Source organism: Burkholderia sp. L-4 (genome assembly GCF_056856535.1).
On sequence record NZ_JBXEOX010000003.1, the window covers coordinates 848,754 to 1,025,368 of the forward strand.

The window sequence follows — 176,615 nt, forward strand, 5'->3', positions numbered from 1 at the left end:
GATCGCTGGCGGCCGTTCGGACTCGCGTCGCGCGACTACGGTCCGCGTGACGGCCAGCCGCTTGCGCCCTGGCTGCGGGCCCGCCTCGCCGAAGCCGGCATTCCGGCCGACGGCCCGATCTGGCTGCAGACGATCCCGCGCCTCTTCGGCCATGCGTTCAACCCCGTGAGCTTCTGGTACTGCTACGACCGCGCGGGCCGCCTTCGCGCGTTGTACGCGGATGTGCGCAACACGTTCGGCGCGCACCACGGCTACCTGCTGAGCGCGACGCGGCACGCGCCGATCGGGGACGACACCGTCCTCGTCTGCCGCAAGACGTTTCATGTATCGCCGTTTTGCGACGTCGCCGGGACGTACGCGTTTCGCGTGCGTCAGCGCGGCGACCACCTGCTGGTCGCCATCGACTACCGCGACGACGACGGTCCGCTGCTGCGGACGGCGCTCGTCATGCAGGCCGGCCCGCTGAGCGCCGCGCGGGCGTGGCGCGCGCTCGCGCGGCAGCCGTTCAATGCGATCGGCGTGCTCGTCCGCATCCATTGGCAAGCGCTGCGGCTCTGGCTCAAGCGCGTGCCGTTCCACGGCAGGACGCCCCCTGCCCGGCCGCCCCGCGCCGGTGCGCTGCCGCCCCCGTCGGCACCGGTGTCGCCGCCATGCCGCCCTGCGGTATCCGACCACGAGGTCCGCCCATGACCCTGCTGCGCCTGTTATCGAATGCCTCGCAACCCGCGCTGCCGCTTTCCGCGCGGTTGTTTGTCGCGCTGCTGCGGCGGCTGCGGCACGGCCACCTGATACTCGTGACGCCCGAAGGCGCGCAATACGTGTTCGGCGATCCGCACCGCCAGCCGGCCGCGACGCTGCAGATCCGCGACTGGCGGGCGTGCCGCGCGATCCTGCGCGCCGGCGACATCGGCTTTGCCGACGCGTATCGCGCGGGCCGCATCGACACGCCCGACCTCGTCGCGCTGCTGCGTCTGGCGATCCGCAACGAGCCGGCGATCGCGCGCACGGTGACGGGCGGCCGCTTCGCCCGCCTCTGGTATGCGCTGCGCCACCGGCTGCGGGCGAATACGCGCGCCGGCAGCCGCCGCAACATCCACGCGCATTACGATCTCGGCAACCCCTTCTACGCGCTTTGGCTCGACGAAACGTGGACGTATTCGAGCGCGTGCTTCGACGGCGACGCGCGGCGCTCGCTCGCCGACGCGCAGACGGCGAAATATCAGCGCATCGTCGATTCGCTCGGCCTGCGCGCCGGCATGCGCGTGCTCGAGATCGGGTGCGGCTGGGGCGGCTTTGCCATGCATGCGGCCCGCCAGGGGATCCGCGTGCACGCGCTGACGATCTCGCCGTCGCAATACGCGCTGGCGGCGGAACGCATCGCGCGGGCGGGGCTGTCCGGTCTCGCGACACTCGAGTTGCGCGACTACCGTGACATCGACGGGCGCTACGACGCGATCGTGTCGATCGAAATGTTCGAGGCGGTGGGCGAAGCGTTCTGGCCGGTGTATTTCGACACGCTCAGGCAGCGCTTGAAAGCAGGCGCGCGGGCGTTGATCCAGTCGATCACGATCGCCGAATCGCAGTTCGATGCGTACCGCGCATCGAGCGACTTCATCCGCGAGTTCATCTTCCCGGGCGGCATGCTGCCAAGCGCCGAGCGCTTCGTCGGCGCGGCCCGGCACGCGGGCCTCGTCGCCGAACCGGTGCATGCGTTCGGTCTCGACTATGCGCGCACGCTGGGCACATGGCGCGCGGCGTTCGAGGCGAGCCTCGACGCGGTCCGCGCGCAAGGATTCGACGAGACCTTCATCCGCACCTGGCGCCTGTACCTGGCGTATTGCGAAGCGGGATTTGCCGAGCGGCGCACCGACGTGATGCACTTCGTCGTCTCGAGCGGGGACCGCCATGACGCGTAGGCTCGCGATCCTCGTGGCCGTGGCCGCGTATGCCGCCACGCAGGTGGCGAACGCGGGATGCGTCGACGACGTGGCGTCGGCGCGGATGATCGGATCCGGCCGATTCTGCGTATTCGGGCTTTGCCTTTATGACGCGCAGCTTTGGGCGTCCCGTTCGCCCGCGGCATTCGATACGCCGTTCGCCCTTTCGCTCGCGTACCGCCACGACGTGAAGGGCGAGCGGTTCGTCGCCACCGGCATCGCCGAAATCGAGCGCCTGGCCGCGACGCCGTTGCCGGCGGCGACCCGCGACGCCTGGCGCGCCGACATCGCCGGCGCCTTTACCGACGTGCTGCGCGGCGACGTGCTCTGCGGCGTCTACCTGCCGGGCCGCGGCGCGCGTTTCTACAAGAACGACCGCTTGATGTCCGACGTCGCCGATCCGGACTTCGCGCGCGCGTTCTTCGCCATCTGGTTCGATCCGCGCACCCGGGCAGCATCGCTGCGCCGCGAGTTGCTTGGCGACCCGGTCCGCCAAGGGCCGAACATGTGAGCGTGCGACGACGGCCGCCGGCCGGCCGAACGCGCAGCGACTCATGCTTCATTCCGCCGCCGTCGAAACCGCCGCGTATCTCGTGCTGTCGCAAGCCGGCTGGCTCGTCTGCGTGTCGAGCGCCGCACATGGGCGCGGCTGGATCGGGACGCTGTGTGCGGTACTGCTGGCGGGCGGCCACCTGCTGCGCACCCGTTTCCCCGCCCGCGAAGCATCGTTGATCGCGATCGTCGCTGCGATCGGCTGGAGCTGGGATGCCGTACCCGTTGCGACGGGCGCGCTGCGCTACCCGAACGGCGTCTTGCTGGAAGGAACGGCGCCTTACTGGATCGCGGGTTTGTGGGTGCTGTTCGCCGCCCAGCTGAACGTCCTGCTGCGCTGGCTGCGCGGGCGCTGGCTGGCCGCCGCGCTGCTGGGCGCCGTCGCCGGCCCGCTCTCGTTCCGGGCGGGCGCAGCGCTCGGCGCGGTGCGCTTCGTAAGCCCGACCGCGTGGATGCTGCTCGCATGCGGCTGGGCGGTCGTGCTGCCTGCGGCCGTCTGGTTAGGCGAGCGCCTGGACGGAACACGCGACGATCATTGACACGGTTCCGTGGGCATTACCGCTTGCCTGTCAACCGTTCTCGCTCTTCAAGACACGGGCCTTCCCGTTCTCCCGGACGCGTTCCGGACCGACATGACATTCCGGCCGGTCGTTTCCTTTAGTTGCGCCGACAACCGCTCGCCAAGTCGCCCCGTGTCGTGAGCAATACTGGCAAGCGTCGGTAACCGATCCGCTGCAAGGCGCTCGGGGCCTGCCCTGTCGGCAGCGGCGCCGGTCACGTGCGGCGGTGCCAGGCACCCGCGCCGGATCGCCGATCGAGAACTCGTGCGCGTTCTCGCGCAAGGTATGCGGTAGCGTCGCGACAAGGCCGCTCTCGAAACGATTGGACCGCCGGATCCGCTTCAATGAGCCGCCGCGGTTCGGGGGCGTCGCGTTGAAACAGCGACCGGCGGACGACACACCTGGAATCCGCAGCCGCTTCCGTCGCGGCCGCGAAGGGGGTCGAACATCGCGCTCAGTGATGCTCGTACAACGGCTGCGCGTCAAGCGACGCGAGCGATGACACGGCCGCACCGGCGACGACGGACGGGCGAGCGGCAACCGATTGCGACGACTGCGCGGCGATCTTCGCCTCCGCTGCCTGAATGTCGTCGGGATAGTACGGATCGCTGCCGACCGGCCGATAACCGGCCTTTTCGACCCGAACGAGATCGGCGCGCACGTCGGCGCGCGTGACCATGCCGTCGGCGGTTTGCGCGAAGGCGACGATCGGCGCGCTCAATGCGCAGGAAAGCAGGACTGCACGAATCAGGTTGTTCATGATGTTCACCTCTCAAGATGGCGTATTGGCGTCCGCACACCAGGCCGGACCGTCGCTCCGCATCGATGCGATGAAGAGTGGAATCCATTCTGCGATTCGCGCGCTTTCCGGAAGGTGAGGCTTCGATTACGGTCTTGTCATCTGATGGCTGCCGCCTGTCGGCCGTGAGCCGACCGGTCCGGTCGGACGCTGCGCACCCGCGCGCCGGCACAGATAACGGTTTCGTAATCTTCGGGTCAGGGTCGGGTCAACGCCGCGCCGGCAGACTGCACGCTCGTCGCATCGAATGCGCATCCGAGCCCTGCTTCGAGGAGCACCATCATGTGGATCGTCCGGCTGGCGTTACGCAGGCCCTACACGTTCGTCGTACTCGCGCTGCTGATCTTCATCGCGGGACCGCTTGCGCTGCTGCGCACCCCGACCGACATCTTCCCGAACATCGACATCCCGGTCGTCAGCATCGTCTGGTCGTACAACGGCTTCTCCGCGGAAGACATGGCCAAGCGCATCACGTCGAACTACGAGCGCGCGCTCACGTCCGACGTCGACGACATCGAGCACATCGAGTCGCAGTCGCTGAACGGCGTGTCGGTCGTGAAGATCTTCTTCCACCCGGGCGCCGACATCAATCGCGCGATCGCGGAAGCCGCGAGCAACGCCGCATCGATCCTGCGCATCCTGCCGCCCGGCACGCTGCCGCCGAACATCATCACGTACAACGCGTCGACGGTACCGATCCTGCAGCTCGGGCTGTCGAGCGACACGCTCGCCGAGCAGCAGCTGTACGACCTCGGCAACAGCTTCATCCGCACGCAGCTCGCGACCGTCCAGGGCGCGGCGGTGCCGCTGCCGTTCGGCGGCAAGATCCGCCAGATCGTCGTCGACCTCGACACGCGCGCACTGCAGGCGAAGGGGCTCGCGCCGATCGACGTCGTGAACGCGATCAACGCACAGAACCTGATCCTGCCGGGCGGCACCGCGAAGATCGGCACGCACGAATACAACGTGCAGATGAACGGCAGCACGCAGACGGTCGCCGCGCTGAACGACCTGCCGGTGAAGACGATCGGCGGCAACGTCGTGTACGTGCGCGACGTCGCGCATGTTCGCGACGGCTACGCGCCGCAGACCAACATCGTGCGGGCGGACGGCAAGCGCGCGGCGCTGCTGACGGTCGAGAAGACCGGTAGCACCTCGACGCTGACGATCATCGACCAGGTGAAGGCGATGCTGCCGAAGATCGCGGCCGGGCTGCCGAAGGCGCTGCACATTTCGCCGCTCGACGACCAATCGGTGTTCGTGAAGGCGGCCGTCCAGGGCGTCGTGCGCGAAGCGCTGATCGCCGCGTGCCTGACCGCGCTGATGATCCTGCTGTTTCTCGGCAGTTGGCGCGCGACGCTGATCATCGCGATCACGATCCCGCTCGCGGTGCTCACGTCGCTGCTCGCGCTGTCCGTGCTCGGCCAGACCATCAACATCATGACGCTCGGCGGCCTCGCGCTCGCGGTCGGCATTCTCGTCGACGACGCGACCGTCGCGATCGAGAACATCACGCATCATCTCGAGCGCGGCGCGCCGCTCGAGGACGCGATCCTGACCGGCTCGGGAGAAATCGCGGTGCCGACCTTCGTGTCGACGCTGTCGATCTGCATCGTGTTCGTGCCGATGTTCCTGCTCACGGGTGTCGCGCGCTATCTGTTCGTGCCGCTGGCCGAGGCCGTGATCTTCGCGATGATCGCGTCGTACTTCTTCTCGCGCACGCTGGTGCCGACGCTCGCGATGGTGCTGATGCGCGCGAAAGGCAACGGCCGGCCGCCGCGCGGCGTATTCGCGCGCATCGCACGTTTCCAGGCCGCGTTCGAGCATCGCTTCGAAGCCGTCCGGCTGCGCTATCGCGCGCTGCTCTCGGCGGCGATCGCGCGGCGCCGCCGCTTCGCGGCCGCGTTCCTGCTCGCGTGCGTCGCGTCGACGGGCCTCTACGCGTTCGCCGGGCAGGACTTCTTCCCGTCGGTCGACACCGGCGAGATCCGCCTGCATCTGCGTGCGCCGACCGGCACGCGGATCGAGGAAACCGCGCGACTGACCGACGAGGTCGAAGCGAAGATCCGCGACGTGATTCCGGCCAACCAGCTCGCGAGCGTGCTCGACAACATCGGCGTGCCGGTGAGCGGGATCAACCTCACGTACGACTCGTCGGACCCGATCGGTACCGAGGACGCCGACGTGCTGGTCACGCTGAAGCCGAATCACGCGTCGACCGCCGCGACCGTCGCGACGCTGCGCAACGTGCTCGCGCAGTCGTTCCCCGGCGTGACGTTCGCGTTCCTGCCGGCCGACATCGTCAGCCAGATCCTCAACTTCGGGCTGCCCGCGCCGATCGACATCCAGATCGTCGGCAACAAGCTCGACCAGAACCGCGCGGTCGCGAATGCGCTGCTCGCGAAGCTGCGCGGCGTGCGCGGGCTCGTCGACGCGCGCATCCAGCAGCCCGGCGACGAACCCGCGATCAACGTCAACGTGGACCGCACGAAGGCGATCCAGGCCGGCCTCGAACAGCGCGACGTCGTGCAGAACCTGCTGATCGCGCTGTCCGGCAGCTCGCAGACGACGCCCAACTTCTGGCTGGATCCGCGCAACGGCGTCAGCTACCCGGTGCTCGTGCAGACGCCGCAGTACACGGTGAATTCGCTGCAGTCGCTCGCGAACGTCCCGCTGCCCGCCGGCACCGCGCGCGCGCCGCAGACGCCGGCCGGCGGCCCGGCCGCGGGCGCGCCCGCGCAGAACCTGCTCGGCTCGTTGGGCTCGTTCTCGCGCACGACGCAGCAGGCCGTGGTGTCGCACTACAACGTGCAGCCGGTGCTCGACCTCTTCGCGTCGGTGCAGGGGCGCGACCTCGGCGGCGTCACGGCCGACGTGACGAAGCTCGTCGACGCCGCGCGCGCGCAACTGCCGCCGGGCTCGTCGATCGTGCTGCGCGGCCAGGTGCAGGCGATGCACGAATCGTTCGCGGGCCTCCTCGGCGGCCTTGCGCTCGCGATCTCGCTGGTCTACCTGCTGATGGTCGTGAACTTCCAGTCGTGGCTCGATCCGCTCGTGATCGTCGGCGGGCTGCCGGCGTCGCTCGCCGGCATCGCGTGGATGCTGTTCGTCACGCGCACCACGCTGTCGGTGCCCGCGCTGACCGGCACGATCCTGTGCATCGGCATCGCGACCGCGAACAGCATCCTCGTCGTAAACGCGGCGCGCGAGCTGCTCGCGGCCGGCGCATCGCCGTGGCAGGCGGCGCTCGACGCCGGCTTCAACCGCTTCCGGCCCGTCGTGATGACCGCGCTCGCGATGCTGATCGGCATGTTGCCGATGGCGCTCGGCCTCGGCGACGGCGGCGAGCAGAATGCGCCGCTCGGCCGCGCGGTGATCGGCGGCCTCGCGTTCGGCACGCTCTCGACGCTGCTGTTCGTCCCGGTGCTGTTCGGCTTCGTCCACGCGTGGCTCGCCCGGCGCCGCGACGCCGCGGCCGCCCGGCGCGTGCAGTCCGCGCCCAATACGCCGGCGCTGCGCTGACGTGCTGACGCGCGGACTGCCGCCCCTTCTCATCCTTCGATTCGCCCGACCCGGACCCATCATGAACGACTCGATCGAACCCGTCGCCCCGCCGCCCGCCGCGCGGGGCGCTGCCCCCGACACCGCACCGGCCCGCCACGGCCGCAAGCGGGCCGTGCCGCTCGCGGCCGTGGCGCTCGCCGCCGGGCTGCTCGCGCTCGGCATCGTGCCACGTATCGATGCACGCGCCGCGCAGCGCATGCAGGTGGCCGCGCAGCAGGCGCTGCCGGTGGCGGTCATCATGCCCGGCACGGCGCCGGCCGATCAAACGCTGACGTTGCCCGGCTCGGTGATGCCGTATGCGGACGCATCGATCTATGCGCGCACGAGCGGCTATATCGCGCACTGGAGCGCCGATCTCGGCACGCACGTGAAGGCCGGCCAGGCGCTCGCGCGGATCTCGGCGCCGGATCTCGACGCGCAGTTGCGCCAGGCTCGCGCCGACGAAGCGAGCGCGCAGGCGAACTACGACTATGCGAAATCGACCGCGCAGCGCTGGCAGGACATGCTGAAAACGCAGTCGGTCTCGCAGCAGGACACCGACACGAAGGTCGCGGACATGAACGCGAAGCGCGCGATGCTCGCGTCCGCGCAGGCGAACGTCGCGCATCTTGCCGAACTCGTGTCGTACGAGTCCGTCGCCGCGCCGTTCGACGGCGTGATCACCGCACGCAACGTCGACGTCGGCACGCTGGTGACCGCGGGCGGCACGCCGGGCAGCCCGGGCCTGTCCGGCGAACTGTTCCACCTCGAACAGACGGACACGCTGCGCGTGTTCGTCGACGTGCCGCAGGACAGCGCGGCCGGCGTGTCGACCGGCACGCCGGTCTACCTGACGACGCCGCAGTTTCCGGGGCGGCGCATCGCCGCGCAGGTCGCGCGCAGCGCGGGCGCGATCGACCCCGTCACGCGCACGCTGCGTGTCGAGATCGACGTCGACAATCGCGACGGCACGCTGATGCCCGGTGCGTATGCGCAGGCGCATCTCGTCGTGCCGAGCGCGGCGCCGGCGCTCGACCTGCCGGTCAGCGCGCTGCTGTTCCGCGCGAACGGCGTGACGGTCGCCACCGTCGGCGCGAACGGGCGCACCGCGCTGAAGACCGTGCAGATCGGGCGCGATTTCGGCACGCGCGTGGAAATCGTCGCGGGGCTCGCGGCGACCGATCGCGTGATCGACAACCCGGGCGATGCGATCACGGCAGGGGAAGCCGTGACGATCGTGTCGACCGCGCACGATGCGGCGCCAGTGGCTGCTTCGTCCGCTTCGTCCGCTTCGTCCGCTTCGCCCGCGCAGGCCGCTCGGACCGCACTGGCCGATCAACCGGCGTCCGCGTCCGGTGCGCGCGACGTGCCGCCGCGCGAGGCCGGCGTTGCACCGGCTACGTCAACGCCCGCTCGGGCGCCCGCCCGCGGCTGACCCTTCGACGCCTCCCACGAGATGCCTGCCATGCGCCTTCTTCATCCGCTCCCGTTCGCTCGCCGCATCGTCGCGCTCGGCGTTGCCGCCGCACTGACTGCCTGCTCGACGCTGCCGCCCTATTCACCGCCCGCCGTCGCGGTGCCCGCCCACTACGCGGGCGCACCGGCCGCGCAAGCCGGCTGGCACGTCGCGATGCCCGCTGACGCCGCCGCGCGCGGCGCGTGGTGGACCGTGTTCGACGACGCCGACCTGAACGCGCTCGAAGCGCGCGTCGACGTGTCGAACCAAACGGTGAAGAAAGCGATCGCCGATCTGCAGCAGGCGCGCGCGATGGTCGACTATCAGCACGCCGGGTTCCTGCCGACGATCACGGCAGGCGTCGCGCAGAGCCGTGCGCGCGTGTCGCAAAACCGGCTCGGCTCGTCGCTCGCCGGCAAGACGACGCCCGACTACCAGGCCGGCGTGGCCGCGAGCTGGGAACCCGACGTATTCGGCCGAGTGCGCGACGCCGTAGCGGGCGCGCAGGCGAACGCCGCCGCGAGTGCAGCCGACCTGCAGGCCGTGAAGCTGTCGGTCACGGCCGAGCTCGCGACCGACTATTTCGCGCTGCGCTCGCTCGACACGCAGAAGCAGCTGCTCGACGATACGGTGCGCGCCTACTCGGATGCGCTGACGCTGCTCAAGCAGCAGCTCGCGGCCGGCGCGATCGACGCATCGGCGGTCGCGCAAGCCGAGACGCAGCTCGAATCGACCCGCACGCAGGACACCGACATCGACGCGTCGCGTGCGCAGTTGCAGCACGCGATCGCGACGCTCGTCGGCGAAAGCGCGTCGACGTTCGCGCTGCCGCCGCGCGTGCAGGCGTTCCGCGTGCCGGCGATTCCGGCCGGCGTGCCGTCGCAACTGCTGGAGCGGCGGCCCGACATCGCGGCGGCCGAACGCCGGGTCGCGGCCGCGAACGCGCGGATCGGCGAGGCGCGCGCCGCGTTCTTCCCCGATCTCGTGCTGTCGGCGAGCGCCGGCCTCGAAAGCGCGTTCTTCGCGCCGTGGCTCGCCGCACCGAGCCTGTTCTGGTCGCTCGGCCCGCAACTCGCCGGCACGCTGTTCGACGGCGGCCGTCGCAGCGCATCGCTGCGCGGCGCGCACGCGCAGTACGACGGCGCGGTCGCCGACTACCGGCAGTCCGTCCTCGTCGCGTTCCAGCAGGTCGAGGATCAGTTGTCGGCGCTCGATGCGCTTGCGTCCGAAGCCGGCAGCCAGCAGCGCGCGACCGACGCGGCCGACCTGTCGCTGCGGCTGACGACGAATCGCTTCAACGCGGGCGCCGTCAGCTATCTGGACGTGGTGACCGCGCAGACGATCGCGTTGACGAACCGGCGCACGGCCGATCAGATCGACGCGCGCCGGATGGAGGCCGAAGTCGCCTTGCTGAAGGCGCTGGGCGGCGGCTGGCAGGCGGGCGCGGACGTGGTATCGAAAGCCGGTACGATGGAACGAGCAACAGCCGCTCAGCCCGCCCCCGCCGTCACGCCGCCGGCGGCCGGTTGAACGTGAGCACGAAGCGCGTGCCGCGCGCGTCGCTTTCGACCTGCGCGGTGCCGCCGTGCAACTCCATCACCGAGCGCACGATCGCGAGGCCGAGCCCCGCCGTGCCGCCCGGCACACCGCCGCTGCGCGCGGGGTCGCCGCGCACGAACCGGTCGAAGATTCGCGGCAGCAGCGCGGGATCGATCGGCTCGCCCGGATTCTCGACGACAACGTTCACCGCCTCGGCCGTTTCGTCGACACCGAGCGTAATGACGCCGCCGGCGGGCGTGTAACGCAGCGCGTTCGCGAGCAGGTTGCCGACGGCGCGGCGAAACAGCTCGACATCGGCGGTCAGGTGCCCCTGCCCTTCGACGCGCAACGTCGAGCCCGCTTCGTCGGCAAGGCCCTCGAAATACCCGGCGATGCGCTCGAGTTCGTCGCGCACGTCGAACGCGCGCTGCCGCGTGACGAAGCTCGGATGCTCGGCGCGCGCGAGAAACAGCACGTTCTCGATCATCCGTGCGAGACGGTCGTATTCCTCGAGATTCGATTCGAGCAGCGTCTGGTACTCATCCACCGAACGCGGCCGCGCGAGCGCGACTTCGGTGGCGCCGCGCATGTTGTTCAGCGGGGTGCGGAGGTCGTGCGCGAGGTCGGCGCTGAATTGCGACAGATGCGCGAATGCCTGCTGCAGGCGGCCGAGCATCGCATTCTGCGCATCGACGAGCGCACGCAGCTCGGGCGGAGCGCGCGACGCGTCGAGCCGCGTGTCGAGCTTGTCGACCGTGATCCGGCCGGTGTTGTCGACGATCTCGCGCAGCGGCGCGAGCGCCGTGCGGATCAGCCAGTAGCCGAGCAGCAGCGCGAACAGCGCGCCGAGCCCGCCGGCGAGCTCGAGCCGGTCGCGGTAGCCGTCGAGCAGGTCGGCCCGGTCGCGCATGTTGCGCGCGATCGCGATGCGGATCGGCGTGCGGTCGCCCAGCGCCGCCTCGATCACGACGCCGCGCATCGGCGTGCCGCCGCCGGCCGTCCACGTGACGAGCCGGTCGGCCGTGATCCGGTCGTTTGCCGGAACCGGCACCGCGTGCGGCGCGAACAGCTGCACGTCGGCGAGCGGAACCGATGCGGCGGCAGGCGCGTCGTCGAGCGCGGCGAGCCGGACATTGTGCCGCGCGAGCACCTCGCCCCGCGCATCGACGACGGCCATCGACAGCGCCTCGTTGCCCAGCACCTGGCTCGTCAACCGCTCCGCGTGCGCACGCACCGCCTCGAGCGACTCGAGCTCGCCCGCGAGCCGGCGTGTGTGGCGCGCGGCCAGCACGATGTCGAGGTCGTCCTGCGTGTTGACCTGCCGCTCGAGGCCCGCATACACATACGTCCCGACGAGCGCGAACGACGCGAGCGTGGTCGCGGCGAACGCGAGCGCGAGCGTCGCGGCAAGCGAGCGCGGGCGCATCATGCGTCGTCCTTCGGTTCGAGCACGTAGCCGACGCCGCGCACGGTATGGATCAGCTTGACCGGAAACGCGTCGTCGATCTTCGCGCGCAGGCGCCGGATCGCGACCTCGACGACATTGGTGTCGCTGTCGAAATTCATGTCCCACACGTACGATGCGATCTGCGTGCGGCTCAGCACCTCGCCCTGCCGGCGCGCGAGCAGTTGCAGCAGCGAGAATTCGCGCGGCGTGAGGTCGATGCGGGTGGCGCCGCGCTTCACGCGGCGGCGCACCACGTCGATTTCGAGATCGCCGACCGTCAGGTGCTCGGTCTCGCGCGGCGGCCCGCGACGCGCGAGCGTGCGGATGCGGGCGAGCAGCTCGACGAACGCAAACGGCTTCACGAGGTAGTCGTCGGCGCCGAGTTCGAGGCCGTGCACACGGTCCTGCACGTCGTCGCGCGCGGTCAGGAACAGCACCGGTGTCGTGTGCGTGTCGCGCAGCCGCTTGAGCACGGCCCAGCCGTCGAGCACGGGCAGCATCACGTCGAGCACGATCACGTCGTAACGCTCTTCCTGCGCCAGCATCAGCCCTTCGCCGCCGTCCTTTGCGAGATCGACGCTGAAGCCCGATTCCTCGAGCCCCTTCTTCAGGTAAGCGCCCGTCTTCGGTTCGTCTTCGACTATCAGGATGCGCATGGCCGGCTCCGTCGCTAGCGTGGGGACATCCGGCGATGTTACCCGGAAATGGCGCCACGGCTTCGCTGCGTGCAGGCGCGCACGGCGTTGATGACAAAACCGTAATCAGCCGGTCAGCGTGGCGAGATCTTCTTCGCGACGCGGCCGAACCCGGTCCGGCTAGAGCCGCCGGCTCGCGTATTGCCGCTCGCTTGCGCCGGCGCGGTCGACCCAGCCGCGGTAGAACGCGCGGTACTTCAGCACGAGCTTGTCGTACTTGCTGTACGCGCCGCCGCCGTCCGGCTTCATCCCGTTCCAGATCTTGACGTCGTACCCCGCGGCCTGCCGGGTCTGGAGCCCGAACAGCAGGTAGTCGGTCGCGCGACGCAGGAGGCCGCCCGCCTTCCGGATCGAGATGAGCATGTGCATGACGTTCTTGCCGTCGCTCACCGGCGTCACGCACTGCAGCAGCTTGTATTTGACGTCTCCGTCCAGCGCGACGGTCATCACGCACCCGCCGGGGTAGCCGTCGAAGTGCAGGTTCATCTGCGACATGTTCATGCCGAGCGCGCGCGACAGCATGCCGAAAGGCCCGAAGTACCGGTCCACGGTGAAATCGATCCCGGCACCGAACCACGCGCCCGCCCGTGCCAGCGACTCGACCTCCGGCCACGGGCGCCAATCGTCGAAGAGCTTGAGCTCGAAGGCCGATATCGGCAGCGCGTGGACGGGCGCCGCGTGCTGCGCGTCGTAGAAATTCTCGACGATCCGCAACACCGCCGTCGTCGTCTCGAACGCGAAGTGCAGGTGCATGAAGTCGCCGTTGTCGACATCGGCCGCGGCGATTTCGGGCAGCGGGTGCAGCGGCTGCGCGGAGCCGTACCAGACCCACACGTAGCCGTACCGCTCGGCCGTGACCCACGTCGGCTGGCGCGCCCCGCGCGGGACCGGCTCCAGGCGGCACACCGCCGGGCTGTGGCCGGGGATATGCACGCACTGGCCGTGCTCGTCGTACCGCCAGTGGTGAAACGGGCACCGGATGCACCCGTCCTCGACCTGCCCGTCGGCCAGGTTCGCGCCAAGGTGCGCGCAGTGGCGGTCCATCACCACGGCCCGTCCCGACGCGCCGCGCCATGCGACGCACGGCTGGCCGAAGAGCGTCAACGCCGCCGGCTTGTCCTTGAGGTCGGCCGTGCGCATCGCGACGTACCAGCTCGCGGCCACGCGCGTGGTCGCGTCGTATGCCGCCGCCGGATGCGCGCCGGCACCCACCTGATTCAATTGAATGTCGTCGATCATTTCGATTCCGGGGTCGGGCGACTACTTCAGCGCCAGGCCGATGCGGGTCGTGACGTACGCCCTGAGCAGCGCGAACATCGGGTTGTAGTCGAAATACCTTTTCACCTCCGCCGGCGCGCTGGTCTGCGTCCAGTGCAGCAGCTTCATCGCCGGCAGCAGGCTGTACTTCGAGTTGTTGAGCTGCGGCCTGGCCCCGGTGATGCAGTATCCGAAGCCGAACATCGGCTTGGCGAACTCGCGTTCGTTGATGAGCGCGTGAATCCGCGCCGCGGCCTCCCCGGCCGGCTTGCGCCCGGCGCTCACGGCCTCGACCTCGGCCTTGGCGTCGTTGAACAACTGGTAGTACCCCTCCATGTCCGCGCACAGGAACCCGAGGTACGGCGCGTCGTCGTCGAGGCGATCGAGGTCGCGCTCGTCGCGCGACGCGCGGAACCGCGCGTGGGCTTGCACGAGCCGGAACTGGCCGAGGATCGTGCCGACCGCCCACAGCCGGTGGAACGCGTCCCACAGGCGAAAATCCGAGAACGCCGTGTAGCAGCAGCTGACGAAGTCGTCGTTGTGGTCCAGCAGCTTCTGCTGGAGCCGCTCGATGTACTCGAAGCGCTCGGGGGAGAAGTCGTCGTCGCGCAGCGCCTTGATCAGGCGCGCCGCGAGCGCGTGGATGGTCACCGCGGTGTTCTCGAGCCCGCGGGAGAAAAGCGGATCGATGAACCCGTTCGCGTGCAGCATCAGGCAGTAGCGATCGCCGACGCACGCGCGCGACGAGAACTGCAGGCGGTCGGTCCTGACCCAGTCGCGCACCGGCACGGCGTCGCGGAACTGCGCCGCGATGCTCGGGAACCGCGCGAGGAATGCGTCGAATTCCTGCTGCGCGGGGATGTCCGTTTTCGGGTGGACACGCGGGTCGAGCTGCAGGCCGACGCTCACCAGGTTGTTGGTCGACCGCGGGTGGTTGTTGAACGGAATCACCCAGAGCCAGCCGCCCTCGAACATGTGGTGCAAGGTCCCCTCGTGCCAACGCCAGCGCTGCCCCTTCACCTTGAAGATGTCGTCGAACGGCTTGACCCCGAGCATGTGCGTGTAGAGGCTGCGCGAATGCGTCTTGAAGCGGCATGGCTCTTCGCGCAGCGCGAACTTGGTCGCGAGCGGCGCGCGGGGCCCGCCGCAGTCGATCATGTACCGGCCGGTGAACCGTTCGCCCTGGGCGGTGGCCACCGCGACGCCGTCCTTGTCCGCGTGGTATTCCGTCACGGTCGTCTTCTGGCGGACCGTGCAGCCGTATTTGATCGCGGCTTGCAACAGGTAGGCGTCGACGTCCTGCCGGTAATAATGGCTCTCCGGCCCCCACGGCAGTTCGGGGATGACGCACTGCGTGAACTCCTTCGGATCGTGCTCCTCGCCGGGCTTGTGGAATACGAAGCCGAAGTTGCGCTTGATGCCCGTGCTCGATGCGACGTACCGCTGCGTCGCATAGAACGACGTGATGTGGTCAAGCTCCGGAATGCCGTAGCGATCGGCGATGATGCGGTTCATCAGGGACGTCTCGGGGATCGACGATTCGCCGATCGTGAACCGCGGGTGCGACGACTCCTCGATGATCAGCACGCGAAACCGTTGCCTGGCCAGGATGGCGCCCATCTGAGTGCCCGACATGCCCGAGCCGAGAATGATCACATCGAAGTGGTTGCTGTCGCGCCCGTTCGCGGGGCTCTGCTGAGTCATGGGGGCACACTCTCCTGGTGAGATGGAACACATGGCCGCGCGCGTCAGGCGCCGGATTCGTCGAGCGCGGCGCGCACGCGCGATCGCGCGGCACGCGTGAGCGTCAGCAGATCGCCGAGCATGCTGGGCGCGTACCCCCCGCTGCCGATCGACGGGCCGTTTTTACCGGCTTCGTATGCGCGCTCCGCCAATTTGACGTGAGGCGCCCGGAAGTGCAGCAGGACCTCGAATACGCGGTCGAGGGCCGCCAATCCGGCCGCGACGGGCTCGCCCCGCGCACGGGCCGCTTGCGCGTCGCCGAGCGCACGGTCGACGAGCGACGGCTGCCCGGCGAACCGCGCGTAGATCGCCCTGAATGCGGGCAGCACGTAGGGCAGGTACGTCTCCTTGAATTCCCGATACGCGTGATGGTCCGATTGCGACCCCCACAGCACGTGCTCCAGCACGAAGAGCGGCATTTCGACGGCGCCGGGGCCGAGGTAGCTGCGGCCCCCCACTCGAATCGGCTCGTAGAACGGGCGAAGCTCGTCGTAGAAGACCTGCAGCGAGATGAAGCGGTACGCGTAAACAATCGAGTCGACCATTTTCCGCAGATAGGCCGCCAGCGCGTCGCACCCTTGCGCGAACGCGGGTGCCTGCAGCGGCACGTCGGACAGCTCGACGGTCAACGCGATGGCCGCCTCGAGCGCCGCCATCGAGAGGCGCACGCTCTCGAGCAGGTGCGCTTCGTCGCGCAGCCCGGTGTAGCTGCGCTGCGCGTCGGCCGCCGCCGGGTTCCAGACCGTCACATGCAGGAGCGTCTCGCGCGGCGGCAGGCCGGTCGCGCGCGCCAGGTCGAGCAGCATCGGCTCGAGCCCGGGCACCGCGTCCACTGGCTCGTGTCCGTGCCGCTTGAGCGACCCGAGGAAGAACCCGATATCCCGCATCGCGGCCGCGGCTTCGACGAAGCCCCAGCCCGCAGGCATGCCGCGCACCGGAAGGAACGCGCGCAACAGGCCGACGATGCCGGGCACGTCCCGTTGACGGTTCAGGCCGGGCAGTTGCAGGACGAACGCCCGCGCCTGCAGCGGATCGCACGCCGCCACGGCGTCGTGCGTGGCCGCGATGGCGCGTACCCGGGCCTGGGTGCTGTCCACTACAGGATCTCCGGCGCCGCGAGCGTCGGCCCGGGCTGGCTGCGAGACAGCCCCGCGTGGCCCTCGCGCAGCGAGCGCAGGTAATCGTGGTTCGTCGGCAGGCTCTTTCGCAGATGCTCGGCCTCGCGCCGGATCCGGGCGAACATCGCCTCGGCCTTGTCGATCGACTCCGGCCGGTGCCGCAAGAGCGGCAGCGACCGGTCCGGCAACAGCCCCAGGCCGGCAAATATGCAGTAGTAGTTGCCGTTCAACCAGAAGTTCTTGAATTCGTAGTCGAAGGTGTCGTAGTACGTCGAATCGTCGAACGACGCGGTGGTCAGCGGCAGCCCCGCCTTGTAGCGTTCGACCTTTTCCTGGATGGCGTCCGAGAGCCGCAGGTCGTGCCGGTTCGCGCGCCAGAACGGGGTGTCGTCGCGCGACGTGGTGAAATAGTGCGCCTGGACGAAATCCCGGCAGTCGTCGAACATGTAGACGATTTCGGCATTGAATGCGTCGGTCAACCGCGGGTCGAACGACGTGTCGGGGAAGTGCTTCACCAGCTGGTAAAGCGCCGCGTAGATGAAGTAGATGCCCGTCGATTCCAGCGGCTCCAGGAAGCACGACGACAACCCGATGGAGACGCAGTTGTTGACCCACGCCCGCCGGTTGCGCCCGACCCGGAACTTGATCTGGTTGAGCGGCTGCTCGTCCGAGAGCCCCCAGAGGTCGAGGAAGTCGGCGGTGGCCTGGTCGCGCGACGTGAACTTGCTCGAGAACACGTAGCCGCTGCCGAACCGGCCCAGCATCGGGATCTTCCAGGTCCAGCCCGAGTTCATCGCGATCGCCGAGGTGTACGGCTCGATCCCCACGCGCGCGTCGTCGGCGGGCACCGCGCTCGCGACCGCGCTGTCGCACAGCAGGTAGTCGGACATGTCGATGAACGGCTCCTTCAGGGCCTGGTTGATCAGGAGTCCCCGCATGCCGGAGCAGTCGATGAACAGGTCCGCTTCCAGCGTCCGCCCCTCCTTGGTGGACAGGCTGGAGATATAGCCGCGATCGTCCAGGTGAACCTGCTCGACCTCGTCGACCACGCGCTTCACGCCGCGTTCGACGGCCCAGCGCTTCAGGAAGTCGGCCACCAGGTGCGCGTCGAAGTGCCACGCGTGGGACATCTGGCGGGTGCCGTCGGCCAGGCACGGTGCCAGCTTGGCGTCCAGCGCCTCGGTCTGCGGGTAGCAGGCGTACGCCATCGGCTGCTGGAAGCCCTGTTCGCGCTTGCGCAGCCAGTAGTGGGTAAGCGGCACGCCGTCGCAGTTCGGCACGTTGCCGAACAGATGATAGAAATGATCGCCGGGCGCGCGGTCGGGCGACTTCCGCCAGTTCACGAACCTGATGGCAGACTTGAACGCGCCATTCACCTGGGGCATCCACTCCCGCTCCGGTATTCCGAGAAAGTCGAAGAACACCTTCTGCAGACTCGGAATGGTCGCCTCGCCCACGCCGATCCGGGGAATCGCCGCGGATTCGACGAGCGTGATGTTCGCCTGCTGCTGGAGTGCCCGGACGAGGTACGAGGCGGACATCCAGCCCGCCGTGCCGCCGCCCACGATGACGATATTCCTGATCGGATTACTCATGACACGCTTCCCATGGGATTGAAAACCTGAATGGATAGTGCCGCCTTTTCGAATTGAACCGGCAAATTGTTCGGCAACGCGTCACAACATGACGCCACCCATCATGACAAGTCAAATCGCAAAGACGCGGTTAATTGAAGCGAATTCAATCAACAATGCGAATCCCCATCGAATGCGGCGGCACACCGCGCAATGGATTCAGCCTCGGCAGATTGACTTGCCGATTCGACGATCGCCGTTAGTGCACGGCCATGATCAATTGCCCTGATTGCCAGCAGGATTGATACGCCATGCACTTGACCGCTGCGGCACACCTTAACAGCGTTCAGGACGGCACGCCGAGAAAAATTTCATATCAATCTAAAGTTATCCAGAGAAATTATAAATCCCGCAAAATATCGACGAAATGCTGCACAACGATCGATTTAATTTCTCAAGCCAAATGAATTCTGTTTTTTATTTAAATCGCATAAACAAGTACCCAATTTTACAAAAAAACGCGAAATGACCGACCTAATTAACAGGAAAGAAATAAAGCCCTCTTCATTTCCAAAACAACGAAGTCGATCTTTTCGAATTTCGGCAGTTTTGATGCCGACCTGAAAATAATCCGACTCGTCGCCGGAGAAATTCGTCATCATGTGTCCGGGCGGACACGAAGGCCATGCAATGAAAACGGGCACGTTCCCGAAAGAGCGGATCGCCTCTGCACTGAAGCATTCCAGCGGCGCCCCGGCTTCGGCCGGACGCGAACCGCGACACCGACGAATCGAGGAGGCCGCGTGCCCATCCAGGAAGCGTTGCTGAAGATGTCGATGTACGTCTCGCTGGTGCTGATCGTGCCGGGGCCGACCAATACGTTGCTGCTGTCGTCCGGGCTGAAGGTCGGCCTGCGCGGTACCTGGCCGCTGGTGATCGCCGAGGCGCTCGGCTACGCGATCGCGATTTCCGTATGGGGATTCTTCCTGGCCGCGTTCGCTGCGGGCCGGCCCTGGCTGTATGACGTGGTCAAGCTCGCGAGCTCCGTCTACATCTTTTTCCTCGCGCTCAGGATGTGGACGCATAGCCGCGTGCTGCAGGACGTACCGATCGCGCCGGTGAGGTTTCGCGATGTGTTCGTCGCGACGACGATGAACCCGAAGGCGCTGCTGTTCTCGAGCACGCTGTTTCCGTTGGAGGCGTTCAGGTCGGCCCACTATTTCGCATGGACGCTCCTCGTCTTTCTGGTCGTGCTCGCGCCGATCGGCGTGGGCTGGTCGTCCCTCGGCGGGCTCCTGACCTCGCAACGCGCGTGGGCCGGTCGAACGTCGACGCTGCTGCGCGGCGCCTCGCTCGTGCTGTTGATGTTCTCCGGCACGCTCGTGTACTCGGTCGTGAACCGCTGACCGCAGGCTGCCGATCGTCGCGACGCGTGAGCACGCATCGCGCCGCGACATGACCGCGACCGCCCTGAGCGCGGCCTGGCGCAGAGCCGGCGCCGCTTCACGGTGAGTTCGCCCTCTCCGTCGGTACCCGGAACGATTCCCGCCGCCCTACGTGCATGCCGCGCCACGCGCCGGCATGTCGACGGCCGATTGCATGAACCGCTGATCGACCGTCGCGGCGATGCGCTGGGCCGTTTCGTACAACGCCGCGCTGATCTGCTTGACCGACATCGCGCCCGCTTCCCCCGACAGCGCGAGGTACGGGCACGCGAGGATCGCGATGGCCGAACCCGACTTGTCGACGATCGGCGTCGCGATATCCGTGATGCCGGGAATGCGTGCGTTGGGGCGGCAGAGATAGCCGTCGACCAGATGGGGCGGCAACGTGTCGTCACCGGGCGGCGGATTGCGCGACCCACCGGCGTGCCCGTCGGCCCGCGACAACCGGGCCCGCACGTCTTCGTCCTGAAAGGCCAGGTACATCTCGCCCGCCGCGCTCCCGTGCAGCGGCATGCGCGTGCCGACGCGGACCGCGATGTTCCATTCCGTCTCGGCGCCGGCCGTCGCGATGACGATCATCGTGTCGCCGTCGAATACCGCCAGGTAACACGACTGGACCGTCTGCAATGCGAACTGTTGCAACAGCGGCGTGACGAGCGCGCCCAGCGATCGGGTCGGCGCATGATGCTGCCCGAGAAAGTAAAGCTTCATGGTGAGCGCGTACCGGTCGTAGCGATCCACCCGGTAGATGTAACCGCGATCCTCGAGCACCTGCATCATCCGGTACAGCTCGCTTCGGCTGCGTTTCAACGCGCGGCAGATGTCCGCCTGCGCCATGCCGTACTGGCGATCGATCAGCAGCTCGAGGATATCGAGGCCTTTCTCGAGCGCCGGGGCGCGATAGCTCGTCTTCTTCCTGGGTCCCGGGCTGTCCGGGGGAGCGACCGGGTCCATGTCGGGATTCCGCATATGCCGCATTGCCTCTAAATTCAGTTCATTCGAGTCATGCCGGATCGCCCGGCGTCGCTTCAGGACGCCGTTGCCGACCGGCCGTCAGCGCGTTTCCGGCCACCATGGCTGCGGCGTCTCGCGGATCAGGTAGTCGTCGAGATTCTTGCCGGCCAGCCACCGGGGACGTGCGCCCTTCCCCGACCACGAGCGGCCGGTGTTCGGGTCGTAGTATTTCGCCGGCGCCTTCTGTTGCCGCGCCTTGATGAAGCCCGCCGCGCGCAGCAGTTCGATTTCGGTGATGCTGAACTGCCGGACGTACTCGGCGATCTCCTTGAGTCGGGCCTGCTTCTCCTTCTGCCGGACTTCTTCGACGATCAGGTTCAGTTGACCCAGTTGCTGTTGCAGTTCGCGAATGGTGGGACTTTTCATTTGACAGGTTCAAGCGAGACTCGACAGGTTGCCGTTCGACCCCGCGCGGCGCGGCTTCGAACGGGGTAAAAATGGCGGAATACCCGCTCACGACGGCTGAATCGCGTGGATCACGCCGCGCAGGTTCCTGCACGACGCCTCCTTGACGCGCGGCAGCGCGGCATGCACCTGGTCGCGCAGCTGGGGAAGCTCCGACACGAAGCGGTCGAGCACCGCCGCCAGGCGCGTCGCGCGCATCGCTTCGTCAGGCTTCATCAGGAAGGTGTCCGGCAGCCCGAAATGACTGAAAAGGCCCTGGAACTTGTCCTGGTAGGTCAGCGCCGCGACGGGCACGCCCATGCCAAGACTGGCGATCGCGAGATGCATGCGGCCCGTCACCACGCCGTCGACCTGCCCCGAAATGGCCTTCAGCTCGGCCGCCGACATGCGGGTGCGCGGGTAGTACAGCCGGTCGCCCATCTTCTCGGTCAAGGCGTCGTGCAGTGGTTCGAGACAGGTATCGTCGCCGTCGCGGCCGCGATAGTCGTGAGACAGCAGCACGACGCTGACGCGATGCCGCGCCGCGAGCCCGTGAAGCGCCTCCTGCGCCGACGCGACGAGCGCCGCGATATCCGTGTCGCTGGCCCGGCGAATCAGCATCGGGTGCAAGTTGAAAGCGATCACGATGTCGCCGGCCGCGCGCCGCGATTCGACCCACGATGCCGTCCCCCTGACGCAATCCGACGCATGGTCCGGCTGAAGCATGAATGCGGAATCCGCCACCAGCTCGGCGGGCGCCGAACTGAAACGCCTGAATCGGTCGAGCGACACGCCGTCGCGCACATTGACCAGCAGCCGCGCGTCGATCTGGTCGAATGCATGCCTCAGTTGCCGGTACGGCTGGCGGTTGAAGCTGAAGCCGAGAATCGTGCCGGCCACGCCGCGCCGGACCAGCAGGTCCGCCGTCGCCAGCAACCGCAGCGACGTCATCGGCGAGTAGTAGCCGTCCATCACGTCCGCGCCGATGACGACCACCGCGCTGGGCTGCAATGCGGCCAGCCGTTCGACGGTGTCCATCAGGCGCCACGGCTCGCGCCATGCGTCGACCGCCTGAAAGCCGAGCCGGGTCGCGGCGTCCGCCGCCTCCGGCGTGGCCGTGACGACCGACACCCGCAACGCGCCGTTCGCAACACGCAACCGCTCGACGACCGCGCGCAGCATCGCTTCGTCGCCTTTCGAGCCGACCAGCGTCCACGGGTCGCACGGCAGGACCAGCAGATGGGCGCCGGGCGCGGCGGCGTCGCTCGCGGCACGCCGTGCGGCCTCGCGACGCCATTGCAGCGTCAGTCGCGTGACGTACAGCCGCACGCGCAGCCGCTGCTTCAGATCGGCCAGTTTCGACATGTTCGATTCCCCTGGTTGGTTCGATGGTTTCGATGGATGCATCCGTCACGCGTGCGCTGCAACCGGCCGCCGCCGGAGCGTCTCGCGCAGGACATCCAGCTGCGTTTCGTGCCAGGCCAGCGCGGCGGCGCGTGCGGCGGCCCCCTGCGCGACACGCTGCGCGCGGTCCGTCGCGAGCCGGACGACCGCATCCGAGAAGCCCTGCGGATCGCCGTCCCGCACGACGGTCACACCGCGCAGGTCCTGTTCGCCTAGGCCGCGCGCGCCGGTCCGCGTGCTGACGATCGGCACGCCGAGCGCCATGCTCTCGAGCAGCTTGATGTTGATGCCGGTGCCGAGCAGCATCGGATTGATCGAGATCGGCGCGATCGCGAACGCGTCGCCCAGCTCGGCGACGGTGCCGCGCTTGACGAGGTGCGGACCGTCCGGCACGGCCGCCGCGATCGTGCCGGCGAGATGCAGGCGAAATGCCGGCAGCCGCGCCACGACATGCGGCAGGATCTCGTCGACGAAGTACTTCACGGCGTCGCGGTTCGGCTGGTTGTCGCTGCCGAGAAAGGTCGCGTCGGCATGCCCGGCGCAGTCCACCTGCGGCGGAAACGCGAGCAGGTGACTGAGGACCGCGACCGACGGCGTGTCGCCGCCGCCGAGGCGTGCCGTCAGCGCGTCGCCCTCCTCGGCCTGGATCGCCAGCGCGACATGCGCACGGCGCAATCCGTCGCATTCCCGTTCCGGCGGAATCGAAAACATGTAGCGCTTCGCACCGGGGCGGCCGATAAACGGCACGTGCCGGTCCGCGAAGATGTCGTGCGTGTCGACGACCTTCACGACCGAATCGGGAAACGCATCGAGCGCACGCGAATAGAACACGTATTCGACGAACACGGCGTCAAACGCGTGGCGGTGCTGCAGCGCGCGCAACTGCGCGGAGAAGCTGTCGCTGAACAGCTCGTCGAGCCCCGTGTAATACGCATGCCGGCTGCCGGCCGCTTTCGCGGCGAGGCGACGCGCAAGCCACGCGACCCGCTTGAACCGATAGCGCGCCAGCGCCAGGCCCGCGCGACGCAATACCGACACGCGGTCCGCGCCGAACTCCTCGCGATGCGCGTCGAGATCCATGCCGCCCGTCTGGCGCGATTCCAGATAGACGAAATGCACATCGCAGCCGAGCGACCTCACCGCCCGCGCGAGATTCAGGACGCGACTGCGATTGCCCGCGTTGACGGGAAACAGCGGAATCGGCGAAACGATGGCGACTTTCATGAAGCGTTTCCTTGAAGCGGAGCGGGCGGCGGCGTGTCATCCGGCGCACGGTGACGAATGGCGACGAACGCCCCCACGCGCACGGACTGTCCTCGCGCGAAGCCGACGCCGTGGACATAGATGCCTTTCTCGTGATCGGCGTCGTACCTGAACGGGCCGCCCGGCACGGGCAGCCACCGGAATCGCGCGTCGTCGAGCGTGCGCGCCGGCGTGTCGGTGCGCAGCGTCATCGGCGGGTACGCGCCGACGCGCACGGCGGCCGCGCCTGCCCCGCCGCCTTCCGGCACGCGCACCGATGCGTAGAGATCCCAGCGCCCGTCGCGCGGCAGCTTGTCGAGCTTGAGCTGGACCGCCCATGCGCCCGAATCGCCGCGCATCGCGATCGCGGCGCCGTCGAGCGAACCCGGATCGGCCACCAAACGCGCGCTGTCGTAGAGGTTCACGCGCGACACGTCGATCGCGCGCCAGTCGCCGTCGGCCAGACCCGCCACGAGCGGCGGCGCGACGACGGGATGCCGGTCGATATCGAGCAACGCGCCGAGTGCCGCGAGATTGCCGCTTTGCCGATACTGACGAATGCCTGCTGCCGCGATCGCCGCGTCGAGACGGGCGCGTCGCGCGCCGACGTCGAGGTCCCAGCCGTCCTTCGCGGCGCGCGCCGCGTAGCGCTCGCGCAGGGCCAGGATCACAAAATCGAGCGGCACGCGCGCCTGTCGCACGCGCGCGCCGCGCACGGCGTCGCCGTCGACGGCACGGGCGGCCGCGTCGAAATCACGTTCCGCCTCGCGAACGAAGTCGTACGTGTACATCGACATGCCGACCGGCGTCTGCTCGGCGAGCACGTCGCCGCTCGCGCGCAGCGCCGCATGCATGCGGTCGATATAGCGCATGACGGCCGGGGCCGCCGCACCGTAGTAGGCGTCGCAATATTCGCGGACGAGCGCACGCGGGTCCGCCGTCGGCGTCCACAGCATCCGTGCGATCAGCCACACGCGCAGGCTCGCGAATTCGCCGCCGCGCGACTGCCAGTCGCCCTCCGCGAAGTAGCCGTCGACGTTCGGCAACGTGGCGAGCCACGCAATGCTGCGGCCGACCGGATAGAGATTCGGCGTCGGCTGCAGGTAGCCGCCGAAGTTCACGACGTGATCCCAGACGGTGACGTGCCGCGCGATCTGGTTCCATTGCTTCAGGCCGTCGCGCAGCCGCGCGTTGCGGTCCTCGTTCAGCGCGACGCTGTAGTCGACCTGGATCGTCATCGGATAGACGCGGACGTGATCCGGCACCTGCATGCCGTCCGGCGGCGTGAAGCCCCAGTGATAGGCCGGCATCGCGAAACGCGCGCCCGGCACCGCGGCCCGGACCTGCGCCGACACGTCCCGCACCATGTCGAGAAACGCGGCCGACAGCGCGCCGCCGTGCGTATCGGCGAACGCGCGACTCGCCTGATCGGGGTCCCAGCCCCAGTCCATGTCGCGGATGCCGAACCAGATGCTGCCCGGATCGGGCAAACGCTTCAGCCGCTTCACGATCTCGGCGGCCATGGTGGCGCGGACGTCGGCCGACATCATCGCGAGTTGCCCGCCCGCATACCAGGACGGGTGAGCGGCCGCGTAGCGGTCGCGCGGCACGAGCGTCCAGAAGTCGGCGTCGCCATCCCGCGCGAGCCAGCTGCGATCCCACATGTCGATCCCGGGCGGGGACGCGCGGTACGACGTCCCGTGCGACTCGCCATTCAGCAGGTTATGCGCGCGAAACGGCTTGTCCTCGCTTTCCGCACTCAATACCTCGCGATACGCGAAGCGCGGAACCTGTCGCACCGGTGCCGCATCGACCCGCAGTTCCGCCTGCCGGGGCACTTCGGTTGCATCGGGCGCGAGCCACTTCACGCCGAGCTTGCGGTCGAGCCACCAGTACGCGCCGAACAGCGTGCCGCGCGGCGTCCCACCGGCGATGACGAGGTCGGCGCCGCTGCGGCAGACGACGAAGCCGTCGCTGCCGAGCCCCGCCGCGTTGGCCGGCCCGCATCGTTGCGCCGCATGCTCGCCGCCGACGACGATCGCGGGTGTCCGGTCCTGGCCGTCGTCCGACACGGCGAACGACGCGCCGCTGATGCGCGACAGGTAGTCGGCAATCTCGTCGGCCGCGTGCCGTGTGACGGCATCCGCCGCACCGGCGCGCACGCCGTAGCGCGCGACGCCGTCCCGCGCGAGCAGCACGCGCGACGCCGGCGGCACGGGCTGCGCGCCATCCGCGCCGTGCATGACCAGCGCGTACAGCGCGGCGGCCACGGCACACCGGACGACGCGAGACGGACGGACTGGCGTCATTGCCGGGCGATCCGCGACACGCCGGGCGGCAACGACAACGGCACGTGGAATTTGCGATAGAACCGCCACAGACTGCGCAGATGATGGCGTCCCGCACGGGAGACGGGGCTCGCCGCCGACTGCCGCTGATGCTCGTGCACGAGCGTGACGCCCGGCATGCCGAGCACGCGATAACCGGCAAGCCAGGTCCGTGCGCACAGATCGACATCCTCCATGTAGAGGAAATACGATTCGTCCATGCCGCCGAGCGACTCGAACAGGTCGCGTCGCACCACGAACCCCGTTCCCATCACCCATTCGGCGTCGAACGGGCTGCCGCACGACCAGGCATCGATCATCAGATGCCGAGCCATCCGCGCGCGGAAGCGGTTCGAGCGGCCGAGCGCGGTGCGGCGCGCCAGGATGTCGAGCCAGCTGTAGAACCGTCGTGCCGAATACTGGCGGCGGCCGTCGGGATACTGCAGATCGAGCCCGACGAGCCCGGCCTCCGGGCGCGCGTCGAGCAGGTCCAGCACCCTGGCCAGCCCGTTCTCGCTGAAACGCGTATCGGGATTGACCACCAGCACGTAGTCGCGCCGGCAGGCGGCCATGCCGAAGTTCACACCCGACCCGAAACCGCGATTGCATGCGGCACGCAACAGCCTCACGCCGTGCGGCAGTTCGCGTCGCAACCGCGCATACGAGTCGTCCGGCGACGCATTCTCGACGACGACGATATCGTCGGCAAACGCGACGCGTAACGACGTCAATGACGCCACGCATCGTATCGTCAGGTCGGGCGTGCCGTAATTGACGACGATGACGCTGATTCTTCCTTCCGTTTCCATCGTGATACCCCCGCGCCGTGATTGATGGTGTCGGCCGGTTTGCCCGGCTCTGTTGATTGACGGGCGCGTCATGCCGACGCGCCGACCTGCTCGACGAGCCGCCAGAACTTGCTCGCCGATGCGTTCCAGTCGAACCGGTGGATCTGCTCCCGGCCCCGCGCGACGAGCGCGTCGCGCGATGCGGCCTCCGTGCCGAGCCGGCGCATCGCGACCGCGATGTCGACGACCGACAGCGGATTGACGAGCATCGCGGCGGCCCCTGCCACTTCCGGCATCGCCGACACGATCGACGTCAGCACGGGCACGTCGGACGCCATCGCCTCGAGAATCGGCAAGCCGAAACCTTCGTACTGCGATACGAACGCGACGAACAGCGCGCCACGGTACAGCTTCGGCATCGCATCGTTCGGCAGGACCCCCGCGAACACGAGCCCGTCGGCGCACCGGTGCTGCGCGGCATGCGCAAGCAGCGCCGGGTCGGGTTCGCCGGTCAGCATCAGGCGCACGCCGAGCGGCAACAGCCCGCTCGCGCCGAACGCCTCGATCAGCCGGTGCAGGTTCTTGTAGTTGCGCCGGTTGCCCGGATACAGCACGTACGGAAATGGATAGCCGAGCGTGTCGCGATTGCGCCGGTACGCGTCGTCGGTGCCGTTGTGGATCGCGTGAACGCGCTCGGGCGGCATGCCCGACCAGCGCAGGAATTCGTCGCGCGTGAACTCGGACACGCAGACGATCGCCGTGCAACGCCGGTACAGCGGCCGGAGGATCGTGTCGTAGTAGAAGCGGTGCGCGCGCGTATAGAAATGGCGATGCGTGAGGTCGTGCACGACGACGACCGACGGGAAATCGGGCAACGTGGCCGGAACGAACCCGGGATTCCAGAACACTGCATTGCGGGCCGGCAGCCGCCGCAGCGCCCGGCTCAACGCCAGCGGCGACAACGGATGCGCGACACCGCCGCCGACCGTCAGCGGCGCGATGCGCACGGTCGACGGTGCACGCTCGGCATAGGCCGCCATCACGTTGTGGATGCCGGTGCCGACCGGCCAGCGCGTGTCGGTGTAGACCGTGAGCGGTGCGCGCTCGACGCGACCGGCGCGATCGGCGCTGTCCGTCGACGGGGAGAGGATCGTGCTCATCGTTCAGTCCATCCAGCCCAGCAGCCGATGCGATGCGGCGATCCAGTAGTACTTCGCCCGGCGGGGATTGCGGCGCGCGCACGACAGCACGCAGCCGGCCACGGGCCGCGCGATCATGTAGAGGACGTACGCGAGCGGATAGCGATTGATGCGCAGCACGTGCCCGAACCCGCGGTTGTAGCGTCGTCCGCGCGCATACGCATGCTCGTCGAGCACGGCCAGCGGCTCGGGATGATGCACGCGCAGGTGCGGGTCGTAGTCGATCCGGCATCCGGCCCGCAACGCGCGGACCAGGAAATCCACCTCTTCCCCCGCGCCCCAGCGCGAGGTCGCGCCGACGCCCAGGTCGACGTCGAACTGCCCCGCCGCGGCGACGGCAGTCCGGCGCAGGAAGATCGTGTACGACGTCGCGCACACCCACACGTTGAAACGGTTCACGGTCTGCGCCGACGTCGCCCATCGTCCTTGCGACGGCCTGCCCGCGGCGTCGACGCTCATCCCGGTCATGCCGTCGATCGTGCTGTCGGCCGACAGGCGCGCCGCGACCGCATGGAGCATCCCGGGCCGATACCAGCAGTCGTCGTCGGGAAAGCCGACCACGTCGCCCGTCACGGCCTTCAGCCCGACGTTCGTCGCACGCGACTTGCCCTTCTCCGATCGCAGGTGGACGATGGTCAGCCGGTCGCGATACCGGTCGACGATCCGCTCGACGCGATCGTCCGGATTCTGGTCGACGACGATGACTTCGAGGTCGGCATAGGCCTGCAGCAGCAGCGAGTCGAACATGCGCTCGATCTCGTCGCTGCGGCCGAGCGTCGCCATGATGAGGGAGAATTTCATCGAATAGACCCGGACGGAAAAAAGGATCGGGGCCGCGCGACGCGCGGCGCGGTGCGTGCTTTGCGGGGTGCCGCCCGAGGAGCGAGGGCGAACGACGCGAGGTAGCCGATGAACAGGTACGACGTTTCGCTCTGGTGCATCGGGTTGATCAGCGACCAGGCGGCGATCGGCGCCAGCATGACCATCGCGCGCCGGCCCTGGCCGAGGCCGCCGAAGAACACCGCCCACGCGAGCAGCCCGATCGGGCCGGCGACCAGCATCAGGTCCAGCGGCGCGCAGAAGACGGCGCTCGTGCCCTCGCCGAGCCCGCGCACGGCGACGGCCGAGTGCGAGAAGTAGTGTTCGACGAAGCCGAAGCCGTGACCGATCCAGTCGCGGCCGACCAGCTTGATCGATTCCGTGAAGGCCAGCCCGCGCTCCTGCTGCAGGCGGACCTGCAACTGGTCGCCGGTCAGCTCGCGCGTGAACATGTACAGATAGAACCCGGCGCCGGCGGCCATCGTCAGCGCTTTCGCGAAGAAGTAGCCGCGCACCTGGAACAGGATCACGATCGCGCACGCGATCAGCACCGTCTTCGATTCGCTCAGCAGCGTCACGACCAGTGCGAGCACCACGAACTTCACGACGTCGGGAATGCGGCGCGGCGACTGCAGGAAACATGCATAGGCGCTCAGGAAGAAGAACGCGGCGAACCAGTTCCGCTCCTTGAACGAACCGTGAATCGCGTTCTGCATGAAATCGACTTTCTCGTACAGCACCGGGACGTCGAAGTGCTGCAGCGCATACTGGAACGCCAGGAATCCCGTGATCGCGACATAACCGAACGGCAGCGGCCGCTGGCGCGCCCGTGCGCCGTAGTAACGGCCGATCAGATAGAACGCCGGCATCACGAACACGAATTTCACGATCTGCTCGGCCGCCTTGAAGTGCGGATAGCCGGACAGGAACGTCGTCGACAGCGCGGCGCCGACGAACAGCGTGAAGGTCCAGATTTCCCATGCGCCGACGGGGATCCGGCGCCGCACCAGCAGCACCGGCAGCACGAGCACCGCGAACAGCTGGCCGAGTTGCGCGCCGCCGATCTTCAGGAACTGGATCGCGTTCAGCAGCAGCAGCACGAGCAGCACGGCATCCGCGAGATCGAAGCGCGCGCGCGGCGCGGCCGGCGCCGCACCGGGCGACGCCGCATGCTGCCGCGGCACCTGCCGGACGAGGCCGTTCATGCCGCTTTCCTCGCATCGCGCAACGCGATCAGCATCGACACGGTTTGCCGGGCGGCCTGACGACGCAGCATCCAGGTCGCGCCGGCATACGCGGCGACGAAGCAGACGATCAGCAGGACCAACCGGGCCATGACCGGCACGCCGCCGAGCCATGCGCCGAGCCGCGAGACGAGCAGCGCGCAGCCGAGCGCGATCAGATAGGGCGGCACGAGCCGTCCCAGCAGGCGGCCCGGGTCGACCGACAGTTCGACGACGACGGCGCCGAAGCTGAGCGGCGTGATGAACAGCACCGCACCGACGTACAGCCACGCCAGCCCGGCGACATCGTGCGACGGCAGACACAGCATCGCGCCCAGCACCAGCACGAGCTTGACGACCGTCAGCCACATCGTGACGCCGGGGCGGCCGCGCGCCGACAGGAATGCGCCGTTGACGAACTGGACCGTCTGGACTGCGCCGAGCGCCATCAGCGGCGTCATGACCGCGGCACTGTCGGCCCAGCGCGCGCCGAACAGCACGATGGTGATGTCGCGGCTCATGACGGCCATCAGCACGAACAGCGGCGCCGCGGCCATCGCGGCCAGCCCCGTGACGTCGAGGTAGGTGGCCGCCATTTTCCCGGCGTCGTGCGCGACGCGCGACAGCACCGCGAGCGCGACGTCGGTCGCGGCGCGGCACAGCAGTTCCAGCGCCGTCTGGTAGAGCCGCGCGCCGATCGCGTAGATGCCCAGCCCGGCCGCGCCGTACAGCGCGACGACGATCAGGTCGACGGTGCGCGTCGCCCACCAGTCGATCAGCCGCGCCGCGACGACGTGGCCGCCGAAGCGCGCGATGGGCCAGAAAGTCGACGCGTTGCGCCGGCCGCGCGGACGCCAGACCGGTTTGCGCCAGAGCCAGAACGCGGACATCGTCATGAAGGTCGCCGCCTGCGCGATCAGGCTCCACGCACCGGCACCCGCCACCGCCAGCGCGACCGCCACGGCGCCCGCGACGCTCACCGCCACGAGTTGACGCATCGCCAGCGTGCGGAAATCCAGCCGCCGCTTGTACAGTCCCTCCTGGAACGAACTGGCCGAGCCGATCGGGACGAATACGCAGGCCACCCGCAGGTAAGGCGCGAGGCCCGGTACGCCCAGCCAGGTCTCGACATGCCCGGCCATGGCGAACAGCACGGCCGCGAGCACGACGGCCATCGCGATCGACAACACGAACGGCCATTCGAGATCGTCGTCGTCGAGCGTCGCGCGCTGCACCACCGCGTCGCCCAGCCCGCCCTCGGCGATCATCAGGACCAGCGACAGCGACAGCGTGACGGCCGCCGCGAGCCCGACGTCGGCCGGGCCGAGCCAGCGCGCGACCAGCAGGTACGTGACGAGCGTGACGAGCTTGCCGCCCCAGGCCTGCACCAGCGCCCATGCCAGGCCGCGCACGGTGCGCGCGCCGAGCCGCTCGCCGCCGGACCACGCATGGCCGTTCGCGGCGCGCGGCGCAAGGTCGCGCAGCGCGGGCTCAGTGCTCGGTTTCATACGCGTAGTTCCCTTCGCCATACGCACCGTAGACGGCCTGACGCCGCGGCACGTCGTTCAGCACGACGCCGCTGATCGCGATGCCCGCGTTGCGCAGGCGACGTTCGGCCTCGCGGATCTCCGGCATCGAACTGCGGCCATGCCGGACGCACAGCAGCGTCGTCGCGCCGTGGCGGCCGATGGACGCCGCGTCGTGCAGCGCGAGGATCGGCGCCGTATCGACGATAACGATGTCGTAGAGCCGCGACGCCGTGTCGAGCAGCCCCTTGAAGCGGCCGTCGGTGAACAGCTCCGAGGTGCGCGCAACCGCACCGCGCGCCAGCACATCGACGCCGGCGATTGCCGAACGCTGCACGCCGCGCTCGAGCGTGCCGCTCGCGATCGCGTCGGGCAGGCCCGGCGCCGGTTGCAAGCCGAAGTGACGGTGCGCCTGGCCGCGGCGGATATCCGCGTCGATCAGCAGCACGCGCTTGCCGCCCGAAGCGAACAGCGACGCCAGGTTCGCGCAAAGGAACGATTTGCCCGCATTGGGCTGCGGGCTCGTGACCATGATCACGTGGTGCCCCGACTCGGACAGCGTGAACTGCAGCGTCGTGCGCAGGCTGCGGATCGCGTCGACGGTCACGTCCTCGGGAATTTCCGACGCGAGCACATGCGCGCCCTGGGCCGCGCGTTGCTGGCTTCGCACCAGGCGTCGCTGCTCGCGGCTGTGCGGGACCACCGCATAGACCGGCACGCCCAGCGCCTGCTCGAGGTGCTCGGAGTGCTCGACGCGCCCCCAAACCGCGCGTTGCGCGAACGGGGCAGCCACGCCCAGAGCGAGCCCGACACACAGCGACAGCGCGACCAGCAGCAGGCGCTTGGGCTTGACCGGCTTCACCGGCAGCACCGGCTCGTCGACGGCCCGCACGTTGCCGATCTCGCTTTGCCGGGCGATCTTGAGCTGTTGCGCGGTATTCAACAGGTTGGTGTACAGCTCGGTGTTGACGCGCACGTCGCGCAGCACCGCGAGACCTTCCCGCTCCGTACCCGGCAACCTTGCTTCGAGCGCCTTCAGTTCCTGTGCCTTGCCCGCCAGTTCCGCGAGGTTGGCGTCGAGGGCCTGCACGGCCGGATGGCCATCGGCGAATCGCGCGATCAGGTCGACGCGCTTCTGCTTGAGTTCGAGCGTGCGCGTCTCGATGTCCACTTCCTGACCGAGCAGCAACTTGCCCTGTTCGTCGAGGTCGACCGTGCGCGTACGCGAACGAAATGCCGCGTACCGTTCCTCGGCATCCTTCAGCGTCTTCTCGACCGTCGGCATGCTGGCCTCGAGCGATTTCAGCGTCGCGGCGGCCTCCTCGCTCCGGTAATCGCGGTTCTGCGCGACATAACCGTCGACCACGGCCTTCAGGATTTCCCGGATGCGCGCCTTGTCGTCACCCTCGAGCGTGACGGACAGGATGCCGGACTGCTTGGCCTTCTCCTCGACGGTCAGATCGTCCTGGAGTTGCGACACCGCCTCGAGCTGCGGGATGCGCTTGAGCCGCAGCACCGTGCCCGGGCGGGCATCGAGATCCGCGACCAGCAGCGTCAGCGGCTGTCCCTTGAACGCCCCGTGCGCCGGCACGCCCACCGCGCCCTTCAGCACGACGTCGTCGTCCTCGTCCCGAAGCACGTAGCGACCGCCGCCTTCGGCTGTCACGGTGAACCCGATCCCGTCCAGCACGTCGATGCCGTCGTGGCTCTTCTTGCCGACCGTCCCGAACGCGGCGACGTTGAACCGCTCGCCGCCCCATGCAAACCGCGACAACCCCCACAGCGGCGGCGCCACGCCGTCGTCCCGGTAGCGGCGTGCGACCCAGCGGCCGATCAACGGGAAATAGCGCGGTTCGGCGATGATGTTGAGATGCTGCTTCGACACGACCTGGTCGATCACCATGCGCGCGCGCACGAGTTCGAGTTCGGCGGCGGTCGTGCTGCCGTTGTCGAGCAATGCCGCGATGTCGTGCAGCGGCGAATTGCCGGCCGTCGTCGATTCGTTGACCTGGATCGTCGCGTCGACCCGGTAGATCGGCGTCGCGAACACGACGTACAGCAGCCCCAGCAGGAACACGCCGGCCGCGATGCCGAGTACCAGCCGCCACCGTGCCAGCACGATGTCGACGTACGACGAAAGGGGGGCCTCGTCGTACAACGCCGCGTCGTACAGCCGTGCTTCGGAAGGGTCGGTCATGGCAAATCCAGTGTCTATCGGGTTCCGGCGGTTCATTTCGCGACCAGCGCGCCGGTCATGCCGGCATTGATGGCGGGCAGCAGCAACGACAGCACGCGGCTGAGTCGGACGAGGCCGTTGCCGTCGACGTAGACGACGTCCTTCGGCGCGAGCCTGAAGTCGTTCGCGAGCACCATCGCGACCGGCGACTTCGCGTCGAGATGAAACACATCGGGCGTGCTCGAGCCGCGACCGCGAATCACATAGACCTGCGCGGTGTCGGCGGTGCCGCTGTTGAAGCTGCCGGCCTGCTGCAATGCGTCGCCGAGCGTCAACGAACCGTCGCGCAGCGGCAACGCGAGCGTCGGCTTCGCGACCTCGCCCATCACGAATGCACCGCTGTCCTCGCGCGACTGCACGCGCAGCACGTCCCGGTTGCGCAACAGGATGCGGGCCGGGTCGATCCGTCGTGCAACGAGCTGCGACAGATTCAGCACGTAATGCTCGTCGCCGCGCATCAGCTCGATCCGGCTACGGTCGGCCGTGGGTTGCAGGCCGCCCGCGCGATCGAGCGCCTCGATCAGCGTCATCGGCACGTCGTTGATCGGCTGGCCGCCCGGATTGCGCACTTCCCCCTCGACGTACACCTGCTGGCTGCGGTACGACGTCACGCGCACGGTGACCTGCGGATCGCGGAAGGTCTTCGTCAGCGCGACGCGAAACGCATCGCGGACCTCGGTCGTCGTCCGGCCCGCGACCGCGATCGTGCCGACATACGGAAACTGCACGCTCCCGGTGTCATCGACGACGAAGCCGTTGACGGGATCGCTCGGCCGTTGCGTCGACGACGACTGGCTCGTCGGCGCCGCGGCGGACAGCTCGGGGTGATCCCACACCGTGATCTGCAGCACGTCGCCGGCGCCGATCCGATAGCCGCCCTTCGCGCGCTCGCGCAGCAGCGTGTCGACGTTCTCGGCCGCATCGCTGTCGTCGCGCATCGATTTCAGCAGGTTGACGTCGATTTCCCGGATCGGCACATCGAGCGACCGCGCCGGCTCGCCGTTACGTGTGCTGGCCACCGGCAGTTCCTGCGAACCGGTCATTCGCATGCCGGGTGCGACCGCACATGCCGTCAGGAACACCGACAGCACGAGCGGCGCCAACGCGCGGCCCCGTCTGCTGCCTGTCGATATCACGTCGAATGCATTACCCATTGCTGCCTCGTCTGTCGCGCTGTCGTTCATGCCGTCCGTGGCGCGTTGCTCGCGGTTGTTTTCATGACGTCGATCGAGGGCGCGACTCGTCTCGCCCCCGTCCCGTGCCTGCCGATCGATCACCATGGCGAGCGGGACCAGGGCGGCACGATGCCCGGCCAGTCGCCCGCCGTGCCGCCGGCCCCGGCGGGTGTCCGAATCGGGACGCGTCGCGCACTGCGCGCGCGATGCACGGTCGGCATGCCCAGCGCATCGCTCGACAACGCACGCATCTGCCGCTCGACCGGCAGCGGCGCATAATTGCCGGCCGACGGCACGGCGACGCCGGATGCGACCGCCGGCTTCGCGATCGAACCGCGCCAGGGATTCGACGTGTGTGACGCGGGGTCCACAAGACCGGTGATCCACCGCGGCGGATTCGGCGCAGCGCTCGTCGCGGGGCGCGCCGCCGGCGCGCTACCATGCGCGGCCGACATGCACGCCAGGCCGGCGAGCAGCGCGAAGTGGCGAGCGCGCATCAGCGGCCTCCCCGTGCGATGGCCGCCGGAATCCGCGCGATCCAGTACGCGACCGCGCGCTCGATGTGATGCGCCACCGCATCGAACACGTCCGCCGACTTGCCGACGGGATCCGCGATATCGCGCTTCGTCGCATGGTCGAGCTGGAATACGCGACCCCGCGCGAACGGATAGCGGCGCTCGATCTCGCGGCATTGCACGAGCGTCATCGCGAGAATCAGCTGCGATGCGCGCACGTGGCCGAGATGCACCGGCTGCGCGATATGGGACGTGATGTCGAAGCCGCGTTCGCGCATGACGTCGATCGCGGCCTGTGCGGCCGGCCGCCCGGCCAGCGCGATCAGCCCGGCGCAATGCACGTGCACCGACGGCAGTGCGCGCGCCAGCATCGCGCTCGCCATCGGGCTGCGACATGCATTGCCGTCGCAAACGACCAGAATGCGTTCGATCATGGCCGGGCTCAGTAGGCGTTCGGATGAACGAAGCCCTTCAACACCGTGGCGGCGACAATCCTCATGTCGAGCCCGAAGGACCAGTTGCGCAGGTAATAGAGGTCGTGCTGCACACGGCCGACCATCTTGTCGAGGTGATCCGTTTCGCCGCGATAGCCGTTGACCTGCGCCCATCCGGTGATGCCGGGCTTGATCCGGTAACGATGGATGTAGCCCTCGACGAGCGGCCGGTACAGATCGTCGTGCTCGATCGCGTGCGGCCTCGGCCCGACGACCGACATGTCGCCGCGCAGCACGTTGAAGAACTGCGGCAGCTCGTCGAGGCTCGTGCGGCGCAGGAACGCGCCGATGCGCGTGATGCGCGCGTCGCCGCGCGTGGCCTGACGCACGATGCCGGCCTGTTCGGCGTGCACGCGCATCGTGCGGAACTTGTAGATCCTGAACACCCGGCCATCGGCGCCCTTCCGATACTGCGTAAACAACACCGGGCCCGGCGACGACAACTTGACCGCCAGCGCGATCAACCCGAGCAGCGGCGCCAGCGCGACGAGCGCCGCGGCCGCGAACACACGATCGAACAGCGCCTTCTGCATCAACGCGCGATGCGACATCGGCGACGCCACCAGGTTGATCGCGGGCATGCCGACGAGATCCATCATCGTTCCGCCGAGCAGCGCGATGCTGCACATGTCCGGCATGAAGCGGATATTGATCAGGTCGTCGCCGAACGTCTTCAGGACCCGCCGGATCGTCTGTTCCTCGGAGATCGGCAACGCGAGCCAGATTTCCGTCGCGGCTTCGGCGCGCACGGCCGCGGCGAACTCGGCGAAATCCGCGATCGCCGGGATGATGCCGCCGGCCCCGCCCGCGGGATCGTGGAGCACCACCGGGCGGAACCCGCTCGCAGGGGACAGCGCGAGCGTTTCGATCACCCGCACCGCATGCGCGCCGTTGCCGACGATCGCCACCTTGCGAAGATTCAGGCCGGCATGCCGCACGTGCGCGAGCATCGTGTAGGCAGCCAGGCGGATCACGACGAATCCGCATCCCGCGATCGCCGTCCAGTAGACGAACCACAGCCGCGACACGTGATCGACGCGATGCATCGCGAACAGCAGCACGAGATTGCCCGCCTGCACCGCGACCCATGCGGCACTGATGCGGCTGATCATCGCGATCCACGACCGCCCGCGCCACGACTGGTACACCTGAAATGCGGGAAAGACGGCAAGCGTCAGCATCGCGACGAACGGGACGACCATCGCGTCCGACCGGCCGAGCGTATCGTCATCGAACCGCACATGCGACGCGGCGGCCGCCGCCAGCACCACGACGAGTGCATCGAACAGGCGCGCAACAATCGACTGAACTCCGAACATGATTCTTCTCCAGGCGGCGCGCGACGGCGCCGCATTTGCCGTCACGCGCGCCCGTATGCATCGTCGAAGCGCACGATGTCGTCTTCGCCGAGATAGCTGCCGGTCTGCACTTCGATGATTTCCAGCGGCAAGCGCCCGGGGTTCTCGAGCCGGTGCCGCACGCCGATCGGGATGTAGGTCGATTCGTTTTCGCCGAGCAGGAATTGCTCGTCGCCGCGCGTGACGGTCGCGGTGCCTTTCACGACGGTCCAGTGCTCGGCGCGGTGATGGTGCATCTGCAACGACAGACGCGCGCCGGGATCCACCACGATCCGCTTGACCTGGAAGCGTTCGCCGCGGTCGACCGAGTCGTACCAGCCCCACGGGCGCCGCACGAGCCGGTGCGTCTCGGCTTCCGCGCCATGTTCGGCCTTGATCCGGGCCACGAGCGACCTGACGCCCTGAACGTGCTGCCGGTCCACGACCAGCACGGCGTCGGGCGTTTCCACCACCGCCACGTTGCTGACGCCGACACACGCGACGAGCCGGCCTTCCGAATGCGCATAGCACGCAGTCGCGTCCTCGAACATCACGCGTCCGCGCCCGGCGTTACCGTCCTCGTCCTTGTCGAGCGCGGCCCAGACGGCGTCCCACGACCCGAGGTCGGACCAGCCTGCATCCAGCGGCACCGCGACGGCCACCGGCGGTTCGGTCATCGCGGCCAGCCGCTCCATGACCGCGTAGTCGATCGAATCCGACGGGCTCGCGGCGAACGGCTCCGGCGCCGGGTGAAAGCAGCCGTCGTCCGCGCGGCCATCGCGGATCGCGGCGACGCACGCTGCGTGAATGTCCGGCGCAAGCGCCTCGATCGCGCGCAGCCAGACACTCGCCCGGACCACGTAAATGCCGCTGTTCCACCAGTGCGAGCCCGACGCGACGTACTGCGCCGCGATTTCCGGCGCGGGCTTTTCGACGAACGCATCGAGCGTGTAGCCGCCGGCGGCGCCGTCCAGCGAGACCTGGCCACCGGTACGCAGATAACCGAAGCCCGAATCGGCATGCGTCGGCCGGACGCCGAGCGTCGCGATGCACCCGAGCTGCGCGTAACGCAATGCGGTTGCCATCGCACGCTCGAAACCGGACGTGTCGTGGATCGCGTGATCGGCCGGCATGACGACCAGCACGGCGTCGCCGTGCTCGGCCAGCGCAAGGGCTGCCGCGAGCGTCATCGCGGGCGCCGTATCGCGGCGCGCCGGCTCGACGACCACGCGCGCCCGCAGGCCGCCGGCCGCAAGCTGCCGCACCGTGGTGTGCCGATGCGCGTCGCCGCATACGACCTGTGCAGCAGCCAGCCCGAATGCCGACCCGAGTCCGCTCACCCTGCGCAGCGTCGATTCGAGCAGCGTTTCGTCGCCGACGAGATGCGTGAGTTGTTTCGGGTGCTGCTCGCGGGACATCGGCCACAGCCGGGTTCCCGACCCGCCGGCCAGAACCACCGGCACCACCGCGCCCGCGGCGACACGATGCCGATCCTGAACGCCCGGATCGGCATGGCACGCCTTGTCGATCAACTCGATTTCACTCATCTCATGTACTCCTCAACATCCACCTTTCCCATCACGACACCGCATGGCACTGCCTGTCCCTTGCACCCATTGCCTCGCCTGCGAGCATGTCCGTGCTGACGCCGGACATGCTCCGCCCTCGGTATCCCGATACGTCGACAACATTCATCCCGGACGTCACCCGTCCATCGATGAATTAATCAATAAATTCGCATTCCTATATGTAGTGGAACGCGCGGTTACCGGACGAGCGATTCGATTCCCGCAAGGAACCGGGACGATGAACGGACTGCGAATTGCCTAGGCGCACGCCTCCGCACCGATGCACTGTCGCCGCGATGGCGTGTCGGCCCGGTTCGGCATGGCAATGAAAATGCCGCGTCCGAGCCATCCGGAACGGATTGGCGCATGAACGCGATTGATCACGTGAAGGCCCGGAATCGACCGCTTCGCCCCCGCGTCGCGTCCGGATATCGGAATAAGGATGTGATTCATGATCGGTCTAACGTTATGGTATTAACTACTTCGGCACGTGCCATTTAACGCACGATCCGTGCCATTGCGTCCCTTTCTTTTGCTGCAACGCAGAAAAACCTCGACAAACCAATGACCTATGTCCGGAATTGAAAAGGTATGAATAAATAGAAATAATCGTGTTTAACGTTTGCGGGGATGAAACGCTCTCGCCCGTTACGTAACGATGCGCCGTAACGCACGCCGGACGGGAACATGGCACGGAACACCCGGATCGTTGCGATTGCGGAACGGGTGCGGCCGGAGAGCGCGGCCTGAACGACAGATTCACCGCATATTGCAGCGCGTATCGGAATGCGGTGAATATCGGCGGCCGGTAATCCACAATCCAATCCAAAAAAACCTGTCAACCGATTTAAATACCGGCAAGGTGCGCTGGAAATGGCGGATGCCTCGCCATCGTTTGCATACGACAGCGCGACAAAAATGGATCGACGGCCGCGACGCATGACGCAAGCGGCGTGGAATCGAACGGGGAGCGTATCGGTCGCGCGCGCAGTGCGGCGCGTGTACAAGCCTGGACAGGCAGGGATCCCGGGATGTTTCGGATGTCGTGCCCGGGGAAGAGCGACGCCATGCCCGGTCGTGCATGATCCGGATCGTCCGGTCGATCACGTCGATCGATTCGCGCACGACGTATCGTGCGCCGTGGCCGGACCGCTGGCGACCGCGGAGCACTTGCGCATGGCCTCGCCCCGCGGTGCACGTGTTGGCGGCGACGGCCGGGCGTTGCCGGCCGTCGCGCGCTCCGTCACTGACTCAAGTTCGCGCTCGCATCAGGCCTTCAGCATGCCGAAGACCTCGCTCAGCATCGACTTCGCGTCGCCGAACAACATCCGGTTGTTGTCCTTGTAGAACAGCGGATTGTCGACGCCCGCATAACCCGAAGCCATGCTGCGCTTCATCACGATCGACGTCTTCGCCTTCCATACCTCCAGCACCGGCATGCCGGCGATCGGGCTCGTCGGGTCGTCCTGCGCCGCCGGGTTCACGATGTCGTTCGCGCCGATCACCATCGACACGTCGGCCTCCGGGAAGTCGCCGTTGATCTCGTCCATTTCGAGCACGATGTCGTACGGCACCTTCGCTTCGGCGAGCAGCACGTTCATGTGGCCCGGCATGCGGCCCGCGACCGGGTGAATCGCGAAACGCACGTCGACGCCCTTTTCGCGCAGCAGCTTCGTCAGCTCGAACACCGTGTGCTGGGCCTGCGCCACCGCCATCCCATAGCCGGGTACGATGATCACGCGCTTCGCCTCGCGCAGCAGCTCGGCCGTTTCCGCCGCGCTCACCGCGACCGCCTCGCCGGCCGGCTGCGCGCCGCCGCCGGCTGCCGCCGGCGCGCCTGCGCCGCTGCCGAAGCCGCCCGCGATCACGCTGATGAAGTTGCGGTTCATCGCACGGCACATGATGTACGACAGGATCGCACCGGACGAGCCGACCAGCGCGCCGATCACGATCAGCAGGTCGTTGCCGAGCATGAAACCGGTGGCCGCCGCCGCCCACCCCGAGTAGCTGTTGAGCATCGACACCACGACCGGCATGTCCGCGCCGCCGATCGCCATCACCATGTGCACGCCGAACAGCAGCGAGATCACCGTCATCACGACGAGCGGCAGCATGCCGTCCTGGATGCTTTCCGCATGCAGGAACGCGCGGCCGAAGTAGATCACGATCAGCAGCGCGGCCAGGTTCATCCAGTGCCGCGCCGGCAGCAGCAGCGGCTTGCCGCCGATCTTGCCCGACAGCTTGCCGAACGCGATGATCGAGCCCGCGAAGGTGACCGCGCCGATCAGGATGCCGACGTAGATCTCCACTTCGTGGATGGCCTTCTCGGCGCCGGTGAACTGCAGCGACGTGTCGATGTAGCTCGCGAAGCCGACCAGGCAGGCGGCGAGACCGACCAGGCTGTGCATCAGCGCGACCAGTTCCGGCATCTGCGTCATCTGCACCTTCTTCGCGGCGTACAGGCCGACGGCGCCGCCGACGACCAGCGCGGCGACCACGTACGGAATGCCCGCGGCCGACACGCGCGGGCCGGCCACGGTGGCCAGCACGGCGATCAGCATGCCGATCATGCCGAGCAGGTTGCCGCGACGCGCGGTTTCAGGGTTGGCCAGCCCGCCGAGGCTGAGGATGAACAGGATCGCGGCGCCGATATAGGAGACGGTAGTCAGGTTTGCAGTCATTGTTGTCGTCCCCTTATTTGCGGAACATCGCCAGCATGCGCCGCGTCACCGCGAAGCCGCCGAACATGTTGACGGCCGTGAGCGTCAGCGCGCCCACCGCCAGGCCGAGGATCAGCCCGGACGGGCGATCGCCCGCGTTGGCCAGTTCACCGAGGGGCGGCGCGACCTGCACGAGCGCGCCGATCGCGATGATCGACGAGATCGCGTTGGTCACGCTCATCAGCGGCGTGTGCAGCGACGGCGTGACGTTCCAGATCACCATGTAGCCGACGAAGCACGCGAGCACGAACACCGTGAAGTGCGACAGGAAGCTCGCCGGCGCGTACTGGCCGACGACCAGGAAAGCCAGCGCGCCGACCGCGAACACGATGGCGAGCGCCTTGGCCGACATCGGCTCGCCGCTGTGGCCATGGCCCTTGGACTTCGCGGGCGCGGCCGCCGCGGGCGCCGCCGGGGGCTTCGGCGCGACGACCGCCTGCTTGATCGGCGGCGGCGGCCACGTGATGTTGCCGTCCTTGATGACGGTGAGGCCGCGGATCGCGTCGTCGTCGAAATCGACGTTGATCGTGCCGTCCTTGGCCTTGCACAGCTCCTCGACCACACGCAGCAGGTTGGTCGCATACAGCGTCGACGACTGCCGCGACAGGCGCGACGCGAGATCCGTGTAGCCGACGATCGTCACGCCATGGCGCACGACGGCCTCGCCGGGCACCGTGAGTTCGCAGTTGCCGCCCTGTTCGGCCGCCATGTCGACGATCACGCTGCCGGGCTTCATCGACTGCACCATCTCGGCGGTGATGAGCTTCGGCGCCGGCTTGCCGGGAATCAGCGCGGTCGTGATGATGATGTCGGCGTCCTTCGCCTGCTGCGCGTACATCGCGCGCTGCGCCTGCTGGAAGCCTTCGCTCATCACCTTCGCGTAGCCGCCGCCGCCCGAGCCTTCCTCTTCGTAGTCGACCTTGACGAACTCGCCGCCCAGCGACTTGACCTGGTCGGCCACTTCGGCGCGCGTGTCGTTCGCACGCACGATCGCGCCGAGGCTCGCGGCCGTGCCGATCGCGGCGAGACCGGCCACGCCGGCACCGGCGATGAACACCTTGGCCGGCGGGACCTTGCCGGCCGCCGTGACCTGGCCGTTCAGGAAGCGGCCGAACGCGTGCGCGGCCTCGATCACCGCCCGGTAGCCGCTGATGCCGGCCATCGACGTGAGCGCGTCCATCTTCTGCGCGCGCGACAACGTGCGCGGCAGCGAATCGATCGCCAGCACGGTGGCGCGCCTGGCGGCCAGCTGCGCCATCAGTTCGGGATTCTGCGCGGGCCACACGAAGCCGATCAGCGTGCCGCCCTCGCGCATCAGCGCCACTTCGTCGCTCGTCGGCGGGCGCACCTTGAACACGATGTCGCTGCCGGACCAGAGCTCGGCCGCCGTGGCGGCAATGCTCGCGCCGGCCGCACGATACGCGTCGTCGTCAAAGTTCGCACCGGCCCCGGCGCCGCTTTGCACGGCCAACGAAAACCCCAGCTTGATCAGTTTCTCAACCACCTCGGGGACGGTCGCTACGCGCCGTTCGCCGGTGGCTATCTCCAGAGGAATCCCAATCTGTAATGTCATATTGTGAACTGTCGGTTGCGGCCGCGCGAAAAATTCAGCCCCGAGTGTCGAGTGGCCAAATTCAGGCTCCCGGCCTTGGTGAAACAGGTCAACCTGGATCAACAGCGCAGCCCTGATGCAGCCGCGAACACGTTGTCTCCATCGCCAGGTTCCGTACTCGATATCCGGCGTCGGGCCGTGGGACAGCGGCATCAAGCATACCGGCCGACGCGGTCTTCTCGAAATTTATCTTCTGAATCGAGCAGCATTCGTTTCATGAATCCCGTGCCGAGGATTCAGCGACAGTCTGACCGTTTCGGTTTACTCGTTCAAGTCGCGTGTGATCTCCGCACGCGCCCCTTTCCCGGCGAGGCTTCGAAGGAATCGGTTCCGCCGACGGAACACATGTCGGCCGGCCATCACGGATCATTCGCTTTCCTGCCGCGGGGGCGCTACAAACGAACGCCAGCCAGGTCTTTCGATATGGCCCTTTAACTCGCACCGATCCATGCACTCATCGCACCCGACCACGCATTGCGCCCTTGATCGCCACCGCCCGACGTTGCATGCTTCGGCGACTTCACGCACCGCTGCTCGGCGGTCGCGCGCCGGCCGTCGGCTTGTCGCCCATCGGATTTCACAACCGAATCATGACGACGGGATCAAGCGCTCCCGATCGCATTGCCTTGCGCGGTCATGTCGATGAAATGCTCCGCCGGCATCGGACGCCCGAGCAGGAAACCTTGCAGCGAATTGCAGCCGAGCGTGGTCAGGAACTGCTGCTGCGCCGTCGTTTCAACGCCCTCCGCGACGATCTTCAGGTCGAGTGCCCGGCCGAGCGCGACGATCGCGGAAATGATCGCGGCATCCTCGGTGTCGTGTTCGAGATCGCGGATGAACCCGCGGTCGATCTTGAGCTCGCTGGCCGGCAGGCGTTTCAGATAGAGCAGGCTCGAATAACCCGTTCCGAAGTCGTCGATGGAAATACGCACGCCCATGTCGTGCAGCTGCTCGAGGATTCTCAAGCTGGCATCGGCATCGCGCATCGCAGTCGATTCGGTGATTTCCAGCGTCAGGCAGCGCGGTTCCAGCGCGTGCCGCTGCAATGCGGCCTGCACGACCTGGACCAGGCTCGCGTGACCGAATTGCAACGGCGACAGGTTGACGGCCATCGTCCAGTCGGTTCGACCGGCATCGCACCACGCGCGCATCTGCCGGCAGGCCTCGTCCAGTACCCACTCGCCGATCGGGACGATCAACCCGGTCTTTTCCGCGATCGAGATGAACTGATCGGGTGAAATGAGGCCGCGCGTCGGGTGCATCCACCGCAACAGCGCCTCGACGCCGATGATCGGTCCATGCGGCACTTCGAACTTCGGCTGGTAATGCAGGACCAGTTCACGCCGCTCCAGCGCCAGGCGGAGTTCCTGCACGATCTTCAGGTGCTCGCGGACATTCGCGTTCATCGATGCCTCGAAGAAGCAGTACGCGTTTCGGCCGAGCGCCTTCGCGTGATACATCGCTGCATCGGCATTGGTCATCAGGTCCCGGAAATGGCTGCCGTTGCCGGGATAGAGCGCGATTCCGATGCTGGCCGACACGCGCAATTCGTGCTCGGCCACGCGGAACGGTTGTCGAATCACCGCCAGTACCTTGTCCGCCACGCCGGCCGCGTCCGCGGGTTCGTCGACGGACACGACCAGCACGAACTCGTCGCCCCCCAGACGGGCGATCGTGTCCTGCGTGCGCAGGTTCGCGCCGATGCGCTGCGCCACGTCGACCAGCAGCAGATCGCCGACATGATGGCCATACGCGTCGTTGACCGCCTTGAATCCGTCGAGATCCATGAACATCAGCGCGAAACATCCTTTCTCGCGGTCGGTGCCCTGGATCGCCTGATCGATCCGGTCTTCGAGCAGCACGCGATTGGGGAGCTTGGTGAGGTTGTCGTGCAACGCCAGATACGTCAATTCCTGGTTGGCTTCGGCCAGCGACGTCGCCAGCACTGCCGTGCGGGACTCCAGACGCAGATCGAGGATGGAAACGACCAGCGCGATGGCGAGGATGGCCAACGTGGCGACGATGATGACCAGTGCGAGCCAGCCAGCGTCCATGCGCGAGCCGGCTGCGCCGCAGATGCTGCCCAGCGGGAACCGGGCGGCGGCCATCCCGGTATAGTGCATGCCGGCGATGGCGGCCCCCATCAGCACGGCGGACCCCAGGTTGAGCAGGCGCACGCGGGACGAGTTCGCACGCCGGATGAACACGATCCACAGCACGGCGCCCGACGCGACCACGGCGATCGCGACCGACAGGCAAACGAGCAGCAGGTCGTACCGGATGCCCGGCGACATGTGCATGGAGGCCATGCCCGTGTAATGCATTCCCGCGACGCCGGCCCCCATCAACACGGCCCCGCCGCACAGCCGGTGCCACTTCAGCGTATCCCGACAGACGAGCCACAGTGCGCACGTGGAGCAGGCGATGGCGATCAGCAGCGACAGCAACGTGATGGCCGGATCGTATCCGACCGGAATCGGCAACGCGAAAGCAAGCATGCCGACGAAATGCATCGACCAGATGCCCGTGCCCATCACGCAAGCCGCGCCGACCAGCCACCAATGTGCGGCGCGCCCCTGGGCGGTCTTGATGCGCCCGGCCATGTCCAGCACGGTGTAGGACGCCAATATGGCGATCAGGAGCGAAAGAAGAACGAGCAACGCGTTGTAGCTTGTCGGCAGCATTGTTATTTACAGATCGCTTTCGGTTCGGCGGTGACGAGATCACACGTTACACGGGGTCTGCGTGAATTCGCGTGAAGGTCGGGCACAAAAGGAAAGCGGTGCCCGAAGGAACGGACTGGTCGTGCGACCAATCAGGCGATTCCAGCGACCACCGCTTGCATGGCGGATCATAAACGCGACCTTCGGTTCAGGGAAGGATTTACCGCTGCGGGGTCGGTGAAGAACGCGGCCCGAATTGTACGGGCATCCGCGGGCATGCCATCGGGCGGCCATGCGTCAGGCGCGGCCGCCGTGTTTGTCGATCGACGCCATCGACGGCAGACATCGACACGGGCGAGCGGTCACACTCGGCGTCGACCCGATCGTCTCGCATGGTGCGCAGCAACCGCGCGGTTGACGAGTTCGGCTGTATCGCGATCAATGTACAGTCGCTCGATCGCCTCGACACGCTGCTGCGCCGGCTCGATTCCGGGTATGAGCGAGTCTGTCGATTCCGGCCGGCCTTCAGGCCAGCCCGGTGCGGGCGTTCCAATCCCGGCGTCAGATCGACTGGAGCGCACCGCTCTGCTTGCCCTCGGCACGAAGTTGACGTCCGATGCGGCGAATCTCGGCCTCTCCGCGCTGAAGCGCGTCGACACTGGTGTGCACGGAGTAGTGGCCGAGCACGAGTTCGTAGGGATGCTGAGTGGCGGAACCCAGCACGAAGCGCGTGTCGCCCTCGGCGACCAGTTCGATCGCCGTCTCGGCGCGCTCGAAGATCGCGACCTCTCCACGCGTGATGCGGGATGACGCACGCAGTGCGCCATCCATCACGGAAACCCACGCGACGTCCTGCCCCGGAGGAGGAACAAACGCCCAATGCTCGCCATCCTTCAGCGTGACCACGAGGTAGGTCATCGGCGGTGCATCGACAGGGCTCGTCATGCCATCGTACGTGCCCAGGATCACGCGCACGGGGCCCGCGCCCGGAACCTGCTCCGGCATCACATATTGGCTCCTGGTCGGTGCATTCTCCAGATCTGGCGGGAGCGCGACCCAGAGCTGAAAGCCCCGCAGGGGTGCCGTGTCAAAGGTGCCCGTGTGCCACACACCGCCGCCCGCCTGCATCCATTCCACCCCACCCGCGGGCAGCACCCCGGCGTTGCCCGTCGTTTCCGCATATTGGACCGCGCCGTCAAGGACGACCGTTACCGTGGCGATGCCGGAGTGCGGATGCCAGCCGAATTCAAGCGGTCGGGCGTGACTGCCATTGGACTCGAAGAGATCAAGGAACACGAACGGCTTGATCAACCGACCCAGGTCAGAGGGACTCACCAGCCGCGTAATCGACCCGTTGCCCAACCCGCGCGCGCGGCGGACGATACCACGTGAACGCTGCTCATGCTTGAGCGGAAACTGGGCGTTTTCGCTTCCCGTCGTGCTTGTTGTCATGGCATTCATCCTTGTTTTCACGTCTTCTTTCGACTTGCCGCTCGTGCGAAAGTGAGCGAATAGTGGCTGACCAACCCGCGCGTCGCGCAATACCCGGTTGGGGTCCCGCCTATCATCCGCGTCCATGACGATATCGAATCGGCATCCTAACTTCTTGCCACGCTGATCAAGCCGGCATGTTGACCTTGGCCCACTCCGCAAAGCCGGTGATCTGCCCGTTGACCAGCGCATCTGCGCGCGCCCTCTTGGCGTCCGCGTCAGGGCCGAAGTAACTGTAGTCTTCGAAGTAACCCATTATCGCGCAGACTTCGTCCGCGCCGGGATAGAACATTTCGTAGGCCTTGCCCGGCACCTGGTTCACCACCACGTTGTGGCCCTGCGCATTCAGGATATCCGCGAACGCCTGCCAGCTGTAAGCGTCGGCGCACAACGACAGAATCTGCCCCTGACCGGCTATCTCCGGATGGTCGAAGACTTCCTTGACCAACTTCCCCAGTTCGTGGATGTCGCCGGCATGGACGCTCTTGCTGTTGATATCCATCGGAACCGCCCAGGCCTTTTGATTCCCGTTCCCGGTGGGTTGCGGCGCCATCTGGCCAAGGAAATTCTGAAAGAAGAACGGCGCTTCGACGAAGCTGTAATCGGGAAAGCCCGCGTCGGCGATCACGGCGTTGGCCCGAGCTTTGTGGGTGAAGTGCGAAACCTCATACCGACCGCCTGAAATTTCGTGAGCGTCGGGTAGCGTCGACCAGACCATGTGAGTCACGCCGGCAGATTTTGCGGCGCCGACCACATGCCTTACCTGATCGTATTCGCTCGTCCCTGTTGCGGGATCCCAGAAATTCGTGACCAGGAACACCCCATGGGCTCCGCTGAGCGCGGGCGCCAATGTGTCTACCCTGTTCAGATCTGCGGCAACCACTTCGACGCCTCGAGCGGCGAGCCGTTTGGCCTGATCCGAGCCGACATCTCGACTGATCGCCCGGACGGTATAACCGCCTTGATCGAGCAGCGCATTCACCACGCCTTGCCCCTGTCGCCCCGTCGCGCCAAACACGACAATGGTTTTTTCCGACATGGTCATTCTCCTGCGTTTTCTGCAGATTGCCGCTGATACCAAGGAGCCGAGGACATCGCTCGGGGAGCAGGATCCTCAGCGCTCGTCTCGCACCCAGTCGTAGCGGTGTGGTGCGTTCACGTAGCGTGATCGGAGTGAAACGGACTCACTTCACATGCTTGTCGAACCATGCGATCAACTGCTCCGGGTGTTCGGAGAAGTAGTTGTAGCCATCCCAGCGCCGGGTGCTGCCTTCGAGCCAGAACAGCTGCTTGTCGGCAACGGGAATGTTGTCGAAGATCGACTGCACGTCGCTGGACTTGGTCAGCGCGTCGTCACGCACCTGCAGCAGGAAGGCCGGCGCCTGCCAGTTCTTCGCGTATTCCAGCGGCGACACCTGGTCGATCCTGAAGCTGGTAATCAGCTGCACCTCTCGGTCGATCGCATCGAACTGGTCCGCAAGCCCCATGTACTCCAGGTTGCGCTCGACCATGGCTCGCATCGAGATCGGCTGCACGGCAACAAGCGCCTGTACGTCGGCAAAGAACTCCGGATATCGCGTCTTCGCGACGAAGGTCGCGTTCGCACCCATGCAGCGGCTGAGCAGGCCCAGCTTCATGCCACGGGTATCGGGGCGGGACTTGACGTACTTCAGCGAACCGGCGACGTCGCGGGATTCGAACAGGCCCCACGTGAAGATGTTGCCGTTGGCCGCGCCGCTCTGGCCGTGGTTGCGCGCGTCGTAGGTCAGCACGTTGTAGCCAGCCTCATGCAGGTGCTGATATTCCCGCATGTAGTTGACCTCGATGTCATTGCCCGGAACGAACTGCCACCGCGGCAGGTGCGAGGGGAAGCCGTAGCGGTTCATCGGCATCGGGTGGTTGGCGATCACCAGCTTGTTCGAGCCCGCTCGGGGAATCCACCACGCCTCCAGCGGAGTGCCGTCCAGGGACGGGAACGTGATGTCCTCGTACGCCATTCCATACTCGTCCGGCGTGTGGAGGATCGGTGCGCGGACCGGGGTGCTGAGGCCCTGGGCCAGCGTCGTGAGCATCTGCGAAGTATCGGGCATGACGGTTTCTCCTTAGCTATCCGATTCGGGAAGTTTTCCCAGTCCGCAGAAGATACGTCCGAGCCTTTCGTTGAACAAGACGGGCATTTTTATTATCATCGTTCCATGAGTGGAACAATCGATCTCAACCAATTCCTGATCTTCATCCGGGTCATTCAGGCGGGAAGCCTGAGTGAGGCAGCGCGACGCCTGAACCTGCCGAAGTCCACGGTAAGCCGAAAAATCTCCGACCTGGAAGACCGGATCGGCGAGCGGCTCATTCAGCGCACGACACGCAAGCTCAGCCTCACCGAGGCCGGCCGCGTCCTGTTCGAACGCGTCGGCCCCGCCATGAGCGACATCGAAGAGGCGGAGAGCGCAGTGGCGGGAATGCGTGGGACGCCCCGTGGCGTGCTGCGAGTCGCGGCGCCGATGTCTTTCAGCCCACTCAGACCGATCATTGCCGAATACCTCGCTCGCCATCCCGACGTCGCGATCGAGTTGGTGAACTCAGATCGCCTTGTCGATCTTGTCGACGAGCGCTTCGACGTCGCGATTCGGGCGGGCGCACTCGTCGATTCGTCGCTCGTCGCACGCAAGCTCGGAACAGCACAGTTCATGCTGGTGGCGACGCCCGAATACTGCGAACGCCATGGCGTCCCGAAGACACCTGCCGAACTGACGAACCACGCATGCATCGCCCTTGGCGGTAAAGCGACGTCGCGCGTCTGGCCTTTGGAATCAGGAAGCAAACGTACCGAAGTCCGCATTACGCCACGACTGATGGCCAACGACATCGAGATGGTTCGAGTGGCCGCTCTCGCCGGCGTGGGAATCGCATGGTTACCCAAGGCCTTGTGCACCGACGATCTCGACGGGAAGCGCTTGCGGCACCTGCTCGTCGACTGGTCCTGGGAAGACATTCCGGTCTATGCGCTCTACCCGACGAGGCGCCATCTTTCACCCAAGGTCGTCGCCTTCGTCGATCTGCTCGCCCAGCGGATCCGGTTGGGCAACGATTGACGTGCCGCGTGCGGCACGCTCGAACCGGATCCGGTGATCTCTCGAACCAGCTCAAATCGACGCGCGAAAGCGCGTCGGACATTCTTGTGGATGTTCATCCGGCCGGGTTCCTGGAAGATCGGGGGTTTGGCGACCTCCAGTCGCCCGGACCCCGTCCGGACGAACCATCGAACCAACCTATCGAAGCTTCACAGCCAGCCATTCGTTCATCACGCGCGCGTCCTCCAGCCGATCCAGCGCCAGGCAGGCGTCGCCCAGCGCATCGACCTGCGGCCGGTCGAACGCCATGCCCGCCAGCGTGCGATATTTCGCGAGCAAGGCCGCGTCCGGCAGCGGATTGCGCGGATCGCCGAGCGCGATCGGCACATGGCACGATGCCTGCCGCCCGTCCGTGCCATGCAGGATCACCGTCGGCTCGTCGAGATCGCCGAGCGCCGGGTCGACCTCGAGCGCGATGCGCGCCAGCAGCGCGGTCACGCGCGGATCGCTGCGCTGCGCCGCGCGATACACGCCGATTCCCGTGTCCCCGAATGCAAGCGCCGCCGCCACCGCATACGGCAGGCTCATCTGCGCGGACGACAGCGTCGTCAGATCGCAACCGCCGCACATGCGCATGACGAACGCGCTCGCGCGCACGACCACCCGCTCGATGTCGCCCGCATCGAACCTGCGGCCGTTCGCGAGCTGCAGCGCCGCGTCGACAGCCGCATGCGCGCTGCGGCACGATGCGTGCGGCTTGATCGAACAGCGCATCAGCTTCCAGTGAGTGCCGAGGCCGTCGGTCAGTGCATCGGGCGCATGCGACTGCGCGGCGAACGTGCTGAAGAAACCGCCCCATACGTCGTCGAACACCCGCGCGGGGCCGCTCACGCCTTCGCGCGCGAGCAGCGCCGCGAGCACGCCGCCCTCCGCCGCCCGCCCGGCGTGCAGCCGCTTCGTCTGCGAACCGTCGTGGATGAAACCCCACAGGCCGCCCGCGAAACTCGCCGCATGGCCGAGCGCGTCGCGCGTGCGCGCGGCGTCGAGCCCGAGCACGCGCGCGCTCGCGGCCGCGGCGCCGAACACGCCGCAACTGAGCGTCGAGTGCCAGCCCGCCCCGTTGTGCGCCGCGTAGCCGCCCGCCGCTTCGAGCACGCGCCGGCCGACGTCGTAGCCGAGCACGATCGCCATCACGCATTCGCGCCCCGTCACCGGGCGGCCCGCGCACGACAGCGCGGCCAGCACGGCCGGCAACACCACCGCGCCCGAATGATCGCAGCCGCCGGAATCGTCGAGTTCGAGCGCGTGCGCGGCAATGCCGTTCACGAACGCCGCATCGCGCGCGCCCGCGGCGTGCCGCGTGCCCCACAGCGTCGCGCCGCCCTGCGCGACCGTGCCCGTCAGCGCGCGGGCGCTGCGCGTCTCGGCGGCACACGTGCCTGCCAGCGCCGCGCCGAGCGTGTCGAGCACATGACGCCGCGCCTTCGCGACGACGTCATCCGGCAATGCCTCGGCGGCCGTTTGCGCGACGAATGCCGCCAGCCGGGTAGCGCGCGTTTCCGGCGCCGCCGTCATCGCGCGGACGCGTCTGCCACGCAGTGCGCGAATACGTCGACCGGATGGCCCGGCGGATTGACGGGCGCCTGCGCACGCCACCAGCGTGCGATGTCGCGCCCGGTCGCGAACCACGCGTCGCCCGCATCGCGCAGGTGCGCGAGCAATGCGCGCAGCAGGTCGATACGCCCCGCCGTGCCGATGATCTCCGGATGCAGACGCACCACGCAGCACAGCCCGAACCGCCGAAACCCGTCGACATCGCGCCGCCAGTTGTCGAGCACGTCGCGATACGCCGCGATGCGCGGCTGGCCGGCCGGCACCGGCGGCGACAGGTTGAACTCGAAGTACGGCTCGTCTTCAAGCTCGTAGTGCAGCGGCAGCTCGACGAGCCGCGCGCCGTGTGCGCCGCCGTCGCCGCGCGGATGCACGTACGGCAGATCGTCGCCGCGCCATGACGACGACCACGTGAAACCTTCCGCCACGAGCCAGTCCGCGAAGCCGCCGGCCCAGTTGCCGGTGAACGAGCGAAACCCTTCCGCGTCGCGGCCGGTCGCATCCGCGAGCGCCGCGCGCCCGGCACGGCAGGCATCGATCTGCGCGGCGAGCGGCAGCGCATCGAAGTCTTCGCAGCGATACCCGCTCACGCCGAGTTCGTGGCCCGCCGCGCCGATCTCGCGCACCGCTGCCGCGTGGGTCTCGGCGACGATGCCCGGGACGAACCAGCTCGCGGGTACGCCGAACGCATCGAAGGTGTCGAGCAACCGCTCGACGCCGCGCGTCGCGCCGTAACGCCACACCGACAGCGATTTCTCGCGACCGGCGATACGCGGCTCGCGTGCCTGGATACCGTGAATGTCGTTGAAATCGACCGTGATCGCGACCGCGCAGCGCGCGCCGCCCGGCCACGCAGGAAGGGTCGTCATCGGCCGCTCCGTTGCGTTTGCGCCTCTCGCGCATGCTGCGCGAGCCACCAATCGGCCACTTCGCGACAACGCGCGAACCATACGCCGTCGCGCGCGCGCATATGGCCGAGCCACGCTTCGAGCAGCGCGATGCGCCCTGGCTTGCCGCACACTTTCGGGTGCAGCAGCGTCGTCAGGCACAGCCCTTCCCGGTAGACGCCGTCGAACTCGCGCATCCAGTTGTCGAGCGTCGCGTCATAGCCGGCGATCCGATCGAGCCCGGCCGGATAGTCGGGGTTGCGGTGGTACGCGAGCGACGCGTAGTCGTCGGTTTCCCAGCGGCCCGGTATCTCGACGAGCGGCGGCTCGCCGTCCGCGCCGTGCAGAAGATACGGCCGGTCGTCGCCGCGCATCGAGCTGGAATAGCGCACACCGGCCTCGCGCAGCACGTCCACCGTCGCCGCGCTCCAGTCGCCGGACGGCGTGCGGAATCCGACCGGCCGCACGCCGAGCATCCGAACGAGGATCTCGGCCGACTGCGCCATGATCTCGCGCTGCCGATCGGGTTCGAGTGTCCAGAAGGCTTCGTGCCGGTAGCCGTGATAACCGATCTCGTGGCCGCGCTCGACGATCGCCGCGCATCGATCCGGCCACGTCCGCGCGACCCAGGCGGGCACGAAGAAGGTTGCGGGCACCTCGAACGACGCCAGCACGTCGAGCAGCCGGCCGAGCGCGCGCCACGGCCCGTAACTGCCGAGCGTGAAATACGCGGGGTTGCGCCAGATCGACCCGTTGAGCATCGCGTCGCCGGTCGGACCGTCGAGATCGAACGCGAGCGCGACGCATGCACGCTTCGCGTCCGGCCAGCGGGGAGCCAGATCCGTCATCGCGCGCTCAGTGCGTGCCGTTGATCATCGCCTTCGCCACCGCGTGTTCCTGCAGCCCCCACTTCGCGAGCAGCTTGTGGTACGACCCGTCCGCGATCATCTGGTTGAGCGCCGTGCTCAGCGCGCCGCTCAGCGCGGTATTGCCCTTCGCGACGCCAATGCCCGTGTACTGCGACAGGAACGGCTTGCCGACCGGCGCGTACGCGTTCTGCTCGAGGCTGTTCTGGTACGGCAGCGTCTCGCCGCCCTGCACGGCCGCGTCGATACGGTTCTGGCGCAGCTGCATGCGTGCGTCCGACGAGCCGTCGGTGCCGACCACGACGATCGCCGGCTTGCCGGCCTTCACGCAGTTCTCCGCGCTCCATGCGGTCGTGTTGTCCGGGAACGACGTGCGCCGGCTCGACCCCACGCGTTTGCCGCACAGCGCGCTCATCTGCGCGAACTCGCCGGCGCGTGTCTTCAGCGTGTAGAACTGCGGCCCCGTCTCGATGTAGTCGACGAACGTCACCGCGTCGCGGCGCGTCGGCAGGTCGGTCATGCCGGAGAGGATCATGTCGACGCGTTGTGTCGCGACCGCGCTCATCATCTGGTCGAAGCTCGTCTCGACCCAGTTCAGCTTCGCGCCCATCTTCGCGGCGAGCGCTTCGCCGAGATCGACGTCGAAGCCCGCCAGCTTGTCGGTGGCCGGATCCTTGTATTCGAACGGCGGATAGTTCGGCACGATCGCGACGTTCAGCGTGCGCTTCGCGCCGGCGGCCTGCGCGGTTACGTGGGACGCATGCAGCGCGAGTGCGCCGAACGCGACAGCGGCCAGCGTGCGGGTCAGGACGGATGCTTTCATGGGATGTCGCCTTGTCATGGTGAGTAGTGAAGTGCTGCGCCGGTCTGCGTGCCGGCTCGCTCGGGTGCGGCGGGCCGGGCGGCCCGGCCCGCTCATGCGATCACGGCCGAGATGAAGTCGCGCGTGCGCGCATGCGACGGCGCGGACAGCACCTGTTCCGGCGGCCCGCTCTCGACGATCCGGCCGCCGTCCATGAACACGACGCGATCGGCCACCTCGCGCGCGAAGCCGAGCTCGTGCGTGACGACGATCATCGTCATGCCGCTCTTCGCGAGATCGCGCATCACGGCGAGCACTTCGCCGACGAGTTCGGGATCGAGCGCCGACGTCGGCTCGTCGAACAGGATCAGTTGCGGATGCATCGCCAGCGCCCGCGCGATCGCGACGCGTTGCTGCTGGCCGCCCGACAGCTCGACCGGAAACGCGTCGCATTTGTGCGCGAGCCCGACGCGCGCCAGCAGCGCGCGCGCCTCCTCCTCGGCTTGCGCGCGGCGGCGCTTGAGCACCTGCACGGGGCCCTCGATCACGTTCTCGAGCGCGGTCTTGTGCGGGAACAGGTTGAAGCGCTGGAACACCATGCTCGTCGCCAGCCGCTGGCGTGCGACCTGACGCTCCGACAGCGCGTGGAGCCGGTTGCCGGTGCGCCGGTAGCCGGCCAGTTCGCCGTTGACCCACAGCGCGCCCGCGCTGATCGTCTCGAGCTGGTTGATGCAGCGCAGGAACGTGCTCTTGCCCGAGCCCGACGGCCCGATGATGCACAGCACTTCGCCCTGCGCGACGTCCAGCGTGATACCGTGCAGCGCCTGGAAATCGCCGTACGCCTTGCGTACGTCCACGGCGCGAACGACTGCGTTCGTCATGACGTTCTCCCGATGGTTGACGGTCGCGTCGCTCATGCGCGGCCTGCCGCACGGCCCGCGCCGCGCGCGAAGCGCCGTTCGACGCGGGCCTGCGCGAGCGACAGCACGGTGACGACCGCGAGATACCAGATGCCCGCGACGATCAGCAGCTCGATCACGCGGGCGTTCGCGTAGTAGATGTTCTGCGCGTTGTGCAGCATCTCCGCGTACTGGACGACGCTCGCGAGCGAGGTCAGCTTGACCATGCCGATCAGCTCGTTGCCGATCGGCGGCACGATCACGCGCATCGCCTGCGGCAGGATGATGCGGCGCAGCGCCTGCAGGTGCGGCATGCCGATCGATTTCGCGGCCTCGTACTGGCCGGTATCGACCGACAGCAGCCCCGCGCGCACGACTTCCGACGTATACGCGCCCTGGTTGATGCCGAGCCCGAGCAGCGCGGCAAGGAACGGCGTCATCACGTCGACGGTCCGGAATTCGGCGATGCCCGGGATGCCGAGGGTCGGAAACACCAGCGCGAGGTTGAACCACAGCAGCAGCTGCAGGATGATCGGCGTGCCGCGAAACAGCCAGATGTAACCCTGCGCGATCGCGCCGAGCACCGGGTTCGACGACAGCCGCATCACCGCGGTGACGACGCCGAGCACGATGCCGAGCGTCATCGCGAGGACGGTCATCACGATCGTGTTGCCGAGCCCGGTCAAGATCGAGCGCGCGGTCAGGAACTGGCCGACGACGCGCCACTCGATCTGCCCGCGCGCGAACGCGACGGCCACGTAGGCGAGCGCGACGATGATCGCGATCGAGGCGGCATAACGGCCCCAGTAGCGCCGGCGCACGCGCACGAGGCCGGCGGTCTCGTCTGCCGCGGCGCCGGCCGGCACCGGCGATGCGCCATCGAGGCGCCGCGAATCGGATGCACTCAGCATGACGGCCCCCGGTAGTCGGCCGCCCACGCGGCCTGGCGTTCGATCGCACCGCTCAGGCGGCCGATCTGTTCGCGCACGCGTGCGGGCGACGTGCCGCCCGCGCCGCCGCGCGCCGCCACGGCCGCGTCGAGCGTCAGATGCGCGCGCACCGCCGGCGCGAGGCGCGGATCCACGGCCTGCAGCTGCTCCGCGCTCGCGTCGGCCAGTTCGATGCCGTCGTGCTCGCACACGCGCACGAGCGCGCCGGTGATCTCGTGTGCCTCGCTGAACGGCACGCCCGTCAGCGCGAGCCAGTCCGCGACCTCGGTGGCGAGCGTGAAGCCGAGCGGCGCCTGACGGCGCATCTCGTCGACGTTCACGCGCATCGTGCGAATCATCCCCGCCATCGCGGGCAGCACGAGTCCGAGCGTATCGATCGAATCGAACGCGGCGATCTTGTCTTCCGCGAGATCGCGGTTGTACGCGAGCGGCAGCGATTTCAGCGTCGCGAGCAGGCCGGACAGGTTGCCGATCAGGCGCCCCGCCTTGCCGCGCGTCAGCTCCGCGATGTCGGGGTTCTTCTTCTGCGGCATGATCGAGCTGCCGGTCGCGTAGCTGTCGTCGAGTTCCACCCAGCGGAATTGCCGCGACGTCCACAGGATCACTTCTTCCGACAGGCGGGACAGGTTCACGGCCAGCATGCTCGTGACGAACACGAATTCGGCGACGTGATCGCGCGCGGCCACCGCGTCGATCGAGTTCTCGCAGGGTGCGTCGTAACCGAGCTCCCGCGCCGACAGCTCGGGCCGCACGCAGATCGCCGAGCCGGCGAGCGCAGCGGCGCCGAGCGGCGAACGCGCAGTGCGACGGTCCCAGTCGACCAGGCGGTCGGCATCGCGATACAGCGCCTGCGCGTGCGCGAGCAACTGATGCCCGAACACGATCGGCTGCGCGGGCTGCAGATGGGTGAAGCCGGCGGTCACGGTGTCGACGTGCCGGCTCGCCTGGCCGACCAGCGCATCCTGCAGGTCGAGCACGCCGCGCACGAGCCGGCGTGCGTGGTCGCGCAGATACAGGCGCAGGTCGTTCGCCGCCTGGTCGTTGCGCGAACGCCCGGCGCGCAGCTTGCCGCCGAGCGCCGGCAGCCGCTGCGTGAGCACCCGTTCGAGAAACGTATGGACATCCTCGTCGGCGAGCGACGGCGCGATCGCGCCCGCGGCGTAATCGCGTGCGATGCCGTCCAGCGCGGCCAGCAGTTGCGCGAGTTCGTCGTCGTTCACGATGCCGGCGCGGTTCAACTCGCGCGCATGCGCGCGCGAGCCGGCCAGGTCGTACGGCACGAGGCGGAAGAAACTCGGATCGGAACGCGACAGGTTCTGCAACGCGTCGGACGGTTCGGACTGGAAACGGCCGCCCCACAGGCGTTCGATCGGTTCGGTAAGGCTCATTGCGGTCGACCTCGACTCGGTTGGATGGCTCCCACTGTAGGCATTCAATTTTTTTTGTTGTAGCGAGAAATTGAATCCGCTTAAATGAAATTTTTCTCAGTATCGTCGCCGCCGACGCTCCCCCGATGCGCAACCGCCTGCCCCCGCTGAATCCGCTTCGCGCCTTCGAGGCCGCTGCCCGGCGCGGCAGCGTGGCGGCCGCCGCCGACGAGCTGCACGTGACCGCGAGCGCGGTCAGCCACCAGATCCGCATTCTCGAAAGCACGCTCGGCATCGCGCTGTTCGTCCGATCGAAGGCGCGCGTGAAGCTCACGCCCGAAGGCGAGGGGCTGCTGAAACCGGTCAGCGCCGCGTTCGACATGATCGCGAACGCCACCGTCAGGCTCGAATCGCCGGCCGCCGTCGGCGATCTCGCCGTATCGACGCCGCTGTCGCTGACGTCGCGCTGGCTCGCCCGGCACATCGGCGATTTTCTCGAGCGCTACCCGGGCATTCATCTGAAAGTGATTCCGTCGAACGACGAGCGCGAGATCCATTCGCCGGACGTCGACGTCTGCATCCGCTACGGGGAGGGCAACTGGCGCAACCGGCATGTCGAGCTGCTCGCGCATCCGGCGCTGTTCCCGGTCGTGAGCCCCGCGCTGATGAACGGGCGCGATGCGATCCGCAAGGTGCAGGATCTCGCCGGGCGCACGCTGTTCTGCGAACATGCGGGCTCGTGGATGCGCTGGCTGGCCGCAGCGAACGCCGACAAGCTGCCGGGCATCCGCATCCTCGAGATCGGCAACGCGCACATCGGCGTCGAAGCCGCGGCACACGGGCAAGGCGTCGCGCTCGGCGACAGCCTGTCGGTGCGCGACGACCTGATCGACGGCACGCTCGTGCGGCCGTTCAGCGAGACCGTGCCGTCACGCCACGCGTACTATCTCGTCACGCGTCACGAGCTGACCGAGGCGCCGCTCGTGACCGCGTTCACGTCGTGGCTGCGCGCCCGTCTGGTGTGACGCGTGCCGCCGGCGGGTACCGCGGCGGCCGTGGTGCGATCAGGACGCGAGGCGCGCCAGGTCGTCCCATACGATGACGACGTTGTGCGACCGCCAGACCGGCCCCGCATCGACGTACTCGCCCGCGAGCCGGCCATCCAGCGCCGCGTAGAAGGCGAGCGCGGCATCGTTGCCCTTGACCACGCTCAACGCGGCGCCCGGATAATGCAAGCGGCTCAAATGCGTCGCGAGTCGTGCGAGCAGCTGGCGGCCGATGCCGCGGCGCTTGAATTCGGGATCGACGTACAGGAACTTGATTTCGCCGCGGCCGCCGAATACGGGCTCCGACGGCGCGCCGGCCATCCCGATGCCGACGATCCTGCCGCCGGCGTGTGCCACGAGCACCCGTTGACGGCCGTCGTTCGACATCAGCTTTTCCCGCCATGTCTTGCCGCGGTAATGCTCGTCGAGAATCGCATGGGCCTGCGCCGGCGCGAGGTCCCGATAGGTATGCCGCCAGACCTTCACGTGAAAATCGGCGATCGCCTGCGCATCGTCGATATGGGCAGTCCTGATGGATATTCCGGTCATGGGAGATTCTCTCGGCGGCCAGGCAAGCGCGGATGCGGTACACGCGGAGGATTGTCGACGATCCGGTCGGCGATGTCGAACGGCCATCCTCACATCGCGAGCTCGAAGAACGACCGCGCGACGACCTGGCCGTTGACGATCAGCTCGACCTCGTGCCGGCCCGCATAGTGCCGCCGCGTCGTGAAATCGCGGATCGCCCGGCTGTGCCGCAGCGCGACGCGCGCGCCGGGCTCGAGCGTCAGCCCCTTCAGCTTGAACACCTTCGGCGACGCCTCGCCATTTTGCTTCACGTACGCGATCCGGTAATCGACGACGAGCCGCTGCGCGGTGTCGGCCGTGGAATGCAGCTCGCAGTCGAGCGTAATCGATTCGCCGAGCACCACCTGCACGGGCGTCACGCCGAACGGGCCGACGGCAAGCCGCGGCGCGCGTTCGGCACCGAGTATCGCGAGTGCGCGCGCATCGCCCTGCTTCACGAGCGTGCGCAGCGCATGCCGGACGATCCAGCGCGTATGCGGATGGTCACCGCCCCAGCGTTCCGCACGGTCGAGCACCCAGGCCGGATGCGACTTCGCCACGTCGTTCAGGTGATTCGCGACCGAGCGGCGCACGTAGGCGCTCGGGTCCGCGCGCAGCGTGTCGAGAATCGGCGCCGCGAGCGCCGGGTCGGCCTCGATGTCGCGCAGGCGGAACGACCACGGCAGGCGCGGGCGGCTTCCCTCGCTGGCCAGCCGTCGCACGGCATCGTCCGCGTCGTGCGACCAGGCTTCCATGGTGGCGAGCGCACGCGCGGTATCGACGCGCAGGAATTCGCGCACCGCGAATTCCGACGTACCGAACGACGTGAAGCCTTTCAGCGCGTCCATCGAACGGTCGAACGCATGCCGACCGTACTGCCCGACATAATCGGGCGCGATGAGCGACACGAATCCGCGGCCCAATCGTGGCGCCGCCTCCTGCAGCAACGCCAGCACGGCGTCGTAGCCGCCGGGCAATGCTTGCGCCGCCGCATCGATCGCCACGCTGGCGCGCCTGACGCGCGCCATCAGCGTCAGGTCGTCGAGGCCGTCGAGCGCCGTCGTCAGAAATGCCGCCCGATCGAAGCCGGGTTCGATCGCATGCAGCAGGTCGGATAGTGTTCGGAATTGTTGCTCGCCCAACGAGTCTTTCAGCGGGGCGGAAGCCTGAGTAGTGGTCATGACGGAAGGGCGCCGGTGTGCGCCGCGGATCAACGGATACGAAAGCGCACAGTATCGCCGAAGCTCGTGCCAATTCCTGTCAGTAGACTATGTGCGGCCGGAACCCTCTCGCGTGAGACTCAGCCGGCACACGTGGATCGCCTCGCCGGCGAGGGCGTCACGGGCACACGCCGCCCTTCACGGCTGCTCGCGCGAAGCGCCTCCGGCGAACAGGTTTCGCCACTGCCCGCCGGCGAACGCAACGACGATCAGCGACAGGTAACCGGCGACGAGCAGATGCCGCCAGCTGTCGAGCGCGGCGCGATGGGCCACCAACGCGACGTCGGGGGCCGGCGCGGCGAGACTGCCCGGCACGACCGCGCGCGTCATCTGCACGAATCCGGCCGCCGACAGCACGGGCAGCAGGACGAGCACGCCCAGCAGCACGAACCGCGCGCGATGGAAAAACGCGCGCCGGCGCAAATGAAACCATAGCCCGAGGCTGCCGTGCACCCACCCGGGCGCGAGCAGCGCGATCTGCAAGCCCTGCGTGCCGCTCGTCAGCAACGCCACGACGACCCGCGCATAGTTCGGTTCGAAGCCGTAGAACGACGTCGCGACGCGTGTGCCGACGACGTGACGGATCAACAGCAGCGGCAGGCTGAGTCCGGCCCACAGACGCAGCCATTCGGCGGGCGGCAGCGCCCAGCGCCGGCGGCCGTAGATGGTGCGGATCGCCAGCGCGAAATGCAGGCCGGCCGCGCCGTACAGCAGGATCGTTCCGGGCAGGCTTTGCCAGACGCCGATCGCCAGATGCAGGCCACGCTCGGCGACGTCGATCGACCAGATGCCGAGCGCGTGATTGATCATGTGAATGGAAATATAGATCCACAACATGATGCCGGACCCGAGCTGCAGCCTTCGCGCGGCACCGCGCACGCGGTCCCGGAACGCCGGCGATCGTGGCCCGTCGTTCGTCGTCGAGGCGGACCCGCGATCGCACGATGACTGGTCCGGAACGTCCCCGCGTAGCTGCTCCCCGTCGCTCATGGCTCCTCCCTGTCGATGCGTCCGGCACTTGATCCGCATACCGCGGCGCGGGCCGGTTTATTCCGGCAACGTGCGACATCCCGCGCGCGAAGCACCTCGCGCGGCGGCGGGAATCGACGCCGTATGCGCAGGGTATACCGTGTGCGGGCACGACGGATCGCGCTCGTGACGCGCCGCCCCGCTTCCCCTCGCGGCGAGCGGGTTCGAGGAGACCATCATGTCCAACGTTCTGTCGCACTGGATCCTGATCGGCTGCGACGCATACGACGAGTATGTGTTCGTGCCGTGGCTCGGCAAATCGCTGTATCTGAGGACGGTCGCGCTGCGTCGCGTGTGCCTGCTGTGACAGGTTGGTCAGCGTAACTGGACAATGATATGGACCCGAATCTTCTGCCGCTGCTCCCTGCGGCCGCGAAAGAACGGAATTTCCGCGCGGCGGCAGACCGGATGGGCGTCACCCGCTCCGCGGTCAGCCAGGGCATCCGGCGCTTGCGGTTGACGCACGCCGCCCCACGTGAAAGCCCCCGCGATGGTCGTCACATATGAGGCTCGTCAGGTCGTCCCACACGAAGGCGATGATGTGCGACCGCCGAACCGGTCCCGGATCGACATACTCGTCTGCTGGCCGGCAATTCGGCGCTTCGTAGACGTAGACAAAAATAAGGTTGTCATCGTGCGTGGCATCGCGAAAACCGTGTCAACTCCCTGCGATGGTGTTGCAGCGTCCAGCCGCCGCGGTCACGCGTTGTACGCCCTCGAAATAGTCGCGATAAGCAAAGCGGGAATCGTTGTTTGCCGCGCCGCGCCCGGTTGCCGAAAATGTGCGTTTCCCCGCGCGCGGCTCCCGCGTGCAACCCGTGCCCGACCATGACCGATTCCCGCTTTCCTCCCCGCGCTTCGCGCCCCGGCCGGCGCGCCGCGCTGCGCCAGCTCGCCGGCGGCTGGGCGGCTGCGATGCTGCCTGCCGGCAGCGCGCTCGCGAGCCAGCCGCTCGAGGTGCCGCCATGGACGCGTGCGCCCGGTGCGCCACTGCTGTCGCCACCCTACGGCGTGCCGGGGCAGCACGAGCACGACGTGATTCGCCGCAGCGCCCGCACGCCTGCGCTGCCCGGTTCCGGCTCGTCGATGACGCCGCTCGCCGACCTGTTCGGCGACATCACGCCGAACGGGCTCGTCTACGAGCGTCATCACGCGGGCGTGCCGGACATCGATGCGCAACGCCATCGGGTCGTCGTGCACGGCCTCGTGCGCGAGCCGCGCGTCTTCACGCTCGACGACCTGCTGCGTTTTCCGTCCGAATCGCGGATCCACTTCCTGGAATGCTCGGGTAACACGGGCAGCGAATGGAACGGCCCGAGCGGGCTGCCGGTCCAGTTCACGCACGGCTTGCTGTCGTGCTGCGAATGGACCGGCGTCCGGCTGTCGACGCTGCTCGACGAGACGGGAATCGATCCCGACGCACGCTGGCTGCTCGCCGAAGGCGCGGACGGCGCGGCGATGACGCGCAGCCTGCCGCTCGACCGGATCCTCGAGCGCGCGCTGGTCGTCTATGCGCAGAACGGCGAACGGCTGCGCCCCGAGAACGGCTACCCGGTGCGGCTGATCGTGCCGGGTTTCGAAGGCAACACGAACATCAAGTGGCTGCGACGGCTGAAGCTGGTGCGTGCGCCCGAGATGACGCGCGAGGAAACGTCGAAATACACGAATCTGCTGCCCGACGGCTGCGCGCGCCAGTTCGTGTTCGAGATGGACGCGAAATCGGTGATCACGCGGCCGTCGGCCGGCCATCGGCTCGCCGCGCACGGCTATTACCCGATCAGCGGCTACGCGTGGTCGGGCCGCGGCCGGATTCGCGCCGTCGACGTGTCGACCGACGGCGGTCGCACGTGGCAACCCGCACGGCTCGCCGGCGACGTACGCGATCGTGCGTTGACACGCTTCGAGGCCGACTGGGTATGGCGCGGCGAGCCGGCCGACCTGCAAAGCCGGGCAACCGACGAAACCGGCTACGTGCAGCCGACCCGAGACGCGCTCGTCGCCGCACGCGGCCTGAACTCGCAGTACCACTACAACGGCATCCAGAATTGGCGCGTGGGCACGGACGGCGAGGTGCGCAATGCGTAAGGTGCTCATTTGCCTGCTGGCGAGCTGCGCGATGACGTCGGGCGCGTTCGGCGCCGGCTTCGGCCTCGGACAGCCGGTCGATCGCGCGGCGCTCGCCGCGTGGGACATCGACGTCGCGCCGGACGGCACCGGCCTGCCACCCGGCGCGGGCACGGTCGCACGCGGCGGCCACGTGTTCGCCGACAAATGCGCGATGTGTCACGGCGCCGGCGGCGAAGGCGGTGTCGGCGATCCGCTCGTGGGCGGCATCGGCTCGCTCGCGAGCGCGAAGCCCAAAAAGACGGTCGGCAGCTACTGGCCCTACGCGACGACGCTGTTCGACTATATTCGCCGGGCAATGCCGTACAACGCGCCGCAATCGCTGAGCGCGGACGACGTCTACGCGGTCACCGCGTACGTCCTCCACCTGAACGGCATCGTGCCCGGCGACGCCCGGCTCGACGCGCGCACGCTGCCGCGCGTGAAGATGCCGAACCGCGACGGCTTCGTGCCCGACCCCAGGCCGGGCAAGCTATGACCCGTCTCGCTCCGCTTGCCGCCGCATCGGGCAGTGCACCCGCGCGCGTCGCGCGGATCGACGGCATCACGGGCAGTCATTCGACAGGTCCCTGTTCCGGTAGATCGGGGAAAATCGCGGCGGCGGCGCGCGACGCGGTATCCGTTACCCGGCGTACGTGACGCGCCGTCCGCAAGTATCGGGCACCCCGCCGCGCGCGAAAAACCGGCTTCAGCTTACGTTTCGCATGCGCCGGAATTGATCGCGTCCGGACGCATCAATGCTCAGTGCTGAATGCCCCAGCGCCGCACGGTCGCGCGTTCGAGCGTATCGAACACGAGGTTCTCGACCAGCAGCCCGATCACGATGACGGCCGCGAGGCCCGCGAACACGCGATCCGTATACAGCTCGTTGCGGTTCTGGAAGATGTACCAGCCGAGCCCGCCCTGGCCCGCGCTCGCGCCGAACACGAGCTCGGCCGCGATCAGCGTGCGCCACGCGAATGCCCAGCCGACGCGCAACCCCGACAGGATCGACGGCAGCGCGGCAGGCACGAGAATCAGCGCGATCTGGCGCAGGCCCGTGAGCCCGTAGTTGCGCCCGGCCATTTTCAGCGTGACCGGTACGCCGGCGAAGCCGGTATACATGCTCAGCGCGAGCGGCCACAGCACCGCGTGCACGAGCACGAACAGCAGGCTGCCGGTGCCGAGCCCGAACCACAGCAGCGCGATCGGCAACAACGCAATGGACGGCAGCGGATTGAACATCGACGTGAGCATCGTCAGCAGATCGCGGCCGATGCGCGTGGACACGGCAAGCGACGTCAGCGCGAACGCCAGCAGCACGCCCAGCGCATAGCCGCGCAGCAGCACCGACATCGAGATGCCGGTCTTGACCAGCAGTTCGCCCGACTCGATGCCTTGCACGAATGCGGCCAGCGTCGCACCGAAGGTCGGGACGAGCAGATCGTTCGCGACGATGCGCGCGACGATCTCCCATGCGGCGATCAGCACGAGCGCGATGACGCCGCGGCGAAACCACGCGGCCCCGGCGATGCGGCGCAGCAGCGGTGCCGGCGCCGCGCGCTCGGCTTCGGGCGGCGTGACGAGCGTGCGGGTGTATTCGTCGCGCACGGGCGGCAGCGGCGGCAGGACCGGATCGATCGTACTCATGATGCGGCGTCCTCCGTCGTCGGTACATGGGGGGCGTCGGTGTCGAATAGCAGGCGATGGATCCGTGCGACGTTGTCGCGGAAGTCGCCGGTGTCGACGTTGTCGAGCGAATGCTCGTGACTGTTGAGTTCCGCGCGCACGCGGCCCGGGTGCGGCGACAGCAGCAGAATCCGGTTGCCGACCACGAGCGCCTCCTCGATCGAATGCGTGACGAACAACAGCGTGAAGCGGAATTCGTCCCACAGCCGCAGCAGTTCCTCCTGCATCTTGCGGCGCGTGAGCGCATCGAGCGCGGCGAACGGTTCGTCCATCAGCAGCACGCGCGGCTGCATCGCCAGCGCCCGCGCGATCGCGACGCGCTGTTTCATGCCGCCCGATAACGTATGCGGATAGGCGTCGGCAAACGCGCCCAGGCCGACCTTGTCGAGATAGTGCAGCGCGCGCTCGCGTGCTTCGGCGCGCGACAGCTTGGCGGCGACACGCAACGGAAACGCGACGTTCTCGACGACCGTCTTCCACGGCGGCAACTGGTCGAATTCCTGGAACACGACGACGCGGTCGGGCCCCGGCCCGCGCACGGGCCGGCCGTCGAGCGCGATCGAACCCGAGACCGGCTCGATGAAGCCGGCGATTGCCTTCAGCAGCGTCGACTTCCCGCATCCCGACGGGCCGAGCAGCACGAAGCGGTCGCTGCCGTACACGTCGAAGCTCACCTGATGCGTCGCGCGCACGATCCGCGCGCCGCTGCGGTATTCGAGGCTGACCTGGTCGATGGCCAGCAGGCGTTCGCTGTGCGCACCGGCCTGCGCGGCATCCCCTGCCGGCTGCCCGGCGGCGCCTGTATCGGGGGCGGCGGATGCGACCGGCGACGCGCCGCCGCGTGCCGCATACGGCGGCAACCAGGTTCGGGGAGAAGTGGCGTTCACGATCGAATCTCTTGCGGGAAAAACATCAACATACGGCCGGGCGTCGCGCGGACCAACCATCGATTGCGCATATCGAAACCGCGCCGACGCATAAGCGTCGATCGCGGCGTCGCAGCGTCGACTCCGCTCAACTACCGCCGGCGGTCGCGGGATCGTCGAAGAAGTAGTCGCGCCACGACTTCGGCTCGTTGCGGATCGCGCCGGTGCGATGCATGAACTGCGCGAGCGGCAGCGTGTTCTGCGGCGCGGTCTTGAACTGCACCTGCGGATTGCGCAGGATCTTCAGCAGCAGTGCGCGATCGATCTTCGAACCGTTCACGCGAATATAGGTGTCGGCCGCGCGCTCCGGATCGGCCGCGATCTGCCGTGCGGCGTCGGCCAGCGCGGCGACGAACGCACGATAGGTCTTCGGGTTGTCGTCGCGGAATTTCTCGGTCGCGTACAGCACCGTCGCGGAACTCGGGCCGCCGAGCACGTCGTACGAATTCAGCACGATGTGCGCGTTCGGGTTGCCGGCAAGTTCCTGCTCCTGGAACGGCGGATTGCCGAAGTGGCCGGTGATCACGTTGCTGTTCGCGAGAATCGCGGCCGTCGCGTCGGGATGCGGAATCGCCTGCGTGAGCGGGTCGAGCTTGTCGAACTGCTTGTCGCCCCACTGCTTCGCGGCCGCGTACTGCAGCACACGCGACTGCACCGACACGCCGACCGCCGGCACCGCGATGCGGTCCTTCGCGCTCAGGTCGGCGATCGTCTTCACGTTCGGGTTGCTGCTCACGAGGTAGTACGGAAAATTGCCGAGCGACGCGACGCCCTTCACGTTCTGCCGGCCGCGCGTGCGGTCCCACACGGTCAGGAGCGGGCCGACGCCCGCGCCCGCGATGTCCACCGCGCCGGACAGCAGCGCGTCGTTGACGGCCGCGCCGCCCGACAACCGCACCCAGTCGACCTTGATGTCGAGGCCGGCCTTGCGCCCTTCCTTCTCGATCAGTTGCTGGTCGCGCGCGACGTTCAGCATCAGGTAGACGACGCCGAACTGCTCGGCGATGCGGATGCGGCCCTCCGCCTGCGCGGCTTGCGGGATCACCGCGCCCGCGAAGGCGAGCGCGGCGGTGAGCGTGGCCGCCAGCGCGCGACGCGCCGGCAAGAACGAAAACGACATCGGAACTCCGGTCGGGATGAGGCAGGAATGAATGACGCGGCGCGCGGCTCAGAAAGGCGCGTCGCCTTCGATCGTCGTGCGGTACAGCTTGCGGCGCAGGTGGTCGGGCGTGCCGGCGGCAAGATGCATCAGCGAACGGTTGTCCCAGAACACCAGATCGTGGTCGCGCCATGCGTGCCGATACAGGTGCTCGGTGCGTACGCTGTGCGCGAACAGTTCGTCGAGCAGCGCGCGGCTTTCGTCGTCGGGCAGCCCGACGATGCTCGTCGTGAAATGCTCGCTGACGAACAGCGCCTTGCGGCCCGTTTCCGGATGCGTGCGCACGACCGGATGAACGACCGCCGCGACCTGCGCGATCTGCTCGGGCGACAGGTTCGGCCGCCACGGGCTGCGCGCCTGCAGTTCCGCATAACGCGCGAGATACGTATGCTCGGCGCGCCGCCCTTCGACCGCGCGACGCAAGTGAGCCGGCAGCGTGTCCCACGCGAGATGCATGTTCGCGAACAGCGTGTCGCCGCCTTCCGCCGGCAGTTCCTGCGCGTGCAGCAGCGAGCCGAGGCTCGGTTTTTCCTTGTACGACAGGTCGGAATGCCAGAAATGGCCGGCGTCGCCGAGCCCGACCGGTTTGCCGTTCTCGACGATGTTCGACACGATCAGCACTTCCGGGTGGCCGGCCAGCGCGAACTGATGGAGCACGTGAATCTGCAGCGGGCCGAAGCGGCGGCTGAACGCGATGTGCTCGTCCGGCGTGATGCGCTGATCGCGAAACACCAGCACGTGGTGATCGAGATGCGCGCGATGGATGCGCGCGAAATCGTCGGCGTCGAGCGGTTTCGACAGGTCGAGGCCGATGACCTCGGCGCCGAGCGGCGCGTCGAACGGCACGATGTCGAAATGCTGCGCCGCGCCGTCCGGCCGCAAGGCGGGATGCCCGGCGGAAAGCGTTGCGGCATCGCGGATGGCGGTAGTCGTCACGGCACGGCCTCTGATTCGGTCAAAACGCGAATCTACGAGGCCTTGCCGGCACGCGTCAACGAAGCGATTCGGATACGTTTATCTGCTGCGGTGATAAAGATCGCTGCTCGCGCATACGGGGCCGATCGGGGGCGGTGCGCACCTGGCTGAACCGGCAATGCTCGAACGCCTCCGGGAACTTCAGGTGCTCCGGGCGAATCCGGTTGCCGTTCGATACGAGCGGCGCCAGGTGCATGACGTTTTCCAGCTCGCGGACATTACCGGGCCAAGAGTGCGCTTGCAGCGCATGGATCGTGCCCTCTGACGATATCGGCTGCGGCCACTCGCGCAGCGGCGGCAGGCGCACGCGGACGAGATTGATGCGATCGCGCGCGCACCGAAAGGGGGCGATGCTCGCTTTCTGGCAACGCAATGAGCGGAGGGGAATCTGTGCGGTCGCCCATGGTCCGTGCGCGAGAGGAACGGTTGACGATACCGGCATCCGCCCAAGCGGCTTGATCATAGTCAACCTCGAGCGCCCCCAAAATTCCGATTGCGGTGATGCTTCGCTGCCGCGCGCAAATAACGAATCTAGTGCGTGTCGCGCAACGCGGCCAGTGAACGGGCGGCCGCATACCCCGTCAGCCGACGAATCTAGCCTCCACCCCGCTGTGCACGAGGAGGTCGAAACGCTCCGGCCGAATGTGGAACACCGTCGATTCGCAGGTACGGCCGTCCGCCAGGCGCGACGTGCGCCGCAGCACGAGTAGCGGCGAATGCGCGCCGACCCGGAGGCGCTCCGCAACGTCTTCGGGCGCCCCCACGGCCGTGACCGACATGTCGGCGTCCGTCATGCGCCAGCCAAGCACGCTTTCCAGCACCTCGTAGGTCGACATCCGCTCGGCCTGCTCGAAGGTGACGGTCGCGGCGTCGGGCAGCAGGCAGGTCTGCGCGAGCGCGATCGGCTCGTCGTCGACCCAATGCACGCGTTCAAGATAGACGCAACGCGCGACGTCGTCGGCAAAGACGTGGCGCAGGCCCGGCGGCACGTCGCATGCCTCGAACCGCAGCAACGTCATCCGGGCGCGGGCGCCCTGATCGGCGATCGAATCGTGGAGCCCGCGCAGCACGTCGAGCCGATGCCGCAGCCGCTGCTTCGCGGCGAACGTCCCTTTGCCCTGCTTGCGCTCGACGATGCGCGCGTCGCTCAGCCGATCGAGCGCGAGCCTGACGGTCACGCGGCTGACCTGAAAACGCTCGCTCAACTGTGCCTCCGAAGGCAGCTTGCCGCTCGGCTCGTACACACCGCGTTCGATCTCGTCGCGCAGTGTCGTCGCAAGCTGCTCGTAAAGCGATGTCGTGTCGTCACGCACCAGCGTCATCTGGTCCTTCCTCGTCGTGCTGGGCCCGCGCTATGCGCGTCTCCCGATATCGATATGAAAAGCAATTGGAACGCCCAACTTGTATTAATACGTATTATCACATCTCGACAGACGTTCGGGGGCCGCGTTTCGCGGTCCCGACGCCCGGGGAGCATACCAGTGACTGAAAACGCAATCGGCACGCCGCCGCTCGATGGCGCGCAGGCCAGCCGACCGACACGAACCGAACCGGCCATTGCGCCGCGCATCGATCCGCACGCGACGGGTCGGTCGCGCGGTGCACGGTGGCGTGCGGCGATCGGCTTCACCACCGCGTGGCTCGCGTTCTTCGCGATCGCATGGTGGCTGCCCGCGCCTGCGCATCTGTCGGCCGAAGGGAAGGCGACGCTTGCCGTCGTCGCCTGGGTCGCGATCGTATGGATCACCGAAGCCATTCCCGTCGGCGTAAGCGGCATCCTGCTGCCGATGCTGCTCGTGCTGTCGCACGCGAGCCCGTCGTTCCCGAAGGCGGCCAGCGGCTTCGCCGCGCCGGTCGTGTTCCTCTGCCTCGCCGCGTTCCTGTTTTCCGCGATCATGCAGGCAAGCGGGCTCGACCGCCGCGTCGCGCTGCTGCTGCTCGACCAGCTGAAGGTGCGCACGGCCAACGGCGTGATCTGGGCAATGTTCGCGGTGAACTGCGTGATGGCGCTCGTCGTACCGGCCGCGAATGCACGTGCCGCAACGCTGCTGCCGGTCACGAACGGCATCGTCCGGCTGTTCGGCGAATCGCCGCGCGAACGCGCGGCACGCAAGGCGATCGTGATCCAGACGCTCGTGTACGGCGCGATGATCAGCGGCATGTGCATCCTGACGGCTCATCTGCCGAACATGGTCGTGTCCGGCTTGCTCGAGAAACAGCTCGGCATCCGGATCTCGTACCTGACGTGGCTGAAGCTGCAGTGGCCGTACCTCGGGATGTTCGCGATCACGCAAGCCTGGGTGCAATTCCATTTCCGCTCGCGCGCCGTCGCGATTCCGGGCGGCCCCGGCGCGATCGCGGCGATGCGCGGGACGCAACCACCCGCGGCGCGCAACGACTGGGCCATACTCGCACTGTTCGCGGCCGTCGCCGTGTTGTGGGCGACCGAGCCGCTGCATCACCTGCCGTCGGAAATCGTCGCGCTGATCGCGCTGGCGCTGCTGTTCGCGCCCGGCGTGCTGCGCTTCGGCTGGGCCGAAGTCGAACAGCGCACGATCTGGGGCACGCTGTTCCTGCTCGCCGGTGCGTTGTCGCTGTCGTCGGCGATCAGTGCGTCGGGGCTCGCAAGCTGGGCCGCCGATCACGTCTACGTCGCCGCGCGCGGGCACGGCTGGTGGCTCGCCATCGCGATCGTGATGCTCGGCACGCACGTGATCCGTATCGGCATGCTGTCCAACGTCGCGGCCGTCACGATGATCGCGCCGATCGCGCTCGCGCTCGCACCGCGCCTCGGGCTGCATCCGGTCGCGTTCACAATGCTCGTCAGCGATACCGACAGCTTCGCCTATCTGCTGCCGACGCAGATCACCGCCGGCGTCATCGCGTACAGCAGCGGCGCGTTCTCGACGGCCGATTATGCGAAGGTCGGCGCGGTGTCGGTGCTGATCGCGATCGTCTACGGCCTCTGCGTGATCGCACCGTGGTACGCGTACATGGGCATTCCCGTGTGGGACGCGAGCGCGCCCTGGCCGTTCGCGCATTGACGCGCGCCGCCTTCCCTCGACATCAATTTGCATTCCACAATGAACGCATCCCACGACGCCATCGATACCATTGACGCACGCGCCGCCGCGCTGCGCGACCGCCTGGGCCCGCACGTTGCGCCCGACGGGCTCTACGAACGCCACAAACGCCTGCCGTTCGCCGGACGCGTGCAATGCAACGTGACGCGGCTCGAAGCCGGCGAGTGGAGCGAAATCGTGCTCGACTACGAAGTCGGCTCGTCCGGCATCGCCGACGGCGGCTGGCTAAAGGCGACCTTCAAGTTCTATTCCGACTGGGCGCTGTTCCAGACGAGCGACCCGAGCGCCGCGAACTACATCAGCGCCGAGTACCACGCGGCGCCGCTCGTGCCGGGCCAGAGCCCGGCCACCGTGCAGGCGCTGAACGTGCGCTTCGATCAGAAGGGGCATGAGCGGCCGTTCCAGAAGGCCGTGATCGTCGACATCGTCGACGGCTACGTGAATGCCGGCGACCGGATCGTGATCCGTCTTGGCGACCGCCGCCGCGGCCCCGGCACGCGCGTGCAGACCTTCGCCGAAGACAACTTCCGCTTCCGGCTCTACGTCGACCCGCTCGGCACGTCGCGCTTCGTCGCCGTGCCCGGCGACGTGTCGATCGACATCCGTGCCGGTGCGCCGTCCGACGTGCTGCTGAACGGCCCGCGCTTCGTGCAGCCCGGCACGCGCGCACCGTTCCGGCTGTCGCTTCAGGACCGCTGGGGCAACGCGTGCCGCGATGTCGGCGGTCATGCCAGGGTCGTCGCGTACGATGCCCGCGGCGAGATCGTTTACCGGCGCGAACACGCGCTGCCCGATACAGGCTTTGCGAGTTGTGCGGTGGACGACCTGCCGGTCGACGCGGGCACGCTGCGCATCGTCGCCGACGTACCGGGGCACCCGGACGTGCGTGCGGCCGAAGCGTGGCTGACGGTCGACGCGTCGCTGCCCGTGCCGCGGGCGCTGTATGCGGACCTTCACGTGCACGCACATGACACCGTCGGTACCAACAGTCCGGAGTACAACGCGCGCTACGCACGCGACATCGGCGGTATCGACGTGCTCGGCTACACCGCGAACGACTTCCAGATCACCGACGAGAACTGGCGGCTCGGCGTCGACGCGGTCGAGCGCTTCAACGAACCGGGCCGGTTTGTCGTGTATCCGGTGCAGGAATGGTGCGGCAGCTCGACGGCAGGGGGCGACCACAACGTGGTGTTCCTCGGCGACGACCAACCGGATTTCCCGTACAACGCGCGCGGCGAGCACAATCGCACGCTGGTCTGGAACGAAGACATGAAGGGTCATGCGGTCGAACTCGGCCGCTGGCCCGTCGAGGAACTGTGGGATGCGTATGCGGACAATGCCGCGCAACATCTGGTCATGCCGCACGTGGGCGGTCGTCGTTATATCCCCGACTGGCATCATCCGGAGCTCGAGCGGCTCGTCGAGATCGCATCGTCGTGGGGCCATTTCGGCTGGCTGTACCAGGACGTGATCGCACGGGGTTATCAGCTCGGCGTCGCGGCCAGCGGCGACGAACATCGCGGCCGGCCCGGCGGCGGCGCACCCGGCGTGCAGGTCTTCGGCGTGCATGGCGGGCTGACGGGCGTGCTGGCGCCCGGGCTCGATCGAAAGCACGTCGGCGCAGCGCTGCGCGCGCGCCGCACGTGGGCGACGACCGGCGAGCACAGTGCGCTGCTGGTGCGCTGCGGCGATCACCGGCAAGGCGACGCGTTTGCGCACGAAGGCCCCGCGCGGCTCGACTATCGGCTGCTCGGCCAGTCGGGCTGGGAATACGTGGCCGCGTATGATCACGATGGCTTGCTGTGGGAACGCAACCTGCACGCGGAACTCGGCTACGCGGAGCGGCTGGTCCGGGTCCGCTGGGGCGGTGCACGCATCCGCGACCGCTATCGCTGGGCTGCGTGGCGCGGCCGGATCCGGATCGTCAACGGCACGATTCACCGTTTCGGGTCGAACGGGTTCGAGCATGTCGAGGAGTCGGCATGGCGCACCGGCGCGACCGACATCGAGTTCCGCAGCGACACCTACGGCGACGCGGACAGCATCGAACTCGACGTCGGCAATCTCGCCGCCGCGACGATCGTGGTCGAGGGCACGATCGACAGCTTCGCGAAGGTCGGCGACCCGCTGGAACGCAATCCGTTCGTACACGCCCCTGCGTTCCGCTTCGAAATCAGCGGCGCGGAGTTGCTCGCGCGCGAATCGGCGACACACGCACTCGGCGGCACGGAGCTTTTCGTCGCGGTCGAACGGCTGACAGACAAGCCGCTGCCCGTCGATCTCGCGGGCAGCATCGACGTGGCGCCCGACAACGCATCGTTCGGGTATCGCCCCGTCTATTTCTTCGGGCGGCAGCGCAACGACAGCAAGGTATGGTCGTCGGCACAGTTCATCACGTTCGAGTGAGGCGTTTGCAGGCGTCGGTCATCTGACGCCTCGAACTCGATCGCATTGGGCCGGTCAAGCTGTCACGACGCCAGCATTGCCGATCCGGCTAGCCGCGCGGCGGGTGTTGAAGTTCGCAGATACGGCTAACGGCGTCCGTTCGCGCGTTAATCTTGTTCAATGATTCGGATAATGCACTTATCCTGACAGGACGCCGGATGGCTCGAGCTCAACTTCTCTTGGCAGGCTGCATCGGACGTTGACGTTGACATAGCGAACTTCCGCGTTTGGCCGGTTTCCGCCCAACACGATCGGCTGTAGCCGACCCATAGGGGGCCTTCAATTTCCTCGATCCCGGTCGTTCGCGGTCGACACAGTTCTGTCACGTGTGCATCGACTCGTATCGGCCAATCACAGCCAAGCCTGCTTGTCAGACTAGACTGCGGGTCCCTCCGGTGGCTCTTCCCGGATGGCGACAGCGATTGCACTCCCGACAATCCCAATGATTCCGACGACTGGAACGACATCTAGCTTTTCGCCCCATACGAAGAAGCCGAAAAGCGTTGCCCAAATGATACTTGTGTAAGTGTAGGGCGCCAGTTTCGCAGCGCTGTCACGCCGGACTGCCACCGTAAATAAAATCTGGCCGACTGTCGCAAATATTGCAAGCAGCACTAAGATAAATAAGTCTTTGAGTGTCGGAGTCCTCCAGGCAAACAATAAAGAAACACCCGTAACGGCAGTCCCGAAGGCTGTGAAGAAAAGCACCGTAATGCTTGAGTCATCGCCAGCTTTGAGCTTGCGAATCTGAATCATAGAAAGAGCACCGCACAAAGCGCTCAGTAGCAACAGACCGGGGCCAAGGAAGTTCGACAAGCTGCCCTGAGGTCGGACTACTAGAAGGACCCCGACAAAGCCTACGGACGCGGCAACGGCATTTCGCGCGAGTAAGCGTTCCCCAAGCAAGAAAGGGGCGAGGACAACAACAAAAATAGCCTCCGAATAGACGATTGCCACTGCCTCGCTCAACGGCAGATACGGCAAGCCCGCGAAAAAGAGTCCTGAGGCACCGAGAAGCGTGAGTGCACGAATTGTCTGTCCGCGAAGGTCGATCCTTCGGATCCGAGGGCCAAGCGAACCACCATGAAGACTGGCGAGAACAGCCGGCACAATCCCGAACAGCATTCGGAAGAATGTCACCTCGTTAGCTGGATAGTTGCGGGCTACCGCTTTGCCCAGTGCATCGACGACCGCAAAACAAAACATCGAGACCAGTATCAGCGCAATTGTTTGATACTGGGCGGTGCGATCGGAGACTGCAACGTTGATGCGCATATTATCTCGGCAGTGGTAAGTCCAATGTGAGAAAGCGAATTGTCAACGATTCGGCATTGCTTGTCCAAGAGCCGGGTCTGGCCGAACCCGGTCGAATGGCATCGCGGTAGCGTCGGACCGGCTGATGCCGCCCCTAACCCGTTATCTCATCCTCCGCGCCGTCAGCGACCGCCGACAAGCCACTCCTGGCAGCTGCCGCATTGCTTTCACACGCTCGGCGTGTACGGCAGGCGCATGCACGGGGTGACTCAGCGGATGTTGACGCGCACGTTACGACAACTCGAACGTGACGGTCTTGTGCTCCGTCACGATTTCGATGAGGTGCCCGCTAGAGTCGAATACGAGTTATCCGACATGGGCATGGACCTGCTCGTTCGCGTGGTCCCGCCGTGGACCTGGATCGCCGAGAATGCGGACCGCTTCCGAGAAGCAAGGCGGATTTTCGACAGCCATCACCGCGACGCGAACTCGTAGCTTTCCGGTTATTGATTTGTATCGCTTATTTTCCTGGCGGGAGACGGGTTCGAGTCTCTGAGTGAGCGGCTTATGGCGGTCGCACCTGTCGTACTTCGTCGCCTATCCATTCCAGCTAGCCGCACAGTCCAAGATTCGCGCTATCGCTGGCGTCTTGTTTCGGCTGACACAGGAAGACTGATTGTGATCGGGAAAAACAATCCTGTCCTGCGAATTCGCACTCAGCAGGTGACGCGAGCGCGAACACCGCCAAGGCCGGTGTTCAAATATTCGATGACAGCATGTATCAGAAGACCGGCAACGCCGGTCTCCTATGCATACGTCTCGGAATCCCCGGGCCAACACTTCGCAAGCGACTGCTCCGCCGCCGCGAAGCGGAAGTCGAAAGTCTTCACGCTCAACCGGCACTGCGCTCGATCAGGAACCGGTCGCGACGGCCGCCTTTGATCCAGGCCGGCTCGCGCCCGCGCCCGCTCCACGTCGCGCCGGTCTTCGGGTCGCGATAGCGCGGCGCCGACGCGCGCTTTCGCGGCGCCGCTTTCGACGCGCCGCCGCGGCGCCCGAATATCTGTCCGGCGGTCAGGCCATATTCGGCGACCCGAGTGCGAATCTCCTGTATGACGGCCTCCAGTTCGGCGAGCCGGGCTTCCTCGACCTGCTTCATCAGTTCATCGGCTTGCGCCTTCAATTCGCGATAACCGGGCATGCAACTTCTCCACATTCTGTTGGTGAAAAAAACGAACGGCCGCGACGATGCGATCTCGTGAAACGGCGCGACCGGAACATCCATTCGATAAAGCCTGAAAACGGATCAAGCGCGGCCCGGCGCGTTTTCTGCGCGAAATTCACAAACCAGTTCGCCGCCGGCCGCGAGTTCATCGATCTGATCCAGCGTCAACGCGTCGATCGATGCGGCGATTTCATCCGAGATACCCAATTGCCGCTTGCCCTGTTCGTAGTCGATCCGCAATATGCGCTGCGCGAGCACGAGATACGCGCGGTTGAATTCCGCAATTGCATCGAAGATATCGCCCCGTTCGGTCATGACTGCTCCTGAGCCGACGGCGATCGTCGCATGCCGCACGCGCGGCGCCGAGACCGGCCGTCCAGTAATGGATGCCTGAATCTATGTCATGCGATCGACGTCATGCCGACAATTCCTAGATGGCATCAGACATATTCGAATTCGGCAATCGCAATTCGCGATTCACCATTCATCGCTGTCGGATTCAGCCTAGATTCGGTCTCCACTCGAAACGCGAACACTCATACGATGGTCGAACGACGCGCGAGTCCGGCTGCGCGAACGATATGGCACCGGCGCGCGACGATTGCATGCACGCATCGCCGGTTACCCTCGGCATTGTTGATGCCTGATCCTGAACGGATGGAATTCGAAAATCATGTTGAAAGTGACGAAAGCCGTATTTCCGGTTGCCGGTCTCGGCACGCGATTTCTGCCGGCGACCAAAGCCAGCCCGAAAGAAATGTTGCCCGTCGTAGACAAGCCGCTGATTCAATATGCGGTCGAGGAAGCGATCGACGCGGGCATCACCGAAATGATTTTCGTGACCGGCCGCAGCAAGCGCGCGATCGAAGACCACTTCGACAAATCCTATGAGATCGAGGCCGAGCTCGAAGCGCGCGGCAAGGAAAAGCTGCTGTCGCTGGTTCGCGGCATCAAGCCGAGCCACGTCGACTGTTTCTACGTGCGCCAGGCCGAAGCGCTGGGGCTCGGCCATGCCGTGCTGTGCGCGGAGAAACTGGTCGGCGACCAGCCGTTCGCCGTGATCCTCGCGGACGACCTGCTCGACGGCCCGACGCCGGTGCTGCGCCAGATGATCGACGTGTTCGATCACTATCACGCGTCGGTGATCGGCGTGGAGGAAATCGCGCCCGACGCATCGAAGTCGTACGGCGTGATCGAAGGCAAGCGCTGGGAGGACAACCTGTTCAAGCTGTCCCGCATCGTCGAGAAGCCGGAGCCGGCGCAGGCGCCGTCGAATTTCGGCGTGGTCGGCCGTTACGTGCTGAAGCCGAAGGTGTTCGAGCATCTGCGCGCGCTACGGCCCGGTGCCGGCGGCGAGCTGCAGTTGACGGACGCGATCCAGTCGCTGCTGTCCGACGAGCAGGTGCTTGCCCATCGCTACGACGGCACGCGTTTCGATTGCGGCAGCAAGCTCGGGTATCTGAAGGCGACGGTCGAGTTCGCGCTGCGGCACCCCGAAGTGGCCGCGGATTTCGAAAGCTATCTGGCCACCCGCATGTCTGCGCTGCTGGCCGCCTGACGGCGCGGCCATCACGAATCCGATCATGTGGGCCGCCGTCAGCGATCTCGGCGACGCGGCGCTGACGCTGCCGCTGGCCGTCGTATGCATCGCGTGGCTCGTGCGCTCGACGGCCGGACGGCATCGCGCGGCGTCGTGGGCGCTGATGCTCGCGGCCGGCATGGCGCTCGTCGGCGCGACCAAAATGCTGTACGCCGGCTGCGGTATCCAGATCCGCCCGATACATTTTCGTGTGATCAGCGGGCATACGATGCTCGCGTCAGCAGTCTGGCCGATGGTGTGCGTGCTGGCACTGAGCGGTGGCATGCAACCGCGGGCGAGCGCGTCGCGAGCGCTGCCGCTAGGGCTCGGGCTCGCGCTCGGCGCGCTGATCGGCATCGCGCGCGTGTTCGACGACGCGCACACGCCATCGGAAGTCGTCGCCGGCTGGCTCGTCGGCTCGGCGGTCGCGCTGGCATTCGTGTGGCGACACGGCACGCCGCGTGTCGACGCACGCTATCGCGCGCTCGTCGTCGGCTCGCTGCTGGCCGTGTCGGCCGCCGCATACGGGCGCCACGTGCCGATTCAGGAGGCGATCGAACTGTATTCGCCGTTCTTGTGCGGGCGATTCGCGTTTCAGCCGTGACGGCCGCGCCTGGACCGTACGCTGCGAACGCCCTCGCCGGCCTCCGGCACATCGCGCGCTCCGCCGACCCCGCCCGAAACGGACAGAATGCCGCCCGGATCGGACGGCCCGGCTCGCCCGACTGTCCAGTCGTCTATCCTCGGTCGCCGGAAGCGCTTCGTCCCGGACGACGAACGCACATTCCGCGTGCGACGCGGCGCGACACGATGCCCGCCCTCCCCGCGGGCACCTTGCCACGCGCCGCACGACCTCTCGCCGCGCGGCGCCGGCACGGCCGGCACGCAGCGGATCCGGAGCCTCCGATCGGGCACACGCATGTCGACCTTGCTCTTTTCAGCCAGCGTACTGTTCTTCTCGCTCAACGCGTTCAGCGTGCGGGCCACCTTCGCCGCGTATGTGCTGCTGTGCGCGCTCGCCTTTCTGCGCGCGCCGACACTGATGAACCGGCAGCGCCACCTGTTTCCGGTGTGCACGTACTGGCTGATCAGCACCTGCCTCGCCTTCATCCTGTCCGCGTTCGGCGATTTCTACGTGAACTTCTTCATCAAGTTCGTGCTGATCCAGACGTACATCGCGTTGAGCTACTGGATGTTCGCCGGCGGCGTACTCACACGGGCATCGCTCGACACCGCGTGCAAGACGCTGATCTACGTGCATGCCGCGTTCTTCACGTTCCAGCTCGTCTTCTACCTCGGAACCGGCACCTTCATCGATTTCGACAGTTACGTGCGCGAAGCGGACTCCGAAGCGCTCTATGCGACCAAGGCGCTGTCCGACAGCCTGATTTCGATCCGTGCGCTGGGCCTGTATTCCGAACCGTCGTTCTATGCGATGACGGTCGTCCCGAGCGCGGTGATCCTGCTGCTGTCGAAGCGGCGCATCACGCTCGCGCCCGTCATCGGGTTCGCCACCGCGCTGCTCAGCTTCTCGGTCGCGTCGATGGTCGTCTGCGCGGCGCTGTGCGGGCTGCACGTGCTCACCGGGCGCGGGCGGCTGCGGACGCGGATCGCCGTCGTCGTCGTCGCGCTCGCGTGCGTGCCCTGGCTCTACAGCGTGTACGATCAGCGGGTGAACCAGTCGGTCGATTACGATGCGGTCGGCAGCCGGACGCTCGTGCTGACCGAGCTGACCGAGCGCGACGTCGTCGCGGGCGTGTTCGGCGGCGGCCTGTTCTGGGACGAGCGCAACAACGTCGGGAAAACGCACCTGCGCGGCTACCAGGTGCGGGACAGTTCGTTCTACGTCTACCTCGTGTTCGCCGCGGGCATCGCCGGTTCCGTCGTGTTCGGCGGTGCGCTTGTCATGCTGTTCCGCCGCAAGGGCCGGCGCAAGTATCTGCTTTATTTGCTGCCGATCCTGCTGTTCAAGTATCACGTGCTCTATGGCATGCTCTGGCTCACCATCCTGCTGTTCGTCGTGCTGGCCGACCAGGACGCGCCCAACCGGCGCGCGGTTGCCCGTCCCATCCCGAACGCATCCGGCGGCAAGCCGCTCGCGCACCTGACATGAACTCGCTTCGACCTGCCTCGACGTTCCGCGCGCTGAAACGGTCGACGATCGCGGCGCTATGCCTGGGCTGCATGGTGACGGCGGTTCGCGCGCAAACCGTGCCCGCGCCGCCCGGCGAGGTGATCGCGCACAGCCCGGCCGCCACGCGCGTCTATCTCGGCTCGCCGTCGCTGGCCGTGCTGCCGAACGGCGACTATGTCGCGAGCTTCGATACATTCGGCGCCGCGTCGGCGCAGAACCGGGTGTCCGTGTTCACGTCGCACGACAAGGGCGCGACCTGGTCGAAGCTCGGCGACGTGTCGGACCAGTACTGGTCGTCGCTGTTCGTGCTGAACGGTGCGCTGTACCTGATGGGGACCAACCGCTCGATGGGCACGCCGACGATTCGCCGCTCCGAAGACGGCGGCGAAACGTGGACCACGCCGGTCGACGCGTCCACCGGGCTGCTGCCTTATGCGGGGCGCTACATTACCGGGCCGGTGCCGGTCCTCGTCGATCGTGGACGCGTGTGGCGCGCGTATGAAAGCGTCGAGGACGGCGACCTGCGTGCACTGGTCCTGTCCGCGCCCGTCGATCGCGACCTGCTCGATGCCCGCAACTGGCGCGCGTCCGCGCACCTGCCGTCGGACAAGCGCTGGCTCGACGGCAGGTTCCAGTCATGGGAAGAAGGCAACGTGGTCGGCCGGCAAGGCGCCGCGCCCGCCGTCGTGCTGCGCGTGAACACCGCGAACGGCCCGGAGAAGGCCGCGCTGGTGGCGACGGGCAACGACGGCCGCACGTTGTCGTTCGACCCGGCACGCGATTTCATCGACCTGCCCGGCGCCGGGAAGAAGTTCACGATCCGCTTCGATCCGCAGTCGAAGCAGTACTGGACGATCACGAATGCGGTGCCGAAGAGCGCCGGGCGGATGAACCTCGAACGCGTCCGCAACACGCTGGTGCTGCTGTCGTCGCCCGATCTCCGGCAGTGGACCGCGCGGCGCGTCGTGTTGCAGCACGCCGATCCGAAACGGCACGGCTTCCAGTACGTCGACTGGCAATTCGACGGCAACGATCTCGTCGCGGTGCTGCGCGTCGCGTTCGACGACCCGGAAGGCGGCGCCGCGAGCCAGCACGACTCGAATTTCGTCACGTTCCTGCGCGTGCGCCGGTTTCGTCAGGACGCGGCATCCGCCGCGCTGACGCAAAGCCTGCAATAGCGCACGCCGGTGTGCCGGCACGTCTCCCGCGCGCCGCCCCACGCGGCGGGCGCGGCCCGTTCGCTATTTCTTGAACACGCCGACGACGTCGCCGCCGTCGACCACCAGCAACGCGCCGATGCGCTGCTGCTGCATCAGCAGCAACGCATCCTCGACCCGCGTCCCGGGCCGTACCGTCGACGGCTCGATCGACATCATGTCGGCGGCCGTGCGCCGCAGCACGCCGTCCCCATGCCGCTCGATCGCGCGACGGATGTCGCCATCGGTCACGATGCCCCAGCCGGTGTCGCGCCTCACGATCGCGAGCCCGAGCCGGCCGCGCGTCATCGCGTCGAGCACGTCGAGCGTCGACGTCGCCTCCGTCACGAACGGCAGGTTGCCGCGCGCCATTTCGTCGTCGACCGTCGACAGCAGCCGGCGGCCGAGCGAGCCGCCCGGATGGAAGCGCGCGAAGTGTTCCGGCTGGAAGCCGCGCGCCCGCATCAGCGTGACCGCCAGCGCATCGCCCATCGCGATCGTTGCCGTCGTCGACGCGGTCGGCGCGAGCTGCAACGGGCACGCCTCGCGTTCGACGCCGATGTCCAGATGAACCCGCGCGGCGCTCGCGAGCGTCGACGCCGGGTTGCCGGTCAGCGCGATCAGGTCGTTGCCGTTGCCGCGCAGGAACGGAATCAGCTTGATCACCTCGTCCGTTTCGCCGGAATTCGAAATCGCGAGAAACGCGTCGTCCGGCGTCACCATGCCGAGGTCGCCATGATAGGCCTCGCCCGGATGCATGAAGAAAGCCGGCGTACCCGTGCTGGACAGCGTCGCGGCAATCTTCCTGCCGACAATGCCGGACTTGCCCATCCCGCATACGACGACGCGGCCGCTCGACGCGAGGACGATCTCGACCGCTTGCTCGAAATTCGCATCGAGCCGCGCGGCCACGCCGGCCAATGCCCGCGACTCGATCTCGAAGACCTGCCGGGCGGATTCAATATGGTTCTGTCGCATCATGGGTTTGTCGTTTGAGAAGGGAGACGACACGGGCGACGTCGTCGGGCGTATCGATGCCGGGGGGCGGCGCATCGGGCCAGCGCATCACGTCGATCGGCATGCCGAGCCACAGCGCGCGCAACTGCTCGAGCTTCTCCAGCTGTTCGAGTTCGCACGGTGCCGCGCTCGCCAGCGCCTGCAGCGTCGCATTCGCGTAGCCGTAGAGGCCGATGTGGCGCAGAAACCCGGTCCCGCTCGCACCGTCCGCCGCCGGCCGCCCGTCGCGGCAGAACGGGATCGCCGCGCGCGAGAAGTACAGCGCGCGGCCGTGGCGATCCACGACGAGCTTGACGATCGCCGGCTCGTCGAGCAGCGCGCCTTGCCCGACCGGGCAGGCGACCGTCGCGACACCGAGATCCGGCGCCGCGCCGCAAAATCCGGCGAATGCCCTCAGCAGCGCCGTCGGCACGAGCGGTTCGTCGCCCTGCACGTTGAGCACCGCATCGGTGTCGGGCCAGCCAAACGCCCGCGCGAGTTCCGCCGCGCGGTCGGTGCCGGACGCGTGACCGGTATCGGTCATCGCGAACCGGATGCCGCGCGCGTCGAGTACCTCGGCGATGCGTGCGTCGTCGATCGCGACGACGATGTCGGTATCGGGCAGCGCGCGGCGCACGCGCGCATGCACGCGGACGATCATCGGTTCGCCCGCCAGATCGACGAGCGGCTTGCCCGGCAGCCGCGCCGAACCGTACCGCGCCGGAATCACGACGCGCACCGTCCGCCTGTTATTGAACGACGTCATGACCGCTCCATTGTTCGAGCAACGGCCGGTATGCGTCGTCGAGCGACAGCCCGGCCTCCATCAGCAGATGCTCGGCCACCTCGCGCGCGACGCCGCGGCCGCCGGCCGCGCCCGCGACATGGTCGACGCGGGTGCGGACGAGCCGATGCGCATCGGCCGGCGCATACGACACGCCGACGCGTTCGATGACCGGGAGATCGTTCACGTCGTCGCCGACATACGCGACTTCATGATCGTCGACCCGTTGCCGCGCCTTGATGTCCGCATAACCGGCGCCCTTGTCGTCGCAGCCGCTCACGAGCACGTCGACGCCGAGTTGCGCCGCGCGCCACGTCAACGCGCCGCTGTGCTTGCCCGACAGGATGCCGGTGCGGATGCCGTGCGCGCGCAGCAGCGCGACCGCGACCCCGTCGTGCGCGTGAAAGCTCTTCATGCACTCGCCTTCGTGCGTGACGTGCAGCAAGCCGTCGGTCAGCACGCCATCGACGTCGAACAGCACCAGGCGCACGGGCCCGCGATACGTCGCGCCGCTCACCGGACATCGAGCGGCGGGAGCCGCTTGACCAGGTCGTCCACCGCCTTCACCTGCTGCAGGAACGCGTCGAGCAGCGCGAGCGGCAGCGCGCTCGGGCCGTCGCAGCGCGCGCGGTCGGGGTCGGGATGCGCTTCGAGGAACAGCCCGGCCAGCCCGACCGCCATCCCGGCGCGCGCGAGGTCGAGCACCTGGCGCCGCCGGCCACCCGACGCAGCACCGCCCGGATCGCGCATCTGCAGGCTGTGCGTGACGTCGAAGATCACCGGGCAGTCGCCCGTCGTGTCGCGCATCTGGCGGAAGCCGAGCATGTCGACGACGAGATTGTCATAACCGAACGACGAGCCGCGCTCGCACAGGATCACGCGGTCGTTGCCGGCTTCGCGGCACTTCGACACGATGTGCTCGACCTGCGTCGGACTCATGAACTGCGGCTTCTTGATGTTGACCGCGTTGCCGGTCCGCGCGATCGCGACCACCAGGTCGGTCTGGCGCGCGAGGAACGCCGGCACCTGCAGCACGTCGACGACCTGCGACACCGGCCCGGCCTGCCAGGTTTCATGCACGTCGGTGATCACGGGCACGCCGAACCGGCGCTTGACCGCGTCGAAAATCCGCAGCCCCTCGTCGAATCCGACGCCGCGATACGAGTGGATCGACGAGCGGTTGGCCTTGTCGAAGGACGCCTTGAACACCAGCGGAATGCCGAGACGGCGCGTGACCTCGACGAACGTCCCGCAGACGTCGAGCGTGAAGTCCAGGCTTTCGAGCACGTTGAGGCCGCCGAACAGGACAAACGGCAAGTCGTTGCCGACGGTGACATCCGGGGTGAGGGTTACATTCATACGGTTCTCCACGAAATGGGGGTTGCTGTCGTTAGCGGGTCGCCCGTGCAGCATAGAGCGGCACGAGCTCGCCCAACAAGCGCGCCTCGGCGAAGCGGTGCCGCGCCTCGCCGCTCGCCCGCCGTGCCAGCTCCCGGCGCAGCGCGCCGTCGCCGGCGAGACGCTCCAGCCACGCGACCGCGTCGGCGGCCGACGCGTAGATCACACCGGTCTGCAGATGGCGCACGACATCCACATTACCGGCGCACCCGGACACGACGACGGGCCGCCCGGCCAGCATCGCCTCGATGACCGACACCGGCATGCCCTCCCACGACGACGTCGACAGGTATACGTCCGTGCCGGCAAGCCGCCGCGCGACCTCGTCGTGCGGCAACCATCCGGTCACCTCGACGCCCGCCTCGGCCAGGCGCGCCTTCGATGCATCGTCGCCGTCGCCGATCCAGACGAAGCGCACGCCGCGCGCACGCAGGCCGTGCGCGATCTGCGCGAACAGCGCCGGATTCTTTTGCGCGCGAATGCCGCCGACCGTCACCACGCGCAGGGGGCCGCCGGCCGGCCGGCCGTCGTCGCCCGCCGGTACCGACGACGGCCGGTCGATTACCGCATTCTCGACCACCACCACCGGCTGGCGCAGCCATGCGCGGATCGCCCGGCCCTCGCTTTCCGAGCACGCGACGTACAGGCATTTGCGCACGCATGCGACCCATTCGAGACCGACGAATGCCAGCCGCTTCACGCCGGAGATGTCGCGGCGCATGAACGAGATGCAGTGCGGGCTGTAGAAGAACGCCGCTTTCGGCAGCGCGAACAGCGTCGACAGCCGCCCGAGAAAGCCGGCGAACGACGAGTGCAGGTGTACGACGTCCGGGCCGATCTCGTTGAGCGTCGCGCGCAGCCGTCCCGCGGTCCGCAGCAGGCCCGCGCCTTTCATCTGGACGTGGCGCAGCGACACCCGCTTGTCGAACATCGCGGCAAGACCGGGCGGCGTATCGGGCCGCACCGAGTAGACGACATGCACGTCGTGGCCTTCGCATGCCAGGCGATTCGCGATCAGGCACACCATCGACAACGTGCCCGTGGCGCTGGATTCGACCATGTGGACGATCTTCATCGGAATCCGTTCCATGAGGGATGAGCCGCCGCGCTGACGGCGAATGACGTCGTCAGGCACCCGGACGGCGCCCCGCGACCGCATCGATAAACGCGAGCACGCCCGAGCGCTCGATCACGCGGCCCCATTCGAGCGACTGCATCGCCGCCGGGTCGGGCCGGATCGCCCGGACCCGCGACAGCGGAAACAGTTCGTCGAAGATCGCCGCACCGGTGACGTGGCACTGGATGCCGAGTTCGTGCGCGGTGCGCACGTTCGACGGCGCGTCGTTGCAGATGATCTTCTTGCCGAGCGACGCGTACTCGAGCAGCTTCGTCGGCGTCTGGAAGCAATGCGGCCGGTGATACGGAAAGAAGCACACCGCGTATTCGCTGTCGCGGACGATGCGCAGCGCGTCCGGTTGCGGCACGCGGCCGACGAAACGGATACCCGGCGTATCGACGAACGCCGCGTGGATCTCGGGCTCCGGCTGGCCGACCAGCACGAGCGTGTCCGACGAGTCGCGACGCGCGTCGCGATAGGCGGCCAGCACCTTCTGAAAACCGCGTTCGCGGCTCATTTCGCCGATATAGCAGAACCTGGCGGACGGCATCGGCGCGACACGGTCGCTCCCCGCCTCGGCCGGCGCGAAGATCCAGTCCGGCACGCCCATCGGCAACAGCAACGTGCGCACGCCATCTCGAAACGCCATCGCGTCGCGCATCTGCTCGTTCTGGAAGATCCGCAGATCGGGCCGCACGTTCAGCACGCGTTTCACGCCATCCTTGACGGCCGCGAGCCGGCCGACCGACAGCGACCGGTAATCGTGAATCACGAACCGCGCGGGCGGCAGCGTGCGATAGAAACCCATGATGCACCACAGGATGCAGACGTCCCGATCGGGAAAGCGCCCGTACGCGTCGATATCGCCGTCGAATACCTCGAACCCGTGCTTCCCCAGGCGGCTGCGGTAAGCGGCTATCTCGGGATAGTTCGCCTTGCCGGGATGCAGAATGAACACTTTCATGTCGGTTCCTGTTCGTTGTCGAGAATGCGCGCCGGAACGCCGACGGCCACGCAACGGTCGGGCACGTCACGCAACACCACCGCGCCGGCGCCGATCCGCACGCCGTCGCCGACCCGCACCGCGCCGAGCACAACGCTGTGCACGCCGAACTCCACGTGATCGCCGATCGTCGGCACGCCGCCGAGCGTGCCGTCCTTCCGGATCGTGTTGCCGATCGTCACGCCGTGCCGCAGCGTGCAGTAGTCGCCGATCACCGCGTAGCCGTTGATCACGAGGCCGGTGCCGTGATAGAGCGCGAGCCCCTTGCCGATCTTCGTCTTCACCGGAATCTCGATGCCCATCAGCCAGTCGCACAGCACGATGTAGAGCAGGATCAGCGGCGCGCCGGCCAGCAGCGTGAACCGGCTCCGGCACGCGAGGTAGTGCACGACGCGGTAGAAGATCACCACGCTGCGCGTCTTCACGAACGCATTGCGGCGGCAGTCTTCGGCGATCGCCTCGGCGGTCTGTCGCAACGTGACGCCCATGTCAGTGCCGCCTCTCGAACACGCGCCGGGCCGCATCGGCGGGAATGCGCGCGGCGCCGAAGTAGTCGATGCCGTCGACCAGGAACGAATGGATGTACTTCAGCAGCCGCTCGCGATCGAACTCCTTGTAGAAACAGCGGCCGAGCGACACCACGCGCTTGCCGTACAGCATCGCCTCGAGCCCGACCGTCGAATTGATCGTGACGACCGCATACGCGTGCCGCAGCAGGTCCGTCGTCGGCGACGTGACGATTTCGAAGCGATACGTCTCCTGCAGGCGCACGATCGCTTCGATCTCGGCCGCATCGGTTTCGGCCGGATGCAGCTTCACGAACAGGTCGGCGCTCTCGTTCGCCGCGAACGCGAACGCACGGCGGATCGCCTCGAGATTGTCGACGTCCGAATGCAGCTTGATTTGCGTGTCGCCGGATACCTGCAGCGGCAGGAACACATAGCGTCTCGTCGCCAGCGCGTCCGCCGACATGTACGTGGCCTGGCGCGGCGCCGGCATCCCGTTGCGCGCCCGCACGCTCGTCAGGCGCCGGCGGCCGACGCCGCGGCTGACCACCTTCATCACGTAGTTGGTCGCCGACATGGCCTTGCGCGCGAACGACGTTCGCGCCTGCGGCAGCGGCATCTGCTTGTAGCGCTCGTAGGCCGACAGCCAGCGCGCATGCATGTGCTCGTCGGGCAGCGGCAACCGATCGATGCTCTCGGGGTGGCGGCTGATCGTCGACAGCGCATTGACGCCCTGCGAATCGACGAACAGCTTGCCCGGCAGGTTCGAGATCTCGATGAAGCGGGTCGCGACACCGTACACCGTGCACGCCTGCCGCACCGCGCGGCACACCAGTTGCTGTCCGTTCCACATCACGCACTGCTCGATCCGCAGGCCGCGCAGCACCTCCGATGCGATATGGAAGATCGCCGCCGACTCGCGCTTCGCGCGCGCCTCGGTCATCTGCCCGTTCAGTACCTCGATCGACAGCGGGTACGGCGTGCGGTCGGCCGCGTGCCCGTCGGGCACGTCGATCGACATCAGCCGGTTCAAGTACACCGAGCGATAGCCGTTCAGCAGCAGGCCGAGATGCGCGACCGGCTCGCTCGTCAGGAACGCGAACTCGTATTCGTGCCGCACCGCGCTCACGAGCCGGGTCGCGAAGTAGTAGCGCTCGAGGGAATCGATGACGATCAGGATCATGGTGTGCTCATTCGTCGTTGCGGCGATCTCACGCCAGCGCGCGGAATCGGGACAGGTTCGTGTCGAGGACCCGGTACGTGAGCGCGATGCCGGCTGCCATCAGCGCCGCGCCGGTCAGCGAAAAAACCTGCACGCTCGCCGGGGCCGACAGGTTCATCAGCCGCGCGATGCCCAGCGCACCGGACAGGCACACGCCGCAGGTCAGCTGAAACAGGAAATCGACGCGCTGCGCGCGCGTCGCGAGGAAGATCTGCGACAGCGGCACGTAGATCAGCTGCAGCGCGAACAGCGGCATCAGGCTGTGATAGAACCCGACCGAGCCGTGCCAGCTCGGGCCGAAGAACCGGTTCACGAGCGGCGCGAACAGCAGCAGCCCGCCGGCCATGTACACGACCGCGAGCACCGCGAGCGCGCGGGCGTAGGTCCGGTACACGCGCGGCACGGTCGCGCCCGCATCCGGACGCGCCATCGCACCGATCGCGTCACGGCGAAACACGCCGCCGACGCTCTGCGCGATCAGCGACACCGGAAAGAAGCCGAGCCGGTACGCAGCCGCGAAGTAGCCGGCGCTCTGCGCGTCGAACCAGTGCGGAATCGCGATCGACAGTGCGTAGGTCAGCACCGACGCGCACAGCGTCGACGGCAGGATGTACAGCGCGAAACGGCGGTTCCTGACGAAGAACGCGCGCGACAGCCTGAACGCGTACCCGGCGCGATAGCCGGAAAGCAGAATGGCCGCGGCCATCACGATCGACACCGCCGCGGTCGCCCACGTGTACAGCGCGAACACGTCGACCCTTCCGCACGCTGGGCAGGCGAGCGACAGCACGAGGCCCGCGAGGAACATGCCGTTGACCACCACGCGCGACAGCGCGATCCAGCCATAACGCCTGAGGCTGTTCAAATAGGAACCGGCGGCCAGTTGCACGAACGTGGCCAGCGCATAGACGGCGACGAGAGAGAGATCCCGGCGCCCGGCGACGGCAATCACGACGCCGAACGCCGCGGTCACGACCAGGCTCAGCGCCGTCACGTTGACGAACGCGTTGAACGACTCGCCCGGCCTGTCGTCGACGCACGCGAGTTCGTAGCGGAACGCGAGCAGCGTGCCGACGAAGGTCGCGAGCGCGAGCAGATAGTTGAAATGGCCGAGCGAGTCGGGCCCGAAGCGCCGTCCGATCACGAAGATGCAGGCGAACAGCGCGATCTGGCCGAGCACGACGCCGGCAAGCGACACGATCGAATCCCGTGGATTGATCATCTCGCCTCCGTGCGCGATGCGCGGCCGGATACGCGGGCCGGGCCGCCGGCGGCGGTGAGCGCGTCACGCATCCTGCGCCCCGTATTCATACGCGACGTAGCGGTACCCGCCGTACTTCGACCCGTATCCGTACTGCCCAAGCCGCGGGTTGACGCCGTTGAAGATGACGCCGCTCAGGCGGACCCCGTTCTGCGCGAAGCGCTTCACGGATTCGCCGATCTCGCCGAGCTTCGTCTTGCCCGCCATCGTGACGAGCAGCGCGGTGCCGGCGACCGCGCCGAGAATGCCGGTATCAGGCACGGCGAGCACCGGCGCCGAGTCGATCACGACGATGTCGTAGCGTGACGACAGGTCGTCCATCAGCGCCGCAAGATTGCGGTTCAGCAGCAGCTCCGCGGGGTTCTTCGGCATCGTCCCGGTCGAGATGAAGTCGAGACCGTCGACCACTTCGCGGTGAATCACGTCCTCCACGCGCGCGCTGCCGGCGATCAGCTCCGTGAAGCCGCGCCCGCGCGGAAAACCGAGATAGTCATGCAGCCGGCCCTTGCGGATGTCGCCGTCGATCAGCAGCACGCGCTTGCCGGCGCTCGCCATCACGACCGCGAGGTTCGCCGACAGGAAGGTCTTGCCGACGCCCGGCGTGGGGCCCGCGATCAGCACGATGTTGTTCTTCGCCTCGAGCATCGCGAACTGCAGCGCGGTGCGCAGGCTGCGCAGGCACTCGACGGCCGGTTCGTTCGGGAAGTCGATCGACAGGATCGACTTGTGACCGCGCTTGCGCGCGGCCTCCTCGGCCAGGTCGCGCTGATGGTCGCTGATCGGCACCGTCGCGTACACCGCGAGGCCGAGACGGCGCTCGATCTCGTTGTGATCGGAGATGCCATGGAACAGCATCGAGCGCGTGATCGCGGTGCCGCAGCCGGCGAGCAGCCCGAGCAGCAGCGATGCGAGCGCGACGAGCGCCTTCTTCGGCCGCACCGCCACTTCCGGTACCGCCGCCGTGTCGACGAGGCGCACGTTGCCCGTCTTGCCGGCCTGCACGAGTTGCAGCTGCTGCATGTTGTTCAGCAACGCGGTGTAGAGGTCGGTGTTGACCCTCACGTCGAGCATCAGCCGCACGGTATCCTGCTGCAGGTCCGGCAGGCGCCGGATCTGTTGTTCGGCCGTATTCCGATAACCGTTCAGCGCGGCGATCTGCTCGTCGATCACCGCGACGCTCGGATGCCGCTCGGTGAAGCGCGACATCAGCTCCTGACGCTTCTGTTGCAACTCGAGCAGGCGCGTCTTCGCGTCGGCGGTCTGCGCCAGCGCGAGCTTCGCTTCCTCGGTGAGGTCGACCGTGCCGTGCTCGTTGCGCAGCTTCGTCAGGCGCGCCTCGGAATCGGTCAGCTGCTGCTTGAGCTGCGGCAGTTGCCCGCTGAGAAACTCGAGCGACTGCGCGGCCTCCGCCGACTTCCGCTCGATGTTCTGCCGCACGTACTGGCGGCCGATCTCGTTCATCGTGTCGCTGACCCATTTCGGGTCGGTGTCCTGCAGGCTGGCGACGACGACGTCCGATTGCTTCACGCGCTCCTGCACGTTGAGGCGATCGCGGATGTCCTCGATCGTCTTCAGCCGCGAGTTGCGCACCAGCACGAACGCGGCGCCCGGCTTCGCGGCGATCGACGCGACCAGCAGCGTGACCGGCCCGCGCGGCGAGCTGAAATGCTCGAGCGTGCCGACCGTGCCCTCGACCGGCGCATCGAAATCGCCGCCTTCGAGCCGGTAGCGCTTGCCGCCGAGGTTCGTCAGCGAGAACGCATCGCCTTCGTTCTTGCGCGGCACGTCGAAGCGCGGCACGTCGATGTGCTCGCGGCCCCATGCGTAGCCGCCGAACCCGGCCAGGCCGGGGTCGGACAGGCCGTCGGCATGGCGCGCGATCCAGTCGCCGATCAGCGGAAAGCGCTTCGGCTCGGCGTCGATGAACAGGTTGAGCTTGTCGACCGCGCGTTCGACGACGAGGCGCGACGCGAGGATCTGCTGCTCGGCGGCGGCCGAGGACTTCACGTCGAACAGCGCGGAGACATCGCCGAGCAACGACTTGGCGGCCGACGTGTCCGGGCTGTCCTCGACCTGGACCATGATGTTGGCTTCGAACACGGGCTTGCCGAGCATCGCATACGCGAGGCCCGCGGCCAGCAGCACGCACGTGATGATCGCGATCAGCCAACGGCTTTCCAGCAGGATATCGAGCACCGCGACGAAGTCGGTCTCGCTGCCGTCTTCGGCGGTGGGCTGCGGCGGGGCGGAGGGTTGGGTCATGGCAGCGACGGGAGGCATATGGGGTTTCATTGGGGCATCGACCTGCGGCCGCGTCAGACGATACGCAGGCGCTTCGACCACTCGGACACGCCGAGCTCGATCAGCCGCGCGCAGCGTTCGAACACGAATCGGGGCTGGCGGTAAGGGTCGTGCACGTCGAAATCCGTGTACTCGCCGAGACGGAACACGCGTCCCCGCACGAACGGGAACTGGTTCTCGAGTGACGTCCGCTGGCGACGGTCCATCACGAGGATCAGGTCGGCGTCGGTACACAGCAAGCGGCCGATCTGCTGCGCGCGATGCGTCGACACGTCGAAGCCGCGCATCCGCATGACGTCCTGCGCATACGGCGCGGCCGGCATGCCGACCAGCGCGTTCAGGCCGGCGGACGCGATGCGGCGCCCGGGCATCGCGTCACGCAGCATCGCTTCGGCCATCGGGCTGCGGCAGATGTTGCCCTCGCAGACGATCAGGATCGATTCCATCACTTGGTCGCAATCGCCGCGGTCAGGCCGGCGTTGATGGCCGGCAGCAACAGGCTGAGCACACGGCTGAAGCGCACCAGCCCGTTGCCGTCGACGTACACGACATCCTGCGGCTTCAGCTGGAACTGATTCGCCAGCACCATCGCGACCGGCGAGCGCGCGTCGAGGTGATAGACCTGCGGCTGCTCGTCCTGCATCCCGCGCACCACGTAGACCTGCGCCGCATCGGCCGTGTTCGCGTTCAAGCTGCCGGCCTGCGAGATCGCCTCGCTCAGCGTCAGCCGGCCATTGCGCATCGGCAACGCCGTCACGGGCTTGTTGACCTCGCCCATCACGAACACGCCGCTCTCGTCGCGCGGCAGCACGCGCACGAGATCGCCGTTGCGCAGCACGATCGTCGACGGGTTGCGCCCCTGCTCGGCCATCTCGGTCAGGTCGAGCCGGCGTTCGACGCCGTCGCGCACGAGCACGACGCGGCTCTGGTCGGCCGACGCCGCGAAGCCGCCGGCCCGCCCGATCGCGTCGTACAGCGTCATCGGGATGTCGTTGACGGGTTGCGAGCCCGGCGTATGCACCTCACCCTCGATATACACCTGCTTCGCGCGGAAAGATGCGATGCGCACCGTGACTTGCGGATTCCTGAACGTCTTGTCGAGACGCCGCGTGAGCTGCGTCTGAACCTGCTCGGCCGTCAGTCCGGCCACCGGCAGGCGCCCCGCGAACGGGAACTGCAGCGTGCCGTCCTGGTCGACGACGAAGCCCGGCGGCGCATCGGCCGGTCGCGGCGCCGCCTGCGCCGGCGCGCCGAGCGCCGCCGCGAGTTCGGGGTGATCCCAGACGACGATCTGCAGCACGTCGCCGCGCCCGATCGTGTAGGCATCCGGCGACCCGACGACATCGCGCGCTTCGCCGCGCGTACTGCGTTCGGTGTCGCGCATGCGCCGGATCAGCGACAGATCGATGTTCGTGATCGACACCGGCAGCACGGTGCTCTCCGCCTGCGCGGCCACGCTTTGCAGCGGAATCGACGTCGGCTGCTGCATGCGCATGCCCGGCGCGATGCCGCACGCGCCCAGCAACGCACACAGCGGCGGGATCATCACGAGCGAACCGACACGCATTGGCCGGCGCGGCGCGATCGCGCGCGCCGACTCCATTTGACGCAACCTCTGCATTACACCCTCGCACTCTTTTAATTTGAAATTTCACCGGTCGCCCCGCGTCGTGTCGTGTCGAACGCGAGTACAGCACCCCTGTCGAGACCGGACATGCTTGCCGCCACTGCTCACTGCCGAACCCCGCCGCGCCTGCCACGGTGACGCGCCGCCGCCCATCCTTCGCGACGTGCGCGCGGCAGCGGCTAATACGCGCCCGATCCGCGCACCACCACGTTGATCGTCCGCAACAGGATGCCGATGTCGCGCCGCAGCGACCATTCGCGCACGTAGGACACGTCAAGCGACACGCGCGTCGAATAGTCGGTGTCGTTGCGGCCGCTGACCTGCCAGAGTCCGGTCATCCCCGGTTTCGCCATCAGGTAGTAGCGCACGTCGGTGCCGTAGCGTTCGAGTTCCGCCTCGACGATCGGGCGCGGCCCGACGAGGCTCATGTCGCCCTTCAGCACGTTCAGCAGCTGCGGCAGTTCGTCGAGACTCGTCTTACGGAGCAGGCGTCCGATCGGCGTGATGCGGACATCGTTCTTCAGCTTGAATTCGCGATCCCATTCCGCGCGGGCGTCGGCATCGCGCTCGAGCAGCGCCTTGAGCACCGCATCGGCGTTCGTCACCATCGAGCGGAATTTCAGGCACTTGAAGCGCCGGCCGTCGCGGCCGACGCGCTCGTGCCCGAAGATCGCCGGGCCGCCGTCGCGCCGCACGATCCACGCGATGCCCAGCAATACCGGCGCCAGCATCAGGAGCAGCAACGACGCGCACACCAGGTCGAAGCCGCGCTTGACCAGGCGCTTCACGCGCCCCACCGCGCGGTGGCCGATCTCGCGCTGGCCGCGCAGGTCGGCGTGCGCGATGGCCGCCGCACGCATCCGATCGCCGGCACGCTCGATCATTCCGAAGAGCGCGAGCGTCAGCGCACGGAACGCGATCAGGCCGATCCCGCTGGCGAGCGTCCAGTACACGAACCACTCGCTCGACAGCACGTGCGCGCGATGCAGCATGTACAGCAGCGCGGTGCTCACGCCCTGCACGACGATCCACGCAAGCACGGTTCGACCAAGCACGTGCAGTGCCGAACGCGTGCGCGCCGCGTCGTAGATGCCACAGGCGGGAAATACCGACAAGGCCAGCGCGGCGGCAAACGCGACGAGCGCGCCGTCGAACAGCGTCCCGCGCGCGCCGCCGGTGGCACCGATCAACGCGGGAATGAACGCGCCCAGCACGATCAGCCCGATATCGGTCGCTCGATTGATCAACGAATTCATTGATATGAACTCCTAATTTTCAGTCCAGCATCCATCCGCGTTCCGCACCGGCACTTCACGTCAGAACTCATGGCGCCGCGAGGCGGTCATTCCGCTGTGCCGCGGCACGCTGCGGTGCGCTCGCCGGTCAGCGTGCCCATCCGTGTGCCCGTCGGAATGTCGTCATTTCCGTGTTTCCGCAGTGCATCATATTCATCGCGACTCGCGCATTTATCGCTTGCGTCCGAATTCGCCTTGTTGATGGCTGATGGAATCAAGGGTGAATCCATGCCGGATTTATCCGATCGCCCTCACGATTGTCCGGATAACATCCCGTGCGAAATGACGCACGTCTTTTCAGTGATTCTCGAATCACGACCGCTACGGCACTACGCCGCCTCCCGCCAATGCAGGATTCATGTTGCCGGTGACATTCGCCATGCCAGACGGCGATTTCATCGCCGGGTGCCACGCGGAACAGACGAGCGAGCATCGGCGGTCAATGTCCGCGCGAATGCTGGTTCGAGGAATAAAAAGGCCTGCACGGTGCGCTCACGAACACACGGCAGGCAAAATTCCGAGGAGTACCGGGGTGCCGCCTCCTCGAAAGGCCAGTCGATAACCTAATCGAGCGGATACGCGGTTCGGGCGGCGGGTGTCGGACGGCGCCACGATTGTGGCCGAATCCGCCTTCGTTGCGCGTCGATCCACCGATATACGAATTTTGCAGTACGAATCGAGCGCCCTGTCATTCGATTGAAATACCGTTCATCCGGAAACTCATTACGCCCGGCACGATGAATTGACGTATCGGCTTCGAGTGACGAAAGGCACGCTCGCGACTACGATGTCGCGTTGTTCATCCAGCTGCTCAGATCCGACGCATACAGCATTTCCGCCGAGGCTTCGCCGCCTTTTCGAGCAGCGGCCCGATACTCGGTTGGTGAAGTCTGCAAGTGCTGGCGAAACAGCTTGGCCATCCGGTCGCCGCTGCCAAGGCCGGTTCGTCTCGCGACCTTATCGGCCGGCAGGTCCGTTTCGATCAGCATGCGACAGGCCTTTTCAAGGCGGATTCTCAACACGAACTCGGTTGGCGTCACACCGATCTCGTTCTTGAATCGCCGGAGGAAATTGCGCTCGCTCATCGCGGCGGCCTGCGCCTCGTCCGCGATGGAGATCCGATTCTCGCTGTTGACGCGCAGGTGATGGGCCGCGCGTCGGATCAAGGTGCTGGCGCGCGCGACACGAGCGCCGAACAGCACGTCGGTCAGCTTGCGGTTCGCACCGGATACCATGCACGCCACGATTTCCTGCGCGATTTCGTAACCCATGTCCACGCGCACGATCGACAACGCGTCCGAGAACGGCCCGTCGTCTTCGTCACCCGCACATTCGATGTCGTCGCGTCCGAGGTGCGAAGCGCCGTCGTCGTCCGCCGACGGCAACACCTTCTCGGCCTCCTTTTGCGCCAGGTGAATCTGCGTCAACAGCTTCCGGCCGCCACCGCTGCCCCTGACCACGCGCGCGCGCTGATGCGCGTGCCTGAGCCACGCGATCAATTGCTCGTCGAGAGCATCGATCCCACCCTCTCCGCTCAGGACGAACATCGCGTGAACCGTGCTTGCATCGAGCATGCGGGTGGCGTCCGTCCAGATTCCGACACCGGACGACGAACGAACCGGGCCGCCATGGATCGAATAAAGCCGCAATTCGTAGTGGTCGGCGAATTCGCCCTCGGCCCGACCTAGCTGATTGGCGAGTTCGAACACTGCCGCCAGCTTGCCCATCTGCATAATCGAAAAACCCTCGAGCAACAGTACGATTACGCTTACCCGTTGATGCCCGGTTCCGGAGCCTCTGCCACGATTCACGCTTAACCCCGCCGACGAATGATTCGATACTGTTTGCATCTTGCGGCCCTTTAACAATTTCTTACATTTCTTGATTTCTGCGCCGCATCATATGCGGCTGGGATTGTTAGCCGATTTATCAATGTCCGTTTCCGCCGTGTTGTTGTCGGAATCAATCAAGCCCGTGATGCGACCCTGTTTATTGACAATAGCCGGATGGAATGTGAATTAATTCTCAAAATTCGATAGAAAATTGACGCTAGTCATCGACAGCGGATATCGATCGGGATAACGGGAAACTTACCGGGCTCAGGATAATTGCGACGAAATTCGGGCCGCCCGGTGCATGACGCCCGTGAGCCGGTGGATCAGGGCTGGATGAGGGAAGATGTTTCGGCGACCGCATGGGTGTGCGGACCGCCGCAAATTCGGGCAGTTGCCTCGATTATTCGTGCACCTCGGCGTCACGTTCAAATCGATGTCGCGTGCACGGGTCCCGGGTGTAATGCAGACGGCAATCGATGTAATCGTGTGAGCCCTGATCGGAAATTGCTGAACACGAATGGGTGGTGCGAAGTACGATTTGTATTCGCTTCGATATCGAGGCAAACGTTCGCGACGGACATATTCATCCGATGTCATTGGAAATCCACGCAGTATCCCGTGCTGTATCGACGCTCGAATAGCGGTGCAATTACCGAATATTTCGAAACGGTGCCACGCAAACGTTTCGTTAAATATGGATATACCCCTGATGGGCGCACCAAATTGATGCAGCAATGTCGCGCCGACGCCCTATTCGACATATCGACGTCGCCGGAGAGCGGCAAAATGCGACGCGTTGCGTTCGAACTCGTTTCGACGCTATTGGCACAGCTCGCGGCGTGCCACCGCGCCAAAGCCAATGTGCCTGCAGGCAGCGTGGCACACAAATTGACGGGATGGCCGGGCAATTCGTGAATACGATGACACGCGACCACGTCGCCTTCACGGCAGAAACCTGTCGTGGCGCCGGCAACGACGGATTCGATGCCGTTGTCCGACCGTATGAACGCGGTCGTGTCGCGACAGCCAGTACGTCACGATTGGCGTTCCGGCCATGCGTTCGCATCAGGCGAGCCGGATAGAGGCATGTAGATCGTTTCGACATCCCGAGCAAGAGGCTTGCAAAAGGCGGCGGGGCCATACATGCACGAAAAGCGGGAAATCGGCAAACCCTGCGGTCGGCTTTGCCTTCGAAGCGACCCGTATCCTGCACCGCCGGCAACCCGTTTTGCCGCGCCGGGCCACAGACCATCACCTGTAACCGATCGCTCCCCGCGATCACGCGATGCGACGGAGCGTCCGAGAAGGCAGCCCGCGCGTCCGGGAATTTGTCGACATTGCACAACGGAACTCGGCAGACCGCGCCATCCGTCAGGTGCTTGCCGTTCTCAGGCTTATTCGCGATGCGGGTGACGCTGGACAAACATCAGCAACGCTTCACGGAAATGCGACGCGGCGGGGTTTTGCAAATCATGCCGGGTAACCAGATGCAACGGCGCGCGAAACGCATGATCGCCGGCCACACGGCAGTAGCGCACGCTTTCCTGATGGTAACGTTGCATCCACGCCGGAACGAGCGATACGCCGCCGCCCGCCGCCACGAGATTGATTGCCGTCACCATGCGCGGCACCTCTTCCGCGACGTGCGGCTCGAATCCCTTCGCCTGACAAGCGCGAATGAAGTCCGCGTACATGCCGGGCGCACCCGGCCGACGCACGAAGATGAACGATTCGTTCGCGAGCTGTTTGAGCGACACGGAACGACTGCTGACCAGCCTGTGCCCCACCGGCAGCACCAGCAACATGCGTTCTTCGGCGAGGAGTTCGAAGCGTAGGTCAGCGGGCGTTTCGACCGGTTTGCGGAGAATGGCGGCATCCGCGCGGCCGTTCAACATCATTTCGATGATCTCCGCCGCATTCACCTCGCTCATCTCGATCGAAATCTCGGGGTACATGTCCCGAAAATTGCGAATAGCGGTAGGCGTAAGGGGGTGAAACGCCGCCGAACTCGTGAGCGCGATACGCACCGTGCCGATCCGGCCTTGCGCCACTCGGCGCGCATGGACGACGGCGTTGTTCAGTTCGAGCAGTACCGTACGCGCGCGTGCGGCGAAGATCTCGCCGGGCGCCGTCAACACGACGCCGCGGGGCTGCCGCACGAACAGCGCGAAGCCTAGTTCCTGTTCGAGTTCCTGAATCTGCTGCGACAACGGCGGCTGCTGGATATGCAGTCGCGCGGCGGCCCGAGTGAACTGACCTTCTTCGGCGACGGCGAGGAAATAGCGCAGCTGTCTGAGTTCCATCGTTTGTCTGGTATATGCGTTGGATATGGCAACCGTGTCTCATCGGTATTTTACATTCGCGACATCGACACGTACGCTTGCTTCAAAAGCTGGAAGCGCATCAAAGGAGACACATGCAATCCACCTTGCAAGCGGCTGTGCACGCGTCGGCCGCAACGGCACTCAGCCGTTCGCAAACCCGCCGCGCGGTGCTCGCGTCGGTCATCGGCAATGGCCTCGAGTGGTTCGACTTCCTCATCTACGGCTACTTCGCGAAGATCATCGCGCAGGTGTTTTTCCCTGTCGGCAACGGATTTGTGTCGATCACGCTGACGCTTGCGACGTTCGCGGTCGGCTTCGTGGTGAGGCCGCTAGGCGGCATCGTGATAGGCGCATGCGCGGACCGCTACGGTCGGCGCAAAACCTTGTCGCTGCTGATTCTGCTGATGGCGGCGAGCACGCTGATGATGGGCCTGACACCCAGTTACGCAGCCATCGGCATGGCCGCACCGCTCCTCGTCGTCCTCGCCCGTATTCTGCAAGGGCTCTCGGTGGGCGGCGAGTTCGCGACAGCGGCCGCGATGCTGACGGAATACGCACCGCCAGGGCGCAAGATGTTCTTCGGCAGTTTTCAGATGACGTCACAGGCCGTCGCGCTGCTTCTGTCGTCGCTGTGTTCGTACTTGCTCACCACGCAGCTGTCGCACCAGTCGCTCGTGACGTGGGGTTGGCGCGTGCCATTTCTGCTCGGCGCGCTGGTGGGGCCCGTGGGCTTCTACATCCGCCACAAGGTCGGCGAGTCGCCGGAATTCGTACAGTTGCGGGAGCGCCTTGGACATGCGCCACGCCAGTCGCTACGGACATTCATTCGCGAGCGCGGCGATGCGGCGCTATGCGCGATGGGCGTCATCATCATCGGCGCCGCGACCAATTATCTGTGGCACTCGCATATGCCGCTCTATGTCGAACACCAGTTGCATCTACCGCTCAAGAATGCGCTGTTCGGTACGGCGATCTCCGGATTGATCGGCATTGTCGGCTATCCGCTGGCAGGGAAGCTTGCCGACCGCTTCGGCGCGTATCGGCTGTTCTTTCCGGTGACGATCGCCTGGGTATGCGCTGCCTATCCGCTTTTCGCATGGGTGCTCGCGGCGCCCTCGCCCGAACGCGTCTTCAGCGCGCAGATAATCGCGACGGTCGTGCTCAGCGTCATGTCGGGCGCGCACCCCGGCATGCTGACGCAGTTGTTTCCGACGGCCATGCGTTCGACGGGCGTGGCGCTGTCGTACAACGTGGCCGTCACGCTGTTTGGCGGACTCGCGCCGCTCACCGTTTCGACATTGATCGACGTCACCGGCTCGCGCATCGTACCGGCGTGGTATCTGGTGTTCGCCGGCATCGTCTCGTTGTTGCTGGTCGGGTTCACGTCGTCCGGGCGACGCTTGCGCCGCGAGCCCGACCTGTGGCCGGGTGATACAGCATGAGCGCCGCGATGTGCCTTCCCCGGAACCACGAGATGCGTCCACGCAACGAAGTACCCGTCAAAGTCGTCGCCAGCGAGCGGTTGACCGTTTCGACGTCACGCGGCGCAGCGAACGTGCCGCTGTTCACGGGCGGCACCGCCGCACGGGCAACCGCGACGCAGGTCGTCGTGATGCTGCACGGCCGATTGCGCGACGCCGACGCATACCTTCGATCGACGCAGCGCGCGCTCGACGCCTCCACGGCCGATGCGAAAAGCGTGATGCTCGCCGTGCCGCAATTTCTCGCGACGGCCGACGTCGCGTATCACCGGTTGGCGGACGCCTGTCTGCATTGGGAATGGACCTCGTGGATGGGCGGACTTGACGCAGTCGGTCCAGCGCCGCTCAGCTCGTTCGATGTGCTCGATGCGCTCGTCGAACATTATGTTCAGGGCATGCAGAGCGGCCGCTATCCGAAGCTGCGCGAGATCGTGATCGCGGGACATTCCGGAGGTGCGCAGGTCGCGCATCGGCACGCGATACTCAGCAACGCTACGGCATGTTGTCTCGCACGCGGTGTGAAAGTACGTTACGTCATCGCGAATCCTTCGTCGTATGTGTATTTCGACGCGTGGCGTCCGCACTGCGAGGGCATCGATCGAACCGCATGCGCCGGATTCAATGAATGGAAATACGGCACGTCGCGACTTCCCCGCTATGCGGACGGACTCGACGCGCAATCGCTCGAACGTCGTTATGTCGATCACGACGTCACCTATCTGCTCGGTGCGCACGACGACGATCCGGCGCACCCGGCTCTCGACCGCTCATGCGAGGCGATGATGCAAGGCCCGCACCGCCTCGCACGCGGCCGCGCGTACTACGCCTATCTGCGCGCCCGGCATCCGGCATTGCGGCATGTGCTGCATGAAGTTCAAGGCGCGGGGCACAGCGGCGATGCAATGTTCGTATCGCAGGCCGGCGTGTGCGCACTGTTCGGCCCCTCCGTTCGGCTCGCCGAATCTGGCGTCGAGCAGGCAGGCGGTGCTGTCGAATAGCAATCCATTCATCCTGGAGACGACGATGGACAACAGACCGTTGTGGGGGGCGCTCGCCCTCAGCCTTTGCATCAGCGGGTGCGGTGGCAATGAGTCGAGCGGCGGCGCTTCGGCGAGTTCGCCGCCACCGCCGTCAGCCGCGGCCCAATGTGCGGCATTGAACGGCCTGGCGATTCCGGCATCGTCGATTGCCGAGCCGACCGGCGGCGCGACGATCACGAGCGCCACGCTGGTGGAGGCCGCCGGTGAATATTGCCAGGTGAATGGGGCCATCGCTCCCGTCGATCCCGCGGCGCCGTCGATCAGGTTTCAGGTCAATCTGCCGACCCACTGGAACCGCAAGGCGCTGCATTATGGCGGCGGCGGCTTCGACGGTACGCTGATTACCGGCGTCGACGCGCTCGACATGGCGCCAACGGGCACGCCGACGCCGCTTGCCGACGGCTACGCGACGTTCGGCGACGATTCCGGGCATCAGAGCGCCAGCATCACCGACGGCAAGTTCGCCGCGAATGACGAGTCGCTGGCGAACTACGGCGGCCTGAGTCTGAAGAAGACACACGACGTCGCGATGGCGCTCATCAGAAAGCGCTACGCGAGCGCGCCCGGCAAAACCTATTTCTTCGGCAGTTCTACAGGCGGTCGGGACGGGTTGAGCGAAGCGCAACGCTGGCCCGCCGACTATGACGGTATCGTCGTGAATCGCCCGGCGCTCAACTATACCGGGCTGCGTTTGAGCAATGTCGTGCTCGGCCGCGCACTCTACCTGAACAACGGCGCAGGCTGGCTCGATGTCGCCAAAACGGTACTGCTGCAAAATGCCGTCATGAGCGCGTGCGATGCGCTCGACGGTGTCGCCGACGGCATCGTGTCCAACGTGGCGGCGTGCAAGGCGCAATCGGCGACGGTGCTGGCGTCCGTGCGTTGCCCGAACGGCGCGGATTCGGGCGACACCTGTCTGTCGGATGCGCAGATCGCGACCATTCAGACCATCGCTGCACCGTTGCAATTGCCTTATCCGCTTGCGAACGGCGTGACGCAATACGCCGGCTACAACATCCTCGCCGGTTCGGTGTTCGCGGGGCCGTACACGACGCGTGATCTCGGCGAATCGAAAGTACCCGCGAATCCCGCGGGAAAGAAAGACGCGAACCAGTGGGTGACAGGCGATCAATGGGTCAAGTACTTTGTCACACGCGTGCCCACGTTCGATTCGTTGACGTTCGATCCGGTCAATCCCGGTGCGTATCAGTCGCGCGTCCAGGCGCTTTCGGCGCTGACCGATGCAACGAGCACCGACCTGAGCGCCTATGTCGCGAAAGGCGGCAAGCTCATCATGACGCACGGCCTTGCCGACGAGATCGTGAGCACCGACTCGAGCACCGACTATTACGCCGGTCTGGTGCAGCGCTTCGGACAAGGAACGGTCGACGGCTTCGTGCGGTTTTATCTGATGCCGGGGGTCGGCCACGGCACGGGCCCCTTTCATCCCGCCATCGATTCGCTATCCGCACTCGATGAATGGGTAGAAAGCGGCAAGGCACCTGAAACACTGACGATGAGCGACCTCAACGCCGCCACGCTCGGGAGGACGCGCCCGTTGTGCCGCTATCCACTGTGGCCCAAGTATATCGGTGGAGATGTAAAGGCAGCGGCGAGCTTCCAGTGCACTAGCTCGTAGCGCACGGCAGTTTTTCTCGTCATCGTCGTTGCCCGGTTTCACCGTCGTCTTTCAGGAACCCGAGCACAACGCCATCGCGTCGACGGGTGGAACGCGAGGATCGCTTGCGCGAACGAACGACCGTTTTGCCGTCGGTAATCCGATGTCACCGCTTCCAAAGCGATTCGGCGTTCGCGAGTCTCGGGATGTCGGAGCAAGGTCATCGCTCATGATCGTACTGTCGCGCAAGTCAATCGCACGCATGGGGTCGCGCTGCTCGAGTCCGCGGAGCGGGCGCCCCCCCTGTCGGGTGGTCACCCACGCTCGTCACGCAACGCGACGAAGCGATACGGATCGTCGCAACGGACTCAAGCAGACAAAGCGCGCGATGCGAGCTGCCGCAGCACCGTCTCGGCGACCGTGCCGGGGCGCGTGCGGGTGGTATTCGACGCACTTGGCGAATTGCTCAAGGATTGCGAGGACAGGCGGATCTGACTCCGGATTCGCCACGCAACTCAACGAAAACTAAAAAAAACACTTAAAAACGCGGCGCGAACCGCTGCGCGGTAAATATCGTCAGCTCACCCGTCCGAAGACGCTTGCCAGCTGGAACATCGACGGATTCCACCGCCCCCCTCGGAACACCCCAGATGTCACGATTCATTTAACTTTCCGTGAGGACTTCGACACCGGCCGCTGCCTACGATGGGCGCATGTTTTCAGGACCTGCTTCCAGGAGCCCATCATGCCCACCCGCAGACATCTGCTGTTCGCCGGCGCCACCGGTCTTGCCGCGCTCGCGGCGCTGTCGTCCGCCGGACGGCGTGCGCTGGTCGGCCGGGCGTTCGCCGCGCCGCCGGCCGGCGCACCGGCGGCCCCTTTCGAGATCACGCTCAGCGATGCCGAATGGCATCGCCGGCTCACGCCCGCCCAGTACACGATCCTGCGCGAAGCCGGCACCGAGCGGCCGTACAGCAGCCCGCTGAACGACGAACACCGGGCCGGCACGTTCGCGTGCGCCGGCTGCGCGCTCGCGCTGTTCTCGTCCGCCACCAAGTTCGACAGCCATACGGGCTGGCCGAGCTTCTGGAAGCCGCTCGACCACGCGGTCGACACCCACACCGACACGACGTTCGGGATGGTCCGCACCGAAGTGCACTGCCGGCGCTGCGGCGGGCACCTCGGCCACGTGTTCGACGACGGCCCGCAGCCGACCGGCCTGCGCTACTGCATGAACGGCCTCGCGCTCACCTTCCATCCGGCCGCCGCCTGATCCGGCCCCCCTTCCGACCGACTGGAGAACGCACCATGCTGCTCATCGTCCTTGCCTATCTCGGGGGCGTGCTCACGATCCTGAGCCCCTGCATCCTGCCTGTGCTGCCGTTCGTGTTCGCCCGCGCCGACCAGCCGTTCGCGCGCACCGGCCTGCCGCTGCTCGCCGGCATGGCGCTCACGTTCGCCGTCGTCGCGACGCTCGCCGCCGTCGGCGGCGGCTGGGTCGCACAGGCGAACCAGGCCGGCCGCTGGATCGCGATCGTCCTGCTCGCCGTATTCGGCCTGACGCTGCTGATGCCGCGCTTCGCGGAACACCTGACGCGCCCGCTCGTCGCGGCCGGCAACCGGCTCACCGGCTTCGCGCAGCGCGACGGCCGCCCGGCCGGCCCCGCATCGTCGCTGCTGCTCGGCGTCGCGACCGGCCTGCTGTGGGCGCCGTGCGCGGGCCCGATCCTCGGGCTCGTGCTGACCGGCGCCGCCCTGCGCGGCGCGAGCGTCGGTACGACGCTGCTGCTCGTCGCGTATGCGGCCGGCGCGGCGACCTCGCTCGGCGTGGCGCTCGTGATCGGCGGCAAGGTGTTCGCCGCGATGAAGCGCTCGCTCGGCGCCGGCGAATGGATCCGGCGCGGGATCGGCGCGGCACTGCTGGCCGGCGTCGGCGCGATCGCGCTCGGCCTCGACACCGGCGCACTCGCGCAGCTGTCGACCGTCACGACGGGCGGCCTCGAGACGAAGCTGGTCGACCGCCTCGGCGGACGCTCGAACGGTGCACCGGCCGCGATGGCCGCGACCGGCACCGCTGCCGACAGCGCAACCGGCGGCGCGATGATGGCCGCGGCCGCCGACGGCGCACCGGCCGGCGGCGGTGCGATGATGCGCGCGGCCGTCACGACGCCGTCCGCGCTGCCCGTCGAAGGCACGCTGCCGTCGCTCGACGGCGCCGTGCAGTGGCTGAACTCGCCGCCGCTGACCGCGGCCGGCCTGCGCGGCAAGGTCGTGCTGGTCGATTTCTGGACGTATTCATGCATCAACTGCCTGCGCACGCTGCCGTACACGAACGCGTGGGCACGCAAGTACGCGCCGTACGGGCTCGTCGTGATCGGTGTGCACGCACCGGAATTCGCGTTCGAGCGCGACATCGGCAACGTGAAGAAGGCCGTGCACGACCTGGGCATCGACTACCCGGTCGCGATCGACAACGGCTATTCGATCTGGCGCGCATTCAACAACGAATACTGGCCGGCGCACTACTTCGTCGACGCGCAAGGGCGCGTGCGCCATCACCACTTCGGCGAAGGCGAATACGCACAGTCGGAGCGCGCGATCCAGTCGCTGCTCGCGGAAGCCGGCCATCCGGAAGCGCTGAACGTGCCGCTCGGGCTGGCCGGTGCGCCCGCGAACGGGGCGCTCGCGGCGGCCGACAGCGCGGACGTCCGCTCGCCCGAAACCTATGTCGGCTACACGCGTGCGGAGAGCTTCACGTCGCCGGGCGGCGCCGTGCGCGATGCGGCGCACCGCTACGACGCGCCGGCCCGGCCGGACCTCAACGACTGGGGCCTCGCGGGCACCTGGAACGTCGGTGCCGAGCGCGCGTCGCTCGCCGCGCCGGACGGCCGGATCGTGTACCGCTTCCATGCGCGCGACCTGCACCTCGTGCTCGGCCCGGGTGCGAACGGCCAGCCCGTGCGCTTTCGCGTGACGCTCGACGGCGCGGCCCCCGGCGCCGCGCACGGCACCGACGTCGACGCGCGGGGCTACGGCACCGTCACCGGCCAGCGCCTGTATCAGCTCGTGCGGCAGCCGGGAGCGATCGCCGATCGCACGTTCGCGATCGAGTTCCTCGATCCCGGTGTCGATGCGTACGCATTCACTTTCGGTTGATCGCGTGCGCCGCCACCCGGCGCCGTATCCCCGACCCATTGCAAAGGAGCAAATGATGATCCCGATCTCCCCCCGTGATGCCGCGGCGCGACGGCGCGCGACCTTGCTGCGCCGCATCGGCGCCGTCGCCTTCGCGGCCGCCGCCGTGTTCGGCTACCAGCGTATCGTCAATTCCGCCGAGCCGATGCGCACCGTGCCCGCCCCGACGCTCGACGAGACGTCCGGCGCGTCGCACGACGAAACGGCCGTGCTCGCCGGCGGCTGCTTCTGGGGCGTACAGGGCGTGTTCGAGCACGTCAAGGGCGTGAAGCAGGTCACCGCGGGCTATGCGGGCGGCGCGTCCGAAACCGCGCACTACGCGCTCGTCGGCTCGGGGCTGACGGGGCACGCGGAATCGGTGCGCATCGTCTACGACCCGACGCAGATCACGTACGGCCGGCTGCTGCAGGTGTTCTTCTCGGTCGCGCACGATCCGACCGAACTCAACCGGCAGGGCCCCGATGAAGGATCGCAGTACCGGTCCGCGATCTTCCCGACCACCGCGCAGCAACGCGCGGTCGCGACCGCGTACATCGCGCAGCTCGGCACGGCGCACGTGTTCCCGGCGCCCGTCGTCACGCGGGTCGAGGACTACAAGGGGTTCTATCCGGCCGAGGCGTATCACCAGAACTACCTCGAACTGCATCCCGACGCGCCGTATATCGCGTTCAACGACCTGCCGAAGGTCGCCGGGCTGAAGCAGCGTTTCCCGGCGCTGTACCGTTCCGACGCGGTGCTGTGGCGCGACGCCCGTTCATGACCCGCCACCGGCCGCGTAACGGGATACCGCCCGCCGCGCGGCCGGGCATGACCGGCGCGCGCCGCCTGCGTCCCGATTTGCGCCGCATCAACGAAACCCGTCGCGCCATGCCGGGGCAAACCCGCATCGCGTCCGCCGTCGCGGGCAACTTCGCGTAGACTTCTCCAGATCCCCGCCGCTTCTTGCGGCGCCCGGACTACCCGCCCAGGAGGCGTCACGCATGCTCGCAGTGCCTTTGCCTGACAGCAACACCGTTGGAGAATCGTCCTCCGGCGCCACCGTGCGCGACCTGCGCCGTGTGCCGATTCATCCCGATCACTGGTACCCGCTCGCGTGGTCGCGCGAGCTCAAGCGCGGCAAGACGCTCGGCGTGCACTTCGCCGGCGAGCCGATCGTGCTCGTGCGCACCGAGTCCGGCGCCGTGTACGCGCTCGAGGATCGTTGCGCGCACCGCCAGGTGCCGCTGCACGCGGGCGTCGTCAGCGGCGAAACGCTGCGCTGCTGCTATCACGGCTGGACCTACGCGTGCGACAGCGGCCGCTGCGTCGACGTGCCCTATCTCGGCCGCGAGCGCTTGCCCAACGGCGTGCGCGCGTATCCGTGCCGCGAGGCGCACGGGCTGATCTTCGTGTTCCCGGGCGACGCGACGCTCGCCGAGGAACGGCCGTTCCCCGCCCTCGAATCGGCGGACAACCGCGCGTACAAGACGCGCCGTTTCGGCCGCGAGGTCAGGTGCCACTACTCGTTCATGCACGAGAACCTGATGGACATGAACCATCAGTTCCTGCACCGCAAGCAGATGGGGCAGATGCGCGCGCGCTCGGTGGGCCGTCGCCGCGGCGACGACTGGGTCGAGGTCGACTACACGTTCGCGCGGATGGAAGGCAAGCAGCCGGTCGGCGAGGCGCTCGTGTTCGGCGCGAGCAAGAAGCCGGCCGACCAGTCCGACAAGAGCGTGATGACGGTGCGCACCGGCTACCCGTACCAGACGCTGCAGATCCGTTCGAGCGAAGGCACGCTCGTGATGGACCTGTGGATCGTCTACGTGCCGCTCGACGCCGAACAGCGCACCAACCGCACGTTCGGCCTGCTGTCGATCCACAAGCCCGGCATCCCGTTCGCGCTCGATCTCGCGTGGCCGCTGCTCGTGTGGTTCACCGAGCGCATCTTCCGCGAGGATCGCTGGATCGTCGAGCGCGAACAGGAAGCGCACGATCGCCAGGGCGCCGACTGGAACCACGAGGTGTTTCCGGTCATCAACGAGCTGCGCGACCTGCTGCGCCAGTGCGGCGCGCGCACCGTGATCCCGATCCGCGAAACGCGCGAAGGCGCGTGACGCGTGCGACCCGCCGCGGCGCGCGCCGTTACAGGCTGAACGCGCCCGGCAGCAACGCACGGGCCGTCGTGACCTCGGCGGCCCCCTTCAGGTTGGCGAGGATCACTTCGATGTCGGGCAAGCCGATCTCGATGATCACCTGACGGCACGCACCGCACGGCGCGATCGGGCCGTCCGTGTCGCCGACCACCGCGAGCCGTGCGAAGTCGCCCGGGCGATAGCCGGCGGCGATCGCCGAGAACATCGCCGTGCGCTCCGCGCAATTGCACAATCCGTAGGACGCGTTCTCGACGTTGCAGCCGTGGAAGACCGTCCCGTCGCGCGCCTGCAGCGCCGCGCCGACCTTGAAGCGCGAATACGGCGCATACGCGCGTTCGCGCGCCGCCCTGGCCTGTTCGATCAGTTCGTCTCGTTCCATCGAAATGATGCCTCCGGGAGTGGGGTCAGCCGATCTGCTGGTAAAGGGTGGGTGGCGCTTCGCCCGTCTCGCCGAGCACGTAGCTGCGCCGCACCGCGTCCACCGCGTGTGCAGCGGCCGCGCCGTCGCGCGCATGCACGTAGCCGAGCGGCTCGCCGGCCTCGACGCGCTGCCCGATCTCCGCCAGCGCCGTCAGTCCGACGCTGACGTCGATCGCGTCCTCCGCGCGCGTGCGGCCGCCGCCGAGCGCGACGACCGCCAGCCCGAGCCCGCGGCAGTCGACCCGCTGCACCACGCCGGTCGCCGGCGCGGGAACCGGCACGATCACCGCCGCACGCGCCAGATGCCGGGCGGGCACGTCGATCAGGTCCGCGGGGCCGCCGAGCGCCGCGACCATTCTCGCGAAGCGTTCAGCCGCCGCACCCGAATCGAGCGCCTCCTGCAGCTTCGCGCGCGCCGCCGCGACGTCGCGCGCCAGCCCGCCCGTGACGAGCAGCTCCGCCGACAGCGCCATCGTGACGTCATGCAGGCGCGCCGGGCGCGACTTGCCCGTCAGGTAGTCGATCGCGCAGGCGACTTCGAGCGCATTGCCCGCGCACGGCGCGAGCGACTGGTTCATGTCGGTGAGGATCGCGGTCGTCTTCATGCCGGCGCCGTTGCCGACGTCGACGATGCTGCGCGCCAGTTCCGCCGATTTCTCCGCGGTCGGCATGAAGGCGCCGGAGCCGACCTTCACGTCCATCACGAGCCCGTCGAGCCCCGCCGCGAGTTTCTTCGACAGGATCGACGCGGTGATCATCGCGACCGACTCGACGGTCGCCGTCACGTCGCGAATCGCATAGATGCGCTTGTCGGCCGGCGCGAGCCGGGCGGTCTGCCCGATGATCGCGACGCCGACCTCGCGCACCGTGCGACGAAACGCATCCGTCGCGGGCATCACGTCGTAGCCGGGAATCGCGCTGAGCTTGTCGAGCGTGCCGCCCGTATGGCCGAGCCCGCGCCCGGAGATCATCGGCACGTAGCCGCCGCACGCGGCCACCATCGGCCCGAGCATCAGCGACACCACATCGCCGACGCCGCCGGTCGAATGCTTGTCGATCACCGGCCCGTCGAGATCGAGCGCGCGCCAGTCGAGCACGTCGCCCGAGTCGCGCTGCGCGAGCGTCAGCGCAACGCGCTCCTCGGTGCTCAGGTCGTTGAAATACACGGCCATCGCGAACGCGGCCACCTGGCCCTCGGTCACGCTGCCGTCGGTCACGCCGCGCACGAACGCGGCAATCCCGTCGCGATCGAGCGGTTGCCCGTCGCGCTTCCTGCGAATGAATTCCTGCGGTAGAAACATCGTTGCCTCTCTTCGAACGGTCGGAGTCTACTGCACGATTCAATGCAGCGAAAAGAACAGCCCGGCAATCGCGGCGCTCATCAGGTTCGACAGCGTGGCCGCCGTCAGCGCGCGCAGGCCGTACCGCGCGACTTCCGAGCGGCGCTCCGGCGCGACCGCGCTGAAGCCGCCCGCGAGAATCGCGATCGACGAGAAGTTCGCGAAGCCGCACAGCGCGAACGACACGATCGCGAGCGTCTTCGGGTCGAGCACCTGCAGGCCGGCCGCCGCGACGTGCTCGCCGCCCTTCAGGTAGGGCGACAGGTCGCCGTACGCGACGAACTCGTTGAAGATCAGCTTCTCGCCGATGAAGTTGCCGGCGAGCGTCGCATCGTGCCACGGCACGCCGATGATCCACGCCAGCGGCGCGAACAGGTGGCCGATGATGCCCACCAGCGTGACCTGCGGAAAGCCCGCGAACGCGGCCGCGCCGCCGACGATCAGGTTCATCAGCGCGATCAGCCCGACGAACGCGATCAGCATCGCGCCGACGTTGATCGCGATGCGCAGCCCGACCGACGCGCCGGATGCCGCGGCCTCGATCACGTTCGCGGCGCGCTTGTCGTCGAAATCGAGACCGTCGACCACGACGCGGCTCGGTTCGACGGTCGGAAACAGCAGCTTGCCGAACAGCAGGCCGCCGGGCACGGCCATGAACGACGCGGCGAGCAGGTATTCCATCTTCACGCCGAGGCCGGCATAGCCGACCAGCACCGAGCCCGCGACCGACGCCATGCCGCTCGCCATCACCGTGAAGATCTCGGCGCTCGTCATGTTCCGCACGAACGGCTTCACGAGCGCGGGCATCTCGCTCTGCCCGAGGAAGATCGTCGCGACGGCCGAACATGCCTCGATGCGGCTCACGCCGAGCACTTTCGCGAGCCCCGCGCCGAGGATCGCGACGATCCACTTCATCACGCCGATGTAGTACAGCACCGAGATCAGCGCGGTGACGAAGATGATCATCGGCAGCACGCGCAAGCCGAACACGAATCCGCCGTCGCCGAACAGCTGGAACATCCGCGCGTCGACCAGCCCGCCGAACACGAACGCGATGCCGTGATTGCCCATGTCGAGCACGCGATTGACGCCGTTCGCGGCCCCGGCCAGCGCCGCGCGGCCCGACGGCACGAACAGCACCAGCGCGCCGATCGCGAACTGCGTGAGCAGCGCGGCGATCATCGTCCGGCCGCTCACCGCCCGACGATTGTTCGACAGCAGATAGGCAACCAGCAACAGGAACAGCATACCGAGGAGACTGCGCAGAATATCCACCTTGTGCTCCTTTCTCACTATTTGAACTGTCCGGCGAGCGGCCCTGGCTCGCGGCCCCTGCATGGGGTGGGTGGATGTTACTCGCTCGATACGCGCGCCTGCAACGCCGACAAAATCACCGTGACCAGCCGCATCGATCGTTTCCCGTTTCGCATCTATCCGACTTGATCAGTTGTTCTATCTACCTGGCGGAAAACGCACGCGGGGCATGCCGCTCTCCGCTCGAACGGACATGCCCCGCATGACACGCGTCGTTCAACCCGCGCGCTCGACCGGATGCGGTTCGCGCAACCGGTTCGCGATCCGCGCGGCCTCGTAGTAGCCGGCCGCCGGCGGACGCTCCAGGTAGCGGCCCGCGCCGCGCACCGCGCGCAGCTCGCCGTCGGCCCACGCGAGCGCGCCGCGCGTGAGCGTGTGCGTCGCGACGCCCTGCACCGTCATCCCCTCGAACACGTTGAAGTCGACCTGCTGGTGATGGGTCTTCACCGAGATCGTCTTCGTCGCGGCCGGATCCCACACGACGAGGTCGGCATCGGCGCCGACCTGCACCGCGCCCTTGCGCGGATACAGGTTGAAGATCTGCGCGGCGTTCGTCGACGTGATCCGCACGAACTCGTTCGGCGTGATGCGGCCATGATTCACGCCGTGATGCCACAGCACCGACATGCGATCCTCGACACCACCGCAACCGTTCGGGATCTTCGTGAAATCGTTGCGGCCCATCGCCTTCTGCGATGCGCAGAACACGCAGTGATCGGTCGCCGTCGTATGCAGCTGCCCCGACTGCAGCCCGCGCCACAGCGCCTCGCGATGCTCGGCCGAGCGGAACGGCGGGCTCATCACGTGCGCGGCCGCACGCGTCCAGTCCGGGTCGCGATAGACGGCCTCGTCGATCACCAGGTGGCCCGGCAGCACTTCGCCGAACACGCGCAGCCCTTCGCCGCGCGCACGCGTGATCACGTCGACCGCGTCCTTGGCCGACACATGCACGATGTACACGGGCACGCCGAGCACCTGCGCGATGCGGATCGCGCGGTTCGCGGCCTCGCCTTCGACCTCCGGCGGCCGCGACAGCGGATGCGCCTCCGGCCCCGTCATGCCGCGCGCGAGCAGCGCCTGCTGCAGCCGGAACACGAGCTCGCCGTTCTCCGCGTGCACGGTCGGCAGCGCGCCGAGTTCGAGCGAACGCGTGAAGCTGTTCACGAGAATCTCGTCGTCGGCCATGATCGCGTTCTTGTACGCCATGAAGTGCTTGAAACTCGACACGCCATGCTCGCGCACGAGCGTGCCCATGTCGCGGTGCACGCTCTCGTCCCACCACGTCACGGCCACGTGGAAGCCGTAGTCGGCCGCCGATTTCTCGGCCCAGCCGCGCCACTCGCGGAACGCGTCCATCAGCGGCTGCTTCGGGCTCGGGATCACGAAGTCGATGATGCTCGTCGTGCCGCCCGACAGCCCGGCGGCCGTGCCCGAGTAGAAATCGTCGCTCGCGGTCGTGCCCATGAACGGCAGTTCCATGTGCGTATGCGGATCGATGCCGCCCGGCATCACGTACTGGTCGTGCGCGTCGACGACGCTCGCGCCGGCCGGCGCGTCGATCTGCTCGGCGATCTGCAGGATCATGCCGCCGTCCTGCGGATCCGCGCAAAGCACGTCCGCGCGATAGGAGCGGTCCGCATCGACCACGGTGCCGCCGCGAATCAGGATTGCCATGGGGTTGCCTCCTCGTTGACTGTCGGGTGCCGCTCGACACGCATGTCGCGCGTCATGCGCTCGCGATCTGCGCGCGCTGTCCGGCGCGCCACTTCATCCAGGTGCCGTACACGCCGGACGCCAGCACGAGGCCGACGAACCACGCGTACGTGTAGAGCGTGTTGAAGAACGCCGGCACGTTCGGGAACGACGCCGGAAAGGCGGTATGCAGGAAGCCGGGCAGGTTCGGCAGCACGCCGACCGCGAGCGCGGCGAGCGCGGCCGGGTTCCAGCCCCGCGCGTAGCTGAAGCCGCCGCGTTCGTCGAACAGCGCGCGCGTATCGAGCTGCGTGCCGCGGATCAGGAAGTAGTCGACCATCATGATGCCGGCGACCGGCCCGAGCAGCGCCGAGTACCCGACGAGCCAGGTGAAGATGTAGCCGTCCGTCGTCGCGAGGATCTTCCACGGCATCATCACGATCGCGATCGTCGCGGTGATCATCCCGCCGGTACGGTACGAGATCGCCTTCGGCCACAGGCTCGAGAAGTCGTACGCCGGGCCGACGAGATTCGCGGCGAGGTTGCAGCACATCGTGTCGAGCGTGAGGATCACGAGCGCGATGCCGACGCCGATGCCCGTCATGCGGCTCGTCAGGTCGATCGGATCCCAGATCGCGTTGCCGTAGATCACGACGGTCGCCGACGTCACGACGACCGACACCACCGACAGCAGCGCCATCGGCAGCGGCAGCCCGATCGACTGCCCGATCATCTGGTCGCGCTGCGACTGCGCGAAGCGCGTGAAATCGGGGATATTCAGCGCGAGCGTCGCCCAGAAGCCGACCATCGCCGTCAGGCCCGGCCAGAACGTCGCCCAGAACAGCCCGGCCTTCTTGCCGCCGGCCGCGAACTGCGACGGCGCCGACAGCATCGAGCCGAACCCGCCGGCCTTCGACGTCGCCCACCACACGAGCGCCACGCACATCACGACCTTGATCGGCGCGGACCAGCTCTCGAGCCAGCGGATCGAATCGGTCCCGTGCCAGATGAAGTACAGCTGCAGCACCCAGAACACGAGGAAGCACGCGAGCTGCCCGAACGAGATGCCGACGAGCGGCAGCGCCGCGCCGTGCAGTGCGTTGCCGGTCAGGATGTTCAGCAGCGTGTAGATCGCGCTGCCGCCGAGCCAGGTCTGAATGCCGTACCAGCCGCACGCGACGATCGCGCGCAACAGCGCCGGCAGCTTCGCGCCCTGCGTGCCGAACGACGCGCGCACGAGCACCGCGTACGGAATGCCGTGCTTCGCGCCCGCATGGCCGATCAGCAGCATCGGCGCGAGCACGATCAGGTTGCCGAGCAGCACCGTCATCACCGCCTGCCACGGCGACATCCCTTCCTGGATCAGCCCGGCCGCGAGCATGTACGACGCGATGTTCATCACCATCCCGACCCACAGCGCCGCGAAGTGATACCACTTCCACGTGCGCTGCGCCGGCGTCGTCGGCGCGAGGTCGTCGTTGTACAGGCTGCCGCCCCGCGCCGCGGCGCTGTCGGGATCGGCGGGATTCGCTGCGGATGTCATCGATCGCACTCCACGAAAAACGTCAGCGCCGGCATCGTGCGATGCCGGCCCAGGGGTCACGAAAAGCGGCGGCGCGGACATTGCGCGCCGCCGGACGCCGGTCAGGCCGCCTTCGCATGCTTCTCGGGTGGCGCCGCGGTGCCCGCACCGGCTTCGGCACTCGCCGGATTGTTCGGATGCGTGGTCCAGTTCGCGTAGTCGCCCGAATCGACACGCTCCATCGTGATGCATTGCTCGACCGGACACACGTGCATGCAAAGATTGCACCCGACGCACTCCGAGTCGACCACTTCGAAGTGCCGCACGCCGTCCTTCGTCGCCGTGATCGCCTGGTGCGACGTGTCCTCGCACGCGATATGGCACAGCCCGCACTGGATGCAGCGGTCCTGGTCGATGCGCGCCTTGATGTCGTACTTCAGGTTCAGGTATTTCCAGTCGGTCACGTTCGGCACCGCGCGGCCGCGAATATCGTCGAGCGTCGCGTAGCCCTTCTCGTCCATCCAGTTCGACAGCCCGTCGGCGAGATCCGACACGATCCGGAATCCGTAATGCATCGCCGCGGTGCACACCTGCACGCTGCCGGCGCCGAGCACCATGAACTCGGCCGCGTCGCGCCATGACGAGATGCCGCCGATGCCCGAGATCGGCAGGTTCGGCGTTTCGGGGTCGCGTGCGATCTCGGCCACCATGTTCAGTGCGATCGGCTTCACGGCCGGCCCGCAATAGCCGCCGTGCGTGCCCTTGCCGTCGACCGTCGGCATCGGCGCCATCTGATCGAGGTCGACCGCGACGATCGAGTTGATCGTGTTGATCAGCGACACGCCGTCCGCGCCGCCCTTGTACGCGGCGCGCGACCCCATCCGGATATCGCTGATGTTCGGCGTGAGCTTCACGAGGCACGGCAGCTTCGTGCCTTCCTTCACCCAGCGCGTGACCATCTCGACGTATTCGGGCACCTGCCCGACGGCCGCGCCCATGCCGCGCTCGCTCATCCCGTGCGGACAGCCGAAGTTGAGCTCGACCGCATCGGCCCCGGTATCCTCGACGAGCGGCAGGATCCATTTCCAGTCGCGTTCGTTGCACGGCACCATCAGCGACACGATCAGCGCGCGGTCCGGCCAGTCGCGCTTCACCTGCGCGATCTCTCTCAGGTTCACGTCGAGCGGACGGTCGGTGATCAGCTCGATGTTGTTCAGCCCCGCGATGCGCTGGCCGTTCCACTGCACGGCGCCGTAGCGCGAACTGACGTTGACGACGTGCGGATCGAGCCCGAGCGTCTTCCAGACGACGCCGCCCCAGCCCGCCTCGAAGGCGCGGTTGACGTTGTAGGCCTTGTCGGTCGGCGGCGCGGACGCCAGCCAGAACGGATTCGGCGAAGTGATGCCTGCGATGGTGCAGCGAAGGTCGGCCATGGTCGGCTCCAGAAGAATGGTGTCGTGATCGGTATGCCTGGATACGTCCCGCGTTCAGGCCGCCTTCGCGTCGCGCGCCGCCAGCGCCGCATCGATCGAGGCGGCCGCGCGCTTGCCGTCCTGCACCGCCTGCACCGTGAGGTCGATGCCGTCCGTCGCCGCGCAGTCGCCGCCGGCCCATACGTCGGGCAGCGCCGTACGCCCGTCGGCCGCCACCGCGATGCGCGTGCCGTCGGCCGTCAGCAACGCGGCCGCGATTCCGTCCGGCACCAGCGTCTGCCCGATCGCCTTCAGCACCATGTCCGCCTCGACGGTGAAGCGCTCGCCCGACGCCGCCTCGAATTCGACGCCGCTCACCTGCCCGTTCGCGCCCGCGATGCGCACGGGCTTCGCGTGCGTGACGAGCGTGACGCCGCTCTTCTGCGCAAATTCGCGCTCGGCCCACGTCGCGCTCATCGCGTCGACGCCGCGCCGATACACCATCGTCACGCGCTCGGCGCCGAGCTTGCGGCTCTGCACCGCCGCATCGATCGCCGTATTGCCGCCGCCGATCACGACCACGCGCCGCCCGACCGGCACGTTCTCGAGCCCGTCGGCCTGCCGCACCTGCTCGATGAAGTCGACCGCGTTCATCACGCCGCCCAGTTGCTCGCCGTCGATCGCGAGGGCCCGCACGCCGCCCAGACCCATCGCAAGGAACACCGCATCGTGCTGCTCGCGCAGCGCGTCGAGCGTCACGTCGCGGCCGAGCGCGACGCCCGTTGCCAGCGTGATGCCGCCGACCGACAGCAGCCACTCGACTTCGCGCTGCGCGAAATCGTCGACGGTCTTGTACGCGGCGATCCCGTATTCGTTGAGGCCGCCGGCCTTCGGGCGCGCGTCGAACAACGTGACGCGATGCCCGGCGAGCGCGAGGCGGTGCGCGCACGCGAGCCCGGCCGGCCCCGCGCCGACCACCGCGACATGGCGGCCCGTGTCGGGCGCGCGCCGGAACTGCACCGCGCCGGTCGCCATCGCCCAGTCGGTCGCGTGCCGCTGCAGCGCGCCGATCGCAACCGGCTGCGCATCCTGGTGATTCCGCACGCACGCGCCTTCGCACAGGATCTCGGTCGGGCAAACGCGCGCGCACATCCCGCCAAGCGGATTCGCGGACAGGATGTCGGTCGCGGCGCCCTTCAGGTTGCCGTTGCCGATCTTGCGGATGAAGCTCGGGATGTCGATCTGCGTCGGGCAAGCCTGCACGCACGGCGCGTCGTAGCAGTAGTGGCAGCGGCTCGCGGCGGCCGCCGCGGCAGTCGGATCGAGCAGCGGCGCGATATCGGCGAATTCGCACGAGAGTTGCGTGGACGACAGGCGATGCGCGGCGATATCGCCGGTTGGCTTGGTGGTCATACGCGTTCCTTCGACTGAGTGGAGACAAAGCCGTCCCCGCCGGCTGCGAACGCACAGTCGGGGCGGTCATGCTGAGGCATCCTGCAATCAGGCGATACGCAGCCTGCCGACTGCTACGGTCGATGCGTCATGAAACCGGCTCGCAGGCGCGCGACAGCATCGCGTGCAGCAGCACGTTCGCGCCGGCCTCGATCCATGCGGGCGTCGCGTCCTCGATCTCGTTGTGGCTGATGCCGTCGACACACGGCACGAACACCATCGAGGTCGGCGCGACCTGCGCCAGATAACATGCGTCGTGTCCGGCACCCGATACGATGTCACGATGCGAGTAGCCGAAGCGATCGGCCGCGCCGCGCACGGCCTCGACGCAGGCGGCATCGAACGCAACCGGCTTGTAATAGAAAATCTGCTCGAGCGCCGTGTCGAGCCCGATGTCGGCCGCGATGCGCGCGACACCGTCGCGCAGCGCCGCATCCATTTTTGCGAGCACCGCGTCGTCCGGATGCCGGAAGTCGACGGTGAAGAACACGCGGCCCGGAATCACGTTGCGCGAGTTCGGGTGGACCTGCATCATGCCGACCGTCGCGCAGCCGAACGGCGCGTGATCGAGGCCGATCCGGTTGACGAGATCGACGACGCGCGACGCACCGAGCAGCGCATCGCGGCGGCGCGGCATCGGCGTGGGCCCCGCGTGCGCTTCCTGGCCGGTGAACGTGATCTCGTACCAGCGCTGCCCCTGCGCATCGGTCACGACGCCGATCGTCTTGCATTCCGCTTCGAGAATCGGTCCCTGTTCGATATGCAGTTCGAACGCCGCGTGCAGCTTGCGCCCGCCGCACGGCACGTCGCCCGCGTAGCCGATGCGCGCCAGTTCCTCGCCGATCGTCTTGCCGTCCACGTCCTTGCGCGACAGCCCGTACTCGAGCGAAAAAACGCCCGCGAACACGCCGGACGCGACCATCGCGGGCGCGAAACGCGAGCCTTCCTCGTTGGTCCAGATCACGACCTCGACCGGATGCTCGGTCTCGATCCCGTGATCGTTGAGACTGCGAATCACCTCGAGGCCGCCGAGCACGCCGTAGATGCCGTCGAAGCGGCCGCCGGTCGGCTGCGAATCCGCGTGCGAGCCCGTGACGACCGGCGCCGCGTCGGCCACGCGGCCCGCGCGGCGCATGAACACGTTGCCCATCGTATCGACCGTCACCGTGCAGCCGGCGGCCTTCGCCCAGCCGACGATCAGGTCGCGGCCGCCCTTGTCGAGATCGGTCAGCGCGAGGCGGCACACGCCGCCTTTCGGCGTCGCGCCGATCTTCGCGACCTCCATCAGGCTCTCCCACAACCGCTTCCCGTCGACCTTGATCGACGTGTCGAACGCTGCCCGCTTCACTGTTTCCGATACCGCATTCATTCGTATCGCTCCTGTGGGGTCGGTGATGTCGTCAGCCCGGTCTGTGCCGGTGCGCGTCATGCCGGTTTCGGGGCATGCACGCCCATCGGCGGTGCATGCTTGTGTCGTGTGCGACACCCGTCAAATCCTGTCCGATTGGACAGGTTTTAGACGATCAAAATCACCAAAGCAATCTCTTTCTTGCGGTAATGGACAGAGCGAGAAACGTGCCATCGCAACGCAGCATCGCGGCGGACGCGCTGTCCGCATGCGTGCGTTCGACGCGGATCAGCGGCTAGAATGAAGCCCAACGCGGCACGCCCGCCGCGCGAGGGTAACGATGAGACATGACGAGGCCGCAGCCGAAGCCACCGACAGCGACGAGACGTCCGCGCCTTTGCGGCGACGCAAGGCACACATCCGCGAATCCAACGAAGCGCATCTGCTCGCCTGTGCGGAGGCCGTGTTCGCCGAACGCGGGTTCGACGGCGCGAGCACCGCGACGATCGCGGAACGCGCCGGCTTGCCGAAAGCGAACCTGCATTACTACTTCCCGACGAAGCTCGCGCTGTACCGCCGCGTGCTCGACGACCTGTTCGAGGAATGGCATCGCGCGGCCGGTTCGTTCGAGGCCAGCGACGATCCGGTGGAAGCGATCGGCGGCTACGTGCGCGCGAAGATGGCGCTGTCGCGGCGGCGCCCGCTCGGCTCGAAGGTGTGGGCCAACGAGATCATCCAGGGCGCGGAGCACATGCAGGACATCCTGTCGGAACGCGTGAAGCCGTGGTTCGACACCCGCGTGAACGTGATCGACGGCTGGATCGCGCGCGGGTTGCTCGCGCCGATCGACCCGCATGCGCTGATGTACCTGATCTGGGCGACCACCCAGCACTACGCGGATTTCGACGCGCAGATCCGCGCGCTGAGCGGCAAGCGCGCGTTCACGCAGAAGGCGTTCGACGAGAAGACCGAGCAGGTCGTGCAGCTCGTGATTCGTGCGTGCGGCGCGGTGTCGCCGAAGGCAAGTTCTCCCGAATGAAAATCGGGCGACGGGTCACGCGCAGGTTCACCCCGCGCCAGACCCGTCGCCCGCGTTGCAGCGTGCGTATTCCGCGATGCGTTACGCGACCCGTTCGATCGCGATCGCCGTCGCCTCGCCCCCGCCGATGCACAGCGATGCGACGCCGCGCTTGAGCCCATACGTGTCGAGCGCGGCCAGCAGCGTCACCATCACGCGCGCACCCGATGCGCCGATCGGATGCCCGAGCGCGCACGCGCCGCCATGCACGTTGACCTTCTCGTGCGGCAGGTCGAGGTCGCGCATCGCGGCCATCGGCACCACCGCGAACGCTTCGTTGATCTCGAACAGGTCGACGTCGCGCAGGTTCCAGCCGGTTTTCTCCGACAGCCTGCGCAGCGCGCCGATCGGCGCGGTCGCGAACAGGCCGGGCTTGTCCGCAAACGTCGAATGCCCGACGATCACCGCCTTCGGCGTGAGGCCGAGACGTTCGGCTTCCGAGCGGCGCATCATCACGAGCGCGGCCGCCCCGTCCGAGATCGACGACGCGTTCGCGGCCGTCACCGTGCCGCCTTCGCGGAACGCCGGCTTCAGCGTCGGGATCTTGTCGAGCTTTGCCTTGCCCGGCTGCTCGTCGATCGACACGACGCTTTCCGTCTTGCCGGCCTTCACGGTCACCGGTGCGATCTCCGATACGAAACGCCCCTCCGCGATCGCGCGCTGCGCACGCGTGAGCGACGCGATCGCGAACGCATCCTGCGCCTCCCGCGTGAACTGGTACGCCTGCGCGCAATCCTCGGCGAACGTGCCCATCAGGCGACCCTTCTCGTACGCGTCCTCGAGCCCGTCGAGGAACATGTGATCGAGCACCTGACCGTGGCCCATGCGCATCCCGGCGCGCGCCTTCGGCAGCAGGTACGGCGCATTCGTCATGCTCTCCATCCCGCCCGCGACGGCCACCGCCGCCGAACCGGCCAGCAGCAGGTCATGCGCGAACATCGCGGCCTTCATCCCCGAACCGCACATCTTGTTGACCGTGGTCGCGCCTGCGCCGAGCGGTAGCCCGGCCTTCAGCGCGGCTTGTCGTGCCGGCGCCTGGCCCTGGCCGGCCGGCAGCACGCAGCCGAACACGATTTCGTCGATGCGTTCGGCCGGCACGTTCGCGCGCTCGAGCGCCGCGCGAATCGCGACCGCGCCGAGGTCGCTCCCACTGGCCCCCGCCAGGTCGCCCTGAAAACCACCCATCGGCGTGCGCGCCGTGCCAACGATTACGATCGGATCCTGAGTCGTCATGATTCGCTTCCTCCAGTGTCAGCGCGGTGCCATGCGCAACGCGCCATCGAGACGGATGACTTCGCCGTTCAGCATCGTGTTCTCGGCGATGTGGCGCACCAGCGCCGCAAATTCTTCCGGGCGGCCGAGCCGCGGCGGGAACGGCACGCTCTTGCCGAGCGCGTCCTGCACGTCCTGCGGCATGCCGGCCATCATCGGCGTCGCGAAGATGCCCGGCGCGACCGTCACGACGCGGATGCCGAAGCGCGCGAGTTCACGCGCGATCGGCAGCGTCATGCCCACCACGCCGCTTTTCGATGCAGCATACGCCGCCTGCCCGATCTGCCCGTCGAACGCCGCGACCGATGCGGTGTTGACGATCACGCCACGCTCGCCTTCCGCATCGGCGTCCTGCTTCGACATCGCTTCGGCGGCCAGCCGGATCATGTTGAACGTGCCGACCAGATTGATCGACACCGCACGGACGAAACGGTCGAGCGAGTGCGGACCGTCGCGGCCGACGACCTTCTCGCCCGGCGCGACGCCCGCGCAGTTGACCAGCGCGTCGATGCGGCCGAACGCGTCGCGCGCGGCGGCGACGGCCGCCTGGCCGTCGGCTTCGTTCGTCACGTCGGTCTTCACGAAGCGGGCGGCCGCCCCGAGTTCGTGCGCGAGGTTCGTCCCGGCATCGTCATTGACGTCCAGCAGCACGGCCTTGCCGCCGGCCCCGACGACCATGCGCGCCACCGCGGCGCCCAGGCCCGAGCCGGCGCCCGTAATCAGAAAAACGCGATCCTTGATATTCATTCGCAGTCCGTATTCAGGGTTGAGCGGCCTTCTCGGCTTCCATCTTGCGCAGCACGAAGCGCTGGATCTTGCCGCTCGGGGTTTTCGGCAGCGCGCCGACGAAGTCGATCGCGCGCGGATACGCGTGAGCGGACAGTCGCCGCTTCACGTGCAGGCTCAATTCCTCGGCCAGTTCCGGCGTGCCGTCGAAGCCCTTCGACAGCACGACGAACGCCTTCACGATCTCCGTACGCTCCGGATCGGGCACGCCGATCACCGCGGCTTCGCTGACGGCCTTATGCTCGATCAGCGCGCTTTCCACGTCGAACGGGCCGATCCGGTAGCCGGACGACGTGATCACGTCGTCCGCGCGGCCGATGAAGCTCACGGTGCCGTCCGGCTCCAGCTCGACGTTGTCGCCGGTCCGGTAATAGCCGCCCGCGATCGCCGGCGTGTCCTGCCGCCAATAGCCGCGGAACCACAGCAGCGGCGAGCGCGCGATGTCGATCGCGAGGTTGCCCGGTTCGCCGGGGCCCAGCTCGCGGCCCGCTTCGTCGAGTACCGCGACACGGTAGCCCGGCATCGCCAGGCCGGCGGAACCGACATGCACCACGTGCGCGAGACCGTGATGGTTGTTCACGACCATCCCGAGCTCGGTCTGGCCGTAGTGATCGTAAATCGGCGCGCCGAGCGCCGCGTCGAACCAGCGCACGACCTCCGGATTCAGCGGCTCGCCCGCGCTGCTGACCACGCGCAGCTTGCCTTTCACGCGCGCCGCCGCTTCCGGCCCGGCGGCCATCAGCATCCGGTACGCGGTCGGCGAGCCGGCCAGGCTCGTGATGCCGAGCCGTTCGATCACGTCGTACGTGCTCTCGACCGTGAAGCTGCCTTCGTAGAGCGTCGTCGCATGGCCGAGCACGAGCGGGCCCGTGATCGCGTAATAGAGGCCGTACGCCCAACCCGGATCGGCGATGTTCCAGAACCGGTCGCCTGCGCGCAGATCGACCGCTTCGCGCATGTAGGCGCCGAACGCGAGCAACGCGTACAGCGGCACCGGCACGCCCTTCGGCAAGCCCGTCGTCCCCGACGTCGACATCATCATGAACAGGTCCGTGCCCTTGCGCGGCACGGGTTCGAACGTATCGGGCTGCGCATCGAGCGCCGCGCGGAAATCGATGTCGCGCTCGGGCAGCGTATCGCCCGGTTCGCGCACCGTCGCGACCGGCGGGCAATCGTCGATCTCGTCGAGCTTCGCGCGATTCGCGACGTTGGTCACGACGACGCGTGCATCGCTCATGCGCAGCCGGTGTTCGATCGCCTTCGGGCCGAATGCGGTGAACAGCGGCTGGTAGACGGCGCCCGCGCGCCACGTGCCGAGGATCGTCGCGACGAGCTCGGGCGTGCGCGGCAGCAGGCCGGCCACCACGTCGCCCGGCTTCACGCCCTGCGCGACGAGCAGGTTCGCGACCCGCGCCGACCACGCCTGCATCTGCGCGAACGTGAAGCGGTGGTGCCGCCCGCCGATGTCGATCCAGTCGAGTGCGACCGCGTCCGCCGTCGCGTGCCGGTCGCAGCACTCGACGCACGCGTTCATGCCGCGCTCCAGATCGCCGTGCAGCTGCGCGGCGGCGGTCTCGATTCTGAACCGGGCCACGGCGTCGGCGTAGGCCGGCACCGCCCGGGCGGTCGCTCCATCAGGCATGCGTGTCTCCTGTACGTTATGGCCGCCGTCGAGCCAGGAGCGCGACGGGGCATACATCGATAGTAGACAGCCCGCACATTGCATTCAATGACAAACAGAATCTAGAATCGTGATCGCTTTTGCCATGTCGGGAGGACGCAGAAAAATGGGGCCGCAGATGATTTCGCCGGATTTCGTCGACGATGCGCTCGCGTGCCTGCGCCGGCAAGGCCTGCCGACGGAACCGGTATTGCACGCCGCCGGCCTCCCGGCCGCCGTGCGCGAGCCCGTCACGCCGCAACAGTACGGCCGGCTGTGGCTGGCGATCGCCGGCACGCTCGACGACGAATTCTTCGGCCTCGCCGCGCGCCCGATGCGACGAGGCAGCTTCACGCTGCTGTGCCACGCGGTGCTGCACGCCGGCACGCTCGAGCAGGCGCTGCGCCGCGCGCTGCAGTTCCTTCGCGTGGTACTCGACGAACCGCACGGCGAACTCGTCGTGGCCGGCGGGCAGGCGCAAATCGTGCTGACGCAGACGGGCGCACCCTATCCGGCGTTCGCCTACCGCACGTTCTGGCTGATCCTGCTCGGCGTCGCGTGCTGGCTGACCGGCCGGCGCATTCCGCTGCAACGGATCGATTTCGCGTGCCCGAGCCCCGACCAGCGCAGCGACTATCACCAGTTCTTCGGCGTCCCCGTGCATTTCGACCGGCCCGACAGCCGGCTCGCGTTCAACGCCGCGTATCTCGCGCTGCCGACGATCCGTTCCGAGCAGGCACTGAAAACCTTCCTGCGCGGCGCGCCCGGCAACCTGCTGGTTCGCTACCGGCACGACACCGGCTGGGTCGCGAAAACGCGCGCGCACCTGAAAGCGCTGCCGGCCGCCGAGTGGCCCGACTTCGACGCGCTGGCCGTGCGCCTCGGCACGACGCCGGCGACGCTGCGGCGGCGCCTGCGCAGCGAAGGGCAGAGCTTCGCTGCGATCAAGGACGAGCTGCGCGGCGCGCTGGCCCAGTCGCTGCTGCGCGCTCACGCGCTCAGCGTCGCGGAGATCGCGGCCGAGCTCGGCTTCACCGAGCCGAGCGCGTTCCATCGCGCGTTCCGCAAGTGGACGGGCACGAGCCCCGGCGCGTTTCGCCGCGACGTGCATGCGGCAAAAGCGGAGCCTTGACGCGCGAAGCGCACGCGGTGCGCTTCGAACATTCGGGTTGTCACCTCACGCTGGCACCGGCGCCGCGGAGCAGTCAGTCGCCGAACGAAAGCGCGCCGCTCGACCGGTCAGCAGTCGATCCCGAGCACTTCGCGTGCGGTCGCATCGACCGCCTTGCGCATCGTGCCGACCAGTTCGTCGATCTGCGCATGATCGATCACCAGCGGCGGCGCAACGATCAGGCGGCCGTTGGTCGATCGCACGATCGCACCGAGTTCGAAACCGACCGTCCGGCTGTGCCAGGTCAGGTCGGCCTCGTTCTCGAAGCGCTCGCGCGTCGCCTTGTCCTTCGCGAACTGGATCGCACCGACCGCGCCCACGCCCTGAATCTCGCCGACGAGCGGGTGACCGTTGAATGCGTCGCGCAGCGCCTTCTGCAGGTACGGGCCCGTATCCGTCCTCGTCCGCTCGACGAGGCCCTCGCGCTCGAGCACGTCGAGGTTCGCCAGCGCGACGGCGGCCGCGACCGGGTGCCCCGAATACGTCAAGCCGTGCGCATAGACGCCGCCCTTGTCGACCAGCGCATCGCCGACGCGCCGGCTCATGATCAGGCCGCCCATCGGCACATAACCCGACGTCAACCCCTTGGCCATGCAGATCAGGTCGGGTTCGAAGCCGAAGTGACGATGCGCGAACCACTCGCCGGTACGGCCGAAGCCGCCGATCACTTCATCCGCACAAAGCAGCACGTCATACTGGCGGCAGATGCGTTCGATCTCCTGCCAGTAGCCGTCCGGCGGGAAAATCATCCCGCCCGCCCCCTGGAACGGCTCCGCGACGAAGGCGGCGACGCGGTCCGCACCGATCTCGAGGATCTTGCGCTCGAGCGACAGCGCCGCCTGCCTGCCGAATGCCTCGGGGCTCAGGTCGCCGCCGTTCGCGTACCAGTACGGTTCGTCGACGTGCGTAACGTTCGGAATCGGCAGGTCGCCCATTTCGTGCATGAACGCCATGCCGCCCAGCGACGCGCTGCCGACCGTCGACCCGTGATAACCGTTCACGCGGCCGATCAGCACCTTCTTCGCCGGCTGGCCCATCACGTCCCAGAAGCGCCGTACCGTGCGGATCAGTACCTCATTCGATTCGGAACCCGAATTGGTATACACCACATGGCTGAAGCGATTGCCGAGCAGCGCGAACAGCCGCTCCGACAGTTCGATCACCGACGGGTGCGTCGTATGAAAGAACATGTTGTAGTACGACAGCGCCTTCATCTGCCGCGCGGCGGCGTCGACCAGCTCCGGGCGGCCATAACCGACGTTGGTGCACCACAGCCCGGACATGCCGTCCAGATAGCGGTTGCCGTCGTTGTCCCATAGATATACACCTTCGCCGCGCACCATCACGCGCGCGCCCTCCTCGTTCAGCGCCTTCTGGTCGACGAATGCATGCAGGTGATGCGCGGCGTCGCTGCGTTGATAGTCCTGGGTCGTACGATGCGGAAAGTGGGGGGCATTCATGGGCAAGTCTCCGGTGCGTTGTAGGGATAAAAGCGCGGTCGTGCCGCCCGGCGCGGCCATTGGCGGCCCGCCGGGCCGAATCAGTAGCTGATCCAGGTCGTCTTCAGGCCCGTGTACTTGTCGATCGCGTGCAGCGACAGATCGCGGCCGAAGCCCGACTGGCGGAACCCGCCGAACGGCGTCTGCGCGCTCAGCGCATCGACCGTGTTGACGGACACCGTGCCGGCCCGCAGCCGGCCCGATACGCGATGCGCGCGCGACAGGCTGCCGGTCCACACCGACGCGGCGAGCCCATAGATCGAATCGTTCGCGAGCCGCACGGCCTCGTCCTCGGTGTCGAACGCCATCACCGACAGCACCGGTCCGAAGATTTCCTCGCGCGCGATCGCGTCGTCCGGCTGCACGTCGATGAAGATCGTCGGTTCGATGAAGTAGCCCTTGCCGTCGACACGCGGTGCGCCGCCGCCGATCGCGAGCGTCGCGCTGTCGCGGCCGCGCGCGATCCATTCACGCACGCGCCGATGCTGCTGCTCGTCGACGATCGCGCCCATCCCGCTCGACGGATCGAGCGGATCGCCCGGCATGAATGCAGCGGCATGCGCAATCAGCCGGTCGACGAACGCATCGTGGATCGAGCGCTGGACCAGCAGCCGCGAGTTCGCGGAACACACTTCGCCCTGGTTGAAGAAGATGCCGAAGCACGCCTTGCGTGCGGCGAGATCGAGATCGTCCGCATCGTCGAAGACGAGGTTCGGGCTCTTGCCGCCGCATTCGAGCCACACCTGCTTCATGTTCGACTGCGCGGCGTACTCGAGGAATTTCTTGCCGACGGCCGTCGATCCCGTGAACGCGAGTACGTCGACGTCGGGATGCAGTCCGAGCGCGCGCCCCGCGGTCTCGCCGTCACCCGGCACGACGTTCAGCACGCCGGGCGGCAGGCCGGCCTCGAGCGCCAGCTCCGCGACACGCAGCGCGGACAGCGGCGACTGTTCCGCCGGCTTCAGCACGACGCTGTTGCCGGCGGCAAGCGCCGGCGCCACCTTCCACGCGACCATGTCGAGCGGAAAATTCCACGGCACGACCACGCCGACCACGCCCAGCGGTTCGCGCGTGACGACCGCGAGGTTACCGGGATCAGCCGACGCGACTTCGCCGTGCAGCTTGTCGACGGCTTCGCCATACCAACTGAACAGGCCGCCCGCGGCCGGCACGTCGATGCCGAACGCGTCCGCGACGCGCTTGCCCATGTTGAGCGAATCGAGCAGCGCGAGCTCTTCGCCATGCGCGGCGATGAGCTCGCCGAGCCGGCACAGCACGCGCTTGCGCTCGGCCGGCGCGCAGCGCGACCAGACGCCGGATTCGAACGCGTGGCGCGCGGCGCGCACCGCATCGTCGACGTCCGGCGCGTCGCACGACGCGACTTCCGCGATGACGGCCTCGGTCGCCGGATTGATCGCGGCGAATGTCCGCCCGCTGCGGGCCGGCACGCCGCGCCCGCCGATATGCGCGAGCGTTCTCGGGACGACCTGCGCCGCGAGACGTCTCCAGTCCGCGTGCTGACGGCTTTCTGCTGAAGTTGGGTTCATTCAAGGCTCCGTTGTGACGACCCGGCGCTTGTGTGGGGTGCTCCGCCCGGCTTCGACCCGACGACGGACGTTGGCGGCCACGACCTCGGCCCATGACCGCCGTGCATCGCGGCAGTCGTCCGGTCGGCCAACTGTCGGTGATCAAAAGGAGATTTGAAAGAACAGTTTTTCTTCTCACTGACGAGGTTATTTCTATCCATTCGATCGTCGTGCAGCGGGGTTTTCCTGCCGCGTCACGATCGCGGCGCCGTTCGTTTTGGAGGTGGTTGCTTCGGCATTCCGGTGCGAGCCTGCGTGAAAACGCGACGCAACATTGCGTCGGCACGACGTTGCGCCCCGCGCCGTCCGACCACATACTGGTCGGCCAGTCCGCACGAGGTTGCGTCGATGGGGAGTATCGATCAGGGTGCCGCTTCGGTCTTTGGCGTGATCGGCACGGCCGTGTCCCTGCTGGCGGCGGTTCCGTACGCGCTCGCGATCTACCGGCGCACCGTTCGCCCGCATCTGTTCACGTGGCTCGTCTGGTCGGTCGTCACCGCGATCGCGGCGGCCGGCCAGTTCGCTGCAGGCGCGGGGCCGTCCGCATGGTGCACGGCGGCGATTGCCGTCACGTGCCTTCTGACGCTGGTGGCGAGCATCTTTCGCGGCGATCGCGGCTGGACCGGCCTCGACTGGGTTTTTCTGGGCGCGGCGCTGTCGGCCGTGCCGTTGTGGATGCTGACCGACGACCCGACGATCTCGATCTGCCTGGTCACGCTGATCGAGCTTGCCGGCCTCGGCCCGACCGTGCGCAAGACGATCCGCGATCCGTGGAGCGAAAGCCTCGCCTATTTCGCGCTGTGCGTGCTCAAGTACGCGCTGGCGTTGCTGGCACTGAACACGTGGCGTGGCGCGGTCGCGTTCTATCCGGTCGTCAACGTCATCGCGTCGATCGGCATCTGCGTGGTGATGCTGGTCCGGCGTCAATCGCTGTCGAATGCGCGGTAGGTTTTATCCGCCGCCGCTGCGTGTGCAACCCTTCGGGGATGAAGCGAGGATCCGACATGGATGCAATCCGTACTGTCATCGAACCGCTTGAAACCGCGCTGCGTGCGGCGATGCTGGTCAACGACGTCGACGCGCTCGATACGCTGCTGGACGACGATCTGGTGTTCACCGTCCCGACCGGCCAGATCCTTTCCAAGGAAGACGACCTGTCCGCGCATCGTGCGAAGCTGCTGCGCCTGGAGAAACTCGACGTCCACGAAATGCGCGCCTGCGCGATCGACGCGATGATCCTGACCACGACGAAAGCGACACTCGCCGGCCATTTCGACGGCATCGCGTTCGACGGCACGTTTGCCTATACGCGCCTCTGGCGCCGCTCGAGCACGGGCTGGCGCATCGTCGCCGGGCACGCTTCGCAGGTCATGTAGGCTGCGCCCGGTTCCGGCTGTCCGGACATTCGCGCACAGGTGAAGGTGTCGCACCCGTCCATGCCGCGAATGTCGGGTAGCCGATACGCGCGTCGTCAAGCGGGCTGCAACGCCGACGCACGATTGTCCGCGAGCTTGAACTCGCCGACCGTCTGCGCGAGCCTGGCAGCCTGCTCGCGCAACAACGTCGCCGCGGCCGCCGACTGCTCGACGAGCGCCGCATTCTGCTGCGTCGCATCGTCGAGATGCGACACGGCCTGATTCACCTGCTCGAGCCCCGTGCTCTGCTCCTTCGCCGCCACGGTCATTTCGGCGATCACGCCCGTGATGCCGCGCACGCCCTCGACGATCTCGTCCATCGTCGCCCCGGCCGTCTGGACGAGTCCGGAGCCGCCCTCGATCTTCTCGACCGACGAGTGAATCAGCTGCTTGATCTCCTTGGCGGCTTGCGCGCTGCGCTGTGCGAGTGCACGCACCTCGCCCGCGACGACCGCAAAGCCGCGGCCGTGCTCGTTCGCGCGTGCTGCCTCGACGGCGGCGTTCAACGCGAGGATGTTGGTCTGGAACGCAATGCCGTCGATCACGCCGACGATGTTGGCGATTTCGCCGGACGCTTGCGTGATGTCGTTCATCGTCGACACGACCTCGCTCACGACCGAGCCGCCGCGCAACGCGACAGTCGACGCGGATTCCGCCAGACGGCTCACCTGGCTGGCGGCATCGGCCGAGTTGCGGGCCGTGCCGGCGATTTCCTCGAGCGCGGCGGCCGTCTCCTGCAAGCTCGACGCCGCATGTTCGGTCCGGCTCGACAGATCCTGGTTGCCCTGTGCGATCTCGGCGCTCGCGAGGTTGACGGATTCGCTGAATTCGCGAATCTGCAGCAGGATCGTGCTGATCTTTTCGGCGAACAGGTTGAACGCATGCGCGATCTGCGCGGCTTCGTCCGCGCCGTCGGCGGGCAGGCGTTTCGTCAGGTCGCCGCTGCCGCTCGAGACGTCCATGAGCGCATCGCGAACCAGCAGGATGCGCTTGAAGGCCGCGTTCGTCATCGCGCCGACGAGCGCCGCCGCGATGACCGCGACGATCAGGATGGCAGCCAGCGTCGTGGTCGCGACCGCACGCATGCCGGCCGTCACGTCGGCCTTGTCGAGCGCGAGGACCAGCGACCAGTCGGTGCCTGCGATCGGCTGTGCGCGCACCAGCTTGGTGGCCCCGTCGATGTCGACCGCGACAGGCGCGGACGCCGTTTGCAGCGCGCCGAGGTGATCGGAGTCGAGCACAGGCGAAAGGCCGGTCGCAGGTTTCATGATCAGGTCGGTCTTCGCCGACGCGATCACGCGCCCGCTCTTGTCCACCAGGAACGCGAAACTCGCCGGTGTCGGGTGAACGGAGGTGACGATCGCGCTCACGCTCTCCATGAACAGGCTGGCGGCCAGCACGCCTTTCACGGCACCGTCGCGCACCACGGGCACCGCGAACGCGACGGCCGGCTTGCCGGTCGTCGCATCACGGTAGAGCGCCGTCACGACCAGCTGGCCCGCGCTGACGGCTTGCTTGTACCAGGGCCGTGCGGTCGGATCGTAGCCGGGCGCGAGCGGGACGTTCGAGAACGCAGTCTTGTCCGGCAAGCCAAGCGTCAGCACCTCGAAGCCACCCGACTTGCCGAGCAGTTTCAATGCCGGCAGCGGGTCGCCTTCGCCGATCGCGATCGTGTCGGCGAGTGCCTGGGTCGCCCGCGCCCTGCTGGCCACCCATTCGTTGATCGCGAGCGCGTGGCCGGCGAGGATCGACTTATGGTTCTGGTCGATGGCCTCGTCGTTGTGGTTCTTGACGACGTAATAGACCAGTCCGCCCGTCACGGCCAGCGCCGTGACCACGATGGCGACGCAGGTCGCAAGTATCCGAGCACGAATCGAGGACAGCATGATGACTTCGATCTCCGTTACCGCGTTATTTGAATGGGGTTGCCGAAGGCCGGCAACGTCCTGTTTAACGACAGCGGTGGCGGGAACTTAAGGCCTGACTGGCCTGACCAGTTCAGACGAGAGGTTGGCAGGGCTGCGAAGTCGGAAAAGACGGGGTCGATTCGGCGAGATCGGACTATCGTGCCGACTGTCCGTGGTGCGTCGAGGGAAAGCGTTCAGCAGCGGATTTTCACCGGCGCCACAATATCCAGGCGCCTGAAACGTCTTCACAGGCATGGAATCGCCACCCACTTCGCACATGATGACCGACCCAGACCGCGACATCACGGCGACGGTGATGCGTGAACGATCGAGGCTAGTGAGCTTCATCCGGCGCCGGATACGCGACCCGGACGATGCCGAGGACATCCTGCAGGATGTGTTTTACGAATTCGTGCAGGCGTATCGGCTGCCTGCCCCGATCGAGCAGGCGAGCGCGTGGCTGTTCCGTACCGCGCGCAACCGCATCATCGATCGTTTTCGCAAGAAGAAGGAGCAGCCGCTGACCGATCTGCTCGAAGCCGAAGACGAACCGGACGGCGAGTATCGGCTGGACCTCGCGCTACCGGCGCACGATGCCGGCCCCGAAGCGCTCTACGCCCGCACGCTGGTGCTCAAGGCGTTGCAGGATGCGCTCGACGAGTTGCCCGCCAATCAGCGTGAGGTTTTCATCGCGCATGAACTGGAAGGGCAGTCCTTCAAGGAGATGGCCGCGCAAAGCGGTATCGCGCTCAATACCCTGCTCGCGCGCAAACGCTATGCGGTCCTGCATCTGCGCGCCCGGCTGCAGCCCATTTATGACGAACTGGACAACTAACGGAGTCGACGGATGAATTTTCGAATCAGATGTGCCGGCAAGGCACTGCTCGTGGTGATCGCCATAGGCGTGCTCGGATGGGTCGTCATGATGCTGTGGAACTGGGTGATGCCGGCGTTATTCGTCGGCGCCCGGACGATCGACTTCGCCCATGCGCTGGGCCTGCTCGTGTTGAGCCGCATTCTGTTCGGCGGATTCCGCGGACACCGTGGCTGGCACGGCCGACGCCACTGGCGCAAGTGGGAATCGATGACGCCGGAAGAGCGCGAGCGTTTTCGGGCCGCGTGGCGATCGGGCAGCAACCCGCGCACGGGAGAGTGAACATGCGCGAACGATCCACGGGCAGCTGCAAACAGAAGCCGGGGGTGATTGCGCCGGTCGTCGACCTGAAACGTTGCGAAGGCAAGGGGGATTGCGTCACCGTTTGCCCGGAAAACGTATTCGAGATCCGGCGCATCGATCAGTCCGACTACGTCGGCCTCGGCATGATGCATCGCCTGAAGTTGCGCGTGCATGGAATGAAAGTCGCCTACACGCCGAATGCGCATGCGTGCCGGTCATGCGGGCTTTGCGTGACGGCGTGTCCGGAACGCGCCATCACGCTCGCCCGAAGCACGTAGCATCGCCGGTTGGTCGGCGGCCGAACCTCAGCGCGGGAAACCCGGCGGAGGGAGCAGTCGCTGGATGCGTCGTCGACCTCATCAATCTCTCCAGGGAATGCACATGACTCCACCCACCATCGCTCTTCTGCAAAGGCTTCATGAGGAGAGCCGAGCCGAAATCATCGCGCGCGCACGCGCGCAGTTCCAGGGATCGAACGAAGCGTTCCTGACGCTCGGCGACGAATACGAGGCGCTTGCTCCCCGGCTGCGGGGACGGTTTCTCGAAATGCTCGGGTTGTCCAGCGAAGACTTCGAGTCCTCGGAAGGCAGCCCGCTATCGTTGGCCGTGTCGGCGGAAACGGGAAGATTCCTGCGCAACATGGTGCTTTCGCAACGGCCGGCCAGAATCCTCGAGCTCGGCAGTTCCCGCGGCGTGTCCACGCTGTATTTCGCGGAGGCGCTGCGCATGTTGGGCCGCGGCGTGGTCGTCGCGACCGAGCGCGACACGCTCAAGTGCGCACATCTGCGCGCGCACGCCAAAACGGCAGGCCTGGACGCTTATGTCGATTTGCGGGAGGGCGACGTATTCGAGACCGTTGCCGAATTGGACGGGGCCTTCGACCTGGTATTCATCGACGTTTGGGCCGACGCTTATCTGAGACTGTTCAAGCAGATCGAGCACCTGCTGCGCCCGGGATCGGTCGTGCTTGCCGACAACATGTACACAGCCGAGGATGCCGTTCGACCCTACAAGCAATACCTGGACAACGATCCGCGGTTTTCGACCACGACGCTGGACTTTGAATCGGGGGTCGAATTTACGGTCGTCGTATCTTGAGTCGGGATGTCGTCGAATGGATGCGATGAATCGAGCACCTTTCTGCGCCGACGTGCATTTCCGTCGCCGAAATGCAAAAACCCCCGCCTTTCGGGCGGGGGTTCCTGGCTTAGGGAGCCTGACGATTACCTACTTTCACACGGGAATCCGCACTATCATCGGCGTAGAGTCGTTTCACGGTCCTGTTCGGGATGGGAAGGGGTGGGACCGACTCGCTATGGTCATCAGGCAAAGGGGGTTGTTCTGCTGGCGTGGCCAACAGAACCAATCTGGGAAGAAGCAGTAATTTTAAGTTGTGTGTATCACACACGAGAATCCAACTTGTCGCTTGGATCTTGCGGCCGGTGCTTTCACACGGCGCCGATCTACAAGGCAGACTTGTTATAGGATCAAGCCTTACGGGCAATTAGTATCAGTTAGCTGAACGCATTACTGCGCTTACACACCTGACCTATCAACGTCCTGGTCTCGAACGACCCTTCAAGGGGATCTAGTCCCCAGGGATATCTCATCTTAAGGCGAGTTTCCCGCTTAGATGCTTTCAGCGGTTATCTCTTCCGAACATAGCTACCCGGCGATGCCACTGGCGTGACAACCGGTACACCAGAGGTTCGTCCACTCCGGTCCTCTCGTACTAGGAGCAGCCCCCTTCAAATATCCAACGCCCACGGCAGATAGGGACCAAACTGTCTCACGACGTTTTAAACCCAGCTCACGTACCTCTTTAAATGGCGAACAGCCATACCCTTGGGACCGGCTACAGCCCCAGGATGAGATGAGCCGACATCGAGGTGCCAAACACCGCCGTCGATATGAACTCTTGGGCGGTATCAGCCTGTTATCCCCAGAGTACCTTTTATCCGTTGAGCGATGGCCCTTCCATACAGAACCACCGGATCACTATGACCTGCTTTCGCACCTGCTCGACTTGTCGGTCTCGCAGTTAAGCACGCTTATGCCATTGCACTATCAGCACGATTTCCGACCGTACCTAGCGTACCTTCGTACTCCTCCGTTACGCTTTGGGAGGAGACCGCCCCAGTCAAACTGCCTACCATGCACTGTCCCCGACCCGGATCACGGGCCAAGGTTAGAACCTCAAACAAACCAGGGTGGTATTTCAAGGACGGCTCCACCGAAACTAGCGTTCCGGTTTCATAGCCTCCCACCTATCCTACACAGATCGGTTCAAAGTCCAATGCAAAGCTACAGTAAAGGTTCATGGGGTCTTTCCGTCTAGCCGCGGGTAGATTGCATCATCACAAACACTTCAACTTCGCTGAGTCTCGGGAGGAGACAGTGTGGCCATCGTTACGCCATTCGTGCAGGTCGGAACTTACCCGACAAGGAATTTCGCTACCTTAGGACCGTTATAGTTACGGCCGCCGTTTACCGGGACTTCAATCAAGAGCTTGCACCCCATCATTTAATCTTCCGGCACCGGGCAGGCGTCACACCCTATACGTCCACTTTCGTGTTTGCAGAGTGCTGTGTTTTTATTAAACAGTCGCAGCCACCAGTTTATTGCAACCCCTTCACCCTCCTGGCGCAGGCCAGTCAAGCTACAAGGGCGTACCTTATCCCGAAGTTACGGTACCAATTTGCCGAGTTCCTTCTCCCGAGTTCTCTCAAGCGCCTTAGAATACTCATCTCGCCCACCTGTGTCGGTTTGCGGTACGGTCATCGTTAGACTGAAGCTTAGAGGCTTTTCTTGGAACCACTTCCAATTGCTTCGCTCCCTAAGGAGCTCGCGCCACACCCTTGAATTACGCGCCCGGATTTGCCTAAGCGCCTTCTCCAATGCAGCGACCGGGACTTCCAACACCCGGACAACCTTCCGCGATCCGTCCCCCCATCGCATCTAACAATGGTGCAGGAATATTGACCTGCTTCCCATCAGCTACGCATTTCTGCCTCGCCTTAGGGGCCGACTCACCCTACGCCGATGAACGTTGCGTAGGAAACCTTGGGCTTACGGCGAGGGGGCCTTTCACCCCCTTTATCGCTACTCATGTCAGCATTCGCACTTCCGATACCTCCAGCACGCTTTTCAACGCACCTTCGCAGGCTTACGGAACGCTCTCCTACCATGCGAGCAAAGCTCGCATCCGCAGCTTCGGTATATAGCTTAGCCCCGTTACATCTTCCGCGCAGGACGACTCGATCAGTGAGCTATTACGCTTTCTTTAAAGGGTGGCTGCTTCTAAGCCAACCTCCTGACTGTTTTAGCCTTCCCACTTCGTTTCCCACTTAGCTATATTTGGGGACCTTAGCTGGCGGTCTGGGTTGTTTCCCTCTTGACACCGGACGTTAGCACCCGATGTCTGTCTCCCGTGATTGCACTCTTCGGTATTCGGAGTTTGCTATGGCGGGGTAATCTGCAATAGACCCCCCAACCATGACAGTGCTCTACCCCCGAAGGTGAGACACGAGGCACTACCTAAATAGTTTTCGGAGAGAACCAGCTATTTCCAGGTTTGTTTAGCCTTTCACCCCTATCCACAGCTCATCCCCTAACTTTTCAACGTTAGTGGGTTCGGACCTCCAGTACGTGTTACCGCACCTTCATCCTGGCCATGGATAGATCACCTGGTTTCGGGTCTACGCCCAGCAACTGAACGCCCTATTCGGACTCGCTTTCGCTACGCCTGCCCTATACGGTTAAGCTTGCTACTGAACGTAAGTCGCTGACCCATTATACAAAAGGTACGCCGTCACCCCTTACGAGGCTCCGACTGTTTGTATGCATGCGGTTTCAGGATCTATTTCACTCCCCTCCCGGGGTTCTTTTCGCCTTTCCCTCACGGTACTGGTTCACTATCGGTCGATCACGAGTATTTAGCCTTGGAGGATGGTCCCCCCATCTTCAGACAGGATTTCACGTGTCCCGCCCTACTTGTCGCACACCTAGTTCTTTCATACTGTTTTCGCCTACAGGGCTATCACCTGCTATGGCCGCACTTTCCAGAGCGTTCGGCTAACAATACAAATAAAGAGTGCAAGGCTCATCCCATTTCGCTCGCCACTACTTTGGGAATCTCGGTTGATTTCTTTTCCTGCGGTTACTTAGATGTTTCAGTTCACCGCGTTCGCTTCGCATGGCCTATGTATTCAGCCATGGATACTCCAAAAGGAGTGGGTTTCCCCATTCGGACATCTACGGATCAAAGCTCGTTTGCCAGCTCCCCGTAGCTTTTCGCAGGCTACCGCGTCCTTCATCGCCTGTGATCGCCAAGGCATCCACCACATGCACTTGTTCGCTTGACCCTATAACGAGTCTGTCTCTCGACAGCCGCTACAGGTTGAGTTCTCGCGTTGTGCCGTATTCCAAATTGAGTCAAACATAGAGTTCGAATCATCTTGAGATACATCGATACAATCACAACCCGGATAGTTTTCACGTCCATCTCAAGACGCTTCCGCTATCCAAATTACTTACTTCTTCCAGATTGTTAAAGAACGACAGCCGATATCTGTTGATATCCTCTGACTGGCTCAATCGCCAATGCAAAATTCTCGGTTCAGCGTGTGAACCAAGCACTTAGCGTTGGTGATTGGTGGAGGCAGACGGGATCGAACCGACGACCCCCTGCTTGCAAAGCAGGTGCTCTCCCAGCTGAGCTATGCCCCCATGAGTACAGATGCCTCAGGTACCTACCGCCAGACAATGGTGGGTCTGGTTGGATTCGAACCAACGACCCCCGCCTTATCAAGACGGTGCTCTAACCGACTGAGCTACAGACCCCTGAGTCTGTCTTTAAATTTACAGCCGATAAGCGTGAGCGCTCAACTTATGCGAGAAGCTCTGGAAAGGAGGTGATCCAGCCGCACCTTCCGATACGGCTACCTTGTTACGACTTCACCCCAGTCATGAATCCTACCGTGGTGACCGTCCTCCTTGCGGTTAGACTAGCCACTTCTGGTAAAACCCACTCCCATGGTGTGACGGGCGGTGTGTACAAGACCCGGGAACGTATTCACCGCGGCATGCTGATCCGCGATTACTAGCGATTCCAGCTTCATGCACTCGAGTTGCAGAGTGCAATCCGGACTACGATCGGTTTTCTGGGATTAGCTCCCCCTCGCGGGTTGGCAACCCTCTGTTCCGACCATTGTATGACGTGTGAAGCCCTACCCATAAGGGCCATGAGGACTTGACGTCATCCCCACCTTCCTCCGGTTTGTCACCGGCAGTCTCCTTAGAGTGCTCTTGCGTAGCAACTAAGGACAAGGGTTGCGCTCGTTGCGGGACTTAACCCAACATCTCACGACACGAGCTGACGACAGCCATGCAGCACCTGTGCGCCGGTTCTCTTTCGAGCACTCCCACCTCTCAGCAGGATTCCGACCATGTCAAGGGTAGGTAAGGTTTTTCGCGTTGCATCGAATTAATCCACATCATCCACCGCTTGTGCGGGTCCCCGTCAATTCCTTTGAGTTTTAATCTTGCGACCGTACTCCCCAGGCGGTCAACTTCACGCGTTAGCTACGTTACTAAGGAAATGAATCCCCAACAACTAGTTGACATCGTTTAGGGCGTGGACTACCAGGGTATCTAATCCTGTTTGCTCCCCACGCTTTCGTGCATGAGCGTCAGTATTGGCCCAGGGGGCTGCCTTCGCCATCGGTATTCCTCCACATCTCTACGCATTTCACTGCTACACGTGGAATTCTACCCCCCTCTGCCATACTCTAGCCTGCCAGTCACCAATGCAGTTCCCAGGTTGAGCCCGGGGATTTCACATCGGTCTTAGCAAACCGCCTGCGCACGCTTTACGCCCAGTAATTCCGATTAACGCTTGCACCCTACGTATTACCGCGGCTGCTGGCACGTAGTTAGCCGGTGCTTATTCTTCCGGTACCGTCATCCCCCGACTGTATTAGAGCCAAGGATTTCTTTCCGGACAAAAGTGCTTTACAACCCGAAGGCCTTCTTCACACACGCGGCATTGCTGGATCAGGCTTTCGCCCATTGTCCAAAATTCCCCACTGCTGCCTCCCGTAGGAGTCTGGGCCGTGTCTCAGTCCCAGTGTGGCTGGTCGTCCTCTCAGACCAGCTACTGATCGTCGCCTTGGTAGGCCTTTACCCCACCAACTAGCTAATCAGCCATCGGCCAACCCTATAGCGCGAGGCCCGAAGGTCCCCCGCTTTCATCCGTAGATCGTATGCGGTATTAATCCGGCTTTCGCCGGGCTATCCCCCACTACAGGACATGTTCCGATGTATTACTCACCCGTTCGCCACTCGCCACCAGGTGCAAGCACCCGTGCTGCCGTTCGACTTGCATGTGTAAGGCATGCCGCCAGCGTTCAATCTGAGCCAGGATCAAACTCTTCAGTTTAAACCTGTTACTGTTTTCGGTTCGGTTAAGAACCGGTCGCTCACTCAAAGCTGACAGGAATATGAATCACTTCATAAACCTGACTTACTTTAGTGTGAGACTCTTGATACTTTCGCTATCTGATCCGAGGATCAGCTCGCTGTCATCAAGCGCCCACACTTATCGGCTGTTAATTTTTAAAGAGCAATCTGCGAGGAACATCGTGTTTCCCGGCAGCGCTGCGTTTTCAGCAGCAGAGAAGCGAGATTATGAACCGTGTTTCGCAGTTCGTCAACAACTTTTTGCACTACGTCGTTGCGACCGCGGGGCTCAACTTCCGTACCGCCGAGGCCGCTCCTGCCGGGCCCCAACCGCACTGCTTCCCTTCCTTCCGCGCCGCGTTTCCGTGAGCGCGAAAGAGGCGTGATTCTATGCACCTCGCGCCGCCCGCGCAAGCCCCTTGTGAAAAAAGTTGGAAAAGCCCCCGTGCGTTGCCGCGCACGGGGGCTGGGGGTTCGACGGGCCTGAATCGCAACGCGAGCGGTTCGCTATAGCTATGACGTATGCCCGTCTTTCCCCCTATATGGAACGCAGCGGAACGGACAAGGAACCTGGCGCTGTCGAGTATCATGCCGCGACCGAACCACGCACCCCTATCGACGATGGACAGCACGACTCAATCCGGCGACGCCGATCTTCGCGACGAATATGCGGCGCTGCGCGAACGCGCCATCCTGCTGGAAGAACAAACGCCGGCGCTTCTCCAACGCATCTCGGATGTATTGCCTCGGATCAGCGGCGAATCCGAACTGGCGGACGAGCATCGCGAGCGGCTCGTCGGCGCGCGTAACGCGGCGATGGTCTCGATCGAGAACTATCAGCAGGCGATTCCTTTCCTGCAGACAGCCGATTCGATCATCGAACAACTGGACAAGACGCCAGCGCGCGATGAAGACATCGAGTGGCGCGAATCGCTGCTGCAACGGCTCGACGAGCTGATCGACGTCGCGGTCGTGATGATCAACGACGCCGAAGACTATTTCGATCAGGCGCAAGCCTGCGACCTGTCCAGCGTGCCGAAGTCCATCCTCGAGGACTGAATGGTGCCGCCGGGGATCGCGCGGCGCACCGGCTTCATGCCGTGCGCGCCGGCCATCCCGATGTTGGTGGTCGACACGCAATGCCTACGGCATCGGCGCCGGGAAGACCGCCCCTCTCCCGCAAAAGCTCACCTTGTCGTGGCAACCGCCCCACAGTCGCCACGTGCCGCCGCTATAGCGAGTCGAGCACGATCGCCTCGCTCACGATCGGCACGCGGATGTAACCGCCCTCCGTGTCACCATACGCATATGCGTTCCCGTCGATCACGTATTGCGCGGTCAACGCGCAAAGGGTTGCGTCTCGCGCATCGACGGAGCGCAGCATCGACACGTCGATCCCCAGCCGCTCCAGCAATTGCAGGCGCTGGGTACGCTTCTGCTTCGCGGACGCCACCGCCTTGCCCAGCATCGCGCAGGTAATCGCATACGGATAGGTCTCGAAACTCGCACGACCACCCGCATAGTGCACACCGGTCAGCAATGGATAGGTATCCGCCAGCGCGCGGTACACGCGTTCCCCGATGAACATCCAGTCGAAGAAGCCCGACGTGCTTGAAACGGCCTGCTCCCGCGACGGTGTCGGAAAACACGAGATCCGCTCGCAGGCGAGCGCCTGTTCGGCCGCCCGGCGGCCGACGCGTGGCCACCACACGCTCGGCGCGTCGACGCCGACGGCCACGACGTCATGGGCAACACACAGCGCGGGTATCGCCTCGGGGGCAATCCGCGCTTCGCGGCAGACGACCGTCGACCCGCGCAGGATCACGAGATCGCACAGCTTCTTGTCGCCCCCGACGTCGACACCCGCCACGGCGGGCACCTGTCGCGCGGCGGATGCGACGGATCGAGCCGATACCATGCCGGAACTTCAGTCCGCCGGCCGCGCGCCGTACGCGGTGTCGAAGATCGCCTCGAGACCGGGATGCACGCCGCGCATCGGGTCGACGACCGACTTCGCCCAGTCGAAATACGCCTGCTTGCGCTCGAGCGGCCAGTCCGCGGGCGGATGCCGCGCGATGTCGCGCAGGTTGCAGATCTTGTCGGCGAGCTTCACGAGCTTCGCTCGCCGGCTGATGGTCGACGCGTGCTCGATCTGCAGGCGCTTGCGCTCCTCCTTCGGCAACGACTTGTCGTCGGTGACCTCCATCACGATGTCCGCCACGTCCTTGCCGAACAGCCGCAGCAGTTCCTGCTCGGTCGTCTCCGTGTCCTCGACCGTGTCGTGCAGCACGGCCGCGACGATCACGCGCTCGTCCTCGATACCGGCTTCGTTGGCCAGCACGTCGGCAAGTGCGATCGGATGATTGATGTACGGTGACGCCTCTTCGTCCTTGCGACGCTGATTGCGATGCTTGTCCGCCGCGAACGCGATGGCGGCTACCAGCTTTTTCATATTTTCCCCTCGTGTGGCCAGACCCGCGACCGGTTGTCCCGGTCCCGTGCGTTTCGGAACCGCTCATACTACCTGCACGCGATGCCCCTTCCCGTGTACCGGCATCGCGGCCGGCCCGCGCATCACGCGCCGGCCGGCGCGCGCTGCAACTCGACCACATTGACCCGCGCGCCGAAGACGTCCCGCACGAGCGGCAACAGGTGGTCGTGGTGCGTCAGGAACAGCACCTGGGTTCGCGTCGACAGATCGCGCAGCGCATCGAGTCCGGCCTTCGCGCGCGCATCGTCGAAATTGATGAACAGATCGTCGGCGACGAACGGCAGCGCGATGCGGCTGCCGAGCTGCAGCTCCAGCGCCGCAATCCGCAGCGCGAGGAACAACTGGTCGCGCGTGCCTTCGCTCAGCCCGGCGACCTCGACCGACGCGCCCTTCGTACGCCGCGCATACAGCGCAGGCGGCGTCCGTTCGGTGTCGACGGTCAGCTTCGCGAATTCGCCGAGCGTGAGCCCCGCGAAGATCTCGCCCGCGCGCCTGAGCATCGGCCCCTGCTTCTGGTCGCGATAGCGATCCGTCGCCCACTTCAGCAAGCGGCTCGCGGTGGCCGCCTCCAGATACTGTTCGGCCGCATCGCCCATCGCCGCCAGCGCTTCCTGCCGTTTCGACTCGGCGACGGCCGCATTCGCCTGGCCGTCGATCGCGCCGAACGCCTGGTCGGCCACGACCTGCTGCTGCGACAGCTCGTTCAGCCGCTTGCCGACATCGCCGAGCGACTGCTTCACCGCTTCGAGATGCGCCGGTACGTCGGCGATGTCCTGCTCCGCGACCTCGGCTTCGACGGCGGACCGGGGAAGACCGTCGCCATCGCGCACCAATGCCTCGTGCGCGGCCTCGACCGCCTGCCGAAGCTGACGCTGACGATCCGAGCGCTCGGCCAGCGGCAGCGCCGCGTCGATCGACGCGACGCCGGCCAGTTGAAGCAACGGCTGGATTCGTGCATCCGCACCGGCCACCGCGGCGGCCGCGTCCGCGACCTTGCCGTCGGCGTGCCGCACGGCTTCGTCGGCACGGTCGATCGCACGCGCGATTTCCCGGGCGGCCGCGAGGCGCATCGTCAGCCGGCGCGCCACGTCCGGCCAGTCGCCGCTCGCCAGCCATTCCGGCGCGAGCGCTTCCGCAAGCCGCCGCGCGCCGGCCTCGAGCGCGGCCAGCTCCGCGCGGATCGCGGCGATCCGGTTGCGCGGCGCGTCGGCATCGGCCAGTTCGGCCGTCACCGTATTCGCGAGCGTGAGCGCCCCTTCCGCCGCGGCCAGCGTCGTCGCGCTCGCGGACAGTTTCGCGTCGGCCAGCGCGTCGCGCCACTGCGCTTGCCACGCGTCGTAAGCCGTTTGCGCGTGGCCGGCCCGCGATTGCGCGGTCGCGCATCCGCGTTCGGCTTCCCGCGCACGGTCTTCCAGGCTATCCTGCTGCGCGATCGCTTTCTCGGCCGACTGTACGAAGGCCTCGGCAATCGCGACGAGCGCCGCCAGGCCGTCCGGCTCGCCACCTCGCGATACCGTGCGCAACGCCGCGCGCAGCGCGGCTTCCGCGCCGTCCCGGGCCGCACGCAGCGCGTCGAATTCGCGGCGCTGGCGGTCGAGATCCGCCTGCGCGGCGAACACCGTTTCGCGCTTCGCGAGCCAGTCGCCCATCGCCGCCAGCGACATGCCGGGCACCGCGGCTCTCGCCGCGAGTGCGGCCCACGCGTCGCGATGCGCGGTCAGTTCGCGCTCGCGTTCGTCCAGCGCGGCCTGCCTGCGTGCCGCGCCCGCACGCGCGGACTCGACCTGCTGACGCAGCGATTGCAACGTCGCCGCGGCCTGCGTCGCGCCGAGCTGTGCATCGACGAGTTCGTCGGCGAGGCGAATCGCGCCGTCGACCGCCGGTGCGCCCGCGGCGAGATCGACCGTGCCATTGCGGATGTCGCCCCACGCGCCATCGCGCCGCGCGCGCGCCGCCAGCACGTCGGCGGTCGTGACGACCTTGTGGTTCTCCGCGAAATGCTTCTCCTGCAGTTCGAGCCGCTCGAGCTCCTCGAGCGCGCTGTCCCGCGCATCACGTGCCGCGGCGGCCGCGCTCGCGTACTCGCCGTCTTCCTTCAGCAGCGCGCCGAGCCGCGCCGCCGACGGCACGTCGAGCGCGCGCAGCGTGTCGACCGGCATGCGCCACTGGCCAAGCGCATCGAGCGCACCCGACAGCGTGCGTTCGGCGGCCGCGATCTCGTGCGCCAGCGCCTGCTCGCGCTGACCGCTGTTGCGAAAGGCTTGCGCGTCGGCCAGCGCCGCGCGCAGCGCCTCCGGCACGTCGACGGTCGACAGTCGCGCCTGTTGTTCCCGCACCTGCGCAAGCTCGCGCGTGCGTTCGTCGAGCGACTCGCGCGCGCCGGCGAGCGCCTGGTGCAGCGCGCCGTGCTCTCGCAGCAGGTTCGTCACCGTCTTCAGCGACAGCGCCGTCGGCAGCGACGCACGCAGCGACGCTTCGTTCGTCGGCCAGTCGAGCTGGGCCGCCGCCGCGCACGCGGCGGACACATGCCGCTCGACATCCGCGCCGAGCAACAGCAAATCCTGCGCGTGATTCATGCACGTGCCGCGCAACCGATCGAGCGCTTCGATATCGGCTTCGAGCGCCAGCGTGCCGGCGTCCGCATCGATCGCCTCGCGCGCCTGCCGTTTCGCGAGCAGGTCGGCGCGACGTTCTTCGAGCACCTTCTGCTCGGCCGCGAGATCGCCCTGCGCCTTCAGCAGATCGGCATACGCAGTCGGCGGCAACTCGACGACCGCACCCAGTTCGGCCAGCGCCGCATCCTTGACCGTCAGCTCCTTCAGGTATGGCGCAAGCCGACGGACGCGTTCAAGCTTCGAGCGCAGCGTTTCGAGCCGGCGCTGTTCCGCGCGCGCCTGCTCGATCTGCTGCTCGACCGCTTCGCGCGCGTCCTTGCGATCGACCCAGTCGCGCGTGCGGACCTGGACCGTCTTCAGTTCGGTCACGGCTTCGTTGAACGACGTCTCGGCCAACGCAAACGCGCTGCCGCTCCGACGCGGCGCCCACAGCTCGAGCGCGCGCGCGTCGAGCTCCTCGCGCACCGGCCCGAGACTGCCGACACCGGCAGCCGATTCGAACAACACCTGGCCGAGCTTGTCGGAAGCATCGAGAATGCTCCGGCCTCCATCGACCAGCCGTCCGTGATCGAGCCCGAACATCTGCTCGAAGAACTCACGCGTCGCGCCGTCGAGGATCGCCGCCAGATAGTCGTCGGGCAGCTTGTCGTCGCCGGGCGTGCGCAGCGAACTGCGCCCGCGCGCACGGTGGAACACGAGTTCGCTCGTACCGCTCTCCAGCACGCCGCCGATCCGCAACTCGGGCGTGCTGTGCAGGAAATCGAGCGGCGTCTGCAGCTTCATCCCGAACAGCAGCTCGGATACGGCCGTGCGGATCGTCGACTTGCCGGCCTCGTTCGGCCCGACGATCACGTGAAAATCCTCGCGGGCCGGCGGGAACCGCAGCGTCTCGTCGGTGAACTTGCCGTACTTGATCAGATCGAGCTGGCTGATGCGCATCGCTTACTCCCCCCTCGCCAGCCGCGCGAGCAACGCGGGCCCGACCTGCTCGACCAGCGCCGTCAGTTCACCGGCGCGCGCCATCGTCAGCAACGGCACCTCCTCCTTCACGTCGCTGCGTACCTTGCCGACGAACGGCTTCAGGTCGCGTTCGAGCAGCACGAGGAAATCCGGATCGTGCGCGGCATCGGCGAGGATCTGCTTCAGATCCTCCAGCGCTTCGAGCTGCTCGCTTTCGCCAGGCTGGTGATCGGCGGCGGACGTCGCGAGCCGGACCTTCTCGAGCCACAGCCGCTCGTTGCCGATGATGCCGATCTGGTTGAGCACCTCCGCGCGCAACTGCGGCGCGCGGCCGAAAAAGAGGCCGTGCGCGGGCGTGCGCCCCGTGACCGTCACGCGCACCGCGCGCGGCACGTGGCCGTCGACGGTCAGCAGCGCCTCCAGCGACTGGCCGATCTTTCTCGACAAATCGGCGACCGACAGGCAATCGGACGCGTCGACCGACACGGCTTCCCAGCGCAGCACGTCCAGATACAGGCGCTCGACCTGCGTGCGGCCTTGCTCAACCGTCACGAGCACCGCGCCGCGCCGGCCCGTCTCGCGGATGTGGCGCCCCTGGAGGTTGCCGGGAAACACGACGGTGGACGGCCCCGTCCATTGCTGGAACTCGTGCACGTGGCCGAGCGCCCAGTAGTCGTAGCCCTTCGCGTGCAGTTCGGCCAGCGTGCACGGCGCGTAGTTCGCGTGCGCGGCATACCCTTCCAGCGCCGTGTGCAACACGCCGATGTTGTAGTAGCCGGGTACCGGATCCGGATAGCCGAGCGCGAGATTGTCGACGACGGCCTTGTCCTTGAAGCTCTGCCCGTGCAGCGCGACGTCGAATTCGGGCAGCTTGACGGTTTCCGGCTTGCGGTGGCCGAACACGGTGACGTTGTCGGGCAGCGTCAGCTTCTTCGTCATCTCGCTTTCGGCATCGTGGTTGCCGCCGAGCACGAACGCGCGGATGCCGGCCTTGCGCAGGCGCCCCATCTGCTGGCCGAAGAAGATGCCCGTGTTGTGATCCTTCCAGTCGCCGTCGTACAGGTCGCCCGCGATCACGAGGAACGCGACGTCCTCTTCGATCGCACGATCCACGAGTTGCCGCAGCGCCTCGCGCGACGCGTTGCGCAACTGCGCGGCCGGCGCGTCGGGGTACGCGCTCAGGCCGTGCAACGGGCTGTCAAGGTGAATGTCTGCCGCGTGGATGAACTTCACGAAGGTTCCTCTGTTTCATGGCGAAGGGCGACGCCGCTCGCACGGGCCCGTGCCGTCAATCGTCGTCCCGCCAGCCGCCGGGCCTGCCGCGTGACGTAAGGCGCGTGCCGGACCGGATCATGCGGCCCGTTGCAAGCGGGTCGGGATGGTACCTGAAAGCGGGTAACGACAAGACGTTATCCGTCGGTCCGGATGGCCGGGAAGCACGCGATACCGGTGCGAACCGACATTGTGCCGCAGCACGAGCGAGCGACGGCGAAACCGCGCCGCCGCAGAACGGCCCGCTCACGAAACGATGGCCGCGCAATCGTCCGATAGGGGCGATTGCGCCTTGGATCGTGTTTCGGGAGATACGAAACGGCAACGGCGTTGAACGGGCAGCGGGAAAACGCGCTGGATCGCCCCGCGTGCGTCGCGACGCATGCGGGCGCCCGACTACATGCCGTTACTCGCCGCGCGGAACGGGCGGCGGCGCAAAGCGGTTGTCGTTGCCGGGGAACGGATTCGCGTTGCGGCGCAGCGCTTCCTCGTCGTCGTCTTTCTGCGCGAACAGCGCAACGCCGATCACGCCGACGTTCGCGGCATCGCCGTACTTCGAGTTCGCGACGTAGCTGTCGGGCACGGCGGCAAAGCGGAACGCGGCGACTTCGTCGCGGCTCTTGCGAAAACCCTCGATCGTCAGCGTGCGGCCCGGATACAGCACGTAGCCGCCGTTCGTATAGCTGCCCGGCCGGCCCGACAGCACGTCGAGGCCGTCGACCGTCGACACGACTTCGAACGTGCGGCGCCCCTGGTTGCGCAGCACGATGATGTAGCGCGAACCCTCGACGCCCGCCATGTGCCAGCGGCCGTTGTTGCGCGCGAGCCGCAGCGGCGCGCCCTTTTCGTCGATGAACGACAGCGCGATGTCGCCATTGGCGAGCGCGACGCGGGTCGGCAGCCGGCGAACCTGCGAGGCCGGCGGATGGCCGGGCAGCGCATCGTTGTAGTAGACCGACGCGAGATCCGTCGGCTTGGCCGGATCCGCGCGTTCGAATTCGACCTGGCGGGTTTCGGATCGCACCGACTCGCCCCACGCGGTGCCGAGCCCGCGGCGTTCGCCGGCGTCCGGTGCGGCGGGGGACGCGGCGGCGCTGGCGGACGGCGGGGGCGGCGCCGCGCAGGCGGCCAGCCAGAGCGCGCAGGCAAGCGCGAGAAGACGGAACAGGATGGTCATGACGTGATGCCTCGGAATGTTATCGGACCGCGCCGGGCTGGCCGACGCGGCGTTTTGGTGTCGTCTGTCGTCACGATGTCGATCGGACATGCTTGCCCTGGTCGACCGGCACCGCCGTCGCGGCGGCCCCGCAACCGGGAGCCTCGCTATTTAAGCATGGCGGGCCGGCAATGGGCAGGGGCCGCGCGCGCCAATAAAAAAAGCCCGGCCCGCATCGAAGCGGGCCGGGCCTTGACGGAACGCGTGCTGCTTACAGCGCGCCGCCTTGCGCCGACGCCGAACCCTTCACGCCGACCGATGCGCCGCCTTGCACTGCGTTAGCCGTGCCTTCGAGCGCCTCGCCGGCCTTCGCCTTCGCGCCACCCGCGACGTCGCCTGCCGTCGACATCGCGCCTTGCGCATGGCTCTTCACCGAACCGGCGACGTGCTTCACGTGCGACTTCGTCGAGTGGACGGCCGATGCCGCCGCATCCTTCGCCGTACCGGCTGCGGAACCGACCGCCTGCGTCGCGCCGCCGACCGCATTGCCGGCTGCCGAGCCGACGCCGCCGACCGTCTTGCCGACGCCGTTCAGCGCGCCGCCAACCACATTGCCTGCGCCCGAACCCGAGCCCGCCGCATTCGCGCCGGCGCCGGCCTGCACGCCCACGCCGCCGCCGAGCAGCGGCGTCTGGACCTGTGCGCCGACGCCAGCAGAACCCTGTGCGCCGGTTTGGGCCGTCTGTGCGAATGCAGCCGACGTCGCCATCGCCGTCAGAGCGGCACCCAGCAGGATCGTACGAATCTTGTTCATGGTCATTCTCCCCAAAGACGTTGTTGCTGCGGGCCGCCTTCGTGCGGCTTGTCGCATGCCTCACCGCGAAGTGCGGCAGGTGGGGCTAATGTAGCGGCGCCGGCGCGCAAAACGATTGAATTGCGGGGACTGTTACTTCGGTTGCAAATGCTGACGATTGACTCACACTGTTTGACAATCGAGGGCTCGCGGCGGGATGGACACCCTATTCGTCGGCGAACGGGAGCGGCGCTCCGCCTGGGTGATTCGCCCGATCGCCACGCATCGGCCCACCCGGCTGGTGAAGCGGCCAGCCTATTTCATCAGCATTCCGAACGATGTGCATTGCCCGGCCATCCATGCGGCCTCGCCATGAAAAACGGCCCTGACCGCCCGTCGGCGGACCGGGGCCGTACGCACTCACCCAGTTACGGCCGAAACGTATCGCCGAGCACGACGCCTTCGCGACGCGGATCGGTACCGCCCTGCAACGCCGGCGACTGGCCGACCGTCACGCGCATCACCGTATTGACGCCGCTCGCCTGCGCCGACGTCGACACCTTGTGCCCGAGCGCGAGCAACCCCGTGATCAGCGGATCGTTCGCACCGTTGTTCGCCGTGTTGACGTTCGGATGCTCGCCGCCGATCGTGGTCGTCGGGCTGTTGCTCGCGCCGAAATCGACGAGCCCCGCGGACTGCTGCGCGTCGAGCCCCCAGTCGAGCGCGCCGACGAGCGTCTTGACCACGTATTGCGGAATCGTGCCGCCGCCCGGCGAACCGGTCGCCATCACGAAATCGCCGCGCGAGCCGTCGGCGGCCTGCCCGAACACGATCGTCGGCGCCATCGAGCTGCGCGGCCGCTTGCCCGGCTGCAGCCGGTTGGCCACCGGATTGCCGGACGTGTCGACCGGGTTCGCGGAGAAGTCGGTCAGCTGGTTGTTCAGCAGGAAGCCGTTGGTCATGTGGAACGAGCCCATGCTCGACTCGACCGTCGTCGTCGCGCTCAGCACGTTGCCGTCGCCGTCGACGATCGTGAACTGGTTCGTGCCGTGCTCGATCAGCGTCGTGTCGACACCGAGCGGCACCGCACCGAGATTGCCCGGCTGGGCGGTCCCCATGCTCTTGGTCGTGTCGATCAGCGCCGCGCGCGACTTCAGGTACGGCTTGTTCAGCAACGTGTCCCACGTGCCGCCGGGCAGCGGCACGAAATCCGTATCGGCCACGTACTTGTCGCGGTCGGCATACGCGAGCCGCTCGGCCTCGGTGACGAGATGCACGCCCGCGACGGTCGGCTTGCCGCCTTCGAGATCGATCGCGGTCGGCTTCAGCGACTTCAGGTCGAAGTTCTCGAGAATGCCGAGCGCCGACGCGACCGCGATGCCGCCCGACGACGGCGGCGGCATCCCGCACACCCAGTAGCTGCGATAGGTCGTGCACACCGGTACGCGACGCTTCGCCTGATAGGCGGCCAGATCCGCGACGGTCGTCTTGCCCGGCGTGAGCGTCGAGCCGTCCGCACCCTTCGTCACCGCGATCTTCGCGACGATGTCCTGTGCGATCTGCCCGGTGTACAGCGCATTCGCACCCGACTGCGCCATCAGCGCCAGCGTGCGCGCGTACGCGGGGTTCTTCAGGACCGTGCCGAGCGTCTTCGGCGAACCGTCGGCGTTCAGGAAGTACGCGGCGGCCTCGGGATCGCGCTTCAGGTTCGTGGCGTTCGCCGCGATCGCGTCGGCGAGCCGGCCGCCGATCGGAAAGCCGTTGGTCGCGAGCGTGATCGCATCGCCGAACAGGTTCTGCCACGGCAGGCGGCCGTGATCCTGTTGCAGCGCCTCGATGAGCCGCGGCACGCCGATCGTGCCGATCGAGCGGCCGCTCGCGCGCGCGTTCGGCTGCGGCGCGGAATGGTCGGTCGCGTCGTCGACGTAACGCAGGTAGTTTTCCGTCGCGGCGGCCGGCGCGGTTTCGCGGCCGTCGTAGGCCTGCAGCGTCTTGCCGCGGGCATCGTAGTAGAGCAGCACGCCGCCCGACCCAAGGCCCGTCGCCTCGGGCACCGTCAGGCCGAGCACGGCCTGCACGGCGACCGCCGCATCGGCGGCCGTGCCGCCCTTCTTCAGCACCGCGCAGCCGGCCGCGCTCGCGTACGCGTTCGACGTGGCCACGAGGTAGGTCTTCGCGTAGACCGGTTTCATCCCGGTGCGATAACCCGACGACGCTTCCGGCAGCGACGGATCGCCCGGCTGGTTCGACCCGACCACGACCGTCGCACCGCTGTTGTCGACCGCGAGGCAGCTGGTGTCGGCTGAAGGTGTCGTCGCGTGACCCGCGTCGTTCTCGACATCGCCGCCGCATGCGGTCAGCAGCGCGGCCGCGAGCAATACAGAGGCATACGGAAAAATCGCTGTTCTGTTCATTGTTCGTCGATGTTCTTTTAGAGCGTTGCGATGGGCATCACGCTGCCTGCGCCCCCCTCGGTGCGCGGGCAACGCGTTCGATAGTCCCATGAACAATTTTCTTTCCGCAACAAGGAAATGACGCAATGCGGCCGATCGTTGCACGTACAACGCCACCGAACCGGCTTGCCGGCCATTTGCTGCACTGCGTCGCGACGCGGCTTCGTTACGTTGCCGTCCGGCGACGCTTGCCGGCCACGCGGCCATCACGCGCGAAACCGTGCCCCATCGCTTCGATCGCTTCCGAGAAAAACTCGAGAAACATCGTCATCGCGACAGTCGCGCTCATGTCCGCGCGCTGGTAGATGCAGCTGAACGAACGCGCGCCCGCATCGGCGAGCGGCGTCCACGCGAGCCGGCCGGCCGCGACGTCGTCCGCGACGTTCTCCGCGATCAGGAAGCCGATGCCGGCCCCTTCGGCCGCGAGTCGCCGCACCATCGACACCGAACCCGTCTCGACCAGCGGTCGCGCGTTGCGCGGCTGTCGCGCATCGATCTGGTCGAACATCGCGCGCAGCTCCGTGTCGGGTGTCATCAGGAGCAGCGGATGGGCGAAGCAGTCGCGCATTCGCACCTTGCCGCCGGACAACGCCAGCGGATGGCCAGGTGCCGTGACGACACCCAGCGGCTGCGCGAACGCGCGCACCTCGACGACGCTCGCCGCCGTGCGCCGGCGCAGCGCATAGCCGATGTCGGCCTCGCCCGTCTCGACCCAGCGCACGATGCTCTCGCCGTTTCCCGAGCGCACGCTGTACGTGACGCCGGGATAGCGCTGCATCGCGGCCAGGATCGCGTCGGGCACGAGCTTCTCGGCCGTCGATGCGGGCACGGCCAGGTTCACGTGCCCGCGCCGCAGTGCGCGCAAATCCTCGACCTGCGTCAGCGCGTTGTCGAAGTCGCGCTGGCCGCGCCGCACGGCGGCGATCACGATCTCGCCGGCGAGCGTCAGCTGCATGCCGCGCGGCAGCCGGTCGAACAGCGGCACGCCGACCTGCTCCTCGAGATTGCGGATCTGCTGGTGCACGGCCGCGGCGGTCAGGTGCAGCGCGTCGGCTGCCTTGCGAATCGAGCCGCGCCGGGCGACCTCGTCGAAACAGCGGAATGTCTGCGATATCGAACGCATGAATGGACCGTTAGATTTTTCCGAACACGCCGTCAAGAATAATCCAGTTTCACTGACTCTCCGGATCGTCTAGATTGCGCTGCATTCCCGTGTTCGACTCGAATGGAGACCGCAATGACGACCGTCGACCAGATTACCCAGCGGCGCCGCGGCGTCGGCCTCATCGCCCACGATCCCGCCCTGTCCGCGGGCGGCTACACGCTCATCGCGCCGCAAACGGCGGACGGCAACGTCTATCTCGTCGGCATCGACGGCGAGGTCGCCCATCAGTGGAAAATGCCCGTGCGCCCCGGCCGTCACGCGGTCATCCTCGCGAACGGCAACCTCGGCTACAACGGCAATCACCCGCAATCCGAATCCCGCTACGCGCCGTGGTCGATGTGGCATGGCGGCGACTTCTACGAGGTCACGCCGCAAGGCGAAACGGTGTGGCGCTACGAGGATCCCGCGCATCACCACGATGCGCAGTGGCTGCCGAACGGCAACCTCCTCTACGCCGCGTGCGAACCGGTCGACGCCGCGTTCGCGCGGCGCGTGCCGGGCGGTACGCCGCACGGCGACGACGACGTGATGTACGCGGACGTGATCCGCGAAGTGAACCGGGCCGGACAGATCGTGTGGGAATGGCACGCGCGCGAGCACCTGCGACCCGAGGATTTTCCGATCGCGGCCGGGTTCGGCCGCTATCACTGGCCGCTCGTCAACGGTCTCGCGGTCGACGCGAACGGGCGCGTGCTGATGAGCCTGCGCACGACGTCGGGGATCATCGGCGTAAACCGCGCAACCGGTCGCGTCGACCTGCACGTCGGGCCGGACGTCGTGTCGCACCAGCATGCGCCCGTGCCGCTCGCGAACGGCAACATCCTCGCGTTCGACAACGGCAATTTCCGCCACGGCGCGCACGTCGTGTTCTCGCGCGTCGTCGAGATCGATCCCGCGACGCAACGCGTCGTCTGGTCGTACACGGACGACGTCGTGAACCTGTTCTACACGCCGTTCATGGGCAACGCGCAGCGCTTGCCGAACGGCAACACGCACATCACCGAATCGTCGACGGGCCGGCTGTTCGAAGTGACGCCGGCCGGCGAAGTCGTGTGGGAATACGTGATCCCGTGGTTCGCCGAATACCCGGACGAGGCCGCGCGCAAGACCGGCCCCGGCCAGCTGAACAGCGTGTTCCAGACGTTCCGCTACAGCGCCGCGCAACTGCCCTGGCTGCGGACCTGACGCGTCGTTCGCCGTTGCATTCCTGCCATCGTCGCCGTTCGCTTCCGAGGGGCCTGCCGTGTCGCACGATCCGATCTCACCGCCCGTCGATGCACGGTTGCCCGCGTGGCAGCTCGCGCTGTTCGGGCTGCAGCACGTGCTGTCGATGGCCGCGTCGCCGATCACGGCCGTCTTCCTCATCGCGAAAGTCCTGGCGCTGCCGGCCGACCTGACGGTCCAGCTGATCGGCGCGACGTTCTTCGCGTGCGGCGTCGGCACGCTGGTGCAATCGCTCGGTGCCGGCCCGATCGGCGCACGCATGCCGTTCGTAATGGTGCCCGGCGGCGCACCGACGATGCTGTTCGCGGGCATCGCCGCGCAGTCGGGCCTGCCGACCGCCGCTGGCGCGGCGCTGCTCGCCAGCGCGTTCTACTGGGTGCTGCTGCCCGTGTTCACGCGCTGCCTGCGGCTCTTTCCACGCGTCGTCGTCGGCGCGATGCTGTTGCTCGTGTCGATCAACCTGATCCGGATCTACGCGGCGATCGTCGTCGGCCAGCCCGGCTCGGCCGACTTCGCGCAACCGCGCGCGCTCGGTCTCGCGCTTGCGACGATCGTCGCCACCGTCGCCGTCGCCGGTGCGTTTCGCGGCACGCTCGGGCGCCTCGCGGTACTGATCGGGTTGATGGCCGGCGCGACGCTCGGCTGGGCGCTCGACGCGATGCCGGCGCTCGCCGGCGTATGGCACGGCCCGTGGTTCACGCATCCGGTGTGGCTGCCGTTCGGGATGCCGCGCTTCGACGTGCTGGCCGCGCTGCCGCTGCTGATCTTCACCGCGATCTCGATGGCCGAGGCCACCGCGCAGACCGTTGCCGTCGGCGAGACGTGCGGCAAGGCGGTCTCGATGACGCGCGACGTGCCGAAGACGATACGCGGCGATGCACTGGCGTCGCTGGCCGGCGCGCTGTTCGGCACGCCGCTGATCGTGACCAGTGCCGAGAACATCGGCGTCGTACAGACGACCGGCGTGCGCTCGCGCTACGTGACGGCCGCCGCCGGCGCAATCCTGATCGTCATTGCGCTGTTCGCCCCGCTCGCGCGGCTCGCGTATGCGATTCCGGCCGCCGTCGTCGGCGGCACCGCGCTGGTCGTGTTCGCGATGATCGGCGTGATGGGCATCCGGCTGCTCGCCGGCGTCGACCTGCACGCGCGCGCCAACCAGTACACGCTCGCGGCCGCGCTGGTGGTCGGTCTCGCGCCGATCCTGGTGCCGAACCTGTATCGTCAATTCGGCGCGCCCGTCCAGATCGTGCTCGGCAACGGCATGGCGGCTGGCACGCTCGCGGCCATCGCAACGCAACTGGCATTCGCCGCGCTCGCGCGGTTGAGCGGACAGACGCAGGCAAGCGTGCCACCGGCACCTTCGCGCGAAGCGTAACGGCGATAACGGGCAGCGCGGCGCACGCTGCGCTCCGCTTGACGACATCCTCCGTTCGACCGGCAAGCGCCGCTCTCTCCTGGCTCCGGCACGCGCGTCTCCTCGGCGCCGCGCCGGCTTCGGGTATATCGGCATCATCATCGCGATGGAAACGGCGACGGCCTTGCCGTGCCGGATCGGCGCGGTCCGGTTGCTGCGCGCGCCGCGCCGGCGAAGCGGCGTTCCGCACGGCCAAGGCACACGCGATCGCCGGCCTGACGCTCGGCCTCCTCACGTGACAGGTTGCGTTCATGTCGGTCGGCGGCGAATGGTTCGGGATGGGGATGTCGAGGCAATGGAACGGCGTACCGGACGCGTTCCGCTTCTTCATCACGCTGCCGCTCGTGCTCGTCTACCTGACGATGAACACCGACGGAATCGACGAGACGCGTGTCGCGCCGAACGGATGGACATCGGGACGATTGCCGGCGTCACCGCGTCCGGCTATAAATCGTGGATGAACACGAATCGCTGGATTCACGACCCCGTCGGCGCGTTTCGCGCATGGCAGGAAACCGCCGCGACGGGCGCCGGCCGCCGGCCGTTCGCGCCGCGTTCGGTCGTGCAGCACGTCGCGATGTTCGAGCGGTTCCTGCGCCATCTGATCGCACAGCGCGTGTCGCTGGTCACGTTCGGCCCCGACCACGTCGCGGCGTTCCTGGCGGAACTCGACCGTACCTGCGCACCCGGCACGTCGACGCGCGTGCGCTATGCGAAGCTGATCGACCGGCTGGGGCGGCATCTGGTCGACACCGGTGTGCGGACGATCCACCCGGCAGGACGGACGACGCGCGATCTCGCCTGGCCGGCCGGCGAGCCGGAGCCGTGCTACCTGCCGCCCGACGCCGACGCGGCGCTGCAGCGCCATGTCCAGCCTCGGCCGGACGACTCGCCCACCGACTGCCGGAATCGCGCGATCGTCGCGCTGCTGCTTGCCAGCGGTATCACCTCGGCCGAGATTCGTGCGATGCCCCGCGCCGCGCCCGATCTCGACGCGCAGCCACCGGCGTTGTCCGTGCCGCGCGATCGCGCGCGGCCGGCGCGCCGGGTCGAACTGGCCGAATTCGCGCTGGCGCCGCTCGCCGCGTGGCACGCGTATTCGACGGATACGCCGGCACCGGCGCTGCTGTTCCCCGCACCGCGCGGCGGTGGCGCGATGAACGACATGTTCCTGCTGCTCGTGGTGCGCGAAGCGCTCACCGCGATCGGCTTCCACGCGGCGGACATGAGCCCGCGCGTGCTGCGCAACACGTATGCGCGCCGGCAGTTGCTCGCGGGCCACACGCATGCCGAGGTCAGTGCGATGCTCGGCCTCGTCAGCACGCGAACGGTCACGCGCATCCGGCAGACGCTGCCGCCGGACGCAGCCGCGGATCGCGCTGCGCACGAACGCTGAACGCACCCTTTTCCTTCCCGTTCGTTATGCGCCCGACTTCGACTGGATCAGGCGCAGGATTCGCGTGTCGTACGGCGATTGCATGACTTCCGCGATGCGAATCTCGGATGCGGCCGGATGCAGCGGATTCAACAGGAAGTTGTGCGCGTGCGGCACGACGACGCTCGGCACGCGCAGCAGCGCGCTCGGCCGCGTATGCAGCCATTCGGTGCCGGCGCTGCGGGTCCAGTCGACGTTCGTTTGCCAGTCGTCCGGTGCGTCGCCTTCCGCGATTTCGGCGACATCCACCGAATCGGGCACGTCGATCCGCAGCAGCTGGTATCCGCTCGGCAATTGGGCAACGGTGGCGATTTCGAAATGAACGAGCGTCTCGAGCAGCGCGAGCGCCGGGTGTTCGGCGAGATAGACGACGGGCTGCCCGGCAAAATGCCAGCGCCCGCCGGCCCGCAACCCGCCGATGCCCTTCAGATCGGCGTAATTGCTGATCCGCCACAACGTCGTCAAGCGAAATACCCCTCGTCGATTTGCGTGAGGACTTCCTCGACGAGGCGAGCACCGTGCTCGGTGCTCGCCATGTCGAGCGACGTGCGGCCGCCGAAGCGCTGCAACCCGTTGCGCAACCACGCCATCGCCTTGTCCTGGTCGCCGAACGTGGCCGTCGCCTGCGCGACGATGCGCGCGAGGCGGATCGCCTTGTCGGATTCCTCCGGCGACAGACGTTCGTGCGCCTGGCGACGATGGCTCAGCGTGCGGCGCGGAATGATGAAGGCCAGTTCGTCCGATTTCAGCCCGCGCTCGGACAGCCGGTCGATCACCGATACGTCGACACGCGCGCTCGCGAGCTCGGCCAGATCGGCGCCCGAACGGACACGGATCGCCAGCAGCTGCTCGAGAATCGTGAATTCGGCCTGGCGCGGATGCGCGACGCCTGAAGGATGAAAAGCGATGGTGCTCATGACCTCTCTCCGGCAATTTGCCCAGCCATTATAGGCGTTTTGCCGGAAACTTGCGGGAGGACGAGCCACAGCTGCTGTCGTCGGCCGGTCGACGGGCTCGGCCAAGGATCCCCCTCCTGCCCCTGGCAGCAGCGTCTGAGGATGGAATCGAAGATTCGCTTCGATGAGGCGAAACCATTATTCAGTATATAAAGTCCGCTGAGATGTCTTACGGTTGTCACGTAACAACCCTTTTATTGAATTAAATCGCGCCGCTGAACCGGCATCTGCCATCCCGCAATGTACATTTGTCGACCGGAGCGCCCGGCCCGGCTACTCGCCGACCGCCATGACGAAACACGTACCGCGGCCCCCTCGCTCCGGATTCGCGCCCCGATCCCGCACTTCTCGCCATCGCTCATGAACATCCGGTGCGAGATCTCATCGCCGTACGGCCCCACTTGAAGCTGTCGTCGAACCATGTCGAGCCCATGCCGACGCAGCGGGTGTCGGATACGTCCTGAGTATGGACGCCATCAGAACGCCGGTCCCGGTGGAACATCCGGCAGGGCAACGCCCCTACTCACACAGGCAGCTACCCTGCCACCGGCACGCACGGTTCCGCCCGGTGCAGCGGAACGTGCGCGATACCCGATGCAATCAGCCGGCCCACGCCGACGACCGGATCACGCTGCAGAAATTGCCGGCGCGGAAATGCGGATCCTTGTCCGCGATCACATCGGCCTTCACGTTGCCGAACGTCGTGCCGGGCTTATGCTTGATCCCGTCGTAGAACGCCTGAATGATGTCTTCCTTGAAGTGCGGCGTACGCGGATGCGCGCGAACGACGGCCTCGCGCTCGACGTCGCTGTATTCCGGATACGTGAGGCCCAGCACGTCCATCTCGACGCCCGCGGTGACGAGCGCGATCACCGGATGCATGTGCTGCGGAATACCGGGCGTGGTGTGCAGCGCGATCGAAGTCCACACAACGTCGATATCCTGCTGCGAGATGCCCTTGCCCTTCAGGAAATCGCGGGCGGCATTGGCGCCGTCCACTTCGAAGCGCTCGCATGCGCTGCTGTGCTGGTGCGTAAGCCCCATGTCATGAAACATGCAGCCGCAGTAGAGCAGCTCGGGATCGTACTCGAGCCCGCGGCGCCGGCCCGCCAGCGCCGCGAAATAGTAAACGCGGCTCGAATGATGGAACAGCAGCGGCGACGCGGTATCGCGAACGAGTTCGGTGATCTCGCGCGTCAATTGGCTATCGGGGATGGCGATGCCTGCAACGTTCTCAGTCATGATTGACCTCCATTGAAAACACTCCCGATTTTCCAAAGCCCGATAGCTGTCTTCAATAGACGTGTTACGTCAAATCCTGCCATTTCGCGCGATGGACGGACGTGATGCCCGCGTGACCGAAAAAACACCGAAAAAGGGCTCCGCCGCCTCGCTCGATGCGCCACCGGCCCCTCTATACTGCTGCGCATCACCTTAGATACAGCACGCATCCGATCACCATGCCGAAGGTCGTGGGAATTTTCGCCGTCCCGGGCGTTCAACTGCTCGATGTCTCCGCACCGCTCGACGTGTTCGCACAGGCGAATGCCGAATGCGGGAGGCCGTTCTATGCATTGCGGATCATCGCGAGCGAATCCGGTCCGATCCGCAGTTCGTCCGGTGCGCAACTGCTGCCCGACTGGATCGTTCCCGACATCCCGGAGCGCATCGACACGCTGCTGGTCGCGGGCGCGCCGAGCGCGGGCCGCGTCACGCTGCGCACCGATGTCCTCGCGTGGCTGCGATCGGCGGCCGTGCAGAGCAAGCGCTACGGCTCGATCTGCACCGGCGCGTTCATCCTCGCCGCCACCGGCCTGCTGAAAGGCCGCCGCCTGACCACGCACTGGGCCGCCGCCGACGCACTGACAGAAGCCTATCCGTCGCTCGCCGTCGATGCCGATGCGCTGTACGTGCGCGACGGCAAGCTGCGCACGGGCGCCGGCGTCACGGCCGGGCTCGATCTCGCGCTCGCGCTGGTCGAGGAAGATCTCGGCCGCGAGATCGCACGGCGCGTCGCCGCGCAACTGGTGATGTTCTTCAAGCGCCCTGGCGGGCAGCTCCAGTTCAGCCGCAAGGGCGAAGCGCGCCCCACCGGGCGCTCGGTGCTGCAGGAGGTACAACGCTGGATCGCGGCGAATCCGGAACTCGCGCATTCGGTAGCCGACCTGGCGAAGCATGCGGGCATGAGCCCCCGCCACTTCGCGCGGCTGTTTCGCGCCGAGGTGGGCATGACGCCGGCCGCGTGGGTCGAGGCAACCCGCATCTCGGCGGCCCGCCAGTTGCTCGAGAACGGCCACGACACGCCGAAGCAGGTCGCCGCGAAATGCGGCTTCGCGAATGTCGACACGCTCAGGCGGTCGTTCACCCGCCACGTCGGGATTACGCCGGCCGAGTACCGGAAACGGCAGGCGGTTCCTGTGGAGTGATAGGACAACGCATCGACGATGGCGACTGCACCGGTCAACTATTTCGGAATGCGATGTAATTGAGCGTCACGCGGCAACGGGCGGTTTGACGGTATCGAGCCCTGTCGGGCCGAATCCGGAGCGCTCATCGGCGTATGCCCGCGGCCCGTCACGCCCGCAATCATCGGATGAAACCGCCACTCACGCCGATCGTTTACCCAGTTGCAATAATGAATCACTGGAACGCGTATTTCCGACCGGTAACGCGATCGCTACGATGCAATCAACCGCTGAACGCAACGAGCGAAGCGAGAAATCCATGAAACCGGAGGTCACCATGAAGTCGTTCATCACCGCTGTCGTCGCCGCAACCGCCCTGTCCGCCTCGTACGGCGCATTCGCACAATCGAACCCGTCGGGCCAGCTGACGCGCGCCCAGGTCCGTGCGGAACTCGTGCAGCTCGAACAGGCCGGCTACAAGCCCGAAGTCTCCGATCAGTATTACCCGCGCGCGCTGCAAACCGCCCAGGCGCGTGTGACGAACGCCGATGAAGCCGGTTACGGCGCCCAAGCCGCCGCCGGCGTGCGTGCCGGCCGCGCAATCGCGGTCAAGCAGGAAGGCCGCGACTCGGTCTATTTCGGCCAGTAAGCCGATCCCGCGCGCGTATCCCGGTACGCGCGCGGTACCCGCAACACCCCGCGCCCGTTCATCGGGGCGGGGTGTTTGCTTTTCGGCCCCCCGCTCCGGACACCGATCACGTGCGGCACAGCACCGTTCACGCAGCCAGTGGATGTTTGCGCATAGAATGGCCGCGTGGTCGGCGCCGGCCGACTCGAACGCGAGCGGCACCACGACGCCCGGCATGCCCGATCGTCGCCGCGCCCGCTGGCCGGCCCGATGCCGCGCTCAACGCATTTTTCGAAAAGGAGCGGTTTCATGTCACAAACATCCGGTTCCATGATCACGTTTCGCCGCCCGGACGGCCAGGAACTGCAGGGCTATCTCGCGACGCCCGCAAAGACCGAAGGCGCGCCTGCCGTCGTCGTCATCCAGGAATGGTGGGGGCTGAACGACCAGATCCGCGGCGTCGCGGACCGCCTTGCGCGCTGCGGTTACTTCGCGCTGGTACCCGATCTGTATCGCGGCAAGTCGACGGTCGAGGAAGAAGAAGCGCACCACCTGATGACCGGCCTCGATTTCGGCGATGCCGCGTCGCAGGACATTCCCGGCGCCGTCACGTATCTGAAGACGCTGGCCTCGCGGGTCGCGATCACGGGCTACTGCATGGGCGGCGCCCTCACGCTGCTGTCGCTGCAACACGCCGATGCGGATGCGGGCGTGACGTGGTACGGCTTCCCGCCGCTCGACTACATCGATCCGGCGAAGCTCAAGGTGCCGCTGATGGGCCACTGGAGCACGCAGGACGCATTCTTCACAATCGACCAGGTCGACGCATTGGAAAAGAAGCTGACCGATGCGAAGGTCGGCTTCGAGTTCCATCGCTATCTCGCGCACCACGGGTTCGCGAACGAAACGGCCGTGGGCCCGGGCCGCATCTCCAGCACGCAGTTCGATCCGGTGTGGTCGCAAATGGCCTGGGATCGCACGCTGACCTTCTTCGGCCGTACGCTTTGGACGACACAGGCGTAACGTAACGCGACGCCCTTCGCGGGCGGCCGTGCAAATGAAAAGGCCACGGACGCAAATCCGTGGCGTTTTCGTTTCCGCATACCGCCGGTTCGAAACGACAGGCGCGGCTGCCCGCCCCTGCGCTTCGTTGCGCTTACCCGTTCGTCGCAGCCGCCTTGTCGTAATCGACCGGCGCATCCGGCGCGCGCGGCGTTTCGCCGGCCCGCTGGATCCACCCGCCGCCCAGCGCGCGGTACAGGTCGACCAGGTTCGTCCAGCGCGCCAGACGTGCGCTGATCAGCGTCTGCTGGGCCGAGTACAGGTCCGTCTGCGCGGTCAGCACCGACAGGTAGCTGTCGACGCCGTTCTTGTAACGCAGGTCCGACAGGTCGAAGCGACGCTGCTGCGCGTGCTCGTTGCGCTCCAGCGCGGCGATCTGCTGGTCGTACGTGCCGCGTGCAGCCAGGCCGTCCGCCACTTCGCGGAATGCCGACTGGATCGCCTTCTCGTAGTTCGCGATCTCGATGCGCTTCTGCACGTTCGCCAGGTTCAGGTTCGCGATGTTCTGCCCGCCTTCGAAGATCGGCATCGTGATCTGCGGCGCGAACGACCACGCCGCCGTGCCGGCCTTGAACAGGCCGCCGAGCGTCGGGCTGCCGGTGCCGAATGCGCCCGTCAGCGAGATGCGCGGGAAGAACGCCGCACGTGCCGCGCCGATGTTCGCGTTCGCGGCCAGCAGCGTCTGCTCGGCCTGCATCACGTCCGGACGACGCGTCAGCAGATCCGACGGCAGCCCGGCCGGCACGTCCGTCAGCAGGTTCTGCGCGTCCAGCGGCATGCCCGCCGGCAGGTCGTCCGGCAGCGGTTCGCCGATCAGCAGCACCAGTGCGTTCAGCGCCTGCGCACGCGCACGCGCCTGCGCCTGCTGGTTCGCGAGCGCCGTCTCGACCACCGTCTGCGCCTGACGCAGCTCGAGCTCGGAGCCCGTGCCGTTGTCGAACTGCAGCTTCGTCAGGTCGTACTGCGCCTGCGCGGACTTCAGCGTGTTCTCCGTGACCTTCAGCAGGTCGTCGGTCGACAGCAGCGTCAGGTACTGGTCGGCCACGGAAGACACCAGCGAGATTTCCGAAGCCTGCCGCGCGTACGACGTCGACAGGTACTGCGCGAGCGCCTGATCCTTCAGGCTCTGCACGCGGCCGAACAGGTCGAGCTCCCACGACGCCGACAGCCCGACGTTGTAGGTCGTCGTGATGTTCCGGCCCGGCACCGCCGTCAGCGAATTCGGCAAACGCTGACGATTGCCGGTACCCGTACCGTCGAGCGTCGGGAACAGGCCCGCGCGCGTGATCTGGTACTGCGCGCGCGCCGCCTCGATGTTCAGCACCGACACGCGCAGGTCGCGGTTGTTCTTCAGCGCGATCTCGATCAGCCGCTGCAGGCGCGGATCGACGAAGAATTCGCGCCAGCCGATGGCCGTCGCCGCCTGGCCGTTCGCGCTGCGCGCGCCGGCCGCACCCGGCTGCGTCGCGTAGACGCCGCCGGCCGGGTACGCCTGCGCGACGGGCGCATCGGGCCGCTTGTAATGCGGCGCCATCGTGCAGCCCGTGGCGAACAGCGCGGCGGCCAGTGCCGCCATCGTTGCAGTCAAAGCATGTTTTTGCATCGTTACCGCCCCTTCGAATCGTGTGCGTCGTCGTGACCGCGCTGCAGGTCGCCCTGCACGAGACGCCATGCATCGTCGACGTTTTCCGTCTCGCCGCTGAAGATCGCGCGAACCCGCACGAAGAACATCGGGATCATGAAGATCGCGAGGAACGTCGCCGTGATCATCCCGCCGATCACGCCCGTACCGATCGCATGCTGGCTGGCCGAGCCTGCGCCGTTGCTGATCGCGAGCGGCAGCACGCCGAGCATGAAGGCGAGCGACGTCATCAGGATCGGGCGCAGTCGCAGGCGCGCCGCCTCGATCGCCGCCCGCACCGGCCCCATGTTTCCGGTCGCCTGCAACTCACGCGCGAACTCGACGATCAGGATCGCGTTCTTCGCGGACAAGCCCACGGTGGTCAGCAGGCCGACCTGGAAGAACACGTCGTTCTCGAGGCCGCGCAGCATCGTCGCGAGCAGCGCGCCGACCACGCCGAGCGGCACCACCATGATCACCGAGAACGGGATCGACCAGCTTTCATACAGTGCCGCGAGACACAGGAACACGACGAGGATCGAGATCGCGTACAGGATCGGCGCCTGCGAGCCGGACTGGATTTCCTGGAACGACAGGCCGGTCCACGAATAGCCGATGCCTTCCGGCAGCTTGCTCGCGAGCGCCTCCATCGCGGCCATCGCCTGGCCGGTCGACTTGCCCTCCGCAGCCTGCCCCTGGATCTCGATCGACGACACGCCGTTGTAGCGTTCGAGCTTCGGCGAACCGTAGATCCAGTGGCCGCTCGAGAACGCGCTGAACGGCACCATCCCGCCCGAACTGTTGCGCACGTACCAGATGTTCATGTCCTCCGGCGTCATCCGGAACGGCGCATCCGACTGCACGTAGACCTTCTTGATCCGGCCATCGGTATCGAGGAAGTTGTTCACGTACTGCGACGCCCACGCGATCGAGAACGTCTGGTCGATCGCAGCGGCCGTGACGCCGAGTGCATTCGCCTTCTCGCGGTCGATGTCGACCTTGTACTGCGGCGTGTCGTTCAGGCCGTTCGGGCGCACGAGCGCGAGCGCGGGATCCTTCGCGGCCATCCCGAGCAACTGGCCGCGCGCGGCCATCAGCGCTTCGTGGCCGAGACCGGCGTTGTCCGTCAGCTCGAAGTCGAAGCCGGCGGCCGTGCCGAGTTCGGGAATCGACGGCGGGTTGAACGGAATCACCATCGCGTCCTTGTAGGTCGAATAGTGCGCAAAGGTGCGGCCGATCAGCGCCTGGACCTTCTGGTTCGAACGCTGGCGCTGCTCGTACGGTTTCAGCTTCACGAACACGAGGCCCGCGTTCTGGCCGCGGCCCGCGAAGCTGAAGCCGTTGACCGTGAACACCGAGTCGACCACGTCCTTCTCCGCGGTCGTCAGGTACGTATTGATGTTGTCGAGCGTCTTGCCGGTCGTCTCCTGCGTGGAGCCGGACGGCGTCTGCACGATCATGAACATGTAGCCCTGGTCTTCATCGGGCAGGAAGGATTTCGGCAGGCGCGTAAACATCACGCCGACCGCGATGAACACGGCCAGGTAGATCACGAGCCAGCGGCCCGAGCGCCGGATCACGTGATTCACGCCGCCCGTGTAGCGATCGCGGCTGCGATCGAAGGTCCGGTTGAACCAGCCGAAGAAGCCCTTCTTCTCTTCGTGATGCCCTTGCGGAACCGGCTTCAGGATCGTCGCGCACAGTGCCGGCGTCAGGATCAGCGCGACAAGCACCGACAGCACCATCGCCGACACGATCGTCAGCGAGAACTGGCGATAGATCGCACCGACCGAGCCGCCCGAGAACGCCACCGGCACGAACACCGCCGACAGCACGAGCGCCACGCCGACCAGCGCGCCGGTGATCTGGCCCATCGCCTTGCGGGTCGCCTCCTTCGGCGACAAGCCCTCTTCCGCCATCACGCGCTCGACGTTCTCGACCACCACGATCGCATCGTCGACCAGCAGGCCGATGGCAAGCACCAGGCCGAACATCGACAGCGTGTTGATCGAGAAGCCAGCGACGCCCATGATCGCGAACGTGCCGAGCAGCACGACCGGCACCGCGATCGTCGGGATGATCGTCGCCCGCAGGTTCTGCAGGAACAGGTACATCACCAGGAACACGAGCACGATGCCCTCGATCAGCGTCTTGACCACTTCCTCGATCGACAGACGCACGAACGGCGTCGTGTCATACGGATAGTGGACGACCAGACCGTGCGGGAAGTACTTCGACAGCTCGTCGATCTTGGCCCGCAACGCAGTCGCGGTCGCCAGCGCATTCGCACCGGTCGCGAGCTGGATGCCGAGACCGGCCGTCGGCTGCCCCATGTATTTCGTGTCGAACGTGTAGTTCTCCGAACCCAGCGCCGCGCGGCCGACGTCCTTCAGTCGAACCTGCGAGCCGTCCTGGTTGACCTTCAGCAGGATGTTGCCGAACTGCTCGGGTGTGCGCAGCAGCGTCGATTCGGTGATCGTCGCCTGCAGCACCGTTCCCGGCTTCGCCGGCGTGCCGCCGATTTGGCCGCCCGCGATCTGCACGTTCTGCTGCGTGATCGCCGTCGATACGTCGATCGGCGTGAGGCCGTAGTTGGTCAGGCGGGTCGGGTCGAGCCAGATCCGCATCGAGAACTGCGAACCAAGCAGCAGTGTCTGGCCGACGCCGTTCACGCGGCTCAGCGGATCGAGCACGTGCGAGGCCACGTAGTTCGTCAGGTCCTCCTTCGACATCCTGCCGTCCTCGGAGTTGAACGCGAACCACATCAGCCAGTTGCTGCTCGACTTCGTGACCTGCATGCCGAGCTGCTGCACGACTTGCGGCAGGTTCGGCGTCGCGAGCGACAGCTTGTTCTGCACCTGCACCTGCGCGACGTCCGGATTCGTGCCCGGCGAGAAGGTCAGCGTGATCGTCGCATTGCCCGAGTCGTCACTCGTCGACGACATGTACAGGAAGTTGTCGAGACCGCTCATCTGCTGCTCGATCACCTGCGTCACCGTGTCTTCCACCGTCTTCGCGGATGCGCCCGGGTAGTTCGCCTGGATCTGGATCGTCGGCGGTGCGATCGTCGGATACTGCGCGATCGGCATCTTGAAGATCGATGCGACGCCGGCCAGCATCAGCACGATCGCGATCACCCACGCGAAGATCGGGCGATCGATAAAGAACTTGGCCATGAAACGGACTCCCTGTTATTGCGCGGCCGACGCGGCGGCCGAACTCGCAGCAGCATTGGCGGCGGTACTCGCCGGCGTGGCACCCGCCGCTACGGCGGACGCCGCATCCGGCGCCGGCGCGAGCTGCGCCTCGACGGTCTTCACGGTCGCACCCGGGCGCACCTTTTCGCCGCCCTGCACGATCACGTGATCTCCCGCCTGCAGACCGCCTTCGACGATCCAGTTCTGACCCTGCATGCTGGTCGTCTTCAGCGGACGCGATTCGACCTTGTTGCTGGCGTTCACCACCAGCGCGATCGCCTGCCCCTTCTGGTCGTGCGTGACGCCGATCTGCGGCACCAGGAACGCGTTCTCGTTCACGCCTTCCTCGATCCGCGCGCGCACGAACATCCCCGGCAGCAGCACGCGGCCCGGGTTCGGAAACACCGCGCGGATCGTCACCGAGCCGGTGGTCTGGTCGACCGTCACGTCCGAGAACTGCAGCTTGCCCGCTTCCGAATAGGTCTTGCCGTCTTCCAGGATCAGCGACACCTTCGCCGCGCCCGGGCCGCTCGTCTTCAGGCGCCCGCTCTGCACGTCCTGGCGCAGCTTCAGCCCTTCGAGGCTCGACTGCGTGAGGTCCACGTACACCGGATCGAGCTGCTGCACGGTCGACATCAGCGTCGCCTGGCTCGCCTGCACGTACGCGCCCGGCGTCACTTGCGAGATGCCGACGCGGCCCGTGATCGGCGACACGACATCCGTATAGCCGAGGTTGATCTGCGCGGTGTCGACCGCCGCCTTGCCGGCCGCGACGTCCGCCGCGGCCTGGCCCTGCGTGGCCACCGCGTTGTCGTAGTCCTGCTTGCTGACCGCGTTCGCGGCCACCAGCACCTTGTAGCGCGCGACCAGCGCGTTCTGCGTGACGAGGTTCGCCTGCGCCTTCGCGAGCGTCGCCTTCGCGCTGTTCAGCGCGGCGACGTACGGCGCCGGGTCGATCTTGTACAGACGCTGACCGGCCTTGACGTCGCTGCCTTCGGTGAATTCACGGCGCAGCACGATGCCGTCGACCCGCGCGCGCACCTGCGCGACGAGGAACGCGCTGGTGCGGCCCGGCAGGTCGGTGAAGACCGGTACGGCCCGCGGCTGGACGGTGACGACGCCGACTTCAGGTGTTTGCGGCGGCGGTGCCGATTCTTTTTTTCCGCAGGCAGCCAGGAAAACCGCGGCTGCCGCGACAGTGATCAAGCGGTATGGAACCCGTTCGACGCGCATGGAGCGACCTCTCACAAATAGACGACATTCAATGGGAATCACCAGATCTCCTCGCGGCCTGCATGCGCGGGCGGAATGCTCTCGCTTCCGTCCGACACGCATGCGGGCACGTGCTTCGGGTGTGCGGTGCACCCTGCGGAGCGTTCGTTTGCCGAACTGCTTCCGTAAAAAGGAACGGCGAGCCCGCGGCCCCGACGGGCACGCGTTGCCGCGGCGGCCAGCCGGGACGCTAGCGCGCGGGCCGGAACGCGGCGCCGGCGAATTCGATGAACGCGCGCGCGGCGGCCGACAGACGCGCGGCACGCACATGCGCGAGCTTCAGCGTGACGGGCGCGAGCGGGCGAACCGGTGCGATGCGCACCAGCGTGCCGGCCGCCAGATCGGCGTCGACGAGATACGCGGGCAGCACCGCCGCGCCCATGCCGGCCACGGCCAGCCGTCGTGCCATCTCGAGATGGCCGACGCCCGCATTGCCGGGTGCCGAGCCCGGTCGAATCGCGGCCGCAGGGTCGTCGTCGGCCGCCGGCGGTTCGAACCGGACGGTCGTGAGATCCGGCCAGCCGCCCGATGCCGCCGCGCCGCCCTGTGCGGCGACGTAACCCGGCGCCGCGACGCGCACGGATTCGTACGCGGCCAGCGTATGCAGCGCGTGCGCACCGGATACCGGCATACCGTCGATCAGGAATGCGACGTCGATGTCCTCGGCAGTCAGGTCGACGTACGCATCGGTCAGCGTCACGGTCGGCCGCACGTCCGGAAACAGGTGCACGAAACGATCGAGCAACGCGCTCAACTGGCTGAGCCCGAACGCGACCGGCGCGGCCACGCGCAACGCCCCTTCCGGCTTGCTGCCCATCGCGACGAAACGGCCGTCGATCTCGTCGATCGCGCCCAGAATCCGCTCGACGCGCGCGAGATACAGCTCGCCGATTTCCGTCAGCGACTGGTGGCTGGTGCTGCGTTGAAGCAGGCGCGCGCCGAGCCGCGTTTCGAGCGCATCGACCAACCGGCTCGCCATCGCCGTCGACACGCGCAGCCGCGTCGCCGCGCGGCGGAACCCGCCTTCCCTTGCCACCGTCACGAATGCCCGAATCGATTGAAGTTGGTCCATTTGTCCGGATTCCCCTGCGCGGACGGCTGCCGTTCCACCTGCACCCGCCGGCACGTCGCGTGCCGATCCGCATCGGCCCGGCCAATGCAGCGGCGCCGACGCCGGCCACGCCGGGCCGGTCGGCACGCTCGCGACGGGCGCGAGCCGGCATACAACGGGCGCAAGCCAGCCTCGGCCGGTCCGATGTACGATCATTCGATAGCAGTCCTGAGTCTTTTCCAGCGATTCGCGGCGGCAACACGTGCGGCAGCGGCCGCGGATCATGCGACGGTTTTGCCTGCGTCACACGAACGCACTGGAACACATTTCTTTCAGCAGGTGCAATGGTATGAAAACCACCGGGAAATAGCTTGCCCGATCCTGCGATTGTTTTGCCTTAATTTCCGAATTTGTGCGCTGCACACCTCGCAACGACGGGCGATGCGACCACCGACCATGCAGGTCCGGATGATCGGGCTAATTTCCGACAGGTTTGGGCAATCCGGCGCACGCAACTGGTCGTACGATGTGACCGCCGTGCCGGCGCCCCTGCCTGTTTCTCGACGGGGAATCGCCGCCGCGCACCTCGCCTCGCTCACTCCGCCATCCGCTCACGCAACATGGAAACCGACGCCCGAACGCCACCGCAACCGCGCCCCCTGCCCGATCACGACCCGCGGTCGCCGGCACGGCCGCACGCGGCCCGGCTCGCGGCGTTGATCGCCGCCTACGCGCCGCACGACGGGTCGTTCGACCTGCCGGTGCGCGGCATGCGCATCTCACGCGCATCCGGCGCGCCGGCGCAGTGGAACCACGGCGTGCACCACGCGTGCATGAGCATCGTCGGGCAAGGCGCGAAGTCGATGCGGGTCGGCGACGACACCTACACGATCGACGAAGCGCGGATGCTGGTCGCGACGGCCGACGTGCCCGTCACCGGCCGCGTGACGCGCGCAACGCCCGCCGAGCCGTTCCTTTACGCGCAGCTCGAACTCGATCCGGCGCGCATCGCCGCGCTCACGCCACGCGTGTTCCCGCGCGGGTTGCCGAAAACCGTCGACTGCGGCGCGCTCGACACGCACGACGCGACGCCGGAAATCGTCGACGCCGTCGCGCGGCTGATGCAGTTGATGGCGCAACCGGTCGAGCTCGACCTGCTCGCGCCGCTGATCGTCGACGAAATCCTCATTCGGCTGCTGCGTGGTCCGTCGGGTGCACGCGTCGCGCAGGTTGGCGAGGCCGGTTCGACGGCGCAGCGCATTTCGCGCGCGGTCGCGTGGATTCGCGACCACTACCGCGATCCGATGACGGTCGACTCGCTCGCGCGGCAAGTCGACATGAGCCCGTCGACTTTTCATCACCACTTCCGTGCGGTCACGTCGATGAGCCCGTTGCAATGCCAGAAGGTGCTGCGACTGCAGGAGGCGCGCCGCCTGATGTGCCTGTCGGCGATGGATGCGCGGCAAGCGTGCCGCAGCGTGGGCTACGTCAGCGCGTCGCAGTTCAGCCGCGAATACGCGCGGCTGTTCGGCGACGCGCCGGGCCGCGACGTCGCGAGGCTGCGAGGTGAAGCGGTGCCGCTGTCGCGCGTCGCGCCATAAGCCGCTTCACGCGGGCCGTATGCGCGTGCGTGCCCCGCCCTTCTTCCCGCTCTCATTCGCCCGTTCGGCCAGCACGGCTTCGTCGATGCAGCGGGCGAAGTATTCGACCGACGACATGGGCACCACGCTGTCGCGAAACAAAAGATACAGGTGGCGCGCCGGGTGTGCGCCAGTAGCCAGCGCCGCCAGAAAATATAGGAATACGTATTATTTAAGCTAGTAAGGATCGGTATGCGGCGCTCGCGCACCGCACCATGCCTGAATCAGGAATTGCGTGACGCGCAGGACGCGGTCACCGCAGCCTCGTCGGCGGCCAGCAACTCGGGCACGCATTCGCGCAGGAAATCGACGAACGTGCGGATCTTCGCGTCGAGATACTGACGCGACGCGTACAGCGTATAGACCGTCAGCTTCTGCAACCGGTATTCGGGCAGCACGCGCACCAGCGCACCGCTCGCGAGCCCGGGCAGGGCGGCCGGGATCGGCAGCGAGCCGATCCCGAGGCCGGCACGCAGCGCGGCGCCAAGCGCTTCGGCGATGTTTACCTGGAAATCCGGCAACGGCAGCTCGAACGTTTCACGACCATTGGGGCCGTCGAGATGCCAGCGGTCGCGCGGAAAGAGCGACGTGACGATCTGCAGGCACGCATGACCTTCGAGGTCGCTCACCGTGTGCGGCGTACCCCGCGCCTTCAGGTACGCGGGTGACGCGCACAGCACGCTGCCCACGTCACCGAGCCGCTGCGACACGAGCCCGGAATCGGGCAGCTCGGTCGTGCTCAACTGCAGCGATACGTCGTAGCCTTCGTCGATGATGTCGGGCACGTGCTGCGACAGCGTCAGCTCGACCGCGACCGACGGATAACGCTCACGGTAGCGCACGACCGCGGGCACCACGTAGGACTGGCCGAAACTCGTCGTCGCGTGAACGTGCAACCGCCCCGACGGTTTCGCCTGTGCGTCGGCCGCCTCGGCTTCCGCTTCGTCGATATAGCCGAGGATCCGCTGGCAGCGGTCGAGATAGCGCTGCCCGGCGTCGGTCAGCGCAATGCGGCGCGTGCTGCGGTTGAGCAGGCGCGTGCGCAGATGCGTTTCGAGTTGTGCGACCGAACGCGATGCGTAGGCCGTCGTGATGTCCAGGCGATGGGCCGCGCTCGTGAAACTGCCCTCCTCCGCAACCCGGACGAAAATGCGCATCATCTGTAACGTGTCCATCGACCTGTCCCCGGGATTGAGATCACGTCGCGCCGCCGTGCGGCCTGGGTGCCGGCGGCTCCGGCACAGGCCGGTCTGGCGCGAATTGTGCGGAACAGTACAGCAGCGCTGCAGGCGTGTCCAGTTCGCCGTACGCGGCGTAATCCGGATGCCGAATCGTGCCGTGGAATCGCTTGTCGCATGGCATCCGGGCCGCGCGTGCACGCACCCGAGCATCAACGGGCATTGGGCATCGGGCCGGCAAAAACGCCCCGCCGGCCGCGATGCCGCGGCGCAATTTACGCCCTCCCCGTTTCGCGCGTCACGCAGCGGCCGCCACGTCGAAAGGATTGCGCAACACGATCGTGTCGTCACGCTCCGCACCGGTCGTGATCATCGACACCGGTGCGCCCGCGACCGCTTCGACGCGCGCGATGAAATCCTGAGCGGCGCGCGGCAGCGCCGCGCGCTCGCGCACGCCCTTCACGGTGCCATGCCAGCCGTCGAATCTTTCGTATACAGGCTTCGCGCGCGCCTGCGCATCGAGACTCGCAGGCAGATGGTCGACACGCGCACCGTCGAGTTCGTAACCGACGCACAGCGCGATGGACTCGAAGCCGTCGAGCACGTCGAGCTTCGTGATTGCGAGCGAATCGATGCCCGAGATCCTGACGGCCTGACGCAGTTGTGCGGCATCGAGCCAGCCGCAGCGTCGCGGCCGGCCGGTATTGACGCCGAATTCCTGCCCGCGCGCGCGCAGCGCTTCGCCGGTGACGTCGTTCAGCTCCGTGAGGAACGGGCCGCCGCCGACACGCGTCGCATACGCCTTGGTCACGCCCAGCACATGGCCGAGCTTCGACGCGCCCAGGCCGGTGCCGGCCGCGGCGGCCGACGCCACGGTGCCCGACGACGTCACGAACGGGTACGTGCCCCAGTCGATATCCAGCATCACGGCCTGCGAACCCTCGAACAGGATGCGCTCGCCGCGATCGGTCGCGTCGTTCAGATCGGCCCAGACGGGGCGCACGAACGGCAGGATCTTCGGCGCGAGGCCGACCAGCGTCGCCAGCATCGCGTCGCGGTCGTATTCGTCGAGCCCCAGGCCCCGGAACCACGCGTTGTGATGATCGACGAGCACGTCGAGCTTGGCGGCAAGCCGGCCAGGCTCCGCGAGATCGCCGACGCGCAGACCGCGGCGCCCGACCTTGTCCTCGTAGGCCGGCCCGATCCCGCGCAGCGTGGTGCCGATTGGTTCGCGGCGCTGGCGCTCCTGCGCCTGGTCGATTGCGCGGTGAATCGGCAACACCAGCGTCGCGTTCTCGGCGATCGACAGATTGTCCGGCGTCACCGACAGCCCGAGCCCGGCCATCCGCCCGATTTCCGCGAGCAGCGCTTCCGGATCGAGCGCGACGCCGTTGCCGATCACGCCGCGCTTGCCGCGCACGATGCCGCTCGGCAGCAGCGCGAGCTTGTACGTCTTGTCGCCGACGACCAGCGTATGGCCCGCGTTGTGGCCGCCGTTGTAGCGCGCAACGAGATCGGCCTGGGCCGCCAGCCAGTCCACGACGCGCCCCTTGCCCTCGTCGCCCCATTGGGCGCCTACCACCATCACGTTCGGCATGCTCCGCACTCCATGTGAGAAATTCAGACACTCGTTCGGCCGTGCCGGCCGTTTGTGTGCCATATTGGCGGAGCTGGATTGCCCGATCAAACGATTAAACCTGAACCTTCGTGTGAGTAAAAATCACGCGAAACGAAGCAATGGCCCGACGACTTCCCCCGTTGAATTCGCTGCGCGCGTTCGAAGCCGCCGCGCGGCTCGGCAGTTTCACGCTGGCCGCCGACGAGCTGTGCGTGACGCACGGCGCGATCAGCCGGCACGTGCAGCAACTGGAGGCGTGGCTCGGGCGACCGCTGTTCGAACGCCACAACCGGCGCGTCGAGCTGACCGACGCCGGCCGTGCGTATCTCGCCGAGGTCGGCGCATCGTTCGACCGGATCGCGCTCGCCACCGCACAACACTTCGGTCACGCGCAGCAGCGCGTGCTGCGCGTCAGCGCGCCCGCGACGTTTTCGCTACGCTGGCTCGTGCCGAAGCTGTCATCGTTCCAGGTCGCCCATCCGGCCATCGAGGTGCGGTTGTCGACGTCGAACGAGCCGATCGAGAAATTGCGCGACAAGGTCGACCTGATCGTTCGCGGCGGCCCGCAAGCCATCGACGGTTACGTTGCCGAGGAATTCCTGTCGGAAGTTCGGCTGCCGGTGTGTGCGCCGAAGCTGCTGGAGGGACGGCCGCTGGACACGCCGGCCGATCTCGCGGGCTTCACGCTGCTGCACGCGGCCACCTATCCCGGCATGTGGCCCGAGTGGCTCGCGGCGGCCGGGCATCCGAATCTTGCACCGCGGCACTCGCTCACGCTCGAGCATTTCTACCTGACGCTGCAAGGCGCGCTCGACGGGCTGGGCGTCGCCATGGGACCGATCGCGCTCGTCGCCGACGATATCGCCGAAGGGCGGCTCGTGCAGCCGTTCAGCGAACCGGCGCTGCCGCCGTGGCGCTACTTCACGTACGTCGCATCCGCGCGGGCAAACGACGATGCCGTGCGTGCATTCAAGGACTGGCTGAAAACGACGGGGAACGCGACCGCGCGGGACGGACGGCACTGACCGCGTCGAGGAGTCGGTCGTGCGTAACGAGAAAGGCAGGATTCCGAATCAAACAACGGAAATGCACGGAACGTGATTTCAGGCGTGCACCGCGTGATCGTGATGCACACGGCAAGGCGCGGCTCACACCGCGCCTTGCCGTCGGACGACGCTTACTGGCTTGCTGCAGCGCCGGCTTTCTTCTCCGCGTTCTGCAGGTTCTGCGGATAGTTCGGATCATTGGCCGCCGGCTTGTAACCGGCATCTTCGAGTTTCTTCAGCTCGGCGGTGTTCTTCGCACGAGCAGCCTTGCGCTCGGCCTTGCGTTTGGCCCTGGCCGCCTTGCGTGCTTCGCTCTTCGCTGCCTTCGCATCCTGTGCGGCAGGCGCGCTGGCGGCGTCGGTCTGTGCAAACGCGGGAGCTGCCGAGCCGAACAGGAAAGCGGCTGCGGTAGCAGCCAGCGCGAGTTTTCTGATCTGGATTTGCATCGCTGAACTCTCTTTTTTGATGACTATCACGGATTGAACAACCATCGAGATACCGCCCCTGTCCTGATCGGTTGTCATGTCGCGATCAGGACCTGTGCATCATAACCGTGTCGCGAAAAATGTGGCGTGAACGTGATGACGGAATCGGGATACATGTATGGGAGAAGATGGGGCTCCGCACAGGCGTCATGTGCCAGAGACCGCGACGCTTATCGCCCGGTTCGGGAACGGCGACGGATTGGGCACGCACGATAGGCCGCTGTTTCACAGGTGGTGATGTCGACATGCTCATCCATGATCCCCGCAGCAGCAGTCGATCTGTGCGCCACGTTGCCATTCGACGCGGCTCGAGCGACGGTTCCTCCCATAAACGGTCACGATTCGGTTCCTCCAGCGATCAAGACGATCGCGTCGAGTCGCCGCGCCGTGATGTTGGCGGTCACCTGTGGCTTGGGTGACCTGTCGAGGTGAAGGTCGTCATTGACGGGTACGTATGACGAAAAGCCGAACACTGTGTGGTGAAGACGTCGATCGGCGTCACTTCACGCATGCGTCGAGAAAGCGCAAGTGACTGTGCTTGCGGGTACATCACACCGTGAGCTTTGCCACAGTTTTTTTATTTGATCGCTCAGGTGGCCCGCCCGTTGAGCGGTATCGCGATCGACACGGTTTGCCGAACCCAGTGCGGTACCGAAAGGTGAGCCTTTCCGGGATCTGGAGATTCCGGAAGGTGAGCATGTCCGGGAGCCACTTGCGATTCGGCGACGGTGAGCTTCGTCATAGACCGGATCTTCACGTCGGCTCGGAACGATCTTGGGATCGGTCCTGGAGCCGGCGACCTGTGCGGAAAGTGTTCGCCATGACGATCGCTCGCGGTCGGTCGTGCGGCTTTTGGCGGCTTGCCAGAGCCATAGTGCGACGGCTCGGTTGGTCCAAAGGTAGAAAATCGGGAGGCCGCCGCGTGGACACGCAGTCCGGGACGATTGCCTCTGCGCACAGTCCACGGGCTGAATTTGTTCGAAACATGCCGGTTGGCGACCGGTAAAAAGTTGTCCACGGACGCGGGATCACGAGGACAAAAATCCACTCGCCCGCAATCCACGATGATTTCGAACTGCTGCCGGCGATTCCGAAGACAGCCACCGCGGTGGCCACGAACCTGCTCTGTCGGCCAAACGCAAGTGCGCGGGTAATCAGGAAGTGGATTCGTCGATCCCATAAACGGGAACCTGTACGCCGAATCGGGGGATTTCCTCGTGGTTTCCTCCCATAGGTTTCTACGTTTCGGCGTTTGTGAGTAGGCACTCACCTCTCCGGAAAGCCTTGTCGGGCCTGAAACCCTCGCAGGACAGGATCCCAATCTCAGGTTCTGCACGGCTGGATCAGTCGTTCCGCGCGTTTTCCGTACCACAGACGGCTACCGTAGGTAGCGGTTTATGGGGTTCGTCTTTCTGTGGGAGCACACGTGTGTTTACATCTTTTGTAAACCACGTTTACTTCTTTAACTACTTTTAGACGGCTCACAGCCTTGTGCCACAAGGGTTTGAGCGGTGTTCGGCACCCATTTATGGGAGCACAGGTGGAAGGGTCTGGGGTTTCAGGTCTGTGGATTTGGGGAATGGGGTACCGAGTTGTGGGGATTGGGGGTTGTGGATATGGGGCGAGCGTACCCGGTTATGGGAAATCGGTCGTAAATCGCGCTGGGTAGTCGTCTATGGGGATGCTTGAGGGTAGCCTTTTATGGGGCGTTTTTCTCGATCCATGAGTCCCTCAAGACACAGCGATTTTCTTTGGGTAGCCAGTTATGGGGTATCTCGAAGGTACCTTTTTATGGGAACCTGCTCGGGTCGATTGGCTGAAATTCACCGTGGTGTTCCGGAAACCTTTCCCATGGACTGGATCGTTGGAGCATAAAGGTTACCTGCTATGGGGGAAATGGCAGGTTGCCATTTATGGGAGCGATTTCCGCGGGCGGGATCGAAAACAATGAAATCGATGACGCTGAAAGGTACCCTCCTGTGGGAATCGATGAAGGTAGCAAGTTATGGGAGGAAAAACGTGCTGTGCTGCAGGGCACCACGAATTCCGCCGACGATCTCGATTGCGGTCGATTGTCTCCCATGGATGGTTACCTTAGTGGGGGCAAATCTCGTGCCGGGTTTCGGTGTCCGGACACGAAAGGTAGCGGCTTTTGGGAAGCATTTTTTTCCAAAGGTAGATGGATATGGGGCTCCTTGCAAACCAAATAATCGAAATTTCCCCTTTTTTATCTGATAGTTAGACGTGATAGTGAAAGTGATACTGGAGCAATGACGTTGCTCCCGGACGAGAAAAGGTATAAAGTCTGCTATCAACAAGGTCACCTTATCCGGACATCACG

General features: G+C 66.6%; 142 protein-coding genes, 2 tRNA genes, 3 rRNA genes and 2 pseudogenes (1 of these 149 only partly in view). 48 read left to right on the forward strand and 101 right to left on the reverse strand.

Annotated elements, in window-relative coordinates:
- The 4 genes in view from AC1VVG_RS34335 to AC1VVG_RS34350 are tightly spaced (at most 43 nt apart) and all read left to right on the forward strand, a layout consistent with a single transcriptional unit that may run on beyond the window.
- Positions 1–690: the 3' portion of a DUF1365 domain-containing protein gene (locus AC1VVG_RS34335; RefSeq protein ID WP_343727852.1), read on the forward strand. Its footprint begins 165 nt before the window's first position; 690 of the gene's 855 nt are visible here — the last part of the coding sequence; its start codon lies off the left edge, out of view; its stop codon occupies positions 688–690.
- On the forward strand, positions 687–1,916 hold the full coding sequence (locus AC1VVG_RS34340) for a class I SAM-dependent methyltransferase (RefSeq protein ID WP_367190590.1): 1,230 nt from the start codon (positions 687–689) through the stop codon (positions 1,914–1,916). Before AC1VVG_RS34335 ends, AC1VVG_RS34340 begins: the two co-directional genes overlap by 4 nt.
- A complete protein-coding gene (locus AC1VVG_RS34345; RefSeq protein WP_482837596.1) occupies positions 1,906–2,448 on the forward strand; it encodes a chalcone isomerase family protein in 543 nt (180 codons plus the stop codon). The genes AC1VVG_RS34340 and AC1VVG_RS34345 overlap by 11 nt, the downstream gene beginning before the upstream one ends.
- A 43-nt stretch (positions 2,449–2,491) precedes the next feature.
- Positions 2,492–3,028, forward strand: a complete 537-nt coding sequence (locus tag AC1VVG_RS34350; protein WP_482837597.1) for a DUF2878 domain-containing protein — start codon at positions 2,492–2,494, stop codon at positions 3,026–3,028.
- 475 nt (positions 3,029–3,503) lie between these two features.
- Here AC1VVG_RS34350 and AC1VVG_RS34355 read toward each other — a convergent pair whose 3' ends face one another.
- Positions 3,504–3,809 carry a DUF4148 domain-containing protein gene (locus tag AC1VVG_RS34355; RefSeq protein WP_124670577.1) on the reverse strand — a complete coding sequence of 102 codons (306 nt, stop codon included), beginning with the start codon at positions 3,807–3,809 and terminating at the stop codon, positions 3,504–3,506.
- A 321-nt stretch (positions 3,810–4,130) separates the two neighbouring features.
- Between AC1VVG_RS34355 and AC1VVG_RS34360 the strand changes: the two genes are divergently transcribed.
- From AC1VVG_RS34360 to AC1VVG_RS34370, 3 genes are all read left to right on the forward strand, one after another.
- Positions 4,131–7,370 (forward strand): efflux RND transporter permease subunit, encoded by a 3,240-nt coding sequence (locus tag AC1VVG_RS34360; protein ID WP_482837598.1) that lies wholly within the window; start codon positions 4,131–4,133, stop codon positions 7,368–7,370.
- 61 nt (positions 7,371–7,431) lie between these two features.
- A complete protein-coding gene (locus tag AC1VVG_RS34365) occupies positions 7,432–8,826 on the forward strand; it encodes an efflux RND transporter periplasmic adaptor subunit (RefSeq protein WP_482837599.1) in 1,395 nt (464 codons plus the stop codon).
- Positions 8,827–8,856: 30 nt separating this feature from the next.
- Positions 8,857–10,377, forward strand: coding sequence for an efflux transporter outer membrane subunit (locus AC1VVG_RS34370; protein WP_482837600.1), 1,521 nt, complete (start codon positions 8,857–8,859; stop codon positions 10,375–10,377).
- Here the strand turns inward: AC1VVG_RS34370 and AC1VVG_RS34375 are convergent.
- From AC1VVG_RS34375 to AC1VVG_RS34400, 6 genes are all read right to left on the reverse strand, one after another.
- Positions 10,355–11,815: a heavy metal sensor histidine kinase gene (locus AC1VVG_RS34375; protein ID WP_034190977.1), complete on the reverse strand. Its 1,461-nt coding sequence runs from the start codon at positions 11,813–11,815 to the stop codon at positions 10,355–10,357. The two genes, AC1VVG_RS34370 and AC1VVG_RS34375, sit on opposite strands and share 23 nt — an antisense overlap.
- Complete coding sequence (locus AC1VVG_RS34380) at positions 11,812–12,489, reverse strand: heavy metal response regulator transcription factor (protein WP_034190976.1); 678 nt, start codon at positions 12,487–12,489, stop codon at positions 11,812–11,814. Before AC1VVG_RS34380 ends, AC1VVG_RS34375 begins: the two co-directional genes overlap by 4 nt.
- A 159-nt stretch (positions 12,490–12,648) precedes the next feature.
- Positions 12,649–13,764 (reverse strand): Rieske 2Fe-2S domain-containing protein, encoded by a 1,116-nt coding sequence (locus AC1VVG_RS34385; RefSeq protein WP_049034100.1) that lies wholly within the window; start codon positions 13,762–13,764, stop codon positions 12,649–12,651.
- A 24-nt stretch (positions 13,765–13,788) separates the two neighbouring features.
- Entirely contained in the window at positions 13,789–15,489 is a 1,701-nt protein-coding gene (locus tag AC1VVG_RS34390) for an NAD(P)/FAD-dependent oxidoreductase (protein WP_034190975.1), read from the reverse strand.
- A 44-nt stretch (positions 15,490–15,533) separates the two neighbouring features.
- On the reverse strand, positions 15,534–16,574 hold the full coding sequence (locus AC1VVG_RS34395) for a monodechloroaminopyrrolnitrin synthase PrnB family protein (RefSeq protein ID WP_482837648.1): 1,041 nt from the start codon (positions 16,572–16,574) through the stop codon (positions 15,534–15,536).
- A 50-nt stretch (positions 16,575–16,624) separates the two neighbouring features.
- Positions 16,625–18,241, reverse strand: a complete 1,617-nt coding sequence (locus AC1VVG_RS34400; protein ID WP_034190973.1) for a tryptophan halogenase family protein — start codon at positions 18,239–18,241, stop codon at positions 16,625–16,627.
- Between the two features lie 782 nt (positions 18,242–19,023).
- On the opposite strand from AC1VVG_RS34400, the gene AC1VVG_RS34405 reads away from it, so the two are divergent.
- Positions 19,024–19,626 carry a LysE family translocator gene (locus AC1VVG_RS34405; RefSeq protein ID WP_069706594.1) on the forward strand — a complete coding sequence of 201 codons (603 nt, stop codon included), beginning with the start codon at positions 19,024–19,026 and terminating at the stop codon, positions 19,624–19,626.
- 147 nt (positions 19,627–19,773) lie between these two features.
- Here the strand turns inward: AC1VVG_RS34405 and AC1VVG_RS34410 are convergent, their stop codons facing one another.
- The 22 genes from AC1VVG_RS34410 to AC1VVG_RS34515 all read right to left on the reverse strand — a co-directional run bounded on the left by AC1VVG_RS34410 (position 19,774) and on the right by AC1VVG_RS34515 (position 49,492).
- Entirely contained in the window at positions 19,774–20,619 is an 846-nt protein-coding gene (locus tag AC1VVG_RS34410) for an IclR family transcriptional regulator (RefSeq protein WP_226194254.1), read from the reverse strand.
- Between the two features lie 99 nt (positions 20,620–20,718).
- Positions 20,719–21,045, reverse strand: coding sequence for an H-NS histone family protein (locus AC1VVG_RS34415; protein WP_034190970.1), 327 nt, complete (start codon positions 21,043–21,045; stop codon positions 20,719–20,721).
- A gap of 87 nt (positions 21,046–21,132) precedes the next feature.
- Positions 21,133–22,428 (reverse strand): polysaccharide pyruvyl transferase family protein, encoded by a 1,296-nt coding sequence (locus tag AC1VVG_RS34420; protein WP_063851158.1) that lies wholly within the window; start codon positions 22,426–22,428, stop codon positions 21,133–21,135.
- A 45-nt stretch (positions 22,429–22,473) separates the two neighbouring features.
- The gene (locus AC1VVG_RS34425) at positions 22,474–23,691 is read right to left on the reverse strand and encodes a glycosyltransferase (RefSeq protein WP_063851157.1); all 1,218 of its coding nucleotides are present in this window, start codon (positions 23,689–23,691) and stop codon (positions 22,474–22,476) included.
- Entirely contained in the window at positions 23,688–26,018 is a 2,331-nt protein-coding gene (locus tag AC1VVG_RS34430) for a DUF4838 domain-containing protein (RefSeq protein WP_482837601.1), read from the reverse strand. Before AC1VVG_RS34430 ends, AC1VVG_RS34425 begins: the two co-directional genes overlap by 4 nt.
- Positions 26,015–26,845 carry a glycosyltransferase family 2 protein gene (locus AC1VVG_RS34435; RefSeq protein WP_034190967.1) on the reverse strand — a complete coding sequence of 277 codons (831 nt, stop codon included), beginning with the start codon at positions 26,843–26,845 and terminating at the stop codon, positions 26,015–26,017. Before AC1VVG_RS34435 ends, AC1VVG_RS34430 begins: the two co-directional genes overlap by 4 nt.
- Positions 26,846–26,913: 68 nt before the next feature.
- Complete coding sequence (locus AC1VVG_RS34440) at positions 26,914–27,984, reverse strand: glycosyltransferase family 4 protein (RefSeq protein WP_049036126.1); 1,071 nt, start codon at positions 27,982–27,984, stop codon at positions 26,914–26,916.
- Between the two features lie 3 nt (positions 27,985–27,987).
- Positions 27,988–28,824, reverse strand: a complete 837-nt coding sequence (locus tag AC1VVG_RS34445) for a glycosyltransferase family 2 protein (RefSeq protein WP_034190966.1) — start codon at positions 28,822–28,824, stop codon at positions 27,988–27,990.
- Complete coding sequence (locus tag AC1VVG_RS34450; protein ID WP_059557911.1) at positions 28,821–30,047, reverse strand: hypothetical protein; 1,227 nt, start codon at positions 30,045–30,047, stop codon at positions 28,821–28,823. The genes AC1VVG_RS34445 and AC1VVG_RS34450 overlap by 4 nt, the downstream gene beginning before the upstream one ends.
- A complete protein-coding gene (locus tag AC1VVG_RS34455) occupies positions 30,044–31,573 on the reverse strand; it encodes an oligosaccharide flippase family protein (RefSeq protein ID WP_049036127.1) in 1,530 nt (509 codons plus the stop codon). The genes AC1VVG_RS34450 and AC1VVG_RS34455 overlap by 4 nt, the downstream gene beginning before the upstream one ends.
- Positions 31,557–33,788 (reverse strand): polysaccharide biosynthesis tyrosine autokinase, encoded by a 2,232-nt coding sequence (locus AC1VVG_RS34460; RefSeq protein ID WP_059557913.1) that lies wholly within the window; start codon positions 33,786–33,788, stop codon positions 31,557–31,559. Before AC1VVG_RS34460 ends, AC1VVG_RS34455 begins: the two co-directional genes overlap by 17 nt.
- A 32-nt stretch (positions 33,789–33,820) precedes the next feature.
- Positions 33,821–34,981, reverse strand: a complete 1,161-nt coding sequence (locus AC1VVG_RS34465) for a polysaccharide biosynthesis/export family protein (protein WP_059558007.1) — start codon at positions 34,979–34,981, stop codon at positions 33,821–33,823.
- A 119-nt stretch (positions 34,982–35,100) separates the two neighbouring features.
- Positions 35,101–35,499 carry a hypothetical protein gene (locus AC1VVG_RS34470; RefSeq protein WP_034190963.1) on the reverse strand — a complete coding sequence of 133 codons (399 nt, stop codon included), beginning with the start codon at positions 35,497–35,499 and terminating at the stop codon, positions 35,101–35,103.
- Positions 35,499–35,951, reverse strand: coding sequence for an arsenate reductase/protein-tyrosine-phosphatase family protein (locus AC1VVG_RS34475; RefSeq protein WP_059557916.1), 453 nt, complete (start codon positions 35,949–35,951; stop codon positions 35,499–35,501). The genes AC1VVG_RS34470 and AC1VVG_RS34475 overlap by 1 nt, the downstream gene beginning before the upstream one ends.
- Positions 35,952–35,959: 8 nt before the next feature.
- Positions 35,960–37,330 (reverse strand): undecaprenyl-phosphate glucose phosphotransferase, encoded by a 1,371-nt coding sequence (locus AC1VVG_RS34480; RefSeq protein WP_034190961.1) that lies wholly within the window; start codon positions 37,328–37,330, stop codon positions 35,960–35,962.
- A 41-nt stretch (positions 37,331–37,371) separates the two neighbouring features.
- Positions 37,372–38,895, reverse strand: a complete 1,524-nt coding sequence (locus tag AC1VVG_RS34485; RefSeq protein WP_069706599.1) for a mannose-1-phosphate guanylyltransferase/mannose-6-phosphate isomerase — start codon at positions 38,893–38,895, stop codon at positions 37,372–37,374.
- Positions 38,896–40,184: 1,289 nt separating this feature from the next.
- Positions 40,185–41,597: a Re/Si-specific NAD(P)(+) transhydrogenase subunit beta gene (gene pntB / locus AC1VVG_RS34490; RefSeq protein WP_049035769.1), complete on the reverse strand. Its 1,413-nt coding sequence runs from the start codon at positions 41,595–41,597 to the stop codon at positions 40,185–40,187.
- Between the two features lie 13 nt (positions 41,598–41,610).
- Positions 41,611–43,209: a Re/Si-specific NAD(P)(+) transhydrogenase subunit alpha gene (locus AC1VVG_RS34495; RefSeq protein WP_482837602.1), complete on the reverse strand. Its 1,599-nt coding sequence runs from the start codon at positions 43,207–43,209 to the stop codon at positions 41,611–41,613.
- A gap of 641 nt (positions 43,210–43,850) precedes the next feature.
- A complete protein-coding gene (locus tag AC1VVG_RS34500; RefSeq protein WP_034190957.1) occupies positions 43,851–45,932 on the reverse strand; it encodes a putative bifunctional diguanylate cyclase/phosphodiesterase in 2,082 nt (693 codons plus the stop codon).
- 540 nt (positions 45,933–46,472) lie between these two features.
- Entirely contained in the window at positions 46,473–47,489 is a 1,017-nt protein-coding gene (locus tag AC1VVG_RS34505) for a pirin family protein (protein ID WP_226104031.1), read from the reverse strand.
- Positions 47,490–47,529: 40 nt separating this feature from the next.
- Positions 47,530–48,441, reverse strand: a complete 912-nt coding sequence (locus AC1VVG_RS34510) for an NmrA/HSCARG family protein (protein ID WP_482837603.1) — start codon at positions 48,439–48,441, stop codon at positions 47,530–47,532.
- A 145-nt stretch (positions 48,442–48,586) separates the two neighbouring features.
- On the reverse strand, positions 48,587–49,492 hold the full coding sequence (locus AC1VVG_RS34515; protein WP_482837604.1) for an alpha/beta hydrolase family protein: 906 nt from the start codon (positions 49,490–49,492) through the stop codon (positions 48,587–48,589).
- A 105-nt stretch (positions 49,493–49,597) separates the two neighbouring features.
- Between AC1VVG_RS34515 and AC1VVG_RS34520 the strand changes: the two genes are divergently transcribed.
- A complete protein-coding gene (locus AC1VVG_RS34520; RefSeq protein ID WP_124609306.1) occupies positions 49,598–50,494 on the forward strand; it encodes a LysR family transcriptional regulator in 897 nt (298 codons plus the stop codon).
- Between the two features lie 177 nt (positions 50,495–50,671).
- Here AC1VVG_RS34520 and AC1VVG_RS34525 read toward each other — a convergent pair whose 3' ends face one another.
- The 7 genes from AC1VVG_RS34525 to argH form a co-directional block, all read right to left on the reverse strand.
- Positions 50,672–52,048 carry an MmgE/PrpD family protein gene (locus tag AC1VVG_RS34525; protein WP_482837605.1) on the reverse strand — a complete coding sequence of 459 codons (1,377 nt, stop codon included), beginning with the start codon at positions 52,046–52,048 and terminating at the stop codon, positions 50,672–50,674.
- Complete coding sequence (locus AC1VVG_RS34530) at positions 52,045–52,953, reverse strand: polysaccharide deacetylase family protein (protein ID WP_124609304.1); 909 nt, start codon at positions 52,951–52,953, stop codon at positions 52,045–52,047. Before AC1VVG_RS34530 ends, AC1VVG_RS34525 begins: the two co-directional genes overlap by 4 nt.
- Entirely contained in the window at positions 52,950–53,819 is an 870-nt protein-coding gene (locus AC1VVG_RS34535) for a polysaccharide deacetylase family protein (RefSeq protein ID WP_175027290.1), read from the reverse strand. Before AC1VVG_RS34535 ends, AC1VVG_RS34530 begins: the two co-directional genes overlap by 4 nt.
- Before the next feature lie 7 nt (positions 53,820–53,826).
- Positions 53,827–54,660, reverse strand: a complete 834-nt coding sequence (locus AC1VVG_RS34540) for an ABC transporter substrate-binding protein (RefSeq protein ID WP_482837606.1) — start codon at positions 54,658–54,660, stop codon at positions 53,827–53,829.
- Between the two features lie 92 nt (positions 54,661–54,752).
- Complete coding sequence (locus AC1VVG_RS34545; protein ID WP_080287970.1) at positions 54,753–55,556, reverse strand: amino acid ABC transporter ATP-binding protein; 804 nt, start codon at positions 55,554–55,556, stop codon at positions 54,753–54,755.
- Positions 55,553–56,449 (reverse strand): amino acid ABC transporter permease, encoded by an 897-nt coding sequence (locus AC1VVG_RS34550; protein WP_082744696.1) that lies wholly within the window; start codon positions 56,447–56,449, stop codon positions 55,553–55,555. Before AC1VVG_RS34550 ends, AC1VVG_RS34545 begins: the two co-directional genes overlap by 4 nt.
- Complete coding sequence (gene argH / locus AC1VVG_RS34555) at positions 56,443–57,876, reverse strand: argininosuccinate lyase (RefSeq protein WP_034190950.1); 1,434 nt, start codon at positions 57,874–57,876, stop codon at positions 56,443–56,445. The genes AC1VVG_RS34550 and argH overlap by 7 nt, the downstream gene beginning before the upstream one ends.
- A 125-nt stretch (positions 57,877–58,001) precedes the next feature.
- On the opposite strand from argH, the gene AC1VVG_RS34560 reads away from it, so the two are divergent.
- On the forward strand, positions 58,002–58,880 hold the full coding sequence (locus tag AC1VVG_RS34560; RefSeq protein WP_059557930.1) for a LysR substrate-binding domain-containing protein: 879 nt from the start codon (positions 58,002–58,004) through the stop codon (positions 58,878–58,880).
- A gap of 39 nt (positions 58,881–58,919) precedes the next feature.
- Here the strand turns inward: AC1VVG_RS34560 and AC1VVG_RS34565 are convergent, their stop codons facing one another.
- From AC1VVG_RS34565 to AC1VVG_RS34575, 3 genes are all read right to left on the reverse strand, one after another.
- Entirely contained in the window at positions 58,920–59,450 is a 531-nt protein-coding gene (locus AC1VVG_RS34565; RefSeq protein ID WP_059557932.1) for a GNAT family N-acetyltransferase, read from the reverse strand.
- A gap of 89 nt (positions 59,451–59,539) precedes the next feature.
- The gene (locus AC1VVG_RS34570) at positions 59,540–60,649 is read right to left on the reverse strand and encodes a DNA alkylation repair protein (protein WP_482837607.1); all 1,110 of its coding nucleotides are present in this window, start codon (positions 60,647–60,649) and stop codon (positions 59,540–59,542) included.
- Between the two features lie 177 nt (positions 60,650–60,826).
- Entirely contained in the window at positions 60,827–61,525 is a 699-nt protein-coding gene (locus tag AC1VVG_RS34575) for a hypothetical protein (protein WP_482837608.1), read from the reverse strand.
- Positions 61,526–61,895: 370 nt separating this feature from the next.
- Here AC1VVG_RS34575 and AC1VVG_RS34580 point away from each other — a divergent pair, with 370 nt between their 5' ends.
- From AC1VVG_RS34580 to AC1VVG_RS34595, 4 genes are all read left to right on the forward strand, one after another.
- The gene (locus AC1VVG_RS34580; RefSeq protein ID WP_257786220.1) at positions 61,896–62,024 is read left to right on the forward strand and encodes a hypothetical protein; all 129 of its coding nucleotides are present in this window, start codon (positions 61,896–61,898) and stop codon (positions 62,022–62,024) included.
- Positions 62,025–62,053: 29 nt separating this feature from the next.
- Positions 62,054–62,224 carry a helix-turn-helix domain-containing protein gene (locus AC1VVG_RS34585; protein ID WP_260435824.1) on the forward strand — a complete coding sequence of 57 codons (171 nt, stop codon included), beginning with the start codon at positions 62,054–62,056 and terminating at the stop codon, positions 62,222–62,224.
- Between the two features lie 321 nt (positions 62,225–62,545).
- Positions 62,546–63,802 (forward strand): sulfite dehydrogenase, encoded by a 1,257-nt coding sequence (soxC, locus tag AC1VVG_RS34590; RefSeq protein WP_200086204.1) that lies wholly within the window; start codon positions 62,546–62,548, stop codon positions 63,800–63,802.
- Positions 63,795–64,319 (forward strand): c-type cytochrome, encoded by a 525-nt coding sequence (locus AC1VVG_RS34595; protein ID WP_059557936.1) that lies wholly within the window; start codon positions 63,795–63,797, stop codon positions 64,317–64,319. Before soxC ends, AC1VVG_RS34595 begins: the two co-directional genes overlap by 8 nt.
- A gap of 263 nt (positions 64,320–64,582) precedes the next feature.
- Here AC1VVG_RS34595 and AC1VVG_RS34600 read toward each other — a convergent pair whose 3' ends face one another.
- The 6 genes from AC1VVG_RS34600 to AC1VVG_RS34625 all read right to left on the reverse strand — a co-directional run bounded on the left by AC1VVG_RS34600 (position 64,583) and on the right by AC1VVG_RS34625 (position 69,891).
- Entirely contained in the window at positions 64,583–65,470 is an 888-nt protein-coding gene (locus tag AC1VVG_RS34600; RefSeq protein WP_049036684.1) for an ABC transporter permease, read from the reverse strand.
- Positions 65,467–66,456, reverse strand: a complete 990-nt coding sequence (locus AC1VVG_RS34605; RefSeq protein ID WP_059557938.1) for an ABC transporter ATP-binding protein — start codon at positions 66,454–66,456, stop codon at positions 65,467–65,469. Before AC1VVG_RS34605 ends, AC1VVG_RS34600 begins: the two co-directional genes overlap by 4 nt.
- Before the next feature lie 67 nt (positions 66,457–66,523).
- On the reverse strand, positions 66,524–67,555 hold the full coding sequence (locus AC1VVG_RS34610) for an ABC transporter substrate-binding protein (protein WP_124670553.1): 1,032 nt from the start codon (positions 67,553–67,555) through the stop codon (positions 66,524–66,526).
- A gap of 48 nt (positions 67,556–67,603) precedes the next feature.
- A complete protein-coding gene (locus AC1VVG_RS34615; protein WP_482837609.1) occupies positions 67,604–68,530 on the reverse strand; it encodes a TauD/TfdA dioxygenase family protein in 927 nt (308 codons plus the stop codon).
- A 55-nt stretch (positions 68,531–68,585) separates the two neighbouring features.
- Complete coding sequence (locus AC1VVG_RS34620) at positions 68,586–69,032, reverse strand: AAA-type ATPase lid domain-containing protein (protein WP_482837610.1); 447 nt, start codon at positions 69,030–69,032, stop codon at positions 68,586–68,588.
- A 118-nt stretch (positions 69,033–69,150) separates the two neighbouring features.
- A complete protein-coding gene (locus tag AC1VVG_RS34625) occupies positions 69,151–69,891 on the reverse strand; it encodes a GntR family transcriptional regulator (protein ID WP_034190923.1) in 741 nt (246 codons plus the stop codon).
- Positions 69,892–70,050: 159 nt separating this feature from the next.
- Between AC1VVG_RS34625 and AC1VVG_RS34630 the strand changes: the two genes are divergently transcribed.
- Positions 70,051–71,613, forward strand: a complete 1,563-nt coding sequence (locus tag AC1VVG_RS34630; RefSeq protein WP_482837611.1) for an SLC13 family permease — start codon at positions 70,051–70,053, stop codon at positions 71,611–71,613.
- Positions 71,614–71,652: 39 nt separating this feature from the next.
- Positions 71,653–74,061, forward strand: coding sequence for a hypothetical protein (locus AC1VVG_RS34635; protein WP_482837612.1), 2,409 nt, complete (start codon positions 71,653–71,655; stop codon positions 74,059–74,061).
- A 414-nt stretch (positions 74,062–74,475) separates the two neighbouring features.
- On the opposite strand, the gene AC1VVG_RS34640 is transcribed toward AC1VVG_RS34635, so the two are convergent.
- Positions 74,476–75,375, reverse strand: coding sequence for a DMT family transporter (locus AC1VVG_RS34640; RefSeq protein ID WP_482837613.1), 900 nt, complete (start codon positions 75,373–75,375; stop codon positions 74,476–74,478).
- A 207-nt stretch (positions 75,376–75,582) separates the two neighbouring features.
- Between AC1VVG_RS34640 and AC1VVG_RS34645 the strand changes: the two are divergent.
- Positions 75,583–75,849 (forward strand): annotated as a pseudogene (locus AC1VVG_RS34645) (winged helix-turn-helix transcriptional regulator); the annotation flags it as partial.
- Between the two features lie 397 nt (positions 75,850–76,246).
- Here the strand turns inward: AC1VVG_RS34645 and AC1VVG_RS34650 are convergent.
- Together AC1VVG_RS34650 and AC1VVG_RS34655 are read right to left on the reverse strand one after the other, a co-directional pair.
- A complete protein-coding gene (locus AC1VVG_RS34650) occupies positions 76,247–76,555 on the reverse strand; it encodes an H-NS histone family protein (RefSeq protein ID WP_034191013.1) in 309 nt (102 codons plus the stop codon).
- A 105-nt stretch (positions 76,556–76,660) separates the two neighbouring features.
- Entirely contained in the window at positions 76,661–76,933 is a 273-nt protein-coding gene (locus AC1VVG_RS34655) for a flagellar transcriptional regulator FlhD (RefSeq protein WP_226104033.1), read from the reverse strand.
- A 319-nt stretch (positions 76,934–77,252) separates the two neighbouring features.
- Between AC1VVG_RS34655 and galU the strand changes: the two genes are divergently transcribed.
- The 4 genes from galU to AC1VVG_RS34675 all read left to right on the forward strand — a co-directional run bounded on the left by galU (position 77,253) and on the right by AC1VVG_RS34675 (position 81,470).
- The gene (gene galU, locus AC1VVG_RS34660) at positions 77,253–78,137 is read left to right on the forward strand and encodes a UTP--glucose-1-phosphate uridylyltransferase GalU (RefSeq protein WP_034190918.1); all 885 of its coding nucleotides are present in this window, start codon (positions 77,253–77,255) and stop codon (positions 78,135–78,137) included.
- Between the two features lie 25 nt (positions 78,138–78,162).
- A complete protein-coding gene (locus AC1VVG_RS34665) occupies positions 78,163–78,762 on the forward strand; it encodes a phosphatase PAP2 family protein (protein ID WP_482837614.1) in 600 nt (199 codons plus the stop codon).
- A 315-nt stretch (positions 78,763–79,077) separates the two neighbouring features.
- Positions 79,078–80,271: a hypothetical protein gene (locus tag AC1VVG_RS34670; RefSeq protein ID WP_482837615.1), complete on the forward strand. Its 1,194-nt coding sequence runs from the start codon at positions 79,078–79,080 to the stop codon at positions 80,269–80,271.
- A gap of 71 nt (positions 80,272–80,342) precedes the next feature.
- Complete coding sequence (locus AC1VVG_RS34675) at positions 80,343–81,470, forward strand: sialidase family protein (RefSeq protein ID WP_175027329.1); 1,128 nt, start codon at positions 80,343–80,345, stop codon at positions 81,468–81,470.
- A gap of 63 nt (positions 81,471–81,533) precedes the next feature.
- Here the strand turns inward: AC1VVG_RS34675 and AC1VVG_RS34680 are convergent, their stop codons facing one another.
- The 15 genes from AC1VVG_RS34680 to AC1VVG_RS34750 all read right to left on the reverse strand — a co-directional run bounded on the left by AC1VVG_RS34680 (position 81,534) and on the right by AC1VVG_RS34750 (position 96,725).
- A complete protein-coding gene (locus tag AC1VVG_RS34680; RefSeq protein WP_034190915.1) occupies positions 81,534–82,469 on the reverse strand; it encodes a KpsF/GutQ family sugar-phosphate isomerase in 936 nt (311 codons plus the stop codon).
- Positions 82,447–83,250, reverse strand: coding sequence for a 3-deoxy-manno-octulosonate cytidylyltransferase (gene kdsB, locus AC1VVG_RS34685; RefSeq protein ID WP_049032263.1), 804 nt, complete (start codon positions 83,248–83,250; stop codon positions 82,447–82,449). Before kdsB ends, AC1VVG_RS34680 begins: the two co-directional genes overlap by 23 nt.
- Positions 83,234–83,785 (reverse strand): KdsC family phosphatase, encoded by a 552-nt coding sequence (locus AC1VVG_RS34690; protein ID WP_124609279.1) that lies wholly within the window; start codon positions 83,783–83,785, stop codon positions 83,234–83,236. The genes kdsB and AC1VVG_RS34690 overlap by 17 nt, the downstream gene beginning before the upstream one ends.
- Positions 83,782–84,627, reverse strand: a complete 846-nt coding sequence (kdsA, locus tag AC1VVG_RS34695) for a 3-deoxy-8-phosphooctulonate synthase (RefSeq protein WP_200086178.1) — start codon at positions 84,625–84,627, stop codon at positions 83,782–83,784. The genes AC1VVG_RS34690 and kdsA overlap by 4 nt, the downstream gene beginning before the upstream one ends.
- Before the next feature lie 31 nt (positions 84,628–84,658).
- Positions 84,659–85,741 (reverse strand): glycosyltransferase, encoded by a 1,083-nt coding sequence (locus AC1VVG_RS34700; RefSeq protein WP_124609277.1) that lies wholly within the window; start codon positions 85,739–85,741, stop codon positions 84,659–84,661.
- Between the two features lie 52 nt (positions 85,742–85,793).
- Complete coding sequence (locus AC1VVG_RS34705) at positions 85,794–86,747, reverse strand: glycosyltransferase (protein ID WP_200086176.1); 954 nt, start codon at positions 86,745–86,747, stop codon at positions 85,794–85,796.
- The gene (locus AC1VVG_RS34710) at positions 86,744–87,274 is read right to left on the reverse strand and encodes a serine O-acetyltransferase (RefSeq protein ID WP_034190910.1); all 531 of its coding nucleotides are present in this window, start codon (positions 87,272–87,274) and stop codon (positions 86,744–86,746) included. Before AC1VVG_RS34710 ends, AC1VVG_RS34705 begins: the two co-directional genes overlap by 4 nt.
- A gap of 1 nt (position 87,275) precedes the next feature.
- Positions 87,276–88,475: a capsular polysaccharide export protein, LipB/KpsS family gene (locus tag AC1VVG_RS34715; protein ID WP_200086173.1), complete on the reverse strand. Its 1,200-nt coding sequence runs from the start codon at positions 88,473–88,475 to the stop codon at positions 87,276–87,278.
- A 28-nt stretch (positions 88,476–88,503) separates the two neighbouring features.
- A complete protein-coding gene (locus AC1VVG_RS34720; protein WP_482837616.1) occupies positions 88,504–89,736 on the reverse strand; it encodes a lipopolysaccharide biosynthesis protein in 1,233 nt (410 codons plus the stop codon).
- Positions 89,737–89,799: 63 nt separating this feature from the next.
- A complete protein-coding gene (locus tag AC1VVG_RS34725; protein WP_034190907.1) occupies positions 89,800–92,037 on the reverse strand; it encodes a polysaccharide biosynthesis tyrosine autokinase in 2,238 nt (745 codons plus the stop codon).
- A gap of 53 nt (positions 92,038–92,090) precedes the next feature.
- On the reverse strand, positions 92,091–92,525 hold the full coding sequence (locus AC1VVG_RS34730; protein ID WP_069706634.1) for a low molecular weight protein-tyrosine-phosphatase: 435 nt from the start codon (positions 92,523–92,525) through the stop codon (positions 92,091–92,093).
- Complete coding sequence (locus AC1VVG_RS34735) at positions 92,522–93,697, reverse strand: polysaccharide biosynthesis/export family protein (RefSeq protein ID WP_049035391.1); 1,176 nt, start codon at positions 93,695–93,697, stop codon at positions 92,522–92,524. Before AC1VVG_RS34735 ends, AC1VVG_RS34730 begins: the two co-directional genes overlap by 4 nt.
- Before the next feature lie 185 nt (positions 93,698–93,882).
- Positions 93,883–94,959, reverse strand: coding sequence for a sugar transferase (locus AC1VVG_RS34740; protein ID WP_034190904.1), 1,077 nt, complete (start codon positions 94,957–94,959; stop codon positions 93,883–93,885).
- Positions 94,960–95,045: 86 nt separating this feature from the next.
- Positions 95,046–95,228 (reverse strand): hypothetical protein, encoded by a 183-nt coding sequence (locus tag AC1VVG_RS34745; protein ID WP_343727882.1) that lies wholly within the window; start codon positions 95,226–95,228, stop codon positions 95,046–95,048.
- 552 nt (positions 95,229–95,780) lie between these two features.
- A complete protein-coding gene (locus AC1VVG_RS34750; RefSeq protein WP_482837617.1) occupies positions 95,781–96,725 on the reverse strand; it encodes a GlxA family transcriptional regulator in 945 nt (314 codons plus the stop codon).
- Positions 96,726–97,451: 726 nt separating this feature from the next.
- Here AC1VVG_RS34750 and AC1VVG_RS34755 point away from each other — a divergent pair.
- Positions 97,452–97,748 (forward strand): hypothetical protein, encoded by a 297-nt coding sequence (locus tag AC1VVG_RS34755; protein WP_482837618.1) that lies wholly within the window; start codon positions 97,452–97,454, stop codon positions 97,746–97,748.
- Between the two features lie 479 nt (positions 97,749–98,227).
- Here the strand turns inward: AC1VVG_RS34755 and AC1VVG_RS34760 are convergent, their stop codons facing one another.
- Positions 98,228–99,136, reverse strand: a complete 909-nt coding sequence (locus tag AC1VVG_RS34760) for a LysR family transcriptional regulator (RefSeq protein WP_482837619.1) — start codon at positions 99,134–99,136, stop codon at positions 98,228–98,230.
- Positions 99,137–99,249: 113 nt separating this feature from the next.
- Between AC1VVG_RS34760 and AC1VVG_RS34765 the strand changes: the two genes are divergently transcribed.
- From AC1VVG_RS34765 to AC1VVG_RS34795, 7 genes are all read left to right on the forward strand, one after another.
- Positions 99,250–100,599 carry an MFS transporter gene (locus tag AC1VVG_RS34765; RefSeq protein WP_482837620.1) on the forward strand — a complete coding sequence of 450 codons (1,350 nt, stop codon included), beginning with the start codon at positions 99,250–99,252 and terminating at the stop codon, positions 100,597–100,599.
- Positions 100,596–101,636 (forward strand): hypothetical protein, encoded by a 1,041-nt coding sequence (locus AC1VVG_RS34770; protein WP_301742832.1) that lies wholly within the window; start codon positions 100,596–100,598, stop codon positions 101,634–101,636. Before AC1VVG_RS34765 ends, AC1VVG_RS34770 begins: the two co-directional genes overlap by 4 nt.
- A 25-nt stretch (positions 101,637–101,661) precedes the next feature.
- Positions 101,662–103,317: a tannase/feruloyl esterase family alpha/beta hydrolase gene (locus AC1VVG_RS34775; protein WP_034190900.1), complete on the forward strand. Its 1,656-nt coding sequence runs from the start codon at positions 101,662–101,664 to the stop codon at positions 103,315–103,317.
- Between the two features lie 724 nt (positions 103,318–104,041).
- Complete coding sequence (gene msrB / locus AC1VVG_RS34780; protein WP_059557978.1) at positions 104,042–104,569, forward strand: peptide-methionine (R)-S-oxide reductase MsrB; 528 nt, start codon at positions 104,042–104,044, stop codon at positions 104,567–104,569.
- Positions 104,570–104,604: 35 nt separating this feature from the next.
- Positions 104,605–106,452 (forward strand): cytochrome c biogenesis protein DipZ, encoded by a 1,848-nt coding sequence (locus tag AC1VVG_RS34785; RefSeq protein WP_482837621.1) that lies wholly within the window; start codon positions 104,605–104,607, stop codon positions 106,450–106,452.
- A gap of 55 nt (positions 106,453–106,507) precedes the next feature.
- Positions 106,508–107,251, forward strand: coding sequence for a peptide-methionine (S)-S-oxide reductase MsrA (gene msrA / locus AC1VVG_RS34790; RefSeq protein WP_059558018.1), 744 nt, complete (start codon positions 106,508–106,510; stop codon positions 107,249–107,251).
- Positions 107,252–107,471: 220 nt separating this feature from the next.
- On the forward strand, positions 107,472–108,587 hold the full coding sequence (locus tag AC1VVG_RS34795; protein WP_482837622.1) for a Rieske 2Fe-2S domain-containing protein: 1,116 nt from the start codon (positions 107,472–107,474) through the stop codon (positions 108,585–108,587).
- Between the two features lie 28 nt (positions 108,588–108,615).
- On the opposite strand, the gene AC1VVG_RS34800 is transcribed toward AC1VVG_RS34795, so the two are convergent.
- The 8 genes from AC1VVG_RS34800 to AC1VVG_RS34835 form a co-directional block, all read right to left on the reverse strand.
- Positions 108,616–109,005 carry a cytidine deaminase gene (locus tag AC1VVG_RS34800; protein WP_482837623.1) on the reverse strand — a complete coding sequence of 130 codons (390 nt, stop codon included), beginning with the start codon at positions 109,003–109,005 and terminating at the stop codon, positions 108,616–108,618.
- Positions 109,006–109,030: 25 nt separating this feature from the next.
- On the reverse strand, positions 109,031–110,347 hold the full coding sequence (gene deoA / locus AC1VVG_RS34805) for a thymidine phosphorylase (protein ID WP_069707038.1): 1,317 nt from the start codon (positions 110,345–110,347) through the stop codon (positions 109,031–109,033).
- Between the two features lie 39 nt (positions 110,348–110,386).
- Entirely contained in the window at positions 110,387–111,661 is a 1,275-nt protein-coding gene (locus AC1VVG_RS34810; protein ID WP_034190666.1) for a NupC/NupG family nucleoside CNT transporter, read from the reverse strand.
- A 255-nt stretch (positions 111,662–111,916) separates the two neighbouring features.
- Entirely contained in the window at positions 111,917–113,374 is a 1,458-nt protein-coding gene (gene hydA / locus AC1VVG_RS34815; protein WP_482837624.1) for a dihydropyrimidinase, read from the reverse strand.
- Between the two features lie 52 nt (positions 113,375–113,426).
- On the reverse strand, positions 113,427–114,935 hold the full coding sequence (locus AC1VVG_RS34820; protein WP_049033028.1) for an NCS1 family nucleobase:cation symporter-1: 1,509 nt from the start codon (positions 114,933–114,935) through the stop codon (positions 113,427–113,429).
- Between the two features lie 101 nt (positions 114,936–115,036).
- Positions 115,037–116,347, reverse strand: coding sequence for an NAD-dependent dihydropyrimidine dehydrogenase subunit PreA (gene preA / locus AC1VVG_RS34825; RefSeq protein ID WP_034190669.1), 1,311 nt, complete (start codon positions 116,345–116,347; stop codon positions 115,037–115,039).
- A 54-nt stretch (positions 116,348–116,401) separates the two neighbouring features.
- Positions 116,402–117,739, reverse strand: a complete 1,338-nt coding sequence (locus AC1VVG_RS34830) for an NAD(P)-dependent oxidoreductase (protein WP_049033024.1) — start codon at positions 117,737–117,739, stop codon at positions 116,402–116,404.
- 127 nt (positions 117,740–117,866) lie between these two features.
- Entirely contained in the window at positions 117,867–119,147 is a 1,281-nt protein-coding gene (locus AC1VVG_RS34835; RefSeq protein WP_482837625.1) for a Zn-dependent hydrolase, read from the reverse strand.
- Positions 119,148–119,466: 319 nt separating this feature from the next.
- On the opposite strand from AC1VVG_RS34835, the gene AC1VVG_RS34840 reads away from it, so the two are divergent.
- Positions 119,467–120,165 carry a TetR/AcrR family transcriptional regulator gene (locus AC1VVG_RS34840; protein WP_034190672.1) on the forward strand — a complete coding sequence of 233 codons (699 nt, stop codon included), beginning with the start codon at positions 119,467–119,469 and terminating at the stop codon, positions 120,163–120,165.
- 81 nt (positions 120,166–120,246) lie between these two features.
- Here the strand turns inward: AC1VVG_RS34840 and AC1VVG_RS34845 are convergent, their stop codons facing one another.
- From AC1VVG_RS34845 to AC1VVG_RS34855, 3 genes are read right to left on the reverse strand one after another with little or no spacing between them, the layout of a single operon-like run.
- Positions 120,247–121,437: an acetyl-CoA C-acyltransferase gene (locus tag AC1VVG_RS34845; RefSeq protein WP_482837626.1), complete on the reverse strand. Its 1,191-nt coding sequence runs from the start codon at positions 121,435–121,437 to the stop codon at positions 120,247–120,249.
- 18 nt (positions 121,438–121,455) lie between these two features.
- Positions 121,456–122,223 (reverse strand): 3-hydroxyacyl-CoA dehydrogenase, encoded by a 768-nt coding sequence (locus AC1VVG_RS34850; protein WP_034190674.1) that lies wholly within the window; start codon positions 122,221–122,223, stop codon positions 121,456–121,458.
- A 13-nt stretch (positions 122,224–122,236) separates the two neighbouring features.
- Positions 122,237–123,904, reverse strand: a complete 1,668-nt coding sequence (locus tag AC1VVG_RS34855; RefSeq protein WP_034190691.1) for an acyl-CoA synthetase — start codon at positions 123,902–123,904, stop codon at positions 122,237–122,239.
- A gap of 145 nt (positions 123,905–124,049) precedes the next feature.
- Between AC1VVG_RS34855 and AC1VVG_RS34860 the strand changes: the two genes are divergently transcribed.
- Positions 124,050–125,054, forward strand: coding sequence for an AraC family transcriptional regulator (locus AC1VVG_RS34860; RefSeq protein ID WP_049029564.1), 1,005 nt, complete (start codon positions 124,050–124,052; stop codon positions 125,052–125,054).
- A gap of 107 nt (positions 125,055–125,161) precedes the next feature.
- Here AC1VVG_RS34860 and AC1VVG_RS34865 read toward each other — a convergent pair whose 3' ends face one another.
- Entirely contained in the window at positions 125,162–126,553 is a 1,392-nt protein-coding gene (locus AC1VVG_RS34865) for an aspartate aminotransferase family protein (RefSeq protein ID WP_482837627.1), read from the reverse strand.
- A gap of 80 nt (positions 126,554–126,633) precedes the next feature.
- Entirely contained in the window at positions 126,634–128,139 is a 1,506-nt protein-coding gene (locus AC1VVG_RS34870) for an aldehyde dehydrogenase (RefSeq protein ID WP_482837628.1), read from the reverse strand.
- Between the two features lie 387 nt (positions 128,140–128,526).
- Between AC1VVG_RS34870 and AC1VVG_RS34875 the strand changes: the two genes are divergently transcribed.
- On the forward strand, positions 128,527–129,126 hold the full coding sequence (locus AC1VVG_RS34875) for a hypothetical protein (protein WP_034190678.1): 600 nt from the start codon (positions 128,527–128,529) through the stop codon (positions 129,124–129,126).
- 56 nt (positions 129,127–129,182) lie between these two features.
- On the forward strand, positions 129,183–129,554 hold the full coding sequence (locus tag AC1VVG_RS34880; RefSeq protein WP_482837629.1) for a nuclear transport factor 2 family protein: 372 nt from the start codon (positions 129,183–129,185) through the stop codon (positions 129,552–129,554).
- A 95-nt stretch (positions 129,555–129,649) separates the two neighbouring features.
- Here the strand turns inward: AC1VVG_RS34880 and AC1VVG_RS34885 are convergent, their stop codons facing one another.
- Complete coding sequence (locus tag AC1VVG_RS34885; RefSeq protein ID WP_034190680.1) at positions 129,650–131,479, reverse strand: methyl-accepting chemotaxis protein; 1,830 nt, start codon at positions 131,477–131,479, stop codon at positions 129,650–129,652.
- Between the two features lie 274 nt (positions 131,480–131,753).
- On the opposite strand from AC1VVG_RS34885, the gene AC1VVG_RS34890 reads away from it, so the two are divergent.
- The 4 genes from AC1VVG_RS34890 to AC1VVG_RS34905 all read left to right on the forward strand — a co-directional run bounded on the left by AC1VVG_RS34890 (position 131,754) and on the right by AC1VVG_RS34905 (position 133,775).
- The gene (locus tag AC1VVG_RS34890; protein ID WP_175902134.1) at positions 131,754–132,335 is read left to right on the forward strand and encodes an RNA polymerase sigma factor; all 582 of its coding nucleotides are present in this window, start codon (positions 131,754–131,756) and stop codon (positions 132,333–132,335) included.
- A 12-nt stretch (positions 132,336–132,347) separates the two neighbouring features.
- Positions 132,348–132,656, forward strand: a complete 309-nt coding sequence (locus AC1VVG_RS34895) for a hypothetical protein (protein ID WP_034190681.1) — start codon at positions 132,348–132,350, stop codon at positions 132,654–132,656.
- Between the two features lie 2 nt (positions 132,657–132,658).
- Positions 132,659–132,955, forward strand: coding sequence for a 4Fe-4S dicluster domain-containing protein (locus AC1VVG_RS34900; RefSeq protein ID WP_034190682.1), 297 nt, complete (start codon positions 132,659–132,661; stop codon positions 132,953–132,955).
- Between the two features lie 103 nt (positions 132,956–133,058).
- Complete coding sequence (locus tag AC1VVG_RS34905) at positions 133,059–133,775, forward strand: O-methyltransferase (RefSeq protein WP_034190693.1); 717 nt, start codon at positions 133,059–133,061, stop codon at positions 133,773–133,775.
- A gap of 116 nt (positions 133,776–133,891) precedes the next feature.
- On the opposite strand, the gene rrf is transcribed toward AC1VVG_RS34905, so the two are convergent.
- From rrf to AC1VVG_RS34930, 5 genes are all read right to left on the reverse strand, one after another.
- Positions 133,892–134,004, reverse strand: a 5S ribosomal RNA gene (gene rrf / locus AC1VVG_RS34910).
- A gap of 156 nt (positions 134,005–134,160) precedes the next feature.
- A 23S ribosomal RNA gene (locus tag AC1VVG_RS34915) occupies positions 134,161–137,042 on the reverse strand.
- Positions 137,043–137,330: 288 nt separating this feature from the next.
- Positions 137,331–137,406: transfer RNA gene (locus AC1VVG_RS34920), tRNA-Ala, on the reverse strand.
- A gap of 37 nt (positions 137,407–137,443) precedes the next feature.
- A tRNA-Ile gene (locus AC1VVG_RS34925) sits at positions 137,444–137,520 on the reverse strand.
- Positions 137,521–137,584: 64 nt separating this feature from the next.
- A 16S ribosomal RNA gene (locus AC1VVG_RS34930) occupies positions 137,585–139,117 on the reverse strand.
- The 16S, 23S and 5S rRNA genes sit together here with 2 tRNA genes alongside, the layout of an rRNA operon.
- Positions 139,118–139,758: 641 nt before the next feature.
- On the opposite strand from AC1VVG_RS34930, the gene AC1VVG_RS34935 reads away from it, so the two are divergent.
- On the forward strand, positions 139,759–140,196 hold the full coding sequence (locus tag AC1VVG_RS34935) for an ATPase (protein WP_226194352.1): 438 nt from the start codon (positions 139,759–139,761) through the stop codon (positions 140,194–140,196).
- 172 nt (positions 140,197–140,368) lie between these two features.
- Here AC1VVG_RS34935 and AC1VVG_RS34940 read toward each other — a convergent pair whose 3' ends face one another.
- The 6 genes from AC1VVG_RS34940 to AC1VVG_RS34965 form a co-directional block, all read right to left on the reverse strand.
- Positions 140,369–141,055: a DUF429 domain-containing protein gene (locus AC1VVG_RS34940; protein ID WP_034191124.1), complete on the reverse strand. Its 687-nt coding sequence runs from the start codon at positions 141,053–141,055 to the stop codon at positions 140,369–140,371.
- Positions 141,056–141,064: 9 nt separating this feature from the next.
- Positions 141,065–141,589, reverse strand: a complete 525-nt coding sequence (locus AC1VVG_RS34945) for an HD domain-containing protein (protein ID WP_034191123.1) — start codon at positions 141,587–141,589, stop codon at positions 141,065–141,067.
- Between the two features lie 122 nt (positions 141,590–141,711).
- The gene (locus AC1VVG_RS34950; protein WP_482837630.1) at positions 141,712–145,182 is read right to left on the reverse strand and encodes an ATP-binding protein; all 3,471 of its coding nucleotides are present in this window, start codon (positions 145,180–145,182) and stop codon (positions 141,712–141,714) included.
- Between the two features lie 3 nt (positions 145,183–145,185).
- Complete coding sequence (locus AC1VVG_RS34955) at positions 145,186–146,436, reverse strand: metallophosphoesterase family protein (protein ID WP_482837631.1); 1,251 nt, start codon at positions 146,434–146,436, stop codon at positions 145,186–145,188.
- 445 nt (positions 146,437–146,881) lie between these two features.
- Positions 146,882–147,652 (reverse strand): hypothetical protein, encoded by a 771-nt coding sequence (locus tag AC1VVG_RS34960; protein WP_069704956.1) that lies wholly within the window; start codon positions 147,650–147,652, stop codon positions 146,882–146,884.
- 250 nt (positions 147,653–147,902) lie between these two features.
- Entirely contained in the window at positions 147,903–148,445 is a 543-nt protein-coding gene (locus tag AC1VVG_RS34965) for a hypothetical protein (RefSeq protein WP_034191119.1), read from the reverse strand.
- Positions 148,446–148,641: 196 nt separating this feature from the next.
- On the opposite strand from AC1VVG_RS34965, the gene AC1VVG_RS34970 reads away from it, so the two are divergent.
- Positions 148,642–148,800, forward strand: a complete 159-nt coding sequence (locus tag AC1VVG_RS34970) for a hypothetical protein (RefSeq protein WP_175029183.1) — start codon at positions 148,642–148,644, stop codon at positions 148,798–148,800.
- A gap of 52 nt (positions 148,801–148,852) precedes the next feature.
- Here AC1VVG_RS34970 and AC1VVG_RS34975 read toward each other — a convergent pair whose 3' ends face one another.
- Both AC1VVG_RS34975 and AC1VVG_RS34980 read right to left on the reverse strand, forming a co-directional pair.
- Complete coding sequence (locus tag AC1VVG_RS34975; protein WP_034191118.1) at positions 148,853–150,838, reverse strand: gamma-glutamyltransferase family protein; 1,986 nt, start codon at positions 150,836–150,838, stop codon at positions 148,853–148,855.
- A 205-nt stretch (positions 150,839–151,043) separates the two neighbouring features.
- Positions 151,044–152,000 carry a LysR family transcriptional regulator gene (locus AC1VVG_RS34980; RefSeq protein WP_482837632.1) on the reverse strand — a complete coding sequence of 319 codons (957 nt, stop codon included), beginning with the start codon at positions 151,998–152,000 and terminating at the stop codon, positions 151,044–151,046.
- 102 nt (positions 152,001–152,102) lie between these two features.
- On the opposite strand from AC1VVG_RS34980, the gene AC1VVG_RS34985 reads away from it, so the two are divergent.
- From AC1VVG_RS34985 to AC1VVG_RS35000, 4 genes and pseudogenes are all read left to right on the forward strand, one after another.
- Positions 152,103–153,227, forward strand: a complete 1,125-nt coding sequence (locus AC1VVG_RS34985; protein ID WP_059557378.1) for an aryl-sulfate sulfotransferase — start codon at positions 152,103–152,105, stop codon at positions 153,225–153,227.
- Between the two features lie 58 nt (positions 153,228–153,285).
- The gene (locus tag AC1VVG_RS34990; protein WP_059557376.1) at positions 153,286–154,641 is read left to right on the forward strand and encodes a uracil-xanthine permease family protein; all 1,356 of its coding nucleotides are present in this window, start codon (positions 153,286–153,288) and stop codon (positions 154,639–154,641) included.
- 121 nt (positions 154,642–154,762) lie between these two features.
- Positions 154,763–155,141 (forward strand): annotated as a pseudogene (locus AC1VVG_RS34995) (DUF2165 family protein); the annotation flags it as partial.
- Positions 155,138–156,076, forward strand: a complete 939-nt coding sequence (locus AC1VVG_RS35000; protein WP_482837633.1) for a tyrosine-type recombinase/integrase — start codon at positions 155,138–155,140, stop codon at positions 156,074–156,076. The pseudogene AC1VVG_RS34995 and the gene AC1VVG_RS35000, both read left to right, overlap by 4 nt.
- Positions 156,077–156,100: 24 nt before the next feature.
- Here AC1VVG_RS35000 and AC1VVG_RS35005 read toward each other — a convergent pair whose 3' ends face one another.
- From AC1VVG_RS35005 to AC1VVG_RS35015, 3 genes are all read right to left on the reverse strand, one after another.
- Positions 156,101–156,580: an RES family NAD+ phosphorylase gene (locus AC1VVG_RS35005; protein WP_124671307.1), complete on the reverse strand. Its 480-nt coding sequence runs from the start codon at positions 156,578–156,580 to the stop codon at positions 156,101–156,103.
- Positions 156,577–157,032 carry a type II RES/Xre toxin-antitoxin system antitoxin gene (gene parS / locus AC1VVG_RS35010; protein WP_031403156.1) on the reverse strand — a complete coding sequence of 152 codons (456 nt, stop codon included), beginning with the start codon at positions 157,030–157,032 and terminating at the stop codon, positions 156,577–156,579. Before parS ends, AC1VVG_RS35005 begins: the two co-directional genes overlap by 4 nt.
- 639 nt (positions 157,033–157,671) lie before the next feature.
- On the reverse strand, positions 157,672–158,313 hold the full coding sequence (locus tag AC1VVG_RS35015) for an HD domain-containing protein (RefSeq protein WP_049035935.1): 642 nt from the start codon (positions 158,311–158,313) through the stop codon (positions 157,672–157,674).
- Positions 158,314–158,531: 218 nt separating this feature from the next.
- Between AC1VVG_RS35015 and AC1VVG_RS35020 the strand changes: the two genes are divergently transcribed.
- The 3 genes from AC1VVG_RS35020 (at position 158,532) to AC1VVG_RS35030 (ending at position 161,127) form a co-directional block, all read left to right on the forward strand.
- Positions 158,532–159,497: a GlxA family transcriptional regulator gene (locus tag AC1VVG_RS35020; protein WP_034191111.1), complete on the forward strand. Its 966-nt coding sequence runs from the start codon at positions 158,532–158,534 to the stop codon at positions 159,495–159,497.
- 316 nt (positions 159,498–159,813) lie between these two features.
- Entirely contained in the window at positions 159,814–160,125 is a 312-nt protein-coding gene (locus tag AC1VVG_RS35025; protein WP_034191126.1) for a DUF4148 domain-containing protein, read from the forward strand.
- A gap of 288 nt (positions 160,126–160,413) precedes the next feature.
- Positions 160,414–161,127, forward strand: a complete 714-nt coding sequence (locus AC1VVG_RS35030; protein WP_034191110.1) for a dienelactone hydrolase family protein — start codon at positions 160,414–160,416, stop codon at positions 161,125–161,127.
- A gap of 133 nt (positions 161,128–161,260) precedes the next feature.
- On the opposite strand, the gene AC1VVG_RS35035 is transcribed toward AC1VVG_RS35030, so the two are convergent.
- The 4 genes from AC1VVG_RS35035 to AC1VVG_RS35050 form a co-directional block, all read right to left on the reverse strand.
- Positions 161,261–162,769 carry an efflux transporter outer membrane subunit gene (locus AC1VVG_RS35035; protein ID WP_482837634.1) on the reverse strand — a complete coding sequence of 503 codons (1,509 nt, stop codon included), beginning with the start codon at positions 162,767–162,769 and terminating at the stop codon, positions 161,261–161,263.
- Positions 162,770–162,771: 2 nt separating this feature from the next.
- Positions 162,772–165,963: an efflux RND transporter permease subunit gene (locus tag AC1VVG_RS35040; protein ID WP_175868201.1), complete on the reverse strand. Its 3,192-nt coding sequence runs from the start codon at positions 165,961–165,963 to the stop codon at positions 162,772–162,774.
- Positions 165,964–165,978: 15 nt separating this feature from the next.
- Positions 165,979–167,217 carry an efflux RND transporter periplasmic adaptor subunit gene (locus AC1VVG_RS35045; protein WP_482837635.1) on the reverse strand — a complete coding sequence of 413 codons (1,239 nt, stop codon included), beginning with the start codon at positions 167,215–167,217 and terminating at the stop codon, positions 165,979–165,981.
- A 229-nt stretch (positions 167,218–167,446) separates the two neighbouring features.
- Entirely contained in the window at positions 167,447–168,328 is an 882-nt protein-coding gene (locus AC1VVG_RS35050) for a LysR family transcriptional regulator (protein ID WP_034191715.1), read from the reverse strand.
- Between the two features lie 599 nt (positions 168,329–168,927).
- Here AC1VVG_RS35050 and AC1VVG_RS35055 point away from each other — a divergent pair.
- Positions 168,928–169,908, forward strand: coding sequence for an AraC family transcriptional regulator (locus tag AC1VVG_RS35055; protein WP_034191716.1), 981 nt, complete (start codon positions 168,928–168,930; stop codon positions 169,906–169,908).
- A 263-nt stretch (positions 169,909–170,171) separates the two neighbouring features.
- Here AC1VVG_RS35055 and AC1VVG_RS35060 read toward each other — a convergent pair whose 3' ends face one another.
- Positions 170,172–171,122: a LysR family transcriptional regulator gene (locus AC1VVG_RS35060; protein WP_034191717.1), complete on the reverse strand. Its 951-nt coding sequence runs from the start codon at positions 171,120–171,122 to the stop codon at positions 170,172–170,174.
- 301 nt (positions 171,123–171,423) lie between these two features.
- Entirely contained in the window at positions 171,424–172,722 is a 1,299-nt protein-coding gene (locus tag AC1VVG_RS35065) for an adenylosuccinate synthase (protein WP_482837636.1), read from the reverse strand.
- A gap of 140 nt (positions 172,723–172,862) precedes the next feature.
- Between AC1VVG_RS35065 and gcvA the strand changes: the two genes are divergently transcribed.
- On the forward strand, positions 172,863–173,768 hold the full coding sequence (gene gcvA / locus AC1VVG_RS35070) for a transcriptional regulator GcvA (RefSeq protein WP_034191719.1): 906 nt from the start codon (positions 172,863–172,865) through the stop codon (positions 173,766–173,768).
- 152 nt (positions 173,769–173,920) lie between these two features.
- On the opposite strand, the gene AC1VVG_RS35075 is transcribed toward gcvA, so the two are convergent.
- Positions 173,921–174,235: a DUF4148 domain-containing protein gene (locus AC1VVG_RS35075; protein WP_124610123.1), complete on the reverse strand. Its 315-nt coding sequence runs from the start codon at positions 174,233–174,235 to the stop codon at positions 173,921–173,923.
- Positions 174,236–176,615 lie beyond the last annotated feature (2,380 nt).

Coding starts and splice junctions, on each gene's coding strand:
- AC1VVG_RS34340 (WP_367190590.1), top strand. CDS start 687: ATGACCCTGCTGCGCCTGTTATCGAATGCCTCGCAACCCGCGCTGCCG.
- AC1VVG_RS34345 (WP_482837596.1), top strand. CDS start 1,906: ATGACGCGTAGGCTCGCGATCCTCGTGGCCGTGGCCGCGTATGCCGCC.
- AC1VVG_RS34350 (WP_482837597.1), top strand. CDS start 2,492: ATGCTTCATTCCGCCGCCGTCGAAACCGCCGCGTATCTCGTGCTGTCG.
- AC1VVG_RS34355 (WP_124670577.1), bottom strand. CDS start 3,809: ATGAACAACCTGATTCGTGCAGTCCTGCTTTCCTGCGCATTGAGCGCG.
- AC1VVG_RS34360 (WP_482837598.1), top strand. CDS start 4,131: ATGTGGATCGTCCGGCTGGCGTTACGCAGGCCCTACACGTTCGTCGTA.
- AC1VVG_RS34365 (WP_482837599.1), top strand. CDS start 7,432: ATGAACGACTCGATCGAACCCGTCGCCCCGCCGCCCGCCGCGCGGGGC.
- AC1VVG_RS34370 (WP_482837600.1), top strand. CDS start 8,857: ATGCGCCTTCTTCATCCGCTCCCGTTCGCTCGCCGCATCGTCGCGCTC.
- AC1VVG_RS34375 (WP_034190977.1), bottom strand. CDS start 11,815: ATGATGCGCCCGCGCTCGCTTGCCGCGACGCTCGCGCTCGCGTTCGCC.
- AC1VVG_RS34380 (WP_034190976.1), bottom strand. CDS start 12,489: ATGCGCATCCTGATAGTCGAAGACGAACCGAAGACGGGCGCTTACCTG.
- AC1VVG_RS34390 (WP_034190975.1), bottom strand. CDS start 15,489: ATGACTCAGCAGAGCCCCGCGAACGGGCGCGACAGCAACCACTTCGAT.
- AC1VVG_RS34400 (WP_034190973.1), bottom strand. CDS start 18,241: ATGAGTAATCCGATCAGGAATATCGTCATCGTGGGCGGCGGCACGGCG.
- AC1VVG_RS34410 (WP_226194254.1), bottom strand. CDS start 20,619: ATGGACCCGGTCGCTCCCCCGGACAGCCCGGGACCCAGGAAGAAGACG.
- AC1VVG_RS34415 (WP_034190970.1), bottom strand. CDS start 21,045: ATGAAAAGTCCCACCATTCGCGAACTGCAACAGCAACTGGGTCAACTG.
- AC1VVG_RS34420 (WP_063851158.1), bottom strand. CDS start 22,428: ATGTCGAAACTGGCCGATCTGAAGCAGCGGCTGCGCGTGCGGCTGTAC.
- AC1VVG_RS34425 (WP_063851157.1), bottom strand. CDS start 23,691: ATGAAAGTCGCCATCGTTTCGCCGATTCCGCTGTTTCCCGTCAACGCG.
- AC1VVG_RS34430 (WP_482837601.1), bottom strand. CDS start 26,018: ATGACGCCAGTCCGTCCGTCTCGCGTCGTCCGGTGTGCCGTGGCCGCC.
- AC1VVG_RS34435 (WP_034190967.1), bottom strand. CDS start 26,845: ATGGAAACGGAAGGAAGAATCAGCGTCATCGTCGTCAATTACGGCACG.
- AC1VVG_RS34440 (WP_049036126.1), bottom strand. CDS start 27,984: ATGAGCACGATCCTCTCCCCGTCGACGGACAGCGCCGATCGCGCCGGT.
- AC1VVG_RS34445 (WP_034190966.1), bottom strand. CDS start 28,824: ATGAAATTCTCCCTCATCATGGCGACGCTCGGCCGCAGCGACGAGATC.
- AC1VVG_RS34450 (WP_059557911.1), bottom strand. CDS start 30,047: ATGAACGGCCTCGTCCGGCAGGTGCCGCGGCAGCATGCGGCGTCGCCC.
- AC1VVG_RS34455 (WP_049036127.1), bottom strand. CDS start 31,573: ATGAAACCGAGCACTGAGCCCGCGCTGCGCGACCTTGCGCCGCGCGCC.
- AC1VVG_RS34460 (WP_059557913.1), bottom strand. CDS start 33,788: ATGACCGACCCTTCCGAAGCACGGCTGTACGACGCGGCGTTGTACGAC.
- AC1VVG_RS34465 (WP_059558007.1), bottom strand. CDS start 34,981: ATGGGTAATGCATTCGACGTGATATCGACAGGCAGCAGACGGGGCCGC.
- AC1VVG_RS34470 (WP_034190963.1), bottom strand. CDS start 35,499: ATGCGCGCTCGCCACTTCGCGCTGCTCGCCGGCCTGGCGTGCATGTCG.
- AC1VVG_RS34475 (WP_059557916.1), bottom strand. CDS start 35,951: ATGATCGAACGCATTCTGGTCGTTTGCGACGGCAATGCATGTCGCAGC.
- AC1VVG_RS34480 (WP_034190961.1), bottom strand. CDS start 37,330: ATGTTCGGAGTTCAGTCGATTGTTGCGCGCCTGTTCGATGCACTCGTC.
- AC1VVG_RS34485 (WP_069706599.1), bottom strand. CDS start 38,895: ATGAGTGAAATCGAGTTGATCGACAAGGCGTGCCATGCCGATCCGGGC.
- pntB (WP_049035769.1), bottom strand. CDS start 41,597: ATGACTGCAAACCTGACTACCGTCTCCTATATCGGCGCCGCGATCCTG.
- AC1VVG_RS34495 (WP_482837602.1), bottom strand. CDS start 43,209: ATGACATTACAGATTGGGATTCCTCTGGAGATAGCCACCGGCGAACGG.
- AC1VVG_RS34500 (WP_034190957.1), bottom strand. CDS start 45,932: ATGCTGCCGACAAGCTACAACGCGTTGCTCGTTCTTCTTTCGCTCCTG.
- AC1VVG_RS34505 (WP_226104031.1), bottom strand. CDS start 47,489: ATGGACGCGGATGATAGGCGGGACCCCAACCGGGTATTGCGCGACGCG.
- AC1VVG_RS34510 (WP_482837603.1), bottom strand. CDS start 48,441: ATGTCGGAAAAAACCATTGTCGTGTTTGGCGCGACGGGGCGACAGGGG.
- AC1VVG_RS34515 (WP_482837604.1), bottom strand. CDS start 49,492: ATGCCCGATACTTCGCAGATGCTCACGACGCTGGCCCAGGGCCTCAGC.
- AC1VVG_RS34520 (WP_124609306.1), top strand. CDS start 49,598: ATGAGTGGAACAATCGATCTCAACCAATTCCTGATCTTCATCCGGGTC.
- AC1VVG_RS34525 (WP_482837605.1), bottom strand. CDS start 52,048: ATGACGGCGGCGCCGGAAACGCGCGCTACCCGGCTGGCGGCATTCGTC.
- AC1VVG_RS34530 (WP_124609304.1), bottom strand. CDS start 52,953: ATGACGACCCTTCCTGCGTGGCCGGGCGGCGCGCGCTGCGCGGTCGCG.
- AC1VVG_RS34535 (WP_175027290.1), bottom strand. CDS start 53,819: ATGACGGATCTGGCTCCCCGCTGGCCGGACGCGAAGCGTGCATGCGTC.
- AC1VVG_RS34540 (WP_482837606.1), bottom strand. CDS start 54,660: ATGAAAGCATCCGTCCTGACCCGCACGCTGGCCGCTGTCGCGTTCGGC.
- AC1VVG_RS34545 (WP_080287970.1), bottom strand. CDS start 55,556: ATGAGCGACGCGACCGTCAACCATCGGGAGAACGTCATGACGAACGCA.
- AC1VVG_RS34550 (WP_082744696.1), bottom strand. CDS start 56,449: ATGCTGAGTGCATCCGATTCGCGGCGCCTCGATGGCGCATCGCCGGTG.
- argH (WP_034190950.1), bottom strand. CDS start 57,876: ATGAGCCTTACCGAACCGATCGAACGCCTGTGGGGCGGCCGTTTCCAG.
- AC1VVG_RS34560 (WP_059557930.1), top strand. CDS start 58,002: ATGCGCAACCGCCTGCCCCCGCTGAATCCGCTTCGCGCCTTCGAGGCC.
- AC1VVG_RS34565 (WP_059557932.1), bottom strand. CDS start 59,450: ATGACCGGAATATCCATCAGGACTGCCCATATCGACGATGCGCAGGCG.
- AC1VVG_RS34570 (WP_482837607.1), bottom strand. CDS start 60,649: ATGACCACTACTCAGGCTTCCGCCCCGCTGAAAGACTCGTTGGGCGAG.
- AC1VVG_RS34575 (WP_482837608.1), bottom strand. CDS start 61,525: ATGTTGTGGATCTATATTTCCATTCACATGATCAATCACGCGCTCGGC.
- AC1VVG_RS34580 (WP_257786220.1), top strand. CDS start 61,896: ATGTCCAACGTTCTGTCGCACTGGATCCTGATCGGCTGCGACGCATAC.
- AC1VVG_RS34585 (WP_260435824.1), top strand. CDS start 62,054: ATGGACCCGAATCTTCTGCCGCTGCTCCCTGCGGCCGCGAAAGAACGG.
- soxC (WP_200086204.1), top strand. CDS start 62,546: ATGACCGATTCCCGCTTTCCTCCCCGCGCTTCGCGCCCCGGCCGGCGC.
- AC1VVG_RS34595 (WP_059557936.1), top strand. CDS start 63,795: ATGCGTAAGGTGCTCATTTGCCTGCTGGCGAGCTGCGCGATGACGTCG.
- AC1VVG_RS34600 (WP_049036684.1), bottom strand. CDS start 65,470: ATGAGTACGATCGATCCGGTCCTGCCGCCGCTGCCGCCCGTGCGCGAC.
- AC1VVG_RS34605 (WP_059557938.1), bottom strand. CDS start 66,456: ATGGTTGGTCCGCGCGACGCCCGGCCGTATGTTGATGTTTTTCCCGCA.
- AC1VVG_RS34610 (WP_124670553.1), bottom strand. CDS start 67,555: ATGTCGTTTTCGTTCTTGCCGGCGCGTCGCGCGCTGGCGGCCACGCTC.
- AC1VVG_RS34620 (WP_482837610.1), bottom strand. CDS start 69,032: ATGATCAAGCCGCTTGGGCGGATGCCGGTATCGTCAACCGTTCCTCTC.
- AC1VVG_RS34625 (WP_034190923.1), bottom strand. CDS start 69,891: ATGACGCTGGTGCGTGACGACACGACATCGCTTTACGAGCAGCTTGCG.
- AC1VVG_RS34635 (WP_482837612.1), top strand. CDS start 71,653: ATGAACGCATCCCACGACGCCATCGATACCATTGACGCACGCGCCGCC.
- AC1VVG_RS34640 (WP_482837613.1), bottom strand. CDS start 75,375: ATGCGCATCAACGTTGCAGTCTCCGATCGCACCGCCCAGTATCAAACA.
- AC1VVG_RS34650 (WP_034191013.1), bottom strand. CDS start 76,555: ATGCCCGGTTATCGCGAATTGAAGGCGCAAGCCGATGAACTGATGAAG.
- galU (WP_034190918.1), top strand. CDS start 77,253: ATGTTGAAAGTGACGAAAGCCGTATTTCCGGTTGCCGGTCTCGGCACG.
- AC1VVG_RS34665 (WP_482837614.1), top strand. CDS start 78,163: ATGTGGGCCGCCGTCAGCGATCTCGGCGACGCGGCGCTGACGCTGCCG.
- AC1VVG_RS34670 (WP_482837615.1), top strand. CDS start 79,078: ATGTCGACCTTGCTCTTTTCAGCCAGCGTACTGTTCTTCTCGCTCAAC.
- AC1VVG_RS34675 (WP_175027329.1), top strand. CDS start 80,343: ATGGTGACGGCGGTTCGCGCGCAAACCGTGCCCGCGCCGCCCGGCGAG.
- AC1VVG_RS34680 (WP_034190915.1), bottom strand. CDS start 82,469: ATGATGCGACAGAACCATATTGAATCCGCCCGGCAGGTCTTCGAGATC.
- kdsB (WP_049032263.1), bottom strand. CDS start 83,250: ATGACGTCGTTCAATAACAGGCGGACGGTGCGCGTCGTGATTCCGGCG.
- kdsA (WP_200086178.1), bottom strand. CDS start 84,627: ATGAATGTAACCCTCACCCCGGATGTCACCGTCGGCAACGACTTGCCG.
- AC1VVG_RS34700 (WP_124609277.1), bottom strand. CDS start 85,741: ATGAAGATCGTCCACATGGTCGAATCCAGCGCCACGGGCACGTTGTCG.
- AC1VVG_RS34705 (WP_200086176.1), bottom strand. CDS start 86,747: ATGAAAGTGTTCATTCTGCATCCCGGCAAGGCGAACTATCCCGAGATA.
- AC1VVG_RS34710 (WP_034190910.1), bottom strand. CDS start 87,274: ATGGGCGTCACGTTGCGACAGACCGCCGAGGCGATCGCCGAAGACTGC.
- AC1VVG_RS34715 (WP_200086173.1), bottom strand. CDS start 88,475: ATGATCCTGATCGTCATCGATTCCCTCGAGCGCTACTACTTCGCGACC.
- AC1VVG_RS34720 (WP_482837616.1), bottom strand. CDS start 89,736: ATGATCAATCCACGGGATTCGATCGTGTCGCTTGCCGGCGTCGTGCTC.
- AC1VVG_RS34725 (WP_034190907.1), bottom strand. CDS start 92,037: ATGACCCAACCCTCCGCCCCGCCGCAGCCCACCGCCGAAGACGGCAGC.
- AC1VVG_RS34735 (WP_049035391.1), bottom strand. CDS start 93,697: ATGCAGAGGTTGCGTCAAATGGAGTCGGCGCGCGCGATCGCGCCGCGC.
- AC1VVG_RS34740 (WP_034190904.1), bottom strand. CDS start 94,959: ATGAATTCGTTGATCAATCGAGCGACCGATATCGGGCTGATCGTGCTG.
- AC1VVG_RS34745 (WP_343727882.1), bottom strand. CDS start 95,228: ATGGATTCACCCTTGATTCCATCAGCCATCAACAAGGCGAATTCGGAC.
- AC1VVG_RS34750 (WP_482837617.1), bottom strand. CDS start 96,725: ATGGGCAAGCTGGCGGCAGTGTTCGAACTCGCCAATCAGCTAGGTCGG.
- AC1VVG_RS34760 (WP_482837619.1), bottom strand. CDS start 99,136: ATGGAACTCAGACAGCTGCGCTATTTCCTCGCCGTCGCCGAAGAAGGT.
- AC1VVG_RS34765 (WP_482837620.1), top strand. CDS start 99,250: ATGCAATCCACCTTGCAAGCGGCTGTGCACGCGTCGGCCGCAACGGCA.
- AC1VVG_RS34770 (WP_301742832.1), top strand. CDS start 100,596: ATGAGCGCCGCGATGTGCCTTCCCCGGAACCACGAGATGCGTCCACGC.
- AC1VVG_RS34775 (WP_034190900.1), top strand. CDS start 101,662: ATGGACAACAGACCGTTGTGGGGGGCGCTCGCCCTCAGCCTTTGCATC.
- msrB (WP_059557978.1), top strand. CDS start 104,042: ATGCCCACCCGCAGACATCTGCTGTTCGCCGGCGCCACCGGTCTTGCC.
- AC1VVG_RS34785 (WP_482837621.1), top strand. CDS start 104,605: ATGCTGCTCATCGTCCTTGCCTATCTCGGGGGCGTGCTCACGATCCTG.
- msrA (WP_059558018.1), top strand. CDS start 106,508: ATGATCCCGATCTCCCCCCGTGATGCCGCGGCGCGACGGCGCGCGACC.
- AC1VVG_RS34795 (WP_482837622.1), top strand. CDS start 107,472: ATGCTCGCAGTGCCTTTGCCTGACAGCAACACCGTTGGAGAATCGTCC.
- AC1VVG_RS34800 (WP_482837623.1), bottom strand. CDS start 109,005: ATGGAACGAGACGAACTGATCGAACAGGCCAGGGCGGCGCGCGAACGC.
- deoA (WP_069707038.1), bottom strand. CDS start 110,347: ATGTTTCTACCGCAGGAATTCATTCGCAGGAAGCGCGACGGGCAACCG.
- hydA (WP_482837624.1), bottom strand. CDS start 113,374: ATGGCAATCCTGATTCGCGGCGGCACCGTGGTCGATGCGGACCGCTCC.
- AC1VVG_RS34820 (WP_049033028.1), bottom strand. CDS start 114,935: ATGACATCCGCAGCGAATCCCGCCGATCCCGACAGCGCCGCGGCGCGG.
- preA (WP_034190669.1), bottom strand. CDS start 116,347: ATGGCCGACCTTCGCTGCACCATCGCAGGCATCACTTCGCCGAATCCG.
- AC1VVG_RS34830 (WP_049033024.1), bottom strand. CDS start 117,739: ATGACCACCAAGCCAACCGGCGATATCGCCGCGCATCGCCTGTCGTCC.
- AC1VVG_RS34835 (WP_482837625.1), bottom strand. CDS start 119,147: ATGAATGCGGTATCGGAAACAGTGAAGCGGGCAGCGTTCGACACGTCG.
- AC1VVG_RS34840 (WP_034190672.1), top strand. CDS start 119,467: ATGAGACATGACGAGGCCGCAGCCGAAGCCACCGACAGCGACGAGACG.
- AC1VVG_RS34845 (WP_482837626.1), bottom strand. CDS start 121,437: ATGACGACTCAGGATCCGATCGTAATCGTTGGCACGGCGCGCACGCCG.
- AC1VVG_RS34850 (WP_034190674.1), bottom strand. CDS start 122,223: ATGAATATCAAGGATCGCGTTTTTCTGATTACGGGCGCCGGCTCGGGC.
- AC1VVG_RS34855 (WP_034190691.1), bottom strand. CDS start 123,904: ATGCCTGATGGAGCGACCGCCCGGGCGGTGCCGGCCTACGCCGACGCC.
- AC1VVG_RS34860 (WP_049029564.1), top strand. CDS start 124,050: ATGGGGCCGCAGATGATTTCGCCGGATTTCGTCGACGATGCGCTCGCG.
- AC1VVG_RS34865 (WP_482837627.1), bottom strand. CDS start 126,553: ATGAATGCCCCCCACTTTCCGCATCGTACGACCCAGGACTATCAACGC.
- AC1VVG_RS34870 (WP_482837628.1), bottom strand. CDS start 128,139: ATGAACCCAACTTCAGCAGAAAGCCGTCAGCACGCGGACTGGAGACGT.
- AC1VVG_RS34875 (WP_034190678.1), top strand. CDS start 128,527: ATGGGGAGTATCGATCAGGGTGCCGCTTCGGTCTTTGGCGTGATCGGC.
- AC1VVG_RS34880 (WP_482837629.1), top strand. CDS start 129,183: ATGGATGCAATCCGTACTGTCATCGAACCGCTTGAAACCGCGCTGCGT.
- AC1VVG_RS34885 (WP_034190680.1), bottom strand. CDS start 131,479: ATGCTGTCCTCGATTCGTGCTCGGATACTTGCGACCTGCGTCGCCATC.
- AC1VVG_RS34890 (WP_175902134.1), top strand. CDS start 131,754: ATGGAATCGCCACCCACTTCGCACATGATGACCGACCCAGACCGCGAC.
- AC1VVG_RS34895 (WP_034190681.1), top strand. CDS start 132,348: ATGAATTTTCGAATCAGATGTGCCGGCAAGGCACTGCTCGTGGTGATC.
- AC1VVG_RS34900 (WP_034190682.1), top strand. CDS start 132,659: ATGCGCGAACGATCCACGGGCAGCTGCAAACAGAAGCCGGGGGTGATT.
- AC1VVG_RS34905 (WP_034190693.1), top strand. CDS start 133,059: ATGACTCCACCCACCATCGCTCTTCTGCAAAGGCTTCATGAGGAGAGC.
- AC1VVG_RS34935 (WP_226194352.1), top strand. CDS start 139,759: ATGGACAGCACGACTCAATCCGGCGACGCCGATCTTCGCGACGAATAT.
- AC1VVG_RS34940 (WP_034191124.1), bottom strand. CDS start 141,055: ATGGTATCGGCTCGATCCGTCGCATCCGCCGCGCGACAGGTGCCCGCC.
- AC1VVG_RS34945 (WP_034191123.1), bottom strand. CDS start 141,589: ATGAAAAAGCTGGTAGCCGCCATCGCGTTCGCGGCGGACAAGCATCGC.
- AC1VVG_RS34950 (WP_482837630.1), bottom strand. CDS start 145,182: ATGCGCATCAGCCAGCTCGATCTGATCAAGTACGGCAAGTTCACCGAC.
- AC1VVG_RS34960 (WP_069704956.1), bottom strand. CDS start 147,652: ATGACCATCCTGTTCCGTCTTCTCGCGCTTGCCTGCGCGCTCTGGCTG.
- AC1VVG_RS34965 (WP_034191119.1), bottom strand. CDS start 148,445: ATGAACAAGATTCGTACGATCCTGCTGGGTGCCGCTCTGACGGCGATG.
- AC1VVG_RS34970 (WP_175029183.1), top strand. CDS start 148,642: ATGGACACCCTATTCGTCGGCGAACGGGAGCGGCGCTCCGCCTGGGTG.
- AC1VVG_RS34975 (WP_034191118.1), bottom strand. CDS start 150,838: ATGAACAGAACAGCGATTTTTCCGTATGCCTCTGTATTGCTCGCGGCC.
- AC1VVG_RS34980 (WP_482837632.1), bottom strand. CDS start 152,000: ATGCGTTCGATATCGCAGACATTCCGCTGTTTCGACGAGGTCGCCCGG.
- AC1VVG_RS34985 (WP_059557378.1), top strand. CDS start 152,103: ATGGAGACCGCAATGACGACCGTCGACCAGATTACCCAGCGGCGCCGC.
- AC1VVG_RS35000 (WP_482837633.1), top strand. CDS start 155,138: ATGAACACGAATCGCTGGATTCACGACCCCGTCGGCGCGTTTCGCGCA.
- parS (WP_031403156.1), bottom strand. CDS start 157,032: ATGAGCACCATCGCTTTTCATCCTTCAGGCGTCGCGCATCCGCGCCAG.
- AC1VVG_RS35015 (WP_049035935.1), bottom strand. CDS start 158,313: ATGACTGAGAACGTTGCAGGCATCGCCATCCCCGATAGCCAATTGACG.
- AC1VVG_RS35020 (WP_034191111.1), top strand. CDS start 158,532: ATGCCGAAGGTCGTGGGAATTTTCGCCGTCCCGGGCGTTCAACTGCTC.
- AC1VVG_RS35025 (WP_034191126.1), top strand. CDS start 159,814: ATGAAGTCGTTCATCACCGCTGTCGTCGCCGCAACCGCCCTGTCCGCC.
- AC1VVG_RS35030 (WP_034191110.1), top strand. CDS start 160,414: ATGTCACAAACATCCGGTTCCATGATCACGTTTCGCCGCCCGGACGGC.
- AC1VVG_RS35035 (WP_482837634.1), bottom strand. CDS start 162,769: ATGCAAAAACATGCTTTGACTGCAACGATGGCGGCACTGGCCGCCGCG.
- AC1VVG_RS35040 (WP_175868201.1), bottom strand. CDS start 165,963: ATGGCCAAGTTCTTTATCGATCGCCCGATCTTCGCGTGGGTGATCGCG.
- AC1VVG_RS35045 (WP_482837635.1), bottom strand. CDS start 167,217: ATGCGCGTCGAACGGGTTCCATACCGCTTGATCACTGTCGCGGCAGCC.
- AC1VVG_RS35050 (WP_034191715.1), bottom strand. CDS start 168,328: ATGGACCAACTTCAATCGATTCGGGCATTCGTGACGGTGGCAAGGGAA.
- AC1VVG_RS35055 (WP_034191716.1), top strand. CDS start 168,928: ATGGAAACCGACGCCCGAACGCCACCGCAACCGCGCCCCCTGCCCGAT.
- AC1VVG_RS35060 (WP_034191717.1), bottom strand. CDS start 171,122: ATGGACACGTTACAGATGATGCGCATTTTCGTCCGGGTTGCGGAGGAG.
- AC1VVG_RS35065 (WP_482837636.1), bottom strand. CDS start 172,722: ATGCCGAACGTGATGGTGGTAGGCGCCCAATGGGGCGACGAGGGCAAG.
- gcvA (WP_034191719.1), top strand. CDS start 172,863: ATGGCCCGACGACTTCCCCCGTTGAATTCGCTGCGCGCGTTCGAAGCC.
- AC1VVG_RS35075 (WP_124610123.1), bottom strand. CDS start 174,235: ATGCAAATCCAGATCAGAAAACTCGCGCTGGCTGCTACCGCAGCCGCT.